This window comes from Sulfitobacter sp. JL08 (assembly GCF_003352045.1).
Lineage (GTDB): Bacteria > Pseudomonadota > Alphaproteobacteria > Rhodobacterales > Rhodobacteraceae > JL08.
In genome coordinates this window covers 1,528,272-1,754,302 of the sequence record NZ_CP025815.1, presented here as the reverse complement: position 1 = coordinate 1,754,302, position 226,031 = coordinate 1,528,272, and the positions used below count along the sequence as shown (strand labels likewise).

Below are 226,031 nucleotides of genomic sequence, written 5' to 3'. Positions count from 1 at the left end.
TCAGGACCTGTCCAACACGCAAGCCGAAGGCCTTATCGAACATTTTGGCACCGTTCTGTCCGACAATGGCGGAAACCTCGTGGATCACGAGTATTGGGGCGTCAAAACGATGGCGTACAAGATCAACAAGAACCGCAAAGGTCACTATGCCTTTCTGCGGTCCGACGCACCGGCCCCTGCCGTGCAGGAAATGGAGCGCCTGATGCGTCTTCATGATGACGTTATGCGCGTTCTGACCATCAAGGTCGATGAACATGCAGAACTGCCATCCGTGCAGATGCAGAAACGTGACGAACGTGGTGATCGTGGCGAACGCCGCGAACGCCGTTGATCAACGCTTGAACAAAGGACGTTAAACCATGGCAGCCAAACCATTTTTCCGCCGCCGCAAAGTGTGCCCCTTCTCGGGCGACAACGCACCGGCGATCGATTACAAAGACACACGTCTTCTGCAGCGCTACATTTCCGAGCGTGGCAAGATCGTGCCATCCCGCATCACCGCAGTGTCGGCCAAAAAGCAGCGCGAACTGGCCCGTGCCATCAAACGCGCCCGCTTTCTGGCGCTTCTGCCCTACGCCGTGAAATAAGGAGTAAGCACAATGCAAGTTATCCTTCTCGAACGCGTGGCCAAACTGGGCCAGATGGGCGAAGTCGTCGATGTGAAATCGGGCTATGCGCGCAACTATCTGCTGCCGCAGGGCAAAGCCCTTTCGGCATCCGAAGCGAACATCGCCAGCTTTGAGGCCCGCAAGGCCCAGCTGGAAGCGCAGAACCTTGAAACCAAGAAAGAAGCCGAATCCATGGCTGCGAAACTGGATGGACAGCAGTTCATCGTGATTCGCTCTGCCTCGGACGCAGGCGCGCTTTACGGTTCTGTTACCACCCGTGACGCCGCCGACGCGGCGACCGAAAACGGCTTTACTCTTGATCGCAAGCAGGTCGTTCTGACCGGCCCGATCAAACATCTGGGCGTACATTCGGTTTCCATCGTGCTGCACCCCGAAGTGACAGCAGAAATCAATCTGAACGTCGCACGTTCCCCTGAAGAGGCGGAATTGCAGGCATCGGGCAAATCCATTCAGGAACTGGCCGCAGAAGAAGAAGCTGCGGCAGAATTCGAAATCGCCGAATTGTTCGACGATATCGGAACTGCCGCTGCAGAAGACTTCGATCTGGCCGAATCCTCGGGTGTTGCCACCGAAGAACCCGCCAGCGACGAAGACGAAACACCGGCAAGCTGATCCCGATCAGCGACCTGACCCACATCAACGCCGCGCAGGTTTCCTGCGCGGCGTTTTTCGTTGCCGGCGCGCCATCGGCAGACCCTTGCGCATGGTGCACAGGCTGTCTTGCCTCATCTCGGATAAGCCGCCAGAAACAACTCAGTTGATCCTTTCGAAAGCGTATCCATGCCCGGGTTTTTCCGCCGTTTGGCTTTGATCCTTTTATGCGCAGCATTGGCCGGATGTGCCAGTTCGCAACCTGATCCTGTATCGCGGGCCGCGCCGCCCCTTTACCCCAATGAAACACCGCAGTTGCGTCAGCTGATCAATCAATATGCCGATCTTTACGATGTGCCCCGCCCCCTGGTGCACCGCGTTGTGATCCGTGAAAGCACACACAACCCCGCCGCGCGCAACGGCCCTTACATGGGGCTGATGCAGATCCATCCCAACACAACGCGCGGTATGGGCTATGACGGCCCCGCTGCGGGCCTGCTGGATGCGGAAACGAACCTGACCTACGCCGTCAAATACCTGCGCGGCGCGTGGCTTCTGGCCGATGGCAGTTATGACAACGCAGTCAAATGGTATTCGCAGGGCTATTACTACGAAGCCAAACGCCGTGGCATGCTGGTGGAAACCGGTTTGAAATCCTGACCCGGCCAGATCACCCGTTGACCGGCACAGCGGCCAAATCCTAACGCAACGTGGCCTTTTAGACGGAGGAGTGCCGCTCGGCCCTCTGTGGTGCGGCAGAGGCATCATCTGCGGCCGCAGACCTGTCGCACTGTTCCGTTTTGGCCTGAAGATGATCAGACCACGCCTGCCTGATAAGGCGCGCCCATTCCTGAAACGGATAGATCAGGATCAGAACCGGGTTCTTGTCGGCAATGCCGCTTTTCAAGGCGCCCATCGGCGCATCGCATTTCCCCGGATTGTAATAGGTGCCGAACATCACATCATAGATCGGCATCACATTGGCAAGGTTCTTGCCATAGGCTTCGGGCACATCGGCATGGTGCCAGCGATGGTAAACCGGCGACGCGATCAGGTATTTTAGCGGGCCGTGTTCGAATTCCAGATCCATGTGAACATATTTGCTGTGCAGGGTGTGGAAAATGATCACGACGGGAATGGCATATGGCATCTGCAACCATGTCAGCAGCAGAATATAGCTGCAGGTCATCAAAAACGCCTCCAGAAAATGAATTCTGTTGGCTTTGAATGCGTTGACATGGGTGTCGGAATGATGCGCCGCGTGGGTCGGCCAGCCCCATTTGGTGTGCATCAACCGGTGGTTCCAATAATCCACAAAGTCCTTGGCCGCCACGCCGATCAGGCAGACGATCCAGAAAGGTGTCGTATCCCAGAACTCCGGATCAAGCGTCGGAATGGACAGGGACTTATAAGCAGATTGCGCCAAGGCATTCAGATCATTCAGAAAGTATATCGCCACAAAAATGTTTGCACCGCCGACAAGAAGCGTGGCAACGGTGTTTTCAGCCGCATGCCTGCTCAGTTCCGATCTCTTTTTGAACCCGAAATACAAGATGAACACTGCGATGAAACACAGAACGATCTCTGATTTCCAGGTCGGATTGGCAAGCCAGTCTATCAGTTCCATAAGCCCTTACCCTTGGAATTGCCCAACAGGGTGCGACCGCAAAACGCCCGCAACGTCCTGACCGTTAAAGCGGTTAAAAGGGGCAGATTTGTGCCGCACACCGGGCGAGAATGTGCAGCGGTGTTGCCTGCATTCGCGCCAGTTGTGGCATGGATATGTCGGGCCCAACGAAAAAGGGCTGCCCCGCAGGACAGCCCCTTGTTTCAAAACCGGTGATCCGGCTTATTCTTCGTCAAGTGCCTCAACCGCCTTTTGCAAAGCGTCCTTGTTCACTTTCTTGTCTTTCACTTCGGCCAGTTCGAACACGTAATCGACAACCTTGTCTTCGAACAGCGGCGCACGCAGTTGCTGTTGCATCTGCTGGTTTTGCTGAACGAATTCAAAAAACTGACGCTCTTGTCCGGGGTACTGGCGCGCCTGGTTCATGATCGCCTGCGTCATTTCCGCGTCGGTCACTTCCACCTCGGCCTTGCGGCCCAGTTCGGCCAGCAGCAGGCCCAGACGCACGCGGCGTTCAGCCAGCTTGGTGTGTTCGTCCGTCGTTTCGATTTCCGGGTGATCGTGGCCTTCCACGTCCGGATTGTCTTCGTGCCACAACTGGTGTGCGATCTGGCCTGCCTCGGCAGTAACCAAAGACGGGGGCAGTTCGAACGAAACAGCCTTGTCCAGTTCGTCAAGCAGGGCGCGTTTCATCACAGCGCGTGCCGCACCGGCGTATTCCGCCTCCAACCGCTCTGCGATCTGTGCTTTCAGCGCGGCCAGATCCTCGGCGCCGAATTTCTTAGCCAGTTCGTCATCGATCTTGGCCGCTGTCGGTTCCTTGACGGCCTTGATCGTGCAATCGAACACGGCTTCTTTCCCGGCCAGATGATCGGCTTGGTATTCCGCGGGGAACGTCACGGTCACCGTTTTTTCTTCACCGGCTTTGACACCGACCAGCTGTTCTTCAAAGCCCGGAATGAACGAATTCGATCCCAGAACCAGCGGGTAATCTTCGGCTGATCCGCCTTCAAAAGCGTCACCGTCGACCTTGCCGACGAAATCCATCACGATCTGGTCGCCGTCCTTGGCTTTGCTGCCTTTCTTGCGATCCTTGAAATCCTGCGCGCTTTCGGCCAGATTTTCCAACGCTTCGTCAACAGCCTTGTCGTCCGCTTTCGCGACCAGCTTTTCCAGTTTGATTTTCTTGAAATCAACTTCGGGAATGTCGGGCAGCGCTTCATAGCTCATGTCGACCAGAACGTCGTCGCCTTCGTTCCAGTTCTCGTTGGTCATTTTGACCTCGGGCTGCAGTGCAGGACGATCGCCGCTGGCATCAAAGTGTTCTTTCATCGCGCCGTCGATCGCTTCCTGCATGGCTTCGCCCAGCACTCGCTGGCCGAACTGCTTTTTCAGCAATGCCATCGGCACTTTGCCCTTGCGAAAGCCCTTCATCTCGACTTCGGGCTGGGCCTCTTTCAGCTTTTCCAGCACCTTCGCGTCCAGCTCGGCACCGGTGACGGTAATGGAATAGGCGCGTTTCAGACCTTCGTTCAGCGTCTCTGTGACCTGCATCAAATGTTCCCCATAGGTTTGTGCGCGCGCGGACCGCACGCCATGCAAATTTGGGGCCTTCTATTGGTCCGCAACAGCCTGCGCAAGGGGCATTGCGCGCTCAACCGGTCTGTTGCGCAAGAAGGCGCAAAAAACCATGGGTTCAGCGCAGCATCTCTTGGCTTCAGAATTTGAAACGTGCGCCAAACAGAACCGACTCTGCATCCCTGAACGAAGCCCCGACCTGACTGTAGGCATAGGACCGATAGCCCAGATACGCCTCCAAGTTCAGGCGGTCGATCTTTTGCACCGCGCCAATTCCGAAACTTTCCGAAGACGATCCGGCCACCAGAAAATCGCTGCCGTCGTAATAATCTACAGAAATCGCCGTTGTACCCGCCCCGATCCAATTGCCGATATAGCCCAGCTTGACGTATCCGTATTTGCCACCTCCGTCGCGACTGCCGGTGGCAAGCGTGCCGTTAAAACCCGAACTGTGCAGCACAGAGACTGATCCGAACGTGTCTTCCTGATTGAACGTATCGCCGTCTCGATAGGAATACGCGATCCCCGCATTCACTTTGAAATCACCCAACGTTTCGTTGTACTTCAGCGCGATGTCTGAAAACGTCGCGTTTATGTTAGGGTCCAGAATTTCCTCGCCATAGGCAGCGGACAGGCTGAATCCGGCAAAGCTGGGTGTGTCATACCGGATCCGGCCGCGCCGCCCGCTGTCCAGATCACTGAATACCGCCCCGATCGCCACGGTAGACAACGCGCCGGCGGATGTTCGGAACAGGTATGCACCCGCCGTATCCGAAATCGACGAATACGTCACCAGCGTCGTACCCGACAGATCGTTTTCGGCCACACCATCCGTCGCCATGCTGCCCTGCCCGACATAAAAAGTACCGTATATCGGTGTTTTCAGGCTGAAATCGACCTTGCGGATATTGGTGCGATCCCAATCGAACTCATCGACCTTGAACAACTGGCTCACCCCGGCCGACCCGCGAAACCCGAACGCGGATTCAAAATTGAACCGAAAGGTATTTTCTCCGTATTGCTGGGTAAAATCCAATCCGAACCGGCTGTTGGAATTCACGTTGTCGACAAGATTGCGATAGCTTTCTACACCGTCATCAAAATACAGAAAGGCCGGATCAAACTGCCCGTAAAACAGCACAGAACCACCACCATCCACGTCATAGCGAAACTCAGCCAGTGCGGAACCGGCGGTTGAGGACAACAAAACAGCGATCAGGGCGGTGGCGGTACGGGGCATCGGAGTGTCCTTTGTTATTGTAATTCTCGGCGCGCCATCCCGGTCGACCGAAACAGCCTATGCGGGAAACGTAACATACCCACCCGTAGCGCGGGAAGTCGCAGTTGTCACATCACTCGGAACAAAGGGGAAGGTGGTGCGGGTGAAGGGCATTGAATTACTATATCTTGGTATCCCATGGGACATGCGATTTTACAAAAAATGCTTAAATACAATAATATAACTGTTTCACCCTATTCCATTGTGCCCCACTATATACCATATATAGAGGTGGATAGCAGGGTGGATAGAAAATGGCTCGACCAAAACACAAGCTTACAAACGCAGAACTGAAGGCCAAACCTCCTGGCAAATACTCGGACGGTGGCGGGCTTTGGTTCCACATGCGGCGGGACGGTGGCTCTCAATGGTTTCTGCGCTATACGATTTTCGGGCGGCGGCACGAGATGGGGCTTGGCGGCTTTCCTGATGTGTCATTGAAAGCCGCGCGTGACGAGGCCGACAAGTGGCATGCGGTTCTGCGCGAAGGCAAGGACGCCATCAAGGAACGTGAGCGCCAGCAGCGCGAAGCTGAAAATAACATGTACATTCTAAGAGACGTCGCGCTTGATGCTTTCGAAAGCCGCAAAGCGGAACTGAAGGGTGACGGTGAGGCTGGGCGTTGGTTTAGCCCGCTCGAGCTACATGTACTACCGAAGCTAGGTAAGATGCCTGTGTCGCAGATCGACCAGCGCGATATTCGCGACACACTGGCCCCCATCTGGCATGAAAAAGCCCATACCGCGCAAAAGGCCATGAACCGTCTGAGCATATGCATGCGCCACGCGGCGGCGCTGGGCTTGGACGTTGACTTACAAGCAACCGACAAGGCCAAGGCGCTTTTAGGCAAACAGCGCCACAAGACGCAGAACGTACCGGCCTTGCACTGGCAGGACGTGCCGCAATTCTATCAAACGCTAACTGATGGTTCCGTAACCCATCTGGCATTGCGTCTTCTCATTCTGACGGCTGTACGTTCACGGCCATTGCGGTTCATGCGCCTAGACCAGATCGAAGGCGACATCTGGACTATCCCGGCAGAAATGATGAAAGGCCGCAAGGACGCCACCAGCGATTTTCGGGTGCCATTGTCGCGGGAGGCGCTGGACGTGATTGAGCAAGCCTCTGCGTTTCAGCGCGACGGGTTCTTGTTCCCAAGCGTTCGCAAGGGCGTGATTTCTGACGCCACAATGTCACGTCTAATGGAACGGCGTGGCATGGCTGAACGTCCGCATGGGTTCCGGTCGTCTTTTCGGGATTGGGTCGCCGAAACCACCAACACGCCGCATGACGTGGCTGAAACCTGCCTTGGGCATACAGTTGGCGGTTCTGTGGAGCGGGCCTATAGGCGTACGGATTTTCTTGAACAGCGGCGCGCGCTGATGGAGCGTTGGGCAAACTGCCTGTTAGGGAATCTCTGAAGAACTTCCCCATTTTGGCTTGATTTGGTATGGTTTCTGCGGATGAGAGAGGAGCCCGCCGATGCCCAAACAGCCTGCCATTCCCGGCCTTGGTGATGCGGTGAAGAAGAAGGTGACGCGCCGCGAGAAGTTCCTGTCGGAGATGGATGCGGTGGTGCCTTGGGGTCGTCTGTTGGCGCTGATCGAGCCGCACTATCCGAAGGTTGGGTCAAAGGGTGGTCGGCCACCGATGCCACTGGAGACGATGCTGCGAGTGTATTTCCTTCAGAGCTGGTACGCGCTGAGCGATCCGATGGCCGAAGAGAGCCTGTATGACAGCGAGGCCATGCGCCGGTTTGCCGGTATCGAGCTTGGCGATGACCGCATCCCCGACGAAACAACGATCCTGAACTTCCGGCACCTGCTGGAGAAGCATCAGCTGACCGAGAAGCTGTTTGCCGAGGTGAATGCCTATCTTGCCGACAAGGGCGTCACGCTGCGCTCTGGCACGTTGGTGGATGCGACGATCATCGATGCGCCGTCCTCGACCAAGAATGAAGCCAAGGCCCGCGATCCCGAGATGTCATCCACCAAGAAGGGTAATGACTGGTACTTCGGCATGAAGGCCCATGTTGGCGTCGATGCAGACAGCGGCATCGTCCACAGCCTGGAGACCACCACTGCCAAGACCCACGATAGCCAGGTCTGGGACGAACTGCTGCACGGCAACGAAACATCCGTCTGGGCGGACAAGGGCTACGTGCATTCCGAACGAGAGGCGGCCTTCACCAAGGATGCAGGCCGGTTCTGGGGCGTGATGCGCAAGGCACCCAAAGGTGGCGAACTGGATCCGCTCGACGTGCAGATCAACCGGATCATCGCAAAGGTCCGGGCCAAGGTTGAGCACCCGTTCCGGATCCTGAAGCGCCAGTTCGGCCACGTGAAGACGCGCTACCGTGGGCTGGCCAAGAACCGGGCGCATCTGTTCACGCTCTTCGCCCTCGGCAACCTGTTCATGACCCGGAGAAAGCTGGCAGCATGAGGCAGAGTCTGCCCAAAAACGCCGAAACCGCCACTCAGGCGGCCGAAACAGCGGGAAAATCGCTGGAAATGGGACGTCTGACGCCCCAAACTACCTTCAAGCCGGCACGGCGGCGAAGCCGAAGGCGTTGATCAGACGTTCCTTAGAAAAACCTAATGTTGTCGTTTGCCTAGATGTTCGTGCAAAATGAGTATTACCGACGATGCACGCAGAACTCTAAGTTTTCTCATTTCCGAAAAAGATATTGGAATCGCCGTAAGCATTGTTCAGAAAATGAGCCATGGCGATCTTTACGCGCTTGGGTGCGAAGTTTGGCGATTACTGCCAAAAAGAGAAAGAGGCCATGGCGTCGAAACTTTCGAAGGCCCGATATTATTCCAAGAGACCAAAACTAGTAGCCAGAGGCATTTGCTAAGCCTTTGGCAAATCGTCAACTCTGAAGCAAGATGTCGGGCAGAACCGCTGCCGCCACCGTTCGAGAAAAGGAATCTCTGAAGAACTTCCCCATTTTGGCGTGATTTGGTATGGTTTCTGCGGATGAGAGAGGAGCCCGCCGATGCCCAAACAGCCTGCCATTCCCGGCCTTGGTGATGCGGTGAAGAAGAAGGTGACGCGCCGCGAGAAGTTCCTGTCGGAGATGGATGCGGTGGTGCCTTGGGGTCGTCTGTTGGCGCTGATCGAGCCGCACTATCCGAAGGTTGGGTCAAAGGGTGGTCGGCCACCGATGCCACTGGAGACGATGCTGCGAGTGTATTTCCTTCAGAGCTGGTACGCGCTGAGCGATCCGATGGCCGAAGAGAGCCTGTATGACAGCGAGGCCATGCGCCGGTTTGCCGGTATCGAGCTTGGCGATGACCGCATCCCCGACGAAACAACGATCCTGAACTTCCGGCACCTGCTGGAGAAGCATCAGCTGACCGAGAAGCTGTTTGCCGAGGTGAATGCCTATCTTGCCGACAAGGGCGTCACGCTGCGCTCTGGCACGTTGGTGGATGCGACGATCATCGATGCGCCGTCCTCGACCAAGAATGAAGCCAAGGCCCGCGATCCCGAGATGTCATCCACCAAGAAGGGTAATGACTGGTACTTCGGCATGAAGGCCCATGTTGGCGTCGATGCAGACAGCGGCATCGTCCACAGCCTGGAGACCACCACTGCCAAGACCCACGATAGCCAGGTCTGGGACGAACTGCTGCACGGCAACGAAACATCCGTCTGGGCGGACAAGGGCTACGTGCATTCCGAACGAGAGGCGGCCTTCACCAAGGATGCAGGCCGGTTCTGGGGCGTGATGCGCAAGGCACCCAAAGGTGGCGAACTGGATCCGCTCGACGTGCAGATCAACCGGATCATCGCAAAGGTCCGGGCCAAGGTTGAGCACCCGTTCCGGATCCTGAAGCGCCAGTTCGGCCACGTGAAGACGCGCTACCGTGGGCTGGCCAAGAACCGGGCGCATCTGTTCACGCTCTTCGCCCTCGGCAACCTGTTCATGACCCGGAGAAAGCTGGCAGCATGAGGCAGAGTCTGCCCAAAAACGCCGAAACCGCCACTCAGGCGGCCGAAACAGCGGGAAAATCGCTGGAAATGGGACGTCTGACGCCCCAAACTACCTTCAAGCCGGCACGGCGGCGAAGCCGAAGGCGTTGATCAGACTTTCCAAAACAATCCCAATTGGGAATCCGCTGAACGAACCGGTAAGTTTGGCAATTCGTGTTCTTAAGGATTGGGGGCTGGATTACGAAGGTTGGGACTCAACATATTTGTACATTGAGCGTGACAGCGGACAAATTCATCAAGTGAAAAAAACGCTCTTTGAAGAATGGCGAAATAATTCTGAACAATATTTAGTATTAGGCCAGACCGAACCCAGCCTAGTTGTTACCAATATTCAAGCTGCCGAAGACATACAAATGGAGTTTCACAATGCCGGGGAACCCGCCCGCAAATTCGTAGTTACAGAACAACTAAGTGTAAGTGACTACAATCTATTTCGTACAAAGCCTTTACGACAACATTTCTTTATTGACAGCTTCGAGTTAAACACTCCGTTTTGGCACGCCCTATATATATTACACCTGTATAACGAAGGTTACATGGCGGAATGGCGCGACGCTATGAAAAGCGTGGCTAGCAAAAAGAGTAGCCGCGGTTTTTTGGGTTCAGCAATTCAAAATATCGCACTCTATGCATTGGAAATCGGTAAGTCTTGCGAGGCTATAGAAAAGAAAAAGTTCGAAGGGGCCGCGTTAACGGGACTCAAGGTTAAATCTGGCCTCCAGGCCGCTGCTGAATCAACCAATTTGCAACATCGCAGTCTTCGTGATGCACGCTTCGAACGATTGGCTAGCTTGATAGATAAGTTTGGATTGGATCAATCCGCACGCATTTGTGAAAAAGAAGGCCTGGGGGGATGGCAGGCGATCAAGAAACAATGGCAGCGCCATAAACAAATTCGGGACACCTAGGCCACTGTCCCGTCCGCATTAATGTACCACGTTGTTTAGCGATACAACATGGAGCACGCTAATGCGCTATCTATCCTTCCGCGACCTTCAGGCCAAACTTGGCGGCAGAGGGCGCACGACCATTTACCGGGACGTTGAATTCGGCCGCTTGCCCAAGCCGGTAAAACTCGGCTCACGCCTTTATTGGAATGAAGCCGAAATCGACGCTGTGCTTAACAAAGGCGCAGCATAAGACCCACCCCACCCAAGCTAGGCGCTTGGGCGTTGGGGCGGGAATATATCTTTCCGGGATACTCCCTCTATATACGCCCTGCGCCTTTTTTGCTCAAGCTAGAAAGGCATCAATAATGAGCAGTAACAATTGGCACTCAGGCAAAACGCAGATTTTCTGGACTTGCAAAGCGTTAATCGACGGGCGCACCATCTCCCATAAGACCGAAATCCGTGAAGTGCGCGGCTGGCGTCTTGGCTCAATTATCCATCGTTTAAAGGCGGAATTACACTGGCCCATTCTGGTCGAATATCGTGGCCCGGATAACATCGCGCACTATTGGTTGAGCAAGGACGCCATAGTCAGCGAATTGCGTTTTCCGCAATCAGCTAAGGCGCTGGGCGTGAAAGGGGATGCGGCACAATGAATTGCAAGCACACAATTTCGCTCCCAAGGGCCGAAAGTCGCACAACGCTATTGGTCGGACAAGAAACCGCTGATTGTTACGGAGCCATTCTCGCTACCTTGGATCACACACACCGCGTTATCGTCTGTAGAGATGGTATCCAATGGATAACCCAACGTCGCAAATCAGGTGGCGCAGACCGGCCTTGGCGGGGCTTGGGCTACTTCCGAACCCGCAAAGCTCTTATCCGAGCGTGCGCCACCTTGTGTGAGCGCGCTGACCCCGGCGCAATGTCCATCCTGCTTGCACTGCCGGACGTTATCGGGGGTGCGCTATAATGACAGATCGCAAGCTACCCGCGCCCCGCGACATACAACAACGCCGCCTCCGGTGGAAATACGGCCTAACCGAAACACAGGCCCGCGTCATTGCGGGTCTGTACTATGGGGAGGAGAAATAATGAACGTCCAGACCACTCCCAAAAACCTCAATGCGATGTCGCGCTACGCTAAGCGCGCGCACAAAGCCGTGGCCCGCGCTATTGGATACGCCCTGACCCTTGGGGATGCATCTTCTTGGGACAAGCTGACCAGTCTTTTGATCTTGCGTCTGTCTGACGCGGAACGCGCGGCACTTGCATATAGTTCTTTGCGTTCTCTCAGCGCCGAACACGCCGCTCTTGTTGTGGAGGCTGCGATATGACCGACGGTGATTTTGATAAATGGGTCGATAGCGGCTGCCCAGCCGACGCGGCGCAATTGGACACTTTGCTGCCCGGTCTGGCAAATCTTGATCCTATTACATACGACCAACAACGCGAGCGTATCGCCAAACAACACAATATTCGCGTCTCGACGCTGGATACCGAGGTACAGAAGTTGCGGCAGCGCGATGTTGTCGGTGATGGCGGCGCTGCGGCCTTCGAAGAGGTCGAGCTTTGGGGTGAGACTGTTGATGGTGCCGCGTTGCTTGGTAATCTGGTGGAAACGGTGGAGCGTTTTTGTATCCTTCCAGAATACGCGGCACCCTTGATGGCATCCTGGATTGTCCACGCCTGGGCGCATGATGCCGCTGATATAAGCCCGGTGTTGGCCTTCACTTCCCCTGAAAAGCGCTGCGGCAAGTCAACGGCGATGGCCGTCGTCCATGCGTTGACGCCAAGGGCTGAGATTGCTGCCAACCTTTCTTCCGCCGTCATGTTCCGCCTGATCGCGAAGCACAAGCCAACCCTGCTGATTGATGAGGCGGACACGTTTCTAGAATCCCGCGAAGAAATGCGCGGGATGATAAACGGGGGGCACAACAAGCAACTGGCCTTTGTCTGGCGCTGCGAGGGCGACGACTTCGAGCCGAAGAAGTTTGATGTCTGGTCGCCCAAGGCGGTGGCAATGATAGGCGATCTGCCGGACACGCTCGAAGACCGGGCGCTAGTGATCCAGCTAAAACGCAAGGAGAGCGGCGAAGCGGTGGAGCGCATGAGGGCAAGCCGGGTTGATGAATTGCTGCCGCTGCGCCGGATGCTGGCGCGCTGGGTGGCTGACAATGAAATCTCATTGGCAAATGCCGACCCCGATGTGCCTGAGCAATTGAACGACCGCGCGCAAGATAATGCGCGTTGCCTTTGTGCCATCGCAGATGTGGCAGCCGGTAATTGGCCGGAAACCATCCGATCCGCGCTCATTGGAATGGCAGCGATGCGCGCCGGAGAAGAGCGGAAATCCAAAGGCGTGATGCTGCTGACGGACATCGGCGACATTCTTGAGCTTTGGAAAGGTGGGCGGATCAAAAGCACTGATCTGGTGGCTGAACTGGTGTCAATTGAGGATGGTCCGTGGGAGGTTTGGCGCGGGGGCGAACCTATCACCTCGCGCATGGTGGCATCGCTTCTGAAGCCTTACGGTGTTCGCCCTGAAAGAGACGCAGGGTCACGCTTCTATGTCGTTGACGACCTACGCACCGCCGTTGCGAGGTACGTCTGATGGCATACCCTCCAAGGCACCTCTCAAAATAGCGTCACAAGCGTCACACCCGTCACGGCTGTTGGCAACCTGGATCACAAGCGTCAGCAAGTGTCACAGAAAACATAATGATTTCAATGACCCATGACGACCGTGACACTTGTGACGCTTATTTCCAGCCCTAAAAGAAAGAAACACTAAGCGTCATTCTAAGTGTCATGCAAGCGTCATTGGCGCGGGCCAGCGCAGAAACGACCGCTTTCAACAGTAGCCGACGTTCGCTGCAATTTGCACGAATGTCGCAGTTGCGGGACTTAGATGCCCTTTACTTCAGCAGGTTTTCAACAATTCCAAAAGTATCCACCTCCGATGAAAGACCATCTGTCACTTAGGATTTCATTATCAACTTTGGCCCACGGAATAAAGTATCCCTTCACGGCGTTTGCAGCCATCGAAGTAGCCAACATTACTGCACCCTGCGCGGTGGATGGCTACGGCGAGGCAATAAGGCATTGAGAAGGACTGCGTGTTTGCAGCTACGAAAATTAGGCGCAATCAATGCCGCATCCAGCATGGAATCTGACATCCCAAGTTAGTTCTTTATTAGAGCTTCCGTTGGCTGATTCGATCCTCAGCTGTGTGATTGTCGCCAGTACTGCGACAATGGCATCTCATCATTTTTATTGTGGCTAAATCTCCAGAGATTCATTGGAATTGTGGCTAAAGTTGGGCAAAAATGGACGGTTTTTGTGTTTATTGCCGCTTTTTTTTCATAACTGTGTTAGTCTCTCAGGGCATCGTGGGTCATTTTCAAATGAAACCAGTGCTTTTATTGAAGAGGAGTTTGAAATGCTTAAGAATTTTTTAGCAGTGTCGTCAATCGCCATTGCATCCTTGGTCGGCGGCACTGCGAGCGCCAGCCCTGTTCCTGCTACTGACAGCGTAGATACAATTCTTTCCCTTGTAATCGACGTCTCGGGCAGCGTTTCGACCAGCGAATACAACCTTCAAATGGGCGGTTATGCGGCTGCATTTAATGATGTAGACATCCAGAACGCAATTTTGAATGGCACACTTGGCAAAATAGCAGTGAACGTTGTTCAGTTCGCAAGCACAGCATCAGAGCGCGTTCAATTCCAAATTTTAGACGATGCCACCTCGATTTCTGCCTTTGCCACAACACTTGGTGCTTTAACACGCTTCGCTAGTAGCAGTACGAGTATTGCGAGCGGTATCACTACTGGTGCAGCCACAATCGAAAGTTGGCTGACTGCAGGAAACACAGCTACGCGAGCTGTTATTGATGTGTCCGGCGACGGGCAGAACAACTTTGGCGGCTCTGTTACTGCTGCGCGTGACGCCGCCCTTGCCGGAAACATTGATGCCATCAATGGTATTTCTATCGGTGGTGGATCCACCCTGCTCGACTACTATAAAGACAATGTAATCGGCGGAACAGATTCGTTTGCGATTGGTGCGGTAGATTTCGCTGCTTTTTCAGCTGGGGTCAAAACCAAACTGAAAGCTGAAATCACGGGTACACCACCAGGCGGCGTGGTCCCCGTTCCTGCGGCTTTACCGCTGTTAGCCGGTGGTTTGGCTCTCTTAGGTTTTGTAGGTCGTCGCCGTCGCAAGACTACCTGAACCAAGTCCAAGCTAATGAGTATTTGAGGAGCCGTTTGCGCGGCTCCTTTTTTGTGGATGGTCACCGCAACACGGGAGTGCAGCGAATACGGTTGGAACTTTGCGCCTAAGTAAAAGTCGCAAATCAGTAACACGCCGGAATGTAGGCGGGTCCACTAAAAGGCGAAGCAAACTAGGCGCTCCCAGCAATCTTTCGACGGTGACTTGCGTATATTCTGACATTCTGAGCTACGCAAATCCCCGTACGACGTTCCAGAACTTTTTAACCCAATTACGCCCCGTTCCCCCATCCCGGATTTCTGGTGGTGGTTTTATCACTGATCAAGTTTATGCGGTTGGTGTTCTTTCTGACGCCAATGGTTCTTTGCCCGAACCCAGCGCCCGCGCTTACGCGCTCCTGGCCTATGGGGAGGCGTCATTGGATGGCCACTAAGCCCTATAAGAAACATAAACGAGGGGCTGGGCGTCACGTCCAGCTTCCCGAATGGCTGCAATCCTCTAAAGCGTGGGCGACACTGAAGCCGGGGCCAAGGGCACTCTATGTGGAACTGAAACGGCGCTACAATGGAGTGAACAACGGGCGTATTCATCTAAGCCACCGTGACGCGGCCAAGGCGCTGAACGCTCAGCCGTTGCTCCTAGCCAGTGCGACGGCTGACAGCCACACCATATCAATTGAGAGGGAAGGCGCTATTCAGCGCCCTTTTCTAATGGGGCGGAACCGGAACAATATAAGACCATATGCTTTTCAAGCAAGCTAACCTCGCTTATGATTTCGACAAAATCTGGAGGTGAGTATGGGAGGGATTGGCAGTGGACAACACTGGCGCTGGAACGCAAAAAACACCACAGCGGACTATCGCTGCATAGACGTTCGGCATTGGGCGCGAAACGGGCAGCTTGAACCAGGAAATCGATTCAGTAGCTATTGGTCTTGCGATGGTGAGACGGTCGCCAGTATCAGCGTGAAGTCTGAACTAGGGCGCGTGCGCCTTATGTACCGTAACAAAAGCTATGGCGACGGTTGGGAAGATTTGGACTACCCGGTGCGCATTTCATCGACGCCATGTCACTATGGCGGACACCGCTATTGGTTCATTTGCCCGGCGCAAGGTTGCGGGCGGCGCGTGGCCAAGCTCTACAGCGGACACTGCTATCAGTTGGCCTACCCTTCGCAGCGTGAAGCAAGCTTTGAGCGCTGCAGAAGGCGCGCAGACAAAATCAGGGAGCGGCTGGGTTGGGCTGATGACCCGGATTTGATGGAAGGCATCAAGCCGAAGGGCATGCACTGGCAAACATATCATCGTCTCGTTGTAGAATTGGATGAATGGGACCGCAAAAGTGATGGAGGTTTTGCTTCTTACATTTCTCAGCGTTTGGGGCGACTTAAACCACTCCAATGGAAACTTTAAGGGTGGACAGCAGGGTGGATAAAGCTCGTAATAAAATGGGAAAAAAAATTTAAAACAATAACTTAGCATGTTTTAATGGTGCGGGTGAAGGGACTCGAACCCCCACGCCAAAGGCGCCAGAACCTAAATCTGGTGCGTCTACCAGTTCCGCCACACCCGCATTGGCGCGGGCATATCAAAGCTTTTGCACGGATGCGAGAGAAAAAGAAGCCCGGACATATCAGGCGGCGCGCGCGCTCCACAAAGCGGCTTCGGCACGGGTTATCAAGGGGCGCGCCGATGTCAGCGGGGCGGCGTGGTTCAGATCGCGATCGGGAAACAGCGCGCGCAATTCGGCGCAGGCGCTGTCTTGCAGGGCAAAAAGCGACGCGGGCCCCGGGTTAAAGCTTTCACTGGGCAGTCCGTCGGAAATCAGCACCTCGTGGCGCTCGCATTGCAGATGGAAATAGGTCGTCTCGGCCACGTCCCACGCGCGGGTAATCGTTGTGCCGTTGATCAGATGGATCGCGGCGGCAAGCACCTGTGGCGCCCCGAACAGCAACTCTGCCTGCGGCCCCTGCACCAGAATACGATGCTGCGGCGATACCATCATGTCGCGCACCGGCATGCCCTGCCCCAGCGCGCCTCTGGCGATCCGCACAGGGCGGAACGCGGGCCGCAACGCCATACGCAGCGAACTGACGCTGACCTGCCCGACCCAGATCAGCGGCTGCGCTCCGTGATCCAGCGTGTGCACCATATCGCCTACCTTCAGGTCTTCGATGCGGGCCAGCCCCGTGGGTGTCGCGATCTTGGTGCCCGGTGTGAAACAGGGCGGCGCGATGCTGCCCGACCCAAGCGGCGGCTGCCCGGTCCTTCGGCGGCCGAAATCACCTCAAGCGCCACGTTGCGCGGCGGGATGACATCGACAAAGGCGATACCTTCGATCGTGGCGTAACTGGGCGAGGAATTGTTCATGTTGACCGCGATGGCGCGATATTCGATCCCTGTATTCGGATCGCGCAATACCATCTGGTATTCGGCCTCTATCGTTGTGTTGTTGCCATAGGTCACACCATCAAAATCCTGCGTGCCCCGCAGCCTTTGATTGCCGTCATTGTCGTCAAAATTATTATCCGATCCACCGTCGCGCACACTGATTTCTTCGAAATTCGAAGATGTCAGCGTAATCGTCAGCCCAACCAGATGCGAACCGTCACCTTGGGTGACGCCATCCAGTTGCCCGCCACCGGATACGGTAACAGACGCTTCCCCCAGCGCCCAGAAATCATAATTTGCCATCGCCTGTAACCTGCCCGGCCTGCGAAATCGTTGTTTTCAGAAACTCTAGAACGGTGCCCCGGCTTTGTCACGTTAACCAATTGTGTCAACTCGGGGGCTGTTGCGCGCCCGGCACACCAAAAAAAGGCGCGACATGATCCCAATGATGACATAAAGTCATGAAAAAACCGAGGCAGACATAGCAGGATACGCCCATGAAACCGAAAACGGTCGGGCGCGTTGGCGGGCATGATCCGCAAACGGGCCAGTTGAACCCTGATCTGACAGCAGCGCAAGGCATTGCGTCAGGCTCCATCGTGATGACGCTTGACGGCGAAATGCCCGTCGAATTCCTCAACAGCGGCGACAGGATCGTGACCCGCGATACCGGCATGTCGGTGATCCGTTCAGTGCGCTCTTTCCAGACAACATGCCGCGCAGTGCGACTGCGGGCCGGATCACTGGGTCACACAAGGCCGGACCGTGATGTTATCCTGTCCGCCGATCAGCATGTCCTGATCCGCGACTGGCGCGCCGAAGCGCTGTTTGGCGGCAAACGGGCGATGGTTCCTGCCAGCCGCCTGATCGACGGAGAGTTCGTGACCGATCTGGGCGAAGTCGACATGCTTCTTTACCAGATCGAATTTGACTCGCCCCATGTGATCTATGTCGATGGCCTGGAACTCTACAGCACCCAGCCCGCCGCCTTGTCCGCAAACGCATCGCCGCGCGCATCGACTGTTCTGGCCAACGCCCGACAGGCCTAAAGCCCAAGATCGCGAAACACCGCAGGCAAGTGTTCGGAAAGATCCTCGGCGATCAATCCGGCGCCGACCTGTCGCGCGCATTCCACATGCAGCCACGCCGCCAGTTGCGCGGCGCGCAGCGGCTCAAACCTGCGCGCCAGCAATCCGGTAGTGAACCCCGCCAGAACATCACCTGACCCCGCCGTGGCCAGCCATGGGGCGGAACGCACGCCAGTTGCAGCATGGATCACACAGTGGCCGTCAGGCGCGGCAATCACCGTATCGGCCCCCTTGAACAGCACCACACACCCGGCGCGCTGTGCCGCCGCACGTGTGGCATCAACCTTGGAATAGGCAGGGCCAGACCGCGCAGGTGCGGCCAGCCTGTCGGCAATATCCGGAAACAGGCGGGTAAATTCACCAGCATGGGGTGTCAGTACACAACCGGCATGCAAGCGGTCCAGCAACGCCGGCGCCTCTGCCATCAGCGTCAACGCGTCGGCATCCAGAACAAGCGCGGGCTTGCGCTCTGCCTCAAGCGCAGCTTGCACCAATGCTTGCCCATGCGCATCCACCCCCAATCCCGGCCCAAGGCACAGCGCATTGATTCGTACATCCTGCAGCACGGCGCCCAGATCCGCGCCATCGGCCACGGGCCGCATCATCAGGGCGGTGATCTGGCTGGCCACTTCGGCCTGCGCGTCGGGCGGAACGCCCAGTGTCACCAGCCCTGCCCCGATCCGCAGCGCACCACGGGCCGCCAGACGGGCGGCGCCGGTCTTTCCCACCCCGCCGGACAGAATGAACGCGTGACCAAAATCATATTTGTGCGGGTGCGCCGGTCCCGCGTCACCCTTGTCCAGATCACGCCACACCGGTTGATCGTCTCCATCTTGCGGCGCAAGAAAAACATACTCGCCCGCGCGCCGTGTCTGATCGGCAAACCCAGGCACCGCGTGGGCAATATCGCGGCTTATGCCAATGTCCTTCACCACCACCTGCCCCGATGCCACCGCACCTTCGGCCAGATAGTGCCCGCGCTTGGGCGCGTGAAACGTCACCGTCAGCGCCGCCCGGCGATATGTCGCCCCGTTCGCGGTCAGGAACCGGCCGCTGTCCAGATCAAGCCCCGACACACAATCGATCGCCACCACATCCGCAACGCGGTCCGCGGCCAAAGCCCGCAATGGCGCACTGTCTTGCACAGGCCGGGTCAACCCGGTGCCAAAAAGCGCATCCACATAGATATCCGGTTCGCCCGGCATCGCAGGCGGAAAATGTGCCACATCAAACGGGTCGATGTCTCCCAGTTCCAGCCATCGCGCGCAATTTTTCCTTGCACTGTCAGGCAGCTTTTCCATGTCGCCCAGCAGGAACACCCGCACCTGCGCCCCCGCTTCCCTCAGCAATCGTGCAACAACGAACCCGTCTCCACCATTATTCCCCGGCCCGCACAGCACAACCGCTTTGAAACCCTGTTCATCTTTTTCCAAATACTTCGGGGAGCGCGAGGGGCTGGCCCCTCGCCCCGCCGCCCCAGGCCATCGCTCGCAAATGGCTTCGAACACGCCGCGCCCGGCGCGCTCCATCAATTCCAGTTCGCTCACATCGCCGCTTTGCATCGCGGCCTGCTCGATCTCGCGCATTTGGGCGGCTGTCAGAAGTTCACTCACCTCGCCGGACCCCACGATTCATTTGTGATTAAAACTTGTGCACGCTGCACAGTATTTGGGCGCATGTCGTCATTTTCCGTTCAGATTCCAGCACCGCTATCTTAACCGATTGCCGCGCCAAAACAGAAGTGGTCTGACGCCGCATGACGCATCTGCGAGGAGACCGGGATGAAAAAAATCGAAGCCATCATCAAACCGTTCAAACTGGACGAAGTAAAAGAAGCCCTGCAAGACGTCGGCGTGCAGGGCTTGTCCGTGATCGAGGTCAAGGGCTTTGGCCGTCAGAAGGGCCACACGGAACTCTATCGCGGCGCCGAATACGTGGTCGATTTCCTGCCCAAGGTGAAGATCGAGGTCGTGCTTGACGATGATCAGGTCGACTCGGCAATCGAGGCGATCGTGGATGCCGCCAAAACCGATAAAATCGGTGACGGCAAAATCTTTGTCTCCCCCGTTGAACAAACCATCCGCATCCGCACCGGTGAAACCGGTTCAGACGCACTTTAATCGCTTAACTCATACTTTCCAAAAAAGAGGACCCTTCGGAAATGAGCAAAAACAAAGTTCTCGACATGATCAAGGACGAAGATGTCGACTATGTCGATATCCGGTTCACTGATCCGCGCGGTAAACTGCAGCACGTGACCATCGTGGCCGATCTGGTGGACGAAGACTTCATCGAAGAAGGGTTCATGTTCGACGGCTCGTCCATCGCAGGCTGGAAATCCATCGAAGCGTCCGACATGAAGCTGATGCTGGATACCGAAAGCGCCTATATCGATCCGTTCTATGCTGAAAAAACCATCTGCGTGCATTGCTCGGTTGTCGAACCCGACACTGGCGAAGCGTACGAGCGTGACCCGCGCGGCACCGCCCAGAAGGCCGAGGCCTATCTGAAAGCGTCCGGTATCGGTGATGTCGCCTATATGGGCCCCGAGGCCGAATTCTTCTTGTTCGACGATGTGCGTTTTTCCAATTCGATCAACAAGGTGTCCTATGAAGTTGACGCAACAGACGCATCCTGGAACACCGACACGGAATACGAAATGGGCAACATGGGCCACCGCCCCGGCGTCAAGGGCGGTTACTTTCCGGTCAACCCGACAGACGAGGCACAGGATCTGCGCAGCGAGATGCTGTCGACTATGAAACGCCTTGGCATGAAGGTCGACAAGCACCACCACGAAGTGGCATCGTGCCAGCACGAACTGGGCCTGATTTTCGACAGCCTGACCAAACAGGCCGACGAATTGCAGAAGTACAAATATGTGATCCACAACGTGGCCCACGCCTATGGCAAGACAGCCACGTTCATGCCCAAGCCCATCGCAGGCGACAACGGCACAGGCATGCATGTGAACATGTCGATCTGGAAAGACGGCAAGCCCCTGTTCGCAGGTGACAAATATGCCGATCTCAGCCAGGAAGCGCTGTATTACATCGGTGGTATCCTGAAGCACGCCAAATCGCTCAATGCGTTCACAAACCCGGCCACCAACAGCTACAAGCGGTTGATCCCGGGCTTTGAAGCGCCGGTATTGCGCGCCTATTCGGCCCGCAACCGGTCGGGCTGTGTCCGTATTCCGTGGACAGAAAGCCCCAAGGCAAAACGGGTCGAGGCACGGTTCCCCGATCCAGCGGCCAACCCTTATCTGGCGTTCGCGGCATTGCTGATGGCCGGCCTTGACGGCATCAAGAACAAGATTGATCCCGGCGAAGCCATGGACAAGAACCTGTATGATCTGCCCGCCGAAGAACTGGCCGGTATCCCGACAGTGTGCGGTTCGCTGCGCGAAGCCATGGAAGAACTGCAGGCCGATCATGATTACCTGCTGGCCGGTGACGTGTTCACCAAAGACCAGATCGACGGCTACATCGATCTCAAGATGGAAGAGATCGAACTTTACGAACACACGCCGCACCCGGTTGAATTCGGTATGTATTACAGCTGCTGATGTTCCGGCTTTGGCCATGACACTTTTGATGCGGGCGCCCCGAAACGGGCGCCCGTTTGCTTTGGGGCCGATTGGGCCCGATTGGGATGGACGCCGCGCACCTGCACGTTATGCTCGCGATGAACCTGACATTTTCAAGGATATTGTTATGCGCCTCTTCGCCCTGCCCTTACTGGCCCTCCTGTTTGCGACCCCGGCCAGTGCCCAGACGCTGGAACGGATCAAGGACACAAGCCAGATGAATATCGGGTATCGGGCTGACGCTGCGCCATTGTCTTTTGCCCAGGCCGACGGGCAACCGGCGGGGTACAGTCCGCTGGTCTGTGTCGGCGTTGCGCAGGCGATTGCAAAATCCCTGCAACTGCCCGATCTCAAGGTCAGTTTCATTCCGATTGACACCGACGACCGGTTTGAAAAAGTCGCCAGTGGTGACATCGATATGCTGTGCGGTGCCGCAACAATCACGCTGGAACGGCGCCAGACAGTGGATTTTTCGGTGCCGATCTATGTTGATGGAACTTCGGTACTACTCCCCAAAACGATGGGATCGAATTTCGAGGATCTGGCCGGCAAGAAGATCGGGGTGCGCAGCAACACCACAACTCTCACGGTGCTGGAAGCGTCGCTGAAACAGGCGAATATCGAAGCCGAGGTGGTCAAGTTTACGGACCATAACGCCGGATTTGACGCGATCAAGGCCACCGAGATTGACGCTTACTTCGCCGATCAGTCGATTCTGATGTACGAATTCTTCACCCAGAAGTTGCAGGAGCAGTTCCAGCAACCCAGCCCCATCCTGACCCTTGAAAAACAGGGTTTGGCCCTGCCCCGCGGCGATGCCGATTTTCGTCTTGCCGTCGATACGGCACTGTCCGAAATGTTCAACAACGGCGCTATGGAGCAACTGTTCAAACAGGCATTTCCCGGCGTGAAACCCGGTCAGGCGGTGCAGGCCATGTATCTGATGTCGCCCACGCTGCCCTGATCCGGTGCTTGGGTACCGGTCCGGTCCACTTTCCTGTTTGTCTGATCGCATTTGCAGGTTAGCTTTGCCCTATCTGACACGTCCGAGTGAGGTTTCCATGCGCCGTTTACTTAAGGTTTTCGCTTTTAGCGCCCTGTCCGTTCTGCCCGTAGGCGCGCTGGCCGCCCAGTGCGGCAACACCGGTGCGGGCTTTGAAGCGTGGAAATCCGATTTTGCCAAAGAGGCGCGTCAGGCCGGGGTGAAGAAACTGGGGCTTCAGGCGCTTGCGGCCAGCACCTATGCCAAGCGCACCATTGCGGCGGACCGCAACCAGAAATCGTTCAGATATTCGCTGGAAAAATTCATGCAGGTGCGCGGGGCCGATACAATCGTCGCCCATGGGCGCAAACGCAAGGCGCGCAATCCGGACTATTACGCGACACTGGAGCGCCAGTACGGCGTGCCTTCCGGGGTCTTGATTGCTATACATGGCATGGAAACCGCCTTTGGCAGTTTCATGGGCGACAGCCCTGTCGTATCGGCCATCGTCACCCTGACCTATGATTGCCGCAGGTCCGATTTTTTCAAGCCCCACGCAATCGGGGCGCTGATACTGGTGGATCAGGGTGCGATCACCCCCGCCACCAAGGGCGCGAAACACGGCGAACTGGGCCATACCCAGTTCCTGCCCGGCAATGCGCTGACTTACGGGGTGGATGCCACTGGTAACGGGCGCGTCGATTTCTATAACCAGACCGATGCGCTGGCCTCGACCGCCAATTTCCTGCGCCAGAAGGGGTGGAAACCGGGCAAGGGGTATCAACAGGGCCAGCCCAATTTCGCCGTGATCAAACAGTGGAACGCCGCCACGGTCTACCAGCAGGCCATTGCCATCATGGCCGCGCGGATCGACGGCTAGCCCGCAAGACAAGGTGGCACCGGGGTTTATCCATTCCGGATACTGAATTTAATTTCCCTGATGACACAGTTTTTCCGCAATTTAGCGTCATACCCTTAAGCGAGAGTAATCGTGAGGGGACACACGAATTCGGGATTTTGCGGTATATCACGGCGGACTCGGGCTGGCGACAACGTCACGCGTGCGTTTGCAGAAAGTCGCCAAAACTGTCTGCTTTTCGCTGGAAAAGCAGGGTTACACTGTGGATATGTCTGCAGATCTGATCGCACATAAGGTGCATCTGTCATCCAATGCATGTTCCATTGAACTGCATGTTCTGCCTGCGAATGCGGCACAGCAGGAATGTGACACGACACAGGCACAGGCCGCATTCGACATCGGCAGCCGTATCGAAATCAAACTGTCCGAATGTGTGGCGGGTGATCCTGAATCGCTGCTGGCCTACCTGATGATCGACCTCGTGCGCACCCACAACCCGGAGGTGGTGGAATGGCTTGATCAATCGACATTGCTGCCGTCTGACGAATTCCTGTCCTGCTTTGAAATGTGCCCTGAAACCAACGTGGTCACGCCCAAGCGCCCGATCCTGACCAAACCTGCCCGCCGATTTGCAACGGTCAGGGCGGCAGCCAGATCGGCCAAGGTTTCGGGGACGAACTTGCAAACGCATTTCGTGCCGCTGACATCAGGCCTTGATTGGTCGTCGGCGCAGGTTGCGCTGGCCCATGCCTATCGCATCCCGCTCAAGGATGACGCGCTACCGGTCGCGCAGGACGACAGACTTTCGGATCCGCTGCGCCTGGCGACATGGGCCATGTCCGGCGTTGTCGCCTGTATCGCACTGCCAGTGGCCCTGAGCCTGTTCATTATCAACCTTCTGCGGGGCGAAGATTTTCGCCTGAACACACAGGCTTTGTCCGTCACCGGCCTGCTTGTGGCGCTGCACGCCAATGGCGCATTCGCGCAGGTCGTTGCCCTGTTGCCTGTCTAGCGGCAACACCTGCATCTGGCCGCGGCTTTCCTGACGGCCAGACCCAACCAACGCCAAACACCCCACCAGCGCAATTCCGCAATTGCGCAAATTTGCTGCCACAATTTGTGGTTACCGTGGTGTTATGCATTGTTGAAAAGGCGTCTTTCCATGTCACAGAACATTCCAGGCCCGACAGATATTGTTGACGCCGATCGCATCGCTCAGGAAACGGCCGGTTCCAAAATCGCGGAACCGGTAGCCAGACCCAAGGTCCGCCAGCCGCTGGCCGACGAAAGTGCGGCCCTGCGCGATGCGTTCCTGGGACGCGGCGATCCTGCGGATGAACCACCCGCCGATGCCGTGCCGAAATCCCGCATCCTGTCCGTCATGTCGGGCAAACTGGGGGCGCGCAAACCACAGCCCGCCAAAGCCACGCCCGAACCCGAAACAAATCCCTGGGCACAGCGCATGAAGCTGGGCAAACTGGTCTTTGCCGGCCTGGCCATCACTTATGTGGTGATGCAAGTGCCCGAAATTACCCAAGGCATGGCTGAAATCGCGGCGCTTGAGGCCGAAATAGACCAGATGCAGTAGGCCGATCCGACCGCCGCAGGCCTGTTCTGAGCCCGCGCGCCACGTTTCATCCGGTCACCATCGCGTGACAGCCACCGGGCGCACCTTGAAGCACCACAGGCAAAGCGCCACCCTTAAGCTCATCCCAAAAAGGAGAGCAAGGATGCCTACGGAACGGATTACTTTCGCCGGTCACGATCAGTCAGAGCTTGCCGCGCGGCTGGACCTGCCCGAAGGTCCGGTTCTGGCCACGGCATTGTTCGCCCATTGTTTCACCTGTTCCAAGGATATCCCCGCCGCGCGGCGCATCGCGGGCCGTCTGGCCGCAATGGGCATTGCGGTCTTGCGGTTCGATTTCACCGGCCTTGGCCATTCCAAAGGCGAATTTGCCAACACGTCATTCACTTCGAATGTCGATGATCTGGTGGCGGCGTGCCGCTATCTGGACGGGCGCGATCTGGCGCCGTCATTGCTGATCGGCCATTCGCTGGGCGGGGCTGCCGTGCTCAAGGCGCGAGCGCAAATTCCATCGATCAAGGCCGTGGTCACGCTGGGCGCCCCGTTCGATCCCAGCCATGTGACCCACAACTTTGCCGATGCCCTGCCCGAGATTACCCGCAACGGTGCGGCGGATGTAACGCTGGGCGGGCGTCCGTTCCGCATTGGCAAGTCCTTTGTCGACGATGTTGCCCAAAGCAAGCTTGCCCCCGCGATTGAAACGCTCGATGCCGCGCTTCTGGTGATGCATGCTCCGCTGGATGATACTGTCGGCATCGACAACGCGGGCGATATTTTCCGCGCGGCCAAACACCCCAAAAGCTTTGTCACGCTCGACCGCGCCGACCATCTGATTTCGCGCGCCGAAGATGCTGAATACGCCGCCGACGTGATCGCGGCGTGGACATCGCGCTATCTGGATCTGACGCCGCCTGCCCCGCCACCCGGTGCGCCCGAAGGCATCGTGCGTGTATCCGAGGCCGACCCGAACGGCTTTCTGCAGGATGTGAACGCCGGTCCGGCGCATCACGCCCTCGCGGATGAGCCGCTGGCCTATGGCGGTACCAATCTGGGCATGTCGCCCTACGGATTTCTGGCCGCTGGTCTGGGGGCATGCACGTCAATGACCATTCGTATGTATGCGCGGCGCAAGGGCTGGCCGCTGGATCATATCTGGGTGGATGTAACGCACGACAAGGTTCACGCGCAGGACGCAGGCACAACCGGTGGCGACAAGATCGACAGCTTCAAACGCGTCATCCACCTGTGCGGAGAACTGGCACCGGATCAGCGTGCCAAGTTGCTGGAAATCGCCGACAAATGCCCCGTACACCGCACGCTGGAACGGACATCACATATCCAGACCGAACTGGCCGATATGGCCTAGCGCAACCGTCCGCCACCGGCCGGGCGGTGAATCGGCGGGCGCGCGGCAGGCGGGCGATGCACCGGCGGGCGTGAAAACCCGGGATCAGGATTTGTGATCGGCGGGCGCGTCGGCCTGTCGGGGCGGTCGGGCCTGTCGGGGCGGTCGGGTTTGGTGTGGCCGCCATAGTAATAGTCGTTCCACAACATCGAATCGTAATAAGACGCCCCGTAATACACCGAACCGCCAGTACTGACCGATCCCGGATCACATGCCGAAACGGCAACGACAGACGCGCCGAGGCCGAGGGACAAAACAAGCTTTCGCACTGAAATACGCATTTTCCGGTCCCCTTATCGAATGGCTTTGAAGGATGCGAACATTTCGTTGATCACATCAGCCGAGGCCGGATCGGCCCCCGCCTCGAACACCACAACAGCCACGGCAACACGCCCGTTGGGCAGATCAATGGTCACAGCGGTAAAATCGATCGATTTGCGATCCCGCGTGCCCCGTCCCGCCACGGTGCGAGCGGGCAAGCCTGCGATCCTGCGGTTGGTGCGTTTGCTGATTTCGGTATCCTGTACAAGAAATGGGCCGATATCGCGCAGATACTGGTCCGCCTGATCCAGCGTCGTGACATTGCGCGGAGAAACCAGCCCCACCCAGACGCCACCCCCTTCGACAGGCGCCAGACCGATCACGCGGCCCACTGTGCGCGGTTCATCGGTTTCAGGGTCTGCAATCACGCGTTCGCCACCCGTGCGCACCGACCAGAAATCCGGAACATCCACGCGAAACAGCGATTGTTCACCATCACTATAGACAACCGGCGTGCCTGCATGGCCCATGCCCGCAGCACAGATCAAAAGCACTGCTGCGGCAAATCGTTTAAAAACAGACGTTCGTCTATGTCTCATGGCGATGGGTTCCTTGATTGTCCGGCGTCCATTCAGCGTCACCTGTGGACGCTTGTCCATACCAAAGTGCCATCTTGCGACAGGCTGTCCTGCAATGAAAAAGGCCCGGACGCATGGTCCGGGCCTTTTGAATGTCGATTTGATCGGGGTCAGCCGCGCGCGTTGCCGACCAGTTTCCAGATCGCGGGCAGCAGCAATGCCGCCAAAGCCAGTTTCAGCACGTCACCGATCAGGAACGGGGTCAGACCCCAAGCCAGAATGGGCTTGTCCCAACCGTATAGTTGCCCCAGCCAGACCAGACCCGGTACATAGATCAGCACGTTGCCGATCAGCATCGCCAGCGCCATCCACTTGAACGACCGGTCCCAGCCGCGCTGTGCCAGCGCACCCAGCGCCAGTGTCGCCAGTACATAACCGACCAGATAGCCGCCTGTGCCGCCCATCATATAGGTCAGGCCGAATTTTTCCGCAGATGATCCGGCAAAGATATCAAAGCCCAACGCGCCGATGATCATGTAGCCAAGGATCGTGGCCAGACCCAGACGCGCGCCATAGGCCGCACCGATCGTCAACACGGCAAACGTGCCCATTGTGATCGGAACCGGCCACATCGGCACCTTGATCTTGGCTGCGATGGCCAGAACCGCAATTCCAAGAATAACCAGCGCCGCCTGTTTCAGGCGCAGCGCGGTGCCGCTTTGCGGGCCAAGGATGTCGGCCAATACGTTTCGTGTCACTGTCGCTTGCATGGATCGTTGTCTCCTGTCCATTGCCATCGGATTTCTGCATAAATGCCCGACCTGATCTTTCTGCGCAAGCAAAGAAGCGTTTGTCGGCCCCGAACCCGCTTTAAACCCGTCGATATGTGCTGGTCATGCGGTAGGCCTTGCGCGGGCCGCTGACCTGCCATTCAACTTCGAAACTGGGCCAGTGGGTAAAATCATAGCGCCCGTCATACTGGTCGGGATCACACCAGTGCGACACCGGGCCGCCGCGCGCAGGCACGTGATGAAACACCCGCCCGTCCTCGAAATACACGGTAAGGTCCGGCCCCCAAAGATAGCGGCGTTCCCCTTGTATCGGGGCCAGTCCCTTTACCGTCAGCAATCCCGCTTCAAGATATGCCAGATTGTCCCCTTGCGGGGTCCAGTGCGCTTCGCCTTCGAAAAACGCAGGGGGGCCGTTTTCATGGACGATATCGCGGGTCAGCGACCAGTGGCCTTCAAAATCGGCCAGTTTGCGGGCGGGAGGAACGGGATGTTGCGCGTTCATTCTTTATAGTCAGCCTCGGTTATATCGTTGTTCGGTCCGACAAAACGCAATCTGTCGCCTGACCGTTCCATTTCATAGCAGGCCCATAGATCATTGGGGGGCCACTGGCTGCAATACTGATCATCCTCGATGCGCCAGTTTCCCCAACTGTCGGACCCTGCATTATACAGCGTCTTGCCGGAGGCCCGGAAATCCTGCCATGCGGTTTCATATTGCAGGGTACGCCCCGTCAACGCTTCGCGGATTTCACTCCCGCTTAAGGGTGTCCAAACATCGCCTGCGCTTGCTGTGAACGGCCAGATCAACAGCACGATCAGGGCAAAGCGTCTCACTTGCGACTCTCCTGTCTTGTGATGCGTCGCGGCTAAGTCTAAGACCGCGCCTATCTGCTGAACAGTCATAAAAAGGTGCGCCGCCCATGATCCCCCGCTATTCCCGTCCTGATATGGTTGCCATCTGGTCGCCCGCAACAAAATTCCGCATCTGGTACGAGATCGAGGCCCATGCCTGTGATGCGATGGCCGATCTGGGGGTGATCCCGCGCGCCAATGCCGAGGCCGTGTGGAAGGCCAAGGACGTGGAATTTGATGTCGCCCGCATTGACGAGATCGAAGCCGTGACCAAACACGACGTGATCGCGTTCCTGACCCATCTGGCGGAACATGTCGGCAGTGACGAGGCCCGTTTTGTGCATCAGGGCATGACAAGCTCGGACGTGCTGGACACCTGCTTCAACGTCCAACTGGTGCGTGCCGCCGATATTCTGATTGCCGATGTCGAGGCATTGCTGGCCGCACTGAAACGACGGGCACTGGAACACAAGGATACCGTGCGCATCGGGCGCAGCCACGGCATCCACGCCGAACCCACCACAATGGGCCTGACATTCGCCCGGTTTTATGCGGAAATGGATCGCAACCTGGCCCGCCTGCACACGGCACGGGCCGAGATTGCCACCGGCGCAATCTCGGGCGCGGTCGGGACGTTCGCCAATATTGATCCGCGCGTCGAAGAACATGTCTGCGAAAAGCTGGGCCTGCAGCCGGAACCGATCAGCACACAGGTCATCCCGCGTGACCGCCACGCCGCGTTTTTCGCAGCACTTGGCGTTGTCGGCAGTTCGATTGAAAATGTTGCCACCGAAATCCGCCACATGCAGCGTACCGAAGTGCTTGAGGCCGAAGAATTTTTCAGCGCAGGGCAGAAAGGCAGCAGCGCGATGCCGCACAAGCGCAATCCGGTGCTGACCGAAAACCTGACAGGTCTGGCGCGTCTGGTGCGCATGGCCGTGGTGCCGGCGATGGAAAACGTGGCCCTTTGGCACGAACGCGACATTTCCCATTCTTCGGTGGAACGCAATATCGGGCCCGACACCACGATCACGCTGGATTTTGCGCTGGCGCGGTTGACGATGGTGATCGACAAACTGGTGATCTACCCCGACAACATGCTGGCGAACATGAATAAATTCCGCGGACTGGTGATGAGCCAGCGGGTATTGCTGGCGCTGACGCAGGCCGGAGTCAGCCGCGAAGACGCCTATAAACTGGTGCAGCGCAACGCGATGAAAGTCTGGGAGCAGGGCAAGGATTTCAAAACCGAACTGCTTGCCGATGCCGATGTTCTGGCCGCGCTAAGCGCTGATGAGATCGAAGAAAAGTTCGACCTTGGCTATCACACCAAACACGTGGATACGATTTTCAAACGGGTGTTCGGCACCACAGATTAACAGCGCGCGGGCGCGGCCTTACCGGCTGCGCCCATAGACCGACTGATGGTGAATTTCCTCATAATAGACGCCGCTGGTTGGCGGGTTCAGTTCAGGATCAATGCAGCCTGACAACACAATGACCGACAGGATCAAACCGGCTTGTGCCGCGCGGGTAAAAGTTGGTGTCATCTGACAAGGTGTCCTTTCTTTTCTTTGCGAGCACGATTTTACTGCGTCCCATCAGCGATATCCAGAGCGTGCGGATGCCAATGACCCCTACCAACTGACCGATCGCCCGAGGTCCAGCGCGCGCGCCCGTTCATAGGCGAGGCTGGCAATTGCGAAATCGCCGATTGCCATGCCCCTGAACACAAAAGCCGATGGTTTTGTCGGATCGGGGTGTGGCTGATCCCCCTGTCCGACCAGCGAAGCCAGATCGCCCTCCACCAGATCGGGATCAACCATCTTTCTGAGGTTTTCGCGTTCCTGTTCCAGATCATCGATGATGATCCGGCCAAACGATTTTATATGGGTGCGATGCCAGGGTGTCGCGGCATCCGTGATTGCGGCAAAAGCCCCCGGTTTCATCCAGCGTGCATCGACAAACGGCTTCGCATCATAAGACAGCGTGACCGACGAAACGACGATATCCGCGTCGGTTATTGCATCTTTCGCCGTATCACAGATCACCGGCGTCAGGCCCAGTTCCGATGCCAAACGGGCCAGCCGATCAATATTGGCCTCACCGCGGCCGAAAATGCGAACCTGTTCCAAGGGGAACAGATCGGCCAGCGCCACCAAATGCCCGCGCGCCTGTTGACCGGCACCGACAAGACCAAGAACACGCGATTGCGGATACGCCATTCGCAGCGCGGCAACACAGCTAAGACCTGCCGTGCGCACCTTTGTGATCCACCCCGCCTGCATGATGGCCAGCAGATCACCGGTTTCGCTGTTCTGCATCAGAATCGCCCCTTCGACCCCGTTCAACCCGCGCGCAGGATTGCGCGGGCTGACCATAACGGATTTGACGATAGTCATCTGCGGTGTATCGCTGGCGGACAGCGTTGTCATCATGTAACGCCCATCCCCCGGAAGCATCGCGGCTTTCGGCGCGCTCCACACCTTGCCACGCGTCTGGGCCAGCAATGCAGCATCAATACGCGCGACGATATCCTGTGTCGAAATCCCCATTCCCGACAACACGGCATCGGACAGGATCAGAAATGGCGGCGGCTGGTCTGGCAATTTGAACCCCTTGCAATTTCCGGGCTGAAAGAACCGGTGCGCCGCTTAATCTGGCATGGAAGCAGGGGCGCGTAAAACAGTTCCAGGGCACTACAGCAAGCCGTCGCTTTCCTGCCGCGGAAAATCGCTGCAACAAACCCGGTTTTTATGCTACGATCCCGCTATCCATCACAGGAGAGCCAATTATGACACCCAAGACCCTTCTGATCGCTGTTTCCCTGACCCTGTTGCCGGGATTGGCGATGGCCAAATGTTCAGGCTATGACCAACAGGCCATGTCCTGCGCACAAGGCAGTGTCTGGGATAGCGCCAAACAGGCCTGTACCCCGATCGTAAGCGGCTGATCCAGCCGGAACACTTACAACATTGTGAAGCCGCGAACCAAAGCGCGGCTTTACTCTATCCCGGGGTACGCTACCTACCTGACATGTCATGATGAGGATAGAGTAATGCGTATTTTGCTGTCTGTTGCCTTGTGCCTGCCGACACTTGCCTTTGCGGCGGGCGACGAAACAACAACATCGCCGCCCAAACCCACCAACACCACCAAAACCTGCAAGGGCGAAGAGGTCTGGGATGCGTCCCGCAAGAAATGCGTCAAACCGCGCGGGTCGTCGCTTGATGACGAAACATTGTATGATGCGGTGCGCGAACTGGCCTATGCCGGGCGTTACGAAGATGCGCAAAAGGTTCTGGCGGAAATGTCGGACCAGAGCGACGACCGGGTGTTGACCTATCTGGGTTTCACTCACCGCAAAATGGGCAATACAGAACGCGGCATGGCGTATTACCGTGATGCGATTGCCCGCAACCCCGACAATTTGCTGGCGCGGTCCTATATGGGTCAGGGCCTGATCGAAGCGGGCGACAAGGCCGCCGCCCTTGCGCAACTGCGTGAAATACAGGCGCGCGGCGGTCAAGGCGGATGGCCTGAAACATCCCTGCGCGAGGCTTTGGCGACCGGACAGACCTACAATTACTGATTTAAGGCGATATTCATCCTTGCCGGACTAGAAACAGGTCAGTCCTGTCCGGCAAGAGGTTTTCATGTCGCTGCCCCCGTCTGTCGCATCTGCCGCGTCTGTTCCGTCTGTCAATGGCACCGGCTCCACACCCGCCCCCATTGCCCTGTCACGCAAGGCCAAGGCGGCGATTGTAGTGCGCTTTCTGCTGAACGAAGGGGCCGAAATTGCGCTTGAGGAATTGCCCGAAGCGCTTCAGGCGCAATTGACCCAGCAGATGGGCGAAATGCGCAGTGTAGATCGCGATACCGTTGCGCGCGTGATTGACGAATTTGCCAACGAACTGGGCAGGATCGGTCTTTCCTTTCCCAAAGGCATGGCCGGCGCAATCGATGCGCTGGATGGCTGTATCAGCCCGCAAACCGCATCGCGCCTGCGCAAAGAGGCTGGCGTGCGTCAGGCGGGCGACCCGTGGGAGCGTATTCGCGCGCAGGACATTGCCGTTCTGCTGCCGGTGCTGGAAAATGAAAGTGTCGAAATCGCCGCTGTGCTTCTGGCCAAACTGGATGTGCCCAAGGCGGCGGAACTGTTGGGCCAGTTACCCGGCCCGCGGGCGCGCCAGATCACCTATGCGGTGTCGCGCACCGGCGCTGTCACTCCGGATGCGGTTGACCGGATCGGTCTGTCCCTTGCCAGCCAGATGGAAAACAAACCCGCCACGGCTTTTGCCAGCGGTCCGGTGGAACGGGTCGGTGAAATACTGAATTTTTCACCCGCCACCACGCGCGAAGACGTTCTGAGCGGGCTGGATGAAACCGATGCAGGCTTTGCCGAACAGGTGCGGCGCGCCATCTTTACCTTTGCCAACATCCCCGACCGTATCGCGCCCCGCGACATTCCCAAGATCCTGCGCGAGGTGGATCAGGCACAGATTGTCACCGCGCTGGCCGGGGCAGATGCCGCAGGTCACGGCGACGTGGCAACGTATATCCTGTCTAACCTGTCAGGGCGCATGGGCGATGCCCTGCGCGACGAAATAGAAGAGGCCGGCCCATCCAAACCCAAAGCGGTCGAAGCGGCGATGACCCAGATCGTAGGCGCCATTCGCGCGCTTGAGGCGCGCGGCGATCTGGAACTGGTCCTGCCCGACGCTGACGACACCTAGACCCCGCCGCCTGTCCTACTGGACAGGCCGTGGTTGCACGCCTATCACGGCGGTCATGCCCGATTGCGCCCACCCTTTATGACAATCTCTGTCGCCCCTGCCCTTGCCGGAAACGGCCGCGCGATTGCCTACATGATTCTTGCGATCCTGTGCTTTTCGATGATGGATGCCACCGTCAAGGCGCTGTCGCCGATTGTGGGCACCGTGCCCGCGCTCTGGGCGCGCTATGCCGGGCAGATGGCGTTGGTTCTGGTGCTGATCGCGCCAAGGTTCCGGTCGGTCATGCGAACGAAATACCTCAAGCTGCAATTCTTCCGGTCGGTTCTGTTGATGGGCGCGACGGGATGTTTCTTTCTGGGGCTGGCCCATATCGGCCTGACCGAGGCCAGCGCCATCATGAATGTGAATCCCGTTCTTGTTACGCTGGGTGCGGCGCTGTTTCTGGGCGAAAAACTTGGGATGCGGCGAGTGTTCGGCATTCTGGCCGCGATGGTCGGCGCGCTGATCGTGATCCGCCCGGGCAGCGATGTGTTTTCGCCTTATGCACTGCTGCCGCTGGGGGCTGCGCTGTGTTACAGTTCCTACGCGCTGCTGACGCGGCTAGTCGGGCGGGACGAGGATGTTTGGACCTCTTTGTTCTACACCGGTCTGGTCGGCACCCTGATCCTGTCCATCGCCGTTCCGTTCGCATGGCAGCCGCCCGGCGCCAAAGGCTGGCTGTTGATGGGAATGATCGCAGCCTTTGGCACCGCCGGACAAATGAGCCTGATCCGCGCCCTGACAGCGGGCGAGGCCGGAATGCTGGCGCCATATGCCTATCTGGGTCTGGTGTTCGCCGCGTTCTGGGGGCTGCTGTTCTTTGCCGAAGTCCCCGATTTCTGGACTGTAGTGGGGGCGCTTGTTATTGCCGCGGCCGGACTTTATGTCTGGCAAAGAGAAACCTTTGCGCGCCAGTCGGCCCCCCTAACCCCTCCGGACCACAGTGGCCAAGAAACCTGATCCCTTGTTAACCCGTATCGGACAATACACCGGAAATCTGGTGCTGCGCGCGCTGATCTGGCTGGCACTGTTGCTGCCGTATGAAACGCGGGTGCGCTGGATGGGTGGGCTTGTCGCGCGCGTGCTTGGCCCGCTGTCGCGGTTTGACAAACGGGTACGCGATAACCTGAACCTGGTCTGCCCCGAATTGCCCAAGGCCGAGGTTGACCGGCTGAGCCGCGCCGTTCTGGACAATGCGGGGCGCACGGTGATGGAATTCTATTCGGGCGCCGAATTCATCGAACGCGCCAAACAGGCAAAAATCGGTGGCCCCGGTTTCGCCACGCTGGAAGCAGCACAGGCCAACCGGCAACCGGTGATCTTTGTCACCGCACATTTCGGCAATTACGACGTGGTGCGCGCCCATCTGATCGCACGCGGGTTCACCATCGGGGGCCTTTATCGCAAAATGTCGAACCCTTATTTCAACACTCATTATGTGCGCAATCTGAAATCAATCGGCACGCCGGTGTTCGAACAGGGGCGGCGTGGCACGATGGAAATGGTCCGCTATCTGCGCGATGGCGGGACATTGGGCATTCTGACAGATGTGCATGTGCATGGCGGTGCGGATCTGATGTTTTTCGGGCATCCGGCTGTTACATCCACCGTCACCGCCGAACTGGCCTTGAAATACAAGGCAATCCTGATCCCGATCTATGCCATTCGCCAGCCTGACGGGTTTGATTTCGAAATCACCGTACAGGAACCGATCACACACAGCGATCCCGAAACCATGACACAGGATGTGAATGACGGGTTAGAGGCACTGGTGCGCCAGCACATGGATCAGTGGTTCTGGATCCACCGGCGCTGGAAACCCTATATCGTGCCGGACCAGACGGACGTTTAACGCAATTCGATCGCGGCCAGAATCGGGCCATAGCCCGCACCCTGAACGATCACCACCACCGGATCATCGCCCGCCGCATCGGCGTTAAGCTCGAACGGCGCGCTGCCGTCCCATTTGCCCAGTTCGGTCCAGCCGTGGGTGATGTGGGCATAGCTGACGGTCTTGCCCCTGTTTTCTCCGCGCGTGATTTCAACGCTTTGTTTGGGCATGAACCGGACAAGTTGCACTGTCATCGGCCCCGTCTCTGCGACCGGTGTGGCGCGGATGGTTACGATATCGCCAAGGCGGCGCGCCTCAAGCTGCACTTGCACAGGCTGTGCGTGATGTTTTCGGATCAGTTCGGCCACATCCATCGGCTTGGCCCCGACCACGTCATCCTGACCGTTGATGATCATTTGCGGCGTGTAGATCATGCGGCGACCCTGCTTGTGGGCATAGCCCTTTTGCCGTTTGGTATAGGCGGGATCGGCAAAGATATCCTTCCAGCCGATGTAATCCCAGTAATCCACATGCAGCGCCAGCGCGATCACGTCGTCGCGTTCGGCCAGTTTGTGCAGCATCGCATCCGCAGGCGGACACGACGAACAGCCCTGAGAGGTGAACAGTTCTATCACCACGGGCGAATTCTGCGCATGGGCAGGGGCAGACAGGCACAGCCAAAGGGCGCTGAACGCGGCAGTCAGGGCTTTCATGGGTCTTCCGTCTCCTTTGGTTGCCGAAAACACCTAGCAACGCGCGCCTGAAATAACCAATCAACGTTTCGAGAGACAAGGTTACCGTCAGGTTATCGGGCCATGTTCGCAATTGCGGTGTACAATGGTATACAAAATTGCCGCACCTGCGCATATCACCCTTGATTGCCAAGTGATTTGGGTTCAGAAGCGGGCCAAGCACCACCCATTTCTTATCCATTAAGGGAGAAGCCAGATGCCCATTACCGTTGGACATGACACCGCCAAGACCCGCAAAACCATCAGCGCTGCCGGACAGACGTTGGCCTATTATTCCATCCCCGCCGCGCAAGAGGCCGGATTGGGCGATTTTTCCAAACTGCCCGCCGCGCTGAAAGTGGTTCTGGAAAACATGCTGCGGTTCGAGGACGGCAAGACCGTGACCGTGGACGACATCAAGGCATTCGCGCAATGGGGGGCCAATGGCGGCCAGAACCCGCGCGAGATCGCTTACCGCCCTGCCCGCGTGTTGTTGCAGGATTTCACCGGCGTTCCCGCCGTGGTCGATCTGGCCGCGATGCGTGATGCGATTATCTCGCTCGGTGGTGACGCTGAAAAGATCAACCCGCTGAACCCTGTCGATCTGGTGATTGACCATTCGGTGATGATCGATGAATTCGGCAACCCGCGCGCCTTCCAGATGAACGTGGATCGCGAATACGAACGCAACATGGAACGGTATACATTCCTGAAGTGGGGCCAGAACGCATTCAACAATTTCCGCGTGGTGCCCCCCGGAACCGGCATCTGCCATCAGGTCAACCTTGAATATCTGGCGCAAACCGTCTGGACGGACACCGACCAGAACGGCGAAGAAGTCGCCTATCCCGATACGCTGGTCGGCACCGACAGCCACACCACGATGGTGAACGGCGCGGCGGTTCTGGGCTGGGGTGTCGGCGGGATCGAGGCCGAGGCCGCGATGCTGGGCCAGCCGATTTCCATGCTGATCCCCGAAGTTGTCGGGTTCGAACTGACAGGCAAGATGATGGAAGGCACCACCGGCACCGATCTGGTGCTGAAAGTCGTCGAAATGCTGCGCGCCAAGGGTGTTGTCGGCAAATTCGTCGAATTCTATGGCGCAGGCCTTGATACACTGCCGCTGGCAGACCGCGCGACCATCGCCAACATGGCACCGGAATACGGTGCAACCTGCGGATTTTTCCCGATTGACGGCGAAACCCTGCGCTACCTGCGCAACACCGGACGCGACGAAGCGCGCATCGCCCTGGTCGAGGCCTATGCCCGCGAAAACGGCATGTGGCGCGACGATGATTACGCGCCGATCTACACCGATACGTTGCATCTGGACATGACAACGATTGTTCCGGCAATCTCCGGCCCCAAGCGGCCACAGGACTTCATCGCGCTGACCGATGCCGCCCGCGCTTTTGGCCAGTATGTGACCGGCCAGCGGCCGGAAAAACGCGCCGATTACATCGAAAAGGCCGAAATGACAGCCGAAGGTGGCGCCCCCGCCCCGTCCCACATTCCCGGTGACGAAGGCCACCACCTAAGCGGCGCAGTCGACAACGAAACCTATGCCTTGCATGACGGGTCGATCGTGATCGCCTCGATCACATCCTGCACCAACACATCCAACCCATATGTGATGATCGGCGCGGGTCTGGTGGCTCGCAAGGCGCATGAACTGGGCCTGACCCGCAAACCTTGGGTGAAAACATCGCTGGCACCGGGCTCTCAGGTGGTCAGCGCCTATCTGGAAGCAGCCGGCCTGCAGGATGATCTGGATGCAATCGGCTTTAACCTTGTGGGATATGGCTGCACCACCTGCATCGGCAATTCGGGCCCGCTGCAAGCCGAGATATCGAAATCGATCAACGAAAACGATCTGATTGCGGTTTCGGTACTGTCGGGCAACCGCAATTTCGAAGGCCGCATTTCGCCTGATGTGCGCGCCAACTATCTGGCGTCGCCGCCGCTGGTCGTTGCCTATGCGCTGGTTGGTGACATGAACGTCGATATCACTACAGAACCGCTGGGACAGGACAAGAACGGCAACGATGTGTTCCTGAAAGACATCTGGCCCAGCAGCCAGGAGGTTGCCGAACTGGTCGAAGCCACGGTGACACGCGACGCGTTCCAGGAAAAATATGCCGACGTGTTCAAAGGCGATGACAAATGGCAGGCCGTGGAAACCACGGATGAAAAAACCTATGACTGGCCTCCCGCATCCACCTATGTGCAGAACCCGCCCTATTTTCAGGGTATGGGCGCCGAACCCGGTGTGATTTCCAACATCGAAGGCGCCAAGGTGCTGGCGGTGCTGGGCGACATGATCACCACCGACCACATCAGCCCGGCGGGATCGTTCAAGGAGACAACACCAGCCGGTCAGTACCTGCGCGATCATCAGGTGCCCGTGCGCGAATTCAATTCTTACGGATCGCGCCGTGGCAACCACGAGGTGATGATGCGTGGCACATTCGCCAATATCCGGATCAAGAACGAAATGCTGGACGGTGTCGAAGGCGGATATACCAAGGGCCCCGATGGCAGCCAGATGTCGATCTTTGATGCGGCAATGGCCTATCAAAAGTCGGATACACCGCTGGTGGTGTTCGGCGGCGAACAATACGGCGCCGGATCATCGCGCGACTGGGCGGCCAAGGGTACGGCCCTGCTGGGCGTCAAAGCGGTGATTGCGGAAAGTTTTGAACGTATCCACCGCTCCAACCTTGTTGGCATGGGAGTCATTCCGTTCGAATTCACCGGCGGCGACACCCGCAAATCGCTGGGCCTGACCGGAAATGAAACCGTATCCATCCACGGTCTGGACACCATCCAGCCGCTGCAAGAGGTGCCGTGCACGATCACGATGGCCGATGGCAGCACCAAGAATATCACGCTGAAATGCCGGATCGATACAGCTATCGAGATTGAATATATCGAACATGGCGGCGTGCTGCATTACGTGCTGCGCAATCTGGCCAAAGCTGCCTGATCTTTCGATCTGTCTGTAAGATAAGAAACCGGCCCGCGTTCAGCGCGGGCCGGTTTTTTATGGCAGTTCCGTACCGTTCAGTCGGGCGTCAAATGCCGCACAATTGCCTGAAAGGCGCACAGCATCTGCATCTCCATCTCTTCGCCGGTGTCGTTGTAATCGCGATAGGCGGAATTCATTGCGATCACCACGTCGCGGTGTGGATTCACATATAAAAACTGCCCGTAAATCCCGATGGCGCAAAAATCACCGTGATCGGGCGTGACAGGCAGCCACCACTGGTTCTTGTATCCGAACAGGTCTTCCGAATAGGGCATACGCGCACCGGGGCGCGATTGCGGCGTATCCGGGGTGGTCGATTGTGTGATCCAGCCGGCGGGCACAATCTGCACGCCGTCAGCCGTTTTGCCGCCATGGGTCAGCATCAGGCCGATTCGCATCAAATCGCGCAGGCACAGGTGCAACCCGCCATAAACCAGCGGTTGCCCCGCCTGATCGGTCAACATATCGGCATCCGCCTCTGCCCCGATCCGCGACCATAGTTTTTCGGTAAAATAATCTGCAAAGCTGCGCCCTGTTGCACGGCGCAGCACCCAGCCCAGCACATGGGTTTCCACACTGGCATATTGAAAAAAACTGCCGGGCGGTTTTTCATTGATCAGCGTCTTGCAGAATTCATCCTGCGATCCGATCAGAAAAGCCACGACCGAGCGCACGATATCCGAATTCAGATCATCATAATCTTCGGTGAACCGGATGCCGGATGTCATATCCAGCACTTGTTGCAGCGTGACATTGTCATATCCGGTCCCGCCCAGTTCCGGCACATAATCCGTCACCAGTGCGTTCAGGTCGGGAATGTCGCCTTCGGTGTGGGCGATGCCAAACAGGATCGACAGCACCGATTTGCTGACCGACATCAGAATTGGGCGCGATGCTGCGGTATTGCCGCGGGCGTAATCCTCGAACACCAGCGCGCCACCCTGCGCGATGGCAAGACCGGTCCAGTGTTGTGCATTCAGCAGGTCGGCCAGACTGTGCTGCGCGCCCTCATAAGCATAGGTTTCGGGAAATACCGACGCGCAGGGTTTCTCAGGCAGGGGCGCAACCGGCCCGGATCGAGGCAGCGTGATCGACGCATAGGTCTGTGCCATTGTGCGGAAGTTTTCATCGATCCGGTCAGGCGCGAACATCGCCACATAAGTCTGGACGGCCTGCGCCTCTTTTTCCGCTTGCGTCTGTGCCATGTAATGCCCCTGTTGAATGCCCGTTGGCATCATCATCGGGTGCGGCATGCCCATTTGGCAAGCCTGATCAGACCAACGCGATCAATTCGACGCAGCGCCTTCCAACAGGGGACGGATGGTTTTTGTGATCACCCTCTGCGTCACCGGTCCGGGAAAGCGCAGCAGAATAGTGCCACTACCATCGACCACAAACGTTTCTGGAACCCCATAAACGCCCCAATTGGGAGCTGTAGCGCGACCAGTCTTGTCGGTGCCAACCGCAATATATGGATCGCCCAATTCATCGAGAAACTTGAGAGCCTTGGCCGGGTCATCCTTGTAGTTGATACCATAAATTGGCACACCCTCTTGTGCCAATTGCTCCAAGTTCGGATGCTCTACCCTGCAAGGGGCGCACCAACTCGCCCAGAAATTCACCAGTTTCACGTTGCCGTCTATTAAAGTTTTGTCGTCGAATTTATCTTTTTGCGGCAAACCTTCCAGAACAAGAGGCGGAGCAGGCCGACCGACAAAGGTGGAAGGAAGTGCGTCCTTGTCTGGTCGGAACATTCCAAAAGCAAAGAGGACTATCAAAGCTCCAAAAATCACCGGCGGGGCCAGCATCAGGGGTGAAATTCTAGCCATTGGATCGGCCCACGCGCGCCTCTACCCGGTCCAGTTCGGCGCGCACGCGCCGCCCTTTCCAGATGCTGAAGGCAACCAGAAGAACCAGCAACAGGATCGACGCACCATAGGCGGACAGCACCGCATCGCCGTATTTTCCAAGATCTGGCATCATTCCGCCATCCTTTCGCGGGTGATCAGCGCCTTTATCCGGCGGGCGCGAATTTCAGTTCCGGTCCGGTACAGAACCAGCGCCAGAAAAAGCAGCACAAACCCCGCAATGCAAATCAACAACGGGTGAAAGAACACGTCAGCCACGTTTTCTTCCTTGTCCAGCGACAGGGATGCGCCCTGATGCAGGCCCTGATTCCAGAAATTGACCGCATAGCGCGACAGCACCGCAAAGACCGATCCCACGATGCACAGAACCGATGTCAGATCGGCGGCTGTGTCGGGGTTATCAATTGCTTCCCACAGGGCGATATAGCCCAGATAGAACAGAAACAGGATCAGGAACGATGTCAGGCGCGGATCCCACGCCCAATAGGTGCCCCACATCGGCTGGCCCCAGATCGCGCCGGTGGCCAGCGCAATCAGGGTCATGACAACGCCCACCGGGGCCGCCGCCTTGGCCGCCAGCGCGCTGACATGGTGGCGCCGCACGATCCAGACCAGCGATGCAACCAGCATCATGAACCACGCATTGATCGCCATCAGCGCTGAAGGCACATGCAGATAGATGATCTTGACGGTTGACCCCTGCCGGAAATCATCGGGCGTGAAGAAGAAACCCCAGATCAGGCCCGTGACGATGCACAGGGCCGACAACACCCAGATCACCGGCAGCACACGGGCGCTGGTGGCCAGAAATTTTCTTGGATTTGCGTATTCCCACAAAGACATGGCCGTTCTCTAACCCTTCCTGATGATGCCCGCAATTGCCCGCATCAGCGCAAATTGACGCGCAGGACCGCCGCGCTGGCAAAGGGCAGCAAAGCGGCCGCGCCGGCGGTGATTCCGGCCAGCATCAGCATCGGGGTTGCCGTATCCATCCCCGCTGCCCCACGCCGCGCCATTTCCGCGCCAAAGATCAGCGTGGGCACATAAAGCGGCAGCACAAGGATCGACATCAGCAATCCGCCGCGTTTCAGCCCCACCGTCAGCGCCGCCCCGAATGTGCCGATCACCGACAGCGCCGGCGTGCCAAGCGCCAGCGACAGGACCAGCGGCCAATAGCCTTGCGGCGGCAGGTTCAGCAATACGCCAAGCACCGGTGCGGCCAGCACCAGCGGCAGGCCCGTGGTGATCCAGTGCGCCAGCGATTTGATGGCAGCGACCCCTTCCAGCGGCAGCGGGGCTGTGGCCAGCAGATCAAGCGTGCCGTCCTCCCAGTCCAGTGCCATCAGGCGATCCAGCGACAACAGGCAGGCCAGCAGCGCGCCCAGCCACAACACCCCCGGTGCGATGGTTGACAGCAGCGCACTTTGCGGCCCCACGCTGAACGGCACCAGCACGGTCACGATCAGGAAAAAGGCAAGGCCCAGACCGAAACCACCACCGGCGCGGAACGCCAGTTGAATATCCCGTGTCAGCAGCGCAATCACAGGTAGGCCTCGTCCGCTGTACCTGGCGCGGGCAATCTGGCGCGAAACGGCGTTACATCCAGCACATCGGCGTCCAGCCCCAGATCGATATGGGTGGCGATCATGGCCGATCCGCCCTGCCCCAGATGCGCGCGCACCGCATCGGCAAACTGGCCTACAGCGGTTTTGTCCAGCGACACGGTCGGTTCGTCCAGCGCCCAAATCTTGCGGTTCGTGACCATCAGACGCGCCAGTCCAAGGCGGCGTTTCTGCCCCGCCGACAGCGTACCGGCATGACGATCCGCAAGCGGGCCAAGATCATAGGCGGCCAGCGCGGGCGCAATATCATCAGCGCGAAACACCCGCGCCCAGAATGTCAGGTTTTCAACCACGCTCATCGTCAGTTTCAGCCCGTCGGAATGGCCCGCATAGGCGATCTGTTCCTCGGCACCCTTGATGGTGCCATGCCCGGCGGGCTGCAATCCGGCCAGCGTGCGCAGCAATGTGGTTTTGCCCGATCCGTTCGGCCCGCGCAGGATCAGCGCCTGCCCCGCCTCCAGCGTGAAATTCAGCCCCTCCAGAACCGGGAGGCCGCCGCGCGTGACGGTCAGATTGGAAACGATCAGTGTCATGGCAACGGCTTAACCGATTGTTCACGCCTGCAAAAGCCATGTTCGTGTGCAATGTCAGACAGGGATCAACGCCGCGGCCACACGCCGCCCTTCCGATAGCAGAATGTTGTAGGTCCGGCAGGCCGCGGGCGAATTCATCACCTCGACCCCAAGGCCCGCAGTTTCCAGCGTCTCGCGCAGCTTTGCCGGAATATGGGCAATTTCCGCGCCGGTGCCGATAAACAAAACATCAACCTCGCCCGCCAGTGCCAGCAGCGGCTCTGCATCGTCAAACCCACCCCATGTGCCGGTGCCTGTCAACTGCGTCAGCATCGCGCCCTGAACCACCTGCCCCCCGATACGGAAAAATCCGGGGCCGTAGCCATCTATCGGGGTGGCATCTTCATAGCGGATTTCGTTCAGTTGCATGTCCCGTCCCTTTCGTCAGTTCCACAGTGGCAGGCCCAGAATAGCCGATGCCGCGATGATGATATAGGCAACCGCGCGAAAACTGCGTTCCGCATCCGGGCGGAAAAACCGCGCGCCGATCACATTGGCCAGCATGTAGGGCCCCCAAAGTAGAACGCCAATGATGGCGGGGGCAAGTTCCATCAGGCCCAGCATCGAAAACGCCGCCAGCATCAGCAGATCAATCATCAGAAGATACATCAGGAAATTGGCACGGATCACCGAAATCGGCCGCAGGCTGGCCATGTACAGCATGATTACCGGCGGCCCTGCCACTCCGGTTGATCCGCTGAGGAAACCGCCAACACCGCCCGTTGCAATGATCAGCCCCTTGGTCAATTCCCCTCTGTACCGCCAGCCGGTGATCAAGGCTGCCAGCAGGGCCAGCACCAGTATGGACACAATCCAGCCGAAAAATTCCGGTGACATCAGCGTCAGGCTGTAAATGCCAAACGGCAAAGCCAGAACCGCCCCCAGTGCAAGGCGGGCGATATCGGGCCTGTTTCCGTCACGCAGGGCAGCGGGCAGATTGGGCAACGGCCCGGTCAGTTCCACCACGCTGAGGAACACGATGGCGGCAACCGGCGACAGCACGGAACTGGCCATCGGCATGATGATCATCGCGCTGCCAAAACCGGCAAAGCCACGCACCAGCCCCGCAACAATAATCGTCAGAACCAGCCATATCAGCCCCGGCGTCTGCAGGGCCGACAGGACAAGATCAGGCATCTATGTTGGCGTACTGGTTGCCCGCGTTCGCGTCGGGTTTGGACCAGTCTCGTTTGACACCAAGATACAGCAGGATCGTCGAGGCAACGAACACCGATGAATAGGTGCCGATGATCACGCCCCAGATCATCGCAAAGACAAAGCCACGGATCACATCACCCCCCAGCACAAACAGCGCAATCAGCGCCAGAAGGGTGGTGACAGATGTCATCATCGTTCGGCTGAGCGTTTCGTTGATACTGATGTTCAGAACCTCGGACAGCGATTTCTGTTTGTATTTGCGCAGGTTTTCCCGCACGCGGTCAAACACCACCACCGTATCATTCAGCGAATAGCCGACAATGGTCAGCAAAGCGGCGATAATGGCCAGATCGAACCGGATTTGCAGTTCGGAAAACACCCCGATGGTCAGGATAACATCGTGGACAAGGGCAACAACAGCCCCCACCGCAAACTGCCATTCAAAGCGCAGCCAGATATAGATCAGAACCGCACCGATCGCCAAAAGCACCGCAATGGCCGCCGTCTGCACCAGTTCGCCCGAAACCTTGGGCCCGACGCTTTCGACCGATATGAACTTGATATCGGGGCGTACCGCAATCAGCGCGTTTTCAACGTCGGCAATCAGTTCGGCTGTGACCGCTTCCTGCCCGTCCTGCGCCTGAATACGGATCATGGCTACGTTCTGCTCTGGCCCGAATGTGGGATCGAACACTTCTGTAATCGTCACATCGCCAAGGCCCAGTTCGTCGATTGCACCGCGATAGACACCGATATCAACCGGCAACGGGCTTTCCGAACGGATGGTCGTACCACCGCGAAAGTCGATGCCAAAATTAAGCCCCTGGATCATGAATGATGCAAAGGCAACGATCATCATCAGCGCCGATATGCCCAGCCACATTTTCCAGCGCTTGAAGAAGTCAAAGGATGTTTCCTTGGGAACCAGTCTCAGACGCATCTTTTATACCTCGATCGTTTTTGGCCGGCGGCGTTCAAACCACATCACGACCATAAGGCGGGTGACAAAGATTGCCGTGAACACCGACGTAAGGATGCCAAGCCCAAGGGTAATGGCAAAGCCGCGCACCGGGCCCGACCCCATCACAAACAGGATCACGGAAGTGATGAACGTGGTGATGTTGGCATCCAGAATCGCCGACAGCGCCTTTTCATAGCCCAGTTCGATCGCGCGCGCCGGTCCTCGGGCGGTTTTCAGTTCTTCGCGGATACGTTCAAACACCAGCACGTTGGCGTCCACCGCCATACCCACGGTCAGCACGATCCCGGCAATACCCGGCAGCGTCAGCGTCGCCCCGACAAGGCTCAGCAGGCCGAAAATCAGGCCTATATTGATGATCAGCGCGACATTGGCGAACAGCCCGAACAAGCCGTAACTCAACGCCATGAACACCAGCACACCGCCAAAGGCCACAACGGTGGCGATTTTGCCCGCATCGATGCTGTCCTGCCCCAGTTCGGGGCCGATTGTGCGTTCTTCCAGAAAATCCAGCCCCGCAGGCAAGGCGCCCGCGCGCAGCAGAACCGCAAGCGTGGTGGATTCCTCTACCGAAAAGCGGCCCGTGATAATGCCCGATCCACCTGGAATATGCGACTGGATCACCGGTGCGCTGACCACTTCGTCATCCAGAATGATGGCAAAGGGGCTGCCGATGTTTTCGGCGGTATAGTCGCCGAATTTGCGCGCGCCCGATGTGTTGAAGCGGAACGAAACGGCAGGGTTTCCGTTCTGGTCAAAGGACGGTTGCGCATCGACCAGTTCCTCGCCGGTGACAACGGGGGCGGATTCGACGGTGTAATACTGCCCCTCTTCGTCCAGCGAAGGCAGGATTTTGTTACCGATGCCCGGCGATGCATCGGGGTTGCTGCCACGGCTGACCACCGGATTGAACGTCAGCTGCGCCGTGGTGCCGATAATGTCTTTCAGTTCCGAAGCAGAGCCGATACCCGGCACCTGAATAAGAATGCGTTCCGCGCCTTGACGCTGGATCGTTGGTTCGCGTGTGCCCACCTCGTCGATCCGGTTGCGGATGATTTCCAGCGATTGCTGCATGGTGCGTTCGTCGGTGGACAGTTTCTCGGCTTCGGACAGGGTCACGATGATCACGTCGCCTTCGGCACGCACATCAATGTCGGTGGCCCCGACACCCGACAGGGTCGGCACCGGGCGGGCCAGACCGCGCACAACCTCAAGCGCGCGCGCCATGCCGTCGGCTTCCCCGATCCGCACCCGAATCTCGCCCCGTTCAGACGGTTGCTGACGCACCCCGCCCACGGTGGCGCGTTCTGGGCGCAGTGCATCGCGGATTTCCGGCCACATCGCATCCATGCGCGACGCATAGACATCTTCCAGCCGCACTTCGGCCAGCAGGTGTGCGCCACCTCGCAGATCAAGGCCCAGATTGACCAGTGCGGATGGCATCCAGTCGGGCCAGACAGATGCTGCGGCTTCGAGTTCGGGCGTGGCACCCTGCAGCTCAATCGCGGCAACGGCATCATTGTGGCTTTCAACGCGGGTATAAAACCCGTTTGGCAAGGCAAGCAACAATCCGGCGATACAAAACAGCCAGATTGTTATCCGCTTCCAAAGATCAATTTGCAGCATTACCCTGCCTTTTCAGTCACTTGGTACGGCGGGTTACTTTGCCGGTTCGGTCTTTGACATAACGGTCGCGATGGTGCTTTGAATCACGCGGACCTTGACGCCATCGGCGATCTCGACCTCAAGTTCACCGTCATCCTTGACCTTGACCACTTTGCCGATCAGGCCACCCTGAGTCACAACCTGATCGCCACGGCGCAGTGCCGAAACCATCGCGGCATGTTCCTTGACCTTTTTTTGCTGGGGCCGGATCAACAGAAAATACATGATCGCAAAAATCAGGATCAATGGCACGAATTGGGCGATAGCACTGCCTTCCATAGGGCGTCCTTTTTTCTTGTGGGGCGGGCCCGTTTCGGGGGGCCGTGAATTGCGCGGAACCTATGTGTTGGCACTCGGGTTTGCAAGACGTTTGCGCCCGCGGCCACCACGTTGCGAACCGGGGCACAGAATTGCATGGCGGGGCGGGATGTAACACTGGTTGTTTCCCCTGCCCTGACGCGACAAATCTGGTACACAGTATGTGATGGCAAACTGTTCGGTAAAAGGTTGATGGAACGATGATGCGGGTGCTGGCCCTGATAATCACGCTGGCGGTGCTGCCCGCAAATGCGCAAACCCCGGACATGCTGCCGCCTGTGCCTGCCGCTGAGCGGGCCCAGTTTGTTGCCGTCGGGCAATTGTCGCGCAAGAACGAGGACCGGCGCGGCATCTGCACCGGAACGCTGGTCACGCCGGACCGGGTGATCACAGCCGCGCATTGTGTCGCCAACCGGCAGGGATATTCGTTTGAACCCGAAAGCATCGTGTTTTTTGCGGGGCGCGACGGTAAAAACAGTGCCGCAAAGCGCCGCGGCAAGGAAGTGATCATCCATCCCGCCTATCTGGTCACCGAAGGCTTTGCGCGCGCCACCTATGATGTGGCGATACTGGTTCTGGACAAACCTGTGCCCGCAAACCGAGTGCCTCCGATTGCGTTCGTAGACGGGCCCATCGGGCGCGGCCCTTTGACCATATTGGGCTATCAGAACCGCAACCGGAACGTTCTGAACGGGCGGTCTGATTGCCGGGTCATGGAATCCACGCCGACATATCTGGGCCTGACCTGCCATGTGATCAGCGGCAATTCCGGCGGGCCTGTCCTGCGCCGTGTCGACGGATCATGGCAACTGGTCGGAGTGGTGACATCCAAGGTCGGCCATGCGGGCGGGCCCGGACTTGCGCTTGCCGCCCATCTTGATGACTGGGTGCGCCGTCAGGTTCAAACATCCGCCCCGACCGACTAAGCAGATAATCACGGTTACGATCGCGCCAAAGATGCGCCATAACACCGCGCAAAGTGAATCACTTCCAAAGGACGACCGCCATGCATGATATTCGTGCGATCCGTGACACCCCTGCTGCCTTTGACGCCGCTCTGGCCCGCCGTGGCGATGCGCCGATGGCAGATCAGATCCTTGCAATTGATACTGCACGCCGGTCCTGCATCACCAAGGCGGAAACCGCACAGGCCGAACAGAATGCCGCATCAAAACTGGTGGGCGCCGCCAAGGCCAAGGGCGACGAGGCCGAATTTGAACGCCTTCGCGCGCTGGTCAGCGAGAAAAAGGCCGAGATTGCGCGCCTGACAGAAGAGGCAAAGGCCGAAGATGCGCGCCTGACCGCGCTCTTGGCCGAAATTCCCAACCTGCCCTATGACGACGTACCCGAGGGCGCGGATGAAAACGACAATGTCGAAGTGAACCGCTGGGGCACCCCGCGCGACTTTGAATTCACCCCGAAAGAGCATTTCGAGATTGCGGGCGTTGCCCAAAACATGGATTTCGATGTTGCCGCAAAAATGTCCGGCAGCCGCTTTGTCGTGCTGAAAGGTGCCGTGGCGCGGGTGCACCGTGCGCTGGCGCAATTCATGATCGACACCCATGTGGATAAAAACGGGCTGACCGAATGCAACAGCCCCGTTCTGGTCCGCGACGAGGCGATGTATGGCACCGACAAGCTGCCGAAATTCGGCGATGACAGCTATCAGACCACAAACGGCTGGTGGCTGATCCCCACATCCGAAGTGACGCTGACCTATTCCGTCGCCGGTGATGTGCTGGAAGAAACCGCCCTGCCCGTCCGGCTGACAGCGCATACCTTGTGTTTCCGCTCCGAAGCCGGATCGGCGGGGCGCGACACATCGGGCATGTTGCGCCAGCACCAGTTTGAAAAGGTCGAAATGGTCAGCATCACGCACCCCGATGAAAGCGATGCGGAACAAAAGCGCATGCTGCGCTGCGCCGAGGATTTGCTGGAACAGTTGAACGTCCCCTACCGCACGGTGGTTCTGTGCACCGGTGACATGGGCTTTGGCGCGCGCCGCACCTATGATATCGAGGCTTGGGTGCCCGGCCAGAACACCTACCGCGAAATCAGTTCGGTTTCGACCACAGGCGATTTTCAGGCGCGGCGCATGAATGCCCGTTTCAAACCTGCGGGTGGCGGAAAACCTGAATTCGTGCATACGTTGAACGGATCGGGTCTGGCGGTGGGGCGGTGCCTGATTGCCGTGTTGGAAAACGGCCAGCAGGCCGACGGCTCGGTGAACCTGCCCGATGTCCTGCACCCCTATCTGGGGGGCAAGGGAACCATCGGTGCGGACGGGGCATTGATCTAGTTCAGGGCCCCGCCCGACCCCGCAAAAAGGAGTGTGCGATGCATCTGAAAGCCATTCTTGTCCTGCTGGCAGCGGTCATGTTTGCGCTGATGCCGCTGTTTGTGACCGATTTTCAGGGCTTCAGCCCCGAAGCCTTTCCAATTCCGCAAAAAGACGCCCCGATCCAGCCGGCAGGCTATGTGTTTTCGATCTGGGCGCTGATCTATGCCTGGCTGGCGGCGGGCATGGCGTTCGGGCTGTTCAAACGTGTCGATTATCCGCGCTGGGATAAAATGCGCATGTCTTTGCTGGTGTCACTGGTGATCGGCATCTTCTGGCTGCCCGTCGCCCAGTTCAGCCCGATCTGGGCGACGCTGATGATCTGGCTGATGCTGCTCAGCGCAATCAAGGCGCTGTTTTATGCCCCCAAGATCGATCGCGTGTGGGCGCGCGCGCCGGTGTCGATCTATGCCGGATGGCTGACCGTGGCCAGCGCTGTGGCGCTGGCGCTTGTTCTGGCCGGGCACGATATCCTCAGCCAGCACAACGCCGCGATACTGATGCTGTTTGTCGCGCTCGGCTTTGCTGCTTTCGTACAGATTACTTTGGGGCGCGCGCCGCTTTACAGTACCACGGTCGCGTGGGGATTGATGGGCATCGTGGTGGCCAATATAAACGCGCAGACACCCAATCTGGCCGTCGGGGCGCTGGCAGGTGTCGGGTTGGTGTTCATGTGCGGACTGGCCATGTGGGCCGGATACCGCCACACGTTCAGCCCTGACGACTCGGCGATTTGAGCACGAAACTGTGGATTGAAAACACCACCGCATCGCTGACAGGCAGACGCAGGATGCACTGGCGTTCGGATCGCAGATAATCGCAGGTCTCTGGCCCGCGCACATCGCGCCCCGCCATTGGCGGCAATTCGGGCTGGTGCAATTCGGGGTCCTGATACCACAGGGCGTTGAACCGCCACATGCCGCGCCCGTGCTGAACCCCGTCAAACAGGCGCTGCACCCGCCGTGTCATCGTTTCATCGTAGGGGGCAACCGGTTCGTGAATGCCGCTCAGCGGGCGGCCCGCCTTGTCCTTCAGCCACCATCCGGCGGGAAAACACAGCACCGCCCCCGTCATCACATGTTCTTCACCGCGTTTTTGCAGGATGCAGAAATCCTCCTGCACCAGTTGGCCCAATGTGTGCAGCGGATCGACGGCATCAATCGGCACCCGCACCCCGTCAGGGCGGACGACCTCTTGGGCCGATACCTGAAACTGCGCATCAAACCGCGATCTCAGCAGATCGAGCACCGCGTGCAGCAATTCCACTGCTGCGGCGCGCGCGCCTTCTTCCAGATAAAGAACCCTGTCGCGCGACCCCGCCAGCAATGCAGCCCGCCGCTGCATCTGGGCGCCATAGGCTTCATCCACCAGTATCCAGGGATCATCGCCCAAAGGGCGCACCCCCGGAAGCGGCAGGGGTACCATGACGTCATAGGGAACGGAGTGTTGCAGAATCTCGGTCATGGCGGCCCGATAGCGCATCCGGCGCGCGATGTCCTTTGAAAACGACGCATGAGCGTGTCGGAATCAGACGCGCGCACCCGCCGGTTCCATTGTGATCTGGTTGCCATCAACCGTACGAGAGTGCCATGAACCAGCATTACAGCGCACAGCGCAAGATCGACCCGACCAGAGGCGCAACCCTGGGCGACAACACCCCCAACGATGCCAACCGGATCGAGATCGGCCCGACCCAGCTGGCTTACGGCGAATGGGCGACGGCGGGGTTGCAACTGCCCGACCTGCAGGCCATGCGCCACTACCGCTGGGCGCGACTGACCCGTCACATCACGGATCGCGGTTATGGCGGCCTGCTGATGTTCGACCCGCTCAACATCCGCTATGCCACCGACAGTACCAACATGCAGCTGTGGAACACTCATAACCCGTTCCGCGCGGTCTTACTCTGCGCCGATGGCTACATGGTGATCTGGGATTACAAGAATTCCCCGTTCCTCAGCACCTTCAATCCGCTGGTGCGCGAACAGCGCTCTGGCGCGGACCTGTTCTATTTCGATCGCGGCGACAAGCTGGACGTGGCCGCCGATGTGTTTTCCAACGAGGTCCGCGCCCTGATCGCCGAACATGCCGGTAACAACATGCGCCTTGCCGTGGACAAGATCATGCTGCACGGGCTGCGGGCACTGGAAGCGCAGGGTTTCGAGATCATGGAAGGCGAGGAAGTCACCGAAAAATCACGCTCGGTCAAAGGGCCGGACGAAATTCTGGCGATGCGCTGCGCCAGCCACGCCTGCGAGACGGCTGTGGCGGAAATGGAACGGGCCGCGCGCACCGGCGTGCCGGCCGGCAACATGAGCGAGGACGACATCTGGGCCGTGCTGCACGCCGAGAACATCCGTCGCGGCGGCGAATGGATCGAAACACGGCTACTGTCCTCGGGTCCGCGTACCAATCCATGGTTTCAGGAATGCGGCGGGCGCATCGTGCAGAACAATGAAATCGTCAGCTTTGATACCGATCTGATCGGATCCTACGGCATCTGCGTCGATATTTCACGCAGTTGGTGGATCGGCGACCGCAAACCGCCCGCCGACATGATCTATGCGATGCAGCACGGGCATGAACATATCATGCAGAACATGGAGATGCTGAAACCGGGTGTCACGATCCCCGAACTGGTCGCCAATACCCATGTGCTGGACGCACAGTTTCAGAAACAGAAATACGGCTGCCTGATGCACGGCGTCGGCCTGTGTGATGAATGGCCGCTGGTCGCCTACCCCGATGGCGCAGTACAGGGCGCGTTCGATTACGCGCTGGAACCCGGCATGGTCCTTTGTGTCGAGGCGCTGGTATCCCCCGAGGGTGGTGATTTTTCGATCAAGCTGGAAGATCAGGTGCTGATCACCGAAGACGGTTATGAAAACCTGACGAAATACCCGTTCGATGATGCGCTGATGGGGCGATAACTGCCGCTTTGATGCACTGCGTGCATGCCTCCGGCGGGAGTATTTGGCGGACAAATGAAGGACACAGGCTTCATTTGTCCGCAAATACTCATTCTACCTGTCTGTGCGGCGGCCTTCGGTATGTTTGCGCAGTTTGGACGGTGCCGATTTCTTGCGGTTCTTGTACGGGTTTTCTTCGTTCTGGCTGCGCATGAACAGGCGGATCGGTGTCCCCGGCATATCAAAGTCGACGCGTAAGCCATTGACAAGGTAGCGCGAATAGCTGGCAGGCAATTTGTCGGGATGCGAACACATCACGACAAATCCGGGCGGGCGCGTTTTGGCCTGGGTCATGTAACGCAGTTTGATGCGCTTGCCCTGCGGTGCGGGGGGCGGATGCTGTTCCAGCATGCCGGTCAGCCAGCGGTTCAATTGTGCCGTTGTCACCCGCCGGTTCCAGATCTCGTAAGCCTTGAGGATCGCGTCTTTAAGCCGGTCGACGCCCTTGCCGGTTTTGGCGGACACCGTCACCAGCGGCGCACCCCGCAACTGTGGCAGCAGCCGTTCAAAGCTTTCACGCAGATCCTTGAGTTTCTTTTGCTTGTCCGGTTCGATGTCCCATTTGTTGACAGCGACCACCACGGCGCGCCCTTCGCGCTCGGCCAGATCGGCGATGCGCAGATCCTGCTGTTCAAAGGGAATGGCCGCATCCAGCAGCACCACCACCACTTCGGCAAACTTGACAGCGCGCAACCCGTCGCCAACCGACAATTTCTCAAGCTTTTCCTGTACTTTCGCCTTTTTCCTCATGCCTGCCGTATCAAAGATACGCACCGGCACGTCGTCCCAGTCGGTCTGCACGGAAATCGCGTCGCGGGTAATGCCGGCTTCGGGACCGGTCAACAGGCGGTCTTCGCCGATGATGTGGTTGATCAGGGTGGATTTTCCTGCGTTCGGGCGCCCCACCACTGCCACCTGCAACGGTTTGGCGCGGGTCGGCACGCGCACGGCGTCCGGATCATCCGCGTCAATTGTGACATCCACATCGGGGGCTTCGTCGCTGGCCTTCTTGGCAAAGGCATCGGCCAGCGGCATCAACTGGGCATAAAGATCGTTCAACCCCTCGCCGTGTTCGGCAGACATGCGGATCGGTTCGCCCAGACCCAGTGCGTAGGCTTCGATCACACCGGCATCGGCGGCCGCGCCTTCGCCCTTGTTGGCGGCCAGAATCACATGGGCCGAGCGTTTGCGCAGAATTTCGGCAAACAGTTGGTCGGACGGGGTCACGCCGGTGCGCGCGTCAATCATGAACAGGCAGATATCGGCCATATCAACCGCGCGTTCCGTCAGCCGGCGCATCCGGCCCTGCAGGCTGTCATCGGTGACTTCTTCCAGCCCTGCGGTGTCGATCACGGTAAAGCGCAGATCCCCCAGACGCGCAGCGCCTTCGCGCAAGTCGCGCGTTACGCCGGGCTGGTCGTCGACCAGTGCCAGACGTTTGCCCACAAGGCGGTTGAACAGCGTGGATTTGCCCACGTTCGGGCGCCCCACGATGGCGAGGGTAAAAGACATCAGATGCTCCGCATGCGCGTATCAAAGGCGCGCTTTAGCCTATGTTGCGGCTAACGGAAAGCGTGGAGTTGTCCGTTGGTGCCGACAACGTACAAAACACCGCCCGCCACGACCGGTCCGGTGGTTGCCCCGCCGGGCACTTCGACCGTGGACAGCAATGCCCCGCTGACCGGATCAAAGCTGCGCAAAACCCCGTCATTGGACGCAACAATCAGGCGTCCGCCCGCAAGTACGGGCCCGTAATGGGCAAAGATCTCGCCGCGCTTCTTGGGCTTGTCCTTGACGTATTTGGGCAGGTCAACGGCCCAGACGCGATTGCCGGATGCCGAATCAAGCCGCACCAGTTCGTTGGTGTCGGTGATGGCGAAAACCGCGTTGCCAGTCGGCCAGACCGGGCTGATCGCGCCACTGGTTGCGGTCCAGCGGCGTTCACCGTTGGCAATGTCCAGAGCGACGATACGTCCGGTATGGTTGCCCACGTAAACGGTATTGCCGCGCACAACCGGCGAACCGGTAATGTCACTGACACCGCTGATCGCACGGCCGATCCGGGTGCCGGTGACCGAAGCATCCCAGCGGCGCAGGCCGCCCTTGCGAAACACCGCAACAACCTGCCCTGACCCGAACGAAAAGATCGCCAGAGTGTCGGTGACCGCAGGGGCCGGAGCCCCCAGAACATTTGTAACCGATCCGGCGGAAATGATTTGCCAAACGATGCGGCCTGTCGCCTTTTCGATGGCCCAGCCGACATCGTCGCCTGCCACCAGATAGACAAGGTTGCCCGACACTGTCGGCGTACCGCTGCCTGTCGCGTCAAGTTGCTGGGTCCAGATCACGGCACCCGTTGCGGCATCCAGCGCTGCCAGTTCGCCATAGCCAAGCGACACGTAAACGCGCCCGTCGTCATAGGCGATGCCGCCGCCGGTGGCGTCCTTATCGGAATCACGTGCAGGGCGGATGTTGCTTTGCCAAAGGGTTGCACCGCCTGTCGATGTTGCCGTGACCGTTGATTTTGCGTCCAGCGTGTAAATGCGGCCCTGCGCCACAACCGGGTCTGCGGTGATACGGAACTTGCGGCTGTCGCCTTCGCCAATCGGGGCCGACCATATGCGCTGAGGCGCGCGCGACAATGCCGCATGTTCGGCGCGCAGGCCCGGTGATCCGGCGTTTTGCGGCCAGTTCGCGTTGGTGCGCTGCGCCGGAAGCGAAATAGGCCGGCTTTCATTGACGACCGCATCGGCGCTGGCAAGCCCCGCCTCTTCATCCAGTTCGCTGCGCAAATCCTCGCGCACGCCGGGCAGGATGCGATCGTCTTCACACGCGCTCAGAAACAGGGTGCCCGTCAGGGCAAGGGCCAGTGTGCGAAGAAACGCAGGGGCAATCGGTGTCATCGTGTTATCCTGTCTGCTCTGCCAGTTCTGCCGGGGCCGGTTCAGCCTTCTGCGGGCACGTTTATATTTGGCGTGCCGCCCAGAGCCACAATCACCTGTGCGGCGCGTTGTTGCAAGCCTGCGCTGACTTGCGCGTCATCCAGAACGGCCTGAAGTGTTGCGATCGCTGCATCGATCTGACCGTTTTTGATATCCAGCAATGCCAGTTGCTCCATCGCCAGCAGGCGCAATGGTGCGCCGGGACGGGCCAGCGCTTCGAACTGTGTTCGCTTTTCTTCATCGCTGATGCCGCTGTCTTTCAGGCTCAATGCCTTGAATGCGGCGATCTGGCGGTAAATCTCTGGAATATCCCCGTTCACAGCCAGATCGTTCAGGGTTTGCGCAGCGCCCGCGGCATCGCCGGCTTCGGCCTGTTCTGCGGCTTTCAGGAAATCCAGAACCGGCTGTCCGGCATCCGGCCCCGCCTGTGGCGTGATCTGTTCAAAAGCGGCGACCCGGGCGGCGGCATCGTTCATTTCAAGGGCCGCCAGCATATCGTCGCCCAATTGTTCGGCGGCGGCGCGCCCCTGGGCTTTGCGCCATTCCGACCATGTTGCACCACCGACAACCACCAGAATGAACAATGCGGCAATCCAGCCGTATTTCTTGAATGTCGCATAAAGCTTGTCGCGGCGGACTTCTTCGCTGACCTCTTCGATAAAACTGTCGGTGTCGCTCATCTCTGCTCCCGTTCTGGCGCGGAAATGTCCCCGTTGGACTGATCCGTGCCCCCTCTTAACTTGCATGCAGGGCCAAGCCAAGACCTCGCCTTTGGGGGAAGGCTGTTGCAAGGAAATGAGGCAAGTTGCGACCTTGCGGCAACGTATTGCACCGTTTCACGGAAAAGTTTAATCTGAACTGGTTAGTTTAGCGTAATTAATACGTATATAGCCGAAAGAAATTAGACGGCTGTGCCGATGAGACTGCCAGGAAAGGCAAAACATGCGATTGATTCCTGTCCTCACCGCTCTGCTGGTGGCCGGATTTTTGTATTTGGTTGTGTTCGAGCGCGACGAGCTGAAGGCGTTTGCCCTGGGCGAAGACGCGCCGACATCCGAAACCGTCGAGGCCGAAGTAGCGGCAACCCCCGCCGTGGGTGTGGTGGCACGCCATTCCGTGGCACAGGTTATCGACAGCGCGGTTGTATTGCGCGGCCAAACCGAAGCGAACCGTCAGGTTGATGTCAGATCAGAAATATCGGCGCAGGTGATTTCCGACCCGCTTTTGAAAGGCGCGTTTGTGAACAAGGGCGATGTGCTGTGCCGTCTGGATGCAGGCACCCGGAATGCCACGCTGGCGGATGCCCAGGCCAATCTGCTTGAGGCGGAAAGCCGCGTTCCCGAGGCCGAGGCCCGTCTGGAAGAGGCCCGTGCCCGCGTGAAAGAAGCGCAGATTAACAATAACGCAGCCGAAAAACTGTCTCAGGGCGGTTACGCATCCGAAACCCGCGTGGCGGGTGCCATCGCCGCCGTGCGCGCGGCACAGGCCAACGAACAATCGGCCATGGCCGGGGTCAAGGCCGCGAAATCGGGCATCCAGTCGGCGCAGGCCACCGTTGCGCTGGCCGAAAAGGAAATTGAACGGCTGACCATCACGGCCCCTTTCGAAGGGTTGCTGGAAAGCGATACCGCCGAACTGGGCAGCCTGATGCAGCCAGGATCATTGTGCGCCACGATTATCCAGCTTGATCCGATCAATCTGGTCGGCTTTGTGCCGGAAACCGAGGTGAACCGCGTCGAAGTGGGGGCCCGGGCCGGTGCGAAACTGGTATCGGGTGAACTGGTGGAAGGGCGCGTTATCTTTCTTTCGCGCTCTGCCGATCCGGAAACCCGCACCTTTCGCGTCGAAATCGAGGTGCCTAATGCCGATCTGCATATCCGCGACGGGCAAACAGCCGAAATCCTGATCGGGGCAGAAGGCGCCAAGGCGCATCTGTTGCCGCAATCGGCGCTTACGCTGAATGATCAGGGCACCTTGGGCGTGCGTGTTGTGGATGCCGAGCAGACCGCCCAGTTCCAGCCCGTCACCCTGCTGCGCGATACTGTCGATGGCGTCTGGCTGGCCGGATTGCCGGACATGGCCGACGTGATCCTTGTGGGGCAGGAATTCGTGATTGATGGCGTGCCTGTCGTGCCGACATATCAAGAGGTCAAACAATGACCGGACTAGTCGACTGGGCCGCCAACAGGGCCCGAATGGTTCTGGCCTTTATCGCCCTGTCCCTGCTGGCGGGCGGTTTTGCCTATTTCTCGCTTCCCAAGGAAGGCGAGCCGGATATCGAAATTCCGGCGCTGTTCGTTTCGGTACCGTTTCCCGGCATTTCTGCCGCCGACAGTGAAACGTTGCTGGTCAAGGTGATGGAAACCGAACTGTCCGATCTGGACGGCCTGAAAACCATGACCTCAACTGCCAGCGAAAGCTATGCGGGCGTTGCGCTGGAGTTCGATTTCGGCTGGGACAAAACCAAGATCATGGCCGATGTGCGCGACGCGATGAACACGGCCGAGGCCCAGTTTCCCGACGGTGCCGAAAAATATTCGATTGTCGAGATCAACTTTTCCGAATTTCCGATCATCATCGTGAACCTGACCGGCCCGGTTCCTGAACGCACAATGGCGCGTGTTGCCAAGGACTTGCAGGACGAGCTTGAAGGGCTTGAACCGGTGCTTGAGGCCGGGATTGCGGGCAATCGCGACGAAATGCTTGAAGTGATCATCGATCCGCTGCGCCTTGAATCCTACAATGTGTCGGCCAGCGAACTGATCGCCGTGGTTCAGAACAACAACCAGCTGATCGCCGCGGGCGAGGTTGAAACAGCGCAGGGCACATTTGCCGTCAAAATCCCTTCGTCTTTTGACGAACCGCGCGATGTCTATGCCCTGCCCGTCAAGACCAATGGCGACCGTGTCGTGACATTAGGTGATCTGGCGCAGATCAATCTGACGTTTGAGGATCGTCTGGGCACCGCGCGTTTCAACGGGGAAACCACCGTTGCTTTGCAGGTGGTCAAACGCAAAGGCTTTAACCTGATTGATACCGCAACGCTGGTGCGCGAAACGGTTGAACAGGCCAAGGCCAACTGGCCGCCCGAATTGCGCGCGGCGGTCAAGGTGGGAACCTCGAACGACCAGTCGCGCATTGTCGGTTCCATGGTCAGCCAGTTGGAAGGCTCGGTTCTGACGGCGATTGCGCTGGTGATGATCGTGGTGCTGGCCGCCCTGGGTACGCGCGCCGCCCTGCTGGTCGGCTTTGCGATTCCGACATCGTTCCTTTTATGTTTCGTATTCCTGGCTGTGATGGGGGTGACCATCTCGAACATCGTGATGTTCGGCCTTATTCTGGCCGTGGGGATGCTGGTTGATGGTGCGATCGTTGTGGTCGAATATGCCGACAAGCGCATCAAGGAAGGCACCGGCCCGATGCACGCCTATGTCGAGGCGGCGCAGCGGATGTTCTGGCCCATCGTCAGTTCCACCGCGACCACGCTGTGTGCCTTTTTGCCGATGCTGTTCTGGCCCGGCGTTCCGGGCGAATTCATGGGCATGTTGCCCGTCACGCTGATTTTCGTGCTGTCCGCATCGCTGATCGTGGCGCTGATCTATCTGCCTGTCATGGGCGGTGTCACCGGCCGGATGAGCCGCATGTTCGGGCGCACATCGGATGCGCTGCGTGCCCGCCTGCCGTGGCTTGCGCGCGCGGCGCTGGTGCCTGTGGCCCTTTACATGCTATTCCTGGGTGCGATGCAGGTGCTTAATCCGCATTACCTGCTGCCCGATACGGCATCCGTTCTTTCGGGCGAACTGTTCGGCGTTGCGCTGTTCCTGTTCGCGGCCTTCTCTGCGTCGGTCACGCTGGGGGCTGCACGGATCGAACGCAAGGCCCGTAAAATCAGGGCCGGTCACAGCCGTACCCCGTTCGGGTTGTTCACCAAGTTCATCGCCGGCAACCCGATCACGCCGCTGGTTACAATCGCTGTTGTGGGCTTTGGCGTGATGACCGTGTTCGGCCTGTTTGCGACCAACAATAACGGTGTCGAGTTCTTTGTGGAATCCGAACCCGAACAGGCCACCGTTTACGTGCGGGCCCGTGGCAACATTTCCCTGACCGAGGCCGACAACATGGTGGCGCAGGTCGAAGATATCGTGATGGCCCATCCCGGTGTGGTCAACGTGTTCTCGTTCGCCGGTGATGGCGGTTTGAACACCGATTCCAGCGGAAATTCGATCCCCAAGGACACGGTGGGACAGGTCCAGTTTGAAACGATCCCGTGGGAAGACCGCCCGACCCAGACCGAAAAATGGTTTTTCGGCCTGCTGGAACGCCAGATCAGTTCGGTTGAATTTGATGGCGATACGGTGATCGACGAACTGAACGCCGAACTTGCCAAATTGCCGGGGTTCGAGGCTGAAATTCTGGCGCTAGCGCAAGGCCCGGCATCCGGCAAACCGGTACATCTGCGCCTGAAAGGCGATGATTTCGAGGTTCTGAAAGACGCCGCAAACATCGCCCGCGACAAATTCGACTCAACCCCTGCCCTAACCCAGATCGAAGACACCCGCCCCCTGCCCGGCATCGACTGGCAGATTGACGTAGACGTTGAAAAAGCGGGGCGTTACGGCGCCGATGTCGCCACTGTGGGTGCGATGGTTCAACTGGTCACGCGGGGCGTGTTGCTGGACACGATGCGTGTCGATACCAGCGACGAAGAAATTGAAATCCGCGTCCGCCTGCCCGAAGAAGATCGCGTTCTCAGCACGCTTGATACGCTCAAGGTACGCACCTCCGACGGGCTGGTTCCGCTTAGCAACTTCATCACCCGCAAACCGGTGGCCAAACTGGCCGAGATCAGCCGTGTCGACCAGCAACGCTATTTCGACGTGAAGGCGGATTTCCTGCCTGCAATGGTGAAATTCGTAACCGATGCAGGCACCCCGCAGGCGCAAATTCTGGCGGTGGCCCACACCGTACCCGAAGATCAGGGCACCGGATCGGCCGAGGCGAAACCAGGCACTTTCATCGGCCCGAACGACACTGAATACGACCAGTTGCGCCTGAGCGAGGGTGTCAGCATGGATACGCTGACTTCGGCGCTGGAGGATGGCAGCCTGAGCGCTGTACCAATCAACGCCAACGAACGTATTGCCGAACTGACCAAATGGCTGGAAACCGAACCGCTGCCAGACGGCGTGGCGTGGGAATGGACCGGCGATCAGGAAGAACAGGAAGAAAGCGGTGCGTTCCTGATGAATGCGTTTGCCGGTGCGCTGGGGCTGATGTTCATCATCCTGCTGGCGCAGTTCAATTCGTTCTACAATTCGTTTCTGGTGCTGATCGCGGTGGTGTTGTCCACCACCGGCGTGCTGATCGGCATGATGGTGATGAACCAGCCGTTTTCGATCATCATGACGGGCACCGGTATTGTCGCCTTGGCGGGGATCGTGGTGAACAACAACATTGTTCTGATCGACACCTATCAGGAATATTCCCGCTATATGCCCCGGATCGAGGCGATCGTGCGCACTGCCGAAGCGCGCATCCGCCCCGTTCTGCTGACCACGATCACGACAATGGCGGGGCTTGCCCCGATGATGTTCGGGCTGTCGCTGGATTTCATCGGCGGTGGCTATACCATCAACAGCCCCACGGCGCTGTGGTGGAAACAGCTGGCCACCGCTGTTGTGTTCGGCCTTGGCATTGCCACGGTGCTGACGCTGATCGTGACGCCTTCGATGCTGGCGCTGCGCGTCTGGTTCACCACCTACGTGCACTGGTTCGCGCGTCTGCTGGCGAAACTGTCGATGGGCAGCAGTTCGAAAGCCGCCAAAGACTGGGCCTTGCAACGCGCCGCGCGCCGCCTGAAAGCGCCCGAGATCATCTGGACAGATCCCGATCTGCCTTTGGCGCCGGTCGATACCGCCCCGCTCAAGGCTGCTGAGTAATCAGGATTGGGCGGGGCTTAGCCATGACGCGGATGTGAAGGGATATTTCACGCCGGCTTGTCTAGGATAGACGTGTTTCCAAAACCGGAGTTGCCCAGATGATCCTGCACCGTATCGCCCCTGCCCTTGTCCTGTCCCTGACACTGTCCCTTAGCGGAGGAACCGCCATGGCCGCCGACCTGATCCACAAAATCAGCCCCCATTCCGTCAGCGTCACCATCGACCGTCTGGCCGCCGCCGTCGAAGGGGCCGGTGCCAAGGTGTTTGCGCGGGTCGATCACGCCGCTGGCGCGGAGAGCGTTGGCGAGGAACTGCGCCCGACACAGATGCTGATGTTCGGCAATCCGAAACTGGGATCACCCGCGATGCAGGCGGCGCAGACATCCGGGCTCGACCTGCCGCTGCGGGTTTTGGCCTTTGCCGATGCCGAAGGTGTCGTGCATGTGGTTTATCATGATCCGGCAGAGCTTGCCGCGACGCACGGCATTGCGCCCGATGCAGAAGTGATCGCCAAGATGACCGGCGCATTGGGCAAGCTGACGGACAAGGCTGTGGCATCGGAATAAGCCGGTGGGTTGCCCCCGCGCTACGCCGCCTGTTCTTCGGATTGCTGACGATGCCAAAGCTGGGCATAGCGCCCATTTTGCGCCAGCAAATCATCATGGGTGCCGCGTTCGACGATCTTGCCCGCCTCCAGCACGATGATCTGGTCGGCGTCGGCGACCGTGCTCAGACGGTGGGCGATGGTGATCACCGTGCGCCCTTCGCCCGCGCGGTGCAGCGCGTCCTGAATTTCATGTTCGGTTTCGCTGTCCAGCGCCGATGTCGCTTCGTCCAGCAGCAGAATTGGCGGGTTCTTGAGCAATGTGCGGGCGATCCCGACGCGTTGCTTTTCCCCGCCAGACAGCTTTAACCCGCGTTCGCCCACGGCCGTGTCATAACCTTCGGGAAGGCGCATGATAAAGTCGTGGATTTGCGCAGCACGGGCAGCGGCCTCGACCTCGTCCTGGGTTGCGCCCTCTTTGCCGTATGCGATGTTGTAGCGGATCGTGTCATTGAACAGCACAGTATCCTGCGGCACCACGCCGATGGCGTCATGCAGGCTGTCTTGTGTGATGTCGCGCACGTCCTGCCCGTCGATTTTCAAAGCGCCCTTTGTCACGTCGTAAAACCGGAACAGCAACCGCCCGATGGTGGATTTGCCTGATCCGGTCGATCCCACAATGGCCACGGTCTTGCCCGCATCAACCGTCAGCGACACGCCGTTCAGGATAGAGCGCGCAGGATCATAGCCGAAATGCACATCGTCCAGTTCGATCTTGCCTCCATTCACCTGCAAAGGCTTGGCGCCCGGCTTGTCCGTCACTTCCTGGGGTTGTTCCAGCAGATCGAACATTTCGCCCATGTCCACCAGTGACTGGCGGATTTCGCGGTAGACCGTGCCCAGAAAATTCAGCGGCACGGCGATTTGCAGCATGTAGGCGTTGACCATCACGAAATCACCCACCGTCAGTGCGCCCTGCTGCACACCAAGTGCCGCCATGACCATGACGCCGATCAATCCTGCCGTGATCAGCAGCGATTGGCCGAAATTCAAAAACGCCAGCGAATAGGATGTTTTCAGCGCCGCGCTTTCGTATTGCCGCATCGCCACGTCATAGCGGGCAGCCTCGCGCGCTTCGGCGCCGAAATATTTGACGGTTTCATAATTCAGCAGGCTGTCGATCGCCTTCTGGTTGGCATCAGTATCCTGATCGTTCATTTCGCGGCGCAGTTTCACCCGCCATTCGGTCACGGCAAAGGTAAACCAGACGTAGAACGCGATGGTCACGGCCACGACCACCAGATACCAGACATCGAAGAGAACGGTCAGGATCACCCCGATCAGCAGCAGTTCGATGATCAGCGGACCAATGCTGAAGATCAGGAACCGCAACAGGAAATCCACGCCCTTGACGCCGCGTTCGATAATGCGGCTTAGCCCGCCGGTCTTGCGCGTGATGTGATAGCGCATCGACAGGCGGTGGATGTGTGCAAAGGTTTCCAGCGCCAGCTGGCGCAGCGCACGTTGTCCGACAGCAGCAAAAATCGCATCGCGCAATTGCTGGAACGCCACAGACAACAGGCGCGCCATGCCATAGGCCACTGTCAGCCCTACCGCCCCCAGCGCCAGCATCGGCACACCTTCATCCGCAAGAGCATCCACGGCCCCTTTGTAAAGGACAGGCGTATAGACCGTGACCAGTTTGGCCAGAACCAGAACGAACAGCGACAGGACAACGCGGCGTTTGACCCAGGCCTGCCCGTCAGGCCACAGATAAGGGCCGACCTTGCGCAATGTGCGCCAGCCGGACCGGCGCTCTTCAGCGGATATTTCTTCAGAGGTGAGAGACATTCAGGCTTCCTTGGGCGCGCTGGTGCGACCGGTGTCAACACATAGGGCGCGCGTACCGGAATGGCCAGACCTGCGCCCTGTATTTGACGCCGCAGCAGTCGCGGCGTCGATCGGGGCGCGCCCTAGTCGGGCAAGGCAAACACCTGACCGGGATAGATCAGATCGGGGTCGCGGATGCTGTCGCGGTTGGCGTCAAACACCCGCACGTAAAGCAACCCGTCGCCATAACGTTCGCGCGCAATCGCCCAAAGCGTATTGCCGGCCTGCACCGTGACCGCCTGCACCGGTGCGGCGCTGTTCTGCGCGGCCAGTGCGGCCGTCAGAACCTCTGGTTCTTCGCGTTTAAAGGGGGTTTCAACACGACTTGTCACCGTTCCCGACCCGTCAACCTGATCGATACGCAGGGTGTAAACGCCGGTATCGACAGATGGCAGATCACCGCGCCAGCGCCCGTCCGGTTGCACGGGCAGCGTGGTGACGGGTCGGTTGTCCAGATAAACGCGGACAAAGCCCTCCCCCGGCGCGCGTCCGCTTAGCTGGACATCGCCCAGATCGGAATAGCCGATTGTGTCCAGTTCTACTGTCGTCATGGCGCCGGGCGCGCCCTGAACCAGTTCGACCCCGTCCGCATCCGAACGCAGCACGGCAACCGGTGCTTGGGGCGGCGCTTCAGCCACATTGTCGGCGGGGTCAATCGCCGCCGTTCGGGTGGCCGCATCCGCATCGCTTGGTTGCGCGGGTTCCACTTCCGCGACCGTTGCCGGTGCTGTGTCTTCGGCCACAGGAACGGGTTCCGCCACCGTGTCCGGTTCCTGAACAGCCTCGGTCGTCACTGTTGTAGTGGGCTCTGTCGCGGCCTCATCTACCTCGGGGGCCGCCATTGCCGCAATTTCATCGGCGCCGGTTTGCGGCGCTGCTGGCAGCTGCGCGGCGGCCACATCGGTCGTGTCTATGGGGCTTGTGCCTTCCGGTGCAGCGAGCGCGGCGGTTTGCGGAACTGTCGGTGTCAGGATCATTTCAGCCAAGGACCGTGCCTGCGTGCCGGTTTTTTCCGATTGCAGGGCCAGCACGCGCGGCGCCGCACTGGGCGGCAGGGTCAGGAAGCTGACGAAACTGCCGCCCGCATCCGCCGTTGCGCGGGCAATTTCCGTCCCGTCCATCAGGATCATGATCGTGCTGGCGGGATCACCCCGCCCCGCAATCACGGTTGTGCCGTCCGGTTCCACGCGCACGGTGTCAAAGGTCGGCGCAATGGCGGTTTCTGCGTCCGCTGGTGTACCTGCATCAGCATCGGTGTCTGTTTCCGGTTGCGCCACGACCTCGGCATCGGTGTCCGGTTCAGCCACCTCTTCCGGTGCGGGATCGGTCGAAGGGGTCTGGGTGGCCTGCACCTCGGGTTTGGGCGCGGCAGGTTCGGTCGGGACAGAAGCGTCGGGCTGGACCAGTGCATCCAGATCGCCGTCGCTCGGCAGGGCACCGTCATGGGGCGCGAACACGCCCGCCCAGTAAAGCCCTCCCAGAACAAGTGCCGCCGCAACCGCCACGCCAGCCGCACCCTTGCCCGTCAAGAGCCCTGCCTTTTTGTCCATTTTCGCCCATCCCCTTGTGCGCAATTGAGCAACCTTATCAACAGCCCTGCGCGCGGTCAAAACATCGCTGCTGCCGCTCTATCATCGGGGGCGGCCGTATTTTTGGCAAAAAGAAAGTGAAGGTACCCTGTTTGCAGGACCGGATTTGTGGCATTGCGGATGCAGGATATGGATCGTGGTAAAAGGATGTTTCAAATGGCGAAAACCGGGTTTTCAGTCTGCGTCTACTGCGGATCCCGCGACGGGGCGCGCGCCGCCTATGTCAGGGATGCCACCGCTGTGGGCACGGCACTGGCGCAGAACGGCTGGCAACTGGTCTACGGTGCGGGGGATATCGGGCTAATGGGGGCCGTGGCGCGTGCTGCACAGGCCGCGGGCGGCGACACATTCGGCGTGATACCCGCGCATCTGGTAGCGCGCGAGGTCGGCAAGACCGATCTGACCCGCTATGTGGTGACCGAAACCATGCACGAGCGTAAAAAGGTCATGTTCATGAACGCCAATGCGATTGTCGTTCTGCCCGGTGGTGCGGGCTCACTGGACGAACTGTTCGAGGCCATCACATGGCGCCAGCTTGGCCTGCATGAAAAACCGATATTCCTATTGAATACAGATGGCTACTGGGATCCGTTGATGCAATTGATCAATCAGGTGATCGATCAGGGTTTTGCCGATGCGTCACTGGCCGGTTTTGTTTCGGTCAAGGCGACGCCCGCGGAACTGATCGAGGCCCTGCGCGCGGTTCTGTCCTGAACCAGCGCGCTGATTGAATAGAGCGCCAGCGCGATCCAGATCATCGGAAAGGCAATGGCGTGCCAGGGGCCGAACGGTTCCCCGAACAGGATCACCGCGCAAAAGAACTGCAGCACCGGATTAAGGTAGGCGATCAGACCCAGTGTCGACATCGCGATGCGCTTGGCCGCATAGCTGAACAGGATCAGCGGCACCGCCGTCACCGGACCGGACAGCACCAGCAACACGGTATCTTGCATATTGGTGGCAAAGCCGCCCTGCCCACCCATCTGCGCGGTCACGATCACCGCCAGCGCCAGCGGCGAAAAAAGCAGGATTTCGCAGGTCACGGACACGACAGGGCCGGTATCCAGCCCCTTTTTGATCGTTGAATACAGCGCGAAGGTGCAGGCCAGCGCCAGGGATATCCACGGCGCCACACCCAGGCCATAGGTCAGCACGCCTACCGCCCCCGCCGCGAGCGCCACAGCCCCCCATTGCACCACCCCCAGACGTTCGCGAAACCCGAACCGTCCGATCAGCACCGCAACCAGCGGGTAGATGAAATAGCCCAGCGATGCCTCGGTCGTGCGTTCGATCTGGATCGCGAAGATGAACAGGAACCAGTTGACGGAAATCATGCAGGCCGCCAGCGCGATCAGTGCGAAATTGCGCCACGTCGACAGCGCCGCGCGCACATCCCCCAGACGCGATTGCAGGGTCAGGATCAGAACGAACAGAACCAGCGACCACCAGACACGATGCGCCAGCACCTCAATCGCGGGAATATGCGCCACCTGTTTGTAGAAAATCGGCGACAGGCCCCAGATGGTGCAGGCGGCGATGATGGCGGCCACGCCTTTGCCTGATTGTGTCATCCCAGCCCCTTTGATCGCGCCAAGCGGTGCCACGCGGATGCGGGGGCGTCAAGCCTTGGGTCGCGTCAGGGCGTGGTGGGCAAGGATCGTCTGGCCAGCCGCCCTGTTGGATGTATAAAGGACGCAATTTCCGACCACGCACATTTGACGGGAACGCATTTTGGCAGAAGATACTGGTTCCAAAACCCAAGATCACGACACCGCCCGTCTGGAAGCGGCCCTGACCCGAGAGGCCGCAATCCGCGAAATTCTGGAAGTCATCCGCGACAATCGCGAGAATGAAGCCCCTGTTTTTGACGCGATCCTGCGCAAGGCGGCTGCCTTATGCCGTGCGCCCCACGCAGCGCTGAACCTTGTCGACAGCAACCGGAAGTTTCTAGAATATACCGTGTCTTACGGGCCAGACCTCAAGCTGTCCAAACCCGGCATTACCAAATGGGCACTGCAACCGAACTCGCTTATTGCGCGCACAATTCTTGAAAAACGCGCGATCCGCGTTGATGATCTGGCCGATTCAGACGAATACCGCGCAGGTGATCCCGGACGGGTCGCCCATGTGAACGAAGACGGTATCCGCAGCTATATGGCCGTCCCGCTGATCATCAATGACACCGCAATCGGCAATATCGGCCTGTTTCGTCGTGCTGTGGATCCTTTTTCACAGGATGATCTTGAGCTGATCCAGACCTTTGCCGATCAGGCCGTCATCGCCATCGAAAATGTACGCCAGTTCCGGGAAGTCCAAAAGCGGCTGGACCGCGAGGCCGCCACACGCGAAGTTCTGGAGGTGATCAGCCAGTCGCGAGCGGATGAACAGCCGGTTCTGGATATGATCGTAAGCAATGTTGCGCGGTTATGTGATGCAACGCTGGTTGGCCTGTCGCTGGTCAACGCGGCGCGCAGCGCGCTTGAATACACTACCGTCTGGGGCACGCGATATGAAACATTCTATGAGGGTTTCGAATTTGACCTGAACGGACCGTTGCAAGTGGCCGTGACCGTTCGCGAGGCGCGCATTATTCACACGCATGACCTTTCGGATGATCCTTTGTATCTGGCGCGCGACCCTGTGCGCGTGAAAATGGTGGAAGAAGTTGGCGTGCGTACCATGCTGACGGTTCCGCTGATCAAGGATGGCGTTGCCTTCGGATGCCTGAACATCAACAGAAACGAGGTGAAGCCTTTTTCCGAAGATGAAATCGGCCTGATTGAAACCTTTGCTGAACAGGCCGTTATCGCCATCGAGAACGTACGCCAGTTCAGGGAGATCGAACAGCGGCTGGAGCGGGAAAAGGCAACCCGGCAGGTCTTACAGGTGATCAGCCAAAGCCGCGACGACGAAACACCGGTGTTCGAGGTTATTCTCGATCGGGCGGCGCGGTTGTGCAATGCCCAGCTTGCGGGTTTGCAGCTGGTCAACGAGGCGGGCAGCCACGCACGGCTGATTTGCAACTGGGGGGCCAGTGGCGGTGTGTTCAATCCCGGCTTTGAAATGGATATGGAGGGCACCAATCTGGTCGTTGTGGCGATCCGCGAGGCGCGGGTGATCAGCGTTGCGGATCTGAAAGACACCGATCTTTACCGGCAGGGCTGGAAGTTGCGGCGACAGTTGGTGGACGAAGAAGGTGTGCGATCATGGCTGATCGTGCCGCTGCTGCGTGACGGTGTCGGTTTTGGCAGCATGACGCTGAGCCGCAAGGAGGTAAAGCCGTTTTCAGCAGACGAAATCGCACTGATCGAAACCTTTGCCGAACAGGCCGTGATTGCCATCGACAACGTGCGCCAGTTCAAAGCTCTTGAACGCCGCACAGCCGAGGTCGAGGCGCTGAATGCGGGGCTGGAAGAACGTGTTGCCACCCAGGTCGATCAGTTGGAGCGCATGGGGCGTCTCAAACGGTTCCTGTCGCCGCAGGTCGCGGATGCGGTGATTTCATCGGGCGATACCGCCCTGTTGGGCAGTCACCGCGCCCTGATAGCCACACTGTTTTGCGACATCCGCGGCTTTACCGCGTTTTGCGAACGCGCCGAACCCGAAGAAACCATCGAAGTGCTGCAAACCTATCACGAGGCAATGGGTCAGTTGATTGCGGCCCATGGTGCAGGCGTGGACCACCGCGCGGGCGATGGCATCATGGTGATCTTCAACGATCCCCTGCCCTGTGACGACCCAACCGGTGATGCGCTGCGCATGGCATTCGCGATGCAAGAGCGGATGGCAGACCTGGCGCGCGGCTGGCGGCGCATGGGGCACAAGCTGGGCTTTGGCGTCGGGATTTCGCTGGGATATGCCACGGTTGGCATGGTCGGCTCCGAAGGGCGCTATGATTACACGGCTTCGGGCACTGCCGTAAATCTTGCCGCGCGCCTGTGCGATCATGCCGCCGACGGAGAGATATTGCTAAGCCCGCGCGCTTGTCTGGCGGTCGAGGACATCGCCCGAACCGAACCTGTCGGCGCGTTGGAGTTCAAGGGCATCCACGCCCCCACCGAAGTGTTCAGGGCCGTGGCGCTGAAAGGATGACGGGAATGCCAGACAAACAAACCTATGCCGAGATTGCAGACGTCGTAAAAACATATGTCGAAGGCATGTGCGAAAACGATCCTGCCAAGCTGCGCCGGGCCATGCACGAAAGAATGTGCTGCATCGGCCATTTCCAGGGCGGCCTTGAATGGGACAGCCGCGACGCGTTTATCGCAGGTGTGGACAAAGCCGTCGACGCGCCGGACCCCGCGCCTTGGTACGCGATCAACACGATATCGGTTTTCGGTGACGTGGCCATGGTTCAGGTCGAAAACATCTGGCTGGGCGATCACTATGACGACACACTTACGCTTTTACACCACGCGGGAAGATGGGTGATCGTGTCCAAGGTGTTTTATCTGCGGCCTGAAAAGTGAACTGGATTGATCCCAACACAGGGCAGCGCCTGACCTTGGGGAGGTGCAACGCGCCTTCCCGAGGGGAAGGTCAGGCGCTGCCCGGCGAGGCCGGGCGGGCGGTGACGGACACGCCCACCAAGTTACATTACCGACACGATTGATCTCGCCCAAAAGAGCGATGATCAACATTCGATCGCTGAATGGTTTGGCCTAAAAGCCGGATGACTGCTGTGCGGACGAAGTGTTCATTCGCTGCTAGGAAACCAATGTCGCCTATCGGAAGAGGTATAGGTGGGGACCGCCCCATCCGACATTAGCTTTTAATCAGAAAGGCGAATAACCCTTGCCGCCATGTCCACTTCTGGCAAGTAGCCTAGCGCCACAACAGCGGCATGTTCTCTGAATGCAGCAATTTGAACTGACACATTAGTGTAACCTAATGTCGGTTCCTTGAACATTTTCCAAGCAGTCCTTGTCAGTTTTAACTCTTCTTGCCCACCAATGTCGGTAAGGAAATCCATTAGGCTTAGTGCTTCTGCGGAGGTATTCGTATAGAGAGCACAACTCAACTTTTCGCTTATTGGCTGCGACCAGATCATGACTAAGGCCGCCCCCGTTGGGTCAAGCAATGCGTAAACGCCATCAGGAGATTCACGGGAATAGAACTGAACGGCCCGCTTTTGCTCTTCCAGGGCGGCTTGCTGCGGCATGTCGAGGCCCTTTCGAGCCGAAAACCTAAGAATCAATTCGCCGATCGCTAAATAGGCCGTCGCGATCTTGACTTCGCTGGCTTGAGGAGCACTCCACGCCTGAAATTCAAATGCAGCCGCCGCCTCAGATGCCGTATTTGCTTCACACGCGCAAATGTCAAGGAATGTTCGTAGGGGGGATTGCGCCACTGCTTGACTGGCGAAAACCGCGAGGATCACGAATATTACCGCGAAAAATTTGGACAAGACCAAGCTATCCTCCATTGGGCTGGAACGTTGGTTTCGTCCGCTGAACAACTCCATCATGACTTCGCTTACCGCAACATGCAACAAAGCACTTTGGGCTCAAAGCAGTCATTCATCCAATAAAGCCCCCCAACAAAAAACCCCGCGCACTGCACGGGGTTTTCCATTTCATTGCATCCGCGCATTTACATACGCGATGCGACGTTTTCCCAGTTGACCAGATTATCAAGGAAATTGGTCAGATAGGCAGGGCGTTTGTTGCGGAAATCGATGTAGTAGGAATGTTCCCACACGTCACAGCCCAGCAGCGCCGTCTGGCCAAAGCACAGAGGGTTCACACCGTTTTCTGTTTTGGTCACTTTCAAACCGCCGTCGCTGTCTTTGACAAGCCAGGCCCAGCCCGAGCCGAACTGGCCCGCACCTGCGGCGGAAAACTGGGATTTGAATTCATCAACCGAACCAAAGCTGTCAGTGATCGCCTTTTCCAGTTCCGATGGCATGGCGCCCGATTTCGGGCCCATCATTTCCCAGAACTGGTTGTGGTTCCACAACTGACTGATGTTGTTGAAAATACCGTTCTGCGCCACCGCGTTGGCGTCATAGGTGCCGGTGATGATGTCTTCCAGCGATTTGCCATCCCATTCGGTGCCCGCAATCAGCTTGTTGCCGTTGTCGACATAGGCCTTGTGGTGCAGATCATGGTGATATTCGAGCGTTTCCGCCGACATGCCGGCCCCCGCCAGCGCATCGTGGGCATAAGGAAGATCGGGAAGTTCAAAAGCCATTGGGGCCCCCTCGTGGTTTGGTGTTGCGTTTCGCACATCGCGTACATGGGTCACATGAAGCGCAGGATGGCGCAAGGTCAAGGGCCGACACAGACAATATCGACCGGATGCCTTGCGCGTGTGAAAGATGAACGCGCAAACCGGTGCAGGGTTCCCTGCCCCTTGCGCAATTTTCGCCGCTGTGGCCCACTTGAGCTGCAAAGACCGAAACGAAACAAAAAAACGAGCCGAAGATGAGCCACGGATATGAAAGCGGACGCCTGAACCTGCCTTTTGTCGGGATATCGACCTTTGGCAAATATCCCTACCACCCCGATTGGGAAACGATTGATGCGGATGTGGCGATTGTTGGTGCACCCTATGATTTCGGAACCCAGTGGCGGGCCGGTGCGCGTTTTGGCCCGCGTGGCATCCGCGAAGCATCGACCCTCTTCGCCTTTGGCCATGCCGGCGCCTATGATCACGAGGATGACAAGACCTATCTGGGCGAAGGCACGCGGATCGTGGATATCGGTGATGCCGATATTGTCCACACCGATACAGAGCAAAGCCACGCCAATATAGAAAAAGCGGTGCGCGCAATTTTAAGGGCCAAGGCGCTGCCGGTGGTGCTGGGCGGCGATCATTCGATCAATATCCCCTGTGTGCGCGCGTTTTCGGACGCAGGCCCGATCCATATCCTGCAAATCGACGCCCATCTTGATTTTGTCGATGAACGCCACGGCGTGCGCCATGGTCACGGCAACCCGATGCGGCGTGCCGCCGAGCAGGATCACGTGACCGGCCTGACCCAGCTGGGCATCCGCAATGTCTCCTCGACCGCGAAAGAAGGGTACGAGGCCGCGCGCGCGATGGGCTCGGATATCCTGTCGGTGCGGCAGGTGCGCGCCCTTGGGGCCGACGCGGTGATTGCGCGCATTCCGGAACAGGCGAACATCTATCTGACTGTCGATATTGATGGCTTTGATCCCTCAATCGCGCCCGGCACCGGAACGCCCAGCCACGGCGGTTTTCTATATTACGAGGTGCTGGAACTGATCGCCGGTGTTGCGGCGCGCCAGAACATCGTCGGGATCGACCTGGTCGAGGTTGCGCCCGATTACGACCACAGCGGCACCACATCCATTCTGGCGGCGCAGATATTGCTGAACACGATTGGCCGCATTTTGCATCGATAGCAATGACTTATGGATTACTTATAACGTGATTCCACATCACTTGGCGGTGTCGAAATACCCGACCTCAGACCCTTTTTGGGCGGCCATTTTCAGAATGCCGAATGCGTATTCTGCCACCGACCGGAAACAGATGATCCGGAACGTATCCTCTTGAGGCATCCAGAACGCGGCAGGCACCTGCGCCATACGCGTGCGGCGGAACATGCCGGGGGCAAAGGATGCGGGCGACAGATCAACCGGGCACAGCTTGGCCATCACCTCGCGGGCGTGGGGGCCGTGCACCTCGAACAGCGCGCGCGCGTCCGAGACATTGACCGCCAGCGCATGTGTTTTGGCCAATGACTTGTGCATCTTGGCCAGCGTATCGGGTACGCTGTCATAGGCACACATCACCAGCACCTCGTCCGGTGACATCCATGCGATGCTGCCGTCCTTGCCAGTGTTGATGTGGCCCTGAGGTGGGATATCCAAGCCGGCGGCGGATTTGGCGGCCGATTTGATCTTGGCGGCAGACAGATCACCGCGCAGGGTGATCATCCCGTTCAGACCCATTTCACGAATATCGGTGATCCCAGCATAAGTTGCGTGATCCAAAGCACTGACGATATTAGACATTTTGCTTTGTCCCTTCTTGGTCATAGAACACAGGATCAACGATTTTGGCCTGTACGACCGTGCCGTCCACCTTGGGAAAATCGATCACTTCGCCCATTCGGTCGGGCCCGTGATGCACAAGCCCCATCGCGATGCCACGGTTCAGCGTGGGCGAATGATAGGTCGATGTGACACGCCCGATCATATTGCGCTGACCGTTCTCGTTCACCCCCTCGCCCACGGCATAGGCGCCGTCGGGCAACACAGAACCGTCAACTGTTTCCAGCCCGACCAGTTTCCAGCGTTCGGGATCCGCCATATGGCTGCGCTGTTGTGCGCGTTTGCCAAGATAGTCGTCTTTCTTTTTTGAAATCGCCCAATCCAGCCCCAGATCCTGCGGGATCACCGTGCCATCGGTTTCGTCCCCGATCATGATAAAGCCCTTTTCGGCCCGCATGATGTGCAGCGCCTCGGTGCCATAGGGCATCAGATCAAATTCGCGGCCCGCGTCCAGCATCGCCTCCCAGAAGGCGCGCCCCTGCGAGGCGGGCACCGCGATTTCGAATGACAACTCGCCCGAGAACGAGATGCGATAGACCCGCGCGTCAAACTCTCCGATCTTGCCATCGGCCCATCCCATGAACGGCAGCGCCTCGGCGCTCAGGTCCATGCCGCCCAGTTTTTCCAGCATCTTGCGGGCATTGGGGCCGACAACGGCGACCTGCGCGTATTGTTCGGTGACGTTGGCGGTGTAAACCTTCCAGTCCCACCATTCGGTTTGCAGCCACTCTTCCATATGGCCATGGATGCTTTCCGCGCCGCCGGTCGTGGTGTGACACAGGAATGTGTCGTCATTGATGCGGGCCACAACGCCGTCATCGATCAGAAACCCGTTTTCCGAACACATCAGGCCATAGCGGCATTTGCCCGGCTTCAGCGTGGACATCATGTTGGTGTAAAGCATGTCCAGAAAACACCCGGCATCGGGGCCTTTGACAATGATCTTGCCAAGGGTCGAAGCATCAAGCAGCCCAAGGCTTGCCCTGGTCTGGTTGATTTCCCGCATGACCGCGTCATGAACCGTTTCTTCACCACGCACATAGGCATAGGGGCGGCGCCACGCGCCAACCGGTTCCCAATCGGCGCCATGTTCGTGATGCCAGTCCGACATCGGTGTCTTGCGGATCGGCTGGAACACTTCGCCGCGCGCCTCGCCCGCGATCGACGCCATCGAGATCGGCGTATAGGGCGGACGGAACGTGGTGGTACCGACAGCCGGGATATTCGCGTTCAGCGCAGTGGCAAGCGTTGCCAGTCCGTTGATATTGCTTAGCTTGCCCTGATCCGTCGCCATGCCCAGCGTGGTATAACGCTTGGCGTGTTCTACGCTTTCAAAGCCTTCCTGCGCGGCCAGTTGCACATCAGAGACTTTCACATCGTTCTGATAATCCAGCCACGCCTTGGTGCGCAGTTTGATGCTGGCCCCCTGCGGCATCAGCCAGACCGGCAGCATCGGCGCGCATTCCGGCCCGGTTGCCATCGGCGCAGACGCGGACCTGGGTTTGAACCCTGCGGCCTGTGCCGCTTCCTTGCCTGCGGCGTGGGCATCGCCCAGCACGGTGGCCAGATGCAATGCGCCATTGGCGGCACCTGCGGCGGTCACAAACGCCTTGCCGTCCGCGCCGGTCGGCGGGTTATCCACATCGGGGCGGAAATGTGCTGCATCTGCATCCCAGACCAGCTTGCCGCCGCAATGGGACCACAGGTGCACCACCGGCGACCAGCCGCCCGACATGGCCACCGCGTCGCATTCGATCTCTTCCAGAACGGCGCCTTCACCCGCCTGCGTACAAAGCGCAACGCCAGTCACGCGCTTGCCGCCCTTGACCTTGGCGATGGCCTTGCCGGTTTCGACACGGATGCCCAGGGCCTTGGCCTGTTCCATCAGTTCACCGCCCCCCTGTACGCGGGCATCGACGACCACAGGCACGACCAAACCGGCGTTTTTAAGGGCAATTGCCGTAAGGTAAGCATCATCGTTGTTGGTGACGACCACGGTGCGGTCCCCGATCGAGACACCGTAATTGACCGCGTAGTCGCGCACCGCCGAGGCCAGCATCACCCCGGGGATGTCATTGCCCGCAAAGGACAAAGGCCGTTCGATCGCGCCTGTTGCCGTCACGATCTGGCGGGCGCGGATGCGCCACAACCGGTGCCGCGGCCCCGCTGCCGACGGATCATGATCGCGCAGTTGTTCATAGCCCAGCACATAGCCGTGATCATAAACCCCGGCCCCCATGCAGCGCGTGCGCAGGGTCACATTGGGCATTGTTTCCAATTCAACGACAGTTTGTTCAACAAACTTATCCACAGGCATATCTTCGACCTGCCCGCCGTCCACCGGTGCGCGGCCACCCAGATGCGCGGTTTGTTCCAGCAACAGCACCTTGGCCCCCGAAAGGGCCGCCGCCTTGGCCGCCTGAAGGCCCGCGACCCCGCCGCCGATCACCAGAACATCAGTGAAGGCATAGAAATGTTCATAAGTGTCCACGTCGCGGTCTTTGGGCGCTTTGCCCAGACCGGCGGATTGGCGGATGAACGGTTCATACACATGCTTCCAGAACGAGCGCGGATACATGAACATCTTGTAATAAAAGCCCGCGGGCAGGAACCGCGACAGATGCGTGTTGATTGCACCGACATCGAATTCAAGGCTGGGCCAGTGGTTCTGGCTGTCGGCTTTCAACCCGTCAAACAGTTCTGTCGTGGTCACGCGCTGGTTTGGTTCGAACGTGCCGCCCTCGCCCATGTTGACCAGACCATTGGGCTCTTCGGCGCCACTGGCGACCACGCCGCGCGGGCGGTGATATTTGAACGAACGGCCCACCATCATCTGGTCATTGGCCAGAAGCGCCGAGGCCAGCGTGTCGCCCTCGAACCCGCGCATCTGTTTGCCGTTGAAGGTGAAATGAAGCGCGCGCGCGTCGTTGATCAGACGGCCCTTGGTGGCAAGGCGGGTGCTCATGATGCGGACCTCGTGGTGATGGCAGGCGTTGCGCTGCAAGTATTTTTGAAAAGATGAAGCATCAGGCGAACTCTCTCCACGACCATCCGGGGCGTTTTTCCGAGATGGTTTTGATCAGGTCGTCGGGCGGTGCGAGGGTCTGGGCGCTGTAAGTGCCGAACACCTCCAATGTGGTGGTGCAACGGGCGGCGTGAAACCATTTGCCACAGCCGTTCGCGTGCCGCCAGCGCTCGAAATGAACGCCCTTGGGGTTTTCACGCATGAACAGATAGCCTTCGAAATCATCATCCGATGCGCCGGGGCCGAACCGTTTCAGGTGCGCTTCTCCGCCGCCGTGAAATTCGGTTTCTTCGCCGGTGACGCCGCAACAGGGACAGGTCAGGATCAGCATGGGGCACCTTTGACGTAAAAAGGCAGCCGTTCCGCAAGGGAACGACCGCCAAAGTGGACGTGAGTGTGAGTGGTGGGGCCTGTGCCCGCGTTTTTATTCGGTGACAGTGCCGGTTGTGGCCGGGGCTGCCGGGGCTGTATCGGACACCGCCGGAACTGCCGCGCCATCATCAGACGCAGGCCCGCTGCCCGATCCGATGGCCGCAAGGCCGGCGATAAACAGAACGATGACGACAAGCGCGATGACAAGGCCGCGCGCACTGGTGCCGCCAGTGGTGGTTTTCGGCGTGATATAGTCAGACATGGTGACGTCTCCTGTTTGGGAGATGTCAGGATGACGCGTTTTTTGCACCGCTCAATATGAGCGGAAATCCCCGCCGGTTTTCGGCACGGGTTGGCCTGTGGCGCGGGCGCGCATGGGCCAAAGTCTGCCGGTTTTCTGCCGGTATCGTGCAAGATGGCCATCAGTGCGCCACCCCTGCCGCCACGCTTTCATCGATAAAGCGGCCTTCGCGGAAGCGTTCCAGCCCGAAGGCGTCGGTCAGCGGGGAATGCCCCTTGGCGATCAGTTCGGCCATGCCCCAGCCCGATCCTGGGATCGCCTTGAACCCGCCGGTGCCCCAGCCGCAGTTGATAAACACGCCCTCGACCGGGGTTTTGGACAGGATCGGCGAGCGATCCCCGGTGATGTCCACGATCCCGCCCCACTGGCGCAGCATTTTCAGGCGCGACACCATCGGGAAGGTTTCGATCAGGGCGCGCACGGTTTCCTCGATATGGTGAAAGCTGCCGCGCTGGGTATAGTTGTTGTGCCCGTCTGTGCCGCCGCCGATGACCATTTCGCCCTTGTCGGACTGGGACATGTAACCGTGCACCGTGTTGGCCATCACCACCACATCCATGCAGGGTTTGATCGGTTCGCTGACCAGCGCCTGAAGCGCCACGGATTCGATGGGCAGACGGAACCCCGCCATATCCGCAACATGGCCCGAATGGCCCGCCACGACGATGCCCAGTTTGTCGCAATCGATATCGCCTTTGGATGTGGTCACGCCAACAACGCGGCCGCCATCGCGGCGTACGGCGGTGACTTCGCATTTCTGGATGATGTCCATGCCCATATCGGAACAGGCGCGCGCATAGCCCCATGCGACCGCATCGTGGCGCGCGGTGCCGCCACGGGCCTGCCACAACCCGCCCAGAACCGGATAGCGCGGCCCGTCCAGATTAATGATCGGCACCAGTTCCTTGACCTTCTGGGGCGAAATGAATTCGGTTTTCACACCTTGCAGGGCGTTGGCGTGGGCGGTGCGCTGGTAGCCGCGGATTTCATGCTGGGTCTGGGCCAGCATGATCACGCCGCGCGGACTGAACATGACGTTATAGTTCAGATCCTGGCTCATGGTTTCGTAAAGCGAGCGCGCCTTTTCGTAGATCGCCGCCGATGGATCCTGCAGATAGTTAGATCGGATGATGGTGGTGTTGCGCCCGGTGTTACCGCCGCCCAGCCAGCCTTTTTCGATCACGGCCACATTGGTGATGCCGAAATTCTTGCCCAGATAATACGCCGTGGCCAGCCCGTGCCCGCCGGCGCCGACGATGATCACATCGTATTTCTTTTTCGGCTCGGCCGCGCGCCACGCCCGTTCCCAGCCTGAGTGATAGCGGGCCGCTTCACGTGCGACGGCAAAGACTGAATATTTTTTCATAGATCGAATCCGATGCATCCGGTGTGATGTGTACATGGCGCAAAGCGCGAAATATGCCATCCTGCCAAACGTCACAATAGATCGCAGTTGCGACATGAGGCCCCGCCGTGTCGATTTCGTGCGTTTTGGTCTTTTTTCATCCTGCCCCCGCCTATAGATGAGGGCCAACACAGGAGAGACCATGACATTCTGGATCATTGCAGGCCTGATGGCCGCCCTTGTGGCGCTTTTGCTGGTTCTGACCGTGCTGCGCGCCCGCGCCAGTGTCGGACCGGCGGCAGCCTTTGATTTACAGGTGTACCGCGACCAGCTGAAAGAGGTGGACCGCGATCTGGCACGCGGCGTGATCGGCCAGAGCGATGCAGAACGCATCCGCACCGAAGTATCGCGCCGTATTCTGGCGGCAGATGCACAGATGCAGGATGGACAGACATCGACCGAGGCACCGGGCGCAGCGACCTATGCCATGGCGGTTGTGATCTTTGCCGCGCTGGTTGGCGGCACGCTTTATCTTTACCGCGATCTGGGGGCGCTCGGATATGGTGATCTGGCGCTGGACACACGCATTGAAATGGCGCGGATCGCGCGCGAAACCCGCCCCGATCAGGCCACTGCCGAAGCCAGCCTGCCTGCCGGCAACCCGCAACCGGAGCTGAGCGCGGATTACACCCGCCTGATCGAACAGTTGCGCACCACCGTCGCGCAGCGCCCCGACGATTTGCAGGGCCACATGCTGCTGGCCCGTAACGAGGCCGCGATTGGCAATTACGTGGCCGCCTATACCGCGCAGCGCGAGGTTTTGCGGATCAAGGGGGACGAAGCCTCGGCATCGGACTACACCGATCTGGGCGATATGCTGATCCTTGCCGCGGGCGGTTATGTATCCCCCGAGGCAGAGGCGGCGCTGGCGCGGGCCCTGCAACTGGACCCGAACAATGGCCCCGCGCGTTATTATCAGGGGCTGATGCTGGCGCAGACCGGGCGCCCCGATCAGGCGTTTCGCATCTGGGACAATCTGTTGCGCGCCGGCCCCGCCAATGCGCCGTGGATCGAACCGATCCGCCTGCAGATCGAACAGATGGCCGATCTGGCGGGGGTGAATTACGCCCTGCCCGTTGCTGCGGCAGTTGCCAGCGGTCCGTCTGCCGCCGATGTCGCTGCCGCATCCGAGATGAGCGTAGAGGACCGGCAGGAGATGATCCGCGGCATGGTCAACGGCTTGTCCGACCGGCTGGCCACCGAAGGCGGCCCGCCCTTTGACTGGGCGCGCCTGATTGCGGCCCTTGGGGTTCTGGGCGAGGAAGAACGCGCCATCGCGGTCTATACCGAAGCGCTGAGTATCTTTGACGGTGATCCAGAGGCGATCGAACTGATCCGCAACGGGGCCCGTCAGGCGCAACTGATCCCATGATCTTTGACGATATCGCCGATTTTGCCGCCGCGCTGCCACCGATGCGGGCGCTGATCGGGCTTGATCTGGGCGAAAAGACCATCGGGGTGGCCGTCAGCGATGGTATGCTGTCTGTGGCGACGCCGCTGGAAACGATCCGGCGCACGAAATTCACCCAGGATGCCGCCCGTCTGCAGGATATCATCGCAGAGCGGCGGATTGGCGGGCTGATCCTTGGGCTGCCACGCAATATGGACGGGTCCGAAGGCCCGCGCTGCCAGTCGACCCGTGCTTTTGCGCGTAATTTCGACCGGCTGGGCGATCTGCCCATCGGGTTCTGGGATGAACGGCTGAGCACGGTTGCGGCTGAAAAAGCCCTGCTTGAGGCGGATACGACCCGAAAACGTCGCGCCGAGGTCATTGATCACGTCGCCGCCAGCTATATCTTGCAGGGTGTGTTGGACCGGCTGCGCCATTTGCGGCCCTGAAGGAACCTGAACCATGAGCGATGACGTCTGGAACCGCGACGAGGTGCAAAGCCCCTGCATCAAGATCTGCGTGATCCATCCCGAAGCGCGCCTGTGCACCGGCTGCCTGCGCTCGATCGACGAAATCACCCAATGGTCCAAAATGAGCAACGAGGCCCGAGCGGCCATCATGGCCGAATTGCCCACCCGCACCGGCCAGATCACCAAACGCCGCGGCGGCCGCGCCGCCCGTCTGGGAAACCCGCCCCGGATTTGAGGTGGCGGAGTCTTAGTGCATCTGTAGCAGCTGAGCTTTTTGCGCCCGACTTGGACGCTTAGTTTATCCCAACGTACCGATTTACAGGTCGCATGTGTGCATGTCGCGCGGTATCGTTGATGGAAATGACATGCTCAAGAATTGCGAACATGACGGACACTATTGAAACAACGCCCGCAGATCGAAGACTTGCGGCAATCTTGATGGCAGACATCGTCGGTTATTCCCAACTCATGGGCGCTGATCAGAGCAGCACAATGAATGCACTAAGGCAACTGCGCAGTACGCTGTTCAATCCCATAGTAGATCAACACCGAGGCAACATCAGAAAGATGTATGGGGGATGGCTGGCTTGTTGAATTTCCATCAATTTCGGATGCCGTCACATGCGCGATTGCTATTCAGACCGGATTGATCGGTCATGACGTGATCAGATTGCGTATTGGCATTCATATAGGCGAAGTGTTCTTCGAAGCCGACGATGTGTTTGGCGAAGGTGTAAATGTCGCCGCACGGCTTGAGGCTTTGGCCGCGCCCGGACAGGTTCTGGTTTCGGACACTTCGATGAACAGTCTGGATCAGAAGACAGCAGCGATTTTTCAGGGCGGAGTTGCGCAAAAACTGAAGAACATCGCGCGCCCTGTCGGCGTTCGGAGCTGGCCGAACGCGATCCCTATCGAACGCGCCACGAAACCAGAGGCGGTTGATCCGACACGCGAACCGAGCATCGCAGTTCTCGCTTTCGACAATCTATCGCGCGATCCCGAACAGGAATATTTTTCCGACGGGATCACCGAAGACATCATCACCGACTTGTCGAAAGTCGGCAGTCTGCTGGTCATCTCGCGCAACTCCAGCTTTGCTTACAAAGGAAAAACAACAGATATCCGGCAGGTTGGCCGCGAACTTGGCGTAAGTCACGTCCTTGAAGGCTCCATACGCCGCGTTGCAGACCGTATCCGCGTAAATGCGCAGTTGATTGATGCGAAAAACGGCGCGCATCTCTGGGCTGAAAGATATGACCGCCAGATCACAGATTTATTTGCCGTCCAGGATGATCTGACGATGTGTATCGTTGATGCTCTCAAGATCAGGCTGACGGCAGTCGAACACAAGCGCATTGGTATGGTTCCAACTGCGAACCCAGAAGCACACGACTTGTTTCTGAAAGGTCGTGAGGCTGTGCTGAGCAGCGACAATACAAAGGAAGTGTTCGAACTGGCCTTGAGGTGTTTCAACCGCGCGATCGAGCTTGATCCGGACTATGCCGAACCTTACGCCGGACTTGGGCATGCCTATACCCGTGAATTCCAGAACAAGTGGCTGGGTATTCCAAACAGCTTGGAACATTCGCAACGCTTCATCGACACGGCGCTTCAGAAGAACCCGGACATGCCCTACGCGCATTATCTGGATGCAATCAACAAATTCTGGCGCGGCGAACACGCAGCCTCGAACGAAGCCATTGATCGGGCCCTGTCGCTCAACCCGAACTATGCGATGGCCATTGGCATGCGGGGTATCAATGCGGTTAACTCGGGCGCTCCGCTTGACGGCCTTCCTGATCTGGAACGCGCTCTTCAACTGGAACCCCGCGCCGGCCATCTTAATGTTCATTTCATGGGCATGGCGCATCTGCTGGCCGGAGATTTCGAAACCGCTGTTCTTCGCTTCAAAGAGCGTATCGCGGCATCGCCCGCGACCGATCTAAGCCGCGGTCTTATGATCTCGGCGTTTGGACATCTTGGAAGGGTAGAAGAGGCCAAAGAAGTTCGTCGGGAACTGAAAGAAATCAACCCGGGGTATTCGTTCTCGGAACATGTCGGGCGTCTGCCATTGCAGGTACCTGCCGCGCTGAACATGCTGCTGGACGGATACAAGAAAGCGGACTTGAAGGACTGAACTGCCTTCAGTCAAAGGTGTTGTTCCAACCAAGCCGCCACGCCGCCGGCCATTTGCGGGCGGAAATAGGCGATCATGCGGCCATCGGGGCTGGCGGTGGTTGCGGCGACCCAGGGTGCGACGCCGTGCAGGATGTGGCGGTGCAGGACGATCGCTTCGCCCGGCTGGGCGGGCAGTTTGATGCGCGCGCAGGTGTCAAACACGGTGCGCCGCGCGGCCTGATAGGCGGCGGTTATATCAACGTCGTGCAATTGATCCTGCGGGTGTCCGGCAAGTGCGTCGCGAAACGCGTCACGCATGATGAGATGGCTGCCCTTCCACACCACCAGCGGCGCGGCATCGGCTGGGGCGTCGTTCAGCGGCAGGCCCAGAATGAACTGGTGCGGTTCCTGCACCTTACGCATCTTGTGCGGCCCGACAGCAATCAGCCCGTCCACATGGGCCGCATCGCGGTTCAGACGATAGCGAAAGGCGGCATCGTTTTCACCCGCGCGCGGTTTGGGATAGCCGGGGTACATGACAGACAGCTGGGCCTTGTGCAGGGGCGGCACCGGTCCGATGTAATCAGTGATAAAGTCAAGCGCCGCCCCTGTCAGCGGGCCGGACCCGTCAATTGCCCCTGCAGCATCGTTGTCCAGCGCATCTACGCCGACAAACCATGTGCCCTGACACTGATGCCAGTGGGCCAGCGCCGGGTCGTCCACGGCGCGGCGCGCGGCACCTGCTGCGTGCCTTGCCCAATGCGCCACATCCGGATCAAACGCGAAGCGCGCCCATCCTTTTTGCGCGAAATCCGCTACCATCCCACAGCCTTGCGCAGCATGTTCAGGGCCACCAGCGTCAGGAACACCGCAAAGACGCGTTTCAGCGGCTTGGGGTCCATTGCGTGGGCCAGCTTGACGCCCAGCGGGGCGGTGATCAGCGTCATCGCAACTACAATGCCAAAGGCCACCAGATTGACCGCGCCGATGGTATAGGGCGGGCGCGTTTCGGGCGCGACCTCCAGCATCAGAAACCCGATCACCGATGGCACCGCGATCAGCACACCAAATCCGGCGGCAGTGGCCACGGCGCGATGGATAGCCACGTTATAAAGGCTCATCAGCGGGACGCCGAAACTGCCGCCGCCAATGCCCATCAGCACCGACATGAACCCCATGACCGGCGAATAGATCACGCGCCGGATGCCGGTCGGCATCGCCTGCCCCAGCCGCCAGTCCGCGCGTCCGAAGCCCATGTAAAGACCGATGATTATACCGAACACTCCGAACACCCCCTGCAAGGTTGAGGATCGCAGCGCCGCCGCAACCAGCACCCCGAGGATCGCCCCGACCGCAATACCGGGCGCCCATGTGCGCAAGATCTCCCAGTCGACAGCGCCCTTCTTGTTGTGGCTGAGAACCGAGCGGAGTGAGGTCACGATGATCGTGGCCAGCGATGTGGCCAGACAGACCTGCATCAATTGCGGGCCGTCATAGCCAAGCGTCTGGAACGCATAGAAAAACGCCGGCACCAGAACAATGCCGCCCCCGACGCCCAAAAGACCGGCCAAAACGCCGGCGAAGGCACCAATGACAAGCAAAAGCGCAAACATCTGCATCAAAAGGGCGGGATCATGCATGGCCTGTATCCTAAAAAGACGGTCGCGCCGTGCTTACACCGGCTCTGACACCGGGGCCAGCGCAGTAATGTGATCCAGTGCCCGCAATACCAGTTCGGGCCCTGCCCCGTCCTTGTGTGCACCTTCGGACAGGGTGCGCCGCCACGCGCGCGCGCCCGGTTTACCGGTGAACAGGCCCAGCATATGCCGCGTGATCTGGTTCAGGCGTCCACCCGCCCGCAAATGGGTTTCGATATAGGGCAGCATGTCATGCACCACGCTGACCGGATCGCTGTCGAAGCCACTGCCGAATATCCGCCGGTCTGCCGCGCACAGCACCGATGCCGGATCATGATAGGCTGCACGCCCGATCATCACGCCGTCCAGCCCGGCATCCAGAAACGCCTGTGCCTGATCCAGAGTGGTGATGCCGCCGTTGACGGAAAGGTGCAGCGCCGGAAACAACCCCTTCATCTGTTGCACCAGATCGTAATCCAGCGGCGGAATATCGCGGTTTTCCTTGGGGCTAAGCCCTTGCAGCCAAGCCTTGCGGGCGTGAATGGCAAACCGGTCACAGCCCGCCGCGCTGACCCGCGCCAGAAAATCGGGCAGAACATGTTGTGGGTTCTGATCATCCACACCGATCCGGCATTTTACCGTCACCTCGACACTGACTGCATCGCGCATCGCCTTGACGCAATCCGCCACCAGCCCGGGCCGCTCCATCAGTACCGCACCGAAACACCCCGATTGCACCCGATCCGACGGGCAGCCGATATTCAGGTTGATCTCGTCATAGCCGGCCTGTTCGCCCAACCGGGCCGCCTGCGCCAGTTCGGCCGGTTCGGACCCGCCAAGTTGCAGCGCAACGGGATGTTCGCTGGCGTCATGTTCCAGCAGATGCAGCGCCCCGCCCCGCACCAGCGCTGGTGCCGTCACCATTTCGGTATAGAGCAACGCATGCCGGGTCATCCGCCGGTGCAGATAGCGGCAATGGCGGTCTGTCCAGTCCATCATAGGCGCAATAGATAAACGCGCGGCCTTTGTGGCTGCGTTCAATGGCATAAAGCAGTCTCCTTTGGTCCGTCGTCGCGTATCGCAGACCTGCGGTGAACACCATACGCAGTTGGCGCCTGTTCTGCCACCCTGCCCGATTGCGAAACCGACAGGCAGCAATGGCGCCAGACTGTGTACGTGCAATGCCGTGGCAGGTGCACTCGCCCGCGACATTCATATGTGGTTGCCCGGTCTAAATCCGCCCGAAAGGCCGGTTTCCTAGCGTCCGTAAGGTTCGATCAGATCGGCCGAAAGCGCGTATCCGATGTCGGCAAGCTGTGTGCTGATTGACGCGGTTCCGAACATGCCGGTGACATTTACAGCTTCAAACAGGCCCGAACTTTCATAAGGCTTTTGCGTGGTTACAAAAACCAACTGGTTGGCCGGCGGCGGCGGCACGTGAATACAGGCACCGACATAGGGCACTAGAATGAACTCCGTCACGCCGGAACCCGAGGTTTCAAGCGGAACGATGTACCCTGGGATACGCACGATTTTGCCGTTGAAATCGGTTCTGACCCCGGATGATGTCGGCTGTTCGGCCCGAAGCGTCGCCATCTCGTCATGGGGCAGAATTCCAAGGCTCTGAAGCCGCTGCGTCACGGAATCGCCACCCGGCGGGATCATGTCGCTCCAGTCCAGATCAAGAACGTCTTCGCTGGCCAGCGACATGCCGGGCGCAATGCCAGTCATCGCAATCAGGCACAGGAATGCACGTCTGTTCAACACTTCGAACACAGTTATCTTCTCACTCCCAGACGTATGGTTCTATCTCGTCCGCAACCATATCATAGCCGATTTCAGCCAGATTGGTGCTGACAGGATTGACCTTGATCGTGCCTTGGACCCAGACCGCTTCGAACATCCCTGCACTGCGCCATGGCTTTTGCGATGTTATGAACACCAGCTGGTTTGGCGGCGGTGGAGGGACATGGATACAGGCCCCGACATAAGGTGTCAGAATGAATTGAGTCACACGGGTACCGCCGGTTTCCAGCGGCAACATATATCCCGGCATCCGGATCTGCGCGCCATCCAGTGCGTCGACGAACTTGTAGGCGTTCGCGTCGAAATCCGGCAACCATGTATCGTTGGCCTCATCATAACTGCCTTCTCCGACAATCTCGGAATAAGGCACCCCTTCGGGAATAAGATCTTCCCAGGTGATTGTGCGGAACGATGTTGCCCAGGCGGGGGTCTGTGCGCCGATCACGGGCAATCCGGCAAGACCAAGCAAAACCGCGCGACGAGTGATCTGCATTTGTCCCTGCCTCCTTTTGCAATCAGTTCCTGACGGTCATGCCGTCGCTTAACGAAAGCCGATACGCCCGCAACGCCGGAAAAAGGCTTGTTCCGGCGGCAGCCAGTATAACCGCAGCCACCACAACCCCTTCGCGGAGCGAAAGTGGTTCGATGGGCAAGTATAAACCGAATGCGGCATCTACGTAAGGACGCAGCACCCACAATCCCGTGTACAAAAGCGCAATTCCAAGCACTGCTGCAATTCCCGCCATCAGCACCGCTTCGAGCATCAGCAGGCCCATAATCGTCAGCGGACGCGCGCCCACCGCGCGCAGGATCGCCATTTCCCGGCGCCGTTCGTTCAGCCCTGAAAAAATCATCGCCGTCATGCCCAACAGCGCAGTGGCCACAACCATGGCCGAAACGGCGATCAGCGCGGTTTCCGCAATGCCGACGATTCCCCAAAGCTCTTGTAATGCCACGCCGGGCAGCACCGCCAAAAGAGGTTCTTCGGGGTATTGGTTGATCGCGCGCTGCAAGGCAAAGACCTGAAGTCGCGATTTCACACCGATCATGGCGGCGGTGATGGCTGCCGGTTTCAGGTCCATCTGCCTGATTTCATCCGGCGTTGTGACCTGACCGGGGATCTGAGCACCGCCTTGCCAGTCAACATGGATGGCTTCGATCGCCTTCAGGCTGACAATCACCGTGCGATCCACCGGCGTTCCGGTTTTAGCCAGAATGCCCGACACCCGAAACGGCTGGTTCTGATGATTGGCAAAAGACGCAAGGCCATGCGCCACGACAAGCGGATCGCCGGTGGAATACCCCAGCGTTGCGGCCACATCGGCCCCGATCACCGCATCAAACAGATCATCGAACGCCTGGCCTTGGGCAAATTCCAACGCCCTGCCGCCGCGATACTTGTAGCGCAGGAAATACTCGGCCGTTGTGCCCATGACGCGAAACTGGCGGTGCGAATCCCCCAGTGAAATGGGCACGATCCAGTCCACTTCGGGTTGTGCGGCGATGTCCTGATAGCTTTCCCAAGACACATTGTTGGTCGCATTGCCGATGCGAAACACCGAATAAAGCAAAAGTTGCACGGACCCGGACCGCGCACCGACAATCAGATCCGTATCCGAGATCGTATCGCCGAAACTGGCCTTGGCCCCTGTCCGCACCTTTTCGACACCAAGATAAAGCGTAACAGACAGCGCGACCGCAAAAATCGTCAGCCCCACGGTCAGACGGCGCGCCATCAGGCTGCGCAGGGCAAGACGCAGCAGGATCATGCGGCGGCCTCGCGCGTCAGAACGGCAATGTCTTCCATGCGAACGCTGCGATCAAACCGGGGCGCAAGCCGTTCATCATGGCTGACCATCAACAGGGTCGATCCCGCAGCGGCGCATTGCGCAAAAAGCAGATCAAGAAAACTGGCCTGCGCGCCGGCATCAAGGGCGGATGTCGGTTCGTCAGCGACAATCAGCGACGGCGCACCGATCAGTGCCCGCGCGACAGCAACCCGCTGTTGCTGGCCGACACTCAGCCTGTTGGCAGTGGACGACAAAATGATATCGCGCGACAGGCCAAGCGCGTCGGTCAGATCAAGCGCGGCAGCACGTGCATCCCCCGCGCGGGCCCGGCGCGTTGGGGCAAAGCGCAGCGGCAGAAGGATATTGTCAATCGGCGAGGCATAGGGAAGCAGGTTGAACTGCTGGAACACGATACCGATGCTTTCTGCCCGAAAGCGGTCGCGCGCGGCGGGGCGCATTACAGATATCTCGGTTCCGTCCACGCGGATCGATCCGTCTTGAGGTGCATTGATACCGCAGATCAGCGACAGAAGGGTCGACTTGCCCGATCCACTTTCGCCCAGCAGCAAAACGCGTTCGCCCTGCGCGATGCGAAAATCCGGAACCCTGAGGCCGAACGCATCGCGTCCGGCCCAGTGAAATGCAACCTGATCAAGAACCAGTGCAAGATTGGTATCGGCGTCGTTCACCGCGATCCTCGTCAGATCAGTCCCGACAGATCAAGAACCGGTGCATCCCGTTCCACTTCGAAACCTTGCGAACCCTTGTCCGAAATCATCTGCACCTCAACCTCTTGCGCGTTCGGGAAAGCTTCGAAGAACGCAAATTCGATGCGGTTGACCGCGCTCGGATCAGCACAGGTCAGCAGATATTCGGCGTGAAACTCTGTATGGCCTGCCTCTTCTTCCTTGGCGTGATCGTCATGTGCATGATCGTCGCCTTCTTCCTTAGCGTGATCGTCATTTGCGTGGTCATCATGATCATCATGATGCCCGTCTATCAGACCCGCGCTAGAAGATGTGACGGTGCAACCCGCGGCGGCCGGCAGCACGAACAGCGACAACGGCTTGGACAAGGTGGCAATCGCGGTGTCAAGTTTGGCGCGATCCTCGGCTGTTTCAGCGGCGTACTCGAACCCGACAATATCGGCGCCGGGGGCTTCCAGCTCCATTGCGATCTGGCCGTTTTCTATGGCGATGTTCAGAGCAGAATGGCCGTGTTCGTGGGCACCGAGATCGCGTGTTTCCTGCGCAAAAAGCATGGACGGCGCCATCAGGGCAATCATAAGCGATGTTTTATTCATCTTGGTATCTCCTTGTTGAACAGCAAATGTGGGAATCAGGTCTTCATGTCGCGGCACGGACGCGGCCAGCAAGGCTGAGTGTGGCAAAGATCAGGGCAGCGACGCAGACAATGGACGGCCCCGCCGGTGTGTCCAGAACATAGGCCGCCCTCAGCCCGACCAAAGCCGAAAGGCTGCCGATACCTGCCGCCACCAACGCCATGTTTTCGGGCGTGCGGCTAAGCGGTCTTGCGGCAGCGGCAGGGATGATCAGCATGGCGGCGATCAGAAGCACGCCAACCACCTTGATCGCGACAGCAACGGTAATGGCCAGCGCCAGCGTCAGCACAAGTTGTTCGCGCCTTGGATCAATACCGCTGGCATGGGCCAGATCCTCGTTCAGTGTGGCGGTCAGAAGGGCGGACCAGCGCCAGCCGACAAGGGCAACGACCAAAGCCGCCCCGCCCCAGATCACCGCAAGATCCATGCGCGACACGGCAAGGATATCACCGAACAGATACGCCATCAGATCGATCCGGATGCCGGACAGAAACGACACGGCCACCAACCCGAAAGCCAGAGCCGAATGGGCCAGAACGCCCAGCAATGTATCCATGGCATAGCCCCGCCCCGTCAGCAGGTTGACCGTCAGCGCCATCAAAAGCGCGACCACCATTGCCCCGGCGAAAACGGAAATCGACAGAGCCAGAGAAAGAGCGACCCCCAATATGGCGGCATGGGCGGTTGCATCGCCGAAATACGCCATGCGCCGCCATACAACGAAACAGCCCAGCGGGGCCGCAGCCAGCGCGACACCGATCCCGGCCAGCGTCGCGCGCACCATGAAATCATCCAACATTATTCAGCGGCTTCCGTGTGATCGTGTTTTTGGTCGTGGGTATGGTCGTGGTCGTGCCCGTGGTCATGATTATGATCGTGATCATGCCGGTAAAGCGCCAGCGCGCCCAGGGTACCCGAGCCGAACAAGGCGCGGTATTCCGGGGCCGACGCGACCACTTCGGGTGTACCTTCGCAGCAGACATGGCCGTTCAGGCAGACCACCCTGTCAGACGCGCTCATCACCACGTGCAACTCGTGGCTGATCATCAGGACAGCACAGCCGGTGTCGCGGCGGACCTGTTCGATCTGACGGTAAAACGCCGCCGATCCCGGCTGGTCCAGCCCTTGGGTTGCTTCGTCCAGCAACAACAGGTCAGGTCGTCCAATCAGCGCGCGGGCCAACAGAACACGCTGAAACTGTCCGCCCGAAAGCTGCGACATCTGTGTGTCAGACAGGTCCGGAACCCCCGCCTTTGCCAGCGCGTCATTAATGGCTTCAGCGGCAACACCGCCGGGCAACCGCAAGAACCGCGCCACGGTCATCGGCAGCGTCGGATCGATATGCAGCTTCTGGGGCACATATCCCAGCCTGACGTTTTTACCATAAGTGACCCGCCCGCGCGACGGCTTGACCGCGCCGATGATCGCACGCAGCAGGCTGGTCTTGCCCGATCCGTTCGGACCGACGATGGTTACAATCTCGCCCGGTTCGATCATCAGCGTCACGTGCGCCAATACCGCTTTCGCACCGTAACTGACGCTCAGGTTTTCAACCTCGACAAGGCTCATGCGTCCGCCTTTTCCGCACAGGAAGGACAGACGCCTTCGGCCTCGACAACGGTCTGTTCGATCCGGAAACCGGTTGCCCGCGCAGCCGCGCCCAAAGCCCCCCGCGCCGGTGTTGAATTCGCCTCGGCCACCGATTCGCACAGGCGGCAGATCATGAAGGCAGGTGCATGGGTTTCGCCGGGATGCGAACAGGCGACAAACGCATTCAGCCGTTCGATCTTGTGCGCAAAGCCATGGGCCACAAGGAAATCAAGCGCGCGATAGGCCACAGGCGGCTGTGATCCGAACCCTTCTTCGCGCAACCGGTCCAGAATGACATAGGCGCCAAGCGCACGATGTTCCTGCAACAGGATTTCAAGGACTTTTCTGCGCACCGGCGTGAACCGAAGACCCTTTTCAGCACAGCGCTTTTCGGCGGCGGCCAGTCCTTCCGTCACGCAAACGGCGTGGTCGTGACGCACGAACCCCACCGGGGCGGTCGCGTCTTGCGGCGCGTTCGGAACACTACTTGTCATGTTATCACGTTTCTCATAAGAGGGATGCGATGTTATACAATCACATGGAGGACCCGATGTCCAGATTACTCCTGCCCCTCTCGCTTACAGGGGCGCTGCTTAGTGGAACGGCAATTGCCGATGTGCCGCGCGTTGCAGTTGATATCGCGCCGGTTCATTCATTGGTGGCGCGTGTGATGCAGGGCGTCGGCACTCCTGATCTGATCGTGCAACCCGGGGCAAGCCCGCACGAATATTCCCTGCGCCCGTCCGAGGCATCCGCCCTGCAAGAGGCCGATCTTGTGGTCTGGATCGGGGAAGACCTGACGCCCTGGCTGCACGACGCGATTGGGACGCTTGCCAAGGATGCTGCCGTGACCGAGCTTCTGGAAGCGGATGGAACGATGCTTCTGGAGTTTCGCGAAGGCGCGCTTTTCGAAGCCCATGACCATGACGACGAGGACGATCACAAGGATGAGCACGATCATGCGGACGAGCATGATCATAAGGACGAGCACGATCATGCGGATGAAGCACACGCCGATGAAGAAAAGGCGCATGACGACAAGGACCACGCCGATCATGATCATGCACATGGCGAACACGACCCGCACGCCTGGTTGTCGACGCAGAATGCCGCGACATGGCTTAACTTGATCGCAGGGCAACTGTCCGCCGCCGATCCGGAAAATGCGGGAACCTATTTTGCAAACGCCGCTGCGGCACGGGGTGAGATCGAGGCGCTGAACGGTGAAATCAGGGCGGTGCTTGATCCTGTTCGGGGCGGTCAATTTATCGTGTTCCATGATGCCTACCAGTATTTCGAAACCGATTTCGATTTTCCTGCTTCGGGGGCGATTTCGATCAGCGATGCGTCTGATCCCGGCCCTGCCCGGATCACCGAAATTCAGGCCCGTATCGCAGAGCAAGGCATTGACTGCGTTCTGGCCGAACCGCAGTTCAATCCGGACATGGTGGCAACCGTACTTGATGGAACGCAGGCCAGCACCGCCATCATTGATCCCCTCGGCTCGGATATCGAACTCGGTCCGGCGCTTTATCCGCAACTGATGCGCAATCTTGCATCCAACCTTGCCGGATGCCTGTGAGGCTTTGAACCTAGGCGGCGTTCGCAGCCGGTCATGGCGCTGCGAAACGCCTGCCTTCAAAACACCATGCCATGCCGGTGCCCGTAGTGGGTGCCGGCAAGGTTATGATGCCAGCCGGGGTTTGTCCTTCCGCGCCGTGCCAATGAATGAAGTTACCGCAAAAGTCGTCAGGTTTTGTTCTTTTCGAACACTTGATGTTATGTCATTACATTGCACGAATCACGATCACTCAGGAGTCCTAGAAATGGATGCTGTCGCCTCACCCCCGGACGCCCGTCTGCCGGTCACTGTGCTTTCGGGTTTTCTGGGAGCAGGAAAAACAACGCTGTTGAACCGCGTCCTGAACAACCGTGAAGGACGGCGCGTGGCCGTCATTGTCACCGATATGTCCGAAGTGAACATTGACGCCGATCTGGTGCGCGCCGATACCGCACTGTCACGGACAGACGAAACACTGGTCGAGATGTCAAACGGTTGCATCTGCTGTACATTGCGCGACGATCTGCTGGCCGAGGTGCGGCGTTTGGCGGCTGAAAAGCGCTTTGATTATCTACTGATCGAATCCACCGGCATTTCCGAACCTCTGCCCGTCGCAGCGACCTTTGAATTCCGCGATGAAAACGGCGATAGCCTGTCGGATGTGGCGAGACTGGATACGCTGGTGACGGTCGTCGATGCGGTCAACCTGTTACGCGACTATTCCAGCCATGATTTCCTGCGGGATCGCGGTGAAACACTGGGGGAAGAGGACGACCGCACGCTGGTCAACCTGCTGGTCGAACAGATCGAGTTTGCCGATGTCGTCGTGCTGAACAAGGTCGCAGATGCAGCCCTTCATCAGGTTGATGCGGCGCGCAAGATCATTCGCAGCCTTAACGCCGATGCCCGCATCATAGAAACCAGTCATTCGGATGTGCCCGCCGGTGACATATTGAACACCGGTCTTTTCGATTTCGAAAAGGCGCACGAGCACCCGATGTGGGCGAAAGAGCTTTATGGCTTTGCCGATCATGTCCCCGAAACCGAAGAATACGGAGTCGCATCCTATGTTTACCGCGCGCTACAACCCTTTGCGCCCGAGGCGGTGATGGCAGTCCTGAACGGAGATCTGCCCGGCGTGATCCGCGCCAAGGGGCATTTCTGGATCGCAACACGGCCGGAATGGGTGGCCGAGTTTTCGCTGGCAGGCGCGTTATCTTCGATTAAGCCGCTTGGAACGTGGTGGGCCTCTGTTCCGAAAGAACGCTGGCCTGATCATGAAAGTGCGCGCAGTTACATATCCCAACACTGGTGCGAACCATGGGGCGACCGGCGGCAGGAAATCGTGTTTATCGGGGCGGATATCGACTGGGCGAACCTCAGGATGCGGCTGGATGCGGCTTTGGTGCCCGAACATGTCGCAGCGTCGCCCGATGCCCTGCCCGACCTGCCCGATCCCTTTCCCCTCTGGCGCAAAGCCCAGGCAGCCGCATGAGTTTCGCGCGATCATTTGCGCAAGCTGCGCCGGTCGGCGTTCGCGTTGCCGATACGCCCGAAGACCTGAACATGATCGACAGGCCAGATTGCGCGGCAGCGATTTGGCGGCGCCAGACGCCGCCCGCCGTTCAATCATGGATCAATGAGCTTTCCGGGGCGCAGCTGCCTGTGGCACGGCAGGTTCTGCAGCCCGGCATGGTACGTGATGCGATCGGTCAGGCCTGCAAAACCGCCCAGACACCCCACACCCCCGAGCGTGATCACCTGATCGAGGACATAGCAGCCCTTGCCGAAATGTTTGCACGGCCGATGCGCGCACCGTCCCTGCAAATTCGTCTGGAGCGGGTTACAACAAATGCCTGTCGGAAATTCCACATCGACCGTCTGTCGGCGCGGCTGATCTGCACGTATCGCTGAACCGGTACGCAATACGGCACGTCGGTTAATGGCAGCGAACCAAACCGCGTGTTTACGGTTCCGACCGGCTGTCCGGTTGTTCTGCGCGGATCGCAGTGGCCGGAACACCCGGCATCCCGCCTTTTGCATCGTTCGCCCCCGATCGAAGCGACAGGCGAAACGCGGCTGGTGCTGGTGCTGGACCCGATTACCGATCCGAAACAGGCATGATGTCAGGCAATCTGGGAACCACCACCCTTAAACGCAGGCGCAGACCAGACGATCACATGCGCGCGTATGATGCCCTGCCTGCAGATTTGCGAAGCTGGCTGGCCGATGCCGTGCTGCCTTGGTCGCCCGCCTCATGCCGCCGCGTCTGGGACAGGGCACGCCGCAAGGGTCTAAGCACAGAGGACGCACTGTGTCTGTTGTCGCGCACCGAATGCAACACGCTTGCGCGCGAGCGCCATCAGGGATTTTGGCGGTAATGCGAAACGCCCGACACCGTGCCCGGCCGCGCGCTACCAGATCTGGCTGAAACCCACAGGCGCATCAGACGGCAGCACATCGGACCGTCCGGCGGCCTGAACCGACAAACCGGTGGCAAGATCACGCACAAGAGCCAGACCTGATTTCAGTTCGGCATTGGAAAACGATGTCAGGACGGCCATTGCATCGGTACCAGATCCGGCAGCCGTGGCTGTTTCAGCCACGCGCAAATGTGACTTCGTCAGCTCCGACAGGCCGGTTTCGCGTCTGACAAAAGCCTGATGCACGGGGGCAATCGTTTCCTTGCCGATCAACTGCATCAGGTACATCAGGCGTTTGCTTTCCTGAAACGCACCCACTGTCGTCTCGGCCATTTGTGGCACCGATGAAACCGTATCAACGCCACCACTGACTGCTTTACGCATGTCCATGAACCGGTGGGATTCGCCGGTTGTCAGATAACGGTGTGGCCCGTATTCCGGCGGGATCGCATCCTGACCCAGAAACACAGGTGAAAACGGCGCGGCCAGCGCACCACACGCAGCGTGCCAAATCAGAACAAGGCCCGGATCGGTTGCGGGTAGAAGCGGCACCACCTGCCCGTACCCTGCCGTATCACCGGTCAGTTTTTCTGTTCTGACGGCCCAGATCATATCGTCCAGCCCGATTCTCTCGGGCCGGGCCGCGCGGGCCTGCATCTGTTCTTCGATCCATTCGATACCGGCCCAGCGGCCCTTGCCATCGCCGTAAATCGCGTTGGCATCAAACCTGCCGTCCTGATACCAGCCCTGATCGCGCGCGAAGCTGACGAAATTTGGCGAATAGAGAAAATCAGGATGTCCCGGTTCGTCTACAGGAACCTCAAGCACATAGCCGGGGCGCGCGGCGCGGATACTGTCCGCCCCCAACCGTTCCGCCACCCAAAGCCCCTGCCCGCCAGCGAACTGGATCATCACCCAGGCCTCCTCGCTATCGGCAAAGATGTGAGAGTTGCCCCCGTAAGTCGCCTCGCCATGGCTGGCGATCAGGGCGGCGCAAAGCTGAACCGCGCCGCGCGCGCTGGTGGCGCTTTCCAATGCGCACCGCGCAAGATCGCTATAGTTCAGCCCCGCCTGATCCTTTGGCGTCACATCGCGCAATTCGGCCCGAGACGTGGACCAGACATCGCGCACCGCCACGCCCGCTTCGTTCACTCCGCCGTTGGTGATCGGCGCAGGCACACCCAGATAGTAGGAATAGCTGACCCGCATATGACGCAGTGCATGGCCGGTGCGGGGCACCGTTATTCTGCGTCCGGGCATATCGGCATCAGGGCCAACACCGGCCTCGAACGTCGTGCCCGTTGCATGATCGGCGGCGGGCACGATCTCCAGCCAGTGCGAGGATGGTTCATCGCCATACCCGGCAAGCCATGCGTGGCCTGTCCGGCTGTGGTTCTTGCCGACATAGAGGGCGTAGCTCATGCTGGTTCTCCGGTCTTCGTGGTTATGCTGTAGGGTGGGTCAGCAGATTGCGATCCGATAGCACCAAATCGACCGGCTTGCACAGCTTATCGCCCGATGAATTCGGCCCGCTTTTCGCCAAGCGCGGCGCACAGAAAATCAACAAACAGCCGCACACGGCGCACCCGCTGAAGATCGCCATGCAGCAGGACCCATGTTGATCTGCTGGTGTCAAACGCAGTTCCGGGCACGCGCTGCAATTCGGGAAACCGGGCCTGAACCCATGCCGCCAGCACTGTCATTCCGGCCCCCGCACGCGCCATCTGCAAATGCATGGCAGGATCGGGAATGTTATGGCGGATGCGCGCCTTGGGGAACGGCGAATTGCGAATATGTTCAAGAAGCTCAGGCACTTCGCCGTAACCGATCCAGGTCAGCCCCTGCCCTTGCGGACCGGCGACGGGAAGCATGCGATCCAGATAATCAGCAGCCGCATAGGTGCCGATGGCCAGCGGAAAAAGCTTGCGCCCCACTACATCGTCTTCGACCTTGCGGGTATGGCGGATCGATACGTCAGTTTCCAGCCGCGCGATGGACGTGATGCCATATGACAGGTTCAGGTCGATTTCGATTTCCGGATAAAGCAGCGCAAATTCAGCCAAAACAGGTGCCAGCAGATAATGGGCCGTCATCGGATCCGCCGCCACGCGAATGCGCCCTGCCGCCTCTCGGTCAAGCCCTTGCACAGCGTTGAACCCTTTAAGCAGCGCCGCCTCGGCCTCCAGCGCCTGAGGCAACAGCGCACGCCCCGACTCGGTCAGGCGCAGGCCTACGGTTCCGCGCCGGAACAACTGCGTTCCAAGCCGCGCTTCCAGCGCTTCGATCTGGCGTCGGATCGTGGCGTGGGTGCCCTAGGATTGTTCCGCCGCGCCGCGCAGCGATCCGGCACGGGCTACAGCCAGAAAGGCGGGAAGCGATTTCCAATCCATCATGGTGGAACGATTTTGAACCGCATTGGGCAAGAATTGTCAATATTCAGACCCAAATTGATACACTAGATCACCGGTATCAAATGCACGATTTCACGGAGATACCGATATGTCTGCCACCCTGAGAGCCTGGAGCATCAGAAGATACGGAAAGCCCGACCAGCTTGAACCCGTCGAGCGCCCGATGCCAGCGCCCGGCCCGACCGAAATCCTGATCCGGATCCACGCCTCGGCCGTCACCCGTGCTGACGGGATGATGCGGGCGGGACAACCGCGCTTTGCCCGCGCGTTTCTAGGTCTGCGTCGCCCCCGTAATAATCTGAGCGGCACGGGCCTGTCCGGCGAAGTAATCTCAATCGGAACCGGCGTAAGCCGTTTTGCAGCGGGCGATGCGGTTTTCGGCGAGGCCGGAATGCGCTTTGGGGCCAATGCCACCCACATATGTCTGGATGAAAACGGTGTTCTGATGAAAAAGCCGGCCAGCCTGCCGCATGAAGACGCTGCGGTGATGTGTGACGGCCCGCTGACCTCGTTGCACTTTCTGCAAACGGTTGCGTCCTTGCAAGCGGGTAAACGGGTGCTGATCCTGGGGGGATCGGGCAGCCTGGGCAGTGCAGGCGTGCAGATCGCTGCCGCGATGGGGGCAACTGTCACGGCCACGACCAGTGCGCGCAATACGGGCCTTGTTGCCGATCTGGGGGCCCATCACGTCATTGATTATAAACAGCAAGAGCCGCTGAGAGGAAACGCGGAATATGACGTGATTTTTGACACGCTGGGCGTCACCTCGTTCAGTCACGCGCCCAACAGCCTTGCACAAGGTGGCCGATACATCTGCCCGGTTCTGTCGTTGAATCTGCTGGGGGCAATGGTGCAAACGTCTGCGTTCGGGTCGCGCAAGGCACGTTTTTCGGCGGCCGGGCTTCAGAAACCTGAATATCTGCGCGGGCTTCTTGAACAGCTGACAGACATGAGCGGAAACCACACACTCGCCCCCGTCTTTGACCGGATTTATCCGCTGGACGATCTGGTTGCCGCACATCAGCACATGGAAACCGGGCACAAGCGCGGGAACATCGTGGTGGTCTGAGGAATTGCGCCCGAGTTCGCATCCAAACGGCAGGATCGGGATTCTTAACCGGGCCAGACGGCAAACTGCCTATCCGATGTCGTCCAGTTGGCAGATCATTTCCGGCCCGCCGGGCGGGGTAAACATCGCCTCGTCACCTTTTGTCCACAGCATTGCAGGCCCATCCACCCAGATATCGCTTTCGTATCTGGCACCAGATGCGTCAGGTACGGCTGGCAGCACAATGGCGTTTTCCAGCCATTTCAACGTGACAAGAGGCGTTTCTGCGTTGATGAACACGGCACTGAGGCCGGCGTTCAGATCGGGGCAATCAAAGGCAACGGGGCCAAGTGAAACACCCTGATCATCGGCACCGCGGGAGGCGGCATACCCTTCGCGGATTTCATGGATGCGCATCGCGTAAGCGTTGGCAACGCAGGTTTCCATCGGCAGATCGGATGTCCAGCAGGCATCGCGCCCCTTGATCCAGCCGCGTTGCATCGCTTTCAATTCGGCCTGACGATCCGCGCCAAGCGCTGAATCATTCAGCGCCAGCCGGTACAGGCGGTCAAGTTCGACATCAAGTTCCGCCAGCATGTCACTGGCACAAATGGCCTTTTCGGCACTGCTGTCCGCCTTGGCACAGTCAAAGGCCGGCGTTGCGGACAGGGCAACCCCCGGCGCAACGAAAGATATCAGAGCAATCCAGAAACTGGTGCGAATGTGGTGAGTTGCCATTTTGCGTGCCTTATAAGATACCCGAATGCGCCTCAGCCTAGCGGCGCTTTGCGCGCCCTGCAATCGTTGCACAGGTCACGATTTCGCATAGGTCAGGCCAGCGACGGCAACCACAAAACGATACTGGGGAAAGCAACCAGCAGCGCGATGGTCACACCATCGGCAATGAAGAACGGCGTGACGCCTTTGAACACGTCCTGAACGCTCAGATCGTCGCGCACCCCCGCCACCACAAAGCAGTTTAGCCCGATGGGCGGGGTGATCAGACAGAATTCGGCCATCTTGACCACCAGTATCCCGAACCAGATCGCGCACATCGGCCCCGACATGCCAAAGGCACTGTCTGCCGCGCTGACAAATTCGCCACCGTTCAGCGCCATGACCGCCGGATAGACAACCGGCAGAGTCAACAACAGCATGCCGATGGCATCCATGAACATGCCCAGCACCGCATAGGCCAGCAATATGCACACCAGAATCAGCATCGGCGAAACGGTCAGCGATGATATCCAGTCGGCAAAAGCCGAAGGCAATTCAGCGAAACCCAGAAACCGTACGTAGATCAGAACGCCCCAGATGATGGTAAAAATCATCACTGTCAGTTTCGCGGTTTCCAGCAGGGCCGATTTAAGCTCGGTCCAGCGCATGCCATGAAACAAGGCCATGCAAAACACGATAAACGCGCCAACCGCCCCGCCTTCGGTGGGGGTGCCCCACGCATCGCCAAAGGGGTTGTAGACAAAGAAGATGATGATCACGACAACGGCCACGATCGGCAATGCAGGGGGCAGCGACAGGAACCGCTCTTTCCAGGTGAACCCGCGCACCGGCGGACCGACCGATTTGAACACCACGGCAATGCCGATGATCAGGATCGCATAGACCACGGCGGAAAACACACCCGGTATGAAACCGGCCAGCAGCAATTTCCCGACATCCTGTTCCACGATAATGGCATAAATCACCAGGATCGCCGAAGGCGGGATAAGCGAGGCAAGCGTGCCCCCCGCGGCGACGACACCGGCGGCGAATTGTTTGTTATAGCCGATTTTCAGCATTTCGGGGATGGCAATGCGCGCGAACACCGCCGCCGTGGCCACCGATGCGCCCGACACGGCGGCAAAGCCGGCCGTGGCGAACACCGTAGACACCGCCAACCCGCCCGGCACCCATGCGATCCAACGTTTTGCCGCCTCGAACAGGGCGCGGGTCAGGCCCGCATAATAGGCAAGATATCCGATCAGGATAAAGGTCGGGATCAGCGACAGTGCCTGCGAGGACACTTTGGAATGGGGCACCTGCCCCGCGGTCTTGATGCCAACGGTCAGCGCCCAGCCCAGATGTTCCATCCCGAAATCGCGTTTCGCCCAGAAAATCAGGACCAACCCGACCAGCCCCGCAAGACCGGCGGCAAAGGCCACCCGCATGCCCAGCACCACCATCACCAACATGCCGCCGGACACCCACAGCCCAAGTTCGATTGGTTCCATGTGCCTAGTCCCGCCCGTCCAGCTGTTCGGCCTCGGCGCGGGCCTGGGTTGCGATATCCTGGATCAGCGGCACCGCCACCGGGCTGTCCAGCCCCAGAACCAGCGCGCGCCCGTAGCCCCATAATTGCAGGACCAGACGCAGGCACAGAACCGAAAACGCAACCGGTGCCAGCAGTTTCGCAGGCCAGATCGGGATGCCGATGTCGATCGAACTGTCACGGCTCCACAATGGGGCGGAGAAATCGAAACTGCGCTGGAAATGGGCCCAGCTGCCCCAGACCAGCGCGATCATCAGCACCAGCATCAGAATGATCGAAATGCATTCGGCCGCCCAAAGCGCACGCCCCTTCAGCCGTCCGATCAGGATATCCATGCGGATATGCCCGCCGTCACGCTGGGTATAGGCGATGCCCATAAAGGCAATCAGCGGCATGATCTGTTCGATCCAGTCCACATATCCCGCCAATGGCGCATTGAAAAACTTGCGCCCGCCCACGGAATAGACGGCCAGAAACATCAGGGAAAACACAGCCAGTCCGCTGATCAGGGCAAACTGGCGTTCCAGATGGTGAAGGCTGCGATCCCAGCGGCTGAGCCGGCTGTCATCGACAAGCACAGCAGAAGTTCCGGCCATGCGGGCGTCCTTTGGTTCGGGAAAAAGGGATCAAGGACAGCGGGCGACCCCAAACAAGGCCGCCCGCGTGATTGATCAGTTGGACATTTGCGCCTGTTTCAGCGTCGACATCACAAGATCATAAAGCTCTTGTGCGGGCAGACCCTGCGCGCTCATGTCGGCCAGCCACTGTTCGCGGATCGGATCGGCGGCAGCAGCGCGGAATTCGGCGATCACATCATCCGCGATCACAACTTTTTCCACTTCCTTTTCGGCCAGAACCGCTTCCCAACGTTCCAGCAACTCGGCGTAGTTCGCCAGATAGTGTTCAATCGCCTCGTCAACCGAACTGTCCAGCGCGGCGCGATGTTCGTCGCTCAGCGCGGCATAAGCATCGGTGTTGACCACGACCGGGCAGTTGACGGTGCCGGGGTTCAGGTTGGCTGTCCACCAGTCGGCTTCGTTGATCGTGCCAAAGGACAGGTGCGCGTGCTGGGCAAAGGCAACAGTATCGACAACACCGCTGGCCATCGCGTTGAAGGCCTCTGTTGCGGGTACCGATGTTGGCACACCGCCGACGCTTTCGAAGGCCTTACCGATGCCACCGGTGGCGCGTACGCGCATGCCGTCAAACGCATCCAGTGTGGTGCGCGGATCGCCGGTGCCGACGATATTGTATTGCGGCATGGGCGAAGTCATCAGCAGCTTTGCGTTCCAACGTGCCAGATCGGCCTGCACGGCGGGATGCGCATAGACCGCGTGGCTGACCGCCACTTCTTCTTCCAGCGTGTTCACGCCCAGAAACGGCAGTTCCAGCACCGTGATGGTCGGATTCTTGTCTGCATGATACCCGGCACAGAATTGTGCCATTTCGATCGCGCCAATTGAAATCCCGTCCAGATTCTCGCGCGGTTTGCTAAGCCCGCCGTAACTGACGTTCATGGTGAATTCGCCATTGGTCTTTTCGCTGACCAGTTCAGCCAGTTTTTCAACATGCTCGGTAAACGCACGTCTTTTGCCCCAGACCGAAACATTCCATTCCGTCGCTGCCGCTTCGGAAATAAAAGAAACACTCACAGCCGCCGCAACGGCTCCGGTTAACATCTTGTTCATGTAATTCTCTCCCTTTGTGCACCCCTCTCTTCGGGGCACTTGAGGTAAACCTAACCGGAGGAGCACCGGGTGCCAACCCTTGAGGCGCAAACCGTCCATCTGGCCCGCGCCCTCACGGGCAAATTGCGTCCGTAGCCAAAGGACGCATCACCGACGTATCAGGACTGCGCGGCGGTGTGGGGTTATCCCGTATTTTTGGCAAAAAGAAGTGTTGGCGGAGTACAGTTTGCCCACCCCGCATATCAAAGCCGCTAGCCTGCTTGCGCGGCTTCGGACAGAACCGGGGGCGTATCAAAGCCGTTGCGCCACATCACAAGGGCCATGACCGGGTGATCATGGGTTTCCATCGCGTGCGGCTGATTGCTGGCATGAAAACAGGTGTCACCGGCGCGCAGAACCTCGGGCGATGCACCCTCGCGCATGAACTCGGCCTCGCCTGCGATAACCAGATACATCTCTTCCGCAGGGTGATGGTGCCAGGGGTAATGCAGATGCGCGGGCATATAGACGACCCATGCAAACATCTGTGCGCTGATATAGGCGCCATCCTTGCCGATCAGGCAATAGCAGCCAAAGCGGTCCATGAAATGTTTGCCGATGCCGGTGCCTTTGTAGGTTTCGCGCCATGTGGCCACCGGCCCTGCCGCGACAAAGGCATCGCGCAACCCTGCGTAACGATCTGAAAACAGACCGGTTTCGCGCGCTAGGTAGTCCGCGCAAGGGGCATGGAACGGCACCACGGCTTGCGGCGTCACGTCATCGGGAAAGGCGCAAAAATCCTGTGTTTGCGGGTGGGACAGGAGGGCGGCGCGCGCTTGCTTTAGCAGTGTTTCGAAATGCGGGTCTGTCACGGGATCACCACGATATTGCCGACATGGGCCTTGTCAATGAACGCCTGCTGGGCCGCATGCAGATCGTGCAGCGGATAGGTCGCCCCCAGAACGGGGCGAATTTCGCCGCGTTCGATATAGCTGACCAGATCTTTAAAGACATGCGGCGGCAGAACGGTAGAGCCGGTAAACGTCAGATCCCGCAGATAAAGCGTACGCAGGTCCAGATCCACAACCGGACCGGCGATCGCGCCGGAACAGGTATAGCGCCCGCCGCGTTCCAGAACGTCGATCAGAGTGCCGAAATAAGGCCCACCAACAATGTCCGCTACCACCGACACGCTGTCCTGTCCGATGGCCGAGCCAAGGGCCACGCGAAGGTTTTCAGGGTTACGTGGCAAAAGGGCGTCTGCCCCGAGAGGCGCAAGCGCGCTGTGTTTGTTTTCAGAGGCCAGCGCCACAACCCGCGCGCCCCGCCGTTTGGCCAGCTGGATCAGCGCCGAGCCGACGCCCCCCGATGCACCGGTGACAAGCACACTGTCCCCGTCCCCGACGCCGGCACGGTTCAGCATGCCTTCGGCTGTGGAATAGGAACATGGAAACGTCGCCAGTTCGGCATCGGATAACGGGCTGTGCACAGGCGCTACGTTGCGAAAATCGACGCAAGTGAACTGGGCAAAGCCACCGTCCCGCTCGGACCCGAAATAACCGGTTTTGGTCTTGTCCAGCGGATCATCCCAGTCGCGCAGCCAGCAATCGACCATGACACGTTTGCCCATCAGCGCGGGATCGGCCTCGCTGCCGGTGGCCACGACAATGCCCACGGTATCTGCGCCCTGAATGCGCGGAAATCCGATCGGGGCACCGCCCCAGGACGGATCGGCATCATCCAGACTGTCATAGGCTCCGCCCGTCGTGGCCTCGGTCACAGCCTTGGAATACCAGCCCGTGCGCGTGTTCACATCGGTGTTGTTAAGCCCGCAGGCGCCGACGCGGATCAGAACATCTGTCGGGCCGACATGCGGCACCGGCCAGTCCGTCTTCCATTGCAGAACATCCATATCCCCGTGCGCACTCAGCACCATAGCGTTCATGGTTTCGGGGATTGTCATGATGCGCCCTCCTGTTGCGGTATCCGGTCTGGCCGGGCTTGCGTGATGCAACCGGCGACCGTTCTGCCGTTGACGATCAGAAAAGGCGGTTTTCTTCGTATCCGTATGTCTGTGCGCGACGGCGATTGACAAGGTGACGACTTTTTTTGCCGGTTTGGTGCGTTTTTGTCTTGCGGCGCGGGGCACAGCGCGGCCCATTGGCGGGGTGGGCCTGCGCTTTTCAGCGGCGGGCAAAGCGGAATACGGAAAAGGGGCAACATGGACGAAGATCTGTTTTTGAAGGGGCTGGAGCGTCGCAAGGCAACGCTGGGTGCTGAATATGTGGAAAAGAATCTGGCGGCGGCGGATGAGTTCACCCGCCCCTTTCAGGAAGCGATGACCGCATGGTGCTGGGGTTTTGGCTGGGGTGATGATGCAATTGATGCGAAAACCCGCAGCCTGATGAACCTGTCGATGATCGGGGCGCTGGGCAAGATGAACGAATGGGAAATCCATTGCCGCGGTGCGATCACCAACGGGGTCACGGCCGAAGAAATCCGCGCCACGGTACATGTGGTAGCGATCTATTGCGGGGTGCCGCAGGGGCTGGAGTGTTTTCGGGTGGCGCGCAAAGTGCTGGAAGAAAAAAACATGCTTTAGGGGACGGCGGCAAAGGCGCGGGTTTGCAAATGTGTCGCCCGCACATGCCACGCCGAAACAATATGTCACACCTGATTTCGCGCGCCCAAGTCAGCATAAAGGGCGCAATCCGGAGCCTTTACCGGTCTGACCATTACGGCAATTTACAACCTATCGCCGCGAAATATAGGCTTTTTCCTGTTTCTTCGCGACGGATTTACAGCCAAAACACGGCGCGGGGAAAAAACTTTACACCGAAAACGTTGTTTTCCCGAGGCTTATTCCTTTCTTTTCAGTTGCGGCTATGATCACCGCAACACCGGTTCGGAACGGGGCGCATTCAGGGCAGGAGGAGGCCCGCGCCGCAAGAACGATCCGGCGCACCATGCCACATTCGGGAGGATCCAAGATGACCGAGCATAACACCACCGCATCTGCCAGCGGCAAAACCCACGCGCCTTCGGCGGATATCGTCAAAAACGCCCTAATCGATGAAGCGAAATATGATGCGCTTTATGCGGCGTCGATCAAGGACCCTGATGCATTCTGGGGCGAACAGGGACAGCGTGTGGACTGGATCAAACCCTATTCCACCGTCAGGGATGTGACCTATGACTACGGCAAGGTCGCGATCAACTGGTACGCAGACGGCACACTGAATGTATCGGCCAACTGCATCGACCGCCATCTTGAAACGCGCGGCGACCAGACGGCGATCATCTGGGAACCCGACAGCCCCGAAGAAGACGCCAAGCACATCACCTACAAGGAATTGCATCGTAACACCTGCAAGATGGCCAACATTCTGGAGAGCCTTGGCGTGCGCAAGGGGGATCGCGTGGTGATCTACCTGCCGATGATCCCCGAGGCAGCCTATGCCATGCTGGCCTGTGCCCGGGTCGGTGCAATCCACTCCATTGTGTTCGCAGGGTTTTCACCCGATGCGCTGGGCGCGCGTGTGAACGGATCGGACGCCAAGGTGGTGATCACCGCCGATTACGCCCCGCGCGGTGGGCGCCAGACACCACTGAAATCCAATGCCGATGCGGCGCTGCTGCACTGCAAGGACAGTGTAAAATGTCTGGTGGTGAAACGCACCGGCGGACAGACCACATGGACGTCGCGTGATTATGATTACAACGAAATGGCGCTTGAGGCGGACGAGTATTGCGCACCCGCCGAAATGAACGCCGAAGACCCGCTGTTCATTCTTTATACATCCGGATCGACAGGCCAGCCCAAAGGGGTTGTCCACACGACAGGCGGTTATCTGGTCTATGCCAGCATGACGCATGAATACGTCTTTGATTACCATGACGGCGATGTGTTCTGGTGCACCGCCGATGTGGGTTGGGTGACAGGACACAGCTATATCGTTTATGGCCCGCTGGCCAATGGCGCGACCACGATCATGTTTGAGGGTGTGCCGACTTATCCTGATGCCAGCCGGTTCTGGCAAGTGTGCGAAAAGCACAAGGTGAACCAGTTCTACACGGCCCCCACCGCTATTCGCGCGCTGATGGCCCACGGCGATGAGCCGGTGAAGAAATGTGATCTGAGCGATCTGCGCATTCTGGGCACCGTGGGCGAGCCGATCAATCCCGAGGCGTGGAACTGGTATGATCAGGTGGTTGGCGGCGGGCGGTGCCCGATCGTGGACACATGGTGGCAAACCGAAACCGGCGGTCATTTGCTGACCCCACTGCCCGGCGCGCATGCGACCAAACCCGGTTCGGCGATGAAACCGTTTTTCGGCATTGAACCGGTGATCCTTGACCCGCAATCCGGTGTCGAAATCCATTCCAACCCCGCCGAAGGTGTGCTGTGTCTGAAAACAAGCTGGCCGGGGCAGATGCGCACCGTCTGGGGCGATCACGACCGGTTCCAGCAAACTTATTTCAGCGACTATAAAGGCTACTATTTCACTGGGGACGGGGCAAAACGGGACGCCGATGGCGATTACTGGATCACGGGACGCGTCGATGACGTGATCAACGTTTCGGGCCACCGCATGGGCACCGCCGAAGTGGAAAGCGCGCTGGTGGCGCACGCCAAGGTCGCCGAGGCCGCTGTGGTCGGGTATCCGCACGACATCAAGGGACAAGGCATTTATTGCTATGTCACGCTGATGAACGGCGAAACCCCGTCAGACGATTTGCGCAAGGAATTGCGCAACTGGGTCCGTACCGAGATTGGCCCGATCGCCAGCCCCGATGTGATCCAGTGGGCGCCGGGCCTGCCGAAAACGCGTTCGGGCAAGATCATGCGCCGGATCCTTCGCAAGATCGCTGAGAACGATTTTGGCAGTCTGGGGGATACATCGACACTGGCCGACCCGTCGGTGGTGGATGATCTGATCGAAAACCGGGGGAATTCCTGATGTCCGTGACAACGCAAACGCAAGCCGCCGTTCTGATCCTGCTGGGCCCGCCCGGTGCCGGAAAGGGCACACAGGCCCGCATGCTGGAAGAGAAATTCGGCCTTGTGCAACTGTCCACCGGTGATCTGCTGCGCGCGGCCGTGGCCGCGGGTACGCCAGCAGGCAAGGCGGCAAAGGCGGTGATGGAAGCGGGTGAACTGGTCAGCGACCAGATCGTGATCGATATCCTGCGCGACAGGCTGGCCGAACCCGATTGCGCCAAGGGCGTGATCCTTGACGGTTTCCCCCGCACGACCGTACAGGCGCAGGCGCTTGATGCGCTGCTGGCGGAAAGCGGGCAGAAAATCAACGCAGCCATCAGCCTTGAGGTCGACGATGCGGCGATGGTGACGCGGATATCGGGGCGCTTTACCTGCGGTGGATGCGGCGAAGGCTATCACGATACGTTCAAGCCAACTGCCGAAAAGGGCAAATGCGATAAATGCGGCAGCACGGATATGAAACGCCGTGCGGATGACAACGCCGAAACCGTCGCCTCGCGGCTTGAGGCGTATCACGCACAGACCGCACCGCTGATCAGTTATTACGACGCCAAAGGCGCGTTGCAAAAAATTGACGCGATGGGGGATATCAACGATATCGCGTCGCGCTTGCAGGCGATGGTGGCCAGGGCCACCGGCTGAACCCAGCGCTTCGGGCCAAGGGAATGGCGCGCGGGTCATGGACAACGCGCGCCAAGCGTGGCACCTGATGCAAAATTCTTCAGGCGGTTCACCTTATGGCTTCTTCCTTTGTTCCCGGCCCCGACACGTTTCGCGATTATCGCGATGTTCTGGGCTGTTTCGGATCCGGCGTGACCATCGTTACCGTGGCAACACCGGACGGGCCGATGGCGATGACGGCGAATTCGTTCTCGTCCGTTTCGCTGGACCCGCCGCTGGTGTTGTGGTCGGTGGCCAAATCATCGCGCCGCTATCAGCCGTTTTTTGAAGCGCCCCATTTCGCGATTCACGTTCTGGATGATACCCAGCAAGATGTGGCACTGCATTTCGCGGCCCATGGCAACGGGTTTGACCGGTTTTGCTGGGCGCATAATGATGACGGCGTACCGGTGTTGCAGGACCGTCTGGCACTGTTTGAATGCCGCACCTTCGGACGGCACGATGCGGGTGATCATACGATCATGGTCGGGCAGGTGTTACGCGCCGCGCGCGGCACCGGGGCGGGTCTTGCCTTTGATCAGCGCCGCTATGGGCGGTTCCAGCCGTTTGAAGCGGACTGACCGCGACCCATCCGAAAAAAGGACACGTACCCGCAATGCGCCCCAGCCTGAAACAACTTGAAGCGTTGATCTGGGTGGCTGATCTGGGCAGTTTTCGCAAGGCGGCTGACCGGCTGAACACGACACAGCCCAACATTTCGGCGCGTATTGCCGGGCTTGAAACACTGCTGGGCGTGCGTCTGATGGAACGCGATGCGGGATCGGTGCGTCTGACGGCCAAGGGGCAGGATGTACTGGGCCACGCGCGTCAGGTTCTGAACGCGACACAGGCGCTGGTGCAATCGGCAAGCGAAGCCGCGCTTTTTGACGGGACGCTGCGGCTGGGTGTGACGGAAATGATCGTGCACACATGGCTGCCCGATTTTCTGGGTCAGTTGAAAACACGGTTTCCGACGATTCAGGTGGAACTGACTGTCGACATGGCGGTCAGTCTTGAAAAACAGCTGGCCGAACGCACGCTGGATCTGGCCCTGCAGAACGCCCCGTTCCACCGCGCGGTCAGCGGAGAAATTCCGCTGGGCACCTACCCGTTGATCTGGGTTGCGGCCCCGTCGCTGGGCTTGCAGGATCTTGATCCCGTCAGGCTGGACGATCTGGCGCGCCATCCGGTCCTGACCCACGGGCGCGACACACCGCTATATGCGCAGACCGCCGCGCATTTCGGGCAACAACGCGATGTGCCTGTACGGCTGGTTCCATCCAGTTCGCTGACGGCCTGCCTGCACATGGCTGTCAACGCGATGGGCATCGTCACCGTTCCGGCCGCAATGGTCCTTGATGAAATCGCGGGCGGGGCGCTGGTTGCCGTGCCCTATGGCTGGACCCCCGAGCCGTTACAGTTCTATGCCCGCTATGATGCGCAAAAGGCGATGGATTTCGTGCAGACCGCCGCGCAGCTAGCCCGCAAGGTCGCGGCCGAGTTCAACGCAGCCCACGGTATCTGAGTATAAAATTTTGTGATCTTTATTATCCAATTAAATAGTTGGAACCTATATTAAACTTGTGTCTACTCTGCCGCGGAACTGTTTTTCGGGAAAAGGGCTGCTGGGCATGGATGCATCTTTGATACGGCTGGGCGTGGATATCGGCGGCACATTCACCGACGTTGTGCTTGAGCGGGGCGCAGAGCAGTTTTCAACCAAGGTGCTGACCACCTATGGCGCACCCGAAGATGCCATTCTGGATGGCACCGCACAGGTCTGCGCCAAGGCGGGAATTGATCCGTCCCGGATCGGGCAGATCATTCATGGCACCACACTGGCCACCAATGCGCTGATCGAACGGCGCGGCGCGCGCACCGCCCTGATCACCACGCAGGGGTTTCGCGACGTGATCGAAATGCGCACGGAATCCCGCTTTGAACAATATGATCTGAATATGGTGCTGCCCGACCCGCTGCTGCCGCGCCAGAACCGGTTTACGCTGCGCGAACGGATCAGCGCCAAAGGCAAGGTGCTGATCCCGCTGGAGCGCGCCGAGATCGAGGCACTGGCCGAAGATATCCGCACCGCACGCTTTGACAGTGTCGCCGTGGGGCTGATCCATTCCTATCTGAACGACATCCACGAACGCATGGTGCGCGATGTGCTGGCGGAAATGTTGCCGGATGTGATGGTTTCGCTGTCCTGCGAAGTGTCGCCGCAGATGCGCGAATATGAAAGGTTCAACACCACGGTCGCCAACGCCTACATCAAGCCGCTGATGAAAAGCTATCTGGGCCGGCTTGAGGGACGATTGGCCGAGGCCGGTGTGCGCTGTCCGATTTTCCTGATGCATTCCGGCGGCGGCATTATCTCGATCGAGAGCTCGGCGGAATTTCCGGTTCGGCTGGTTGAATCCGGCCCCGCGGGCGGCGCTGTTTTTGCCGCCAACATCGCGGCGCGTTATGGGCTGGACAAGGTACTGTCCTTCGACATGGGCGGCACAACGGCCAAGATTTGTCTGATCAAGAACCAGACCCCGAAAACCGCGCGGGTGTTCGAGGTGGCGCGTACCTACCGGTTCAAAAAGGGATCGGGCATGCCGATTTCCATTCCGGTCATCGATATGGTTGAAATCGGTGCCGGTGGCGGATCACTGGCCCATGTTGACGCGATGCGCCAGATCCGCGTCGGCCCCGAAAGTGCCGGATCCGAACCCGGCCCGGCCTGTTACGGGCGCGGCGGTACACGCCCCGCCGTCACCGATGCCGATCTGGTTCTGGGTAAACTTGACGCGGACAATTTCGCCGGTGGCAGCATCCCGCTGCACACCGACCAGTCGCGCCGCGCGCTGGAAACCAAATTGGGCAAGCCGCTGGATATGGACGCGCAAACCGCCGCGTTCGGTCTGGCCGAAGTTGTCGATGAAAACATGGCCAACGCCGCGCGCGTGCACGCCGTAGAAAACGGCGAGGACCTGTCCGGATATACCATGATCGCCTTTGGCGGGGCGGCCCCGCTGCATGCCGGGCGGTTGTGCGAAAAACTGGGCGTTGACCGTCTTTTGGTGCCCGAAGGGGCCGGTGTCGGATCGGCCATCGGGTTCCTGCGCGCCCCTTTCAGCTTCGAGGCGACGCGCAGCCTTTATATGAAACTGTCGGATTTCGAGGCGGACACGATCCGCGATGTATTGGCCGATTTGCAGCGCGAGGCCACGGCCTTTGTGCGGTCCTGTGATGCGAATTCCGATATTCAGGCCGAATTCAAGGCCTATATGCGCTATACCGGTCAGGGCTGGGAAATTCCGGTTGTGCTGACGCCGGAGCAGGCCGCAAATCCGGACATGTCAACATTCCAGCGCCTGTTTGAAGAAGACTATGCCAACCTGTTTGGCCGCGTTGTAGAGGGTATGGATGTTGAAATGACCGTTTGGGCCGTGAACGCCACAACGCCGCCTGCCCCCGTGTCGCCCGTAACCGAAGCCAGCGGAACGGGCAGTGCCGCAATATCCGGCACGCGCGACGTGTTCGACCCTGCCCTTGCCCGTGCGGTCAGCGCGCAGATTGTGGCGCGCAATGCCCTGAAAACAGGGGATGTGGTGCACGGCCCCGCCGTGATCACCGAAGACGAAACGACCATTGTTGTTCCGTCCAGCCGGATGGCGCTGGCCCAACCCGACGGCTGTATCGATGTGATCCTAAAACCTGCAGGAGAAACAGCATGACAACTGCCCCGAACCCGTCTGCCGTCGCCCATCAGGTGATGTGGAACCGCCTGATTTCGGTTGTTGAAGAACAGGCGCAAGCACTTGTGCGCACAGCGTTTTCCACATCCGTTCGCGAAGCGGGCGATCTGTCGGCGGGCGTCTATGACACGCAGGGGCGCATGTTGGCGCAGGCCGTGACCGGCACACCGGGCCATGTCAACGCAATGGCCGACGCGGTGGCGCATTTCATCCGCCGGATCGGGCCCGACAACATCTTCGAAGGCGATGTTTACATCACCAACGATCCCTGGGAAGGCACCGGCCATCTGCACGACATCACGGTTGTGACGCCGTCCTTTCACAACGGACAGCATGTCGGATTTTTCGGATGCACGGCGCATATCGTCGATATCGGCGGGCGCGGATTCGGGGCCGATGCCAACAGCATCTACGAAGAAGGCCTGTACCTGCCGATCATGAAATTCGCCGAACGCGGTGTCGTGGATAAAACCCTGATCCGGATCGTGCGCGGCAACGTGCGCGAACCTGATCAACTGGTGGGCGACATCTATGCACTGGCCACCTGCAACGAAATCGGCCAGCGCCGGCTAAGCGAGATGATGGCCGAATTCAGTCTGGACAGTCTGGATGGCATCGCTGCTTTCATTCTGGACAATTCACGCCGCGCCACGCTGGAACGTATCGCCGCCCTGCCCCGCAAATCGGCCACAGGCGCGATGCGGATTGATGGCTATGACACACCGATTGATCTGGTGGTGCGGCTTGATATCGAACAGGACCGGATATTGTGCGACTTCACTGGAACATCGGGTTTGGACAAGAAAGGCATCAACGTGCCCCTTGTTTATACCAAGGCTTACGCATGTTATGCGCTGAAATGTGCAATTGCGCCAGAGATCCCGAACAATGCCGCATCGCTGGAGCCCTTCCAGATCACCGCGCCGGTCGACACGATCGTGAACGCAGTGCATCCCGCGCCCGTGGCTTTACGTCACGTGATCGGCCATATGATCCCCGATACGGTTTATGACGCGCTGGACAAGCTGCTGCCCGATCTGGTGCCCGCCGAAGGGGCCGGAACGCTGTGTAACTTTCAGGTGTCGCTGCGCCCGCGCACCGATGCCCCTGCCCCGCCCGATGCCGTGCGTGCCGAAGTGCTGGCCTTTAACTCCGGCGGATCAGGCGCGCGCCCGGTGGTGGACGGGCTGAACGCCACCGCGTTTCCGTCCGGGGTGATGACAATGCCGATTGAGGCGACCGAACATACCGGCCCGGTGATCATCTGGCGCAAGGAATTGCGCCCCGACAGCGGTGGGGCCGGCCAGTTTCGCGGCGGTCTGGGCCAATATATGGAAGTCGGCGCCGCCGAGGGCCACGAATACGATTTTTCGGCGATGTTCGACCGCGTGAACCACCCCGCACGCGGACGCCAGGGCGGCGAAAACGGCGCGCCGACGACAATCGCGCAGGATGATGGCACCCCGATGAAGGGCAAGGGCAAACAGCCCGTTGCCCATGGCCGGCGCGTAATGCTCGCCTTTCCGGGCGGTGCCGGGTACGGGCCTGTGCAAAAACGTGATCCGGCACTTGTGCGGCGCGATCTGGCGCGGAGCTATATTTCGGCGCAGTCTGCGCGGGACGACTACGGGCTGAGCGATGCGGAAATCAAGCAGGTGTTGCACGCTGTAAAAACAGGAGAGGATGTGACATGACCAACTGGCAGACGCCCAAGGCCACATCTTATGACGTGGTGATCGTGGGTGGTGCGATGTACGGATCGTCGGTGGCGTGGTTCCTGGCCAGCAACCCCGATTTTGACGGCCGTATTCTGGTGGTTGAGCGCGACCCCAGCTATGAATTCACCTCGACCTCGCACACCAACAGTTGCATCCGCCAGCAATTCAGCCGCGAGATCAACGTGCGGGTGTCGCAGTTCGGGGTCGAATTCATCAAGAATTTCCGCCACTTCATGGGCGATGACCCGCGCGTGCCGGATATTACGCTGCACAGTTTCGGATACATGTATCTGGCTGACACCACAGAATTTGCCAACACCCTTCGCGAAGCGCAACACTTGCAGGCCGCCTGCGGCGCGGGCACGAAACACATGACCCGTGATGAAATTGCGCGCGATTATCCGTTCTATCAGCTGGACGACATCATTGCTGCCAATCACAACCTGATCGACGAAGGTTATTTCGACGGCAATACCATGTTTGACTGGTGGAAACGGTCGGCGCGGGAAAAGGGCGTGGAATACCTGACCAACGAAGTGGTCGCGATGAGCCTGAACGCGACCGGCACGCAAGTGGACAGCGTCACGCTGGCTTCGGGGGATGTGGTGACGTGCGGAACCGTGATCAACGCATCCGGCCCGCGTGCGGTGCGCACATCGCGCATGGCACGCATCGAATTGCCGGTTGAACCGCGCAAACGCTATACGTTCATCTTTGCTGCCGAAACGCCGCTTGACCGTGATCTGCCGCTGACCATTGACCCCAGCGGCGTACACATGCGCACCGACGGGGCCTATTACATGGCCGGATGTCCACCGGATGAAGATTTCGCCGTGGATTACGACGATTTCACGATGGATCACAGCATCTGGGAGAACAAGGTCTGGCCCGCAGTCGCCAACCGCGTGCCCCAGTTCGAGGCGATCAAGCTGGTCAATTCCTGGGTCGGGCATTACGCCTATAACACGCTCGATCAGAACGCGATCATCGGGCCGCACACCAAGGTGCGCAACTTTGTCTTCGTCAACGGATTTTCCGGCCACGGGTTTCAGCAATCGCCTGCGATGGGGCGTGGCACGGCAGAACGGATCATTTATGGTGAATATCGCACGCTTGATTTGACACCGTTCCAGTATGACCGCATCGAAAAGGGCGAACCCTTTGACGAAAAGGCCGTGATATGAAGCTGGCACCCAACCCGTTTACCCACGCGATCCGGTCCGAGCAGAAACAGATCGGGCTGTGGATCAGCCTGGCCAACCCGTTTGCCGCCGAAGTGGTTGCCCCGTCGGGATTTGACTGGGTTCTGCTGGACATGGAACATTCGCCTTCTGAATTCACGTCAATCCTTGGCCAGTTGCAGGTGTTTGCCGCCTATCCCACCACGGCCATCGTGCGCCCCGACTGGAACGATCCGGTCAAGGTCAAACGGCTGCTTGATATGGGCGCGCCCGGCCTGTTGTTTCCGATGGTGCAGGATGTGCAACAGGCCCAACAGGCGGTGGCGGCCACACGCTATCCGCCGCGCGGCATCCGCGGGGTTGGTGGCACCACACGCGGTAACAAGTTCGGCCGCATCGGTGATTATTTCAGCGGAATCGAAAACGAAACAACTGTGATCGTGCAGGTTGAAACACTGTCGGCCCTGCAACAGGCCGAAGCGATCGGCGCGGTTGACGGCGTGAACGGCGTCTTTTTCGGCCCCGCCGACATTGCCGCCGATATGGGCCTTCTGGGCCAGCACATGTCCCCGCCCGTGTGGGAGGCGATCTGGCCCGTGGCCCGCAAACTGATTGCGCAGGGCGTGCCGGTGGGCACGCTGGTTTCAGACGCGGGGTTTGCCCGTCAGTTGCTGGCTGACGGGTTTACCTTTGTGGCATGCGGCAGCGATATCGGTCTGCTGGGCAAAGGTGCGGATGCCTTGCTGGCGCAGGTCAAAGACGAAACGCCCTGAACGGGCAGGAAACGAATTGAAGAACGGAGAAAACGGATGAAAAAGATTGTTCTGACAGGCGCTGCCGGAAAACTTGGCGGGTTTCTGCGAAAATCCCTATCGGGCATGGCCGACACGCTGGTCTCAACCGATCTGGCCGATGACGTGGGCACGCTGTTTTCCGGTGAAACCTATGTAAAGGCCGATCTTGCCGATCTGGGAGAGATGAACAAGCTTCTTCAAGACGCTGATATGGTTGTGCATTTTGGCGCTATCGGGGATGAGGCGCCGTTTGACGACATTCTAAGCTCCAACATCGTGGGGGCCTATAATATCTGGGAGGCCGCCTATCGCAACAAGGTGCGCCGTGTCGTTTATGCCAGTTCGATCCACGCGGTGGGCATGTATCCGAAAACCGAATTTATCGGCACCGACGTGCCCCACCGCCCCGATACGTTCTACGGGCTGTCCAAATGTTTCGCCGAAGATCTGGGGCGGCTTTACTGGGAAAAACGCGGGGTAGAATCCGTGTGCATGCGCATTCTGTCCTGCAATCCCGGCGTGACCAATGCGCGCGCCGTGGGATCGTGGCTGTCTTACGAGGATCTGGCCCATCTGGTGGAACGCGCGATTGATACACCTGTCACCGGCTTTACGGTTGTTTACGGCGTGTCCGACAATGATCGCGCTCCGGTGGACAATACGCTGGCCAACTATCTGGGCTACCGTCCCCGCGACAATGGCGAGGCTTTCGCGAAAAAAGTCTTTGCCGCCGATCCGCCGATGGATCCGCAGAACCCCAGCGATATGTGTCAGGGTGGCCCGTTTGCCGTTGTGCCACTAGGCGAAAGCGGTGTGGCGATGATGAAGCTGAAAGAGTGAACAGGTACACACATGGCCGCGTTCTGACCCGTCAGACAATGGCGTCTTGAATAATCCGGACTATTTTCCAAGGATGAACCGATGTGCTGCGTCTAACTGTTTTTGCCTTCATGCGGAGAATGAATGATGACTGCCCTGAAAACGTTGTGCCTTTCCCTGATGCTGTCCTGCCCGGTTTTTGCCCACGCGGAAACTGTGACGGGTTCGGCCACATATTTGCAGCGTATGATGCTGCCACCGGGGGCCACGCTTGAGGTGACACTGGAAGATGTCACCCGCGCCGATGCGCCGGCTGACGTGATCGCGACCTACACAGCCGAAAATCTGGGTGCGCCGCCTTACGCATTCACACTGGAATACGATCCCGCAGAGATCCAAGATCGTATGTCTTACAATGTACGCGCGTCGATCCGCCACGACGGGCGCCTGATGATGACAACGATGGATGCCTATCCTGTGCTGACCCGCGGGGCCGGTTCCGAGGTCGAGGTGATCCTGAAAAAAGTATCCCAACCCCAAGAAGTCGATGCCGATCTGGTCAATACCTACTGGAAAATCCTGACAATCGGCGACATGCAGATGGAAGTGGCCGAAGGCCGGCGCGAACCGCATATGATCCTGCGTGGCGGCGATGCGGTCGGCTATAGTGCCACAGTCGGGTGCAACCAGATCAATGGCGGGTACGAACTGGACGGCGAAACTCTGCGCCTGAACCCCGGCATGTCGACAATGATGGCCTGCCTGCCGCCTCTGGACATTGCCGAAGCCGCGTTGAAAACCGCTCTGCCGCAGGTTGCGCGCTGGCAGGTTGACGGCCAGAATCTGACGCTAGAGGATGCCGCCGGCACAGCGTTGATGACGCTGGTTGCCGTCTATTTGCAGTGAAGCGGGAACCGGTAAGGGCCGGTGCGAAACGCCGGCCCGTTCCAAAACATCAGACGCCCAGTTTTTCTTTCAAAGGCTCCAGGAACCGCTCGTATTTGCGCCATTCCTCGTTGCTGCCCTTGTAGACTTTCTTGCGGACCTGAATGATGCTCGCGGTTTTGACCGCGCGCTTGTTCTTGTGAAAGTCGATGCAGCCCTGTTCAAACTCCAACCCGCAATTATCCAGCAGTTTACGGGTCTCGCCGTCCTGATCGCGGGTGAAGGCATCATAATTCACTGAAACAATCCGGCCCGGATATTTGCGGTGCCAGAATGCCATCATATCTTTGTACATCTTGTAGTATTCGGCGATGTCATCCAGATCAAAGGTAAAGGACAATCCAGACCCAAGAAAACGGTGTTTGAACATGGACCAGCAGGTTGCCATCGGATCCCGCTGCAAATCGATCACCACCGCCTCGGGCATGGATGCCAGAATGTAGCCGATAAACCGGAAATTCATCAGGTTCTTGTCGGTCATGTATTCGGAAGGCGCGGCCAGACCTTCGGCTTTCTTGAGATAGCTGTTGCGAATCCTTTGCAGCAACGCCTTGTCATAGCCCTGTTCCGGTGTCAGGGCGGCCTTGCGAAGTATCGCGTTGATCGTCGGGTTCAGAAAACCCAATTCTCCTCCGCCGTGGACTTTGGAATGGCTGGACAGAACCTGTTCGATCAGTGTGCTGCCGGTGCGCGGCATCCCCACGATAAAGATCGGCTTGACCGAGTGTTCGGATGCCTCTGCCGGGGTCAGCTCCAACGGTTTAGCGGCCTTGAACTGCAACCGGATCAATTCGAACCGCAGCCTGTCGGTGGCGATATCATAGTTGCGCATTTTCTTGACCAATGCGTTGCCTTCCGAAAGATACCGGAATGCGTTGTCGGTGTCGCCGATATCGGCAAACACCTTGCCAAGGGCAAAATTCATCGGAATCTTCTCGCCGTCGCTCTGGCTCTTCTTTTTCAGAACATCGACCATTTGCGGGATCAGCGGATCACCTTCCTTGAATTTGCGCGCTGTGCTGATGTCAAGATAGGTCGTGCCCAGTTCGGGATCGGCTTCGATGGCTTTGACAAAGCAACCTTCGGCCTCGGCCATCATCCCCCGCTGCATGTAAAGCAACCCAAGATTACGCCGTGCCAGCGCAAAGTCCGGATCAATCGTGAACGCGGCTTCGAAGGCGGCCATGGCGCTGTCGTAATCTTCCTGATCCGTGTAAACGAGGCCCTTGTTGCAGTGGGCCTGCAAGTATTCCGGATCGATCGCAAGCGCTTTGTTATAGGTCTCAAGCGCATCTTCGGGACGGCCGGCGGCCCGCAGTGCCAAGCCAAGATTGTTCAGGAAATCGCAGCTTTCCGGGGCAAGTTCGTGCAGACGTGAAAACAACCTGACCGCCTTGTTGGGCTGGGCCGAATTCAGCGCGTTATGCGCCATTTGCACCAATTCCTCGGCCGACTTTCCCTCAAACTCGTCTTCGGGATTCTTGACACGCAGCTGGCTTTTGTAAGATCCGCTGGTCGCGGCCATCAGATCATTGGTTTTTTCCATCGCCGGCATACCGCGCATCGCGCGTTTGGCGGCTTCGATCGGGTCTTCGATGTCAGACAACTGCCCCAGTGACGCGATTGTTTTTTGCGGCGATTGTGGCATCGCGAACAAGGACGGCTTGGGGGCCGTGCCAACGGGCCCGATCTTTTTCAAACCGGCCTGCGCCTTGGCATTGCCCGGAAAGCGCTGCAAAACCGACTGGTAAAGTGTGGCTGCCCGCTGCGGATCGCCCGCCTTCAGTGCGGTATTCGCCGCCTTTAACGTATCCGCGACGCTGGGTGTTTTATGTGCCATGTCTGCTCCTGCCGGTCTGTCTGCCGCTTGCGGACGCATATCTGATGTCAACTGCCCGCGCCCCGCCAAGTGCTGCGGGGGTTGTGCCCTGTTAAGTACGGGCTGTTTCAGGGGCGATCAAGATCATTCTGGCGCTTTCCGGCGCGCCAAAGGCCAGTATCGGCGGGCCAATGCCACGCCTGACAGGTCACGCTCAGTTCATTCCAAGCGCTTCCTTGTACATCTCAAGAACCGCTTCTTCCTCGGCAATGTCATTGGCGTCGCGCTTGCGCAGGGCGATCACCTTGCGCATGACCTTGGTGTCGTAACCACGGCCCTTGGCTTCGGCCATCACTTCTTTTTGCGCATCGGCCAGATCTTTTTTCTCGGCTTCCAGACGTTCGATCCGTTCGATGAACTGGCGCAGTTCGTCTGCGGTGACGCGATAGCTGGCATCGGTGACGGAATCGTTCATCTGGAATGTCCTTCGGCGTTGATGATCTGGGTCAGCCGTGACTATCGCGCGGCCCGCAAAGCTGCAAGACCGGTTTGAACACAAGGCGGGGTTGGCGCAAACTCTGCCGCTGGGGTCGCAAATGCACCTTGATCCGCGTGCCATTCAGGAGTACGCCAAACCTGCTTTGGTTCGGCGGAGTCATCCGTCGTTAAAGGGAACACCGGTGCGGGCGATTTGCCCAATGCCGGGACTGCCCCCGCAACTGTAAGCGGTGAGCGTCGCCAAGATATGCCACTGGCCCCACATGGGTCGGGAAGGTTTGGCCAAGCGTTGACCCGCAAGTCAGGAGACCTGCCAGAGTGATCACCCGGATATGGGCGCGGGGCGCGCCGATGTCGGCGGTCTGTCCGCAGTGGTGGCGTTTCACCGTTGGCGGACGGGCACATGCCTTTCCAAGAACAGCATTAAACCGGGCCGGAAAACGGCCTTGCAATCTGGAAAGAACAGACCATTGAAACACTTACTGGCAACTGCCTCGATCCTAGCCGTTATTGCCGCGCAACCCGCGCTGGCCGACGACGTCTTTGATCTGGGCGAAGTCACGGTTTTCGCGAACCAGTCCCCGACAGAGCTTGACCGCTCTGGTTCGAGCGTTGAAATCGTAACACAAGAGGAACTGGACAGCGCCCCGAAAACCCGTGTGGCCGATTATTTGAGCACCCTGCCCGGCATCACGTCCAGCGCGAATGGCGGACTGGGCAAAAGCACATCCTTGCGTATTCGCGGGCTAAGCGATCGCTATGTTTCGGTGCGTATCAACGGCATCGATGTCAGCGATCCATCCTCGGTTCAGACATCCTATAACTGGGGCGGACTGACGACAGCGGGCATTTCGCGCATCGAGGTGTTGAAAGGATCACAATCCGCGCTTTACGGATCCGAAGCGATTGCGGGCGCGATCAACATCACCACCCTGCGCGCCACCGAACCGGGCACAACCTATTCCGTCGGCGTCGAGGTCGGCAGCTTCAACACCGTGCGCGGCGACATTTCGATCGCCAGCAAGGCCGAACGCGGCGATATCGCGCTGACCATTTCGCGAGTCGAAAGTGATGGGTTTTCAGCAGCCGACGAAAATGACGGCAATACCGAAAAGGACGGCTATGAAGGGACCATCGCGCTGTTGTCCGGCGGCTATGAGGCCACGGACCAGTTGCGCCTGGGATTTGACATCATCTATCAGAATGAAGACACCAACATCGATGCGTTCGGCGGACCGGGAGGCGACGCGGATCGCCCGTTCTACACCGACCGGATCGGCGGGCGCGTCTATGCTGAATTTGACGGCGGCGCGATCGACCACGAACTGGCGCTCAGCTATTTCGAAACCGAACGGTCCGATCCGCTGACCCCGTTCGGCAGCCCGAGTTTTGTCGGCGACCGCACCGAACTGCTTTATACCGGCCGTGCCTTTATCGGCGGTACCGGACTGGTGTTCGGGGGCAGTTATTCCGAAGAAACTGCGGATTTCGGCACCGGCACCGCATCATACGAGATTTTTTCGCTGTTCGGAGAGGCGCAGTTTGAGCTGAGCGACACGCTGGATCTGGCCACGTCTTTCCGTGTCGATGATCATTCCGAATACGGCACCAAACCCACGGCGCGCGCCGCGCTGGCGTGGCGCCCTGCTGCGGGCACAGTTGTGCGTGCGTCCATGGGCACCGGGTTTCGCGCGCCATCGCTGAACGAATTGTTCGGCCCGTTCAATTTCGGCCCGACAAATCCCGATCTGGAACCCGAAGAAAGCCGCAGTGCCGAACTGGGTATTGAGCAAACGCTGAATGGTGGCGCGGTTCTGCGGGCGACAGCATTCTATACGGAAATCGACAATTTGATTTCCTATCCGGTGAACCAGTACGAACAAATCCCCGGCACATCGGTGTCAAAGGGCGTGGAACTGGCGGCCGATGTCCCGCTAAGCGCGGGCATAAACCTGTTTGCCAACTATACCTATACCGATGCGCGCGATCAGAACGATGCGCGGCTTAGCCGCGTTCCCTATCATGATTTCGTGCTGGGACTGAACGCGCAAATCGGCGAACGGATGAACGGCGTGATTACCCTGAACCGCGTCGTTGACCGTCTGGACGGGTTTCCCGCAGGTCCGGTGCCGGATTACACACTGGTCAATGCTGGCCTGTCCTATAGCCTGACGGATGCCGCCACCGCCTATGTGCGTATCGAAAACCTGTTGGACGAAGAATACCAGACCTCGTCCGGCTTTGGCACATCCGATCGCGCCTTTTATTTTGGTGTCCGTGCCACGTTTTAGGATCATATTGTTGCTGGCTGCGCTGGGGATCACCGGCGCAGCGGCACAGGCCGATGCCCCGCAGCGGGTGGTATCGGTCAACCTGTGCACGGATCAGCTTGCGCTGGATCTGGCGGCACCGGGGCAACTGGTTTCGGTTTCACGTCTGGCGCATGATCCCAAAAGTTCGGCACGTGTGGAAAAGGCGCTGGCCCTGCCCACCAACGGATCAGGCGCGGAAGAGGTGTTTCTGCTGAACCCTGATCTGGTTCTGGCCGGCACGTTCACCGACCCTGCCACCGTTTCCATGCTGCGTGATCTGGGCATACCCGTTGTTTTGTTCGCCCCCGCGCAATCCCTTTCGGACGTGCCCGACAGGATCGCCCAGATGGGCCGCGCACTGGGACGCGAAGCAGAGGCGGACAGGATGATTGCTGCCTTCAAGGCCGATCTTTCGGCCTTGCAAGACGCCCCTGCCGATCGCCCGCGCGCCGCGCTTTATTATGTGAACAGCTATACGTCGGGCGACAAATCGCTGGCGGGGGATATTCTGAATGTGGCCGGTTTTGAAAATGCGGCCACGCAGGCCGGTATTTCCACAATCGGAACGCTTCCGCTTGAACAATTGATCCTTCTGGCCCCCGATATCATCATTCAGGGCCGTGATTATCCCGGTCAGTCCCGATCCGAGGACAATTTCAACCATCCCGCGCTGCACGCCCTGACAGGCACCGTCATGGCCGGCGAATTGACCGACCGCGACTGGATTTGTGGCACGCCCCAGGTGCTGAATGCGATCCGCGCCATGCGCGATCTGCGCATCCGGATCGGGGGCACGCAATGAAACTGGCGATTGTTCTGATACTGGTCTGTGCGGTTTTGTTCGTGCTGTCGCTGGTCACCGGGTATTCTGTTGCCCCGCCGATGTCCGGCCTGCGGGCGCTGGTGGTTGATGATGGCACCCCGCTTAGTGTTGTGATGCGTGAAATCCGCCTGCCCCGCGCGTTGCTTGCGGTGATGGTAGGGGCGTCGCTGGGCCTTGCCGGGGCGGCGATGCAGGGTTACTTGCGCAACCCGCTGGCGGAACCCGGGCTGATCGGCGTGTCGGCTTCGGCCGGATTGGGGGCGGTTCTGGCGATCCAGTCGGGGGCGGCGCTGGCCTTTGCCCTGGCGCTGCCGCTGGCCGCGTTAAGCATGGCGATGCTGGCCGTGGGCCTGATCCTTGCGCTGGCTGGGCCGCGCGGGTCGTCCATCACGCTTATTCTGGCGGGCATTGCGATTTCGGCGCTGGCTTCGGCGCTGACATCGCTGGTGTTGAACCTGTCGCCCAACCCGTTTGCCGCCGCCGAAATCGTGTTCTGGATGCTGGGATCACTGGCAGACCGGTCGTTTGATCACGTCTGGCTGGCGCTGCCGTTCATGGCGGCGGGCTGGCTGTTGCTGATCAGTCTTGGTCGCGGTCTCGATGCGCTGACACTGGGCGAAGATGCCGCCGAAGCGATGGGCATCCGCCTGCCGCGCGTACGCCTTGCGCTTGTCGTGGGCACGGCGGCAAGTGTCGGGGCGGCCACCGCTGTGGCAGGGGCGATCGGCTTTGTCGGGCTGGTCGTACCGCACCTTTTGCGCCCATTTGTCGGCGCGCGCCCGTCGCGCCTGTTATGGGCCTCGGCGCTTGGCGGTGCGGCCATGGTTCTGGCCGCGGATATTGCCGTGCGTGTGGTGTTTCCCGAACGCGATCTGAAACTGGGTGTGCTGATGGCGCTGGTGGGTGCGCCGCTGTTCCTGCACCTGATCTACAAGACACGGGCGGAAACCGCATGAGCCTGCTGGAGTTGCAAAACCTGACAGTGCGGCGCGGGCAATGCCCTGTTGTCGATCTGGTCAGTTTTTCCGTGGATGCGGGTGAATGTATCGGGCTGATCGGGCCGAACGGCGCCGGCAAGACCACATTGATGCGCGCCGCCCTGGGCCTGTTGCCGCATGAGGGTACATCGACGCTGGCGCAGATGCCGGCGCGTGATCGCGCCCGCGCCGCGGCGTGGATGCCGCAAGCGCGCGAGATTGCATGGCCGGTTGATGTTGCCACCCTGATTGCGCTGGGGCGCATTCCGCACCTGCCCAAAGGCGCGCGCCTGTCACCCGACGACAAGGCGGCCATTGATGGTGCCGTCGCGCGCATGGGGCTGGCCCCGTTTTTGGACCGTACGGCCACGCAATTGTCGGGCGGCGAACAGGCGCGCGTTCTGATCGCGCGCGCGCTGGCGCAGGACACGCCGCTGTTGCTGGCCGACGAACCGATTGCTGGGCTGGACCCGGCCAGCCAGATTTCAACCATGCAAGTGTTTGCCGATCTGGCGCGCGATGGCCACGCCATCATTGCATCGATGCATGATCTGGGACTGGCGGCGCGTCATTGTACGCGCTTGATCCTGCTGGATCGCGGGCGGCTGGTGGCCGATGGTGCGCCGGGCGATGTGCTGACCCCCGACAATCTGCACCGCGTCTTCGGCATTGACGCCTATTACCGCGACACACCCGACGGACCGGTGTTTCAACCGCTCAAGGTGCTGACATGACCGGCTGGGGCGACATCGTGCTGGACCGGCCGTGGCTGACGCTGCCGCTGGGTGCGCCGCATCGTGTACTGAGCTGGGCGCTGAACCGGCCCGGATTTGTCGATGCGGACACGATCCTGTGGCGCGAGGTGCGCAATGCTGATCTGCCGCAGGATTTTGATGTGAAAACATGGCTGTGCGATGCGTTGCAAGACCGCGATATGGCGGATGCGGTGGCGTTTCTGACATCGCGCGATGTGCGCGCGTTCGAAAGCGCGACGGTACGGGTCGCGGATGTGGAAGCCCGCGCGGTTGCCACTGTCGGGCTGTCAAACGCCGAACATGTCGGGGCGCGCATGGATCGCTCAAACAGGGATTGGGGCACGATCAACGTGGCGGTACAGGTGTCTGCCGGGTTAAGCGACGCGGCCCTGATCGAGGCGTTAAGCATCGTGGCGCAGGCCCGCACCGCCGCCGTGATGGCACTGGGGCATGAATTGCCGACCGGCATCAGCACCGGCACCGGCACCGATTGTATCGCAATGGCCGCCCCTGCAGGTGATATCGCCTTTGCCGGATTGCACACCGATGTCGGCGAAGCGATCGGCGCAAGCGTTTACGCCGCAGTTCTGGCGGGAGGGCAGGACTGGATGCAGAACGTGCGCCGCGCGGGGGTGTTCTGATGGCTTATCCCCCCGAACGCATTGTCTGTCTGACCGAAGAAACCGTGGAAACCCTGTATCTGCTGGGCCAGCAGGACCGTATCGTGGGTGTCACCGGTTATGCGGTGCGCCCGCCGCAGGTGCGGCGCGAAAAGCCGCGCGTCGGGGCGTTTACTTCGGCGGATGTGCCGAAAATACTGGCGTTGCAACCCGATCTGGTGCTGACCTTCAGCGATTTGCAGGCCGACATTGCCGCAGACCTGATCCGCGCGGGGATCAATGTGCACGCGTTCAACCAACGCTCTGTCGCGGGAATACTGGACATGATCCGCGTGATCGGTGCGCTAACGGGATGTGGCGCACAGGCCGACCAACTGGCCGACGTCTATGCCGCGCGCCTGCAACATATGCGCGCAACATCGCGCCCGGCCCGCCCGCGCGTTTATTTCGAAGAGTGGGATGATCCGCCAATCTCCGGCATCGCCTGGGTGTCCGAACTGATCGAGATCGCAGGCGGAACAGATGTGTTTGCCCACTTGCGCGCCCATCAGGGGGCCAAAGCGCGCATTCTGGACCCGTCCGACATTATCGCCGCCGCGCCCGATGTGATCATTGCGTCCTGGTGCGGGAAAAAGGTGCGGCCACAAAAAATCCGCGCCCGCCCCGGTTGGGCGGCGATCCCCGCAGTTGCGCGGAACCGGATTTACGAAATCAAGTCGCCCCTGATATTACAGCCCGGACCAGCCGCGCTGACTGACGGGCTGGACGCAATCGAAAGCGCGCTGTGGGGCGCGCGCACGGGGGACGCATGATGCCACAGGCACTGATACAGTTTCTGGAACGCGGCGGCCCGACATTGTGGCTGATTGCCGGGCTTAGCGTGGTCATGCTGGCGCTGATCCTGTGGAAAGTCTGGCGGCTAGCCCGTATGGGCGCATGGAGCGGCGCCGCCACGAAACGGGCCGTGGCCCTGTGGGCCAAGGGCGACCGCGATGGCGCGCTGAACGCTTTGGCGGGGCGTGCATCACTGCGGGCCCGGCTGGCACTGGTCGCGATTTCCGCGCGCTGTGACCCCAAGCTGAGCGACAGCGCCGCCCGCGAGGAAACCGCCCGCCACGCCAAGGCTGATCTGGCCGAGGCGCGCAGCGGGTTGCGCGCGCTGGAACTGATTTCAACCATCGCGCCGCTCTTGGGGTTGCTAGGCACCGTTCTGGGCATGATCGCCGCGTTTCAGGCCCTGCAAGAGGCCGGCAGCCGTGCCGACCCCGCCGCTTTGGCCGGCGGAATATGGGAGGCCTTGCTGACCACAGCCGCAGGAATGGCCGTGGCCATCCCCGCGTCGATGGCGCTGGTCTGGTTCGAAAGCATCACCGCCCGTTTACAGGCCGATATGGAAGATACTGCAACGCAGATTTTCATTCGTGGAACACCGGACGCCTGATGTTCAGCTTTGCCCGCCCCCACGCGAAACGCACCCCCAGCCTGACGCCGATGATTGACGTGGTGTTTTTGCTGCTGGTGTTTTTCATGCTGGCCGCGCGGTTCGGTCAGGACATGGCCGTTCCCGTCGCCGCGGCAGGCACCGGCGCGCCGTATCAGGGGCCACCCCGTTTGATTGATGTGACGCCGTCACGTCTGGCCCTGAACGGACAACCGCAGGACGTGGACGCGGTGATCGCCGCCCTGCCCGCCCTGATGCAATCGGACAGCGATCCGATCCTGCTGCGCGCGCGCGACGGCGCGGATTTGCAGCGTATCGTAACCCTGATCGAGGCGCTGCAAAACGCCGGATTTAGCCAACTGGTTCTGGTGGAGTAGGCAGATGGATTTTGGACCCGCCCCGTCACGCCCGCCACGGGAAAACATCGTTCCGATGATCAACGTGGTGTTCCTATTGCTGATCTTCTTTTTGATGAGCGCCCAGATCGCCCCACCCGATCCGTTCGATATCATCCCCCCCGAAGCCGCCGGCGCAGACACACCGGTGCCCGGAGACACCTTGTTCGTCGCAGCGGACGGAACGGTTTCCTATGCCGGTGAAACCGGTGACGGCGCGTGGGCGGCCCTTGTCGGGCATGCGCCTGACACACCGCTGATGATCCGTGCGGATGCCGGATTGCAGGCACAGGTTCTGGCGGCGATGTTGCCACGGCTGGCGTCTTTGGGGCTGACAGATGTGTCGCTGATCACGGGGGCGCCATGATACGGTTTATCGAAGGCATCGTTTTCACGACACTTGCGGCGGGTGTGCATGTGGGTTTGTGGTACGCCGCACCGGGCGAACTGGGCAGCAGCGCCAGTGGCGATCAGGGCGCGCACCGTGCAAGCCTTGTTGCGGCAAGCGCCAGTCAGGCGGCCCTGGTCGAGGCATGGCAAACACCCCCCACCGTGGCGCAGACGATCCCGGTTGCACAGCCCGCACCGGATGCCGTTTCCGATCCTGCCGTGATGACAAAGCCGGCCCCGCCGCCTGCGGCAAAGCCCAGCGTTCAGGCGCTGATGCCCCCCGCCGCGATCCAGATGCCAAGCATCGATACCACACCGCCCCCGCCGCCTGTTCAACAGGCTGAACCGGTGCCGCAAACCGCGCCACCGCCCGCAACACGCCCCAAGGCGCGCCCGGCCCGGGCCGCAGCCCCGTCCCCAGCGAAACAAGCCGCTGGTCAGGGCCAGACGGCCGCCAAAGGATCCGCGGGGGCGGCGCAGACCCAATCGCAGACCAAGGCACAAAGCACCGCCTTGCGCGCCGAATGGGGCGCGCGCATCCATCGCAAGATCCAGCGCAACATGATCTTTCCGCGTGGCACCAGCGCAGGCGGCACCGCAAAGCTGGCATTGTCCGTCAGCCGCAGCGGCCAGTTGCGCGCCGTGCGCCTGATCCGGTCGTCGGGGGATGCAGATATTGATCAGGCGGCGATGCGCGCCGTCAAGCGTGCCGGCCGGTTTGACGCCGCGCCAAAGGGTCTGGGCGATGATGCCTATGATTTCAGCCTATCGCTCAGTTTCCTGCGATAGGGTTGCAGGACGCTTCGTTCTGGGCTAGCGCAGCGCCCAAGGAGATCGAACAATGGCGTTATTGGAAATTCTGGTCTGGACCGGCGCAGGCCTGTCTGTTCTGGGCCTGCTGGGTCTGGTCTGGTGCATCGTTCGCGTTGCAAAGGCCAAACGCGCCAATCTGTCCGACGATGAATTGCGCGCCGCGATACAATCGGTTGTGCCGATCAATATGGGCGCTCTGTTTCTGTCCGTAATCGGGTTGATGCTGGTTGTTGTGGGCGTATTCTTAAGCTGAAACGCCCACGTTCCGATCCGTCAGACCGGCATGTTATCGAATCGCGCCTCGACCATTTCATCTCGCAATTCGTCGTCCAGTGCACGCAGATGCGCCGGCACGCGCACACCCGCAGCCTTCAGTTTTGTCAGCAGACGGTTGAATTCGGGCTGCAACAACAGACGTTTATCTTCACTGGCGCGCATGATCCGGGCGCCAAGTTGCTCGGCATTCTGGCATGTTGGAAATTCTGACATTTTATCCTCCCAGTTTGAATGGTCTTGTTTTGGTGCAGGCAACAATCAGGGTGTAAATATTGTATGACCGGATCACCTTTTTAAGAGTGAAAAATTCCCAAATCCGTTGATCGGCACAAAGCTGCCAAATATTTCACCTGAATTGGCGAACATTGCTTAATATCAATGATAGTCCGACACCTGACGACCTGCCTTGACATGCGTCAAGCCGACGCAAAAAACTTGAAACATATGCAAAAAATGTTATTTGTTTCGACACCAGATAGGAGCACGATGCAATGACACCTTTTGTTCATGCCTTTTTTGACGAAGCCACCAACACGATTTCCTATATCGTTCGCGATCCGCAAGGCAAAGCCTGCGCAATCGTGGACTCCGTTCTGGATTTCGATCACGCTTCGGGGCGCACAGACACAAGATCCGCCGATGCCATCATAGCCTATGTCACGGAACACGATCTGAACGTACAATGGATACTGGAAACCCATGTCCATGCGGACCATCTGTCGGCCGCGCCTTATCTTCAGGAAAAACTGGGCGGCAAGATCGGGATCGGCGACCAGATCAAGGTGGTGCAGGACACATTTGGCAAAGTATTCAACGAAGGTACGGAATTTCAGCGCGATGGCAGCCAGTTCGACCAGTTGTTTCGCGAGGGCGACAGTTTTCATATCGGACAGTTGCGCGGCGATGTGATGCACACACCGGGGCACACGCCGGCCTGCATGACCTATGTGATCGGCGATGCGGCCTTTGTGGGGGATACGTTGTTCATGCCCGATTTTGGCACGGCGCGGTGCGATTTTCCCGGCGGCTCGTCCAAGGCACTTTATGCGTCGATCCAGAAAATTCTGGCCTTGCCCGATGCCACCCGGATTTTTGTCGGCCATGATTACAAGGCACCGGGGCGTGATGAATATGCCTGGGAAACCACTGTCGGCGAACAAAAGGCGCTGAACGTGCATATCGGTGGCGGAAAACCTGCCGAAGATTTCATCAAAATGCGCGATGCACGCGACGCGACACTGGCGATGCCCAAGCTGATCATTCCGTCGCTTCAGGTAAACATGCGCGCTGGGAACATGCCCGAACCCGATGATCAGGGCGATGTGTTCCTGAAAGTTCCAGTCAACAAACTTTAGGGTCATTTCATGGAACAAAGCTGGATAATGGGCCTTCTGGGCGGTCTTCTGATCGGCCTTGGCGGGGCGGTGTACCTGCTTGGCAACGGTCGTATCATGGGGGCAAGCGGTATCATCGGCGGTCTGGTTGATCGCAGCGGATCTTCCCAGGCAACCGAACGTGTTGTGTTTCTGGCGGCGCTGGTTGGCGCGCCGGCAGTTGCGTCGCTGTTCGTGACCGGTATGGACACCTATCTGACGTCGAACCTTCTGATTGTCGTGCTGGCCGGGCTGCTGGTCGGGGTTGGCACCCGCGTTGCGAATGGTTGCACCTCGGGGCACGGGGTGTGCGGGATTTCCCGTTTGTCGGTACGCGGCATCGTGGCCACAATGATCTATATTCTGGCCGGCGTTGTGACCGTGGCGTTGGTGCGGTTGCTGTTGGGGGGCGTCTGATGCGTATTCTGTTTTCGGCGCTGGCAGGGTCCTTGTTCGGGTTGGGTTTGATGCTGTCCGGCATGACCGACACGCGTAAGGTGATCGGCTGGCTTGATGTCTTCGGACAATGGGATCCGACACTGGCTTTTGTGATGGGCGGCGCGATCCTGCCGATGGCGGTGGCATGGCGGCTGACGACAGGGCGCGTTCCTCTGGTGGGCGGGCAGTTTCCGGAACCGCCGGTCTCGTTGATAGATCACCGCCTGATTGTCGGCTCTGTCCTGTTCGGGATGGGCTGGGGTCTGGCAGGATTGTGCCCCGGCCCGGCGATTGCCTCGCTTAGCTACGGGGGGGTCGGCGGGCTGGTGTTTCTGATCGCGATGCTCGCGGGCATGTGGGGTGCACCAACAGTCCGCACGCGACTGGACAGACTTGCGAACGCGATCTAAAGGACATTGTCATGAACATGCGACAGATCACCCCGACCTATTTTGTGTCGCCGCAAATCGACACGGCCGATTTTGACGAACTGGCAAAGGCCGGGATCAGCCGTGTCATCTGCAACAGGCCTGATGCCGAAATCGGGCCCGATCAGCAACACGAAACCATGCAAGAGGCCGCAGCCAGCGCGGGAATTGATTTCGCCTTCCTGCCGCTGACGCATTCAACCATGACACCCGACAACGTGCAGCGCCAAAGCGATCTGATTGCGTCGGCGGACGGGCCGGTGCTGGCCTATTGCGCCTCCGGCACACGCAGTTCGGTGGTCTGGGCCCTGTCCCAGGCGCGCACGCAATCCCCGGGCGACATTCTGGCCGCAACCAAAGCTGCCGGATACGATCTGGACGGGTTGCGCCCGACGCTTGAGGCACTTTCGCAGCAGGGCTGATCCCCTGCCCTGACGGCTTTTCTATTCAAACGATGCATTATGCGTAGGTTCGGCATTGCCCGTTCTGCGGGCGGCATCCGTGCCAGAGAGCGGCGAAAACGGCGCCAACTGCCCGCCCGCATCGGGTGGCGGTTGCGCCGGACCGGATGGTACATCACCAACTTCGGGCGGTTGGGCCGCGCGGGCCTTGGCCGGATCCGGATCGGCATGCGCCTGGGGTTCTGCGCTGTGCAACTGTGGCTTTGGCACGCCCCCCAGTTGCAGGCGCAACGCGCGATAGCCGCCGCTTTGTCCCAGTTGCCCGACACAGATCCTGCGCCAGCTTTGAACATGCACACCGGTTTCGCGCAGCGCCGAACGCGCCACCGGCAACACATCGCCCGCCTTTAGTGCCTGCACCTGCGACAGCGGCATGCGCAGTTTGCACAGCACGGCCGTCAATTCTGTCGGCGCCAGCAGAACAACCGGCCCCAGCCGCGGGGCATTTGCGTGTTGGTCCAAAGGTGGCGCGCAGGCGGGCATGACCGGCACCGGGTTCGGCATGCAGAACAATATGTCGCCCTGCCGTGTGCCCCCGGCAAGGTCAAGCGTCAGATGAAACACCGTGAAATCGGGTGCATCCAGCGCCAGCCCAAGGGTGCGCACGTCTTCCACACGGGCACCGAATTTAAAGCCGGCAAACACGCGCCTGTCCGCCTCAACCTCAAGCAGGGCGGCGCTGCGTGCCAGAACCGCGTCCAGCATTGGGGCGCACAGGGCGGCATCCGTGCGTGTCGGGGGCCTTGGTGCGGCGGGCGGCGGTGATACCGTGCCGGTGGTTTGCTGCTGGATCACCGCGCCGACCAGATCGGCATTCAGCGTAACAGCCGCCATCGCGCCCTTTGGGCCATCCATCAGCACCAGCAGCGATGCGGCGTCGAACAGATCAACCAGCCGGGTCTGGGGTACCAAACTCTGGGTGATCCCGATCACGGACACGGGCAGCCCGAACAAATCATCCGCGACCTTGGGCAATGTCAGGCGCAATGCCTTGCGCAGCGACATGGCGCGCGCGAATTGTTCGTCACGGGCCGCGTCAACCTTGCGTTGCAGCACCGTGCGCCTGACGGCTGTGTTCATTCCGAATGCCCTTTGTCGCCATGCGGTCGGGGCCAAACCTAAAGCTCATATGGTTACGATTGGATTGACGGTGCCGTCATTGCGCCGCCATCGCCATCGATTCCGGCAGCCGCACGCGGAAACCGGTGCCGTTCATTTCGGGCTGATAGGTGATGTCGCCATCCAGCCGGTACATGATCTCGCGACAGATCGCGAGCCCCAGGCCAGCGCCCTTGCCTTTCTGGTCGCTGACGCGGGCGAATTTTTCAAAAATCAGGGTCTGGTCATCTTTCGGGATGCCAGAGCCGTTGTCGATAAAATCAACCGTTACATAGCCCCCCGCACGGGAGACGAGGATTTGCAGTTCCGGAGTGTCCGCATCGCAATATTTGCGGGCATTGGCGATCAGGTTGATGAAAACCTGGCTTAACCGGTCAAGATCAGTCTTCAACCCGACCTGTTCCGCCACGGGATCGCGCCGGACCGTCAGTGCATCCTGCTGCCCGGCCAATGCGGCCGCCACGGCCTGATCCAGCACATCGCCCAGGCGACCCTGCTGGATGTTCAGACTGACCTGCCCGTGTTCCAGTACCGACAGGTCCAGCAGATCATCCAGCAGGCGCGTCAGGCGGATAGCTTCGCCATGGATGATTGATGCGTATTTGGTTTTTTCTTCGGGGCCGATTTTCTTGGTGTCCCGCAAGATTTCCGAGAACGCACGGATCGAAGTCATCGGTGTGCGCAGTTCGTGGCTGATCTGGGACAGGAACGCATCCTTTTGCACACTCAGTTGCGTCAGTTTTTCATTCGCTTCCTGCAACTTGCGGGCGGTGCGCGCCAATTCACCGGATTTTGCCTCAAGCTGGCTGGAATATTCCAGCATTTGTGCGGATTCATCCGCCACCGCCATCAGATCATGCACCGAAACGCTGGCACCGCCGACGATCTGGCCCACCATCGCATGTGCCGTGGCCGCGCCCACCGATCCCGCCAGTTCGCGTTCCAGCCGTTGCAGGAAATCGGGGGACGGTTCGGGCAAATGGCCGTGCACGCCCTGTCGCACTGCTTCGGCGCGGAAAAAGGCGCGCGCCTCGGATGCGCCGACAAGCCGTTGCGCCATGATCAAAAGGTCTTCGCTTTGGGCCATGGAGCCTGTCCAGCTTTGCGGGCTGGCGGAATGGGCAAACACGTTGACAAATTGCGCCCCCTGCAACCGTTCCAGCGGGCTGGGAAAACTGAATAGCGACACAAGGAAAAACGCCGCCGAATTCAGTGTCAGGCTCCACATAACCGCATGCACGGTCGGATCAATGCCGGTGATACCGAACAGGGCCTGCGGGCGCAGCCATGACCAGCCGAACAGCCCGCTTTCAAAAATTTCGGCTGAAAGCAACACGCCGGTGCCAAAGCTGGGCAACAGCATCGTGTAAAACCACACCGCAAAACCCGTGATCAGCCCGGCCATTGCACCTGTGCGCGTCGCCCCGCGCCAGAATATGCCGCCGAGCATAGCCGGCATGAACTGCGCCACCCCCGCGAAAGAGATCAATCCGATGGCGGCCAGTGCCGAACTGCCGCCCGAAAACACGTAATAGGCATATCCCAGCGCCAGAATACCGCAGATCGACAGACGCCGCGCCAGAATGATCACATTGCGCACATCCCCGGACACGGACGCGCCGCCACTGCGCAGGCTGAACCAGATCGGCATCACGATGTGGTTGGACACCATGGTTGACAGCGCCAGCGTGGCAACGATCACCATTGATGTGGCCGACGAAAACCCGCCCAGAAAGGAAAACAGCGCCAGCCCGTCTTGCTCCTGCGCCAGCGGCACGGTCAAAACAAACAGATCGGGGTTCGATCCGGCAGGCATGATCTGCAATCCGGTCACCGCAATGGGCAGCACGAACAGGCTCATCAACATCAGGTACAGCGGAAAGGCCCATGCCGCGGTGTGCAGATGGCGTTCGTCATCGTTTTCAACGACCAGAACCTGAAACATCCGCGGCAGGCAAATAAACGCAATCGCCGACAGCAGCGTCAATGTGGACCATCGGCTGCGATCCATTTGCCATTCGCCGATGGGCGAGGCATCGATCTGGGTCATGATCTGGCTGACACCACCGGCCACGCCCCACACTACAAAGATGCCCACGGCAAGCAGCGCCAGCAGTTTCACAACCGCTTCGACCGCGATGGCAATGACAACGCCGTGGTGGCGTTCGTTCGCATTCAGATTGCGGGTGCCGAACAGAATGGCAAACAGCGCCAGCCCCAAAGCCACCCAGAACCCGGAGGATTCGCGATCAATTGTCACCGCATCCGGACCGGATGGCGGGGCAAAAGCCGAGACAGACAACGCCACAGATTGCAGTTGCAGGGCGATATAGGGCGTCACGCCAACGACCGCCATCAGGGTCACGACAATGGCCAGCAGGTTGGATTTTCCGTAACGCGACGAAATCAGGTCGGCGATGGACGTGGCCCGTTGCGCCCGCCCGATCCGCACCAGTTTGCGCAGCAGCCACCACCAACCGATGACAACAAGTGTCGGGCCCAGATAGATCGTGACGTATTCCATGCCCGAACGTGCCGCGTACCCGACCGCGCCATAAAACGTCCAGCCGGTGCAATAGACCGACAGCGACAGCGTATAAACAAGGGGCGAGCGCAGCCAGCCGCCCTGCCCGCGCAGGGCCGCACGTTCCGCCGCGAAGGCCACCAAAAACAGCAGCGCGACATAGCCCAGACAGGCAAGGATCAGCAGGTTCAGCGTTGCCATCAGCCGTCCTCGTCCAGATGCGTCTGTGTCAGCGGGAACGGCTCGTCCTGCGGATCAACTTCATCTTCCAGAACGCCCCGCGCCTTGATCCAGATACCCAGGGCGATAAGGATCAGGCCCTGCCACACCAGAAATATGTACAGCATTGCATTGGACAGCATCACAGGCCGTATGTCCGGGCCTGTCCCTGTCGGCCACAGCACCGGCACCGTCCACAACAAAAGCCCCAAAGCCGGCAGGATGCGGGCACCGTCCATCAAACGGCGCCGCCGATAGGTCTGGGGTTCCAGAAAAACGCGTTTTCCGCGTTTGGGGGCCGGGGCGGTTTTGTCCGTCTGGGTCATACCCTGTCCCTACATTCGCGCAGATGCCGGTGCGCGCAGTTTCAAACCGCGACAAGCTCGCGCACGGCGTCCAGCACCTCGGCATTCGAAAACGGTTTGGTCATGAACCGGCTTGCACCCGCCTTTTCCGCCATTTCGCGGTCACGCGACTGCCCCCGTGCGGTCAGCATCAGGACAGGCAGTTTCAGCGTGTCGGGCTTGCTGCGCAGCTCTGTCAGAATATCAAAGCCGCTTTTTCCGGGTAACATAACATCAAGGATCAAAAGATCAGGACGCGCGGCGCGGATCACATCCACTGCATCATGACCGTTGGAATGGGTATCAACCCGCCAGCCGTCACGCGACAGCAGAAACCTGATCGCTTCGATGATGTTTTGTTCATCCTCGATCAACAGAACGTGTCGGTTCATATCAGCGATCCCCTCCCCAAGGTCCGCAGTGCGCTTTGATCCTGTTTGTTCAGGATTTTGTGTTGTGTCTTTTCAAGACTATCCCCAGTTTTAGCGATGCTGTCAAAACCCTTCATTCAGGATCGACGGTTCGCGGCGCGCAATACAGCGTTCACGCGTGCAGACGCGGCAGGTACTTCCCACCGGTTTTCCCGGTGTCGCGACAGGCAGCACGGCCTGGCTGGCCGGAACGATCAGCATCGTGGAATGGTAAATTGGGTCCATGTTAAGGGCCGGTTCGCCAATCGGATGCGCAATTGCAATACAATCGAATTGCGATGCGTCCCTGCTGATCTGTTCCACCCGTTGGCAGATCGGCGTCATCGGGCGGCTGAAGGCGGAAAACAGCGGCCACAGCGGGCAGGATGTGCCAAAGCGCGGCACGGAAAAGCCCTCGATCGCCTTGCGAAACAGCATCGCACCGGAACTGTCACAGACCACAAGGCCGGTATTGGAACCCGGCGTGCCTTCGGGCATGGCCGCCAGACGGCGCAGCACCGACTGGACCGGCACACCGAACCGGCGCGCGAGCGCAATCGGATCAATCCCGATTTCCAGCAGGGCCGCGTGGAATTGATCCAGCGGCATTGCGGCCGCATCGCGGGCATATTGTTCCATCACGCCGCGCGCCACGTGGCGGGCCGCAGCGGATGTCAGGCGCGGTTCGGTTTCGATGATCTTGCGGATGTCCGGTGCATCTACTTCCAGCGCGGCAAAGAAATGGCCCTGATCCGCCAGCAGCGCCTCGACCTCTTCCTGCGGGGAAATCAGATCATCCTGCTGGGCGTCGGTCGAATCCAGATATCCGACCAGCGCCTTGCTGCTTTCGGCAAGGCGGGCGCTGTCTTCGTTGATGTTACGGTGAAAGCGGTTGCGCCATTCCGGTTCCAGTTCCTGCGTTTCGGCCAGAATGGACGCGGTTGAACGGATCGCCGCTGCGGTCGACAACACTTCATGCAGGGACGCCGCAAGTTGCGGATCGTGGGTTACACGGTCTGTCAGGGTTTCGACGGTGCGTTCCAGCGATGCCACGCGGCGATGCGATTTTGCCAGCACTTCCGCCCAACCGGGAAACCGCCCGGCGAATTCATCGGCCTTGTCGGTTTCTGCCGATACCGATTTTGCGTCTGCCGCCGCCTCGCGCAGGATCGCGATCAGCGCGGCCTCGGCGCCTTCTGCAAGCATCGAAGGCTCTACCTGAAGAACGCGCGCGATATCCAGCAACAGTTTTCCGCCGATTCTGCGGCGGTTATGCTCGATCAGATTGAGGTAAGAGGCCGAAATATCGATCTGGCGCGCCAGATCGGCCTGCCGCAAACCCGCCATTATGCGCCGCTCGCGGATACGGCTGCCGGTCAGTGTATCACGTGCCATATCTGTCACCTTTTTTGCCGCCGCGATTATCAAAGCTTATCAATGGCTTTCTGCACCGCAACATAATGAAATTTACAAACCACCCCTGTTCCTTGTGCAATTATTTACAAAATAATCGTGCGCTTCAAGGGACTTGTTGCGCAATTTTCATCAAGAGGGTGATAATGACTTTGCACAAACTGTGCCCGCGCTGCGAGGAGAGGAGCCCGCTGCGCACTTCACGAAATGGGAGGATTTAATGTCCAAATCAAACTTTACGCGTCGCGGCTTGATGAAAACCAGTGCTGTGGCCGGTGCCGGTCTTGCGCTGCCGACAATCTTTACAGCATCATCCGTCTCGGCCCACACGAACGAGCCGACGGGATCGACAGTCACACTTGGCTTTAACGTGCCACAGTCGGGCCCCTATGCAGACGAGGGCGCGGACGAACTGCGCGCTTACGAGCTGGCGGTCGAACACCTGAACGGTGGCGGCGACGGCGGCATGATGAACACGTTCAGTTCCAAAGCCCTGCAAGGCAACGGTATTCTGGGCAAGAAAGTCGAATACGTCACAGGCGACACTCAGACAAAATCTGATGCGGCCCGTGCCTCGGCCAAGTCGATGATCGAAAAAGACGGCGCGGTGATGATCACCGGCGGATCGTCTTCGGGTGTGGCCGTGGCCGTTCAGGCCTTGTGCCAGGAAGCCGGTGTTATCTTTATGGCGGGTCTGACCCACTCGAACGATACAACCGGAAAAGACAAGAAAGCCAATGGCTTCCGTCACTTCTTTAACAGCTACATGTCCGGTGCCGCGCTCGCTCCGGTGTTGAAAAACGCCTATGGTACAGACCGCAAGGCCTATCACCTGACAGCGGATTACAACTGGGGCTACACCACAGAAGAAGCTGTCCGGTCTTCGACCGAGGCAATGGGCTGGGAAACTGTTGAAACGGTAAAGACACCGCTGACACAGACCGACTTCAGCTCTTACATCACGCCGGTTCTGCAATCGGATGCCGATGTTCTGGTTCTGAACCACTACGGCGGCAACATGGTCAACTCGCTGACCAACGCCGTTCAGTTCGGCCTGCGCGATCGTATGGTCAACGGCAAGAAGTTCGAAATCATCGTTCCGCTTTATTCGCGTCTGATGGCCAAAGGGGCCGGCGAAAACGTGAAGGGCATCTTTGGTTCGACAAACTGGCACTGGTCGCTGCAGGATGAAGGCTCCAAGGCGTTCGTGAAATCCTTTGGTACCAAATACGGCTTCCCGCCCAGCCAGGCGGCGCACACCTGCTATGTTCAGGCGCTGCTTTATGCGGATGCTGTGGAACGTGCGGGCAGCTTCAACCCCTGTGCGGTTGGCGAAGCCCTGACAGGCGCCGGAGATTCCATGCCGGGCATCGATTCCGCAGCCAACTCGGGCTTCCTGTTCGATGGTCTGGGCAACGGTCCGACACTGTACCGGAATGCGGATCACCAGTGCTTCAAGGACGTTCTGGTTGTGAAGGGTAAAGAAAACCCGACATCGGAATTCGACCTTCTGGAAATCGTCGAAGTCACACCGGCGGCTCAGGTCTGGTACGAACCCGACCACCCGCAGGTTGCCGGTGGCGATCTGGGTCAGTGTAACCCGGGCGCCTGATCTTTTTCATCTGACAAAAACAGACCGCGCGAACCACTTCGCGCGGTCAAACACGCCCAAAAAATACGGGCATCACTACGGGACGGGGTGTCGTCATGGACGCAATTATTCTGCAAATCCTAAACGGGTTGGACAAGGGCAGCGCCTATGCGCTGATTGCCCTGGGGCTAACCCTGATTTTTGGCACGCTGGGCGTTGTCAACTTTGCGCATGGCGCGCTGTTCATGCTGGGGGCGTTCTGCGCCGTCACCCTGAACAAGATACTGACCCTGTCAGTCGAAACCATTGACGAAACGCAGCTTGATTTTCTGGGCAACCCATCGAAAATCCAGACACCTTATGTTGAAAAGTGGTTCGGCCCGGAAATGGGTTCGTCACTGATCGAATGGTCGGTACCGCTTGCCATTCTGTTTGCGATCCCGATCATGATTGTCGTCGGCTTTGTGATGGAGCGCGGCCTGATCAAATATTTCTACAAGCGCCCGCACGCCGACCAGATCCTTGTGACCTTCGGCCTCGCCATCGTGCTACAGGAAATCATCAAGTATTTTTACGGCGCCAACCCGATCCCCACCCCTGCCCCCGACGCGTTTCGCGGCAGCTTTGATTTCGGGGTGATGCTGGGCTTTGATGCCGGAACGATTATCTATCCCTACTGGCGGCTGGTCTACTTTGCCTTTGCGGCGCTGATCATCGGTGCGGTGTTTGCATTCCTGCAATTCACCACCTTCGGGATGGTCGTGCGGGCCGGTATGGCCGATCGTGAAACCGTTGGCCTTCTGGGCATCAACATCGACAAACGCTTTACCATCATGTTCGCCATTGCCGCCTGTGTCGCCGGCCTTGCCGGGGTGATGTACGCGCCGATCAATTCACCCAATTATCACATGGGCATGGATTTTCTGGTGCTCAGCTTCGTTGTGGTTGTTGTTGGTGGCATGGGTTCCCTGCCGGGTGCGGTGCTGGCCGGTTTCCTGCTGGGCATCGTCGAAAGCTTTGCGTCGATGGCGCAGGTTGTTTCGTTCCTGCCCGGTATCAACCAGATCATCATCTACCTGATCGCCATTATCATTCTATTGACGCGTCCGCGTGGCCTGATGGGCCGCAAAGGCGTGATGGAGGACTGACCCATGTTTGGACTGAACAAAAGTGATCTTCGTCTGTTCGTGGTCGTCATCGCCCTGACGATACTGGCACCCTTTATCCTGAACCCGTTCCCCGAAGGATCGGAACTGGCGCAATTCAACGCGGGCTATCCCGACCTGATGCAGCGCTTTGTGATCTTTGGCATCTTTGCCATCGGGTTCAACATCCTGTTCGGCCTGACCGGATATCTCAGCTTTGGCCACGCCGCTTTTCTGGGTGTCGGTTCCTATGCCGGTATCTGGATGATGAAACTGCTGACGATGAACGTGATCCCCGCGATCCTTGTTTCTGTCGCAGTGGCCGGTGTGTTTTCGCTGCTGGTGGGGTGGATCTCGCTGCGCCGGTCGGGCATCTACTTTTCCATCCTGACCCTTGCGTTTGCACAGATGTCTTATTCGCTGGCCTATTCGGTACTGACGCCGATTACCGGTGGTGAAACCGGATTGCAGCCCAAAGCGTTTGATCCGCGTGTTTTGGATGCCCCTTTGACGGACGGTGCAACACCCAGGGCAAACCTGTTCGGTCTGGAAATGACATCGACCTACGAAATGTCGGTTGGCAGCTGGCTGTTCACGTTCAACGTCGGGTATTACCTTGCCGGACTGATCATGATCCTGGCCTTCTATCTGTCGATCCGCATCTTCCGCTCGCCCTTTGGGATGATGTTGCGGGCGGTGAAATCGAACCAGCAGCGCATGAACTATACCGGGCTTGATCCCAAACCCTACACGTTGGCGGCGTTCGTTATCTCGGGCATGTATGCCGGTCTGGCCGGTGGTCTGCTGGTGGCGATGGATACGCAGGTCGGCGCGGAACGCATGTTCTGGACCGCCAGCGGTGAGGTCGTTCTGATGACCATTCTGGGCGGTGCCGGAACGCTTATCGGGCCGATCCTTGGCGCAGGTTTCATCAAATACATGGAAAACATCATTTCCAAGATCAACGAAAATATCCTGCACCAGTGGTTCTACTGGCTGCCGGACGGGATCGAGGATTTGCTGATTGCACTGGTCTATCCGTTCATCGGCAAAGGCTGGCACCTGACATTGGGCATCATGTTCATGCTGGTTGTCATCTTCCTGCCCGGTGGGTTGGTCGAAGGCGGACAAAAGATCCTCAACCTGTTTCGCCGCAACAAGGCCGAAGACGGCGATGATCCTGCTGCCAAGCAGCCTGCGGAATAAGGAGACGGGCAATGGGTATTCTTGAAGTCAAAGACGTCAACAAACGGTTCGGGGGCCTTCAGGCCCTGGGCAATGTCAACCTTAGCGTTGCGGAAAACTCTGTTCACGCGATCATCGGTCCGAACGGTGCGGGCAAATCCACATTGCTGAACTGTCTGGTCGGCAAACTGATCCCCGATACCGGATCGGTTATGTTTGACGGGCAATCGGTTCTGGGCCGCGCCCCGCACGAAATCAACCAGATGGGCATCAGCCGTGTGTTCCAGACGCCGGAAATCTTTGGCGATCTGACGGTGTTTGAAAACGTGATGATCCCCTGCTTTGCCAAACGCGATGGCGCATTTCGGATGCACGCGATCGAAAAGGTCGAAAACGAACGTGATCTGATCGAAAAAGCCGAAAGCATGCTGGAAGACATGAACATGATCGACAAGCGGCATATGCACGCGGCATCACTGTCGCGCGGTGACAAGCGCCGCCTTGAAATCGGCATGTGCCTGAGCCAGCAGCCGCGCCTGTTGTTGCTGGATGAACCCACGGCGGGCATGGCCCGCGCGGACACCAACAACACCATTGATCTGCTGAAACAGATCAAGGACGAACGCGACATCACAATTGCCATTATCGAACACGACATGCACGTCGTGTTTTCGCTGGCGGAACGGATCACCGTTCTGGCACAGGGCACCCCACTGGTCGAAGATTCGCCCGAAAACATCAAGGGCCACCCCAAAGTGCGCGAAGCGTATCTGGGCGAAAGCGCGTAAGCGGCGAAAGGGACACACACCATGAACGTCAAACCGGATTTTTCCAAGAACGCCAATATGGCCTCGACCGCCCCCGCCTTTCTGTCGGTGTGGGACATGCACGCCTATTACGGCGAAAGCTATATCGTGCAGGGCATCAGCTTTAACGTGCACGAAGGCGAAATTCTGGCGCTGCTGGGCCGCAACGGCGCTGGCAAGACATCAACCTTGCGCGCCATCGCACGGCTGGACAATCCGCAGCTGGCCAAGGGCGAAATATGGCTTGATCACCAACCCTTGCACAAAATGAAAAGCTATGAGGCGGCGGCTGTCGGATTGGGCCTTGTCCCCGAAGACCGACGGATCATCGCCGGCCTCACAGTCGAAGAGAACCTCAAGCTTGCGCAAATCGCGCCACCTGTCGGCTGGTCGCTTGACCGTCTTTATGAACTGTTCCCACGTCTGGGCGAACGCTGCACGCAAGAGGGCACAACCCTGTCGGGCGGCGAACAGCAGATGCTGGCGATCGCGCGGGCACTGGCGCGCGACATCAAGGTGCTGTTGCTGGATGAACCTTACGAAGGGCTGGCCCCTGTCATCGTCGACGAGATCGAAAAGACCCTGATGGTGATCAAGGAACAGGGGATCACCACTGTGATCGTCGAACAGAACGCGGTGCGCGCGCTGCAACTGGCTGACCGGGCGGTTATTCTGGACACTGGCGGCATCGTCTTTGACGGCAGCGCAGATGAGGTACTGCAAAACGAACAGTTGCGCGCCGAATATCTGGCGATCTGACACAGACGGCGGCGGGGCACCCTGCCCCGCTATCGGCTAAGGCGATTTTTAAGGAAATGCGGCTGGCGCATTAACACATTTTCAATCCGGGTTAATCTAGGCTTCATGCGGGTGAGGGCTCCGATACGGTTACGGAGTCAGTATGAAAATCGCGATACCGCCTGGGATTCAGGCCCCGCTTAGCACCGGCCATCCTTGGTCGCTGCCAGAAATCCGCAAACCCAAACCCGAAATTGCGCCGCTGAACCCGGCAGGCACCGCTTTGGGCAATGGCCGGTTCGGCGCACCCGATGTGCCGCGTCCTGCCTTGTGGTCGCGGGACAACGAACCGGCACCGCCACCTTCAGCGATCCAGATCGAAATTGAAACGCTGCTGGCCGAACAGGCGGAGAAACTGGACCGTCAGGCCGAGGACGCCAACGGTGCGCTACTGGGCCGTCCATCCCCCGTCGATCGGGATTGAGGTGCCGGTTAGGTTGTGGGCCACAGGATTACACAGCCACAGCGCCAGTTCGCCAATCTCGGACGGGTCTGACAGCCGCTGGCTGGGTTGCTTTTCACGCAGCAGATCGGCGATTCCGGCGGCGCGGTCGCCGCCGTGCCGGGCCGCGCGCTGTTCGATCTGGGGTGCGATAATTGCGGTTTCAGTCCAGCCGGGACAGATGCAGTTGACTGTTACACCGCCTTTGGCGCGATCACCCGCGGTGGCATATTCCAGCGCGGCCACCTGACTTAACCCCACAAGGCCGAACTTGGCCGCGACATAGGGCGCCTTGTCTTTCGAGGCCACCAGCCCGTGCACCGAGGCGATATTGATCACGCGCCCGTAACCGCGCGCCGCCATCACCGGCAATGCCTTTTGCATGGTGTGAAACGCAGCCGACAGGTTGATCGACAGGATATTGTTCCATTTCTCGCGCGGCATTTCCGCCAAAGGCGCGGTGTGCTGAACACCCGCATTATTGACCAGAATATCAGCCCCGCCCCACGCCTGCACCGCAGCCATCAGTTCGTCAATCCGGTCGGCATTGCGCAGGTCGCCATGGAAAAATTCGGCCTGCGGGGCACCATCGTTTTCCAGTGTTTCGCACACGTCAGAAATTTGCGCATCCCCGGCCAGTCCGTGCACCGCGATGCGCGCGCCGGCGCGCGCCAGCACCCGCGCCACGGCCAGCCCGATACCCTGAACCGATCCGGTGACAAGTGCGGTTTTCCCTGCAAGATCGGTCATGTCATGTCCTCCAGCCGTTTGCGTAATTCGGTCTTCAGCACCTTGCCGTAATTGTTCTTGGGCAGGTCCGGCAGGGTAAAATAGGCCTTTGGCCGCTTGAAACGGGCGATATTGTCATTGCACAACTGGTCCAGAGCGGCAGAATCGGCGCTGCCCACCACAAAGGCCACCACCTCTTCGCCCCAGTCGGGATGGGTGCGCCCGACAACAGACACCTCGAAAACGTCGGGATGCATCAACAGCACTTCTTCGACCTCGCGCGGGTAAACGTTGGACCCGCCGGAAATGATCATGTCCTTGGACCGGTCCTGCATCGTGACATAGCCGTCATCGTCCATGAACCCCATGTCCCCCGTCATCAACCAGCCGTTCACGATCGTCTTTGCGGTGGCGCCCGGATTGTTCCAGTAGCCCGGCATCACCGTATCGCCGCGCACCAGGATTTCGCCATGGGTGCCGACAGGCTGGGGTACACCAGCGCTGTCGCCGATCTGCACCTCGACCGCGGATTGTGCCCGCCCGACCGATCGCAGGCGTTCGCGCCAGCGGGGATGGGTGCGGTCTGCCACATCATCGCGCGCCAGTGCCGTGATGCCCATCGGGCATTCGCCCTGTCCGTAAATCTGCGCAAAGATTGGGCCAAAGTGATCGACCGCTTCGATGATATCGGCCAGATACATCGGCCCGCCCGCATAGATGATCGTGCGCAAGCCGGCACCGGTTTCGCCCGTTGCCACCGCAACCTGCGTCATCCGCTTGACCATGGTCGGTGCGGCAAACATCTGCACATTGCCGAAGTGGCGCGCCAGATCGAAAATCTCGGCCTCGTCAAAGCCGCCCGAAACCGGGCACACATGGCGCGCGCCTGCCCGCACATGCATCATGTTGTAGATACCGGCACCATGGCTCATCGGGGCGGCGTAAAGCGCGGTGTGATCCTGCGTTACCAGTTCACAATCGGTCTGATAACACAGCGACATCGACACCAGCATACGGTGCGTGATGATCACGCCTTTGGGCTGTCCGGTGGTGCCCGATGTATAAAACAACCACGCCAGATCATCCGGCGCACGCGGTGTCGGCTGGCCCAAAGGCGGAAGCGAAAAAATCTGGTGATAGGCCGGGGTGGTCACATCCACGACGCGGGTATCAGGGCAAAGATCGGCCACGGGTTCGGAAAGACCGGGCGATGAAAATGTGATTCCAGCACCGGAATCGCCCAGAATGAACGCCGCCTCGCGCGGGTGCAGTTTTGCGTTGATCGGCACCGCCGCCGCGCCTGCGTACCAGATACCGTATTGCACAATCAGATAATCGGGGCAGTTTTTCATGAAAATCGCCACCCGATCGCCGGGCTGCACCCCCTGGGCCATCAGCCAGGCCGCGACCTGTGCGGCCTTTCGGTGAAACCCGGCATAATCCGCCACCAGATCACGCCCCAGAAAAAGGGCAGGATCGCCCCCGTGCGTCTGGGCGCGGCGATGCAGCCAAAACCCGATATTCATAGCCTTTATCCTTGCGTCGTGTTGCGATGCTGATCTTTGCAAGTTTACGCCCGAAAACGGTCGGGTCCATGTCCGAATGCAGGACATTGCAGCTTTTTCGAAAATCCGGGGCACCGCCTTCTTGACCGGGATGGAACGTCGCTTCTTTTCATGTGCGCGCGCATGACCTATAAGCGGCGTCAACATCAAAACGGTTCGCATCAAGACGGACCAAACGAAGCGGTCGAGGATCCCATGACAAAAAGCAATCACGATGCAGACGTTGCCTTTATTCAGGCGCTGGCGGAATTGTTGCGCGAAAACGATCTGACGGAATTGCAGGTCAAACGCGAATACGGCGAGGACGACAGTTTGAACGTGCGCGTCAGCCGGATGGCACCGCAACAGGTGGTCACACAGGTTTCAAGCGCCCCCGCGCCCGCAGCCCATGCCGCCGCGGCAGCGCCGGCCGCAGCCCCTGCCCCTGCGGCCCAGGCCGCGGATGATCCGGCCAGCCACCCCGGCGCGGTCACATCCCCGATGGTGGGCACAATCTATATGCAGGCCGAACCCGGCGCGGCGCCGTTCATTTCGGTCGGCGCACAGGTGGCGGAAGGCGATACATTGCTGATTGTGGAAGCGATGAAAACGATGAACCACATTCCCGCACCCCGCGCCGGAACCGTGAAACGAATTCTGGTCGAAGACGGTGGTGCCGTCGAATATGGTGCGCCATTGGTGATCCTGGAATAAGGCGTTGGCAATGTTCAATAAAATTCTGGTCGCCAATCGCGGAGAGATTGCCCTGCGTGTTATCCGTGCGGCGCGTGAAATGGGCGTTGGATCGGTTGCCGTCCATTCCACGGCGGACAGCGATGCCATGCATGTACGCATGGCGGACGAAAGTGTGTGCATTGGCCCGCCTTCGGCCACAGACAGCTACCTGTCGGTGCCTGCAATAATTTCTGCCTGCGAAATCACCGGCGCCGAAGCGATCCATCCCGGATACGGTTTTCTTTCGGAAAATGCGAATTTCGTGCAGATCGTGCAGGATCACGGGCTGACATTCATCGGCCCCACAGCCGAACATATCCGCGTCATGGGCGACAAGATTACCGCCAAGGACACGATGAAGGCGCTGGGTGTGCCCTGCGTGCCGGGCAGTGACGGCGGCGTGCCAACACTGGCAGAAGCCAAACGCATCGGCGATGAAATCGGCTATCCGGTGATCATCAAGGCCACTGCGGGCGGCGGCGGGCGCGGCATGAAAGTGGCCGAAACCGCCAAGGACATGGAAAGCGCCTTTCTGACCGCCCGTGCCGAAGGCAAATCGAACTTTGGCAATGACGAAGTCTATATCGAGAAATATCTGCAAACTCCGCGCCATATCGAAATTCAGGTGTTCGGTGATGGCAAGGGCCGCGCCGTGCATCTGGGCGAACGCGATTGTTCGCTGCAACGCCGCCACCAGAAAGTCTTTGAAGAGGCCCCCGGCCCCTCGATCACACCGGAATTGCGAGCCAAGATTGGCAAGGTCTGCGCCGATGCCGTGGCCAAAATTGACTATGCGGGTGCCGGAACAATAGAATTCCTCTTTGAAAACAACGAGTTCTATTTCATCGAGATGAATACGCGCCTGCAGGTCGAACACCCTGTGACCGAAGCGATCTTCGGTGTCGATCTTGTGCGCGAACAAATCCGCGTTGCATCCGGTTTGCCGATGTCCTTCCAACAGGACGATCTGCATATCAACGGCCACGCCATCGAAGTGCGGATCAATGCGGAAAAACTGCCGAATTTCGCGCCGTCCCCGGGCCGGATCAGCCAGTACCACGCCCCCGGCGGTCTGGGTGTCCGGATGGATTCCGCACTTTACGACGGTTATTCCATCCCGCCCTATTACGACAGCCTGATCGGCAAACTGATCGTGCACGGACGCGACCGCCCCGAAGCGCTGGCGCGCCTGAACCGCGCTTTGGGCGAACTGATCGTGGACGGGGTGCATACCACTGTGCCGCTGTTTCACGAGTTGTTGCAGGATCCGGATGTGAACAGCGGTGAATACAATATTCACTGGCTGGAAAAATGGCTGCTGACCCATCTGAACGGGTAGTCTTGTAGGTCAAGGGTGGGCTTAGTTCTATGACGCTGACCCCTGATCTGCTGCTGCACGGATATTCCATCGGCATTTTTCCGATGGCGGATCATGGTGGCGAATCCGAAGTATTCTGGGTTGATCCCAAACGGCGCGGGATCATGCCGCTGGACGGGTTTCACCTGTCGCGATCCTTGCGCAAGACGATCCTGAAAGGCGTTTTTTCGATCACCATCAACCAATGTTTCGCAGATGTGGTGGATGGGTGCGCCGATCGTGCGGAAACCTGGATCAACGACGAGATCAGGCGTTTGTATCTGGAGTTGCACGATCTGGACCGGGCGCATTCGCTTGAGGTTTGGAACGGCCCCGATCTGGTGGGCGGAGTTTACGGCGTAACGCTGGGAACGGCCTTTTTCGGGGAAAGCATGTTTTCTCGCCAGCGCGATGCATCAAAAGTTGCACTGGCCTATCTGGTCGACCGGTTGCGCATTGCGGGTTTCACCCTGTTTGACACGCAGTTTCTGACCGAACATCTGGCATCGCTCGGGGCGATCGAAATCAGCCGCGCGGAATATCACAGCTTGCTGGATGCGGCCGTGTCGGGGCAGGCCGATTTTCTGGCGCCTGATCCCGCGACCGCTCAGGATGTGGTGCAGCGCATGACCCAGACATCATAACGCGCATGATCCAGCGCGTTCAGCGCCGGAGAAGACGCTATCATCCAGCCCGAATAGATCGGTGCTGCCGCATCGTTTTCCCTGATGATCAGATAGGCAAAGGCATCGCCTGACGGGTTTCCGGCAGGATAGCGGCAGGATTGCAATTCAATGTTCAACTGACCGAACGCAACCGACTGGCCCGCCCTGATTTCAATGTCCGAGTGGAACCCGTCGATTTTGTCCAGCCCGCGCAGCATAACACCGGTGCCCGCTGTTACCTCCTGGCTGCTGACCGGCGCCGCCGACAGCATCAGTATCAGCGCAAGCCGTTTCACTCGTCACTGCCCGAAACGAATTTCAACAGCAGCGAAACAAGGCTGACCGCGCCCTGGGTATCTTCGATGACCGCACCCGCTTCGTAGAAAAACGGCGACCCGCCGGGGATGATTTCAACGAAATTCCCACCCAGCAACCCTTCGGAGGACACAACAATTGCGCTGTCGTCCGGAATTTCGATGCCGTTGATCACGCTGACCGTGGTGTCGGCGCGATAGGTTTCCGGGTTCAGCGTTACACCGGTGACCGATCCGATTTTGACGCCGGCCAGTCGCACATCCGTGCCCACGCCGACCCCTTCGAGCGATCGGAAACTGGCCGAAAGCGGATAGCCCGCACTGGTTGCGCCAAACCCGGTGGCCTGTCCGGCATAGACCATAAACGCGATGGCTGCGGCCAATACCGCGCCACCGACCAAAACTTCGGTTCTGTTTTCCGCCATTTCCTGTGCCCCTATTCGGGTGTCCACGCCTCGTAGTCAGACCGGTTTGCCGGATCTGCGCGCCGGATAGATCCGGCTGGTGCGTATGCCATCGCCGTTCCCGTCAGGTTTTCCTGATGCGGTTTTTGCCACGCCTTTTTCGCCAACGGCTTTTCCGTGGGCGGTTCATCCCATGTGCGGTGCAGCCAGCCGTGCCAATCGGGCGAAATCCGGCTTGCTTCGGCTTCTCCGCTGAAAATCACCCAGCGTTTTGAATCGTCCGCGTTTTTATAAAACACGTTGCCTTGCGCGTCTTCGCCAACGCGCTTGCCCTTGCGCCATGTGAACAACTGGGTGTTCAGGGTCTGCCCGTCCCACCATGTGAATAGGCGCAAGATTTTGTTCACGATACCCATGCAGGCCTCCGGACATTTGTTGGATCAGATATGAACCAAAGCCGGCCAAAGGTCCAGTGACAAGGGCGATCTATTGCGCGCTTGGCAGGCAGGCGGTGACTTCGATCTCAATCTTGTATTTGGGATCGATCAGATTGCTTTGGATCATCATCGCCGCCGGCGGGTTTTTCCCGAATGTCGACTGCAACAGCGGCCAGCACGGTTCGAAATCGTTCACGTCAGGCAGGATATAGTTAACGCGGACCACATCGGCAAAGCTGGCTCCGGCCTCGGTCAGGGCCGTCTGAATGATAGACAGCGCCGATTTGCACTGTTCGATAACATCAGGCGGCACATCCGGGCCGCCCGCCACTGTACCGGAAACGAACACCAAGCCGTTGGCCACGGTCGCGCGGCAATAGCCTATCCTGGATTCGTAGGGGCCACCGGAATGGATGCGCCGGATGCCCGCCATGCCTAACCCGCTGTGGCGGGTTTCTTTTCGGCATCGGCGTGGATCATCAGCGGCTTGGCATCGGAATTGACCGCCTCTTCGTTCACCACAACTTCGGTAACGGAATCGAGCCCCGGAAGTTCAAACATGGTATCCAGCAGGATATCTTCCAGGATCGAACGCAGACCCCGCGCACCAGTTTTGCGCAAAATGGCGCGTTTCGCGATTGCTTTCAGCGCGTCATCGGTAAATGTCAGCTGGGTATCTTCCAGTTCGAACAGGCGCTGGTATTGCTTGACCAATGCGTTTTTCGGCTGGGTCAGGATAGTGACAAGTGCGTCCTCGTCCAGATCTTCCAGCGTGGCCAGAACAGGCAGACGGCCGACAAATTCCGGTATCAGGCCGAATTTCAACAGGTCTTCGGGTTCCAGATCGGTAAAGATCTCGCCCACGCCGCGTTCATCATTGTCGCGCACATCGGCGCCAAATCCCATGGCGCTGCCCTTGCCGCGCGCAGCAATGATCCGGTCAAGCCCCGCGAAAGCGCCGCCGCAGATGAACAGAATGTTTGTGGTGTCCACTTGCAGGAATTCCTGCTGCGGATGTTTGCGCCCGCCCTGTGGCGGCACGGACGCAACCGTGCCTTCCATCAGCTTCAACAGCGCCTGCTGCACGCCTTCGCCCGACACGTCGCGGGTGATCGACGGGTTTTCGGATTTGCGCGTGATCTTGTCGACCTCGTCAATGTAGACGATGCCGCGCTGCGCGCGTTCAACGTTATATTCCGACGATTGCAGCAATTTCTGAATGATGTTTTCAACGTCTTCGCCGACATAGCCCGCTTCGGTCAGCGTGGTCGCATCGGCCATCGTGAAGGGCACGTCCAGAATACGGGCAAGCGTTTGCGCCAGCAGGGTTTTACCGCAACCGGTGGGGCCGATCAGAAGAATGTTGGATTTGGCCAGTTCGATATCGTTGCCGGCCTTCTGGGCGTGGTTCAGACGTTTGTAATGGTTGTGCACCGCGACCGACAAAACCTTTTTCGCCGTGGCCTGCCCGATCACATAATCGTCCAGAACGCCGCAAATATCCTTGGGGGTCGGCACGCCATCGGTTGATTTCAGACCGCTGGCCTTGGTTTCCTCGCGGATGATATCCATGCAAAGTTCGACACATTCATCGCAGATGAACACGGTTGGTCCCGCAATCAGTTTGCGCACCTCGTGCTGGCTTTTGCCGCAAAAGCTGCAATAAAGTGTATTTTTGCTGTCGCCGCTTGAATTCGTCGCCATCTCAAACCTTTCAGGCTTTACTGTGTCGCGTCCGGCCGAAACAGATGCCGGACCCGTCCTGATTTGGCCAGCTTAGGCCAGCACTTTGAGCACCACAATCGCAAAATGCGCTTGGCGCCGATGGCAGGACCACACGATGTGATCCTGCATCAGGCCACGCCGCGATGTCTTAGCTCTCTTCGTCATCGCCTTTGGGACGGCTGGCCACGATCTCGTCGATCAGGCCCCAGTCGCGTGCTTCCTCGGGAGACATGAAATTATCGCGCTCCAGCGCAGCCTCGACCTTTTTCAGGGTCTGGCCGGTGTGACGCACATAGATTTCGTTCAACCGCGTCTTGAGTTTTTGCGTCTCCTGGGCGTGGATCATGATGTCCGTGGCCTGCCCCTGATACCCGCCCGATGGCTGGTGGACCATGACGCGGCTGTTGGGCAGCGAAAACCGCATGCCCTTTTCACCCGCTGTCAGCAGCAAGGACCCCATCGAGGCCGCCTGCCCGACAACCAGCGTGCTGACCTTGGGTTTGATGTATTGCATCGTATCATAGATCGACAGGCCCGAGGTCACGACACCGCCGGGGCTGTTGATATACATACTGATTTCCTTGGACGGGTTTTCCGCCTCAAGATGCAAAAGCTGCGCAACGATCAGCGATGACATTCCGTCATGCACCGGCCCCGACAGGAAAATGATCCGCTCCTTAAGCAGGCGCGAAAAAATGTCATAGGCGCGTTCACCCCGGCTTGTCTGTTCGACAACCATCGGGACAAGAGTGTTCATGTAGGTATCAATAGGATCGTGCATATCGGCCTGCCTGCTTTGATGTGTCGGGACCATACCCGACGAACTGTTAGCAGAGTCTTAGTGTTGCCCTTGGGGGGCTGCAAGGGGGGGCGGACGGATTGGCCGGGTTGATCGGGACCAACACCAGCCTAGATCGCGCCTCATGACCGTTGAATTCATTCCCACCCGCACCGCAGCACTGGAACGCCTGGCACGCTTTGTGCCCAAGGCAGGCGCGGATTATGCCCGCCTGCGCAATTACGATCTGGGGCAAGGTGCGCACACGCACGTATCGACCCTGTCGCCCTATCTGCGCACCCGCCTTATCACCGAACAAGAGGTTCTGGCGGCGACACTGGCGCGCCATTCCGCAAGTGCATCGCAGAAATTCGTGCAAGAGGTGTTCTGGCGCACCTACTGGAAAGGCTGGCTGGAACAGCGTCCTGCGGTCTGGGCGCAGTATCGCGCCGATCTGGTGCGGGCGCTGGATCACATACAGACGTCGCAAGGGGCGCGAAACGACTGGCAGGCCGCGTGTCTGGGTGAAACCGGTATTGCCTGTTTCGATCACTGGTCGCGCGAACTGGTGCAGACCGGGTACCTGCACAATCATGCGCGGATGTGGTTTGCGTCAATCTGGGTTTTCACCCTGCGCCTGCCGTGGGTTTTGGGCGCGGATTTCTTTCTGCGCCATCTTCTGGACGGTGATCCGGCCTCGAACACGCTGGGCTGGCGCTGGGTGGCGGGCGTGCAGACGCGGGGCAAGACCTATCTGGCGCGGTCGGACAACATCAAAAAATACACAGAAGGGCGGTTTGCCCCGCACGGGCAACTGGCCCAGACCGCCCCACCACTTGACGCCCCTGCTGATCCGCCACCGCACTGGGCCGCGCCACAACAAGACCGGGATAAATCCCTGCGCACAGGGCTGATACTGCACGGGGACGATCTGAGCCCCGGATTTGTGCTGGCGACAGATCGGGCCCCCGCTGCCACGCTGCTGCTGGACGCAACGGACGGTCTTAGCCCCTTGGCCGTTGCGCCGCATGTCGTGCAGTTCGTGCAAGGGGCCATGCAGGACGTCAGTGATCGTTGGCGCGACAGGCTGGGCGCTGTGACAGGCCCCTGCCCGCCCGAAAAACTGATCGACTGGATCGACAACAACGATCTGGCGCAGATCATCACCCCCTATGCGCCGGTCGGGCCTGTCGCGGATGCGCTGCGCCAGATTGAAACAAAACGCCCGCAGGTACGGCTGATCCGGCTTTTGCGCCCCTATGACGGGGCCGCATGGCCGCACGCGACACGCGGTTTTTTCAAGTTCCGTGACCGTATACCCGAATTGCTGGAGCATCTGCACCTGTCAGAGCGCACAACGCCCGCGGTGTGACCCGCGGGCGTTGCTTTTTCGTTTATCTTTGTCGGATCATCCCTATCCGAACATGTCGCTGGTGATCCCGTCATACCAGCCAAGGCTTTCTTCGTAGGTCACCTTGCGCAGCTCCCCGCTTTCGCCGGTCTGTGAAATAAAGCCGTCGACCTTGGCGATCTTTTCGTCGGTCGCCTCATAGGTGGCACCGACCTTGACGCCATCCTCGGTGTCGATCAGCGACCAGCAGGTGTTGGAAAACTTGGCCGGAAACACCGATGATCCGGTCAACGCACCGCGAATGGCCATGGCTGCGACCTTGGCCTGAGAATTGGCGGAAAAGCCTGATTTCGGCATATCGCCCTGATTGGTCGCGTCGCCCAGAACGTGGATGTTTTCATCCAGCCGGCTTTGCATCGTATGGCCGGACACTGGCGCCCAGTTGCCATCCGTAACGCCCGCCATTTCGCAGATACGGCCTGCCTTTTGCGCGGGGATGACGTTGCACACGTCAACCTTGGTTTCCTCGCCATCAATCGTCACGGTCATGGCATCGGGATTGACCGATACATTACCACCACCGAAATCCTCTCCGATCCAGTCGATCATGCCTGTGTAATGCGTGCCCCAGCCTTCCTGAAACAGGGCCATTTTGGAAAACTTGGCCTTGGGGTCTGCGACGATGATCTTGGCCGTCGGGTTATTGGCCTTCAACAGGTGCGCAACCATCGATACGCGTTCATATGGGCCGGGCGGGCAGCGATAGGGATTGGGCGGGGCAACCATCGCGAATGTGCCGCCCTCTGGCATCGCCATGATCTGCGCCTTGAGCAGTTCGGTTTGTGACCCGCCCTTGTAGGCGTGCGGCATGGCGTTCTGTGCAGACAGATCCCAGCCTTCGACTGCGCCATCAACGAAATCAATACCGGGTGACAGAACGAGGCGGTCGTAGGGCAGCACCGATCCGCCGGCCAGAGTCACAGTCTTGGCATCCCGATCAATGCCCACGGCCCAGTCATGCACGACGTTTACGCCGTAATCCGAGGCCAGAGTGCCATAGGAATGGGCAAGGCTTTCGATATCGCGAAACCCGCCGATATATAGGTTCGAGAAAAAGCAGGTGTAGTAACTGCGCGTCGGCTCGACAAGTGTGACGTCAATCTCGCCCTTGCTGTCCTTGGCGATATAGCGTGCTGCGGTGGCCCCGCCTGCGCCGCCGCCCACCACGACGACCTTGGAGCGGCCGTGGCTGGCGCCCTGTACCATCGGCGCGCTCAGCAGCGATGCTGCCGCCGCTGTGGTCCCGATAAAGTCACGTCTGTTTAAAGTCATTGCCTTCTCCTCCCGTGAAAGAGCGCGGCTTAATCCAACGCTCCGTAATATGCAGCAAGGGCTGCGATTTCTTCATCTGACAGGCGGCCAGCCATCATCTGCATGACGGGATGGGGCCGCAATTTCCGTTTGTAGGCGTGCATGGCGACGACAAAATCTTCCTTTGGCCAGTGCGTGATCGAAGGGATGCCCGCATCGCTGCCGTCGATCTGGTGGCAGGTGCTGCATTCGCTGGACAGATAAGCGCCGTATTCGGGATCGCCGACAATCGCCAGTATCTCGGGCGGCAGGTCCACCTCGCGCGCCTGCGCGGTTGGCGCGGCTTCGGGAATGTTGGCGGGGTTGTCGGAAAAAATGCGCAAATACGCCAGCACATCGTGGCGGTCCTGCGGGTCTTTTATGCCACGAAAACTCATCCTTGTGCCGCTGACCAGCGCCTTGGGGTTGTCGATATAGGCATCCAGCGTTTCCAACGTCCAGACAAGCCCGTCACTGGCCGCGCGTTCGATGCCCTTTGAATAAAAGAACCCGTCGATGGCCGCCGCCTTGCGCCCGTAAATGCCATTCAGATGCGGGCCGATGCCGCTTTCTGCTCCGGCGCCGACCTCGTGGCATCCGCTGCACTTGGAAAACAGTTTTTCACCGCGCTCTGCGTCCCCGATCTGCTGGACCTCTTGTTCAGCCAAAGCGCCCCCGACGGGGGGCGCCAAAGCCAGTAACAGGATCAGGATGGCACTGCGCATCACCTACTCCTGATAGGATCTCAGATAGGCAAGGATCGCCTGGACATCTTCTTCCTTGCGCAGGCCCGCGAATGACATCTTGGTGCCCTTCATGAACGCCTTGGGTTTGGTCAGGAATTCGCTCATTGCGGCCTCGTCCCAGACCAGACCGTTTTCCGCAGCTTCCATCAGCGCCTTGGAATATTTGAAGTCCTCCACAGCACCGGCAGGCGCACCGACAATACCGTTCAGAACCGGACCGGTCCGGTTCGTGGCATCTTCACCAACCTGATGGCAGACCTTGCATTTCTTGAATACTTTTTCGCCCGCCTCGACCATCTCGGGGTCAAGCGCGACGGTTTCGACAACGGCTTCTGCCGCTGTTTCCTCGGCCGCCGGTTCAAGCACTGCTTCTTCTTCGGTTGCAACTTCCTCAACCGCGGCGTCAGGTGTTTCCTCTTCCGGGGTCACATCAAGTACCGCGGCGCGCATGGTGATTTCAACGCTGTCCTTGCAATCGGTCATGCAGGGTTCGCCTGAAAACCGGTCAAGCTCGGTTTCGGCGCGGTCATCCAGGATGAACCCGTCGGCGTTGGGCATTTCAACATCCAGAAAGGTTTCGTTGGACAGAACGAAATCGTCATCCACCAGATCGTTGGAATAGAGGATGTAGGCGACAATGGCATAAACTTCGTCCGGTTCCAGGGACTGGGCATTGCCAAACGGCATCGACCGGTTGACGTAATCCCATGTGGTGGACAGATAGGGCCAGTAGGATCCCACCGTTTTCACCGGATCCTCACGGTCCAGCGTGTCAAATCCGCCGGCCAGTTTGGGCCAGTTGTCCACACCTTCGGCAAAGTCACCATGGCAGACGGCACAATGCTCGGCAAAGAGTTCATCCCCGGTCCAAACATCGCCGGATCCGACAGGCAGACCGGTGCCATCAGGGCTGACATCCAGATCCCACGCGGCGATCTCTTCGGGCAGGGCCGGACGCCCAAGACCCAGCTTTTCGGCCAGAGCGGGGCCCGCAACCAGTGTCGCGGCCAGTGTTGCCCCCGTCAGAAGATTACGAGACTTCGACATTTTCCGCCTCTCCGTTTGCTTTCACCCACCATGTCTGGATGCAGTTGTTGTGATAGATCGAATTCAGGCCGCGCACCTCGCGCAGTTGCGCCTTGGTCGGCTGGACGTATCCGGTTTCGTCGATGGCGCGACTTTGCAGCAGCATTTCTTCGCCATCCCACGTGGTATCCAGATAGAACCGTGTCAGCGCGCGGCTTTGACCGGGTGCAGCCAGACGGGCGGTTTCCCATGTCTTGCCGCCATCCTTGCTGACGTCCACGCGGGTGATGGCCCCCCTGCCCGACCACGCCAGACCGGAAATCACCAGCGGGCCTTTGCCATGGGTGATCGGTGCCTGCGGACTGGGGCTTGTCACCACCGATTTGGCATCCATTTCCCACGTCCATTTGCGGGCAATGCCGTTTTCCAGAACGTCGGTATATTTGCTGGTTTCCTCGCGGCTTTCGACGGGTCCGTCCATGACTTCAATCCGACGCAGCCATTTGACCCACATATTGCCTTCCCAGCCCGGCACAACCAGACGTACGGGATACCCGTGTTCCTTTCGGAGTGCCTCGCCATTGGCCTTGAATGCGACCAAAACATCATCAAGCGCCTTGTCCAGCGGGATCGAACGGCCGTTGCTGGACGCATCGGCACCTTCAACGTAAACCCATTTGCCTGCTGTCTGGACACCGGCTTCGTTCAGCAGGGTCTTCAGCGGCACGCCGGTATATTCCATGTTGTGGATCATGCCGTGGGTGAACTGCGCCCCGTTCAACTGCGCGCCCGCCCATTCCATGCCGGTATTCGCAGCGCATTCGCAAAAATAAACGTGGTTTTCGCGCGGGAACCGTTCCAGATCGGCATAGGTGAACACCAAAGGTGTATCCACCAAACCGTTGATCATAAGGCGATAATCCTGTTTCGCCAGCTCGATCGCGCCGGAATGGTGGCGTTCGAACGCGCAGCCCTGCGGTGTGATGGTGCCATCCAGCGCATGGATCGGAGTAAAGTTGATCGAGCTGATGGTGTCCGCCGTCAGCCATTCAACGTTGCGGCGCACAACATCGGATTCAAATTCGATCGGCAGGCCATAGGGTGTTTCATCCACACCGTCGCCCAAGCCCTGCGCCCATTCCTGCACTTCGGTGATCAGCGGATCGCCTTCGGCCTTTGCGGCGCCGGCGGCAACCGCCCCGGCCCCTGCAGCCGCAGCACCTGCCAGAAACTGGCGCCGCGATGGTGTTTTGCCCTTCGCGCTGAAACGCATGCCATTCTCTCCTTCTTGGATTATCAAATTCACTTTAATGAATTTGATAAAATAAAAAACACGTCAAACCGTCGCGGGCGGATCAGGTGCCCACGACTTTGACAGATGTATTGGGTGCCACGCTGACCGTGCCCAGCTTGGCGATGTGGTTTTCCACCACGTCCCAGATCTGCGGCCCTTCGGTGCCTTCGTTGACCGATGCCCAGCCTGCCACAACATAGGACTTCGCCGGATCGATCGCCTCGCCGGTTTTCAGCAAGGTCATATCGGTGATCCGCTGGCCCTGCGGTTTGGTGATATCAATGCGGTAGCCCATGCCACCGATGCGCACCATGTCACCGCCCTGCTGGTAATAGGGATCGGGGTTGAACAGGTTGTCGCCGACATCTTCCAGAATGACATGGATGAATTCGCCCGTCATTTCGGTACGGTATGCCTTGCCGTAGGTCATCGACGTGACATTCCAGATATCTTCACGGGTGATATCCTGCCCCGGCAGGATCGACGGACCCCAGCGCACACCGGGGGACATTGCGATATCTGCATCACGTTCCGATATCAGCGCATCACAGATCAGATCATCCCAGGTGCCGTTGAAATTGCCGCGACGGTAGAGCAGCGATTCCGACTGCCCGATGACCTGTTCCAGTTCGGCCTTGTAGGGCGCGCGCTGTTCGTCAATCAGGCTGGTGATCACGGGATCGGGCGCGATCACATCGGAAAAGATCGGGATCAGCTTGTGGCGAAAGCCCATCATCTGCCCGTCGCGCACATCCAGATCAACGCGACTGACAAATTTGCCGTTGCTGCCCGACGCAATGATGATGGTATCCCCGACCAGCACAGGTTCGGGCAATGCATCATGGGTATGGCCTGACAGGATCACATCTATTCCGCTGACGCGGCCTGCCATCTTCTTGTCGACGTCAAAGCCGTTATGGGACAGGCATACTACAAGTTCCGCGCCCATATCGCGCACTTCGTCCACCATCGCCTGCATGTTCTCGTCGCGGATGCCGAAACTGTATTCGGGGAACATCCAGCCCGGATTGGCGATCGGCATATAGGGAAACGCCTGCCCGATCACAGCGATCTTGACGCCGCCGCGTTCAAAAAACTTGTACGGCTTGAAGAGTTCTGACGGTTCATCCCATTCCGCATCAAAAATGTTCTGTCCCAGCGCGGCAAAAGGCAAGCCGTCCACAATTTCCTGCACACGCGCCGAGCCGAGTGTGAATTCCCAATGGAATGTCATGGCGTCCGGTTTCAACGCATTCATCACGTTGACCATGTCCTGCCCTTCGGTCTGATAGCAGGTGTAGCTGCCGTGCCATGTATCACCGCCATCCAGCAGCAGCGCGTCGGGGCGCGCGGCACGGATCGAATTGATCACTGTTGATACACGATCCAGCCCGCCAACACGGCCATAGGCCTGCGCCAGCGACGTGAAATCATTGTATGTCAGCGCATAGGCAGAGGGGCTGCCATCGTCTATTCCGTAGAGTTTGCGGAAATCCGCGCCGGTGACGTGGGGCACTTCGCCCTTGTTCGGGCCAACGCCGATATTGACCTCGGGTTCGCGAAAATAGATCGGTTTCAGTTGCGCGTGAATGTCCGTCACGTGGATCAGCGACACGTTGCCGAAGGTGTCGAATTCCAGCAGTTGATCCTGTGTCAGGGATTGCTGCGCCGCCAGACGGGCCCAGTTTCCAAAACCGGACGCCCCCACAAGGGCCGATGCGGCCATTCCAACTTGCAAAAAATCACGGCGAGAAATCATGGGCAACAGGCTCCGTCAGGTGGGTTTTGAATTCAGATATCCTGTCCCCTCCCGCTGATACGGAAGGGGCATTTATGTTTCAGGCTTTTATTTCAATCAGTTACGAACTGACGGCCCTTCGACCGACAAACCGTTGCCGCGGCTTGCAACGTAAAGCTCCAAGGCCACAAATTCAGGGCTGCCGGGCTTGAACGTTTCGGCGCGGGTGTCACGGACACACCCCTTAAAACGCGCGTGCGATGTGTTCAGCTTTGCGTTTTTCAGGCGGTACACCGGAAATCCGTTGATCTGGCCCTGGCTCAGGTGATCTGCGCGGATCATGTTGCCATAGTTTTCTTCGTGGCAATTCGCACAGGACAGTTCAAGCTGGCCAAAGCGGGTATAGTACATTTCCTTGCCCGCTTCCCATGTCGACTGCACCGGACCGTCGATTGCAACATTCACCGGCATGCCGCGCGATTGAACGCTGATCAGCGCCTCCATGTTGGCCATGTCGCCACCATCATACTTCCACTTTTCCGCACCCATCTGGTTTTCGCGGCAATCATTGATCTGATGCGCAAGGGTGCGCACCTCGCCCGCAGTTTCATTCCATTTCGGATAGACAGCGCGCACACCCTTCATGCTGGTTTCCACGTCTTCGTGGCAACTTGCGCAGGATTTGCCTTCGCTGCCTTCAACGGCATTCCACTGGTCCAGACCAAGATCGACAAACACCATGCCCGGATTGTCGAAATCATCCATCTGCAATACCTGGGTTTCGTCAGTCCGGAACACCCAGCCGGAATAGATCTCCGACAGGTTTTCAGCATGCTCCGGCGCGGCGGTTTGCGTGACCATTTCGATCTCGCCGTTCACGACCAGTTTGGCGTTTTCGTCGGCAAACGCCAGTGTCGACGTTCCTGCCAGCAGTGCGATTGCCGCTGTTATTGGTTTTAATGTCATCGCGTATCCTCCCTTAAATGCGTCCCTGTGACATCGGCCCGCAAGGCCGCGCACAGGGAGCATCCTGAATTGTTGGGCAACCGGGCGATTACCCGATGGCAATCGCTTTTGCGTCTTCGTAGACCGATCCGTCATCGTCATACCAAGTGAATTTGAATTCACCGGCCTCCGGCACAGTGGCCGAAAATTCGATATAGGGGTTGGTCGAAATCGCCGGTTCCAGCGTCACGTCAATGACGTTCTGGCCATTGAAGTCACAGGTAAAGCGGTTGATGATCGAACGCGGGATCACATTGCCTTCCTTGTCCTTGCGCTGACCGCTTTCCATCTGGTGCGAAATCAGGGTCTTGATCTGGACCGCTTCGCCGGCTGCCGCTGTTTTCGGGACTTTGACGCGGGGTTTTACACCTTCTGCCATGTTCGTATCTCCTTATCTCTCGGGTTAGCCGCCGCAGCCGCCAATTGTGACTTTTACCGTGGACGAAGCCCGCTTGAAGCTGCCGTCGCTCATCTTGGCGATCGCCACGACATCCTGCGTGCCTGCCAGACGGATACGGGTGCTGGCGGCCTGCGCGCCGGCCAGCGGGCCGAACTTGAAGGTGGCCACGGGGGGCGTCGGGTTGCCTAGCGCCAGAACCATGATCGCCTCGGCGCCTTCAGCGCTGACTTCGATCGGAACGGTGTTGCCATTTTCAGCGATTTCCGGCGCGGTCAGCGTGACGCCACCATCCGTTACCTCGGCCCCGCCGGTGAATGCCGCAATCAGGTCATCTGCCGCAGCGTTGGCGCGGTATGGCATGATTGTCAGCGCGACAGCGCCAAGTCCCAATGCCAGTGTTTCGCGTCGTGAGAGATTCATATCTCGTCTCCTTAATCTCGGGTTTGCGTTGCGCCTGTATGAAAGGCGCTGTTATTCCTTCAGTGTCATCAGAAAGGCGACCACATCTTCCACGTCCTGTGCCGACAGGATCGGTTCGATCGAGGTGGCTGCGTCGCCGGTATAGCCATCGCCGGGGCGGATAAATCCGCTGGTCTTGTAGAACGCGGGCATTACGCTGCCGTCAAATGTCATCTTGGCATTGGCCACGATGCCGCGCAGTTCCGCTTCGCTCCAACGGTCTGCGGCACCATCAAGCGGTGGCCCGACTTCGCCGTGAAACGGCGCATCTTTCAACGCGGTGACTTCGTGGCAGGCAATGCAATTGCCCAACCCGCGGTTCGTCATGACCGAACGTCCGTTTTCCGCATCTCCTGCGGCCCCGCTAAGCGATGCTGCAACGGCACCGTCGTCATAGGACACATCGCCCGGTGCAATGCCTTCTGCGGCAGATACGGCCCCTGCTGCTGCAATGCAGGCCGCAAATGTCAAAGATGAAAACCTCATAGTTCCTCCCTTGGCTGTCTCTTCTGGATGGCTGTGACAGCAATGTGTATACCGTAGGCTACCGGACGTTCAGGATGCAACAACAAATTCATTGATGTGAATGAATGAGTATTTTTGTCGCGTCTCGCGCCCGTTCAATCGGTGCTTCCATCGCTGCGTTCCTGAATGCGGCGCGCGTGGTAGCGCTGAAAATCTTCATCACCATCAAGGGCATAGCGTTTTTCGTTCACCCAGGTGAACATATCCAGCGTGGTTCCTGCCGAAAAGGCACCGGGCATGACTGCGACCGCGGCTTGCTTGGCGGATACACCGTCTGCAACCTCTTCGTCGATGAACATGATGGTCGGGGTAAACAGAATCCCCCATTTGCGCGCCATGTCGCTTTCCGGCAGCGTCTCGCCGTCGAAATCCGTCACTTCGATGTCGCCATGCAGGTTTAACTGAACGACAAAGTAATTGTCTTCAATGTAGGAAGACACGTCTTCGCGGGGGAACACCTCTTTGTGCATCTTGGCACAATAGCTGCAACCGCGCTGTTCAAAGAACAGGACCAGCCGTTTGCCTTCGGCATTCGCCTCTTCCAGATCTTCGCGCAGATCTTTGAACGTGTCGCGCATCCACGGGGTTTTGTGCAGGCCGTCATCGCCCAGTTCGGCAGCCCCGAGCGGAAGGGCCATGATCAGGGCGATAGCGCCCGCAAGCAGATGTTTCATTTCTTCCTCCTTTTGGTGTCGCCTTATCCAAGCGTGCTGAAAGACGGGAACCAACGGATCATCGCGTCGGCGATGACCGTCACGCTATTGGTCAGTATCAGAATGGCAAAGACGATCAGCATGACGCCCATTGCCTTTTCGACATATGGCATGAAGCGGCGGTTGCGCTGGACCCATGCCAGAAACGGTTTCGCGAACAGGGCCGCGATGACAAACGGTGCGGTCATCGACAGGCCATAGACCAGCAACAGCAATCCGCCGCGCCAGATATCGCCCATGCCGCTGGCGATCATCAGGATCGATGCAAGGGCCGGACCAACACAGGGGGTCCAGCCAAAACCAAAGGCCAGCCCCATCAGATAGGCGCCGATGACCGTGCTGGGGGCGGCGCTGCTTTCCAGTTTTGCTTCGCGGTAAAGAAACGGCACTTTTACGATGCCCAGAAAATGCAGGCCGAACACGATCAGAATGGCGGCGGCGACATAGGTCAGTTGATCCAGATAGGCACCAAAAGCCTGCCCCAGTGCGGTCGCGCCCATGCCGAGTAAGACAAAGATGGTGCTAACGCCAAGCGCGAAAAACAACGACGAGACAAACAAACGCCGCTGTGCGCCTGTGGCGATTGCGCCGTCTTCGCGCAATTCGCTGACCGACAGACCACCCATATAGGACAGATAGAACGGAACCATCGGCAAAATGCAGGGCGTAAAGAAACTCAGCAGCCCTGCCAGCATTGCCCCGGCAAATGTAATATCGAACATGGTTCCCTTTCACGCTGACACTGTTCAGCTTGATCTATTCACATATTCAAATTATGTATTATAAAACGCAATCGCTATTTGGCCGCATCATGAAAATTCTTCAAACCACGCTGTGTATCGCGATTTTGATGATCGCTGCGGGGGCTGTTCGGGCGTTTGAACTGGTCATGGTCGAACAACCCGGATGCCATTGGTGTCAGGCCTGGAACGAAGAGATTGCGCCCGCCTATCCGAACACGCCGGAAGGCCAGTTTGCGCCATTGCGCCGCGTTGATCTGCGGGCAAAACCTGATGATCTGACCTATGCGCGCCGCGTGACGTTCACACCGACGTTCGTACTGATCAAGGACGGGCAGGAAGTGGCACGGATCGAAGGATATCCCGGCGAAAACTTTTTCTGGCCGCTGCTGGACGACATGTTGCGCGCCCATACAAATTATACAGGAGAGACAGGATCATGAAAAAATTTATGGCTTTTGCCGCCGCACTGTTCTGCGCCACCCCCGCCTTCGCGGATGATAACAACGCCTTTGTGGAATTTCAGGTTCTGAAGCCCGAAGTGGCGGCAGAAATGGCCGATGCCGCCATGCTGGCCTGCCGCGCCATGGGATATCAGGTTGGCGTTACGGTGGTTGACCGCTTCGGGTTGCCGCAGGTCTTTGTACGTGACCGCTTTGCCGGAGCACATGTTTATGAAACATCACGGCGCAAGGCATGGACCGCCGTGTCGTTCCGCACAGGTACAACCGAACTGGCCGTCACGACGCAAGCGGGCGAAATTTCATCCGGCATTCGCCACCTCACCGAAGCGTTACCTTTGGGTGGCGGCCTTGTCGTATATGAAGGTGGCGGTTCCATGGTGGCTGGTATAGGAGTTTCCGGCGCACCCGGCCCTGATCTTGACGATGAATGTGCACAGGCCGGAATAGACGCGATTGAAGACCAGATTGCGTTCTAGGGCGCAGCGACAGAGGACAAAGGAATAATCGCCATGGGGTTGCCTGAATTCAGCGCCGACATTTCCGATGAAGAAATGGACCAGATGGTCGAAAACGCAACCAATGCGTCCAATTTCCTGAAGGCGATCAGCCACGAAGGCCGCCTTATGATCCTGTGCCATCTGGTGTCGGGCGAAAAATCCGTGACCGAGCTGGAAGATTTGCTGTCAGCGCGCCAAGCGGCCGTATCCCAGCAATTATCGCGTCTGCGGCTGGAGGGTCTGGTGATCCCCCGCCGGGACGGAAAGACGATTTTTTACCGCCTCGCAGATGACCGGCCTCGCAAAATTCTGGAAGTGGTGTACGAATTGTTCTGCGCCACGGACTAGAAAAGTCCCAGCACCGGACCTGGGGGAGGGTTGCGGCGATGTTTGAACTTTTGTCAGAACCTCAATGGATGGCTGCAGTCGGGCTTTTGGGTGGCGTGCTGCTGGGTCTTGCCGCGCGGCTGGGCCGGTTTTGCACCTTGGGCGCGATCGAAGACATGCTCTATGGAGGGTCGGATGTGCGCATGCGCATGTGGCTGCTGGCCATCGGGGTCGCGATCACCGGCAGCTTTGCCCTGATGGGCTCCGGGTGGCTGATCGGTACCGACACGTTTTATTTGTCGATCCAGTGGATGCCGATGGCTTCGGTCGTCGGGGGTTTGATGTTCGGTTATGGCATGGCCCTGTCGGGAAATTGCGGCTTTGGCGCCATTGCCCGGCTGGGCGGCGGCGATCTGCGGTCTTTCGTGATCGTGCTTGTCATGGGCATTTCGACCTATGTGGTTCTGGCGGGGCCACTGGCCCCGTTGCGCGACTGGATGTTTCACCAGACACCTGTTGTGGGCAGCACTCCTCCTGGAATTGCGCACGCGCTGGCGGGGTTGTCCGGCCTGTCCGTAACGGGTATCGGGATCACCATCGGCCTGTGCCTGTGCGCCGGTGCGCTGATGTCACAGACGTTTCGGGCGGCCCCCTCTTCGATAATCTGGGCCGCCATTGTCGGGCTGGCGATCATCAGCGGGTGGGCCGGCACCGCATGGGTTGCAGCCAACGGGTTTGAGGCCAATCAGGTTGTGTCGCATTCCTATTCCGCGCCGCTGGGTGAAACCATCCTATATGCGATGACGGGCGGCACACGCACGATTTCGTTTGCGGTGGGGTCCGTGGCCGGGGTGTGGATCGGCGCGTTCATCGGTTCCCTGATCAAGGGCCATTTCAGATGGGAGGCCTGCGATGACCCGCGCGAATTGCGCCGCCAGATCATCGGTGCGGCCATTATGGGGGCCGGTGCCGTCATCGCGATCGGATGCACCGTTGGTCAGGGCCTTTCGGCGTTCAGCGTGCTTGCCTTTGGCGCGCCGGTGACCATGATTGCGATCATTGCCGGTGCCGCACTGGGACTGCGCCAGCTGATCACGGGCTTTTCTCTGGCAGAATAATATCGGTGTTACAAACGCGTCACCGCCCTGTCATTTGTCACAGTCAGAATGCTGGCAATTCCATACGGTCCGATCTGCCGGACCGCCAGCCAGCAAAAGGTGCCTTATGAGCCGTAAATCCATTATCGACGATCCCCAGCACGGAAACAAAGCCGAAGCCTTTGAAGCATTTGACGATATCCCGACAAACCCCAATCTGACCCGCACCATTGGCGACGTGATCAATGCAAGGTACGGCCGCCGCGACATGCTCAAGGGGATATTGGGTGTGTCGGCGACGACCGCCCTGTTCGGAACATCTGCGATAATCGCCCCGAAACAGGCATCCGCCATGTCCGGCAAAGGCCGCTACAACTTTGACGAACTGACATGGGGCAATGACGAAACACATCACATTGCCGCAGGGTATGATGCCGATGTTCTGTTGCGCTGGGGCGACCCGATTACAGCCGATGCGCCCGATTTCGACCCGATGAATCAGACGGTCGAGGCGCAGTTGAAACAGTTCGGATATAACAACGACTATGTCGGATATACCGAACTGGAACCGGGGCGCGGGTTGTTGTGCGTCAATCACGAATATACCAATGAAGAGGTGATGTTCCCCGGTCTTGGCCGCCAGGACAAACAGGATTTTGCCGGTATGACCAAGGAACTGGTGGATATCGAAATGGCCGCGCATGGCGGCACAATTGTCGAGATTGCGAAAGACGCAGCCGGAAAATGGAGCGTCGTGCGCGACGGAAAGATGAACCGGCGTATCACCCCGCTGAACACGGAAATGACGGTTTCAGGGCCTGCCGCGGGCCACGAACGTATGAAAACCACTGCCGACCCGGATGGCATGACGATCATCGGCACCCTGAACAATTGCGCCGGCGGCATGACACCTTGGGGCACCTACCTGATGGCCGAGGAAAATTTCCACGGTTATTTCTGGACCGAAACGCGTGACGCCGAAGGCAAGCCCGACCTGTCCGCCCAACCGCAGGCGGCGTCGATGAAACGCTACGGTGTGCCCGGCATGTGGTACGCGTGGGGCAAATATTACGACCGCTTTGACATCGACAAGGATCCCAACGAGGCAAACCGTTTTGGCTGGATTGTCGAGGTTGATCCGCGCAATCCGGATGCGCGCCCTGTCAAACACACAGCCCTTGGCCGGTTCCGCCATGAAGGCGCGGAAACCACCGTATCCAAGGACGGGCATCTGGTGATCTATACCGGCGACGACAACCGGTTCGATTACCAGTACAAATACGTTTCTGCCGGAACGGTGGGGGATGACGCGGCCGCCAATTCCGCGCTGCTGTCGGATGGCACATTATATGCCGCGCGGTTTGACGAAGACGGCACGATCACGTGGTTGCCGCTGGTGCATGGCACCGGCCCGTTGACGGCAGAAAACGGCTTTAACGATCAGGGTGACGTGATGATTGATGCGCGTCTGGCCGCAGATCTGCTGGGCGCCACGCCGATGGACCGCCCCGAAGATGCACAGCCGCGCGGCGATGGCACCGCCTATATCATGCTGACCAACAATACCCGGCGCACGGCCGAACAGGTCAACGCCGCCAACCCGCGCGCAGAAAGCAGTTTTGGCCACATCATCGAAATCAAGGAAGCCAACGGAGATCATGCGGCCACTACGGGCACGTGGTCGATCCTGGTCAAATGCGGTGATCCATCGATTGCCGAGGTGGGTGCACAATGGAACCCTGAAACATCTGCAAACGGCTGGTTCGGATCCCCCGACAACTGCGCCTTTGACGCGGACGGGCGGCTTTGGATTTCGACAGATCAGGGATCAAGCTGGGGCAAGACCATGAAGTCTGACGGGCTTTACAGCCTTGAGACCGAAGGCGCCTTGCGCGGCCATTCCAAACTGTTCTTCCGCTGCCCCGTTGGCGGCGAACTGTGCGGCCCGTACTTTAGCGACGACAGCGAAACCCTGTTTCTGGCCGTCCAGCATCCGGGCACGGACGGAACCAAGGATTTCAAGGGGTTCGAGAGGGATTCGACCTTTGAAGATCCGGCGACGCGCTGGCCCGACTTTGCGGACGGCATGCCGCCGCGCCCGTCGGTTCTGGTGGTGACCAAACAGGGTGGCGGCAAGATCGCCATTTAAAGAGGTGTGTTGGTGGCGAGTGTGTAAAGGGGCTCCGGTTCGCCGGGGCCCCGTTTTTATGTGCGCTGTAGACGCGATCAATCCGATGCTGGCAAAACCGGCTATTGCACCCCGGTCGCGGTAACAAAGCACCTTCCGGCAGTTCCCCGGAAAAACAAGCCATACCCACGCCGCACCGTGTCCTTTTTTAATTAACATGCCCCTGCGCCGCTATCAGCCTGCGCATTCTACCCATTAGTGGGTATTCACAAAATCGGGCATACCCGATACTGCATAAACTGGTAAACATATTTTACCAAAGACTCCCTGGGGGAGTCCAACTAGTCTGGGAGGACACCATGAAATACCATCTTTATACCGCGACAGCTGTTGCCGCCCTATCGGTTGCAAATGTTGCATCGGCGCAAGAGGTCATCGAAATGACGTCGTCGTTCGGGAAAAACCTGCCGATCCTGGGCACCGCCGGCGTTGATTTTGTCGAAAAGATAAACAGCATTTCCGAAGGCGTGGAATTCGAACATTTCGATCCGGGCGAACTGGTTCCGACACTGGAAGCGCTTGATGCCGTATCAAACGGATCGGTTGACGCATCTTACGCGACATCCGGCTACTGGCAGGGCAAAATCACCGCTGCGTCGCTGTTTGCCGCCGTTCCGTTCGGCCCCGAAGCGGGCGAATTCCTGGCGTGGATGCTGTATGATGACGGCCACACACTGTTCCAGCGCATGTATGACGAAGCAGGCTATAACGTCCACGTCATGCCCTGCGGTATCATCGCACCGGAAACATCCGGTTGGTTCAAAAACGAAATCAACTCGATCTCGGATCTGGAAGGGTTGAACATGCGCTTTTTCGGCCTTGGTGCCGAAGTGATGCAGCGTCTGGGCGTATCCACGTCACTGCTGGCGGCGGGCGATATCTTCCCCGCGCTGGAGCGTGGCGCGATTGATGCGACAGAATTCTCGATGCCGCTGATCGATGCGCGTCTGGGCTTTCACAACATCGCGAAATACAACTACTTCCCCGGCTGGCACCAGCCCGCAACGATGTTTGAACTGCTGGTGAACAAAGACGTCTGGGATGGTCTGGACGAACGCAGCCAGAAACAGATCGAAGTGGCCTGCCTTGCCAACATCACGACCAACTATGCCGAAGGCGAAGCCAAGAACTATGCCGCGATGATCGACAACGCCGAAAACAACGGCGTGAACATCAAGGTCTGGGATGCTGAAATCCTGGCGACATTCGAAGCGACATGGAACGAAGTGGCCGCCGAACTGGCTGCCGAAGATGCCTATTTCGCAGAAGTCTGGGCCGATCTTCAGGAATTCCGTGCGGGTTACAAAACATGGGGTGACACCATCTATCTGCCGCGTCCGCGCAACTGATAGACGCATCATCTGACAGATGCCGGGGCGTTCGAAAAACGCCCCGGCACACCCGACACCGATGGATTTGAAACCGGTGTCTTTTCGAATGTGAGGGGCAGGACCATGAAGACGACAGACGAGATTATTGCGATCTCGGACCCGGGAGAGGTTGGGCGTGAAAACCACAACCGCGGGGACAGGTTTATTGTTGTGATTTCAAATGTGTTTGCGTGGTTATTCCCGTTTCTGATGATCGCCATCTGCTCGCAGGTTGTGCTGCGTTATATCGGCATGAACCAGGCTTGGCTGGATGATTTCCAGTGGTGGCTGTATGGCGCGGCGGTTCTGATCGGCATCGGATATGCCGTGACCACAAATAGCCATGTGCGCGTCGATATCCTTTATGACCGTTTCCCGATCGAAAAGAAAACGCGGATCGAAATCTTTGCCCTTGCGTGGCTGTTCCTGCCCTTCATCATCCTGTGCTGGGACGTGACGCTGAGCTATGCCATCTCCTCCGTTACGGCGTGGGAAGGATCAGACAGCCCGAACGGATTGCACAATCTGTGGATCCTCAAGGTGTTCATGAACTTGAGCTTTATCTTTATAGGTATCGCAACATGGGCGGCTTATGTGCGCAATCTTTCGATCATGACGCGGCCCGTTTTGTGGAAACAGCTGCTGTTCGCCTTTCCGTCGACGATGTTCCTGATCAATCTTGTGGTCTATTATGTGCTGTGGTGGGGCGTTTACCTGACCAGTCCGGCAGACACCACAACGCGCGAGGTCGGGCGACACGCGATTTTTGATGAAGTCGAAATTGGCGCCTACGACATCAAATACACCATCATTATCACGCTGGTCCTGACGATTGCCGTGATCGCTGCTGTGCGGGTCTTTGACCGCTCTGCGCGCAGCCAAGGGTAGGACCACGCATATGTTTAGCTTTATCGGGCAGTTTCTGACCCTGAACGAGATTGCCGTGATGGCGATGTTCGGCACGTTTATCTGGATGTTGTTTCGCGGCATTCCGGTGGCCATGTCGCTTGTCGGGGTCAGCCTTGTCTTTGTGTTGATCGCCGAATTCTTCCTTGATCCGTTCCGCGGTACGTTCCGCGACATCATCGAATTCGATCGCACCGGCATCGAATACCAGAAATTGCAGGCCCTGTCGGGGCGTCTGTTTGGCAATATCGTCAAGAACCCGGTTCTGGTGGCATTGCCGATGTTCATCTTCATGGGCCTGATGCTGGATCAGTCCGGCGTGGCGCAACGGATGATGCATTCCATGCAGAAACTGTTTGGCAGTCTGCGCGGCGGCCTGTCGCTGACCGTGTTGCTGATCGGGATCATTCTGGCCGCATCAACCGGCGTGATCGGGGCGTCTGTCACCCTGTTGGGTGTGATGGCCCTGCCCGCGATGATGGCACAGAATTATTCCAAACCGATTGCCACCGGCACCATCGCAAGTGCCGGCACATTGGGTATCCTGATCCCGCCATCGATCATGCTGGTGATCATGTCGGACCAGCTGGCGATTTCCTTGGGCGATCTGTTCATGGGCGCGTTGTTTCCCGGCCTGATCCTGGGCGCGCTCTATATCATATTCATCATTATTTACGGGCTGATACGCCCGTCTGCGATGCCGCCGCCCGAACAAACCGAAGCGGTCGGCTGGCCGGTGATCAAAGAGGTGTTGCTGGCCGTTGTGCCACCGATGTTCCTGATCCTGCTGGTTCTGGGATCAATCTTTGCAGGCATCGCCACCCCCACCGAAGCGTCCGGTCTGGGCGCGCTGGGGGCCACCATTCTGGCAGCCACCAACCGCAAGCTGAACTACACCGTTCTGAAAGAAGTCAGCCGGTCGACCCTGAACACATCGGGCTACATCGTCGGTATCTTTCTGGCGGCCAACTTCTTTGCCTTTGTGCTGCGCCGCTATGGCGGAGACGAGATTGTGCAGCACATGGTTCTGTCGGCCTTTGACGATCCTTACATGACCGTTGTTTTCATCCTGTTCATCGTGTTCCTGCTGGGCTTCCTGCTGGACTGGATCGAAATCACCATCATCATCATGCCGCTGATGTTGCCAATCATTCTGGGCCTTGAACTGGCCATCCCGGGCTTTGATCAGGTGCGTGATCCGTCTGTTGTCTGGTTCGCGATCCTTGTGGCGGTGACGCTGCAAACCTCGTTCCTGACGCCACCGGTGGGTTTTGCACTGTTTTACCTCAAAGGCGTGTGCCCGCCGCAAATCTCGCTTAGCCATATCTACAAGGGCATCATTCCCTTTGTCGGATTGCAATTGCTGGGCCTGTTCATCGTGTTCGAGTTTCCACAACTCGTGACGTGGCTGCCATCGGTCGCTTACGGAGACTAAAAAGAAACCCCGCCGGAAACGGCGGGGTTTTTCTTTGGTTACGGGTACTGGCGCACTTTTGCCCGCCTAGAACATCGCAACGTCAATCTGTGCCGCGTTCAATTCGCGTTTGACGGCGGTGGCGATCTCCACCGCTTCCGGCGTGTCGCCATGCAGGCAGATCGTATCGATCCGCGTGGCGATATGTTTGCCGGATTCTGCGATGATTGCGCCTTTCTGTACCATGTTAACGATGCGTTTGGCGGCATAATCCGCATCATGGATCATCGCGCCGGGAAGGGAGCGGTCGACCAGCGTCGCATCGTCATTATAGGCGCGGTCGGCGAATATTTCAGCGGCATAGGGACAGCCCAGATCGCGCACCACGTCTTCCATCGCGGTGGTCGCCAGCACCATTATGACGATATCGGGTGCCACATCCAGCGCCGCCGTATAACAGGCGCGCGCCAGATCGGCATCGACTGACGCCATGTTAGACAAGGCACCATGCAGTTTCAGATGCCGCACCTGCCCGCCGGCGGCACGTGCCATCGCCTGCGCGGCCCCGATCTGGTATTGCACCAGATGTGCAACCTCAGCATGAGACAGATGCAGCTTGCGCCGCCCGAAACCCTGCAGATCAGCGAAACCGGGATGCGCGCCGATACCCACGCCGTTTTTAACCGCCAGCGCCATCGTTTGCGCCATTACATCAGGATCACCGGCGTGAAACCCGCATGCGATATTGGCAGAGCTGACAATATCCAGAAGGGCCGCGTCATTGCCCATCTTCCACGGACCAAAGCTTTCGCCCATATCGGCATTCAGATCGACAGATTGGCTCATTTCGGGTCCTCTTGCGTAGAAATCGGGTCATGTCCGGCGGTGACGCCGCTGATCAGTTGATAAGATAGCAGATCGGCAATGTCATGGGGATCGCGCACCAGCGGGCGGACCTGATGCGCCAGTCCGGCGGTGGCTTTTTGATCTGCCGCATAGGCCGCCAGCGCTGTTTCCATATCGATCAGCTCAAAGCGCAGCTTGGTGCCGGGGCTGGCCTGTGCCACACGCGGCAGATCACAGGGAATAACGGTGCCGATGCGGGGATAACCCCCCGTGGTCTGGCATTCCGCCAGCAGGATATAGGGTGCGCCATCACCGGTGATCTGGATATCCCCCGGTACGATCATTTCGGATACGATTTTCAACCCGGCAGATACGGTGAACGGTTCGGCATCTGCTGACAAACGTACCCCCTGCCGATTGCCGCGCGCATCGCGCTGAAAGGTGATCTGCTGGAACCGGTCCAGTTCGGCGCGGGCGAATTCTCCAGTCTGAACACTTGCCACCATACGCAAGGCGCCGCCTGAACAGCGGTCGGCCACATCCAGAACATTCCCCGTCCGGTCAGGGTGCGGATCACGACCCACAGGCAGCGTATCACCGGACGCGACAGCCTTGCCAATGCCTGCGCCAAGATGTGTGGCGCGGCTGCCCAGCAAGCTGGGCGTGTCCAGCCCCCCGCCCAGATGCAGATAGCCATACACACCGCATTTCGCCGCACCGATGCGCAGGGTCTGGCCCGGATGCAATGTATAGCTGGCGTTCATCAGGATCGGTGCGCCATCAATCGCCAGTTGCATGCGCGCCCCTGTCACCGCAAAACGCAAGGGCGCGCTTGCGGTAAAAGCCCCGCCATAACCGCCCAGTTCCAACGCCGCCAAAGCCGCTGACTGGCCCAAAAGGGCTGCACCTTCGAACAGGGCCAGACGATCCGCCGCGCCGCCCTGCGACAGGCCTTCGACCAGAAAGCCGGGGCGGCCCAGATCCTGTATCAGAACCGCGGGTCCGGCCTCGATCACGTTCAGATACACGCTCATGTGACCTCCGTGATGCGGGCCCCGCCATCGCCGGTTTCATCTTTGGCGCGGATCGCAGTCATCGTGGCCTGATCCACCGGATCGAATGTCACCTGATCGCCGGGACGCAGGGCAAAGGGCTGGTCCTGTTCCGGGCGAAAACAGCGAAAGGCGGTTTGTCCGATATGGCGCCAGCCTGTCGGTGCATCGGCGGCAAAAATGATCAGCTGCCGGATCGCCACGACCAGCGCGCCTTCGGGCACCTTGGCCGTCAGGCCGGTCTGGCGCGGAATGTCCCAATTGGGCGTCAGGCTGCCCATATAGGGCTGACCCGGCGCAAAACCGATGGTCAACACCTGAACGGTTTGCGCGGCCAGATCGTCAATCGCCGCCGCCCCGTCCAGCCCCGCCAGCGCCGCCGCCTCTTCCAGTTGCGGCCCTTCTTCAGCACCAAACACACAGGGAATGTGAAAATGCCGCCGCCCCGTGGGCAAGGGCGCGCTGTACCAGTCCTGTTCACCCAGCAGGGATTGCAGTTTTTGCTCCAGCGTTTCGTGTTTCAGATGCAGCGGATCAAAGCGCACGAACACCGACACCAGCGCGGTTGAGGTTTCTTCGACACCGTCCCACCCCTCGCGCTCAAGGCGCGCGCGCAGGGCAAGTGCCGCGCGGTTGGCGGCCTCGCTCATCCCGGCGCCGAATTGCACCAGCATGGCGGTCACACCAAGGCTGGCAATCCGCGGATAGCCGGTGTCGGGCTTATGGCGCGTGTCTGACATAAAACCTCCTGAGCAGTATGGGCGTCAGGTACATTGGCAACTGGTAGCAGCCGATAAAGATCAGCAGCGGGTCCGTGATATCAGACGGCAGGGCCACAAGAAACAGCGCCACATTGCGGTTGCCCGCGATTATGGCGACCGGCACCCGCGCGACTGTATCCGCCAGAACGGTATGGGCCAGCATCTGCATCCCGAAGTTCAGCGCAAAGGCAAGAGCCAGCCAACCGGCCAGCACAGACGGCGCACCACGGAGCGCCGGACCCAGCGCCGACATCAGCCCGACAACGATCACCGCCAGCATGATCACCGTCAATCCGTCGATTGCGGCAATCACCTGGGCGCGCGGCGCGCGAAAAAACGCCCGCCGCACGGCAAAACCGGCCCCGACAGATCCCGCGATCACCGCCATCAGCCACGCCGAAGCCGCAAATGCCGCGCCCGCATTGCCCAGCACCGGCAACAGCCAGAACACCGGCAGAACCGTCAGTGGAAAGGCGGCCGTACCCAACACCAGAAGGCGCAGGGCCGGGGCCGGATCATGGCCCAGCAAAATCGTAAAATTCGGGCTGCCGGTGATCGGGGGGGCAGACAAGGCCAGCACCACAACCAGCGCAACGGGCGTTGCCGCCAGACCAAACAGCCAGAATGCGCCAAAGGCCAGCACCGGCAGGATCACCTGATAGATCAGGACAATTCTTGCGCTTTGCCCCAACGCCCCGATCGATCCGATGGCCTGGCGTGCGCCGATCCGCAGTGCTGTCAGGAACAGCAACAGGCCGATCATTTCGGGCAGCCACGGGCGCAACATCAGCGCCACGTCAGGCAGCAACACCCCCGCGACCAACCCCAGCACAAGGCCAATCCGGCCATGGCGGGCAATATGACCCAGCATTGCAATCATGCCCTGTCTGCCCGCGTGCTACCCGTTCGGACCGGCACGCAGATTATCGGGCAGCCAAGTTGCAATCTCGGGAAAGGCGATCAGCACGAACACCATCAGTACCATGATCAGGAACATCGGGATCGCCGCCTTGGCGATAAAGCTCATCTCGTGTTCGGTCATGCCCTGCAGCACGAACAGATTGAACCCGATGGGCGGCGTGATCTGCGCCATTTCCACCACGACGACAATAAAGATGCCGAACCAGATCAGATCGATCCCCGCCTCGCGCACCATGGGTTCGACCACGGCCATCGTCAGCACGACCGATGAAATGCCATCCAGAAAACAGCCCAGAATGATGTAGAACACCAGCAAAACCATCAGCAATTCAAATCGCGTCAATTCCAGCGTGGCAATCAGATCAGCCAAGCCGCGCGGCAGACCGGTGAACCCCATCGACAGCGACAAAAACGCGGCCCCTGCAAGGATCAGGGCAATCATCGCGCTGGTGCGGGTGGCCCCCATCAGGCTTTCGGTGAAGGTGCGCCACGACAGCGATCCCTGCCCCGCCGCCAGCAGCAGCGATCCGATGACACCGAACGCGGCCGCTTCGGTCGCGGTGGCGATGCCCAGATACATCGACCCGATCACAACAGTGATCAGCAGGATCACCGGAATCAGGAACCGGGAATTGGATACTTTCTGCGCAAAGGTCATCTTGGGTTCCACCGCCGGATTCCAGCGTTTGGACACGGTCGCATAGATCGCCACATAGGCCATGAACATCGACGCCAGAAACAACCCCGGCAGGATACCGGCAAAGAACAGTTTGGTGATGCTTTCATTGATGGTGACACCGTAGACGATCAGCGTCAGCGATGGCGGGATCATCAGGCCAAGTGTGGCCGCACCGGCCAATGTGCCAATCACCATGGTTTCGGGATATTCCCGTTTGCGCAATTCGGGGATCGACATTTTGCCGACCGTGGTCAGCGTGGCTGCCGATGATCCCGATACGGCGGCAAATACGGTACAGCCAACGATATTGGTGTGCACCAGCCCGCCGGGCAGGCGCGCCAGCCACGGGCTAAGGCCGCGAAACATGTCTTCGGACAATCGTGTCCGATAAAGAATTTCGCCCATCCAGATAAACATGGGCAGCGCCGTCAGGGTCCAAGACGAAGATGCCGACCAGATCGTTGTGGCCATCGTATCGCCCACGGGGCGGGTGGTGAACAGTTCCATTCCTACAAAGGCCACCCCCATCAGCGCCAGACCGACCCAGACACCGGACCCCAGCAGAGTGAACAGAACGAAGAGAAACAGAATGATGATATAGGTTTCCTGCATTTCTATTCTCCGTGGCTTTGATCGGCCAGATCACGGACAATGCCGTGTTTGCCGGTGAAAATCAGTTGCAACAGGTGATCGGTCAGCGCGATCGCGAGAATGATCGCGCCGATCAGCATCGGCATTTGCGGTATCCACAAGGGCGTCGCATCCTGGCCCTGGCTGACATCGTTGAATTTGATCGCAAAGCCGATCAGGCGCCAAGAGTAATAGGCGACATACCACGCCACCGCCGTGCCGATGGTGAAACACCAGATTTCAAGAATACGGTTCGCCCGCGGTCCGACCACGTTCAACAGGATGGACACGCGGATATGCGACCCCTTGTTCAGCGCGCTGGCAAAGGCCAGAAAGGACGCCGCTGCCATCGCATAACCGGCATAATCAGGCGCGCCCGGAAACACTTCTCCGGTCCAGCGGGCCAGCATCTGCACCACGATCAACAGCAGAATGGCCACCAGACTACAGGCTGCCAGAACGCCGGACAGCGCATATAGGAAATCAAGCGTGCGTCGCAGCCCGCGCATGAATGTCATTGGAATGTCCCCCGAGGTTCAAGCATTTGGGGCGGTCCCTTTGGAACCGCCCGCTTTTGGTTTTCTTCTTAGTTGTTGAAGGCATCGACGATGGCCTGCCCATCCTCGCCCGCCGCCTCAAGCCATTCGGCTGTCATGGTTTTGCCGATTTCCTTCAATTCGTTGACAAGGGTTTCCCCCGCCGGACCAACTGTCATGCCCCCTTCGGCCAGACCGTCCATGGTGAATTGTGTGTAGGCCTTGGACGCTTCCAGACCTTCGGCTGTCGCCGTTGCCGCGCATTCGGTGATGACGGCCTTGTTGGCGTCACTGACACCGGCCCAGGCATCGTTGTTCACCATGACGTGGTTATAGGGAAGCCAGGCGTCGACCTCGTAGAAGTGCGTCAGGCTTTCCCAGACCTTGCGGTCATAGCCCGTCGCCCCGGATGAGATCATCGATTCCGCAACGCCGGTTGCAAAAGCCTGCGAAATTTCGGCGGCTTCGATGGTCACGGGCAACATGCCTGTCAGTTCGGCCAGACGCGCGGTGGCGTTGTTGTAGGAGCGGAACTTGATACCTTCCATATCGGCAACAGAATTGACCTCTTTCTTGAAATAGAGCCCCTGTGGCGGCCATGGCACGGAATAGAGAATGGTCAGGTTCTGATCGGCCAGAATTTTATCAAGCGCCGGTTTCGCGGCATCGTAAAGTTTGCCTGACGCATCAAATGACGTGGCAAGGAACGGCACGCTGTCAAAGCCGAACACGGCGTTTTCGTTCTGGTGGCCCGACAACAGGCGTTCGCCGATCGGAACCTGACCGGTCTGGATCGCGCGTTTGATGTCGGCACCCTTGAACAGGGAACCCGAAGGATGGGTCACGATCTCGATCTCGCCACCGGTGCCGGCGGTGACACATTCTCCGAATTTGGCGGCGTTTTCGGAATGGAAATTGGTTGCTGAATAGGCCAGCGGCATGTCCCATGTTTCGGCCATCGCGGCAGTGGCTGTCAGCGCTGAGGCTGCCATCAACGCGGCTGTTGTTTTCACTGTTTTCATTTGGTCGTTCTCCCTTTGGGTGTTGGTTTTTCGGGTTTTCTCGGTCTTGTTATGCGTCAAATCTTTGCGGCGCGTAGGGTTGCAAGTCAATGTTGGGGCTACGCCCTGTCAGGATATCGGCCACCAGACGCCCGGTTTTTGGCCCCCCGGTCAAACCGATGTGATGGTGGCCAAAGGCGGTATAAACGCCTTTGGTGCCGATTTCGCCGATCAGGGGCAGGCTGTCGCTGGGGGCTGGCCGGTGGCCCAGCCATTCCACTTCTGAAGTGGCTGTCAGGTTGGGAAAGATGCGCGCCACCTGACGACGCAGCAGGGCCAGCGGTGCCTTGGACGGGCCGGCCTTCAGTCCGCCGAATTCAACAATTCCGGCACAGCGCAAACCCGCAGCCATCGGGGTGGCGACGAATTTTCCGCTGGCCACCATCGTCGGCGCCCGGGGGCCACCATTCGCGCCCTCGTAAACAATGTGATAGCCGCGTTCGGTTTCCAGCGGGATATTCAGGCCAAGCTTGGCCATCAGCGGTTTTGACCAGACGCCCGAGGCCAGCACCGCCCGGTCACAGGGCATCGCCCCCTGATCCGTCAGCACGGCCGAAATCCGTCCGTCTTCGAATTCGAAATCCAGAACGTCGGCCTGCCGGACCTGCCCGCCCATATCGGTAAATGCCTGCGCCAGCGCCGCCACATAGCCGCCGGGATCGCGGATGAAGCCGTGGTCTTTCATCAAGGCAAGGCAGGTGATGTCGGGCGACAGGTTCGGATCATATTCCTGCACGTCGCGCCCTGTGATCAGAACCGGTTCAAAGCCCGCCCGGGCGCGCAAGGCCCAAGTGTAGCTGTCGGCCTCAAACGCGGCCTTGTCGGCATAGGCGAAATTGTAATCGCTGTCGGTTATCCAGTCTTTTGCCAGCGTTCCCTGCGCCAGCGCCTTGTGCTGGTCAACGGTGTCCGCGACAATCGGGGTCAGTCCGGCAGCGATGCGTCTTGTGTCTGCGTCATTGGCGTGCGCCATGTACTTGCGCAACCACGGCATCAGTCTGGGCAGATATCCCCAGCGCAGGAACAGCGGAAATTCTGGGTTCATCAACAATCCAGGTGCCTTGCCGATCAGGCCGGGTGCGGTGACGGGCACCATGGAACAGGCCGCCAATACACCTGCATTGCCATAGGATGTGCCCTGCCCCGGGGCGGCGCGATCCACCAAAGTGACGTTCACATCATACCGGCGCAACCAGATGGCGGTTGAAACGCCAACGATGCCTGCCCCGATGATGATCACGTGTTCCGTCACTGGAATTGCCCCCCGCAATGCCGATCGTGCCCCTACACTGACCGGATTCGATCACAAGTCAACAATTTGTTGACAATTTATCGACAAGTTGGATTATAAGACATGACTGATCATACCCTTGGACCCATTGTTTCGTCTGCGCACCTGGCCACAGGTGCCTTTCCCGAACTGTCGGAATTCGAATTCGGCCTGATCCTTGCGGGTAATGCGTTCAACCGGTGGGTTGTGCGCGCCATGTCCGCCGCGGGGTATCCGGATCTTTCCGCGCTTGAGGTTCTGGTGCTGCACACGATCCGCCACCGCGACCGCGCCAAGAAACTGGCCGATATCTGCCACGTGCTGAACATCGAAGACACCCATACCGTGAACTATGCCTTGAAAAAGCTGATCAAGGCGGGGCTGGTTCAGGATGTGCGCAAGGGCAAGGAAAAATCGGTAATGCCGACAGAAACCGGCCGTGCCGCCTGTGACCGGTACCGCGAAATCCGCGAGGCGCTGTTGCTGCGCGCGCTTGGCGATCTGGGCGTGGACCCCGACCGCGTCAGCGATCTGTCGGCCCTTTTGCGCCTGATGTCAGGGCAATACGATCAGGCATCACGGGCGGCGACCGCCTATTAGGCCACCCAGCCCCACAACATGAACAGTTGATATTTCGCCGGTTCCGGTTTTCCATGCGCGGCGCACCATCGGGCACGAAAGGCTGAACCGGATGACAACATTTTTAGGCGGCAAAACCATTTACGGGGCCAGTCTGGGTATCCTGATGCTCGACACCCGTTTTCCCCGAATTCCGGGCGATACGGGCAACGCACAGACATGGCCGTTTCCGGTGCAGTATCGCATCGTGCGCGATGCCAGCCCTGAAAACGTCGTTCTGAAAGACCCCGGCGCCCTCTTGGACCGGTTCATCGTTGCGGGGCGCGAACTGGTGGACAGCGGCTGCGACGGGATCACGACGACCTGCGGGTTTCTGTCACTGCTTCAGAGCGAACTGTCTGCGGCGCTGGACGTTCCCGTGGCCACATCATCGCTGATGCAGGTGCCCATGGTGGCGGCCACCCTACCCCCCGGAAAACGCGTCGGCATCCTGACGATTTCACCCGACACGCTGACACCGGCCCATCTGAAGGCAGCCAATGTCGCACCCGACACGCCGGTGATGGGAACCGCCCCCGACACACAATTCGCGCGCGCCATTTTACGGGATTTGCCGGAAATGGATTTCGCCCAGTGCCGCGAAGACCTGTGTACGGCGGCGTTGAACCTGACAGGGGCGCACCCCGATCTGGGGGCCATTGTGCTGGAATGCACCAACATGGTGCCCTACGCCGATGACATCCGCCGCCTGACGGGCCTGCCGGTCTATTCGATCTACAGTTTTGCCTGCTGGTTTCAGGCCGGCCTGATCCCGCGCAGCTTTCCGCTGAACCTTACGGATGCGCGCCCGCGTTAAAGTGCCTTGCGCGCGATCAGGGTCGCCAGATCAAGGATTACACGCGCGCGCGCCTGCGCGATGGCATCCGGCCCTGCCGCAACATCATAAGGAACGTCCAGACGGAACAGGCCAGAGCGTTCGCGCCCGCTTTCGGAAGAGACAAAATACTGCCCCGAGGTGCGAAACACGCCGTTTGCGCCGGCCAGCAGATCTTCGAACCGCACATCCACCGTTGCGGCGGGGCGTGCATCAAAGGGCCATGGTTCCGGTGCCACCCGCGCACCGGTCAGTTCCGCCAGATTGCGGCTAAGTCCCAGCGTGATGGCGCGTTCGGGCACGTCAGCCCAACGCGCGCTTGTTGCACTGGCCAGCACGCCATCCGCACCCTGCCCGTAAATTTCTTCTGATGCGGCATAGGTTGGCAGGGACACCGCGCGCACCTCGACCGAGCGGAACGCAATGTTTACACGTTCGGTCACCGGTGCGGGCGGAACCTGAACAAAGGTTGTGGGTGTCGAACAGGCCGACAGGACGGTAGCAACACAAAGGGCCGCGGCAAGTGTTCTAAACATCATGGATCAGCGTCCTATCAAAAGCGAATTGGGGTTGCGTTCAATGGTACGGGCAAGGGATTCAAACGCCTTGGCGGCTGAATTGATCTCGCGCAGGGCGGCGCGGGCATCGCGGTTCAGCGCCGAGTTTTCATCGTAATCCGCCAGTGTCGTGCTCAACTGCGTCAGCACTTGCGACATGCGATCCATCATCGCCGGCAGATCCTGTACCGAAACGGCCACCGCATCCGCCGCCGCCTGCGCCGAGGCCAGAGCCTTGTTGGCATTGTCGATCGCGCCGCCTTCGCGCAATTCGGCCAATGTTGCCTCGACCTCGACAAGGGCGGCCGTCAGCGCAGCAGGCAAGCCGGCGGTGTCTTCGGATCCGATCAGCGCCTCGGCCGCATCAACAAGGTCTGTCACCTCGCTGACCAGTTCTTCCAGCTTGAGGTTCTCGGCCTTGGCGGCGACAGCCTCGATCCGTGACATCAGGGCGGGCGCACCGGCCACGGCGGTTTCCACGCTGCCAGCGGCGGCCGCGGCTGCATCAACAGCCGCCAGCAACCGCTCGACCGTTTCTTGCGCTTCGATCTGCGCCATCAGGGTTTCAAGACGTTCCAGTGTGGCGGACAATTGCACCGGCACCTGTTGCATTGCGTCCGACCCGACAAAACTACGCGCATCCCCCAACAGCGCGCGCAATTCGGCGGGCGCGCCCTGCAGGTCTTCGTTGGCGATCAACCCTTTGGTGGCATCCAGAAAATCAATGGCACTGGCCAGCAATTCTTCGATCGGCAGGTTGTTGATCCGGGTCAGGACGCCTTCGGCAGTGGCGGCAACATCCGACAGGTTGCCTTCGACACTGGGCAGGACCGGAAACGGTTCGGCCGTGGTGTCGATCCGCGCCTCGGGCATGTCATCAAGCGCAACCAGTTCCACCTTCAACCCGCCTGTCAAAAGACTGGCGCTGGCCAGACGCGTGCGCAAACCGGACCGCACCTGTTCCTGCAGGAACGCCAGCGCGGCACGCGCATCCGCATCGCCGGGCAGGCCCAGTTTGGCAGGCTGGATCGACAGCGTGGCGTTCAATTGAACCTCGCGTCTTCCCGTTTCATCGCGACTGACGGTGCCGGCAAGGCTGCTGACCTCACCGATCCGGATGCCTTGCAGTTCAACAGGTGATCCGACGGTCAGGCCCGCGACATTGTCGCGAAACACCACTGTCAGCAAAAGCGCGTCAACCTCGCCCGCATTGAAGATGCTTTCTCTTGCGTCCGACTCTTCTGCATAGACCTGAAACACCGCGCCATCCTGCACCGTTTCGCCGCCTGACACGATGGTATCAAATGTGATCCCGCCCGACACCAGTGACGCAAGCGAGGAAAAGTTGATTTCCGCGCCGCTCGTCGACAGTGACAGATCAAAGCCTGATGCATCCCAGAACCGCGTTGCATCGGTGATCAAAAGGTGGTGCGGTTCATAAATGATCGCTTCGGCCACGGCCAAGCCGCTGCGCGGTGACACGCGCGCACGCCCCACACGGCCCACTTCGATGCCGCGATACAGGATTGGGGCGTTGTCTGTCAGGCTGCTGTTGGCCGTTGTGCGCAGGGCGATCTGTAACCCAACCTCGCCCGGGCGGATCAGGGGTGTTTCGTTCAGGCCGCGAAACTGCGTTTGCGGCGTGTTTATCGTGCTGTCCCATGACCCTTCGATGAAAACACCGCTTAGCACTGTGTCCAGTCCTGTCACGCCGCGCGCCGTCACTTCGGGGCGCACCACCCAGAACTGTGATCCGGCATCGACAAACGGGGCAATATCCTTGTCCAGCCGGACAGAGAACACGACCGCGCCCAGCCCGTCGGAAAAGCGCACCTTTTCGACGACACCGACCGTCACATCGCGATAGCGTAATTCGGTGGTGCCCGCCGTCACCCCGGCACCGCTTTCAAATTCGATCTCGATCAGAGGGCCGCGATCCACGTAGGTTTGCCATGCCACCCCCAACGCGATGAGCAGCGCCAGAAACGGCAATATCCACACAATCGAGGCGCGTTGCCACAACGCGCGCCGGGCCGGTTCGGTCAAGGGTTCTGGCGGCATTTGGGTCATTTAGGACCAGATCCTTTCTGCGCGTCCGGTTCAAGATCCCAGATCAGACGGGAATCAAAGCTTTGTGCCGACAGCATCGTGAAAATCACCGACAAGGCAAAAAATAGGCTGGCTGGTCCCGGTGTGACGGATGCCAGCGTATTCAATTGAACCAGCGACGACAGAATGGCAACGACAAACACGTCGATCATCGACCAACGCCCGATGTATTCGACAATTTCATACAAGGCGTGGCGCTGCGGTTGAGGCACCAGTGATCGTCGCTGCACGCTGGTTGCCAGAAAGGCGATGGCCAGAAACTTGCCGATCGGAATAACGACGCTGGCCACAATGATGACTAGCGAAATACCGTATGATCCGTGTTCGAACAACGTGACCGCCCCGCCGACAATCGTGTCTTCGCTGGTCAGAAACAGGGTTCGGGTGCTTAACATGGGAAACATGTTTGCCGGAATATAGCAGATCAGCCCGATCAGCCACCACGCCCACACCCGTTGCAACGACATCGGATCGCGGGCCGTTAACGGCGCACCGCAGCGGGCGCAGTCACGGGTGCCCGCGCGCCAGACATGGCTGCAGTTCTGACATCCGATTACGCCCAGTTCGCGGGCGGTTACGATGTCCGGGGCTGTTCCAGCGCGTTCCATACCGACCACCTGCACATAAACGTATCCTGCACCACGACCAAAACCACCAGCACTGCAAACATCCAGAAGGCAGGGCCAAGCGCCACATCAGCGATATCACTGATCTTGATCAGCGATACGGCACATCCCAGCACGAAAATTTCCGCCATTGACCAGGGTCGCAACCGTTCAGACACCTGAAACGCGGTCTTGGCATTGCGCGCCGGGGGACGATCAAACACCAGCGGGGCCAGCACATAGATCACCAGCATCATCCGCATCATCGGAATGAACAGGATCATCGCAGCCGTCAGCAATGACACGACAAACAGCGGCCCGCCCTGAAACGCCAGCGCGGCATCCAGTATAGATACCTGATTGTGCGCGCCCGCTGCATCAATGGACATGAACGGAAACACCGCTGCCGCAAAAATCAGGATCACAACCGCCAGCGAAACTGTTATGATATGCATTCCGGCACGCCTGCGCGGCGCGATCAGCACCGTGTGACAACGCGTACAAACCGAGCGTTCGCCTTTTTCGGGAACATGCACGGTAAAGACAGCGTCGCAGCTGGGGCATACGATCAGGTTTGCGGGGTCAAGCCCGTCGCCGTCCTTGGAAAAATGCGCGTTTCTCATCCTGGGTTTCATACGCGATAGACCCTGGAATGGACAGATGGTTTGCGCAGGCGCATCGTGCAAAAATTCACATTGCCTCTTGAAGTTTCAAGGCGGGGCCGCTTCTTTGAAGAAAGGGAAATTTGGACCGGAATGAGAATAGCCAGCTACAATATCCGAAAATCCGTGGGGCTGGACTGGCGTCGCGATCCCGACCGGATTGTTGATGTTCTTTCCGAAATCGACGCCGATGTCGTGGTGCTGCAAGAGGCGGACAAACGCACAGGTTCGCGCGCAGGCACATTGCCCGCCGAACGGTTGATCCGCGAATGCGGCTATGAATTCGCCGATGTATCCACGCGCGTCGACAGCCACGGGTGGCACGGCAACGCCATCCTGTATCGCCCGCCCTTTCTGCTGTCGCAGACCCAGCGTCTGATCCTGCCGTCGATCGAACCGCGCGGCGCCGTTGCCGCAACATTCACCCATCCCGATGCAGGCGAACTGCGCGTCATCGGCACACATCTGGCGCTGTCGGGCGGCATGCGCGCCAAACAGGTCAAGGCATTGCGCACCCATATCCATGACAGCCCGATGCCAACGGTCGTGGCAGCCGATTTCAACGAATGGAAAACCTACGGGCGTGTTTTCGAAGGTTTTGGCCCTGATTTCGACGTCGTGATTCCGGGGCGCAGTTTTCACAGCGCGCGCCCCATCGCGGCATTGGACCGGTTTGTATTTTACAGCTTTACGCAATCGGTATCGGCGGGTGTGCACACGTCGCCGCTGGCGCGCCGGGCGTCGGATCATTTGCCGGTCTATGTTGATATCGATCTGACAAAGATCGAACGGCAAACCCGGGCGGATGCTGCGGTATGATCGTTACCTTTGTGGTCCTTGCGCATTTTCTGATTGTGACCGCGTTTACCATTCGCATTCTGCTGCGCGATGATCTGGTGCCGACCACCCGCCTTGCTTGGTTTATCGTGCTGATGCTGCTGCCCTATGTCGGCACCCTCGTCTATTTTCTGTTCGGAGAGGTCAATCTGGGCAAAACCGCCGATACGCGCCACACCCGCATTTTCGATCAGATCCGGAAAAAAGCATCCAGCGCCATCGGCACGGACAGCGTCGCAAATACCACGATTGCATCGCCCTACCGCCCGGCCTTTCACTATGCGGCGTCGATCAACGGGTTCCAGACCGTCGCGGGCAACACGGCCGAAGTGATGCAGGATGCCGCGCACACCCGACGGCGCATGATCGCCGACATTGATGGCGCGCGCGATCATGTACATGTGCTGTATTACATCTGGCTGAACGACGAGACCGGCACCGAAATGGGCAAGGCCCTGATCCGCGCGGCGCAACGGGGTGTCACCTGCCGCGCGATTGCCGATGGCATGGGCTCGCGTGCGATGATCCATTCGCCGCTTTGGCGCGAAATGAAAGAGGCAGGCGTTCACCTTGCCATCGCCCTGCCCTTTCGCAATGTGTTCCGCACCATGATCACAAGCCGGCTGGATCTGCGCAACCACCGCAAGATCACGGTGATTGACGGCGCAATCGGATATTGCGGCAGCCAGAACTGTGCGGATCCCGAATTTCGGGTCAAACCGAAATACGCGCCGTGGGTGGATATCATGCTGCGGTTTCAGGGGCCGGTCGTGGCGCAGAACCAGTTGCTGTTCGCAAGCGACTGGATGCAGGCCACAGATGCCAGTTTCGACATTTTTACATGGGACACGACTGCCCATGCTGACGGGTTTGCGGCCGTGGCAATGGGGGACGGCCCGACAGAACGCATGGGTGCAACGCCGCAACTGTTTGCAACGCTGATCAATTGCGCGCGGGATCACATTACCCTCACCACCCCGTATTTCGTGCCGGACGCCACCGTTTTCGAGGCCCTGTGCAGCGCGGCCCATCGCGGTGTGCGCGTCACCCTGATCTTTCCCGAAAAAAACGATTCATGGATCGTCGCGGCAGCCAGCCGAAGTTATTACAAGAAACTGCTTGCCGCAGGCGCGCGTATCCATGAATTCAAGGGCGGGTTGCTGCACGCCAAAACCCTGACGGTGGACGATGGTATCAGCCTGATCGGATCTTCGAATCTGGACCTGCGCAGTTTCGATCTGAACTATGAAAACAACATTCTGCTACAGGACAGTGCCATTACCGCCGATATCATGACCCGCCAGTCCCACTATCTGTCGCAATCGGACGAAGTGCGCCTGAGTGACGTTCTGAACTGGTCCTATCACAACCGGATCTGGAATAACGTGATCGCGACCATCGGGCCGATCCTGTAGGTCAGCACCGCACGGCACCGCGCCTAGCTGTCGGCATCGACCTCTTCCTTGCCGATACCCTGAATAAGCCGCGTTTCCAGCAATTGCCCGTTGCGATAGAGGATCGGATAGGCCACGGCGGAAATATGACTGTTGAATTCGCGCAGGGCACTGACGGTTTCCAGATGGATATCGCTGGATTCAAAGCTGATTTGCGCGCCTGCGCTTAGCCTTTGCAGATGGCGCTTGCGGCTTTTGCGCTCCATCCGCGTCATTTCGCTTTTCTCTTCCAGCAACAGGCGCGCGCTTTCCACATCGTCTGAAATCAGCACATTGGATGCCAGCGCCATGTTGGCCATGATGCGGTCGTGGATCGTTTCCAGCTCGTCCGCGCCTGCCTTGGAGAACCGGATGCTCTGATCGGCCTTTTCGCGCGCCATCGGCAACAGGCGTTTGACGATGATGTCACCGGCGGTTTCAATCGCAATGGCATATTCGGTCAGTTCGCGCGCGTGTTTCTGATCGTATTTGCGCATCTTTTCGGCATTCATTGCTGCGGTGTAACGCCGGATATCATCCAGCGCCGTGTTCACGATACTGTCCTGCGCCTTGATCGCCGAAGATACATCCTTGTCGTAATGCGAATAGAGATCCATGACAGGGCGCATCATGCCTTCGACCACCTGGGCCATACGCAACACTTCGCGCTTCATCGTCGACAAGGCCAGTTGCGGGCGATCCAGAACGGAATTATCCAGCACACTGATATTGCGGTTCAGGACATCCTGTGTTTGCAGGTCATGATCGGGCAGCAGCCTTTGCAGCGGGCCAGCCAGCAACGTGCAGAACGGCAAGGCGCACAACAGGGCAATGTTGAACAGGATATGCAAATAGACCAGCGTTTGCGCCGGGCGGATATCTTCGAAATACGGCAGGACCGGCAGCTTGTTCACCAACAGCAGCGCGATAACGGCACCGCTGCCGCGCAGCATCAGATTGGCCATCGGAATACGGCGTGACAGTGCCGACATGCCCCGCGTCAGCCACACAGGGATCAGCGCACTGCCCAGATTGGCCCCCAGCACCAGCGAAATGCCCGCCTCTACCGGAATGGCCCCGATCGAAACAAGGGTGACACACATCAGGATCACCGCAACGCTTGAATGCATGACAAATGCCAGCGCGCCGCCGACGATAAAGGCGGTGACAAAATCCCGCTCCAGATATCCGGCAAGCGATGGCAGAAAAGCACTGTCGCGGATCGGCTCCATCGTTTCGCGCAAGAACCGCAGCGAAATCAGGATAAACGCGATCCCCATGATGATCCTGCCCGCCTGTTTCAGCTTGCGCCCCTCGGACTTGATGAAAAAACCGCCCCCCAGCGCCAGCAGGATCGGCATCAGCCATTCCAGATCAAAGGACAGCACCTGGATCAGCAGGGCCGAACCGACATCGGCGCCCAACACCATCGCCAGCCCTGCACCGAACGGAATGGTGCCAGTGCCCGCAAACCCCGACACCAGCAGGGCCACAGCCGCAGAGCTTTGCAGGACAATCGCCAGAACGACACCCGTTCCGGCAGACCGAAGCGGGTTCTGGGTTTGCGTCACCGCACGGCGGAACGATGCCCCAAAGGCACGTTCGATGCCCGTGCGCACCATGCGCACCGCAAACAGCAACAACATGGTTGCCCCCGCCAGATGCACAAGAAACCAGAGAATGGTCATGGCCGCGCGCCCCGCAGTAGCGTCAGCATCTGGTCGTGCAACTCCGGTGTGGCACTGGCGACAATCGCGCCCTCATAATCGGCGCGCGGGATGTTGCCCTGCCAGTCGGTCAGGCAGCCACCTGCGGCTTCGATCACAGGGCGCAGGGCCAGAAAATCATAGGGCTTCAGATCGTAATCCAACACGACATCCACGTGCCCCGAAGCCAACAGCGCATGCGGATAGCAATCATAGGACAGGCGCCTTGTCTTGCCCGTACGCATCAGCACCGCGAACAGATCGGGGTGATCAGCGAATATCTTGTCGCCTTCGTTGATATAGATAATGGCATGATCCAGCATGGCTTGCGATGACACGCGGATCGGCGCCCCATTCAGCGTGGCGCCCTGCCCGCTGGCTCCGACATAGGTTTCATCCAAGGCCGGCATCGCGATCACGCCAACCTGCGGCGCGCCATCATGCAGATAGGCCAGCAGGAACCCGAACAGCGGATGCCCCGAGATAAACGATCTGGTGCCGTCGATCGGGTCCACGACCCAAAGGTCGGGATGGTCTGTCCTCTCTTGCCCGTGCTCTTCGCCCAGAATGCCGTGATCGGGATGGCGTCGTGCAATTTCCGCGCGCACCAACGCCTCGACAGACTTGTCGGCATGGGTGACGGGGCTGTCATCCGATTTGAATTCAACACCGATCTGCTTGCGGAAAAACCCCAGTGCGGCCTTCGATGCCAAGGCCGAAATTTCGGTACAATCTTTAACGATATCTGTTGTCATTACATCAACGCACTTTTGTCCACGTGAACAGTTTTGATGCCCCATTCACTGAATTTCTTGCGATAGACCGGCGCAAGCGGTCGGTCTGTCACGAAACTGTCGATCTGTTCGGGCGGGCACACAATCAGCGGCGCGCTTTGGCCAAATTTCAGATGGTCGGCGACAACGATACAGTGGCGGGTGCGCGCCACGACATCCTGCGCAATCGCGGCCTCCTGCGCGCCCAGCAGGAAAAACCCGCCTTTAGCATCAATCCCGTCAACGCTGAGAACGGCAAAATCGAAATAGAACTTTTGCAGAAATGCCGATGTGTCCGCGCCGAACGCGCCCCGTTCGGTCCGGCGCAATTCGCCACCGGCCAAGAATACCCTGTTGTCGTTCTGGTTCAGCATGGCCTGCGCCACATTCAGCGAATTGGTCACAACCGTCAGTTTGCGATGCTTGTGCAGCGCATTGGCAACAAATGCCGTCGTCGATCCGACATCGAGGAACACACAGGCCCCATCCGGGATCAGATCGGCGGCAGCCTGCGCGATCTTGCGTTTTTCCGTTGATCGCTGCCCCAGACGTGACAGCACACTGCTTTCCGCCTCGGCATTAGCCAGAAACACACCGCCATGCACGCGCCGTACCAGATCGGCCTTGGCCAACGCCTTGGAGGTGCGGCGAATGGTTTCTTCGGACACGCCCAGAACCTCGGCCAGATTGGCGATCCGCGCGGAACCACCGACGCGGCGCAACGCATCAAGCAGTTCAATCTCGCGATGGGTCGAGCGATCATTGCGTTGTTTGGGCATTTTGGCTCCTTAAACACCCATAAAGCCACAAACAGACAGGGCAGTCGATCCGGTTTTGTGTTTTATTGTGGTTTTTTAATGAAAATTGCAGATTTAGCACAAAATCCCACACCGCCTTAGCGCTGTCCTGCAATCGCAATCAGAACGATGCCAGCCGCAACGACACAGGCTGCGATCAATCGCGGACGGCGCGGCCCTTCCTTGAACCAGACCACTCCGATCAGCGCAGCAAAGATAACCGATGTTTCCCGCAAGGCCGAAACGATGCCCAGCGGTGCAAGCGTCTTGGCGTAAAGCACCAGCGCATAAGCCAACCCGGAAATAACGCCACCTGCAATTCCCAGAACGATCGTTTGCCGGCTCATCGCGCGCACCCTGTCGCGGCGGCTGGCAAAGATGTAGACGGCAACGATGATTTCCGCGACGAACAGCCACCCGATATAGCCCAGCACGCTTCCTGACAGGCGCACACCGACACCGTCCACAATGGAATAGGAAGCAATCGCCATCGCGGTACCCACAGCCGCCGCCAACCCCAATATCGGCAGGCCAGAGCGGAACACGCCACGCGTCAGCACCATGATGCCCAAGGACACACAGAAAATGCCGCCCCACGCCACCAGCGGCAACCGTTCACCGACAAATACCTGTGCCCCAAGCGCGATCAGTACCGGCGCAAGCCCGCGCGCAATCGGGTACACCATGCTTAGATCGCCCACACGGTAGGCGACATTCAACAGATAGTAATAAACCCAGTGGATCACCGTAGACGCGATGATGAACGGAATCGCTGCGCCCGACACGGCTGGTGAAAACGCGACCATCGCAATTCCGGGGATCACATGCCCAAGTGCGATCAGGCCCAGAACAATCGTCTTGTCCGTCGCCCCCTTGACCACCGCATTCCAGAAGGCGTGCAGAAAGGCCGCAAACAGGACGATGCCAAAGGTTGCAACGCTCAAGCGGTTTGTCCGGTGATCGCCGCCTCGACGATACCCATCGCCCGTTCCAGATCGTCACGGGCAATGGTCAGTGGCGGAGACAGTGTCAGCACACAGCCCTGACTGATCTTGAAACTCAATCCCGCCTCAAGGCACTGATAATAGATCCGTTCCGCCAGATCATGGCCCGGTTCCTTGGTTTCGCGGTTGGTCACGATTTCCACCCCGAACATCAGCCCCCTGCCCCTTATGTCCCCCACAATCGGGCAGTCGGCCAGTGCGGTTTGCAACCGTTCCATCGCATAGGCGCCAAGTTCGGCAGAGCGTTCTACCAGATTTTCGTCTTCGATGATCTGCAAGGTGGTCAGCGCGGCACGGCTGGTCACCGGGTTCTTTTCGTGGGTGTAGTGGCCGATCGCGAAATCGCCGCACACATCCAGCGCAGGCGTTGTGATACAGGCAGCAATTGGCAGGATACCGCCCCCCAGCGCCTTGCCGATGGTGACGATATCAGGCTGGATTTCATCATGCTCAAAGGCAAACATTTTGCCGGTCTTTCCCAGACCCGTCGGGATTTCATCCAGGATCAGCAATGCACCGTGGCGCGTGCACGCCTCGCGCACCGCTTTCCAGAAACCGGGCGGCGGGACATAAGGCACGGCGCGCATTGGTTCGGCGATCACCGCCGCCACGTCGCCTTCGCGTTCCAGAACATATTCGACCATTTTGGCGCAGGCCAGTCCGCACACATCGGGCCCTGCGTGGTTGTAAGGGCAGCGGTAGCAGGCAAAAGGCGCCACGTGTTCCGCCCCCGGCACCAGCGGCCCCGCGATATGCGACCTGAACGTTGCCTCGCCCCCGACCGAGGCCGAACCGAACCCCGCCCCGTGAAACGCATCCCAGAACGACACGGTCTTGAACCGCCCCGTAGCGGCGCGCGCGATCTTCAACGCAACTTCGTTGGCGTCCGACCCTCCGGTGGTAAACAGGCATTTCGACAAATCGCCGGGGCTGATCGCGGCCAGCTTTTCGGCAAGTTCCACCGCCGGATCGCAGGTAAACCGGCGCGGCGCAAACGGCAGATCATCCAGTTGCGCCTTGATGGCCGCCACCAGTCGCGGATGGCCATAACCGATATGATGTACCGAATTTCCGTGGAAATCCATGTACCTGCGCCCGTCTTTGTCTTCGATCCAGATGCCTTCGGCCTTGGCGATGGTGCTGACGCAGGGGCTGGACAGGCTTTGATGCAAAAACGCACCCGCATCGCGTTTTAACAGCGGCGCCGAGTTTGGCCCGATGGATTTATCCAGCCAGCGCTGGCGCAGGACCGACGTATTGGATTCGCCTTCGGTGTGAAATGCCGGCTTGCTCACATGCTTGTCCCGTTCGGAAAAATGAGCGGCGGGGGAATGCCCCCGCCAGTTGGGGAAAATCCAGTGTCTAGCGCGGCCATGGCAACGAATAGGTCTTCACGTTGGTGAAGAACTTCATCGCTTCCAACACGCCTTCCTTGACGCCGTTGCCGCTGTCCTTGATGCCGCCAAAGGGCGACATTTCGATGCGGTATCCGGGCTGTTCCCAAATATTGCAGGTGCCGACATCCAGACCGTTTACATAGGCAATCGCACGGTGCAGATCGTTGGTGCACACGCCCGAGGACAGGCCGAATTCCGTACTGTTGGAAATCGCCATCACCTCTTCGTCATTGTCGGGCACGCGCACGATCGGCACCACGGGGCCAAAGGTTTCTTCCATCACCAGTTCGCTGTTATGGGGAACGTGATCCACCACAATCGGCGGCAGCAGTGCACCCTGACGGCCCGGATGATACAGGATTTTCGCGCCCGCCTTTTCCGCATCAAAGACGCGGCGTTCAAAGGTTTCAGCGGCCTGCGCGTGGATCACGCAGCCCAGTTGCGTATCCGGGTCCATCGGATCGCCGAATTTGATCGCCTTGGCCTTTTCCAGCACCAAAGGCACAAACCTGTCTGCCACGCTTTCCTGAACCAGAATACGTTTTACCGCCGTGCAGCGCTGGCCCGAATTGCCGGTGGCGCCCGCCACGGCGATGGTGGCGGCCTTGTCCAGATCAGCATCGGACAGGTCGTTCAGAATGATCAGCGGATCGTTCCCGCCCAGTTCCAGCGCGGTGCGCTTGTAACCCGCCTTGGACGCGATCAGCTTGCCCACCGGCACGCCACCGGTAAAGGTGATGATATCGATGTGGTCGTTCACGATCATCTCTTCGCCAATGTCCTGCGGATTGCCGGTGACCACCTGAAACATTTCGGGCGGCAGGCCGGCATCATAGAGAATATCAGCCAGTGACAGGGCGGTCAGCGGCGTCAGTTCGGTTGGCTTGCACACCACGCAATTGTTGGTGGCAATCGCGGGCGCGATTTTGTGGCTGACCATGTTCAGCGGGTGATTGAACGGCGTAATCGCCGAAATCACGCCCACCGGTTCGCGTTTGGTGAAAATCTTGCGATCCTTGCCTTGCGGCGTCAGATCGCAGGAAAAAATCTCTCCGTCGTCCAGAATGGCCAGTTGCCCGGCCAGAGTGAACACATCATAGGCGCGCCCGGTTTCATAAAGCGCGTGTTGCTGGCAGATGCCCAGTTCCAGCGTCAGCCAATAGGCCAGTTCCTCGCGCCGTTCCCTGATCAGTTCGCCGGCGCGAAACAAGATTTGCTGGCGTTCATAGCGCGTCAGTTTGGGTTTATAGGCAGCGGCAATATCAAAGGCGCGCGCGGCGTGTTCGGCGGAACCGGCAGGCACGGTGCCAACGATTTCATCCGTATAGGGGTAATGCACGTTCACCACGTTTTCGGTAAACACCACTTCGCCGCCGATACGCATACCTTCGTGGCGGATTTCGATCTTCTTGTTCATTTTCGCTCCGTCCATATCAAAGGGCCGCCGCTGTGGTGGCGTAAAAGAAAGCATCAAAATTGCGCAGTTGCGGTGCCGAAGGCAGATCGATCACACGGTTCACGATAAATGGCACCTCTTGTTCGGTCAGCCCGCCATGGCTGCGCAACGGTTCATTCAGCGCGGCCAGATCGTGGCGGTCGGCTGATGTGCCAATGGTCATGTTTTCACCCGACACCAGAACAATGTCACCGATCCGGTCGGCAGGCAGTTCGAACTGCTTGACTGCTTCGGCCTTGGTCAGCACATGGGTGATCCCCTTTGTCGCCTTCAATTTGGCGATAATTTCATCCTGATCCGCACCGTCCGGCAAATAGGCCGTGGCGAATGATCCCAGTGCGCCGTGATGCACCACATAGGGGTCGGTGATCGGCAGGATCAGGCGCGCGGCTTCCTTGCCCAGCCAATCGTCCAGCAGATCCTGAACATAAACAACTGCGGGCGATCCATCGGCCAGATGCTTGGGTTTCATTCCATGATCGGCGGTGACCACAATGGCAGCGCCCATGGCATCCAGTTCCGTCAGATACTTGTCAAACATCGCATAGAACGATTTCGCCTCTGCATCGTCGGGGGCGTATTTGTGCTGCACGTAATCGGTGGTTGTCAGGTACATGATGTCCGGCTTCCAGTCGCGCAGCAGCTTGACGCCGGCGGCAAACACAAACTCGGACAGATCGGCGGAATAAACTTCGGGCTGAGGCATGCCCAACCAAGCGCTGGCCTTGTCCTGCCCGTGTTCCGCCACTGTCGTGCTGTCGGATTTTTCGGCGGAAAAGCATTTGGCGCGGTCTTCGTCAAATTTCAGCCCCGCGCCCAGAAGCGCGCGCAGCTTGTCCTTGGCAGTGACAATCGCCACCCGCGCGCCGGCATCGTAGAAGGTTTTGAACACGGTGGGTGCGCGCAGGAAGCGCACATCGTTCATCATGACCTCTTGCCCGGTTTCCGGTTCATAAAGGTAATTTCCACAGATGCCATGCACGGCGGGCGGGCGGCCAGTGGCAATCGAAAGGTTGTTGGGGTTCGTAAAGGACGGGATCACCGAATGGGCCAGACGGTCGGTTCCGGTTTCACGCATCCGCTTCAGCGTCGGCATCAATCCGTCGGCAATCGCCTTGTCCAGATATTCGGGCTCGCAACCGTCCAGACAGATGGCGATGGCTGGTACTTTGGGCATCGGGTAAACGCGTTCGTTTGCCGTAATCGGTGTTTGCAGGGTCATAGGTCTTCCTTTTTCAATCAGGCGGCCAGTTTGGCTCGTTCTTTCAGCGCCGCTGCGGGCGGCGCGGCATCTGTGACACCCATCTTGACCAGACAGGTTTTGGCTGCATCCACAACGCGGTGCATCACGTGTTCGTCCATCTGCCCGATACAGCCGATGCGGAAACTGTCCACCGCCGTCAGCTTGCCCGGATAGATGATGAAGCCCTTGTCTTTCATCAGTTCGTAGAACGTGTCGAATTTGAATTTTTCGTCGGCAGGGCAAAAGAATGTGACAATGATAGGTGACAACCAGCGATTGGCCAGCAGGGTTTCAAACCCAAGATCGCGCATACCAGCCACCAGCACATCACGGTTTCTTGTATAGCGCGCGCCCCGCCCCGCTACGCCGCCCTCGGCCTTGTGCGCGTGCAGCGCCTCGATAAATGCGGCCACGACATGGGTCGGCGGGGTAAAGCGCCACTGGCCCGTCTTGTTCATGTGCGCCCATTGCGCATGCACATCGAGGCTCAGCGAATGGCTGTTGCCCTTGGCGGCCTCCAGTTCCGTCTTGCGCGCGATGATAAAGCCAAAGCCCGGCACGCCTTCGATACATTTGTTCGCCGAAGAGACCAGCGCCTCATAGCGGATTTTGGACGGCTCCAGCGGGATCGCGCCAAAGGCCGACATGCTGTCGATCAGCAATTTGCGTCCTGCGGCATAGGTGACTTCGGAAATTTCCTCGACCGGGTTCAGGATGCCGGAACTGGTTTCGCAATGGATCGCAACGACATGGGTGATTGCCGGATCATCGGCCAGAATGCGCGCCACCTCGTCCCCGCGTGGCGGCAGGTAATCGCCCTTGTCCAGAACAATGTGGTCACGCCCCAGATAGTGCAGGGTTTGTGCGGTGCGCAGCCCGTAAGCGCCATTGGCCAGAACCAGCACCTTGCCGTCGCGCGGAATGAACGAACCCAGCATAGCCTCGACAGAAAAACTGCCGCTGCCCTGCATCGGCACGCAATCGAATGCCTCGCCGCCCTGCCCCAGCATCGCCAGCAACGCATCGCGCATGGTTTGTGTCATGGCGCGGAAATCGCCATCCCAACTGCCCCAGTCGCGCAGCATCGCCTCTTTCACCGCGTAAGATGTGGTCAGCGGGCCGGGCGTCAGAAGATAGGGCTCTCCCAGTCGCGGCGCTTCGATTTTCGGGGCGGTACTGGTCATTGTCTCTCTCCGGACATACCGATGGGTTACCCCATCATGTGGGGCAATCTTGTCCATATGTAAAATTGCTAATAGATATTGTTACATAAGCACAGCCTATAGACCGAGTCGCGAGGGCAAACCATGCGCCAAAGCCAGTTGAAAGCGTTTCACAATGTCGCCCTGCATGGCGGTTTTTCGCGCGCCGCCGAGGCCATGCGCCTGAGCCAGCCCGCCGTGTCCGAACAGGTGCGCAAACTGGAACAGGATTATGATGTTCTGCTGTTCCTGCGCGATCGCAAGCGGGTATCGCTGACCCGCGAGGGGCGCGCGCTGTTTGTTCTGACCAAGCAATATTTCGATGTCGAACAGCAAATCGAAGAATACATGTCAGAAACCCGCACAGCGGTTGAAGGCACATTGCGCATCGTCGCCGACTCCGCGCATCACATCACCGATATCCTAAGCCGGTTCCGCGCTCGCTATCCGCGCGTTTTTGTCAGTGTGCGCACCGGCAATACCGAAGAGGTGGTCGAGGCGTTGCGATCCTATAACGCCGAAATCGGCGTCGTGGGCAGCCTTTCGCCCGGTCCCGACCTGATGGTGCACGATCTGGGGGCCACCCCGATCGTGGCTTTTGCCGCCAAAAGCACCGCGCCCAAAGGCAAAACCAGCCTGAGCCTTGAAGAACTGGCGGCGCTGCCCCTGATCTTCCGCGAAGCCGGATCGAAAACCCGCCAGAAGATCGAGGCCGAGGCCGAAAAGCAGGGCGTGCGCCTGACCCCGGCAATCGAGGCCGAAGGCCGCGAGGCGATGCGCGAGGTTGTCGCATCCGGCGCGGGGGTCGGATTTGTATCGCTGGCCGAATTCGGCAATGACGACCGTCTGGTACAAATCCCGATCAAGGGGATCAATGTGACCATGTCGGAATCACTGGTCTATATGATGCAACGCCGCGAGGTGAAGGTGATCCGCGCCTTTATGGATTTCGCGGGCGCGCGGGCCTGATCCTGTCTAACGGGTACGCCACGCCTGCGTGCGCCGCAATATGCCCTTGGACGCGATCATATGCAGAATGCGGGCGGCGGCATTTGTGTAAAAGATCATCATACCCATCGCCGCTGCCGGTGCGATATCGCCCGCGTCGTCCATGTTCAGTACCGCAATCGATGCCAGCGATGTCTTGGGGGAATAAAGAAACACCACAGCCGAAACCGTCGTCATCGCGTTCACGAACAGGTAGATCGAAATATCCAGCACCGCGGGCATGCAGACCGGCACCGTCACCCGCGAAAACAGCTTCAGCGTGGGCTGCTTCAACGAGGCCGAGACTGATTCAAACTCCCGGTCCATCTGTTGCAGGGCCGTGACGGCCGTAAGGTGCGACACCGTGTAAAAATGCGTGATCGTGCAGACGACCAGAATGGCCATCGTGCCGTAAATCGCGTTCAGCGGGTTCGCTGGATTGTTGAAGAAAAAGATATAGGCCAGACCCAGCACCATGCCCGGAATGGCCATGGGCAGCATCGCGAACATCTGGAACACCGCCCGTCCGGTGCGAAATCCGTTCGACTTTTCAACCAGATACGCGCCAAAAAAGATCACCGCCGTGCCGATAACCGCCGTCAGCAGACCCAGTTTGATCGAATTGAAATAGGCGGCCCAGCCGCCGCCATCCATGCGGTTGAACTGATAGTTGTTCAGGCTCAGGCTTAGGTCATAGGGCCAGAATTTGATCAGGGCGGCAAACTGGCAAACGCCCAGCATACCCAGGATGAACAGGGCAATGGCAAAAGCATAGACCAAGAACAGGCGGTCCGCGCGCCGGTTCGGGCTGGGCTGGTACGGGACAGAGCGCGCCGACAACAGCGCCACCTGTTTGCTTTGCACCAGCCGATCGACGCTGAAGGCGACAATCGCTGGGATCACCAGCACCACCGATACCACCGCGCCCATTTCGAAATTCTGCTGCCCGATGACCTGTTTGTAGATGTCCACCGCCAGAACGTTGAACTGTCCGCCGATCACCTTGGGCAAGCCAAAATCGGTGATCACCAGATTGAACACCACAAACGCCGCCGAAACCAGACCATAGCGCGCGCCCGGAATGGTAACCGTCCAGAACGTGCGCCACGGGGTGGCCCGCAGCGAAACGGCCGCTTCGTAAAGGCGCGCATCGGATATGGCCAGTGCGGTCGATATGATCAGGAACGCGTGGGGAAAGGTGAAAAACACCGATCCGATAACGATGCCGATCGGGCCGTAAATACTGGCCCCGAACAACAGTTCCTTCAGCATGCCCTGATTGCCGAACAGATAGACCAGCGCAATGCCGGGCAGCAGGGATGGCACCAGAATGGGGGCCATTGCAACAAGACGGAAAAACCCCTTGAACCGCATACAGGTCCGGTTCAGCGCAAAGGCAAACCAGAACGCCAGCGTCACCGTGATGATGGTGCTGATCGTGGCGATCACAACCGAATTCTTGATCGAATTGGACAGACTGGGTGTCGAGAAATAGTTGATGAAATTGCCCAGACCCCGCGCCCGCGCCGGACGCAATTGCACGCGGCGGAACGTGTTGCTGTCCAGTTCGACCCAGTCGGTGCTGTCCACCAGATCGGACCCGATCAGAAACCGCCCGTCTTCGGCGGTGGTGCGTACACGGTATTTTACCGGGCTGCGAAAACTGAAGTCGGGGAAAAACTGCGTGACCCCCAACCGGCTGTCCGATCCGGCGATCAGATCATCGGGGGCCAGCACGCCCAGTTGCGCGTTCAGTTCTGCCGCTGTGACCGGTTCGACGGAAAATTTGCCTTCTTCGTCGCTGACCTGAAATTCGAACGTACTCAGATCGAACGTGTAGGTCGAAAGCGATTTCGACATCATCGCATAAAGCGGAAAGGCCAATGTGACGATCAGGTACAGCGCAATTACGATCAGCCCACCGCGCATGATGATATCGTCGCGGCTCAACTTGCCTTTCACATGGGGGCCTGCTGGCAGCCGGGCGGTTTGCACATCGCTCATCTGATCAGACCCGTCCGCTGCCAAACGCCATCAGGCGGTTTTTGGGCAGTTCGATCATCATGCGTTTGCCCGCGGCAAGATCCAGACGACGCACGGCGTTGATTGAAAAATCAGCGTAAACCTCGGCGTGCGCGAACCTTTCGTGTTCCAGCCGGCAACGCCAGAACGAGCCGAGGAATTCCATATCCGCAACCAGAACCTCAAACGCGTTTTCCGGTGTTTCAATAATGTCGTCAGATCCCAGCGCCTTCGCATCCGAACCGTGGGGAATGATATCTTCGGGGCGGATGGCTGCGATGATTTCTGCGCCGGCGTCAAAGCCGTGTGGGCGGCATTTCATGTCCGCACCGCCGAATGTCACTGTATCGGCTGCGCCGGCCTGCGCCGAAATCTGGTTCATTTCGCCGATAAATCCGGCCACGAACAGAGTGGCGGGATGGCGGTAAATCTCGGTCGGGGATCCGATCTGTTCGATCACCCCGTCTTTCATCACCACGATCCGGTCCGCCATCGAAAGCGCCTCTTCCTGATCATGTGTCACCATGACGGTTGTGACACCAAGTTTGCGCTGCAAATCTTTGATTTCATGGCGCAAATGCACCCGCACCTTGGCGTCCAGCGCCGACAGGGGTTCATCCAGCAGCAGCAGGCCCGGACTGGTGGCAATGGCGCGGGCCAGTGCGATGCGCTGTTGCTGCCCGCCCGACAGTTGCGCCGGATATTTCTTGCGCTGCTCTTCCAGCCCCACCAGATCCAGCAGTTCGGTCACGCGGCTGGCGATTTCGGCCTTGTTCCGGCCGGTATTTTCAAGCCCGAAGGCAATGTTCTTTTCAATCGTCAGGTTGGGGAACAGAGCGTAGGACTGGAAAACAATTCCGAAATCACGCTCGGACGGGGGCAGGTTCGATACGTCCTTGCCCCCCTGCACCACCCGCCCTTTCGTTTGCAGATCAAGCCCTGCAATCGCGCGCAGTAAGGTGGTTTTGCCGCAGCCTGACGGGCCCAGAAAACAAACGAATTCCCCGTCTTCAATTTCAAGCGATATGTCCTTGAGCGCAAGAAAATCGCCAAAGGCTTTCCACAGGTTTTCAATATTCAGATAAGGGGTTCGGGCAGCGTTGGCCTGCGGCACGGGGCTTGTCCTTGTTCTTGGGTGTCGGTCGGATCGGCGCTTTGCCTTACGGAATCATCGTGGAAAAAGACGCAGAGGCGATAAGACCCGCCCCTGCGCCTGCAAGACCCCTAGTTCTTGGGATCGGATTTTCCGTCATAGCGCTTTTGCCACTCGGCCAGAATGGCGGCGCGGTTGTTGGCGGCGAATTCGAAATCATTGTCGATCATCGCGTCCAGCAAGCCTTCGGGGAAATGTTCAACCGGTTTGGCGATACCGGGATAGGCGACAACGGCGTAGCCGGTGTTGTACATTTCGTTGGCTTCCTTGGTCACCGAAAAATCAACGATGGCTTTGGCGGCGTCCAGATTGGCCGTACCGGCCACGATGGCCGTGGCTTCCATATCCCAGCCGACACCTTCAGATGGCACGATGATTTCGATCGGCGCGCCGTCAGCCTTGGATTTGGCCCCCCGGAAGGCAAAGGACACGCCAATGGGGATTTCACCGGATGCGGCCAGTTTGCAAGGTGCTGACCCCGAATGGGTGTAGCGCGCGATGTTTTCGTGCAGCGCGTCCATATAGGCCCAACCGCCCTCTTCTCCGAAAATTTGCAGCCAGCTGGATACGTCAAGGAATCCGGTGCCGGATGAATTCGGGTTCGGCATGATGACATGACCGGCATATTGCGGATCGGTCAGGTCCTGCCAGGATGTGGGCGGCGTCAGCCCCAGCTTTTCGCCTTCGACGGTGTTAAAGCAGACCGCCGCAACCCAGGCGTCCATGCCAACCCATGCCGGCGGGTTGCCATCATCGACAAATTTCGGATCAAGTTTTTCAACACCGACGGGTGCATAGGGTTCCAGCATGCCTTCGGATTTAAGCAGCAGCAACGATGTGGCGGCCAGCCCCCAGATCACGTCAGCTTGCGGATTGTCCCGTTCGGCCAGCAGTTTCGCCGTGATGATACCGGTGGAATCGCGCACCCAGTTGATTTTGATATCAGGGTAGGACTGGTTGAAGGTTTCGGCGTAGCGGGCCAGATCTTCGGCCTCGACAGCGGTGTAAACAGTGACTTCGGTTTCCGCAGCCAGCGTCGTTGCGAACAACGCCCCCGCTGCAATCGAGGCCAGTAGCGTCTTGTGCAGTGTCATGATACTTCTCCTTGGTTGGTTTTTTTGCGGCTTTTTGGGACGCAGACAGCGCGTCCAGTATCGGTGCAGTGTTGCACGTTCATGGCACAAGAAAAATTGATTATTCTTACCACTTCATAAGCTGTTCCTATGAAAATTATGGCGCGAAACAGTGAAAAAAAACGGGCGGTGTCTGACCCGCCCGTATTGACCCGTTTATACGGAATTCGCCCCACAGCTTTGCAGGGCGCGATTGTTCTACATCGCCGCGTCGAACAGGGCGCGGGTGTTATCCTTGGTCATTTCAACCGGATTGCCACCCACGCTGGGGTCCTGCAGCGCCATATCGGTCAACTCGTCCAGACGGGACGCATCAACGCCCATCGCCGCCAGCCCTTTGGGAATGCTGAACATTTCATTCAGTTCCACAACACGCGCCGCGAACCCGTCAAAGCCGCCGTCGATGCCCAGATAGGCGGATGCCTGTGCAATGCGGTCTTCGATCGCGGGCCGATTGAAGGCCAGGCAGGCCGACATGACAGCCGCGTTCGTGGTGCCGTGATGGGTGTTGAAAACCGCGCCAACGGGATGGGACAGCGCATGGATCGCGCCCAGCCCCTTTTGAAAGGCCACCGCCCCCATCATCGCCGCCGACATCATATGCGCGCGCGCCTCAAGATCGGTGCCGTCGGCATAGGCACGTGGCAGGTAGGTGTTGACCAACCGCAAACCTTCCAGCGCTATGCCCTGCGACATCGGGTGATAATGCGGCGACGAATACGCCTCAAGACAGTGGGCAAAGGCATCCATTCCGGTGCCGGCCGTGATCGTTTTCGGCATTCCGACCGTCAGTTCCGGATCGCAGATCACGACAGCGGGCAACACTTTGGGATGAAAGATGATCTTTTTCACGTGGGTCTGCGAATTTGTGATGACCGACGCGCGGCCCACTTCCGATCCGGTGCCTGCCGTGGTGGGCACGGCCACAATCGGTGCGATGCCCGCAGGGTCGGCGCGGGTCCACCAATCGCCGATATCTTCATAATCCCACAAGGGGCGTGTCTGGCCCGACATGAACGCGACCATCTTGCCCAGATCAAGACCCGACCCGCCGCCAAAGGCGATCACGCCGTCGTGGTTGCCGGATTTGTATACCTCAAGCCCGGCGGCCAGGTTGACCTCGGTCGGGTTGGCATCGACATCGGCAAACATCGCGCGGCCCAGCCCCGCCTGTTCCATCAGGTTCAGCGCGTTTTGCGTGATCGCCATGCTTGCCAGCCCGCGATCCGTGACCAGCAGCGGACGTTTGATACCGGCGGCGGCACAGGCTTCGCCCAGTTCCCCGATACGGCCCGCGCCGAATTTGATTGCGGTCGGATAAGACCAGTTGCCAGTCAGGTTCATGATTTGACCTTTCGCAGGTGATAGGATTTGGGGCGCGTGACCGCGTGATAGCCCAGAACAGACAGCGCGCCACCGCGCCCCGTGTCCTTGCAGCCGGTCCAGCAGATTGCCGGATCAAGGTAATCGGCCCGGTTCAGAAACACGGTGCCGGTTTCGATCTGCCGCCCGATTTCAAAGGCACGATCCACATCGCCGGTCCACAGCGAAGCCGTCAGTCCGTATGGCGAATCATTCATCAATTCAAGCGCTTGCGCGTCGTCCTTCACCGGCATGATGCCAACGACAGGGCCAAATGATTCCTCCATCATCACCCGCATCGAATGATCCACATTGGTCAGGATTTGCGGCGCAAGATACGCGCCTCCGTCATCTGCGGGAAACAGCGCCGGATCAATCATCGCCTTGGCCCCGGCGGCCACCGCTTCGGCAACCTGATCGCGCACGGTGGCCGCAAAGCGGGCATTGGCCATCGGGCCAAGCGTGGTTTCGGCATCAAAGGGATTGCCCAGTTTCAAGGCCTTCACCCACGCCACGGCCTTTTCGACAAACGCGTCATAAAGGCTGTCATGTACGTAAATCCGTTCGATCCCGCAGCAGCATTGCCCCGCATTGAACATCGCGCCGTCCATAAGCACATCAACGGCCCAGTCCAGATCGGCATCTTCCATGACATAGGCGGGGTCTTTGCCGCCCAGTTCCAGCCCCAGCGACGTGAACGTGCCGGCCGCCGCCTTTTCAATCGCGCGACCGCCACCGACCGAACCGGTAAAGTTCACAAAGCCGAAACAGCGCGCCGCAATCAGGGATTCCGTGCCCGCATGATCAAGAACCACATTCTGGAAAACATCGGCAGGAATGCCGCCAGCATGCATCGCCTCGGCAATCATTTCACCCACCAGCAGCGTCTGGCTGGCATGTTTCAGCATCACGGCGTTGCCGGCGATCAGCGCCGGCACGATGGTGTTCATCGCCGTCATGTAGGGATAGTTCCACGGTGCAATTACCAGAATGACGCCGTGCGGATCGCGTTCGATCCGGCGATCCATCTTGTCGCTGTCTTCCACGATCATCGGGGCCAGCGCTTCTGGCGCGATCGACAGCATGTATTCGCTGCGTTCGTTCATACCGCCGAATTCACCGCCATAGCGTGTAGGGCGGCCCATCTGCCATGCGATTTCCTGCACCATCCGGTCCGACATCTTGTTCAGTTCGGCCACTCCGGCCTGAACCAGCGCCATCCGGTCGGCCAGCGGGCGCGCCGCCCAGTCTTTTTGGGCAGCCTTGGCACGCGCTGCGGCGGCGTGCGCCTGATCAACGCTCAGCGCCGTGCGCTCGGCATAAATGCTCCCGTCTACGGGCGATGTAAGTTTGATTGTTGTCATGTTTGTCCTCCGGCGGTTTACGCCCGTTCGAATCCGCGTTTTATATCCCAGTCGGTGACGGTGCGGTTGTGTACTTCGATTTCCCAAGTGGCCGCGCGGTGATAGTGATCGATCACATCATCGCCCAGCGCGGCGCGCAGCATTTTCGACTGATGCATCGCCGCCGCCGCCGCCCCCAGCGTCTTGGGAATGTCGCGCGCCTGACCGGCACGATAGACATCGCCCGATATCTCCGGCTCCAGTTCCATCTTCTGTTCGATCCCGTTCAGACCGGCTGCCAGCTGCGCCGCAAGGGCCAGATAGGGGTTCAGATCGGCCCCACCGACACGGCATTCGATGCGGATGCCCTTGGTGCCATCACCGCAGACACGGTAGCCCGCGGTGCGGTTGTCCATCGACCAGACGGCCTTGGTTGGCGCGAACAATCCTTCGGTAAAGCGTTTGTAGCTGTTGATATAGGGCGCGAGAAAATAGGTGGTTTCTTCGGCATGGGCCAGCAAACCGGCCACGTAATGGCGCATGGTGGCCGACATACCGTATTCCGCGCTTTCATCCAGAAACGCGGGTTTGCCATCCGACCACAGGGATTGGTGGATGTGGCTGGATGATCCGGCGCGTTCGGTCGCGTATTTTGCCATGAAGGTCAGGGCACGTCCGTGCTGAAAGGCGATTTCCTTGCAGGCATTTTTGGTGATCGTATGCATGTCGGCCGTGTCCAGCGCGTCCGAATACTTGATGTTCACCTCTTCCTGTCCGGCCTCTGCCTCTCCTTTCGAGTTTTCGACAGGGATGCCGGCGCCATACAGACCATTGCGAATGTCGCGCATGACCCCTTCTTCTTTGGTGGTGCCGAAAATCGCGTAATCGGTGTTGTAGCGGCCCAGCGTTTGCAGGCCCTGATAATTGCCGTCATTCAACGCATCAAAGCTTTGTTCGAACAGGAAAAACTCCAGCTCGGTCGCCATCATCGGTTCAAAACCCATGGCGCGGGCGCGCGCGATCTGGCGCTTCAGAACCGCGCGGGGCGCATGAGGGACTTCTTCGTGCGTGTGGTGATCCAGCAGATCGCACATCACCATCGCCGTGCCGGGCAACCATGGCACCATGCGCAAGGTGCTCAGATCGGGCTTGTGCACGTAATCGCCGTACCCTGCTTCCCAGCTGGTGGCCTTGTAGCCCTGCACCGTTTCCATTTCCAGATCGGTGGCCAGCAGATAGTTGCAGCCGTGGGTTTCGCTGTGACCGCCATTGATAAAATGCGCGGCGTGGAACCGTTTGCCCATCAGGCGGCCCTGCATATCGACGATGCAGGTCAGAACGGTATCAATCTCGCCGGCTTCAAAGGCAACTCGGAGTTCATCAAAGGTAAGGTTGGCAGGCATGTTTCACGTCTTTCGATGGCCCGCAGAAGGGCCGGTGTGGCAACCGGGGCGGGCAAATCTGCCGCCCCGGTCGGAATGTCAAATTAACGGTAGGGATAACCCGCTTTGGTCATCGTTGCGGCGTAGTCCTTGAACGCCTGTACCACCTTGGCAGAGCGCGGGCTAGAGGCTGCGATTTCGTCCCAGAACTCTTCGGAATCGGCGACAACCTGCGCCCATTCATCGGCCGGAATGGATGTCAGCTCCATCTTCTCGCCTTCGACGCGCAACTTGGCCTCGCCGCCCCAGTACCAGACATCACGATAGTAATGCGATTGGTCGATGGTCGAGCGATAGAGTTGCTGCAGATGCGGCGGCACCTTGTTCCAGCTTTCGGTGTTGGCAAAATAGCTGCCGAACCATGCACCGGTGACAGAGTTGGTCAGGGCGTAGTTGCAGATATCGGCCCAGCCGACCTCGTAAGCTTCGGTAAAGCCGCACCATGCCACGCCGTCAAGTTCGCCGGTTTGCAGCGCAACTTCGACATCGTCCCATGGCACGGTCACCGGGATCAGGCCGTAACGCGACAGGAACTTGCCTGCTGTCGGCACGCCGAACACGCGCTTGCCGCTCATGTCGGCCAGCGAATTGATCGGTTCCTTGGTAAAAATGTGCAGCGGATCCCAGGCACCCGAGGACAGCCATGTGACGTTTTCGACTTCGCCATAAGCTTCGGCCCAGATTTCGTTCAGACCGTAATAGTTGAACAGCGCCGGCACATCGAGACTGTAGCGGGTGGCAAACGGGAAATAACCGCCAAAGACCGAAATATCGACCGGCGAGGCCATTGTCGCGTCATCCGACTGCACCGCATCAATTGTGCCGTTCTGCATGGCACGGAACAGATCGGATGTCGGCACCAGCTGGTCGGCGTAATAGAGTTCTATTTCCATTTCACCGTTCGCAGCGGCGTTGAACGCATCAATCTGCGGTTTGATCACATGCGCGCCCAGCGGTGCGCCCGAATAGGTTTGCAGGCGCCATTTGATCGGCGCGGTCTGGGCGATGGCTGCGGGGGCGGCCAGCGTGGTTGCAGCCGCAGCGCCACCAAGCCCCACGTTCTTCATGAAATTGCGTCGGCTTTCGAGTATCTTTTCAGAGGGCGATTGCGTTTTGGTTTTGTCAGTCATTGTTGTAACACTCCTATGTTGAAAAAAGGTCGGCCTCTTGACGGGCCTGTGGAATTCCGGTTGCTCAGTAACCTCGGAACGTCTGTGGCAGCCAAAGCGCCAGTTGTGGAAAGATCATCACCAGCGCGATGGTGGTGGCCATCATAAGAACAAACGGCCAGATCGACCGGTAGATATCGACCAGCCCGATTTCCTTGGGGGCCATCGCCCGCATCAGGAACAGGTTATAGCCGAAGGGCGGCGTGATATAGGCGATCTGGCAGGTCATGGTATAGAGCACCCCAAACCAGATAAGCGCACCATCAATGCCCAGATCAAGCGTTTTCACCAGCGGGATGTAGAGCGGTGCGACGATGACCAGCATCGCGGTATCGTCCAGAAACATGCCCATGATGATAAAACTGATCTGCATCATGATGATCACCTGCCAGGGCGTCAGTTCCCAGCGGGTGATGAACAGCGATTCCACGGCACGCACCGCGCCGATGCCGTCAAACACCGCGCCAAAGGCCAGTGCAGCCAGGATCAGCCACAGGAACATGCAGGAAATCGCCAGCGTCTTGCGCGCAGTTTCGTGGATCATGTTCCAGGACAGGCGGCGCTTCCATGCAGCGGCCAAAGTGGCCGATGTGGCCCCCACAGCCGAGCTTTCGACAAGGCTGGTCACGCCCATGACGAAAAGGCCCGTCATGCAGAAAAAGATCAGGAACGGAATGATGCCTGCCCGCAGCAGCGCCAGCTTTTCGCGGCGCGGCATGTTCAGTTCTTCGTCTGACACTATGGGTGCCAACGCCGGATTGATCCGGCAGCGCACGATCACATAGATCACGAACATCGTCGCCATCATCAGCCCCGGGATGATCCCCGCCAGCCACAACTGGCTGACCGGCTGGCGCGCGATCATGCCATAAAGAACCATCACCACAGATGGCGGCACCAGAATACCAAGGCTTGATCCGCCTTGCACAACGCCGGAAATCAGCACCTTGTCATAGCCGCGGCGCAACATTTCGGGCAGCGCAATGGTGGCCCCGATGGCCATGCCCGCCACCGAAAGCCCGTTCATCGCGGAAATGATCACCATCAGGAAAATCGTTCCGATCGCCAGTCCGCCGCGCACGCGGCCAAACCAGACATGCAGCATTTTATAAAGGTCTTCGGCAATGCCGGATTCCGACAGCACATAGCCCATGTAAATGAACAGCGGCAGGGTCAGCATCGGGAACCAGTTGAACAGTTTGAACGCCTGACTGAACGGCATTTCCACGCCACCCTGCCCGTAAAGCAGCAGCGCCGCCCCGGCGGCGACAAAGCCGATGGCCGCAAACACCCGCTGCCCCGTCATCAGCAGAACCATCATTGACGCAAACATCAGCGTCGCGATCATTTCATAGCTCATGAAAGATCACCCTGCGGTGCGGTCCGGGCAGCGGCCATGTATTTGAAGAACAGCGAAATGGATTGCAGGATCATCAGCACGATACAGGCCACCATCAGCGCCTTGATCGGAATAACTGACGGGTTCCACATGGAAAACCGCCGCTCGCCGGTATCAATGGCGTATTGCAGGCTGCTGATCGACCCGATCAGCATCACCACCAGATAAAACAGCAGGCAACTGATTGTAATAGCGTCCAACCGCGCCTTGCCGCGATCCGACAAATTGTCGTAAAACAGGTCCATGCGCACATGGCTGTTGTCTTTCAGCGTCTTGGCACCGCCCATGAAATAATAGGCCGCCAGCGTAAACTGGGCCAGTTCCACCGGCCAGTGCAGCGGGATCTGGATGACATTGCGGGTGATCGCATCCAGCAACAGGATGCCGATCATCGCAAAAATCAGGTACATCGCGACATAGCCGACATAATCGGACAGACGATCCACAACGGTGACATAGGACTTGATTGCATTTCTCATTCTGTCGGGACTCTCCACCTCGAACCGGCCTTATTGCAGCACACATTGGGCGGCATCCAGCGCCGACACAACCGCCTGATCGGGCACCTGATCACAGACAAACACATCAACCTCGTCAAGTCGACAGATTTGGAACGCGGCCCGCAAACCCAGTTTCGACGCATGGGCCAGAACGACAGTCTGGTGCGCGTGGGCGATCATTGCTCGTGCCACCTGAGCCTCGTCAAAATCGGAATCCATCGCGCCCGCATCGACATCAAAGGCCGCGACAGTCAGAACCGCACGATCCGCGCGAAAACGCCCGATCTGTTCGATCACCATCGGCCCTGCGGTTTCCGCATTGTCGCCGGAAAACAATCCACCCAGCAGGTACACGGTATTGGTTGCGTTCTGCGCAATCACCTGCGCAACCCGCACCGAATTGGTGATCACCGTCAGACGGTCGATCTTGACCAGATCTTCGGCGCAAATCAGCGTGGTCGATCCGGTATCGACAAAAATCGTTTCGCCGGGTTTGATCAGTTCCGCCAGTTTTCCGGAAATCGCCATTTTTGCGCCCGCGTCTTCGGCCATCCGCTCGTCAAAGCTGCCTTCGGCATGAAGGCGCAACGGCTTTGCCCCGCCATGTATCTTTTGCAGCGCGCCGGTTTCGGCCAGCTTGCCCAGATCGCGGCGGATGGTTTCCAGCGATACGGAAAACGCCTGAGCAAGCGCCTCGACCGTGATCTGGCCGGTGCGCCCCACCATTTCGGCAATTTCCGTGCGGCGTTGTTTTGGCGTCATTGCGCCCGTCCCCCAAAATTCTGGTGCCAACTCTAGCGGGCAGGCCCATGTGTGTGTCAACTGTATTTGCGCGTTTTTTGATCATTCGGTCATGAATAACGCAAATAATTGACTGAACGGTCACTCCGTGGCATAGAATTCGGGCACTCCCGCGCCTGCCTTTTGGCGCAAATGGAATCTGTCCATGCCCGACACCGCCCCCGCCCCTGACCTGTGCCACGATGCGATCATCATTGGTGGTGGCGTGATCGGATGCGCCATTGCGCGTCGCCTGACACTGGAAGGCTGGAACGTGGCGCTGCTGGAAAAAGCGGTGGACATTCTGGATGGCGCATCCAAGGGCAACAGCGCCATTTTGCACACCGGTTTTGACGCGCCCAGCGGATCGCTGGAACAGCAATGCGTCGCCGACGGATATGCAGAATATATTGATATCCATCGCCGCCTGAACCTGTCGCTGGATCGCGCAGGTGCGCTCGTGATCGCCTGGAACGACGCAGAAGAGGCCGCTTTGCCCGCGCTGATGGATCAGGCGCGCGCCAACGGGGTCACGGATATCGCCCCGCTGAGCGCGGCACAAACCCGTGAACTGGAACCGGAACTGGCGCAGGGTGTCAGGGCCAGCTTTCGCGTGCCGCGCGAATATCTGGTCGATCCATGGTCGGCCCCTTATGCCTATCTGATGCAGGCGGTGGTGAACGGCGCGCGCGTTGTGCGCAACTGCACCGTGTCTGGCGGCACGTATCACGGGGATCACTGGCAACTGGAGACCAGCCGCGGGGCGGTTCGGAGCCGCGTGGTGATCAATGCCGCCGGTCTTTATGGCGATCATGTGGACACCATGCTGATCGGCCAAAACACGTACACGATCCACCCGCGCAAGGGGCAGTTCGTGGTCTATGACAAACCCGCAGCGGCGCTGACCCGCCATATCCTGCTGCCGGTACCCACCAAAGTGACGAAAGGCATTGTGGTGTGCCGCACGATCTGGGGCAATCTGCTGGTCGGCCCCACCGCCGAAGAGCAGGATGCGCGCGACACCGCGACGCTGGACCCCGCCACACTGGACAGCCTGCGCCAGCGCGGGGCCGAGATTCTGCCGGCTCTGGCCGCACATGAGTTAACGGCGCTTTACGCCGGATTGCGCCCCGCGACCGAATTCAAGGATTACCAGATCAGCGCCCATGCAGACCGCGCCTATGTCAGTGTCGGTGGCATCCGCTCGACAGGGCTCAGTTCCGCACTTGGGACGGCGCGGCACGTGCACAAGCTTTGCGCCGGTCTGATCGAACGCGCGCCCCTGCCCGCGCCCCACTGGCCGCAGGTGCCCAATCTGGCCGAGGACGGCCCGCGTGACTGGCAATGTGCCGGCAACGGCGGCATCATCTGCCATTGTGAAAAGGTGACGCGGCGCGACATCGAAACCGCATTGTCAGGCCCGCTCCGTGCCACCAGCCTGGCCGGGCTGAAACGGCGCACGCGCGTGACGATGGGACGGTGTCAGGGCAATTACTGTGTTGCGCCACTGGCCGACATCACACGCGGCCGGCTGGATCAGCCGATCCCGGGTGCTGACGATGGCTGAGTCGTTGCAGGACGCCATTCTGATCGTGGGCGGCGGCCCGTCCGGTCTGGCTGCGGCCACCGCATTGCGCCGCCTTGGTGTGCCCCGCGTGATCGTGCTGGAACGCGAGCCAATGGCAGGCGGCATTCCGCGCCATTGCGGCCATTATCCGTTCGGGCTGCGTGAATACGGGCGTATGATGAAAGGCCCCGATTATGCCCGCCATCTGGTGCGCACCGCACAAGAGGCAGGCGTTGAAATCCGCACACAGGTGACGGTGACGGACCTTGCGCCCGGTCCTGCGGTATCTGTCACTGGCCCGTCCGGGCCACAGGTGCTGGCGCCACGGCTGGTGCTGCTGGCGACCGGTGCACGCGAAACATCGCGGGCTGCGCGTCTGCTGGGGGGCACCAAACCGGGCGGTGTGATCACCACCGGCACATTGCAAAGCATGGTCTATCTGCATGGCCAGCGCCCGTTCCGGCAGCCTGTCATTCTGGGCACCGAACTGGTGTCGTTTTCCGCGATCCTGACATGCCGCCATCTGGGCATCCGCCCCGCCGCCATGATCGAACCCAATGGGCGCACCACCGCCCGCTGGCCCACGGCCCTGTTTCCGCGACTGGCGCGCGTTCCGCTGTTGCTGGGCACAGAGATCACGGCCATCCACGGGCGCGACCGCGTCACATCCGTGTCGGTGCGCGATACGCGCGGGTCGCGCGATATTGCCTGCGACGGGGTGATCGTCAGCGGCGCTTTCCGCCCCGATGCCGCCGTGTTGCAGCGCAGCCACCTGCGCATTGACCCTGCCAGTGGCGGCCCCGAGATCGACCAGTACGGGCGGTGCAGTGATCCGGATTATTTTGCCGCTGGAAACCTATTGCGCGCGGTGGAAACCGCCGGGTGGAGCTGGCGCGAGGGCTGGCGCATGGCGCAGATCATGGCTGAAGTGCTGCAGCGGCCGCTGCCCGATCCATCTGAAGATACAATCACGCTGAACGGCGACGCGTTGGCCTATTGCGTGCCCCAGCGTCTGGCCGGGTCCGGCGGGCCATCGCCGTTGCGCGGGTTCCAGTTGCGGGTGAACCGTGCGGTCAAAGGCACATTGGTGATGCGGGTGGACGGGCAGATCACAACCCGCAAACCGGTTGAGACCTTACCGGAACGGCGTATTCTATTGCCCTATCCCGATACCCGGAACGCCGGGAAAATCGACATAACACTGGACGAAACAGCATGAAAACACTGGCCATAGATCAGGGCACCACCAGCACCCGTGCGGTTCTGGTGTCGCAAGACGGGTCGGCACAGTTGTTGCATTCGGTGCAACACCGCCAGATCTATCCCGCGCCGGGCCACGTGGAACATGATGCGGGCGAACTGCTGGACAACCTGCGCGCCTGTCTTGCGGCGGCGCAGGGCGTGGACGGGATCACCGCGGTGGGGCTGGCCAATCAGGGCGAAAGCTGTCTGGCGTGGGATGGCGAGACAGGGGAACCCATCTGCCCCGTGATCGTCTGGCAGGATGATCGCACCGCGCCCGGACTGGTTGCACTGGCGGATCATGCCGATCTGGTCATGCAGCGCGCGGGGCTGCCAATTGATGCCTATTTTTCCGCCTCGAAACTGGGCTGGATCATGCGCAACGTGCCCGCGGCAAAGACCCTTGCGGCCAAGGGGACATTGCGGCTGGGGACAACGGATGCCTATTTTCGCGACCGCTTGTGCAACCGCTTTGAAACCGATCCGACAACCGCCTCTCGCACATCCTTGATGGCACTGGACAGTTGCAAGTGGGACGAGGATTTATGTGACCTGTTTGGCGTGCCGGTCAGTGCCCTGCCCCGGATTGTTCCTACAAATGGCGATCTGGGCCTTCTTGAAGGTACCGACCTGACATTGCGCGCCAGCATCGTGGACCAGCAGGCGGCGCTTTACGGGCATCGCTGCCGTGCGGCCGGGGATACCAAGATCACGTTCGGCACCGGCGCGTTTGCCCTAAGCGTGACCGGCCCGGCCCTGATCCGCAGTGCCGGCGGGCCGCTGCCCACGGTGGCATGGCAAAAAACGGGCGAACCACCGACCTATGCGCTGGATGGCGGCGTTTATGCGGCATCCTCGGCGATCAACTGGGCGCAGGGGCTGGGCCTGTTTGACGGGTTCGACACCATCAACCGTTTTGACGCCGATCCCGCAATTGCGCGTGGATTGGCCTTTGTTCCGGCGCTGTCCGGTCTGGCCTGCCCTCACTGGGACCGGCATGCGCGCGGGGCGTGGATGGGGTTGGCGCTGGACACGACGAAGGGTGACATGATGCAGGCCGTGCTGGAGGGCGTGGCCTTTCGCATGGCCGAAGTGGTGCAGGTGATCGAGGCGTTGCAACCGCTGGCGCGCACCGTGTCGATTGACGGCGGATTGTCGGCAAACCCCTATTTCTGCGCGTTTCTGGCGGATGCGCTGAACCGTGATGTGATCGTATCCGACGAAGCAGAACTGACAGCGATGGGCACCGCCATGCTGGCCGCCGAGGCGGCGGGGGGCGAGATCGATACGCCGTTGCAGGGCCAGACGATCAAAACGCGGGGGCAGCCCCCCGCGTTTCAGAACCGGTTTCGCGCCGCGCGCGATGCGGTGCAGGCTTTTGGCACCGTCAGCCCCTAGTGGTCGGACAGCGATCCTTTGGCGTGGCCTGCCAACCCGCCCGAAACTTCTTCGGTCGACTCGCCGCTTAGCTCTTCGGGCAGCATCAGGTTCAGCACGATGGCGATCAGCGCGGCGGGCAACAGGCCCGACGTCATCAGAATACGCAGCGCATCAGGCAGGTATTGCACCGCCTTCGGGTCCAGTTGCAGGCCCAGCCCGACGGACAGGGAAATCGCGAAAATTACCATGTTGCGCCGGTTCCAGTTCACATCCGACAACATCGAGATCCCCGCGGCCACGACCATGCCGAACATCACGATGACACCGCCGCCCAACACTTCGATGGGAATTGTGCGGATTACCGCGCCGACCTTGGGCACCAGCCCGCACAGGATCAGAAAAACCGCACCAATTGTCACAACGTGGCGGCTCATCACGCCGGTCATGGCGATCAGGCCGACATTCTGGCTGAACGAGGTGTTTGGAAAGCCGCCAAAGATACCGGCCACCGCACTGCCCACACCATCGGCATAGGTTGCGCCCTGAATTTCCTGATCCGTTGCCTCGCGCCCCGCGCCGCCCTTGGTGATCCCCGATACATCGCCCACGGTTTCCACCGCCGACACGAACGCCATCAGGCAGAACCCGACGATCGCGGCCACGCTGAATTCGAACCCGTATTTGAACGGTACCGGCAATTGCAGCGCCGCGGCGCGCCCCCAGCTGGTTGCGATCGCATCGAACGTGACCATACCCACGACCAGCGCATAGGCATATCCCACGATGATCCCGATCACCACGGCCGATACCGCCAGCATTCCACGGGCATAGAATTTCAGGCCCAGCGTGACAAAGATGACCACCAGCGCAGCGGACCAGTTCAGCAGACTGCCGTATTCAGGCTTGTCGATCGCGGGAACACCACCGGCGGCATACTGGATACCGACCTTGACCAGCGCCAGACCGATCATCGTGACCACCAGACCGGTCACAAGCGGCGGCAGGGCAAAACGGATTTTGCCGATCACCGTGCCCAGCAGTGCGTGGAACACCCCGCCGATCAGCACGCCGCCGAACAGGGCGGGCAATGCCTCGACCCCTTTGCCTGCGACCAGTGGGACCATGATCGGGATAAAGGCGAAACTGGTCCCCTGCACAATCGGCAACCGCGCCCCCACCGGCCCCATGCCGATGGTCTGGAACAGCGTCGCGATACCGGCAAACAGCATAGACATCTGGATCAGGTAGGTCATGTCCGGAAAGCCCTGCGCGCCGGCATCCGAACCGAACCCAAACCCTGCGGCCCCCGCGATGATGATCGCCGGTGTCACGTTGGATACGAACATGGCCAGCACATGCTGGATGCCCAGTGGAATGGCCTTGTGCAGCGCGGGCGTATAATCCGGATCGCGCAACTGTTCCGGCGTGCCGATGGATGTATCTGTCATTTGGAGTGTCCCTGTTGGTTTCTGTCCGGCCTTTCTGGCCGCACTTGTTTTTAGTCAACGGTGTATGGGGTTTCGAACCAGTACTCCTGCAAATTCGCGCCGGCCCCGATCCGGTCGATCACGGCAAAAATGCCATTGCCCGCAAGGGGTGTCAGCACGCCGTGCCATATGTTGCGGTGCAGGTTGATGCCCTGCCCCGCAGCCGTGAGAAACGCCAGCGGTGTCGCCGGAACGCCGCCCTGATCAGGCGCGACGATCACCAGAAACGGATCGGTCCCCAGCGGAATAAACGCCTGACTGCCATCGGGGTGACGTTCGACCATGTCCAATGTGTAGGGCAGCGCGCGGATCTGTGCGCGAAACATGCTGATGCCCGCGCGCCCATCCCCGAAATCAAGTTTTGCGCGGTCGTGATACCGCCCGCACCGGCCCTGATTGATCAATTTGTCCGGCGCGCCCTCACATTCCAGCACATCGCCAAAGGGGGCGAACCTTTCGGCATTCAGCGGCTGGATGCGTATAGAGGATGTCACTGCGGTCTGGCCCTGCGGTTGGAATTCTTGCGCTTCACTGCACCCTACCATATTTCAAAACAATCAGAATCTTTATCAAAAAAAACACGAAACACTGTAATTCAATCGCGGCTTTGCCTTTTGGCGTACGGATTGGCAGAGTGATGGCGACATATCGAAAGGGCAGGCTATGACCGGATATTTGACAACCCATGTTCTGGATACCGCGCGCGGATGCCCGGCCGAAGGCATGACAATCGAACTTTACCGGATCGATAATGAACGCGCGACGCATCTGCGTACCTTACGCACCAATGCCGACGGGCGGACAAACGAACATATTCTGCCTGCGGGCGAATTTTCAGCCGGCATCTACGAATTGCGGTTCTATGCCGGCAGCTATCTGGACGGCACTGGCACCCCATCGGAAGAACCGCGGTTTCTGGACGTGATCCCGCTGCGCTTTGGCATGTCAAAGGCGGCGCATTACCATGTGCCGTTGCTGTTGTCGCCATTCGGCTATTCCACTTACCGGGGCAGTTGAAACACCGCTTCTGATGCGCGTACGGCCACGCGCACACGATCTGTCATGAATTCCATGAACAGGCGCGTTTTGGGGTCCTGATGGCGGCGGTGCGTGTAAAGGCACGCCATCTGGATCGGCACCGGCGGCGTGTCTTGCGCCACGGGTACCAAACGCCCGGCCTTCAGGTGTTCCGCCACTTCGAACACCGGTTTCATGGCGATCCCCTGCCCGTCCAGCGCCCAATCTGTCAGCACATCGCCATCATCGGATTCCAGCCGGCCACTGACCGCGAATTTGCGCGGCCCGTCCTTTGTGATCAGCCGCCACTGGAATTCGGTCGCGCCGGGAAAGCGCAGGTTCAGACATTCGTGCTTGCCCTCGATCAGGGCGCTGCCATTGGCCGGGTTGCCGCGGCGTGCGATATAGTCGGGCGCGGCACACAGCACCCTCTGGCAATCCGCAATCGGGCGAATGCGCAGATTGCTGTCTTCGGGCTGGCCCAGAAAAAACGCCACGTCCAGCCCTTCGGCCGTAATATCCACCTTGCGGTCGGTCAGGCGCAAGCGCACGTCGACCATCGGATATTCATTCGCAAATTCCGGCACATGCGGCGCGATCAACCGCCGCCCGACCCCCAGCGGCGCGGCCACGTGCAACAGCCCCTTGGGGTTGTCCGTCATGTCCATCACCAACGCCTCTGCGGTTTCCACTGCCTCGAGCACGGCGCAAGCCCCGCCGTAAAACGCCTGCCCCTGCGCCGTAGGTGTCAAGCTGCGGGTTGTACGCTGGAACAGACGCACGCTCAGGTGCTCTTCCAGTTGGGAAATACGCGAGGACGTGACCGCAGGTGAAATACGCAGATCGCGCCCCGCCGCAGACATACTGCCCAGTTCATAGACGCGCACGAAGGTGCGGATGTTATCAAGATACGACATTGATCGTTATTGTTCGTTTATTTTTGATACAGCTTGGCAATATATGGGAATACAGAATAAACGCGCGTCTGGCTAGGGTGTGCCGGACGAAAGCGGAGGGCAAGGCATGTACGATCTGGCAATCATCTGGGACTGGCTGGGCTTTGCCGTGCGCTGGCTGCACGTGATCACTGCTATTGCTTGGATCGGATCGTCTTTCTATTTTGTGGCGCTTGATCTGGGCCTGCGCAAATCCCCGCATCTGCCCAAGGGTGCGCATGGCGAGGAATGGCAGGTCCATGGCGGCGGGTTTTACCACATCCAGAAATATCTGGTTGCCCCCGACCAGATGCCCGACCACCTGATCTGGTTCAAATGGGAAAGCTATGCCACATGGCTGTCAGGGGCAGCCTTGTTGATGATCGTCTACTGGGTCGGCGCCGAACTCTATCTGATTGACGCGAACAAGGCCGATCTGGCGGTGTGGCAGGCCATCCTGATTTCGGCCGCTTCCCTGACAATCGGCTGGATCGTTTACGACTTTCTTTGCAAATCCGGCCTGGGCGAACGCCCGACGGCACTGATGCTACTGTTGTTTGTGCTGCTGGTGATCATGTCGTGGGGTTATAACCAGATATTCACGGGGCGCGCCGCACTTCTGCATCTGGGGGCGTTCACCGCCACAATCATGACGGCGAACGTGTTTTTGATCATCATGCCCAACCAGCGCGTTGTGGTTGCCGATCTCAAGGCGGGACGCACGCCCGACCCGAAATACGGCAAGATCGCAAAACTTCGGTCGACCCATAACAATTACCTGACACTGCCGGTGATTTTTCTGATGCTGTCCAACCACTATCCGCTGGCCTTCGGAACCCAGTACAGTTGGCTGATTGCCAGCATCATCTTTCTGACCGGGGTGACCATCCGGCACTATTTCAACACCATGCACGCCACCGGCAAAGGCCCGCACTGGACATGGGCAGTGACGGTGCTGTTGTTCATTCTGATCGCGTGGCTGTCCACCATGCCCGGCCATGACAGTTATGAAGACGCCGAGGCGCGCGCGCTGACGCCGCATGAAGCCCGGTTTGCCGATGCCGCAGGGTTTGAAGAAGCGCAAGATATCGTGCTGGGGCGCTGTTCCATGTGCCATGCGCGCGAACCGGTGTGGGAAGGCATGCACTGGGCGCCCAAAGGTGTGTTTCTGGAAACCACATCCGACATTACCAAACATGCGCGCGATATCTATTTGCAGGCCGGTGTCAGCCACGCCATGCCGCCTGCCAACATTACCGATCTGCCCCCCGAAGACCGCCGCAAGATCATCGCATGGTATCGCGCGGGCAAATCCTGAGACAGGATCGTGCGACGCAGCCCAACCCATAAGCAAAACCTATCAAACAATATCATTTAGCGATTTTACACATGCCGGCGATTGCCCGACGCTTGATCCCTGATGCCCTGCGCTGAACCGGAAAGCCTTGCGATGACAAATGCCGGCCCAAGCCCAAAGCTTTTATCACAAACTGCACAAGTCTTACAGAAAGTTGATGTATTTTCGGGCAATCTGTTCCAAGGTGCCTTGGGGGATACTGCACGACATGAAGAGACTCACATTTAGCGTTGACCAAAACGTTCAGCCTGACGGAAATGGGACATCATTAGCCTGCGTCACAAAAATTTTGGAAACTCCCTTTAAGCGCAACACATCGAAGCAGCATTTTTTCATGACAATAAGGGCGAAAATGCCCGGGCTGTCCTGGCGGGACAGCGAAAAGAAAACCAACAAGGAGAAGACACCGATGAAGAGATTATTACTGTCCAGTGCGGCGCTGTTTGCCTTTTCGGGCGCAGCGATGGCGGCCTGCCCGGCTGTTACCGTTGCGGACCCGATGGGTGTTGCTGCGGGCGCGTACCCCCAGCAATACGAACTGGCCGAAATTCAAAGCCTTGCAGACTGCACGATGGAGTTTTCCGAAAACCCCGATATCGCGGCCTTGAACAGCCGTATTCGCGGCAATCCGGAGGTGCCCGCGCTGGCAGACCGCCTGCCCTCGGAACCGCTGGTTGTCGCACCTTATGAGATGATCGGCACCTATGGCGGGATGTTCAACGCCCTGTCCAACGCGACCGAAGCCGGCACATCCGACTTTATGTCGGTCCGCCACGTAAACCTTGTGCGCTATGCCGATGATCTTACGACAATTGTGCCCAACGTTGCAAAAAGCTGGTCATGGAACGACGATTTCACGCAGCTGACCTTTGTTCTGCGCGAAGGCCACAAATGGTCCGACGGACAACCCTTTGGCGCGGAAGACGTTGAATTCTGGTACGAGAATCTGGCGCTTGATCCGAATGTGATCGAAAGCCCGAAAGACTATGTGCTGGCCGGTGGCGAACCGATGACGGTTGATGTCATTGATGCGCAAACCGTGCGCTTTAACATGCCGTCGCCAAAACCCGGCTTTCTGGCGCACTTTGCCAACCATTATGCCCAAGGTTTTCAGCCCAAGCATTTTCTCGGCCAGTTCCACCCCGCGATCAACCCTGACGCCGATGCTTTGGCACAGGCGGCCGGTTTCGAAAGCGGCTATGACGTGGTCAAGGCCTATTACGGCAGTTCCGACTGGATGGACACACCGACACCGATGCTGTCGCACCCTGACAAGGTTGCCAACCTGCCCCTTGATGCGGCGCCTACACTGGAAAGCCACATCGTGATTTCGGAAACCACCGAAGGCCGCCAGTTCGTTGCCAACCCGTATTTCTATATGGTCGATACGGCCGGTAACCAGCTTCCCTATATCAACGAGATGGACGAGATCTTTGTTGGCGAAAGCGAAGTGCGTCTTTTGAAGCTGGTCAACGGCGAAGTTGATTACAAGGCGCAGGCCCTGCAAATCGACTATGTGCCTCTGCTGCTGGAAAATCAGGAAAAGGGCGGTTTTGTCGTCGATCTGAAACCGGATATCACGATGCCGACCTTTGCGTTCAACGTCACGTCCGACGATCTTGAAAAGCGCAAGGTGTTTGGTGATCTGCGGTTCCGTCAGGCGATGTCTGTCGCCATGAACCGCGACGAAATCAACGAAGTCGCGATGTTCGGCCTTGGCGAACCCCAGCAGTATATCGGGTTTTCGCCGACACCCAGCTTTGTTCCGGCAGAGTGGGAACAGCACTATGCGCAGTTCGATCCCGATATGGCGAATTCGCTGCTGGACGAGGTTGGCATGGTCGATACCGATGGTGACGGCATGCGCGAACTGCCCAATGGCGACAAGCTGACACTGAACCTTCAGGTTGCCACCCAGGGCATGTCGATCAAGATCGTCGAACTGGTTGGTCAGAACTGGCGCGATGTTGGCATCGACAACACCGTGAAAGAGGTCACAACCGACGAATACCGTTCGGCGCAGTCCTCGAACCAGCTGGATGTCACGATGTACGAGAAAAGCGTGCCGCTGGCTGTCGTTCTGGGCAACGCGGAAATCTTCATTCCCCCGTTTGACAACTATTTCAACATGCGCACAGCCATGTTGTGGGGCGAATACGTGCAATCCGAAGGCACTGCCGGTGTGAAACCGCCAGAGTATGTGTACGAGATGATGGAAGACATCAAAGCGTTTCAGGCCACCCCGGTGGGCACACCTGAATCAGACGCTTTGGGCCTGAAACTGGTCGAGAACATGACCGGCAACCTGCTGTTCATCGGCACGGTGAAAGAACAGAAGCCGATCTACTTTTCGTCATCGTTGAAGAATACCACGCCGTTCAAGACCGCATCTTATGCCTATTACCGGACGTACCCCTACCGTCCGTCGCAGTGGTTCCTGACTGAATAAGCCTGTCGAAAGACATTTTTGACACCTGTGCGGGCCGCTATTGCGGCCCGCACGATAAAAACCGAACCCGATAACGGGTCGTTTCATTCTGCGGGGGCGCGAAAACACTTATGGTCCAATTTCTACGGTTTGCGACGATCCGCGCCGCGCTCGCTATTTTCACACTCTGCCTTGTTTCGTTCATCGTGTTCTTCCTGATGGAACTGGTGCCCGGTGATTGCGCCGAACGCTATCTGGCTTTCAAGAACTCTCAGGGCGCGCAGATTTCCATCGCCGATATCGAGGCCGAACGCGCCCGACTGGGGCTTGACCGCCCGTTCATGGAGCGTTGGCTTAGCTGGTTGTTCAACGCCTTTCGGGGCGAATTTGGCGACAGTTGCATCTTGCGGCTGGATATCAACCAGTTGCTGGGCCAGAAGGTCTGGCTGAGCGTTGGCATCTGCCTTGGATCGCTGTTTCTGGCCTATGCCATTGCCGTTCCGGTTGGCATCATCGCCGCCACGTCGCGCAACCCTTTCCTGAACAACGGCCTGCGTCTGGTCAGCTATCTTGGACTGGCGCTGCCCAACTTTCTGCTGGCGCTGATGATCATGCTGTTTTCCACGGTGATGTTCGGCGACAGTCTGACGGGGCTGTTTTCACCGGAATACCGCGATGCGCCGTGGAACTGGGACAAGATCAAGGATTTCATGGGCCATGTCTGGCTGCCGGTTTTCATTCTGGGCTGGTCGGCAACGGCCTTTGCGATCCAGACCGTGCGCGCGTTGATGTCGGATGAAATCAGCAAGCTTTACGTCACCGCAGCCGCCGCACGCGGTGTATCGGGGCGCCATCTGCTGATGCGCTATCCGGCGCGTCACGCGCTTAGCCCGATCATCAATTCGCTGGGGTTCGATCTGAACCGGATTTTCAACGAACTGCCGATTGTCGCCCTGATCCTGACCCTGACCGAGGCCGGATCCCTGCTGATCGAGGCACTGGCCCGGTCGAACGATCAGCAGCTTGCCGGGGCAATCATCTTTTTCCTGACCGGCACGATCGTCGCCATCAACTTTATCACGGACATCGTTCTGGCCCTGGTTGATCCGCGCATCCGTCACAGCATTCTGGGGTAAATGATATGACCGATACCAATTTTCCCGATACAGCCGTCGACCAAAGCGCCAAGGATGCCTATTTCACGGCCTCTCAGGGGCAGTTGATCTGGACGCGGTTCAAAAAGCAGAAATCGGCAATGGTGGGTGCCTGGGTGCTGGTCTTTCTGATCCTGTCGGGCCTGTTCGCCCCGTTCCTGACCCCCTACGACCCGACAATCGCGGGGCGCGACAAGGATTACCTGAACGGCGCACCGCAAATTCCGCAATTCTGCGATGACAACGGCTGTTCTTGGCGCCCCTTTGTCTACACTTACGAACGGGAACGATCGATCCAGACGAATTTCCGCTGGGTCGACAAGGTGAACACGGACAAGCGGCGCTATTTGCAGTTCTTTACCGAAGGCACGCCCTACCAACTGTTCGGGATGACATTCCAGACGCGCCTGTTCGGTGTGGACCAAGGGTATGTGCACCTGTTCGGCACGGATTCGACCGGCAAGGATATTTTTTCCCGCACCTTTCACGCTATCAACACATCCTTGGCTGTGGGCACAATCGGGGTGTTCATCGCCTTTGTGCTGGCCCTGATCATCGGGGGCATATCAGGATATTACGGCGGCTGGATCGACAGTTTCATACAAATGGTCACGGATGCGGTGCGAACGATACCGGCCATACCTCTGTTCATGGCGCTGGCCGCCTTTATTCCGGACACGTGGAGCGCGGAAGAAAGGTTTTTCTTCATTTCGATCATTCTGGGCTTTATCGGCTGGCCGACGCTTGCCCGCCGTGTGCGCACCCATTTGCTGACCGAGCGCAATCAGGAATATGTTCTGGCTGCACAGCTATGTGGCGCATCGTCGGGCCATGTGATCCGCAAGCATCTGTTGCCCAGTTTTACCAGTTATATCATCGTCGATCTGGTGATTTCATTTCCCTATATGGTGCTGTCTGAAACCGCGCTCAGCTTTATCGGGCTGGGATTGAAAGACCCTGTCAATTCGCTGGGCGTGATGCTGCAAAACGTCACCAGCGCCGATGTTCTGCTGAACTATCAGTGGTACTTCATTCCAGTGATCTTTTTCATCATCCTTGTCATGGCCTTTGTGTTTGTCGGCGACGGATTACGCGATGCGGCCGATCCGTACGGAGAGACAAAGAAATGACGATCCGCAAGGTTACACAGAATGATATGGACCGGATTGGCGAAATCGCCGAGGCTTCCGATCTGTTTCCTGCAGATTACCTGCCCGACATGATCGCACCGGCGTTCAACGGAGCACCGGATCACTGGTTGCTGTCAGAAGACACGGGGCAAATCGACGGCTTTGCATTTGCGCGCCCCGAAGAAATGGCGGACGGTGTCTGGAACATCCTGGCTATCGCAGTCTCGGAAAACGCGCGCGGAAACGGCGTCGCCACCCGATTGTTGCGTGAAATGGAAACGTCGCTGGATGCCAGAATGATCATCATTGAAACCACGCAACTGCCCGAGCAACTGGCAGCGCGAAAGCTATATCAAAAAGAAAACTACGAAGAAGAGGGACGTGTGCGCGACTATTACGCCAACGGAGAAGACAAGGTCATCTTTCGAAAGGTCATCTCATGGGCCGCTTGATCGATGTTGAAAACCTGACCCTGAAATTTGACACCGACGAAGGCCGCATAACCGCCGTCGACAATGTGTCCTTCAGTCTGGAAGCGGGCGAAGTGATGGGTCTGGTCGGCGAAAGCGGATCGGGAAAATCCGTGACTGCGAAATCGCTGATGAAGCTGAACCCGCGCAATGCCGTTTACGGCGAACAGACCAAGATTGCCCTGCATCTGGACGACGGCCCTGTCGACGTGATGTCGCTGCACACGGACCGCGACATGAAAATCGTGCGCGGCGGGGCGATATCGCTGATTTTTCAGGAACCGATGGCCAGCTTTGCGCCTACGATCTCGATCGGAGATCAGATGGTCGAGCAATTGCAGATTCATACGAATTTTTCCAAGGCGCAGGCCAAGGAATTGTCGATCGAGATGCTGGACAGGGTCGGAATTTCCGACGCGGGGACGCGGTTCAAGCAATATGCGTTTGAACTGTCGGGGGGGATGCGACAGCGCGCAATGATCGCGATGGCTCTGTCAACCAAACCCAAGTTGCTGATCGCGGACGAGCCGACAACCGCGCTGGATGTGACCATTCAGGCGCAGGTGATCGACCTGATGAAAGATCTGGTGTCAGAATTCGGCATGGGCATCATTTTCATCACCCATGATCTGGGCGTGATCGCACAAACCGCGGATACGGTTGCGGTGATGTATCTGGGCCGGCTGGTTGAAAAAGGCACGGTGCGCGATGTGATCCGCAAACCGGCGCACCCGTATACGCGCGGGTTGCTGGCCGCGCTGCCAACGCTGGATGATATCGACGCGCCGCTGACGCCGATACCGGGGGATATCCCCTCGCCGCTGGAACGGCCGTCGGGCTGTGTATACAACACCCGCTGTCAGGAACTTCTGGGGCCGCGCTGTGCGCGCGAGGTACCCGAGTTTACGCAGGTCGACACCGACCACCGGGTGGCATGCCATCTGAATGATCCCAAAGGCGGTGCCCAATGAGCCAGAAGCCTCTTATTTCGGCGCAGGGCCTGTCGGTTCATTACCCTTTGCGCGGCGGATTGATCGGGCCAAAACCGTTTGTACGCGCGGTTGAAAACGTAACGATCGATGTCGCACCGGGCAGTTTTTTCGGTCTGGTCGGGGAAAGCGGCTCCGGCAAGACAACGCTGGGGCGTGCCATGCTCAAGGCGGCGCCGATCAGCCAGGGGGATGTTCACTTTGACGACGGCGAAGTCAAATATTCGCTGAAATCCCTGGGGGCCAGGGAGCTTAAGGATTATCGCAAAAGGGCGCAGTTGATTTTTCAGGATCCCTACGCCGCGCTAAGCCCGCGCATGACTGTGCGCGACATCATCGCCGAACCGCTTGAGGTGATGGGGCTGACAAAGACGCGCGAAGAAACCGACGCGCGCGTGCGAGAGATTGCCGCCAAATGCCGGTTGAACCTTGAACACCTGCGGCGGTTTCCGCACGCGTTTTCGGGCGGGCAGCGACAACGCATTTCAATTGCGCGCGCGCTGGTATCCGGCCCGAAATTCATCGTGGCCGATGAAAGCGTTGCGGCCCTTGATGTGTCCATTCAGGCTGACGTGCTGAACCTTTTGAAGGCCATTCAGCAAGATATGGGACTGACCTTCCTGTTCATCAGCCACGACCTGAGCGTGGTTGCCCATGTCTGCGATCATGTGGCTGTGATGTATCTGGGCCGGCTGGTGGAAACCGCACCGACACGCACGTTGTTTTCAACCCCGCGCCATCCCTACACTCAGGCACTGCTGTCCGCGATCCCTTCGCTGGACCCCGATGATCGCGGCAAGGCGCAGAAACTGGAAGGCGAAATCCCCTCGCCCACCAACCCGCCGCCGGGATGCAAGTTCCAGACACGATGCCCTTTTGCGGTTGATATCTGCCGCATCAAGGAACCGGCTTTGGAAAGTGCCGGTGTCGAGCACAATGTAGCCTGTCACCGCTGGAAGGAACTGGCGCAATAGCCTGTTGAACAGTGCTTCAAATCAGGATT

At 59.0% G+C, this 226,031-nt stretch carries 226 protein-coding genes, 1 tRNA gene, 1 pseudogene and 1 riboswitch (1 of these 229 only partly in view); of the genes and pseudogenes, 109 read left to right on the top strand and 119 right to left on the bottom strand.

All coding sequences use genetic code 11. The features are described 5' to 3' along the window. The 4 genes from rpsF to C1J05_RS08715 form a co-directional block, all read left to right on the top strand. On the top strand, positions 1–331 hold the 3' portion of the coding sequence (gene rpsF, locus C1J05_RS08730) for a 30S ribosomal protein S6 (RefSeq protein WP_114869910.1). It extends 32 nt beyond the left edge of the window; the window shows 331 of its 363 coding nt (coding positions 33–363); its start codon lies off the left edge, out of view; it ends in the stop codon at positions 329–331. A gap of 28 nt (positions 332–359) precedes the next feature. Further along, positions 360–587 carry a 30S ribosomal protein S18 gene (gene rpsR, locus C1J05_RS08725; protein ID WP_005852865.1) on the top strand — a complete coding sequence of 76 codons (228 nt, stop codon included), beginning with the start codon at positions 360–362 and terminating at the stop codon, positions 585–587. A gap of 12 nt (positions 588–599) precedes the next feature. Beyond that, entirely contained in the window at positions 600–1,241 is a 642-nt protein-coding gene (gene rplI / locus C1J05_RS08720) for a 50S ribosomal protein L9 (RefSeq protein WP_114869909.1), read from the top strand. Between the two features lie 168 nt (positions 1,242–1,409). After that, positions 1,410–1,880, top strand: a complete 471-nt coding sequence (locus C1J05_RS08715; protein WP_205389210.1) for a lytic transglycosylase domain-containing protein — start codon at positions 1,410–1,412, stop codon at positions 1,878–1,880. Between the two features lie 58 nt (positions 1,881–1,938). On the opposite strand, the gene C1J05_RS08710 is transcribed toward C1J05_RS08715, so the two are convergent. The 3 genes from C1J05_RS08710 to C1J05_RS08700 form a co-directional block, all read right to left on the bottom strand. Further along, positions 1,939–2,847 carry a sterol desaturase family protein gene (locus C1J05_RS08710; RefSeq protein ID WP_114869908.1) on the bottom strand — a complete coding sequence of 303 codons (909 nt, stop codon included), beginning with the start codon at positions 2,845–2,847 and terminating at the stop codon, positions 1,939–1,941. 222 nt (positions 2,848–3,069) lie between these two features. After that, complete coding sequence (tig, locus tag C1J05_RS08705; RefSeq protein WP_114872214.1) at positions 3,070–4,401, bottom strand: trigger factor; 1,332 nt, start codon at positions 4,399–4,401, stop codon at positions 3,070–3,072. 163 nt (positions 4,402–4,564) lie between these two features. Continuing rightward, the gene (locus tag C1J05_RS08700; protein ID WP_114869907.1) at positions 4,565–5,665 is read right to left on the bottom strand and encodes a porin; all 1,101 of its coding nucleotides are present in this window, start codon (positions 5,663–5,665) and stop codon (positions 4,565–4,567) included. 293 nt (positions 5,666–5,958) lie between these two features. On the opposite strand from C1J05_RS08700, the gene C1J05_RS08695 reads away from it, so the two are divergent. The 10 genes from C1J05_RS08695 to C1J05_RS08645 all read left to right on the top strand — a co-directional run bounded on the left by C1J05_RS08695 (position 5,959) and on the right by C1J05_RS08645 (position 16,242). Next, positions 5,959–7,125, top strand: coding sequence for a tyrosine-type recombinase/integrase (locus C1J05_RS08695; RefSeq protein WP_114869906.1), 1,167 nt, complete (start codon positions 5,959–5,961; stop codon positions 7,123–7,125). Between the two features lie 61 nt (positions 7,126–7,186). Then, the gene (locus C1J05_RS08690) at positions 7,187–8,146 is read left to right on the top strand and encodes an IS5 family transposase (RefSeq protein WP_114868636.1); all 960 of its coding nucleotides are present in this window, start codon (positions 7,187–7,189) and stop codon (positions 8,144–8,146) included. Between the two features lie 556 nt (positions 8,147–8,702). After that, the gene (locus tag C1J05_RS08685; protein WP_114868636.1) at positions 8,703–9,662 is read left to right on the top strand and encodes an IS5 family transposase; all 960 of its coding nucleotides are present in this window, start codon (positions 8,703–8,705) and stop codon (positions 9,660–9,662) included. A 127-nt stretch (positions 9,663–9,789) separates the two neighbouring features. Further along, positions 9,790–10,611 carry a hypothetical protein gene (locus C1J05_RS08680; protein WP_162797969.1) on the top strand — a complete coding sequence of 274 codons (822 nt, stop codon included), beginning with the start codon at positions 9,790–9,792 and terminating at the stop codon, positions 10,609–10,611. A 61-nt stretch (positions 10,612–10,672) separates the two neighbouring features. Beyond that, positions 10,673–10,843, top strand: a complete 171-nt coding sequence (locus tag C1J05_RS08675; RefSeq protein ID WP_114869904.1) for a helix-turn-helix transcriptional regulator — start codon at positions 10,673–10,675, stop codon at positions 10,841–10,843. A gap of 115 nt (positions 10,844–10,958) precedes the next feature. Then, positions 10,959–11,249: a hypothetical protein gene (locus C1J05_RS08670; RefSeq protein ID WP_114869903.1), complete on the top strand. Its 291-nt coding sequence runs from the start codon at positions 10,959–10,961 to the stop codon at positions 11,247–11,249. A 438-nt stretch (positions 11,250–11,687) separates the two neighbouring features. Next, positions 11,688–11,930, top strand: coding sequence for a hypothetical protein (locus tag C1J05_RS08665; RefSeq protein ID WP_114869902.1), 243 nt, complete (start codon positions 11,688–11,690; stop codon positions 11,928–11,930). Further along, positions 11,927–13,207 (top strand): DUF3631 domain-containing protein, encoded by a 1,281-nt coding sequence (locus tag C1J05_RS08660; RefSeq protein WP_114869901.1) that lies wholly within the window; start codon positions 11,927–11,929, stop codon positions 13,205–13,207. The genes C1J05_RS08665 and C1J05_RS08660 overlap by 4 nt, the downstream gene beginning before the upstream one ends. A gap of 687 nt (positions 13,208–13,894) precedes the next feature. Further along, positions 13,895–14,830: a DUF1194 domain-containing protein gene (locus tag C1J05_RS08655; RefSeq protein WP_205389208.1), complete on the top strand. Its 936-nt coding sequence runs from the start codon at positions 13,895–13,897 to the stop codon at positions 14,828–14,830. Between the two features lie 995 nt (positions 14,831–15,825). Then, a complete protein-coding gene (locus tag C1J05_RS08645) occupies positions 15,826–16,242 on the top strand; it encodes a hypothetical protein (RefSeq protein ID WP_114869900.1) in 417 nt (138 codons plus the stop codon). A gap of 76 nt (positions 16,243–16,318) precedes the next feature. Here the strand turns inward: C1J05_RS08645 and C1J05_RS08640 are convergent. The 3 genes from C1J05_RS08640 to C1J05_RS08630 all read right to left on the bottom strand — a co-directional run bounded on the left by C1J05_RS08640 (position 16,319) and on the right by C1J05_RS08630 (position 17,523). Continuing rightward, positions 16,319–16,402, bottom strand: a tRNA-Leu gene (locus C1J05_RS08640). 60 nt (positions 16,403–16,462) lie between these two features. Further along, positions 16,463–16,996 (bottom strand): Hint domain-containing protein, encoded by a 534-nt coding sequence (locus C1J05_RS08635; RefSeq protein WP_254684789.1) that lies wholly within the window; start codon positions 16,994–16,996, stop codon positions 16,463–16,465. Beyond that, positions 16,993–17,523 carry a hypothetical protein gene (locus C1J05_RS08630; RefSeq protein WP_114869898.1) on the bottom strand — a complete coding sequence of 177 codons (531 nt, stop codon included), beginning with the start codon at positions 17,521–17,523 and terminating at the stop codon, positions 16,993–16,995. Before C1J05_RS08630 ends, C1J05_RS08635 begins: the two co-directional genes overlap by 4 nt. 194 nt (positions 17,524–17,717) lie before the next feature. Between C1J05_RS08630 and C1J05_RS08625 the strand changes: the two genes are divergently transcribed. Next, on the top strand, positions 17,718–18,269 hold the full coding sequence (locus C1J05_RS08625) for a Hint domain-containing protein (RefSeq protein ID WP_114869897.1): 552 nt from the start codon (positions 17,718–17,720) through the stop codon (positions 18,267–18,269). On the opposite strand, the gene C1J05_RS08620 is transcribed toward C1J05_RS08625, so the two are convergent. Beyond that, positions 18,266–19,921 carry an NAD(P)H-hydrate dehydratase gene (locus C1J05_RS08620; RefSeq protein WP_114872212.1) on the bottom strand — a complete coding sequence of 552 codons (1,656 nt, stop codon included), beginning with the start codon at positions 19,919–19,921 and terminating at the stop codon, positions 18,266–18,268. The two genes, C1J05_RS08625 and C1J05_RS08620, sit on opposite strands and share 4 nt — an antisense overlap. A 168-nt stretch (positions 19,922–20,089) precedes the next feature. Between C1J05_RS08620 and C1J05_RS08615 the strand changes: the two genes are divergently transcribed. From C1J05_RS08615 to C1J05_RS08585, 7 genes are all read left to right on the top strand, one after another. Beyond that, positions 20,090–20,428: a P-II family nitrogen regulator gene (locus C1J05_RS08615; RefSeq protein WP_114869896.1), complete on the top strand. Its 339-nt coding sequence runs from the start codon at positions 20,090–20,092 to the stop codon at positions 20,426–20,428. Positions 20,429–20,469: 41 nt separating this feature from the next. After that, entirely contained in the window at positions 20,470–21,876 is a 1,407-nt protein-coding gene (gene glnA, locus C1J05_RS08610; protein WP_114869895.1) for a type I glutamate--ammonia ligase, read from the top strand. 148 nt (positions 21,877–22,024) lie between these two features. Further along, positions 22,025–22,861, top strand: coding sequence for an amino acid ABC transporter substrate-binding protein (locus C1J05_RS08605; RefSeq protein WP_114872211.1), 837 nt, complete (start codon positions 22,025–22,027; stop codon positions 22,859–22,861). Positions 22,862–22,958: 97 nt separating this feature from the next. Then, on the top strand, positions 22,959–23,759 hold the full coding sequence (locus C1J05_RS08600; protein ID WP_114869894.1) for a lytic murein transglycosylase: 801 nt from the start codon (positions 22,959–22,961) through the stop codon (positions 23,757–23,759). 241 nt (positions 23,760–24,000) lie between these two features. Beyond that, entirely contained in the window at positions 24,001–24,750 is a 750-nt protein-coding gene (locus C1J05_RS08595) for a hypothetical protein (protein WP_205389206.1), read from the top strand. A 150-nt stretch (positions 24,751–24,900) separates the two neighbouring features. Beyond that, entirely contained in the window at positions 24,901–25,326 is a 426-nt protein-coding gene (locus C1J05_RS08590; RefSeq protein ID WP_114869892.1) for a hypothetical protein, read from the top strand. A gap of 142 nt (positions 25,327–25,468) precedes the next feature. After that, on the top strand, positions 25,469–26,689 hold the full coding sequence (locus C1J05_RS08585; RefSeq protein ID WP_114869891.1) for a bifunctional alpha/beta hydrolase/OsmC family protein: 1,221 nt from the start codon (positions 25,469–25,471) through the stop codon (positions 26,687–26,689). Here the strand turns inward: C1J05_RS08585 and C1J05_RS08580 are convergent. From C1J05_RS08580 to C1J05_RS08560, 5 genes are all read right to left on the bottom strand, one after another. Next, positions 26,686–27,009 carry a hypothetical protein gene (locus C1J05_RS08580; RefSeq protein ID WP_114869890.1) on the bottom strand — a complete coding sequence of 108 codons (324 nt, stop codon included), beginning with the start codon at positions 27,007–27,009 and terminating at the stop codon, positions 26,686–26,688. The two genes, C1J05_RS08585 and C1J05_RS08580, sit on opposite strands and share 4 nt — an antisense overlap. A gap of 12 nt (positions 27,010–27,021) precedes the next feature. Further along, a complete protein-coding gene (locus C1J05_RS08575) occupies positions 27,022–27,588 on the bottom strand; it encodes a hypothetical protein (RefSeq protein WP_162797965.1) in 567 nt (188 codons plus the stop codon). Positions 27,589–27,737: 149 nt separating this feature from the next. Next, complete coding sequence (locus tag C1J05_RS08570) at positions 27,738–28,337, bottom strand: biotin transporter BioY (RefSeq protein WP_114869888.1); 600 nt, start codon at positions 28,335–28,337, stop codon at positions 27,738–27,740. 100 nt (positions 28,338–28,437) lie between these two features. Further along, a complete protein-coding gene (locus C1J05_RS08565) occupies positions 28,438–28,860 on the bottom strand; it encodes a DUF6314 family protein (protein ID WP_114869887.1) in 423 nt (140 codons plus the stop codon). Then, positions 28,857–29,192 (bottom strand): hypothetical protein, encoded by a 336-nt coding sequence (locus tag C1J05_RS08560; RefSeq protein ID WP_114869886.1) that lies wholly within the window; start codon positions 29,190–29,192, stop codon positions 28,857–28,859. The genes C1J05_RS08565 and C1J05_RS08560 overlap by 4 nt, the downstream gene beginning before the upstream one ends. Positions 29,193–29,278: 86 nt before the next feature. Between C1J05_RS08560 and purB the strand changes: the two genes are divergently transcribed. Beyond that, a complete protein-coding gene (gene purB, locus C1J05_RS08555) occupies positions 29,279–30,589 on the top strand; it encodes an adenylosuccinate lyase (protein WP_114869885.1) in 1,311 nt (436 codons plus the stop codon). 18 nt (positions 30,590–30,607) lie between these two features. Here the strand turns inward: purB and C1J05_RS21360 are convergent, their stop codons facing one another. Together C1J05_RS21360 and C1J05_RS08550 are read right to left on the bottom strand one after the other, a co-directional pair. Then, positions 30,608–30,760 carry a hypothetical protein gene (locus C1J05_RS21360; protein WP_162797964.1) on the bottom strand — a complete coding sequence of 51 codons (153 nt, stop codon included), beginning with the start codon at positions 30,758–30,760 and terminating at the stop codon, positions 30,608–30,610. A gap of 87 nt (positions 30,761–30,847) precedes the next feature. Beyond that, positions 30,848–31,819, bottom strand: coding sequence for an ornithine cyclodeaminase family protein (locus C1J05_RS08550; RefSeq protein ID WP_205389204.1), 972 nt, complete (start codon positions 31,817–31,819; stop codon positions 30,848–30,850). A gap of 185 nt (positions 31,820–32,004) precedes the next feature. Between C1J05_RS08550 and C1J05_RS08545 the strand changes: the two genes are divergently transcribed. The 5 genes from C1J05_RS08545 to C1J05_RS08525 all read left to right on the top strand — a co-directional run bounded on the left by C1J05_RS08545 (position 32,005) and on the right by C1J05_RS08525 (position 35,837). Further along, complete coding sequence (locus tag C1J05_RS08545) at positions 32,005–32,163, top strand: adenylosuccinate lyase (RefSeq protein ID WP_114869884.1); 159 nt, start codon at positions 32,005–32,007, stop codon at positions 32,161–32,163. 105 nt (positions 32,164–32,268) lie between these two features. Then, positions 32,269–32,802 carry a tetratricopeptide repeat protein gene (locus C1J05_RS08540; protein ID WP_114869883.1) on the top strand — a complete coding sequence of 178 codons (534 nt, stop codon included), beginning with the start codon at positions 32,269–32,271 and terminating at the stop codon, positions 32,800–32,802. A 64-nt stretch (positions 32,803–32,866) separates the two neighbouring features. After that, on the top strand, positions 32,867–33,946 hold the full coding sequence (locus C1J05_RS08535; protein WP_114869882.1) for a flagellar motor switch protein FliG: 1,080 nt from the start codon (positions 32,867–32,869) through the stop codon (positions 33,944–33,946). 78 nt (positions 33,947–34,024) lie between these two features. Continuing rightward, positions 34,025–34,945 (top strand): DMT family transporter, encoded by a 921-nt coding sequence (locus tag C1J05_RS08530; RefSeq protein ID WP_205389202.1) that lies wholly within the window; start codon positions 34,025–34,027, stop codon positions 34,943–34,945. Continuing rightward, on the top strand, positions 34,929–35,837 hold the full coding sequence (locus tag C1J05_RS08525) for a lysophospholipid acyltransferase family protein (protein ID WP_114869881.1): 909 nt from the start codon (positions 34,929–34,931) through the stop codon (positions 35,835–35,837). Before C1J05_RS08530 ends, C1J05_RS08525 begins: the two co-directional genes overlap by 17 nt. Here C1J05_RS08525 and C1J05_RS08520 read toward each other — a convergent pair. Beyond that, on the bottom strand, positions 35,834–36,529 hold the full coding sequence (locus tag C1J05_RS08520) for a DUF1223 domain-containing protein (RefSeq protein WP_114869880.1): 696 nt from the start codon (positions 36,527–36,529) through the stop codon (positions 35,834–35,836). The two genes, C1J05_RS08525 and C1J05_RS08520, sit on opposite strands and share 4 nt — an antisense overlap. A 235-nt stretch (positions 36,530–36,764) precedes the next feature. Here C1J05_RS08520 and acnA point away from each other — a divergent pair, with 235 nt between their 5' ends. Further along, positions 36,765–39,533, top strand: coding sequence for an aconitate hydratase AcnA (gene acnA, locus C1J05_RS08515; RefSeq protein WP_114869879.1), 2,769 nt, complete (start codon positions 36,765–36,767; stop codon positions 39,531–39,533). Positions 39,534–39,610: 77 nt separating this feature from the next. On the opposite strand, the gene C1J05_RS08510 is transcribed toward acnA, so the two are convergent. From C1J05_RS08510 to yajC, 11 genes are all read right to left on the bottom strand, one after another. Then, positions 39,611–40,780, bottom strand: a complete 1,170-nt coding sequence (locus tag C1J05_RS08510) for a serine hydrolase domain-containing protein (protein WP_162797963.1) — start codon at positions 40,778–40,780, stop codon at positions 39,611–39,613. Positions 40,781–40,861: 81 nt separating this feature from the next. Then, a complete protein-coding gene (locus tag C1J05_RS08505; protein WP_114869877.1) occupies positions 40,862–41,404 on the bottom strand; it encodes a DsbE family thiol:disulfide interchange protein in 543 nt (180 codons plus the stop codon). Beyond that, positions 41,397–41,558, bottom strand: a complete 162-nt coding sequence (ccmD, locus tag C1J05_RS08500; protein ID WP_205389200.1) for a heme exporter protein CcmD — start codon at positions 41,556–41,558, stop codon at positions 41,397–41,399. Before ccmD ends, C1J05_RS08505 begins: the two co-directional genes overlap by 8 nt. After that, the gene (locus C1J05_RS08495) at positions 41,555–42,286 is read right to left on the bottom strand and encodes a heme ABC transporter permease (protein ID WP_114869875.1); all 732 of its coding nucleotides are present in this window, start codon (positions 42,284–42,286) and stop codon (positions 41,555–41,557) included. The genes ccmD and C1J05_RS08495 overlap by 4 nt, the downstream gene beginning before the upstream one ends. Before the next feature lie 44 nt (positions 42,287–42,330). Then, positions 42,331–42,987 carry a heme exporter protein CcmB gene (gene ccmB, locus C1J05_RS08490; protein ID WP_114869874.1) on the bottom strand — a complete coding sequence of 219 codons (657 nt, stop codon included), beginning with the start codon at positions 42,985–42,987 and terminating at the stop codon, positions 42,331–42,333. After that, the gene (gene ccmA, locus C1J05_RS08485; protein ID WP_114869873.1) at positions 42,984–43,598 is read right to left on the bottom strand and encodes a heme ABC exporter ATP-binding protein CcmA; all 615 of its coding nucleotides are present in this window, start codon (positions 43,596–43,598) and stop codon (positions 42,984–42,986) included. The genes ccmB and ccmA overlap by 4 nt, the downstream gene beginning before the upstream one ends. A gap of 54 nt (positions 43,599–43,652) precedes the next feature. Next, entirely contained in the window at positions 43,653–44,006 is a 354-nt protein-coding gene (locus tag C1J05_RS08480) for an Mth938-like domain-containing protein (protein ID WP_114869872.1), read from the bottom strand. 15 nt (positions 44,007–44,021) lie between these two features. Then, complete coding sequence (locus tag C1J05_RS08475; RefSeq protein WP_114869871.1) at positions 44,022–44,774, bottom strand: sulfite exporter TauE/SafE family protein; 753 nt, start codon at positions 44,772–44,774, stop codon at positions 44,022–44,024. Continuing rightward, complete coding sequence (secF, locus tag C1J05_RS08470; protein ID WP_114869870.1) at positions 44,767–45,735, bottom strand: protein translocase subunit SecF; 969 nt, start codon at positions 45,733–45,735, stop codon at positions 44,767–44,769. Before secF ends, C1J05_RS08475 begins: the two co-directional genes overlap by 8 nt. A gap of 3 nt (positions 45,736–45,738) precedes the next feature. After that, positions 45,739–47,400 carry a protein translocase subunit SecD gene (secD, locus tag C1J05_RS08465; RefSeq protein WP_114869869.1) on the bottom strand — a complete coding sequence of 554 codons (1,662 nt, stop codon included), beginning with the start codon at positions 47,398–47,400 and terminating at the stop codon, positions 45,739–45,741. A 33-nt stretch (positions 47,401–47,433) separates the two neighbouring features. Further along, positions 47,434–47,718: a preprotein translocase subunit YajC gene (yajC, locus tag C1J05_RS08460; protein ID WP_114869868.1), complete on the bottom strand. Its 285-nt coding sequence runs from the start codon at positions 47,716–47,718 to the stop codon at positions 47,434–47,436. 248 nt (positions 47,719–47,966) lie between these two features. On the opposite strand from yajC, the gene C1J05_RS08455 reads away from it, so the two are divergent. The 3 genes from C1J05_RS08455 (at position 47,967) to C1J05_RS08445 (ending at position 50,832) form a co-directional block, all read left to right on the top strand. Continuing rightward, positions 47,967–48,683, top strand: a complete 717-nt coding sequence (locus tag C1J05_RS08455; protein ID WP_205389196.1) for a trypsin-like serine peptidase — start codon at positions 47,967–47,969, stop codon at positions 48,681–48,683. Between the two features lie 80 nt (positions 48,684–48,763). Continuing rightward, positions 48,764–50,056, top strand: coding sequence for a serine--tRNA ligase (gene serS / locus C1J05_RS08450; protein ID WP_114869866.1), 1,293 nt, complete (start codon positions 48,764–48,766; stop codon positions 50,054–50,056). Positions 50,057–50,094: 38 nt separating this feature from the next. Beyond that, the gene (locus tag C1J05_RS08445) at positions 50,095–50,832 is read left to right on the top strand and encodes a hypothetical protein (RefSeq protein ID WP_114869865.1); all 738 of its coding nucleotides are present in this window, start codon (positions 50,095–50,097) and stop codon (positions 50,830–50,832) included. Here C1J05_RS08445 and C1J05_RS08440 read toward each other — a convergent pair. Next, entirely contained in the window at positions 50,807–51,577 is a 771-nt protein-coding gene (locus C1J05_RS08440) for a heme-dependent oxidative N-demethylase family protein (protein WP_254684745.1), read from the bottom strand. The two genes, C1J05_RS08445 and C1J05_RS08440, sit on opposite strands and share 26 nt — an antisense overlap. A 107-nt stretch (positions 51,578–51,684) precedes the next feature. On the opposite strand from C1J05_RS08440, the gene dddP reads away from it, so the two are divergent. Then, positions 51,685–53,025, top strand: a complete 1,341-nt coding sequence (gene dddP, locus C1J05_RS08435) for a dimethylsulfonioproprionate lyase DddP (protein ID WP_114869864.1) — start codon at positions 51,685–51,687, stop codon at positions 53,023–53,025. Positions 53,026–53,118: 93 nt separating this feature from the next. Here the strand turns inward: dddP and der are convergent, their stop codons facing one another. Genes der through C1J05_RS08420 form a run of 3 tightly spaced genes read right to left on the bottom strand, consistent with a single transcriptional unit; the run spans position 53,119 to position 56,686 of the window. After that, on the bottom strand, positions 53,119–54,576 hold the full coding sequence (gene der, locus C1J05_RS08430; RefSeq protein ID WP_114869863.1) for a ribosome biogenesis GTPase Der: 1,458 nt from the start codon (positions 54,574–54,576) through the stop codon (positions 53,119–53,121). A 50-nt stretch (positions 54,577–54,626) separates the two neighbouring features. Then, positions 54,627–55,967, bottom strand: a complete 1,341-nt coding sequence (locus C1J05_RS08425; RefSeq protein ID WP_114869862.1) for a PQQ-like beta-propeller repeat protein — start codon at positions 55,965–55,967, stop codon at positions 54,627–54,629. Positions 55,968–56,008: 41 nt separating this feature from the next. Continuing rightward, positions 56,009–56,686: a tetratricopeptide repeat protein gene (locus C1J05_RS08420; RefSeq protein ID WP_114869861.1), complete on the bottom strand. Its 678-nt coding sequence runs from the start codon at positions 56,684–56,686 to the stop codon at positions 56,009–56,011. A gap of 262 nt (positions 56,687–56,948) precedes the next feature. Between C1J05_RS08420 and C1J05_RS08415 the strand changes: the two genes are divergently transcribed. The 3 genes from C1J05_RS08415 (at position 56,949) to C1J05_RS08405 (ending at position 62,511) form a co-directional block, all read left to right on the top strand. Next, the gene (locus C1J05_RS08415; RefSeq protein ID WP_114869860.1) at positions 56,949–58,166 is read left to right on the top strand and encodes an efflux RND transporter periplasmic adaptor subunit; all 1,218 of its coding nucleotides are present in this window, start codon (positions 56,949–56,951) and stop codon (positions 58,164–58,166) included. Further along, a complete protein-coding gene (locus tag C1J05_RS08410; protein WP_114869859.1) occupies positions 58,163–61,945 on the top strand; it encodes an efflux RND transporter permease subunit in 3,783 nt (1,260 codons plus the stop codon). Before C1J05_RS08415 ends, C1J05_RS08410 begins: the two co-directional genes overlap by 4 nt. A 167-nt stretch (positions 61,946–62,112) precedes the next feature. Then, positions 62,113–62,511, top strand: a complete 399-nt coding sequence (locus tag C1J05_RS08405) for a DUF302 domain-containing protein (protein ID WP_441351688.1) — start codon at positions 62,113–62,115, stop codon at positions 62,509–62,511. Between the two features lie 20 nt (positions 62,512–62,531). Here the strand turns inward: C1J05_RS08405 and C1J05_RS08400 are convergent, their stop codons facing one another. Both C1J05_RS08400 and C1J05_RS08395 read right to left on the bottom strand, forming a co-directional pair. Then, a complete protein-coding gene (locus C1J05_RS08400) occupies positions 62,532–64,340 on the bottom strand; it encodes an ABCB family ABC transporter ATP-binding protein/permease (protein WP_114869857.1) in 1,809 nt (602 codons plus the stop codon). Positions 64,341–64,462: 122 nt separating this feature from the next. Continuing rightward, a complete protein-coding gene (locus tag C1J05_RS08395) occupies positions 64,463–65,929 on the bottom strand; it encodes a LysM peptidoglycan-binding domain-containing protein (RefSeq protein WP_114869856.1) in 1,467 nt (488 codons plus the stop codon). A 195-nt stretch (positions 65,930–66,124) separates the two neighbouring features. Between C1J05_RS08395 and C1J05_RS08390 the strand changes: the two genes are divergently transcribed. After that, positions 66,125–66,682: a TIGR00730 family Rossman fold protein gene (locus tag C1J05_RS08390; RefSeq protein ID WP_114872206.1), complete on the top strand. Its 558-nt coding sequence runs from the start codon at positions 66,125–66,127 to the stop codon at positions 66,680–66,682. Here C1J05_RS08390 and rarD read toward each other — a convergent pair. After that, the gene (gene rarD / locus C1J05_RS08385) at positions 66,589–67,539 is read right to left on the bottom strand and encodes an EamA family transporter RarD (RefSeq protein WP_114872207.1); all 951 of its coding nucleotides are present in this window, start codon (positions 67,537–67,539) and stop codon (positions 66,589–66,591) included. The genes C1J05_RS08390 and rarD overlap by 94 nt on opposite strands. A 160-nt stretch (positions 67,540–67,699) precedes the next feature. On the opposite strand from rarD, the gene C1J05_RS08380 reads away from it, so the two are divergent. Beyond that, the gene (locus C1J05_RS08380; RefSeq protein ID WP_114869855.1) at positions 67,700–70,060 is read left to right on the top strand and encodes a GAF domain-containing protein; all 2,361 of its coding nucleotides are present in this window, start codon (positions 67,700–67,702) and stop codon (positions 70,058–70,060) included. Between the two features lie 5 nt (positions 70,061–70,065). Beyond that, a complete protein-coding gene (locus C1J05_RS08375) occupies positions 70,066–70,437 on the top strand; it encodes a nuclear transport factor 2 family protein (RefSeq protein WP_162797962.1) in 372 nt (123 codons plus the stop codon). A gap of 302 nt (positions 70,438–70,739) precedes the next feature. On the opposite strand, the gene C1J05_RS08370 is transcribed toward C1J05_RS08375, so the two are convergent. Both C1J05_RS08370 and C1J05_RS08365 read right to left on the bottom strand, forming a co-directional pair. Then, positions 70,740–71,375 carry a hypothetical protein gene (locus C1J05_RS08370; protein ID WP_162797961.1) on the bottom strand — a complete coding sequence of 212 codons (636 nt, stop codon included), beginning with the start codon at positions 71,373–71,375 and terminating at the stop codon, positions 70,740–70,742. 185 nt (positions 71,376–71,560) lie between these two features. After that, positions 71,561–72,160, bottom strand: coding sequence for a superoxide dismutase (locus tag C1J05_RS08365; RefSeq protein ID WP_114869852.1), 600 nt, complete (start codon positions 72,158–72,160; stop codon positions 71,561–71,563). Between the two features lie 233 nt (positions 72,161–72,393). Here C1J05_RS08365 and speB point away from each other — a divergent pair, with 233 nt between their 5' ends. Continuing rightward, a complete protein-coding gene (gene speB / locus C1J05_RS08360) occupies positions 72,394–73,338 on the top strand; it encodes an agmatinase (protein ID WP_114869851.1) in 945 nt (314 codons plus the stop codon). Positions 73,339–73,374: 36 nt separating this feature from the next. Here speB and C1J05_RS08355 read toward each other — a convergent pair whose 3' ends face one another. The 5 genes from C1J05_RS08355 to C1J05_RS08335 form a co-directional block, all read right to left on the bottom strand. Next, positions 73,375–73,953 carry a sarcosine oxidase subunit gamma gene (locus C1J05_RS08355; protein ID WP_114869850.1) on the bottom strand — a complete coding sequence of 193 codons (579 nt, stop codon included), beginning with the start codon at positions 73,951–73,953 and terminating at the stop codon, positions 73,375–73,377. Continuing rightward, positions 73,946–76,957 (bottom strand): sarcosine oxidase subunit alpha family protein, encoded by a 3,012-nt coding sequence (locus tag C1J05_RS08350; protein WP_114869849.1) that lies wholly within the window; start codon positions 76,955–76,957, stop codon positions 73,946–73,948. Before C1J05_RS08350 ends, C1J05_RS08355 begins: the two co-directional genes overlap by 8 nt. Before the next feature lie 61 nt (positions 76,958–77,018). Next, complete coding sequence (locus C1J05_RS08345) at positions 77,019–77,348, bottom strand: sarcosine oxidase subunit delta (RefSeq protein WP_114869848.1); 330 nt, start codon at positions 77,346–77,348, stop codon at positions 77,019–77,021. A 93-nt stretch (positions 77,349–77,441) separates the two neighbouring features. Further along, positions 77,442–77,651, bottom strand: coding sequence for a hypothetical protein (locus C1J05_RS08340; protein WP_114869847.1), 210 nt, complete (start codon positions 77,649–77,651; stop codon positions 77,442–77,444). Between the two features lie 160 nt (positions 77,652–77,811). After that, on the bottom strand, positions 77,812–79,056 hold the full coding sequence (locus tag C1J05_RS08335) for a sarcosine oxidase subunit beta family protein (protein WP_114869846.1): 1,245 nt from the start codon (positions 79,054–79,056) through the stop codon (positions 77,812–77,814). A 181-nt stretch (positions 79,057–79,237) separates the two neighbouring features. On the opposite strand from C1J05_RS08335, the gene ccmI reads away from it, so the two are divergent. The 4 genes from ccmI to C1J05_RS08315 all read left to right on the top strand — a co-directional run bounded on the left by ccmI (position 79,238) and on the right by C1J05_RS08315 (position 83,092). Beyond that, the gene (gene ccmI / locus C1J05_RS08330) at positions 79,238–80,467 is read left to right on the top strand and encodes a c-type cytochrome biogenesis protein CcmI (RefSeq protein WP_114872205.1); all 1,230 of its coding nucleotides are present in this window, start codon (positions 79,238–79,240) and stop codon (positions 80,465–80,467) included. After that, the gene (ruvX, locus tag C1J05_RS08325) at positions 80,464–80,934 is read left to right on the top strand and encodes a Holliday junction resolvase RuvX (RefSeq protein WP_114869845.1); all 471 of its coding nucleotides are present in this window, start codon (positions 80,464–80,466) and stop codon (positions 80,932–80,934) included. The genes ccmI and ruvX overlap by 4 nt, the downstream gene beginning before the upstream one ends. Before the next feature lie 13 nt (positions 80,935–80,947). Next, on the top strand, positions 80,948–81,190 hold the full coding sequence (locus C1J05_RS08320; RefSeq protein WP_114869844.1) for a DUF1289 domain-containing protein: 243 nt from the start codon (positions 80,948–80,950) through the stop codon (positions 81,188–81,190). Between the two features lie 336 nt (positions 81,191–81,526). Next, positions 81,527–83,092: an adenylate/guanylate cyclase domain-containing protein gene (locus tag C1J05_RS08315; RefSeq protein ID WP_114869843.1), complete on the top strand. Its 1,566-nt coding sequence runs from the start codon at positions 81,527–81,529 to the stop codon at positions 83,090–83,092. Between the two features lie 11 nt (positions 83,093–83,103). Here the strand turns inward: C1J05_RS08315 and C1J05_RS08310 are convergent, their stop codons facing one another. The 11 genes from C1J05_RS08310 to C1J05_RS08260 form a co-directional block, all read right to left on the bottom strand. Continuing rightward, the gene (locus C1J05_RS08310; RefSeq protein WP_114869842.1) at positions 83,104–83,895 is read right to left on the bottom strand and encodes a hypothetical protein; all 792 of its coding nucleotides are present in this window, start codon (positions 83,893–83,895) and stop codon (positions 83,104–83,106) included. Then, positions 83,889–84,713: a sulfite exporter TauE/SafE family protein gene (locus tag C1J05_RS08305; RefSeq protein WP_114869841.1), complete on the bottom strand. Its 825-nt coding sequence runs from the start codon at positions 84,711–84,713 to the stop codon at positions 83,889–83,891. The genes C1J05_RS08310 and C1J05_RS08305 overlap by 7 nt, the downstream gene beginning before the upstream one ends. Positions 84,714–84,746: 33 nt before the next feature. Beyond that, positions 84,747–85,757 carry a tRNA dihydrouridine(20/20a) synthase DusA gene (gene dusA, locus C1J05_RS08300; protein ID WP_114869840.1) on the bottom strand — a complete coding sequence of 337 codons (1,011 nt, stop codon included), beginning with the start codon at positions 85,755–85,757 and terminating at the stop codon, positions 84,747–84,749. A 210-nt stretch (positions 85,758–85,967) separates the two neighbouring features. Then, complete coding sequence (locus tag C1J05_RS08295) at positions 85,968–86,477, bottom strand: DUF3299 domain-containing protein (RefSeq protein WP_254684788.1); 510 nt, start codon at positions 86,475–86,477, stop codon at positions 85,968–85,970. Positions 86,478–86,496: 19 nt separating this feature from the next. Next, a complete protein-coding gene (locus C1J05_RS08290) occupies positions 86,497–87,009 on the bottom strand; it encodes a DUF3299 domain-containing protein (RefSeq protein WP_114869838.1) in 513 nt (170 codons plus the stop codon). A gap of 22 nt (positions 87,010–87,031) precedes the next feature. Beyond that, positions 87,032–88,282 carry an ABC transporter permease gene (locus C1J05_RS08285; protein WP_114872204.1) on the bottom strand — a complete coding sequence of 417 codons (1,251 nt, stop codon included), beginning with the start codon at positions 88,280–88,282 and terminating at the stop codon, positions 87,032–87,034. Further along, positions 88,282–88,995: an ABC transporter ATP-binding protein gene (locus C1J05_RS08280; protein WP_114869837.1), complete on the bottom strand. Its 714-nt coding sequence runs from the start codon at positions 88,993–88,995 to the stop codon at positions 88,282–88,284. The genes C1J05_RS08285 and C1J05_RS08280 overlap by 1 nt, the downstream gene beginning before the upstream one ends. Before the next feature lie 11 nt (positions 88,996–89,006). Next, positions 89,007–89,609 (bottom strand): zinc uptake protein ZrgA, encoded by a 603-nt coding sequence (gene zrgA / locus C1J05_RS08275; RefSeq protein WP_114872203.1) that lies wholly within the window; start codon positions 89,607–89,609, stop codon positions 89,007–89,009. A gap of 43 nt (positions 89,610–89,652) precedes the next feature. Further along, entirely contained in the window at positions 89,653–90,447 is a 795-nt protein-coding gene (locus C1J05_RS08270; RefSeq protein ID WP_114869836.1) for a metal ABC transporter permease, read from the bottom strand. After that, a complete protein-coding gene (locus tag C1J05_RS08265) occupies positions 90,447–91,217 on the bottom strand; it encodes an ATP-binding cassette domain-containing protein (protein WP_114869835.1) in 771 nt (256 codons plus the stop codon). The genes C1J05_RS08270 and C1J05_RS08265 overlap by 1 nt, the downstream gene beginning before the upstream one ends. After that, the gene (locus C1J05_RS08260) at positions 91,214–91,732 is read right to left on the bottom strand and encodes a transcriptional repressor (RefSeq protein WP_114869834.1); all 519 of its coding nucleotides are present in this window, start codon (positions 91,730–91,732) and stop codon (positions 91,214–91,216) included. The genes C1J05_RS08265 and C1J05_RS08260 overlap by 4 nt, the downstream gene beginning before the upstream one ends. A gap of 56 nt (positions 91,733–91,788) precedes the next feature. Between C1J05_RS08260 and C1J05_RS08255 the strand changes: the two genes are divergently transcribed. The 4 genes and pseudogenes from C1J05_RS08255 to C1J05_RS08240 all read left to right on the top strand — a co-directional run bounded on the left by C1J05_RS08255 (position 91,789) and on the right by C1J05_RS08240 (position 95,180). Next, positions 91,789–92,820: a zinc ABC transporter substrate-binding protein gene (locus C1J05_RS08255; RefSeq protein ID WP_114872202.1), complete on the top strand. Its 1,032-nt coding sequence runs from the start codon at positions 91,789–91,791 to the stop codon at positions 92,818–92,820. Between the two features lie 244 nt (positions 92,821–93,064). Next, positions 93,065–94,294: a GTP-binding protein gene (locus C1J05_RS08250; protein ID WP_114869833.1), complete on the top strand. Its 1,230-nt coding sequence runs from the start codon at positions 93,065–93,067 to the stop codon at positions 94,292–94,294. Next, positions 94,291–94,923 (top strand): annotated as a pseudogene (locus C1J05_RS08245) (DUF1826 domain-containing protein). The gene C1J05_RS08250 and the pseudogene C1J05_RS08245 overlap by 4 nt, the downstream one beginning before the upstream one ends. A 56-nt stretch (positions 94,924–94,979) precedes the next feature. Continuing rightward, a complete protein-coding gene (locus tag C1J05_RS08240; protein ID WP_441351684.1) occupies positions 94,980–95,180 on the top strand; it encodes a DUF6525 family protein in 201 nt (66 codons plus the stop codon). A gap of 33 nt (positions 95,181–95,213) precedes the next feature. Here C1J05_RS08240 and C1J05_RS08235 read toward each other — a convergent pair whose 3' ends face one another. Both C1J05_RS08235 and C1J05_RS08230 read right to left on the bottom strand, forming a co-directional pair. Next, entirely contained in the window at positions 95,214–96,644 is a 1,431-nt protein-coding gene (locus C1J05_RS08235) for a C69 family dipeptidase (RefSeq protein ID WP_114869832.1), read from the bottom strand. Positions 96,645–96,730: 86 nt separating this feature from the next. After that, positions 96,731–97,519, bottom strand: coding sequence for a LysR family transcriptional regulator (locus tag C1J05_RS08230; RefSeq protein ID WP_302622795.1), 789 nt, complete (start codon positions 97,517–97,519; stop codon positions 96,731–96,733). 202 nt (positions 97,520–97,721) lie between these two features. Here C1J05_RS08230 and C1J05_RS08225 point away from each other — a divergent pair, with 202 nt between their 5' ends. Continuing rightward, a complete protein-coding gene (locus C1J05_RS08225; RefSeq protein WP_114869831.1) occupies positions 97,722–98,702 on the top strand; it encodes an NAD(P)-dependent alcohol dehydrogenase in 981 nt (326 codons plus the stop codon). A gap of 69 nt (positions 98,703–98,771) precedes the next feature. Here C1J05_RS08225 and C1J05_RS08220 read toward each other — a convergent pair whose 3' ends face one another. The 6 genes from C1J05_RS08220 to C1J05_RS08195 form a co-directional block, all read right to left on the bottom strand. Beyond that, a complete protein-coding gene (locus tag C1J05_RS08220) occupies positions 98,772–99,419 on the bottom strand; it encodes an MliC family protein (RefSeq protein WP_114869830.1) in 648 nt (215 codons plus the stop codon). A gap of 92 nt (positions 99,420–99,511) precedes the next feature. After that, positions 99,512–100,909, bottom strand: coding sequence for a TRAP transporter large permease (locus tag C1J05_RS08215; protein ID WP_114869829.1), 1,398 nt, complete (start codon positions 100,907–100,909; stop codon positions 99,512–99,514). Positions 100,910–100,913: 4 nt separating this feature from the next. Further along, positions 100,914–101,543, bottom strand: a complete 630-nt coding sequence (locus C1J05_RS08210) for a TRAP transporter small permease subunit (RefSeq protein ID WP_114869828.1) — start codon at positions 101,541–101,543, stop codon at positions 100,914–100,916. Between the two features lie 75 nt (positions 101,544–101,618). Continuing rightward, on the bottom strand, positions 101,619–102,635 hold the full coding sequence (locus tag C1J05_RS08205; protein WP_114869827.1) for a C4-dicarboxylate TRAP transporter substrate-binding protein: 1,017 nt from the start codon (positions 102,633–102,635) through the stop codon (positions 101,619–101,621). Positions 102,636–102,886: 251 nt separating this feature from the next. Beyond that, positions 102,887–103,486 (bottom strand): dimethylsulfonioproprionate lyase family protein, encoded by a 600-nt coding sequence (locus tag C1J05_RS08200; RefSeq protein WP_114869826.1) that lies wholly within the window; start codon positions 103,484–103,486, stop codon positions 102,887–102,889. Then, on the bottom strand, positions 103,483–104,577 hold the full coding sequence (locus tag C1J05_RS08195) for an alcohol dehydrogenase family protein (RefSeq protein ID WP_162797960.1): 1,095 nt from the start codon (positions 104,575–104,577) through the stop codon (positions 103,483–103,485). Before C1J05_RS08195 ends, C1J05_RS08200 begins: the two co-directional genes overlap by 4 nt. Positions 104,578–104,835: 258 nt before the next feature. On the opposite strand from C1J05_RS08195, the gene C1J05_RS08190 reads away from it, so the two are divergent. The 11 genes from C1J05_RS08190 to C1J05_RS08140 all read left to right on the top strand — a co-directional run bounded on the left by C1J05_RS08190 (position 104,836) and on the right by C1J05_RS08140 (position 117,440). Further along, positions 104,836–105,216, top strand: coding sequence for a carboxymuconolactone decarboxylase family protein (locus C1J05_RS08190; protein ID WP_114869825.1), 381 nt, complete (start codon positions 104,836–104,838; stop codon positions 105,214–105,216). A 388-nt stretch (positions 105,217–105,604) separates the two neighbouring features. After that, complete coding sequence (gene acs / locus C1J05_RS08185; protein WP_114872199.1) at positions 105,605–107,575, top strand: acetate--CoA ligase; 1,971 nt, start codon at positions 105,605–105,607, stop codon at positions 107,573–107,575. Next, entirely contained in the window at positions 107,575–108,258 is a 684-nt protein-coding gene (locus C1J05_RS08180) for an adenylate kinase (RefSeq protein WP_114869824.1), read from the top strand. The genes acs and C1J05_RS08180 overlap by 1 nt, the downstream gene beginning before the upstream one ends. Positions 108,259–108,353: 95 nt before the next feature. After that, positions 108,354–108,857 carry a flavin reductase family protein gene (locus C1J05_RS08175; RefSeq protein WP_114869823.1) on the top strand — a complete coding sequence of 168 codons (504 nt, stop codon included), beginning with the start codon at positions 108,354–108,356 and terminating at the stop codon, positions 108,855–108,857. Between the two features lie 35 nt (positions 108,858–108,892). Next, positions 108,893–109,801 (top strand): LysR family transcriptional regulator, encoded by a 909-nt coding sequence (locus tag C1J05_RS08170; protein ID WP_114869822.1) that lies wholly within the window; start codon positions 108,893–108,895, stop codon positions 109,799–109,801. Positions 109,802–109,907: 106 nt separating this feature from the next. Then, positions 109,908–112,001, top strand: a complete 2,094-nt coding sequence (locus C1J05_RS08165; RefSeq protein WP_114869821.1) for a hydantoinase/oxoprolinase family protein — start codon at positions 109,908–109,910, stop codon at positions 111,999–112,001. Next, positions 111,998–113,716, top strand: coding sequence for a hydantoinase B/oxoprolinase family protein (locus tag C1J05_RS08160; protein ID WP_114869820.1), 1,719 nt, complete (start codon positions 111,998–112,000; stop codon positions 113,714–113,716). The genes C1J05_RS08165 and C1J05_RS08160 overlap by 4 nt, the downstream gene beginning before the upstream one ends. Then, positions 113,713–114,924, top strand: a complete 1,212-nt coding sequence (locus C1J05_RS08155; protein WP_114869819.1) for an NAD(P)/FAD-dependent oxidoreductase — start codon at positions 113,713–113,715, stop codon at positions 114,922–114,924. Before C1J05_RS08160 ends, C1J05_RS08155 begins: the two co-directional genes overlap by 4 nt. Continuing rightward, positions 114,921–115,694 carry an HpcH/HpaI aldolase family protein gene (locus tag C1J05_RS08150; RefSeq protein ID WP_114869818.1) on the top strand — a complete coding sequence of 258 codons (774 nt, stop codon included), beginning with the start codon at positions 114,921–114,923 and terminating at the stop codon, positions 115,692–115,694. Before C1J05_RS08155 ends, C1J05_RS08150 begins: the two co-directional genes overlap by 4 nt. Before the next feature lie 36 nt (positions 115,695–115,730). Further along, positions 115,731–116,555, top strand: coding sequence for an NAD-dependent epimerase/dehydratase family protein (locus C1J05_RS08145; protein WP_114869817.1), 825 nt, complete (start codon positions 115,731–115,733; stop codon positions 116,553–116,555). A 123-nt stretch (positions 116,556–116,678) separates the two neighbouring features. Then, positions 116,679–117,440 carry a YbaY family lipoprotein gene (locus tag C1J05_RS08140; RefSeq protein ID WP_114869816.1) on the top strand — a complete coding sequence of 254 codons (762 nt, stop codon included), beginning with the start codon at positions 116,679–116,681 and terminating at the stop codon, positions 117,438–117,440. A gap of 49 nt (positions 117,441–117,489) precedes the next feature. Here the strand turns inward: C1J05_RS08140 and C1J05_RS08135 are convergent, their stop codons facing one another. After that, positions 117,490–119,319: a tetratricopeptide repeat-containing sulfotransferase family protein gene (locus C1J05_RS08135; protein WP_162797959.1), complete on the bottom strand. Its 1,830-nt coding sequence runs from the start codon at positions 119,317–119,319 to the stop codon at positions 117,490–117,492. 193 nt (positions 119,320–119,512) lie between these two features. Further along, a complete protein-coding gene (locus tag C1J05_RS08130) occupies positions 119,513–119,773 on the bottom strand; it encodes a DUF2312 domain-containing protein (RefSeq protein ID WP_114869814.1) in 261 nt (86 codons plus the stop codon). A 150-nt stretch (positions 119,774–119,923) separates the two neighbouring features. Next, positions 119,924–120,128, top strand: a riboswitch (cobalamin riboswitch). A 138-nt stretch (positions 120,129–120,266) separates the two neighbouring features. Here C1J05_RS08130 and C1J05_RS08125 point away from each other — a divergent pair. From C1J05_RS08125 to C1J05_RS08075, 11 genes are read left to right on the top strand one after another with little or no spacing between them, the layout of a single operon-like run. Then, on the top strand, positions 120,267–122,087 hold the full coding sequence (locus C1J05_RS08125; RefSeq protein ID WP_162797958.1) for a TonB-dependent receptor plug domain-containing protein: 1,821 nt from the start codon (positions 120,267–120,269) through the stop codon (positions 122,085–122,087). 10 nt (positions 122,088–122,097) lie between these two features. After that, entirely contained in the window at positions 122,098–122,910 is an 813-nt protein-coding gene (locus C1J05_RS08120; RefSeq protein WP_254684743.1) for an ABC transporter substrate-binding protein, read from the top strand. Continuing rightward, complete coding sequence (locus tag C1J05_RS08115) at positions 122,907–123,887, top strand: FecCD family ABC transporter permease (protein WP_114869812.1); 981 nt, start codon at positions 122,907–122,909, stop codon at positions 123,885–123,887. The genes C1J05_RS08120 and C1J05_RS08115 overlap by 4 nt, the downstream gene beginning before the upstream one ends. Then, a complete protein-coding gene (locus tag C1J05_RS08110; RefSeq protein WP_114869811.1) occupies positions 123,884–124,642 on the top strand; it encodes an ABC transporter ATP-binding protein in 759 nt (252 codons plus the stop codon). Before C1J05_RS08115 ends, C1J05_RS08110 begins: the two co-directional genes overlap by 4 nt. Beyond that, a complete protein-coding gene (locus C1J05_RS08105) occupies positions 124,639–125,304 on the top strand; it encodes an adenosylcobinamide amidohydrolase (protein ID WP_114869810.1) in 666 nt (221 codons plus the stop codon). Before C1J05_RS08110 ends, C1J05_RS08105 begins: the two co-directional genes overlap by 4 nt. After that, complete coding sequence (locus C1J05_RS08100) at positions 125,304–126,095, top strand: cobalamin-binding protein (protein ID WP_205389194.1); 792 nt, start codon at positions 125,304–125,306, stop codon at positions 126,093–126,095. Before C1J05_RS08105 ends, C1J05_RS08100 begins: the two co-directional genes overlap by 1 nt. After that, positions 126,092–126,724, top strand: coding sequence for a MotA/TolQ/ExbB proton channel family protein (locus C1J05_RS08095; RefSeq protein WP_114869808.1), 633 nt, complete (start codon positions 126,092–126,094; stop codon positions 126,722–126,724). Before C1J05_RS08100 ends, C1J05_RS08095 begins: the two co-directional genes overlap by 4 nt. Continuing rightward, on the top strand, positions 126,724–127,101 hold the full coding sequence (locus C1J05_RS08090; RefSeq protein WP_114869807.1) for an ExbD/TolR family protein: 378 nt from the start codon (positions 126,724–126,726) through the stop codon (positions 127,099–127,101). Before C1J05_RS08095 ends, C1J05_RS08090 begins: the two co-directional genes overlap by 1 nt. Positions 127,102–127,105: 4 nt before the next feature. Next, positions 127,106–127,486, top strand: a complete 381-nt coding sequence (locus tag C1J05_RS08085) for an ExbD/TolR family protein (RefSeq protein WP_114869806.1) — start codon at positions 127,106–127,108, stop codon at positions 127,484–127,486. Next, positions 127,483–128,298 carry an energy transducer TonB gene (locus tag C1J05_RS08080; protein WP_114869805.1) on the top strand — a complete coding sequence of 272 codons (816 nt, stop codon included), beginning with the start codon at positions 127,483–127,485 and terminating at the stop codon, positions 128,296–128,298. The genes C1J05_RS08085 and C1J05_RS08080 overlap by 4 nt, the downstream gene beginning before the upstream one ends. 52 nt (positions 128,299–128,350) lie before the next feature. Further along, positions 128,351–128,575 (top strand): hypothetical protein, encoded by a 225-nt coding sequence (locus tag C1J05_RS08075; protein ID WP_114869804.1) that lies wholly within the window; start codon positions 128,351–128,353, stop codon positions 128,573–128,575. Between the two features lie 20 nt (positions 128,576–128,595). Here the strand turns inward: C1J05_RS08075 and C1J05_RS08070 are convergent, their stop codons facing one another. Beyond that, positions 128,596–128,811, bottom strand: a complete 216-nt coding sequence (locus C1J05_RS08070; protein WP_114869803.1) for a hypothetical protein — start codon at positions 128,809–128,811, stop codon at positions 128,596–128,598. A 278-nt stretch (positions 128,812–129,089) separates the two neighbouring features. On the opposite strand from C1J05_RS08070, the gene C1J05_RS08065 reads away from it, so the two are divergent. From C1J05_RS08065 to C1J05_RS08050, 4 genes are read left to right on the top strand one after another with little or no spacing between them, the layout of a single operon-like run. Continuing rightward, on the top strand, positions 129,090–129,953 hold the full coding sequence (locus C1J05_RS08065) for an MBL fold metallo-hydrolase (protein WP_114869802.1): 864 nt from the start codon (positions 129,090–129,092) through the stop codon (positions 129,951–129,953). 9 nt (positions 129,954–129,962) lie between these two features. Then, positions 129,963–130,388 carry a YeeE/YedE family protein gene (locus tag C1J05_RS08060; protein WP_114869801.1) on the top strand — a complete coding sequence of 142 codons (426 nt, stop codon included), beginning with the start codon at positions 129,963–129,965 and terminating at the stop codon, positions 130,386–130,388. Continuing rightward, entirely contained in the window at positions 130,388–130,819 is a 432-nt protein-coding gene (locus C1J05_RS08055) for a DUF6691 family protein (protein WP_114869800.1), read from the top strand. The genes C1J05_RS08060 and C1J05_RS08055 overlap by 1 nt, the downstream gene beginning before the upstream one ends. 11 nt (positions 130,820–130,830) lie before the next feature. Next, positions 130,831–131,259 (top strand): TIGR01244 family sulfur transferase, encoded by a 429-nt coding sequence (locus C1J05_RS08050; RefSeq protein ID WP_114869799.1) that lies wholly within the window; start codon positions 130,831–130,833, stop codon positions 131,257–131,259. Between the two features lie 21 nt (positions 131,260–131,280). Here C1J05_RS08050 and C1J05_RS08045 read toward each other — a convergent pair whose 3' ends face one another. The 5 genes from C1J05_RS08045 to C1J05_RS08025 form a co-directional block, all read right to left on the bottom strand. Next, a complete protein-coding gene (locus C1J05_RS08045; RefSeq protein WP_114869798.1) occupies positions 131,281–132,378 on the bottom strand; it encodes a FliM/FliN family flagellar motor switch protein in 1,098 nt (365 codons plus the stop codon). Between the two features lie 76 nt (positions 132,379–132,454). Then, positions 132,455–135,142, bottom strand: a complete 2,688-nt coding sequence (locus C1J05_RS08040) for an ATP-binding protein (protein WP_114869797.1) — start codon at positions 135,140–135,142, stop codon at positions 132,455–132,457. Continuing rightward, a complete protein-coding gene (locus tag C1J05_RS08035) occupies positions 135,142–135,486 on the bottom strand; it encodes a hypothetical protein (protein WP_205389191.1) in 345 nt (114 codons plus the stop codon). The genes C1J05_RS08040 and C1J05_RS08035 overlap by 1 nt, the downstream gene beginning before the upstream one ends. Before the next feature lie 41 nt (positions 135,487–135,527). Continuing rightward, positions 135,528–135,896 carry a response regulator transcription factor gene (locus tag C1J05_RS08030; RefSeq protein ID WP_114869796.1) on the bottom strand — a complete coding sequence of 123 codons (369 nt, stop codon included), beginning with the start codon at positions 135,894–135,896 and terminating at the stop codon, positions 135,528–135,530. A 102-nt stretch (positions 135,897–135,998) separates the two neighbouring features. Then, positions 135,999–137,309 carry a short-chain fatty acyl-CoA regulator family protein gene (locus C1J05_RS08025; RefSeq protein ID WP_114872197.1) on the bottom strand — a complete coding sequence of 437 codons (1,311 nt, stop codon included), beginning with the start codon at positions 137,307–137,309 and terminating at the stop codon, positions 135,999–136,001. A 238-nt stretch (positions 137,310–137,547) separates the two neighbouring features. On the opposite strand from C1J05_RS08025, the gene C1J05_RS08020 reads away from it, so the two are divergent. The 6 genes from C1J05_RS08020 to C1J05_RS07995 all read left to right on the top strand — a co-directional run bounded on the left by C1J05_RS08020 (position 137,548) and on the right by C1J05_RS07995 (position 143,276). Further along, positions 137,548–138,939, top strand: a complete 1,392-nt coding sequence (locus tag C1J05_RS08020; RefSeq protein ID WP_114869795.1) for a substrate-binding protein — start codon at positions 137,548–137,550, stop codon at positions 138,937–138,939. A 95-nt stretch (positions 138,940–139,034) separates the two neighbouring features. Then, complete coding sequence (locus C1J05_RS08015) at positions 139,035–140,066, top strand: branched-chain amino acid ABC transporter permease (RefSeq protein WP_114869794.1); 1,032 nt, start codon at positions 139,035–139,037, stop codon at positions 140,064–140,066. Positions 140,067–140,069: 3 nt separating this feature from the next. Next, positions 140,070–141,269 (top strand): branched-chain amino acid ABC transporter permease, encoded by a 1,200-nt coding sequence (locus tag C1J05_RS08010; protein ID WP_114869793.1) that lies wholly within the window; start codon positions 140,070–140,072, stop codon positions 141,267–141,269. A gap of 11 nt (positions 141,270–141,280) precedes the next feature. Next, the gene (locus C1J05_RS08005; protein WP_114869792.1) at positions 141,281–142,036 is read left to right on the top strand and encodes an ABC transporter ATP-binding protein; all 756 of its coding nucleotides are present in this window, start codon (positions 141,281–141,283) and stop codon (positions 142,034–142,036) included. A gap of 21 nt (positions 142,037–142,057) precedes the next feature. Beyond that, positions 142,058–142,813 carry an ABC transporter ATP-binding protein gene (locus C1J05_RS08000; protein ID WP_114869791.1) on the top strand — a complete coding sequence of 252 codons (756 nt, stop codon included), beginning with the start codon at positions 142,058–142,060 and terminating at the stop codon, positions 142,811–142,813. Positions 142,814–142,955: 142 nt separating this feature from the next. Then, on the top strand, positions 142,956–143,276 hold the full coding sequence (locus C1J05_RS07995; RefSeq protein ID WP_114869790.1) for a hypothetical protein: 321 nt from the start codon (positions 142,956–142,958) through the stop codon (positions 143,274–143,276). Here the strand turns inward: C1J05_RS07995 and C1J05_RS07990 are convergent. Next, the gene (locus tag C1J05_RS07990) at positions 143,241–144,044 is read right to left on the bottom strand and encodes a 3-hydroxybutyrate dehydrogenase (RefSeq protein WP_114869789.1); all 804 of its coding nucleotides are present in this window, start codon (positions 144,042–144,044) and stop codon (positions 143,241–143,243) included. The two genes, C1J05_RS07995 and C1J05_RS07990, sit on opposite strands and share 36 nt — an antisense overlap. After that, positions 144,041–145,549: an AMP-binding protein gene (locus tag C1J05_RS07985; protein ID WP_114869788.1), complete on the bottom strand. Its 1,509-nt coding sequence runs from the start codon at positions 145,547–145,549 to the stop codon at positions 144,041–144,043. Before C1J05_RS07985 ends, C1J05_RS07990 begins: the two co-directional genes overlap by 4 nt. A 234-nt stretch (positions 145,550–145,783) precedes the next feature. Here C1J05_RS07985 and accB point away from each other — a divergent pair, with 234 nt between their 5' ends. Genes accB through aat form a run of 3 tightly spaced genes read left to right on the top strand, consistent with a single transcriptional unit; the run spans position 145,784 to position 148,303 of the window. Continuing rightward, on the top strand, positions 145,784–146,281 hold the full coding sequence (gene accB / locus C1J05_RS07980; protein WP_114872196.1) for an acetyl-CoA carboxylase biotin carboxyl carrier protein: 498 nt from the start codon (positions 145,784–145,786) through the stop codon (positions 146,279–146,281). Positions 146,282–146,291: 10 nt separating this feature from the next. Continuing rightward, the gene (gene accC / locus C1J05_RS07975) at positions 146,292–147,641 is read left to right on the top strand and encodes an acetyl-CoA carboxylase biotin carboxylase subunit (RefSeq protein WP_114869787.1); all 1,350 of its coding nucleotides are present in this window, start codon (positions 146,292–146,294) and stop codon (positions 147,639–147,641) included. A gap of 29 nt (positions 147,642–147,670) precedes the next feature. After that, positions 147,671–148,303 (top strand): leucyl/phenylalanyl-tRNA--protein transferase, encoded by a 633-nt coding sequence (gene aat / locus C1J05_RS07970; RefSeq protein ID WP_114869786.1) that lies wholly within the window; start codon positions 147,671–147,673, stop codon positions 148,301–148,303. Here aat and C1J05_RS07965 read toward each other — a convergent pair. The 6 genes from C1J05_RS07965 to C1J05_RS07940 all read right to left on the bottom strand — a co-directional run bounded on the left by C1J05_RS07965 (position 148,267) and on the right by C1J05_RS07940 (position 151,985). Then, on the bottom strand, positions 148,267–148,596 hold the full coding sequence (locus tag C1J05_RS07965; protein WP_114872195.1) for a DUF2155 domain-containing protein: 330 nt from the start codon (positions 148,594–148,596) through the stop codon (positions 148,267–148,269). The two genes, aat and C1J05_RS07965, sit on opposite strands and share 37 nt — an antisense overlap. 20 nt (positions 148,597–148,616) lie before the next feature. After that, on the bottom strand, positions 148,617–149,063 hold the full coding sequence (gene mlaD, locus C1J05_RS07960; RefSeq protein WP_114869785.1) for an outer membrane lipid asymmetry maintenance protein MlaD: 447 nt from the start codon (positions 149,061–149,063) through the stop codon (positions 148,617–148,619). 11 nt (positions 149,064–149,074) lie between these two features. Continuing rightward, on the bottom strand, positions 149,075–149,458 hold the full coding sequence (locus C1J05_RS07955) for an NADH:ubiquinone oxidoreductase subunit NDUFA12 (RefSeq protein ID WP_114869784.1): 384 nt from the start codon (positions 149,456–149,458) through the stop codon (positions 149,075–149,077). A 70-nt stretch (positions 149,459–149,528) separates the two neighbouring features. Beyond that, positions 149,529–149,912: a RidA family protein gene (locus C1J05_RS07950; protein ID WP_114869783.1), complete on the bottom strand. Its 384-nt coding sequence runs from the start codon at positions 149,910–149,912 to the stop codon at positions 149,529–149,531. Between the two features lie 2 nt (positions 149,913–149,914). Further along, positions 149,915–151,183, bottom strand: coding sequence for an ATP-dependent Clp protease ATP-binding subunit ClpX (gene clpX, locus C1J05_RS07945; RefSeq protein WP_114869782.1), 1,269 nt, complete (start codon positions 151,181–151,183; stop codon positions 149,915–149,917). Between the two features lie 169 nt (positions 151,184–151,352). Next, positions 151,353–151,985, bottom strand: coding sequence for an ATP-dependent Clp protease proteolytic subunit (locus C1J05_RS07940; RefSeq protein ID WP_114872194.1), 633 nt, complete (start codon positions 151,983–151,985; stop codon positions 151,353–151,355). Between the two features lie 142 nt (positions 151,986–152,127). On the opposite strand from C1J05_RS07940, the gene C1J05_RS07935 reads away from it, so the two are divergent. Then, the gene (locus C1J05_RS07935) at positions 152,128–153,354 is read left to right on the top strand and encodes an FAD-binding domain-containing protein (RefSeq protein WP_114869781.1); all 1,227 of its coding nucleotides are present in this window, start codon (positions 152,128–152,130) and stop codon (positions 153,352–153,354) included. Between the two features lie 42 nt (positions 153,355–153,396). Here the strand turns inward: C1J05_RS07935 and C1J05_RS07930 are convergent, their stop codons facing one another. The 11 genes from C1J05_RS07930 to C1J05_RS07880 form a co-directional block, all read right to left on the bottom strand. Beyond that, positions 153,397–154,665, bottom strand: coding sequence for an NAD(P)/FAD-dependent oxidoreductase (locus C1J05_RS07930; RefSeq protein ID WP_114869780.1), 1,269 nt, complete (start codon positions 154,663–154,665; stop codon positions 153,397–153,399). A 29-nt stretch (positions 154,666–154,694) separates the two neighbouring features. Beyond that, complete coding sequence (locus tag C1J05_RS07925; protein WP_114869779.1) at positions 154,695–155,408, bottom strand: c-type cytochrome; 714 nt, start codon at positions 155,406–155,408, stop codon at positions 154,695–154,697. Positions 155,409–155,411: 3 nt separating this feature from the next. After that, positions 155,412–156,476: a c-type cytochrome gene (locus C1J05_RS07920; protein WP_114869778.1), complete on the bottom strand. Its 1,065-nt coding sequence runs from the start codon at positions 156,474–156,476 to the stop codon at positions 155,412–155,414. After that, positions 156,460–157,728, bottom strand: a complete 1,269-nt coding sequence (soxC, locus tag C1J05_RS07915) for a sulfite dehydrogenase (protein ID WP_114869777.1) — start codon at positions 157,726–157,728, stop codon at positions 156,460–156,462. Before soxC ends, C1J05_RS07920 begins: the two co-directional genes overlap by 17 nt. 82 nt (positions 157,729–157,810) lie before the next feature. Beyond that, a complete protein-coding gene (gene soxB, locus C1J05_RS07910) occupies positions 157,811–159,508 on the bottom strand; it encodes a thiosulfohydrolase SoxB (RefSeq protein WP_114869776.1) in 1,698 nt (565 codons plus the stop codon). A 96-nt stretch (positions 159,509–159,604) separates the two neighbouring features. Continuing rightward, entirely contained in the window at positions 159,605–160,453 is an 849-nt protein-coding gene (gene soxA / locus C1J05_RS07905) for a sulfur oxidation c-type cytochrome SoxA (protein ID WP_114869775.1), read from the bottom strand. Between the two features lie 88 nt (positions 160,454–160,541). Next, positions 160,542–160,871 carry a thiosulfate oxidation carrier complex protein SoxZ gene (gene soxZ, locus C1J05_RS07900; protein ID WP_114869774.1) on the bottom strand — a complete coding sequence of 110 codons (330 nt, stop codon included), beginning with the start codon at positions 160,869–160,871 and terminating at the stop codon, positions 160,542–160,544. Positions 160,872–160,895: 24 nt separating this feature from the next. Continuing rightward, positions 160,896–161,312, bottom strand: a complete 417-nt coding sequence (gene soxY / locus C1J05_RS07895) for a thiosulfate oxidation carrier protein SoxY (RefSeq protein ID WP_114869773.1) — start codon at positions 161,310–161,312, stop codon at positions 160,896–160,898. 51 nt (positions 161,313–161,363) lie between these two features. Next, the gene (gene soxX / locus C1J05_RS07890; protein ID WP_114869772.1) at positions 161,364–161,837 is read right to left on the bottom strand and encodes a sulfur oxidation c-type cytochrome SoxX; all 474 of its coding nucleotides are present in this window, start codon (positions 161,835–161,837) and stop codon (positions 161,364–161,366) included. Between the two features lie 134 nt (positions 161,838–161,971). Then, on the bottom strand, positions 161,972–162,550 hold the full coding sequence (locus C1J05_RS07885) for a thioredoxin family protein (RefSeq protein ID WP_114869771.1): 579 nt from the start codon (positions 162,548–162,550) through the stop codon (positions 161,972–161,974). Between the two features lie 23 nt (positions 162,551–162,573). Continuing rightward, positions 162,574–163,311 (bottom strand): cytochrome c biogenesis CcdA family protein, encoded by a 738-nt coding sequence (locus C1J05_RS07880; protein ID WP_114869770.1) that lies wholly within the window; start codon positions 163,309–163,311, stop codon positions 162,574–162,576. Between the two features lie 89 nt (positions 163,312–163,400). Between C1J05_RS07880 and C1J05_RS07875 the strand changes: the two genes are divergently transcribed. The 8 genes from C1J05_RS07875 (at position 163,401) to C1J05_RS07840 (ending at position 171,613) form a co-directional block, all read left to right on the top strand. Continuing rightward, a complete protein-coding gene (locus C1J05_RS07875) occupies positions 163,401–163,772 on the top strand; it encodes a hypothetical protein (RefSeq protein WP_205389189.1) in 372 nt (123 codons plus the stop codon). Further along, positions 163,769–164,269: a GlcG/HbpS family heme-binding protein gene (locus tag C1J05_RS07870; RefSeq protein ID WP_114869769.1), complete on the top strand. Its 501-nt coding sequence runs from the start codon at positions 163,769–163,771 to the stop codon at positions 164,267–164,269. The genes C1J05_RS07875 and C1J05_RS07870 overlap by 4 nt, the downstream gene beginning before the upstream one ends. Positions 164,270–164,302: 33 nt before the next feature. Beyond that, positions 164,303–164,638: an ArsR/SmtB family transcription factor gene (locus C1J05_RS07865; protein ID WP_114869768.1), complete on the top strand. Its 336-nt coding sequence runs from the start codon at positions 164,303–164,305 to the stop codon at positions 164,636–164,638. 38 nt (positions 164,639–164,676) lie between these two features. Further along, positions 164,677–165,735, top strand: coding sequence for a YeeE/YedE family protein (locus C1J05_RS07860; RefSeq protein ID WP_114869767.1), 1,059 nt, complete (start codon positions 164,677–164,679; stop codon positions 165,733–165,735). Between the two features lie 106 nt (positions 165,736–165,841). Then, positions 165,842–167,863, top strand: a complete 2,022-nt coding sequence (locus C1J05_RS07855) for a PhoX family protein (RefSeq protein WP_114869766.1) — start codon at positions 165,842–165,844, stop codon at positions 167,861–167,863. 338 nt (positions 167,864–168,201) lie between these two features. Beyond that, a complete protein-coding gene (locus C1J05_RS07850; RefSeq protein ID WP_114869765.1) occupies positions 168,202–169,251 on the top strand; it encodes a TRAP transporter substrate-binding protein in 1,050 nt (349 codons plus the stop codon). A gap of 105 nt (positions 169,252–169,356) precedes the next feature. Further along, positions 169,357–170,160 carry a TRAP transporter small permease subunit gene (locus C1J05_RS07845; protein ID WP_114869764.1) on the top strand — a complete coding sequence of 268 codons (804 nt, stop codon included), beginning with the start codon at positions 169,357–169,359 and terminating at the stop codon, positions 170,158–170,160. 10 nt (positions 170,161–170,170) lie between these two features. Then, positions 170,171–171,613 (top strand): TRAP transporter large permease, encoded by a 1,443-nt coding sequence (locus C1J05_RS07840; protein ID WP_114869763.1) that lies wholly within the window; start codon positions 170,171–170,173, stop codon positions 171,611–171,613. 66 nt (positions 171,614–171,679) lie between these two features. Here the strand turns inward: C1J05_RS07840 and C1J05_RS07835 are convergent, their stop codons facing one another. The 8 genes from C1J05_RS07835 to C1J05_RS07800 all read right to left on the bottom strand — a co-directional run bounded on the left by C1J05_RS07835 (position 171,680) and on the right by C1J05_RS07800 (position 179,330). After that, positions 171,680–172,438 (bottom strand): LamB/YcsF family protein, encoded by a 759-nt coding sequence (locus tag C1J05_RS07835; RefSeq protein ID WP_114869762.1) that lies wholly within the window; start codon positions 172,436–172,438, stop codon positions 171,680–171,682. Next, a complete protein-coding gene (locus C1J05_RS07830) occupies positions 172,435–173,472 on the bottom strand; it encodes a biotin-dependent carboxyltransferase family protein (protein ID WP_114869761.1) in 1,038 nt (345 codons plus the stop codon). The genes C1J05_RS07835 and C1J05_RS07830 overlap by 4 nt, the downstream gene beginning before the upstream one ends. Next, positions 173,469–174,230 (bottom strand): 5-oxoprolinase subunit B family protein, encoded by a 762-nt coding sequence (locus C1J05_RS07825; protein ID WP_114869760.1) that lies wholly within the window; start codon positions 174,228–174,230, stop codon positions 173,469–173,471. Before C1J05_RS07825 ends, C1J05_RS07830 begins: the two co-directional genes overlap by 4 nt. Then, positions 174,211–175,131 (bottom strand): hypothetical protein, encoded by a 921-nt coding sequence (locus tag C1J05_RS07820; RefSeq protein ID WP_114869759.1) that lies wholly within the window; start codon positions 175,129–175,131, stop codon positions 174,211–174,213. Before C1J05_RS07820 ends, C1J05_RS07825 begins: the two co-directional genes overlap by 20 nt. Before the next feature lie 18 nt (positions 175,132–175,149). Continuing rightward, a complete protein-coding gene (locus C1J05_RS07815; RefSeq protein ID WP_114869758.1) occupies positions 175,150–176,463 on the bottom strand; it encodes a TRAP transporter large permease in 1,314 nt (437 codons plus the stop codon). A gap of 2 nt (positions 176,464–176,465) precedes the next feature. Next, positions 176,466–176,990 (bottom strand): TRAP transporter small permease, encoded by a 525-nt coding sequence (locus C1J05_RS07810; protein WP_114872193.1) that lies wholly within the window; start codon positions 176,988–176,990, stop codon positions 176,466–176,468. Between the two features lie 77 nt (positions 176,991–177,067). Further along, positions 177,068–178,039 (bottom strand): TRAP transporter substrate-binding protein, encoded by a 972-nt coding sequence (locus C1J05_RS07805; protein ID WP_114872192.1) that lies wholly within the window; start codon positions 178,037–178,039, stop codon positions 177,068–177,070. 49 nt (positions 178,040–178,088) lie between these two features. Further along, positions 178,089–179,330: an NAD(P)/FAD-dependent oxidoreductase gene (locus tag C1J05_RS07800; RefSeq protein WP_114869757.1), complete on the bottom strand. Its 1,242-nt coding sequence runs from the start codon at positions 179,328–179,330 to the stop codon at positions 178,089–178,091. Between the two features lie 102 nt (positions 179,331–179,432). On the opposite strand from C1J05_RS07800, the gene C1J05_RS07795 reads away from it, so the two are divergent. Together C1J05_RS07795 and C1J05_RS07790 are read left to right on the top strand one after the other, a co-directional pair. Next, positions 179,433–179,948: a winged helix DNA-binding protein gene (locus C1J05_RS07795; RefSeq protein WP_114869756.1), complete on the top strand. Its 516-nt coding sequence runs from the start codon at positions 179,433–179,435 to the stop codon at positions 179,946–179,948. A 91-nt stretch (positions 179,949–180,039) separates the two neighbouring features. Continuing rightward, positions 180,040–180,783: an aspartate/glutamate racemase family protein gene (locus C1J05_RS07790; protein ID WP_114869755.1), complete on the top strand. Its 744-nt coding sequence runs from the start codon at positions 180,040–180,042 to the stop codon at positions 180,781–180,783. Here C1J05_RS07790 and C1J05_RS07785 read toward each other — a convergent pair. From C1J05_RS07785 to C1J05_RS07770, 4 genes are read right to left on the bottom strand one after another with little or no spacing between them, the layout of a single operon-like run. Further along, entirely contained in the window at positions 180,780–181,340 is a 561-nt protein-coding gene (locus C1J05_RS07785; protein WP_254684742.1) for a PqiC family protein, read from the bottom strand. The genes C1J05_RS07790 and C1J05_RS07785 overlap by 4 nt on opposite strands. 3 nt (positions 181,341–181,343) lie before the next feature. Then, positions 181,344–183,428 (bottom strand): PqiB family protein, encoded by a 2,085-nt coding sequence (locus C1J05_RS07780; protein WP_114869754.1) that lies wholly within the window; start codon positions 183,426–183,428, stop codon positions 181,344–181,346. Then, complete coding sequence (locus tag C1J05_RS07775; protein ID WP_205389173.1) at positions 183,425–184,075, bottom strand: paraquat-inducible protein A; 651 nt, start codon at positions 184,073–184,075, stop codon at positions 183,425–183,427. Before C1J05_RS07775 ends, C1J05_RS07780 begins: the two co-directional genes overlap by 4 nt. Then, a complete protein-coding gene (locus C1J05_RS07770) occupies positions 184,042–184,695 on the bottom strand; it encodes a paraquat-inducible protein A (RefSeq protein WP_114869753.1) in 654 nt (217 codons plus the stop codon). The genes C1J05_RS07775 and C1J05_RS07770 overlap by 34 nt, the downstream gene beginning before the upstream one ends. 132 nt (positions 184,696–184,827) lie before the next feature. On the opposite strand from C1J05_RS07770, the gene C1J05_RS07765 reads away from it, so the two are divergent. Beyond that, positions 184,828–185,553, top strand: coding sequence for an endonuclease/exonuclease/phosphatase family protein (locus tag C1J05_RS07765; protein ID WP_114869752.1), 726 nt, complete (start codon positions 184,828–184,830; stop codon positions 185,551–185,553). Further along, entirely contained in the window at positions 185,550–186,986 is a 1,437-nt protein-coding gene (gene cls / locus C1J05_RS07760; RefSeq protein ID WP_114869751.1) for a cardiolipin synthase, read from the top strand. The genes C1J05_RS07765 and cls overlap by 4 nt, the downstream gene beginning before the upstream one ends. Positions 186,987–187,009: 23 nt before the next feature. Here cls and C1J05_RS07755 read toward each other — a convergent pair whose 3' ends face one another. The 8 genes from C1J05_RS07755 to C1J05_RS07720 all read right to left on the bottom strand — a co-directional run bounded on the left by C1J05_RS07755 (position 187,010) and on the right by C1J05_RS07720 (position 196,564). Continuing rightward, positions 187,010–188,692 carry a Na/Pi cotransporter family protein gene (locus C1J05_RS07755; protein WP_114869750.1) on the bottom strand — a complete coding sequence of 561 codons (1,683 nt, stop codon included), beginning with the start codon at positions 188,690–188,692 and terminating at the stop codon, positions 187,010–187,012. Further along, complete coding sequence (locus C1J05_RS07750; protein ID WP_114869749.1) at positions 188,689–189,465, bottom strand: inositol monophosphatase family protein; 777 nt, start codon at positions 189,463–189,465, stop codon at positions 188,689–188,691. Before C1J05_RS07750 ends, C1J05_RS07755 begins: the two co-directional genes overlap by 4 nt. Continuing rightward, complete coding sequence (locus C1J05_RS07745) at positions 189,465–190,262, bottom strand: DeoR/GlpR family DNA-binding transcription regulator (RefSeq protein WP_114869748.1); 798 nt, start codon at positions 190,260–190,262, stop codon at positions 189,465–189,467. Before C1J05_RS07745 ends, C1J05_RS07750 begins: the two co-directional genes overlap by 1 nt. A 116-nt stretch (positions 190,263–190,378) precedes the next feature. Then, positions 190,379–191,224 (bottom strand): DMT family transporter, encoded by an 846-nt coding sequence (locus tag C1J05_RS07740; RefSeq protein WP_114869747.1) that lies wholly within the window; start codon positions 191,222–191,224, stop codon positions 190,379–190,381. Beyond that, positions 191,221–192,579, bottom strand: a complete 1,359-nt coding sequence (pbfA, locus tag C1J05_RS07735; protein ID WP_114869746.1) for a (R)-1-hydroxy-2-aminoethylphosphonate ammonia-lyase — start codon at positions 192,577–192,579, stop codon at positions 191,221–191,223. Before pbfA ends, C1J05_RS07740 begins: the two co-directional genes overlap by 4 nt. A gap of 67 nt (positions 192,580–192,646) precedes the next feature. Beyond that, positions 192,647–194,098 carry a phosphonoacetaldehyde dehydrogenase gene (gene phnY, locus C1J05_RS07730; RefSeq protein WP_254684741.1) on the bottom strand — a complete coding sequence of 484 codons (1,452 nt, stop codon included), beginning with the start codon at positions 194,096–194,098 and terminating at the stop codon, positions 192,647–192,649. A gap of 16 nt (positions 194,099–194,114) precedes the next feature. Further along, positions 194,115–195,359, bottom strand: a complete 1,245-nt coding sequence (gene phnA / locus C1J05_RS07725; protein ID WP_114869744.1) for a phosphonoacetate hydrolase — start codon at positions 195,357–195,359, stop codon at positions 194,115–194,117. A 17-nt stretch (positions 195,360–195,376) separates the two neighbouring features. Then, the gene (locus C1J05_RS07720) at positions 195,377–196,564 is read right to left on the bottom strand and encodes a 2-aminoethylphosphonate--pyruvate transaminase (RefSeq protein ID WP_114869743.1); all 1,188 of its coding nucleotides are present in this window, start codon (positions 196,562–196,564) and stop codon (positions 195,377–195,379) included. A gap of 123 nt (positions 196,565–196,687) precedes the next feature. Between C1J05_RS07720 and C1J05_RS07715 the strand changes: the two genes are divergently transcribed. After that, the gene (locus C1J05_RS07715; protein WP_114869742.1) at positions 196,688–197,551 is read left to right on the top strand and encodes a LysR substrate-binding domain-containing protein; all 864 of its coding nucleotides are present in this window, start codon (positions 196,688–196,690) and stop codon (positions 197,549–197,551) included. Positions 197,552–197,557: 6 nt separating this feature from the next. Here C1J05_RS07715 and C1J05_RS07710 read toward each other — a convergent pair whose 3' ends face one another. The 10 genes from C1J05_RS07710 to C1J05_RS07665 form a co-directional block, all read right to left on the bottom strand. Next, positions 197,558–199,573, bottom strand: coding sequence for a putative 2-aminoethylphosphonate ABC transporter permease subunit (locus tag C1J05_RS07710; RefSeq protein WP_114869741.1), 2,016 nt, complete (start codon positions 199,571–199,573; stop codon positions 197,558–197,560). A gap of 4 nt (positions 199,574–199,577) precedes the next feature. Beyond that, a complete protein-coding gene (locus tag C1J05_RS07705; RefSeq protein WP_114869740.1) occupies positions 199,578–200,705 on the bottom strand; it encodes a putative 2-aminoethylphosphonate ABC transporter ATP-binding protein in 1,128 nt (375 codons plus the stop codon). A gap of 110 nt (positions 200,706–200,815) precedes the next feature. Further along, on the bottom strand, positions 200,816–201,838 hold the full coding sequence (locus C1J05_RS07700; RefSeq protein ID WP_114869739.1) for a putative 2-aminoethylphosphonate ABC transporter substrate-binding protein: 1,023 nt from the start codon (positions 201,836–201,838) through the stop codon (positions 200,816–200,818). A gap of 237 nt (positions 201,839–202,075) precedes the next feature. Beyond that, complete coding sequence (locus C1J05_RS07695; RefSeq protein WP_114869738.1) at positions 202,076–203,221, bottom strand: iron-containing alcohol dehydrogenase; 1,146 nt, start codon at positions 203,219–203,221, stop codon at positions 202,076–202,078. Continuing rightward, positions 203,218–204,603: an aldehyde dehydrogenase family protein gene (locus C1J05_RS07690; RefSeq protein WP_114869737.1), complete on the bottom strand. Its 1,386-nt coding sequence runs from the start codon at positions 204,601–204,603 to the stop codon at positions 203,218–203,220. The genes C1J05_RS07695 and C1J05_RS07690 overlap by 4 nt, the downstream gene beginning before the upstream one ends. 17 nt (positions 204,604–204,620) lie before the next feature. Beyond that, positions 204,621–205,985 carry a glutamine synthetase family protein gene (locus C1J05_RS07685; RefSeq protein WP_114869736.1) on the bottom strand — a complete coding sequence of 455 codons (1,365 nt, stop codon included), beginning with the start codon at positions 205,983–205,985 and terminating at the stop codon, positions 204,621–204,623. 83 nt (positions 205,986–206,068) lie between these two features. Beyond that, a complete protein-coding gene (dctP, locus tag C1J05_RS07680) occupies positions 206,069–207,154 on the bottom strand; it encodes a TRAP transporter substrate-binding protein DctP (protein ID WP_114869735.1) in 1,086 nt (361 codons plus the stop codon). A 64-nt stretch (positions 207,155–207,218) separates the two neighbouring features. Continuing rightward, entirely contained in the window at positions 207,219–208,553 is a 1,335-nt protein-coding gene (locus C1J05_RS07675) for a TRAP transporter large permease (protein ID WP_114869734.1), read from the bottom strand. Next, the gene (locus tag C1J05_RS07670) at positions 208,550–209,071 is read right to left on the bottom strand and encodes a TRAP transporter small permease subunit (protein ID WP_114869733.1); all 522 of its coding nucleotides are present in this window, start codon (positions 209,069–209,071) and stop codon (positions 208,550–208,552) included. The genes C1J05_RS07675 and C1J05_RS07670 overlap by 4 nt, the downstream gene beginning before the upstream one ends. 30 nt (positions 209,072–209,101) lie before the next feature. Next, positions 209,102–209,854 carry a DeoR/GlpR family DNA-binding transcription regulator gene (locus C1J05_RS07665; protein WP_114869732.1) on the bottom strand — a complete coding sequence of 251 codons (753 nt, stop codon included), beginning with the start codon at positions 209,852–209,854 and terminating at the stop codon, positions 209,102–209,104. A gap of 184 nt (positions 209,855–210,038) precedes the next feature. On the opposite strand from C1J05_RS07665, the gene C1J05_RS07660 reads away from it, so the two are divergent. Genes C1J05_RS07660 through C1J05_RS07650 form a run of 3 tightly spaced genes read left to right on the top strand, consistent with a single transcriptional unit; the run spans position 210,039 to position 214,079 of the window. Then, entirely contained in the window at positions 210,039–211,439 is a 1,401-nt protein-coding gene (locus C1J05_RS07660; RefSeq protein WP_114869731.1) for an NAD(P)/FAD-dependent oxidoreductase, read from the top strand. Beyond that, entirely contained in the window at positions 211,432–212,658 is a 1,227-nt protein-coding gene (locus C1J05_RS07655; RefSeq protein ID WP_205389171.1) for an NAD(P)/FAD-dependent oxidoreductase, read from the top strand. The genes C1J05_RS07660 and C1J05_RS07655 overlap by 8 nt, the downstream gene beginning before the upstream one ends. Next, a complete protein-coding gene (locus tag C1J05_RS07650) occupies positions 212,655–214,079 on the top strand; it encodes an FGGY family carbohydrate kinase (RefSeq protein ID WP_114869730.1) in 1,425 nt (474 codons plus the stop codon). Before C1J05_RS07655 ends, C1J05_RS07650 begins: the two co-directional genes overlap by 4 nt. Here the strand turns inward: C1J05_RS07650 and C1J05_RS07645 are convergent. Both C1J05_RS07645 and C1J05_RS07640 read right to left on the bottom strand, forming a co-directional pair. Beyond that, positions 214,076–215,509 (bottom strand): uracil-xanthine permease family protein, encoded by a 1,434-nt coding sequence (locus C1J05_RS07645; RefSeq protein WP_114869729.1) that lies wholly within the window; start codon positions 215,507–215,509, stop codon positions 214,076–214,078. The genes C1J05_RS07650 and C1J05_RS07645 overlap by 4 nt on opposite strands. A 50-nt stretch (positions 215,510–215,559) precedes the next feature. Next, the gene (locus C1J05_RS07640; RefSeq protein WP_254684740.1) at positions 215,560–216,042 is read right to left on the bottom strand and encodes an ureidoglycolate lyase; all 483 of its coding nucleotides are present in this window, start codon (positions 216,040–216,042) and stop codon (positions 215,560–215,562) included. A 169-nt stretch (positions 216,043–216,211) separates the two neighbouring features. Between C1J05_RS07640 and uraH the strand changes: the two genes are divergently transcribed. Then, the gene (gene uraH, locus C1J05_RS07635) at positions 216,212–216,565 is read left to right on the top strand and encodes a hydroxyisourate hydrolase (RefSeq protein ID WP_114869727.1); all 354 of its coding nucleotides are present in this window, start codon (positions 216,212–216,214) and stop codon (positions 216,563–216,565) included. Here uraH and C1J05_RS07630 read toward each other — a convergent pair. Beyond that, positions 216,550–217,482, bottom strand: a complete 933-nt coding sequence (locus tag C1J05_RS07630) for a LysR family transcriptional regulator (protein ID WP_114869726.1) — start codon at positions 217,480–217,482, stop codon at positions 216,550–216,552. The two genes, uraH and C1J05_RS07630, sit on opposite strands and share 16 nt — an antisense overlap. Before the next feature lie 106 nt (positions 217,483–217,588). Between C1J05_RS07630 and C1J05_RS07625 the strand changes: the two genes are divergently transcribed. The 7 genes from C1J05_RS07625 to C1J05_RS07595 all read left to right on the top strand — a co-directional run bounded on the left by C1J05_RS07625 (position 217,589) and on the right by C1J05_RS07595 (position 226,002). Then, positions 217,589–218,818, top strand: coding sequence for a urate hydroxylase PuuD (locus tag C1J05_RS07625; RefSeq protein ID WP_114869725.1), 1,230 nt, complete (start codon positions 217,589–217,591; stop codon positions 218,816–218,818). A 448-nt stretch (positions 218,819–219,266) separates the two neighbouring features. Next, positions 219,267–221,306 (top strand): ABC transporter substrate-binding protein, encoded by a 2,040-nt coding sequence (locus C1J05_RS07620; protein ID WP_114872188.1) that lies wholly within the window; start codon positions 219,267–219,269, stop codon positions 221,304–221,306. Between the two features lie 110 nt (positions 221,307–221,416). Then, positions 221,417–222,421 (top strand): ABC transporter permease, encoded by a 1,005-nt coding sequence (locus C1J05_RS07615; protein ID WP_114869724.1) that lies wholly within the window; start codon positions 221,417–221,419, stop codon positions 222,419–222,421. Positions 222,422–222,426: 5 nt separating this feature from the next. Then, positions 222,427–223,569 (top strand): ABC transporter permease, encoded by a 1,143-nt coding sequence (locus tag C1J05_RS07610; RefSeq protein WP_114869723.1) that lies wholly within the window; start codon positions 222,427–222,429, stop codon positions 223,567–223,569. Next, positions 223,566–224,021 carry a GNAT family N-acetyltransferase gene (locus C1J05_RS07605; protein ID WP_114869722.1) on the top strand — a complete coding sequence of 152 codons (456 nt, stop codon included), beginning with the start codon at positions 223,566–223,568 and terminating at the stop codon, positions 224,019–224,021. The genes C1J05_RS07610 and C1J05_RS07605 overlap by 4 nt, the downstream gene beginning before the upstream one ends. Next, on the top strand, positions 224,009–225,010 hold the full coding sequence (locus C1J05_RS07600; protein WP_114869721.1) for an ABC transporter ATP-binding protein: 1,002 nt from the start codon (positions 224,009–224,011) through the stop codon (positions 225,008–225,010). The genes C1J05_RS07605 and C1J05_RS07600 overlap by 13 nt, the downstream gene beginning before the upstream one ends. Further along, positions 225,007–226,002 carry an ABC transporter ATP-binding protein gene (locus tag C1J05_RS07595; RefSeq protein ID WP_114869720.1) on the top strand — a complete coding sequence of 332 codons (996 nt, stop codon included), beginning with the start codon at positions 225,007–225,009 and terminating at the stop codon, positions 226,000–226,002. The genes C1J05_RS07600 and C1J05_RS07595 overlap by 4 nt, the downstream gene beginning before the upstream one ends. Positions 226,003–226,031 lie beyond the last annotated feature (29 nt).

What these genes read in the sequence shown, in the direction of transcription:
- rpsR (WP_005852865.1), top strand. Translation starts at nt 360, where the DNA reads ATGGCAGCCAAACCATTTTTCCGCCGCCGCAAAGTGTGCCCCTTCTCG.
- rplI (WP_114869909.1), top strand. Translation starts at nt 600, where the DNA reads ATGCAAGTTATCCTTCTCGAACGCGTGGCCAAACTGGGCCAGATGGGC.
- C1J05_RS08715 (WP_205389210.1), top strand. Translation starts at nt 1,410, where the DNA reads ATGCCCGGGTTTTTCCGCCGTTTGGCTTTGATCCTTTTATGCGCAGCA.
- C1J05_RS08710 (WP_114869908.1), bottom strand. Translation starts at nt 2,847, where the DNA reads ATGGAACTGATAGACTGGCTTGCCAATCCGACCTGGAAATCAGAGATC.
- tig (WP_114872214.1), bottom strand. Translation starts at nt 4,401, where the DNA reads ATGCAGGTCACAGAGACGCTGAACGAAGGTCTGAAACGCGCCTATTCC.
- C1J05_RS08700 (WP_114869907.1), bottom strand. Translation starts at nt 5,665, where the DNA reads ATGCCCCGTACCGCCACCGCCCTGATCGCTGTTTTGTTGTCCTCAACC.
- C1J05_RS08695 (WP_114869906.1), top strand. Translation starts at nt 5,959, where the DNA reads ATGGCTCGACCAAAACACAAGCTTACAAACGCAGAACTGAAGGCCAAA.
- C1J05_RS08690 (WP_114868636.1), top strand. Translation starts at nt 7,187, where the DNA reads ATGCCCAAACAGCCTGCCATTCCCGGCCTTGGTGATGCGGTGAAGAAG.
- C1J05_RS08685 (WP_114868636.1), top strand. Translation starts at nt 8,703, where the DNA reads ATGCCCAAACAGCCTGCCATTCCCGGCCTTGGTGATGCGGTGAAGAAG.
- C1J05_RS08675 (WP_114869904.1), top strand. Translation starts at nt 10,673, where the DNA reads ATGCGCTATCTATCCTTCCGCGACCTTCAGGCCAAACTTGGCGGCAGA.
- C1J05_RS08670 (WP_114869903.1), top strand. Translation starts at nt 10,959, where the DNA reads ATGAGCAGTAACAATTGGCACTCAGGCAAAACGCAGATTTTCTGGACT.
- C1J05_RS08665 (WP_114869902.1), top strand. Translation starts at nt 11,688, where the DNA reads ATGAACGTCCAGACCACTCCCAAAAACCTCAATGCGATGTCGCGCTAC.
- C1J05_RS08660 (WP_114869901.1), top strand. Translation starts at nt 11,927, where the DNA reads ATGACCGACGGTGATTTTGATAAATGGGTCGATAGCGGCTGCCCAGCC.
- C1J05_RS08645 (WP_114869900.1), top strand. Translation starts at nt 15,826, where the DNA reads ATGTACCGTAACAAAAGCTATGGCGACGGTTGGGAAGATTTGGACTAC.
- C1J05_RS08630 (WP_114869898.1), bottom strand. Translation starts at nt 17,523, where the DNA reads ATGGCAAATTATGATTTCTGGGCGCTGGGGGAAGCGTCTGTTACCGTA.
- C1J05_RS08625 (WP_114869897.1), top strand. Translation starts at nt 17,718, where the DNA reads ATGAAACCGAAAACGGTCGGGCGCGTTGGCGGGCATGATCCGCAAACG.
- C1J05_RS08615 (WP_114869896.1), top strand. Translation starts at nt 20,090, where the DNA reads ATGAAAAAAATCGAAGCCATCATCAAACCGTTCAAACTGGACGAAGTA.
- glnA (WP_114869895.1), top strand. Translation starts at nt 20,470, where the DNA reads ATGAGCAAAAACAAAGTTCTCGACATGATCAAGGACGAAGATGTCGAC.
- C1J05_RS08605 (WP_114872211.1), top strand. Translation starts at nt 22,025, where the DNA reads ATGCGCCTCTTCGCCCTGCCCTTACTGGCCCTCCTGTTTGCGACCCCG.
- C1J05_RS08600 (WP_114869894.1), top strand. Translation starts at nt 22,959, where the DNA reads ATGCGCCGTTTACTTAAGGTTTTCGCTTTTAGCGCCCTGTCCGTTCTG.
- C1J05_RS08590 (WP_114869892.1), top strand. Translation starts at nt 24,901, where the DNA reads ATGTCACAGAACATTCCAGGCCCGACAGATATTGTTGACGCCGATCGC.
- C1J05_RS08585 (WP_114869891.1), top strand. Translation starts at nt 25,469, where the DNA reads ATGCCTACGGAACGGATTACTTTCGCCGGTCACGATCAGTCAGAGCTT.
- C1J05_RS08580 (WP_114869890.1), bottom strand. Translation starts at nt 27,009, where the DNA reads ATGCGTATTTCAGTGCGAAAGCTTGTTTTGTCCCTCGGCCTCGGCGCG.
- C1J05_RS08575 (WP_162797965.1), bottom strand. Translation starts at nt 27,588, where the DNA reads ATGAGACATAGACGAACGTCTGTTTTTAAACGATTTGCCGCAGCAGTG.
- C1J05_RS08570 (WP_114869888.1), bottom strand. Translation starts at nt 28,337, where the DNA reads ATGCAAGCGACAGTGACACGAAACGTATTGGCCGACATCCTTGGCCCG.
- C1J05_RS08565 (WP_114869887.1), bottom strand. Translation starts at nt 28,860, where the DNA reads ATGAACGCGCAACATCCCGTTCCTCCCGCCCGCAAACTGGCCGATTTT.
- purB (WP_114869885.1), top strand. Translation starts at nt 29,279, where the DNA reads ATGATCCCCCGCTATTCCCGTCCTGATATGGTTGCCATCTGGTCGCCC.
- C1J05_RS21360 (WP_162797964.1), bottom strand. Translation starts at nt 30,760, where the DNA reads ATGACACCAACTTTTACCCGCGCGGCACAAGCCGGTTTGATCCTGTCG.
- C1J05_RS08545 (WP_114869884.1), top strand. Translation starts at nt 32,005, where the DNA reads ATGACACCCAAGACCCTTCTGATCGCTGTTTCCCTGACCCTGTTGCCG.
- C1J05_RS08540 (WP_114869883.1), top strand. Translation starts at nt 32,269, where the DNA reads ATGCGTATTTTGCTGTCTGTTGCCTTGTGCCTGCCGACACTTGCCTTT.
- C1J05_RS08535 (WP_114869882.1), top strand. Translation starts at nt 32,867, where the DNA reads ATGTCGCTGCCCCCGTCTGTCGCATCTGCCGCGTCTGTTCCGTCTGTC.
- C1J05_RS08530 (WP_205389202.1), top strand. Translation starts at nt 34,025, where the DNA reads ATGACAATCTCTGTCGCCCCTGCCCTTGCCGGAAACGGCCGCGCGATT.
- C1J05_RS08520 (WP_114869880.1), bottom strand. Translation starts at nt 36,529, where the DNA reads ATGAAAGCCCTGACTGCCGCGTTCAGCGCCCTTTGGCTGTGCCTGTCT.
- acnA (WP_114869879.1), top strand. Translation starts at nt 36,765, where the DNA reads ATGCCCATTACCGTTGGACATGACACCGCCAAGACCCGCAAAACCATC.
- C1J05_RS08510 (WP_162797963.1), bottom strand. Translation starts at nt 40,780, where the DNA reads ATGGCACAGACGCAAGCGGAAAAAGAGGCGCAGGCCGTCCAGACTTAT.
- C1J05_RS08505 (WP_114869877.1), bottom strand. Translation starts at nt 41,404, where the DNA reads ATGGCTAGAATTTCACCCCTGATGCTGGCCCCGCCGGTGATTTTTGGA.
- ccmD (WP_205389200.1), bottom strand. Translation starts at nt 41,558, where the DNA reads ATGATGCCAGATCTTGGAAAATACGGCGATGCGGTGCTGTCCGCCTAT.
- C1J05_RS08495 (WP_114869875.1), bottom strand. Translation starts at nt 42,286, where the DNA reads ATGTCTTTGTGGGAATACGCAAATCCAAGAAAATTTCTGGCCACCAGC.
- ccmA (WP_114869873.1), bottom strand. Translation starts at nt 43,598, where the DNA reads ATGACACTGATCGTTTCCAATCTGACCGTCACGCGCGGCGGCCTCCCG.
- C1J05_RS08480 (WP_114869872.1), bottom strand. Translation starts at nt 44,006, where the DNA reads ATGCAACTGAACGAAATCCGCTATGAAGATGCCACCCCGATAGATGGC.
- C1J05_RS08475 (WP_114869871.1), bottom strand. Translation starts at nt 44,774, where the DNA reads ATGCCTGATCTTGTCCTGTCGGCCCTGCAGACGCCGGGGCTGATATGG.
- secF (WP_114869870.1), bottom strand. Translation starts at nt 45,735, where the DNA reads ATGCGTCTGAGACTGGTTCCCAAGGAAACATCCTTTGACTTCTTCAAG.
- secD (WP_114869869.1), bottom strand. Translation starts at nt 47,400, where the DNA reads ATGCTGCAAATTGATCTTTGGAAGCGGATAACAATCTGGCTGTTTTGT.
- yajC (WP_114869868.1), bottom strand. Translation starts at nt 47,718, where the DNA reads ATGGAAGGCAGTGCTATCGCCCAATTCGTGCCATTGATCCTGATTTTT.
- serS (WP_114869866.1), top strand. Translation starts at nt 48,764, where the DNA reads ATGCATGATATTCGTGCGATCCGTGACACCCCTGCTGCCTTTGACGCC.
- C1J05_RS08445 (WP_114869865.1), top strand. Translation starts at nt 50,095, where the DNA reads ATGCATCTGAAAGCCATTCTTGTCCTGCTGGCAGCGGTCATGTTTGCG.
- C1J05_RS08440 (WP_254684745.1), bottom strand. Translation starts at nt 51,577, where the DNA reads ATGCGCTATCGGGCCGCCATGACCGAGATTCTGCAACACTCCGTTCCC.
- dddP (WP_114869864.1), top strand. Translation starts at nt 51,685, where the DNA reads ATGAACCAGCATTACAGCGCACAGCGCAAGATCGACCCGACCAGAGGC.
- der (WP_114869863.1), bottom strand. Translation starts at nt 54,576, where the DNA reads ATGTCTTTTACCCTCGCCATCGTGGGGCGCCCGAACGTGGGCAAATCC.
- C1J05_RS08425 (WP_114869862.1), bottom strand. Translation starts at nt 55,967, where the DNA reads ATGACACCGATTGCCCCTGCGTTTCTTCGCACACTGGCCCTTGCCCTG.
- C1J05_RS08420 (WP_114869861.1), bottom strand. Translation starts at nt 56,686, where the DNA reads ATGAGCGACACCGACAGTTTTATCGAAGAGGTCAGCGAAGAAGTCCGC.
- C1J05_RS08415 (WP_114869860.1), top strand. Translation starts at nt 56,949, where the DNA reads ATGCGATTGATTCCTGTCCTCACCGCTCTGCTGGTGGCCGGATTTTTG.
- C1J05_RS08410 (WP_114869859.1), top strand. Translation starts at nt 58,163, where the DNA reads ATGACCGGACTAGTCGACTGGGCCGCCAACAGGGCCCGAATGGTTCTG.
- C1J05_RS08405 (WP_441351688.1), top strand. Translation starts at nt 62,113, where the DNA reads ATGGCCGCCGACCTGATCCACAAAATCAGCCCCCATTCCGTCAGCGTC.
- C1J05_RS08400 (WP_114869857.1), bottom strand. Translation starts at nt 64,340, where the DNA reads ATGTCTCTCACCTCTGAAGAAATATCCGCTGAAGAGCGCCGGTCCGGC.
- C1J05_RS08395 (WP_114869856.1), bottom strand. Translation starts at nt 65,929, where the DNA reads ATGGACAAAAAGGCAGGGCTCTTGACGGGCAAGGGTGCGGCTGGCGTG.
- C1J05_RS08390 (WP_114872206.1), top strand. Translation starts at nt 66,125, where the DNA reads ATGGCGAAAACCGGGTTTTCAGTCTGCGTCTACTGCGGATCCCGCGAC.
- rarD (WP_114872207.1), bottom strand. Translation starts at nt 67,539, where the DNA reads ATGACACAATCAGGCAAAGGCGTGGCCGCCATCATCGCCGCCTGCACC.
- C1J05_RS08375 (WP_162797962.1), top strand. Translation starts at nt 70,066, where the DNA reads ATGCCAGACAAACAAACCTATGCCGAGATTGCAGACGTCGTAAAAACA.
- C1J05_RS08365 (WP_114869852.1), bottom strand. Translation starts at nt 72,160, where the DNA reads ATGGCTTTTGAACTTCCCGATCTTCCTTATGCCCACGATGCGCTGGCG.
- speB (WP_114869851.1), top strand. Translation starts at nt 72,394, where the DNA reads ATGAGCCACGGATATGAAAGCGGACGCCTGAACCTGCCTTTTGTCGGG.
- C1J05_RS08355 (WP_114869850.1), bottom strand. Translation starts at nt 73,953, where the DNA reads ATGTCTAATATCGTCAGTGCTTTGGATCACGCAACTTATGCTGGGATC.
- C1J05_RS08350 (WP_114869849.1), bottom strand. Translation starts at nt 76,957, where the DNA reads ATGAGCACCCGCCTTGCCACCAAGGGCCGTCTGATCAACGACGCGCGC.
- C1J05_RS08345 (WP_114869848.1), bottom strand. Translation starts at nt 77,348, where the DNA reads ATGCTGATCCTGACCTGTCCCTGTTGCGGCGTCACCGGCGAAGAAACC.
- C1J05_RS08340 (WP_114869847.1), bottom strand. Translation starts at nt 77,651, where the DNA reads ATGTCTGACTATATCACGCCGAAAACCACCACTGGCGGCACCAGTGCG.
- C1J05_RS08335 (WP_114869846.1), bottom strand. Translation starts at nt 79,056, where the DNA reads ATGAAAAAATATTCAGTCTTTGCCGTCGCACGTGAAGCGGCCCGCTAT.
- ccmI (WP_114872205.1), top strand. Translation starts at nt 79,238, where the DNA reads ATGACATTCTGGATCATTGCAGGCCTGATGGCCGCCCTTGTGGCGCTT.
- ruvX (WP_114869845.1), top strand. Translation starts at nt 80,464, where the DNA reads ATGATCTTTGACGATATCGCCGATTTTGCCGCCGCGCTGCCACCGATG.
- C1J05_RS08320 (WP_114869844.1), top strand. Translation starts at nt 80,948, where the DNA reads ATGAGCGATGACGTCTGGAACCGCGACGAGGTGCAAAGCCCCTGCATC.
- C1J05_RS08315 (WP_114869843.1), top strand. Translation starts at nt 81,527, where the DNA reads ATGGGGGATGGCTGGCTTGTTGAATTTCCATCAATTTCGGATGCCGTC.
- C1J05_RS08310 (WP_114869842.1), bottom strand. Translation starts at nt 83,895, where the DNA reads ATGGTAGCGGATTTCGCGCAAAAAGGATGGGCGCGCTTCGCGTTTGAT.
- C1J05_RS08305 (WP_114869841.1), bottom strand. Translation starts at nt 84,713, where the DNA reads ATGCATGATCCCGCCCTTTTGATGCAGATGTTTGCGCTTTTGCTTGTC.
- dusA (WP_114869840.1), bottom strand. Translation starts at nt 85,757, where the DNA reads ATGCCATTGAACGCAGCCACAAAGGCCGCGCGTTTATCTATTGCGCCT.
- C1J05_RS08290 (WP_114869838.1), bottom strand. Translation starts at nt 87,009, where the DNA reads ATGCAGATCACTCGTCGCGCGGTTTTGCTTGGTCTTGCCGGATTGCCC.
- zrgA (WP_114872203.1), bottom strand. Translation starts at nt 89,609, where the DNA reads ATGAATAAAACATCGCTTATGATTGCCCTGATGGCGCCGTCCATGCTT.
- C1J05_RS08270 (WP_114869836.1), bottom strand. Translation starts at nt 90,447, where the DNA reads ATGTTGGATGATTTCATGGTGCGCGCGACGCTGGCCGGGATCGGTGTC.
- C1J05_RS08265 (WP_114869835.1), bottom strand. Translation starts at nt 91,217, where the DNA reads ATGAGCCTTGTCGAGGTTGAAAACCTGAGCGTCAGTTACGGTGCGAAA.
- C1J05_RS08260 (WP_114869834.1), bottom strand. Translation starts at nt 91,732, where the DNA reads ATGACAAGTAGTGTTCCGAACGCGCCGCAAGACGCGACCGCCCCGGTG.
- C1J05_RS08255 (WP_114872202.1), top strand. Translation starts at nt 91,789, where the DNA reads ATGTCCAGATTACTCCTGCCCCTCTCGCTTACAGGGGCGCTGCTTAGT.
- C1J05_RS08250 (WP_114869833.1), top strand. Translation starts at nt 93,065, where the DNA reads ATGGATGCTGTCGCCTCACCCCCGGACGCCCGTCTGCCGGTCACTGTG.
- C1J05_RS08240 (WP_441351684.1), top strand. Translation starts at nt 94,980, where the DNA reads ATGCGCGCGTATGATGCCCTGCCTGCAGATTTGCGAAGCTGGCTGGCC.
- C1J05_RS08235 (WP_114869832.1), bottom strand. Translation starts at nt 96,644, where the DNA reads ATGAGCTACGCCCTCTATGTCGGCAAGAACCACAGCCGGACAGGCCAC.
- C1J05_RS08225 (WP_114869831.1), top strand. Translation starts at nt 97,722, where the DNA reads ATGTCTGCCACCCTGAGAGCCTGGAGCATCAGAAGATACGGAAAGCCC.
- C1J05_RS08220 (WP_114869830.1), bottom strand. Translation starts at nt 99,419, where the DNA reads ATGGCAACTCACCACATTCGCACCAGTTTCTGGATTGCTCTGATATCT.
- C1J05_RS08215 (WP_114869829.1), bottom strand. Translation starts at nt 100,909, where the DNA reads ATGGAACCAATCGAACTTGGGCTGTGGGTGTCCGGCGGCATGTTGGTG.
- C1J05_RS08210 (WP_114869828.1), bottom strand. Translation starts at nt 101,543, where the DNA reads ATGGCCGGAACTTCTGCTGTGCTTGTCGATGACAGCCGGCTCAGCCGC.
- C1J05_RS08205 (WP_114869827.1), bottom strand. Translation starts at nt 102,635, where the DNA reads ATGAACAAGATGTTAACCGGAGCCGTTGCGGCGGCTGTGAGTGTTTCT.
- C1J05_RS08195 (WP_162797960.1), bottom strand. Translation starts at nt 104,577, where the DNA reads ATGACAATCCCCGAAACCATGAACGCTATGGTGCTGAGTGCGCACGGG.
- C1J05_RS08190 (WP_114869825.1), top strand. Translation starts at nt 104,836, where the DNA reads ATGGACGAAGATCTGTTTTTGAAGGGGCTGGAGCGTCGCAAGGCAACG.
- acs (WP_114872199.1), top strand. Translation starts at nt 105,605, where the DNA reads ATGACCGAGCATAACACCACCGCATCTGCCAGCGGCAAAACCCACGCG.
- C1J05_RS08180 (WP_114869824.1), top strand. Translation starts at nt 107,575, where the DNA reads ATGTCCGTGACAACGCAAACGCAAGCCGCCGTTCTGATCCTGCTGGGC.
- C1J05_RS08175 (WP_114869823.1), top strand. Translation starts at nt 108,354, where the DNA reads ATGGCTTCTTCCTTTGTTCCCGGCCCCGACACGTTTCGCGATTATCGC.
- C1J05_RS08170 (WP_114869822.1), top strand. Translation starts at nt 108,893, where the DNA reads ATGCGCCCCAGCCTGAAACAACTTGAAGCGTTGATCTGGGTGGCTGAT.
- C1J05_RS08165 (WP_114869821.1), top strand. Translation starts at nt 109,908, where the DNA reads ATGGATGCATCTTTGATACGGCTGGGCGTGGATATCGGCGGCACATTC.
- C1J05_RS08160 (WP_114869820.1), top strand. Translation starts at nt 111,998, where the DNA reads ATGACAACTGCCCCGAACCCGTCTGCCGTCGCCCATCAGGTGATGTGG.
- C1J05_RS08155 (WP_114869819.1), top strand. Translation starts at nt 113,713, where the DNA reads ATGACCAACTGGCAGACGCCCAAGGCCACATCTTATGACGTGGTGATC.
- C1J05_RS08150 (WP_114869818.1), top strand. Translation starts at nt 114,921, where the DNA reads ATGAAGCTGGCACCCAACCCGTTTACCCACGCGATCCGGTCCGAGCAG.
- C1J05_RS08145 (WP_114869817.1), top strand. Translation starts at nt 115,731, where the DNA reads ATGAAAAAGATTGTTCTGACAGGCGCTGCCGGAAAACTTGGCGGGTTT.
- C1J05_RS08140 (WP_114869816.1), top strand. Translation starts at nt 116,679, where the DNA reads ATGATGACTGCCCTGAAAACGTTGTGCCTTTCCCTGATGCTGTCCTGC.
- C1J05_RS08135 (WP_162797959.1), bottom strand. Translation starts at nt 119,319, where the DNA reads ATGGCACATAAAACACCCAGCGTCGCGGATACGTTAAAGGCGGCGAAT.
- C1J05_RS08130 (WP_114869814.1), bottom strand. Translation starts at nt 119,773, where the DNA reads ATGAACGATTCCGTCACCGATGCCAGCTATCGCGTCACCGCAGACGAA.
- C1J05_RS08115 (WP_114869812.1), top strand. Translation starts at nt 122,907, where the DNA reads ATGAAACTGGCGATTGTTCTGATACTGGTCTGTGCGGTTTTGTTCGTG.
- C1J05_RS08110 (WP_114869811.1), top strand. Translation starts at nt 123,884, where the DNA reads ATGAGCCTGCTGGAGTTGCAAAACCTGACAGTGCGGCGCGGGCAATGC.
- C1J05_RS08105 (WP_114869810.1), top strand. Translation starts at nt 124,639, where the DNA reads ATGACCGGCTGGGGCGACATCGTGCTGGACCGGCCGTGGCTGACGCTG.
- C1J05_RS08100 (WP_205389194.1), top strand. Translation starts at nt 125,304, where the DNA reads ATGGCTTATCCCCCCGAACGCATTGTCTGTCTGACCGAAGAAACCGTG.
- C1J05_RS08095 (WP_114869808.1), top strand. Translation starts at nt 126,092, where the DNA reads ATGATGCCACAGGCACTGATACAGTTTCTGGAACGCGGCGGCCCGACA.
- C1J05_RS08090 (WP_114869807.1), top strand. Translation starts at nt 126,724, where the DNA reads ATGTTCAGCTTTGCCCGCCCCCACGCGAAACGCACCCCCAGCCTGACG.
- C1J05_RS08085 (WP_114869806.1), top strand. Translation starts at nt 127,106, where the DNA reads ATGGATTTTGGACCCGCCCCGTCACGCCCGCCACGGGAAAACATCGTT.
- C1J05_RS08080 (WP_114869805.1), top strand. Translation starts at nt 127,483, where the DNA reads ATGATACGGTTTATCGAAGGCATCGTTTTCACGACACTTGCGGCGGGT.
- C1J05_RS08075 (WP_114869804.1), top strand. Translation starts at nt 128,351, where the DNA reads ATGGCGTTATTGGAAATTCTGGTCTGGACCGGCGCAGGCCTGTCTGTT.
- C1J05_RS08070 (WP_114869803.1), bottom strand. Translation starts at nt 128,811, where the DNA reads ATGTCAGAATTTCCAACATGCCAGAATGCCGAGCAACTTGGCGCCCGG.
- C1J05_RS08065 (WP_114869802.1), top strand. Translation starts at nt 129,090, where the DNA reads ATGACACCTTTTGTTCATGCCTTTTTTGACGAAGCCACCAACACGATT.
- C1J05_RS08060 (WP_114869801.1), top strand. Translation starts at nt 129,963, where the DNA reads ATGGAACAAAGCTGGATAATGGGCCTTCTGGGCGGTCTTCTGATCGGC.
- C1J05_RS08055 (WP_114869800.1), top strand. Translation starts at nt 130,388, where the DNA reads ATGCGTATTCTGTTTTCGGCGCTGGCAGGGTCCTTGTTCGGGTTGGGT.
- C1J05_RS08050 (WP_114869799.1), top strand. Translation starts at nt 130,831, where the DNA reads ATGAACATGCGACAGATCACCCCGACCTATTTTGTGTCGCCGCAAATC.
- C1J05_RS08045 (WP_114869798.1), bottom strand. Translation starts at nt 132,378, where the DNA reads ATGAACACAGCCGTCAGGCGCACGGTGCTGCAACGCAAGGTTGACGCG.
- C1J05_RS08040 (WP_114869797.1), bottom strand. Translation starts at nt 135,142, where the DNA reads ATGGCAACGCTGAACCTGCTGATCCTTGCCTGTCTGGGCTATGTCGCG.
- C1J05_RS08035 (WP_205389191.1), bottom strand. Translation starts at nt 135,486, where the DNA reads ATGACCCAGACGGACAAAACCGCCCCGGCCCCCAAACGCGGAAAACGC.
- C1J05_RS08030 (WP_114869796.1), bottom strand. Translation starts at nt 135,896, where the DNA reads ATGAACCGACACGTTCTGTTGATCGAGGATGAACAAAACATCATCGAA.
- C1J05_RS08025 (WP_114872197.1), bottom strand. Translation starts at nt 137,309, where the DNA reads ATGGCACGTGATACACTGACCGGCAGCCGTATCCGCGAGCGGCGCATA.
- C1J05_RS08020 (WP_114869795.1), top strand. Translation starts at nt 137,548, where the DNA reads ATGTCCAAATCAAACTTTACGCGTCGCGGCTTGATGAAAACCAGTGCT.
- C1J05_RS08015 (WP_114869794.1), top strand. Translation starts at nt 139,035, where the DNA reads ATGGACGCAATTATTCTGCAAATCCTAAACGGGTTGGACAAGGGCAGC.
- C1J05_RS08010 (WP_114869793.1), top strand. Translation starts at nt 140,070, where the DNA reads ATGTTTGGACTGAACAAAAGTGATCTTCGTCTGTTCGTGGTCGTCATC.
- C1J05_RS08005 (WP_114869792.1), top strand. Translation starts at nt 141,281, where the DNA reads ATGGGTATTCTTGAAGTCAAAGACGTCAACAAACGGTTCGGGGGCCTT.
- C1J05_RS08000 (WP_114869791.1), top strand. Translation starts at nt 142,058, where the DNA reads ATGAACGTCAAACCGGATTTTTCCAAGAACGCCAATATGGCCTCGACC.
- C1J05_RS07995 (WP_114869790.1), top strand. Translation starts at nt 142,956, where the DNA reads ATGAAAATCGCGATACCGCCTGGGATTCAGGCCCCGCTTAGCACCGGC.
- C1J05_RS07990 (WP_114869789.1), bottom strand. Translation starts at nt 144,044, where the DNA reads ATGACCGATCTTGCAGGGAAAACCGCACTTGTCACCGGATCGGTTCAG.
- C1J05_RS07985 (WP_114869788.1), bottom strand. Translation starts at nt 145,549, where the DNA reads ATGAATATCGGGTTTTGGCTGCATCGCCGCGCCCAGACGCACGGGGGC.
- accB (WP_114872196.1), top strand. Translation starts at nt 145,784, where the DNA reads ATGACAAAAAGCAATCACGATGCAGACGTTGCCTTTATTCAGGCGCTG.
- accC (WP_114869787.1), top strand. Translation starts at nt 146,292, where the DNA reads ATGTTCAATAAAATTCTGGTCGCCAATCGCGGAGAGATTGCCCTGCGT.
- aat (WP_114869786.1), top strand. Translation starts at nt 147,671, where the DNA reads ATGACGCTGACCCCTGATCTGCTGCTGCACGGATATTCCATCGGCATT.
- C1J05_RS07965 (WP_114872195.1), bottom strand. Translation starts at nt 148,596, where the DNA reads ATGCTGTCGGCGGCGCCGGTCAGCAGCCAGGAGGTAACAGCGGGCACC.
- mlaD (WP_114869785.1), bottom strand. Translation starts at nt 149,063, where the DNA reads ATGGCGGAAAACAGAACCGAAGTTTTGGTCGGTGGCGCGGTATTGGCC.
- C1J05_RS07955 (WP_114869784.1), bottom strand. Translation starts at nt 149,458, where the DNA reads ATGGGTATCGTGAACAAAATCTTGCGCCTATTCACATGGTGGGACGGG.
- C1J05_RS07950 (WP_114869783.1), bottom strand. Translation starts at nt 149,912, where the DNA reads ATGGCGGGCATCCGGCGCATCCATTCCGGTGGCCCCTACGAATCCAGG.
- clpX (WP_114869782.1), bottom strand. Translation starts at nt 151,183, where the DNA reads ATGGCGACGAATTCAAGCGGCGACAGCAAAAATACACTTTATTGCAGC.
- C1J05_RS07940 (WP_114872194.1), bottom strand. Translation starts at nt 151,985, where the DNA reads ATGCACGATCCTATTGATACCTACATGAACACTCTTGTCCCGATGGTT.
- C1J05_RS07935 (WP_114869781.1), top strand. Translation starts at nt 152,128, where the DNA reads ATGACCGTTGAATTCATTCCCACCCGCACCGCAGCACTGGAACGCCTG.
- C1J05_RS07930 (WP_114869780.1), bottom strand. Translation starts at nt 154,665, where the DNA reads ATGACTTTAAACAGACGTGACTTTATCGGGACCACAGCGGCGGCAGCA.
- C1J05_RS07925 (WP_114869779.1), bottom strand. Translation starts at nt 155,408, where the DNA reads ATGCGCAGTGCCATCCTGATCCTGTTACTGGCTTTGGCGCCCCCCGTC.
- C1J05_RS07920 (WP_114869778.1), bottom strand. Translation starts at nt 156,476, where the DNA reads ATGTCGAAGTCTCGTAATCTTCTGACGGGGGCAACACTGGCCGCGACA.
- soxC (WP_114869777.1), bottom strand. Translation starts at nt 157,728, where the DNA reads ATGCGTTTCAGCGCGAAGGGCAAAACACCATCGCGGCGCCAGTTTCTG.
- soxB (WP_114869776.1), bottom strand. Translation starts at nt 159,508, where the DNA reads ATGATTTCTCGCCGTGATTTTTTGCAAGTTGGAATGGCCGCATCGGCC.
- soxA (WP_114869775.1), bottom strand. Translation starts at nt 160,453, where the DNA reads ATGACATTAAAACCAATAACAGCGGCAATCGCACTGCTGGCAGGAACG.
- soxZ (WP_114869774.1), bottom strand. Translation starts at nt 160,871, where the DNA reads ATGGCAGAAGGTGTAAAACCCCGCGTCAAAGTCCCGAAAACAGCGGCA.
- soxY (WP_114869773.1), bottom strand. Translation starts at nt 161,312, where the DNA reads ATGAATCTCTCACGACGCGAAACACTGGCATTGGGACTTGGCGCTGTC.
- soxX (WP_114869772.1), bottom strand. Translation starts at nt 161,837, where the DNA reads ATGAGGTTTTCATCTTTGACATTTGCGGCCTGCATTGCAGCAGCAGGG.
- C1J05_RS07885 (WP_114869771.1), bottom strand. Translation starts at nt 162,550, where the DNA reads ATGAAACATCTGCTTGCGGGCGCTATCGCCCTGATCATGGCCCTTCCG.
- C1J05_RS07880 (WP_114869770.1), bottom strand. Translation starts at nt 163,311, where the DNA reads ATGTTCGATATTACATTTGCCGGGGCAATGCTGGCAGGGCTGCTGAGT.
- C1J05_RS07875 (WP_205389189.1), top strand. Translation starts at nt 163,401, where the DNA reads ATGAAAATTCTTCAAACCACGCTGTGTATCGCGATTTTGATGATCGCT.
- C1J05_RS07870 (WP_114869769.1), top strand. Translation starts at nt 163,769, where the DNA reads ATGAAAAAATTTATGGCTTTTGCCGCCGCACTGTTCTGCGCCACCCCC.
- C1J05_RS07865 (WP_114869768.1), top strand. Translation starts at nt 164,303, where the DNA reads ATGGGGTTGCCTGAATTCAGCGCCGACATTTCCGATGAAGAAATGGAC.
- C1J05_RS07860 (WP_114869767.1), top strand. Translation starts at nt 164,677, where the DNA reads ATGTTTGAACTTTTGTCAGAACCTCAATGGATGGCTGCAGTCGGGCTT.
- C1J05_RS07855 (WP_114869766.1), top strand. Translation starts at nt 165,842, where the DNA reads ATGAGCCGTAAATCCATTATCGACGATCCCCAGCACGGAAACAAAGCC.
- C1J05_RS07850 (WP_114869765.1), top strand. Translation starts at nt 168,202, where the DNA reads ATGAAATACCATCTTTATACCGCGACAGCTGTTGCCGCCCTATCGGTT.
- C1J05_RS07845 (WP_114869764.1), top strand. Translation starts at nt 169,357, where the DNA reads ATGAAGACGACAGACGAGATTATTGCGATCTCGGACCCGGGAGAGGTT.
- C1J05_RS07840 (WP_114869763.1), top strand. Translation starts at nt 170,171, where the DNA reads ATGTTTAGCTTTATCGGGCAGTTTCTGACCCTGAACGAGATTGCCGTG.
- C1J05_RS07835 (WP_114869762.1), bottom strand. Translation starts at nt 172,438, where the DNA reads ATGAGCCAATCTGTCGATCTGAATGCCGATATGGGCGAAAGCTTTGGT.
- C1J05_RS07830 (WP_114869761.1), bottom strand. Translation starts at nt 173,472, where the DNA reads ATGAGCGTGTATCTGAACGTGATCGAGGCCGGACCCGCGGTTCTGATA.
- C1J05_RS07825 (WP_114869760.1), bottom strand. Translation starts at nt 174,230, where the DNA reads ATGTCAGACACGCGCCATAAGCCCGACACCGGCTATCCGCGGATTGCC.
- C1J05_RS07820 (WP_114869759.1), bottom strand. Translation starts at nt 175,131, where the DNA reads ATGATTGCAATGCTGGGTCATATTGCCCGCCATGGCCGGATTGGCCTT.
- C1J05_RS07815 (WP_114869758.1), bottom strand. Translation starts at nt 176,463, where the DNA reads ATGCAGGAAACCTATATCATCATTCTGTTTCTCTTCGTTCTGTTCACT.
- C1J05_RS07810 (WP_114872193.1), bottom strand. Translation starts at nt 176,990, where the DNA reads ATGCGCGGGCTGCGACGCACGCTTGATTTCCTATATGCGCTGTCCGGC.
- C1J05_RS07805 (WP_114872192.1), bottom strand. Translation starts at nt 178,039, where the DNA reads ATGAAAACAGTGAAAACAACAGCCGCGTTGATGGCAGCCTCAGCGCTG.
- C1J05_RS07795 (WP_114869756.1), top strand. Translation starts at nt 179,433, where the DNA reads ATGACTGATCATACCCTTGGACCCATTGTTTCGTCTGCGCACCTGGCC.
- C1J05_RS07790 (WP_114869755.1), top strand. Translation starts at nt 180,040, where the DNA reads ATGACAACATTTTTAGGCGGCAAAACCATTTACGGGGCCAGTCTGGGT.
- C1J05_RS07785 (WP_254684742.1), bottom strand. Translation starts at nt 181,340, where the DNA reads ATGATGTTTAGAACACTTGCCGCGGCCCTTTGTGTTGCTACCGTCCTG.
- C1J05_RS07780 (WP_114869754.1), bottom strand. Translation starts at nt 183,428, where the DNA reads ATGACCCAAATGCCGCCAGAACCCTTGACCGAACCGGCCCGGCGCGCG.
- C1J05_RS07775 (WP_205389173.1), bottom strand. Translation starts at nt 184,075, where the DNA reads ATGGAACGCGCTGGAACAGCCCCGGACATCGTAACCGCCCGCGAACTG.
- C1J05_RS07770 (WP_114869753.1), bottom strand. Translation starts at nt 184,695, where the DNA reads ATGAGAAACGCGCATTTTTCCAAGGACGGCGACGGGCTTGACCCCGCA.
- C1J05_RS07765 (WP_114869752.1), top strand. Translation starts at nt 184,828, where the DNA reads ATGAGAATAGCCAGCTACAATATCCGAAAATCCGTGGGGCTGGACTGG.
- cls (WP_114869751.1), top strand. Translation starts at nt 185,550, where the DNA reads ATGATCGTTACCTTTGTGGTCCTTGCGCATTTTCTGATTGTGACCGCG.
- C1J05_RS07755 (WP_114869750.1), bottom strand. Translation starts at nt 188,692, where the DNA reads ATGACCATTCTCTGGTTTCTTGTGCATCTGGCGGGGGCAACCATGTTG.
- C1J05_RS07750 (WP_114869749.1), bottom strand. Translation starts at nt 189,465, where the DNA reads ATGACAACAGATATCGTTAAAGATTGTACCGAAATTTCGGCCTTGGCA.
- C1J05_RS07745 (WP_114869748.1), bottom strand. Translation starts at nt 190,262, where the DNA reads ATGCCCAAACAACGCAATGATCGCTCGACCCATCGCGAGATTGAACTG.
- phnY (WP_254684741.1), bottom strand. Translation starts at nt 194,098, where the DNA reads ATGAACAAGAAGATCGAAATCCGCCACGAAGGTATGCGTATCGGCGGC.
- phnA (WP_114869744.1), bottom strand. Translation starts at nt 195,359, where the DNA reads ATGACCCTGCAAACACCGATTACGGCAAACGAACGCGTTTACCCGATG.
- C1J05_RS07720 (WP_114869743.1), bottom strand. Translation starts at nt 196,564, where the DNA reads ATGACCAGTACCGCCCCGAAAATCGAAGCGCCGCGACTGGGAGAGCCC.
- C1J05_RS07715 (WP_114869742.1), top strand. Translation starts at nt 196,688, where the DNA reads ATGCGCCAAAGCCAGTTGAAAGCGTTTCACAATGTCGCCCTGCATGGC.
- C1J05_RS07710 (WP_114869741.1), bottom strand. Translation starts at nt 199,573, where the DNA reads ATGAGCGATGTGCAAACCGCCCGGCTGCCAGCAGGCCCCCATGTGAAA.
- C1J05_RS07700 (WP_114869739.1), bottom strand. Translation starts at nt 201,838, where the DNA reads ATGACACTGCACAAGACGCTACTGGCCTCGATTGCAGCGGGGGCGTTG.
- C1J05_RS07695 (WP_114869738.1), bottom strand. Translation starts at nt 203,221, where the DNA reads ATGAACCTGACTGGCAACTGGTCTTATCCGACCGCAATCAAATTCGGC.
- C1J05_RS07690 (WP_114869737.1), bottom strand. Translation starts at nt 204,603, where the DNA reads ATGACAACAATCAAACTTACATCGCCCGTAGACGGGAGCATTTATGCC.
- C1J05_RS07685 (WP_114869736.1), bottom strand. Translation starts at nt 205,985, where the DNA reads ATGCCTGCCAACCTTACCTTTGATGAACTCCGAGTTGCCTTTGAAGCC.
- dctP (WP_114869735.1), bottom strand. Translation starts at nt 207,154, where the DNA reads ATGACTGACAAAACCAAAACGCAATCGCCCTCTGAAAAGATACTCGAA.
- C1J05_RS07675 (WP_114869734.1), bottom strand. Translation starts at nt 208,553, where the DNA reads ATGAGCTATGAAATGATCGCGACGCTGATGTTTGCGTCAATGATGGTT.
- C1J05_RS07670 (WP_114869733.1), bottom strand. Translation starts at nt 209,071, where the DNA reads ATGAGAAATGCAATCAAGTCCTATGTCACCGTTGTGGATCGTCTGTCC.
- C1J05_RS07665 (WP_114869732.1), bottom strand. Translation starts at nt 209,854, where the DNA reads ATGACGCCAAAACAACGCCGCACGGAAATTGCCGAAATGGTGGGGCGC.
- C1J05_RS07660 (WP_114869731.1), top strand. Translation starts at nt 210,039, where the DNA reads ATGCCCGACACCGCCCCCGCCCCTGACCTGTGCCACGATGCGATCATC.
- C1J05_RS07655 (WP_205389171.1), top strand. Translation starts at nt 211,432, where the DNA reads ATGGCTGAGTCGTTGCAGGACGCCATTCTGATCGTGGGCGGCGGCCCG.
- C1J05_RS07650 (WP_114869730.1), top strand. Translation starts at nt 212,655, where the DNA reads ATGAAAACACTGGCCATAGATCAGGGCACCACCAGCACCCGTGCGGTT.
- C1J05_RS07645 (WP_114869729.1), bottom strand. Translation starts at nt 215,509, where the DNA reads ATGACAGATACATCCATCGGCACGCCGGAACAGTTGCGCGATCCGGAT.
- uraH (WP_114869727.1), top strand. Translation starts at nt 216,212, where the DNA reads ATGACCGGATATTTGACAACCCATGTTCTGGATACCGCGCGCGGATGC.
- C1J05_RS07630 (WP_114869726.1), bottom strand. Translation starts at nt 217,482, where the DNA reads ATGTCGTATCTTGATAACATCCGCACCTTCGTGCGCGTCTATGAACTG.
- C1J05_RS07625 (WP_114869725.1), top strand. Translation starts at nt 217,589, where the DNA reads ATGTACGATCTGGCAATCATCTGGGACTGGCTGGGCTTTGCCGTGCGC.
- C1J05_RS07620 (WP_114872188.1), top strand. Translation starts at nt 219,267, where the DNA reads ATGAAGAGATTATTACTGTCCAGTGCGGCGCTGTTTGCCTTTTCGGGC.
- C1J05_RS07615 (WP_114869724.1), top strand. Translation starts at nt 221,417, where the DNA reads ATGGTCCAATTTCTACGGTTTGCGACGATCCGCGCCGCGCTCGCTATT.
- C1J05_RS07610 (WP_114869723.1), top strand. Translation starts at nt 222,427, where the DNA reads ATGACCGATACCAATTTTCCCGATACAGCCGTCGACCAAAGCGCCAAG.
- C1J05_RS07605 (WP_114869722.1), top strand. Translation starts at nt 223,566, where the DNA reads ATGACGATCCGCAAGGTTACACAGAATGATATGGACCGGATTGGCGAA.
- C1J05_RS07600 (WP_114869721.1), top strand. Translation starts at nt 224,009, where the DNA reads ATGGGCCGCTTGATCGATGTTGAAAACCTGACCCTGAAATTTGACACC.
- C1J05_RS07595 (WP_114869720.1), top strand. Translation starts at nt 225,007, where the DNA reads ATGAGCCAGAAGCCTCTTATTTCGGCGCAGGGCCTGTCGGTTCATTAC.